At 60.2% G+C, this 230,686-nt stretch carries 191 protein-coding genes and 2 pseudogenes (2 of these 193 only partly in view); 61 read left to right on the top strand and 132 right to left on the bottom strand.

The window, feature by feature from the left end; translation table 11 throughout:
• Nucleotides 1-481 carry the 3' portion of a VacJ family lipoprotein gene (locus tag ACM6J5_RS21705; RefSeq protein WP_095944027.1) on the top strand. 308 nt of this gene lie to the left of the window's left edge, so the window shows 481 of its 789 coding nt (coding positions 309-789); the start codon falls outside the window, past its left edge; the stop codon is at nucleotides 479-481.
• A gap of 127 nt (nucleotides 482-608) precedes the next feature.
• Here the strand turns inward: ACM6J5_RS21705 and ACM6J5_RS21700 are convergent, their stop codons facing one another.
• Entirely contained in the window at nucleotides 609-1,523 is a 915-nt protein-coding gene (locus tag ACM6J5_RS21700) for a DUF808 domain-containing protein (protein ID WP_414929317.1), read from the bottom strand.
• A 134-nt stretch (nucleotides 1,524-1,657) separates the two neighbouring features.
• On the opposite strand from ACM6J5_RS21700, the gene ACM6J5_RS21695 reads away from it, so the two are divergent.
• Nucleotides 1,658-2,263, top strand: a complete 606-nt coding sequence (locus tag ACM6J5_RS21695; RefSeq protein WP_008020589.1) for a TetR/AcrR family transcriptional regulator — start codon at nucleotides 1,658-1,660, stop codon at nucleotides 2,261-2,263.
• A 112-nt stretch (nucleotides 2,264-2,375) separates the two neighbouring features.
• Here ACM6J5_RS21695 and ACM6J5_RS21690 read toward each other — a convergent pair whose 3' ends face one another.
• Nucleotides 2,376-2,834, bottom strand: a complete 459-nt coding sequence (locus ACM6J5_RS21690; protein WP_414929316.1) for an REP-associated tyrosine transposase — start codon at nucleotides 2,832-2,834, stop codon at nucleotides 2,376-2,378.
• 196 nt (nucleotides 2,835-3,030) lie between these two features.
• Nucleotides 3,031-3,471 carry a GlcG/HbpS family heme-binding protein gene (locus ACM6J5_RS21685; RefSeq protein WP_015096201.1) on the bottom strand — a complete coding sequence of 147 codons (441 nt, stop codon included), beginning with the start codon at nucleotides 3,469-3,471 and terminating at the stop codon, nucleotides 3,031-3,033.
• Between the two features lie 281 nt (nucleotides 3,472-3,752).
• Here ACM6J5_RS21685 and gcl point away from each other — a divergent pair, with 281 nt between their 5' ends.
• The 10 genes and pseudogenes from gcl to ACM6J5_RS21635 form a co-directional block, all read left to right on the top strand.
• Entirely contained in the window at nucleotides 3,753-5,528 is a 1,776-nt protein-coding gene (gene gcl, locus ACM6J5_RS21680; protein ID WP_095944030.1) for a glyoxylate carboligase, read from the top strand.
• Between the two features lie 143 nt (nucleotides 5,529-5,671).
• Nucleotides 5,672-6,454, top strand: coding sequence for a hydroxypyruvate isomerase (hyi, locus tag ACM6J5_RS21675; protein ID WP_414929315.1), 783 nt, complete (start codon nucleotides 5,672-5,674; stop codon nucleotides 6,452-6,454).
• A 137-nt stretch (nucleotides 6,455-6,591) separates the two neighbouring features.
• Nucleotides 6,592-7,485: a 2-hydroxy-3-oxopropionate reductase gene (locus ACM6J5_RS21670; protein ID WP_095944032.1), complete on the top strand. Its 894-nt coding sequence runs from the start codon at nucleotides 6,592-6,594 to the stop codon at nucleotides 7,483-7,485.
• Nucleotides 7,486-7,645: 160 nt separating this feature from the next.
• Entirely contained in the window at nucleotides 7,646-8,926 is a 1,281-nt protein-coding gene (locus ACM6J5_RS21665) for a glycerate kinase (RefSeq protein WP_095944033.1), read from the top strand.
• Nucleotides 8,916-10,331: a pyruvate kinase gene (pyk, locus tag ACM6J5_RS21660; protein ID WP_046037667.1), complete on the top strand. Its 1,416-nt coding sequence runs from the start codon at nucleotides 8,916-8,918 to the stop codon at nucleotides 10,329-10,331. Before ACM6J5_RS21665 ends, pyk begins: the two co-directional genes overlap by 11 nt.
• A 161-nt stretch (nucleotides 10,332-10,492) precedes the next feature.
• Nucleotides 10,493-11,407 carry an urea transporter gene (locus tag ACM6J5_RS21655; protein ID WP_414929314.1) on the top strand — a complete coding sequence of 305 codons (915 nt, stop codon included), beginning with the start codon at nucleotides 10,493-10,495 and terminating at the stop codon, nucleotides 11,405-11,407.
• Nucleotides 11,408-11,428: 21 nt separating this feature from the next.
• The gene (locus ACM6J5_RS21650; protein ID WP_414929313.1) at nucleotides 11,429-12,253 is read left to right on the top strand and encodes an ion transporter; all 825 of its coding nucleotides are present in this window, start codon (nucleotides 11,429-11,431) and stop codon (nucleotides 12,251-12,253) included.
• Nucleotides 12,254-12,344: 91 nt separating this feature from the next.
• On the top strand, nucleotides 12,345-13,343 hold the full coding sequence (locus tag ACM6J5_RS21645) for a sulfate ABC transporter substrate-binding protein (protein ID WP_414929312.1): 999 nt from the start codon (nucleotides 12,345-12,347) through the stop codon (nucleotides 13,341-13,343).
• A gap of 569 nt (nucleotides 13,344-13,912) precedes the next feature.
• Nucleotides 13,913-15,136 (top strand): MFS transporter, encoded by a 1,224-nt coding sequence (locus ACM6J5_RS21640; protein WP_414929311.1) that lies wholly within the window; start codon nucleotides 13,913-13,915, stop codon nucleotides 15,134-15,136.
• A gap of 7 nt (nucleotides 15,137-15,143) precedes the next feature.
• A pseudogene (locus ACM6J5_RS21635) lies at nucleotides 15,144-15,302 on the top strand (SDR family oxidoreductase); the annotation flags it as partial.
• 204 nt (nucleotides 15,303-15,506) lie between these two features.
• On the opposite strand, the gene phnN reads toward ACM6J5_RS21635, so the two are convergent.
• From phnN to ccmA, 12 genes and pseudogenes are all read right to left on the bottom strand, one after another.
• Complete coding sequence (phnN, locus tag ACM6J5_RS21630) at nucleotides 15,507-16,073, bottom strand: phosphonate metabolism protein/1,5-bisphosphokinase (PRPP-forming) PhnN (RefSeq protein WP_095944040.1); 567 nt, start codon at nucleotides 16,071-16,073, stop codon at nucleotides 15,507-15,509.
• 20 nt (nucleotides 16,074-16,093) lie between these two features.
• Nucleotides 16,094-16,264 (bottom strand): annotated as a pseudogene (locus ACM6J5_RS21625) (hypothetical protein); the annotation flags it as partial.
• Nucleotides 16,265-16,324: 60 nt separating this feature from the next.
• Nucleotides 16,325-16,732, bottom strand: coding sequence for a hypothetical protein (locus tag ACM6J5_RS21620; protein WP_150673901.1), 408 nt, complete (start codon nucleotides 16,730-16,732; stop codon nucleotides 16,325-16,327).
• Nucleotides 16,733-16,747: 15 nt separating this feature from the next.
• Nucleotides 16,748-17,947 (bottom strand): c-type cytochrome biogenesis protein CcmI, encoded by a 1,200-nt coding sequence (ccmI, locus tag ACM6J5_RS21615; protein ID WP_414929310.1) that lies wholly within the window; start codon nucleotides 17,945-17,947, stop codon nucleotides 16,748-16,750.
• Nucleotides 17,940-18,413, bottom strand: a complete 474-nt coding sequence (locus ACM6J5_RS21610) for a cytochrome c-type biogenesis protein (protein ID WP_150673902.1) — start codon at nucleotides 18,411-18,413, stop codon at nucleotides 17,940-17,942. The genes ccmI and ACM6J5_RS21610 overlap by 8 nt, the downstream gene beginning before the upstream one ends.
• On the bottom strand, nucleotides 18,410-18,946 hold the full coding sequence (locus ACM6J5_RS21605; RefSeq protein WP_095944045.1) for a DsbE family thiol:disulfide interchange protein: 537 nt from the start codon (nucleotides 18,944-18,946) through the stop codon (nucleotides 18,410-18,412). Before ACM6J5_RS21605 ends, ACM6J5_RS21610 begins: the two co-directional genes overlap by 4 nt.
• Nucleotides 18,943-20,931 (bottom strand): heme lyase CcmF/NrfE family subunit, encoded by a 1,989-nt coding sequence (locus ACM6J5_RS21600; protein ID WP_414929309.1) that lies wholly within the window; start codon nucleotides 20,929-20,931, stop codon nucleotides 18,943-18,945. The genes ACM6J5_RS21605 and ACM6J5_RS21600 overlap by 4 nt, the downstream gene beginning before the upstream one ends.
• 3 nt (nucleotides 20,932-20,934) lie before the next feature.
• The gene (gene ccmE / locus ACM6J5_RS21595) at nucleotides 20,935-21,390 is read right to left on the bottom strand and encodes a cytochrome c maturation protein CcmE (protein ID WP_414929308.1); all 456 of its coding nucleotides are present in this window, start codon (nucleotides 21,388-21,390) and stop codon (nucleotides 20,935-20,937) included.
• A complete protein-coding gene (gene ccmD, locus ACM6J5_RS21590) occupies nucleotides 21,387-21,563 on the bottom strand; it encodes a heme exporter protein CcmD (RefSeq protein WP_060541438.1) in 177 nt (58 codons plus the stop codon). Before ccmD ends, ccmE begins: the two co-directional genes overlap by 4 nt.
• Complete coding sequence (locus ACM6J5_RS21585; protein ID WP_414929307.1) at nucleotides 21,560-22,315, bottom strand: heme ABC transporter permease; 756 nt, start codon at nucleotides 22,313-22,315, stop codon at nucleotides 21,560-21,562. Before ACM6J5_RS21585 ends, ccmD begins: the two co-directional genes overlap by 4 nt.
• Nucleotides 22,316-22,388: 73 nt before the next feature.
• The gene (gene ccmB, locus ACM6J5_RS21580) at nucleotides 22,389-23,057 is read right to left on the bottom strand and encodes a heme exporter protein CcmB (RefSeq protein WP_007980754.1); all 669 of its coding nucleotides are present in this window, start codon (nucleotides 23,055-23,057) and stop codon (nucleotides 22,389-22,391) included.
• Entirely contained in the window at nucleotides 23,054-23,689 is a 636-nt protein-coding gene (ccmA, locus tag ACM6J5_RS21575; protein WP_095944048.1) for a cytochrome c biogenesis heme-transporting ATPase CcmA, read from the bottom strand. Before ccmA ends, ccmB begins: the two co-directional genes overlap by 4 nt.
• Before the next feature lie 199 nt (nucleotides 23,690-23,888).
• Here ccmA and ACM6J5_RS21570 point away from each other — a divergent pair, with 199 nt between their 5' ends.
• Both ACM6J5_RS21570 and ACM6J5_RS21565 read left to right on the top strand, forming a co-directional pair.
• The gene (locus ACM6J5_RS21570) at nucleotides 23,889-25,463 is read left to right on the top strand and encodes a flagellar hook-length control protein FliK (RefSeq protein WP_414929306.1); all 1,575 of its coding nucleotides are present in this window, start codon (nucleotides 23,889-23,891) and stop codon (nucleotides 25,461-25,463) included.
• Nucleotides 25,460-25,789, top strand: a complete 330-nt coding sequence (locus tag ACM6J5_RS21565) for an EscU/YscU/HrcU family type III secretion system export apparatus switch protein (protein ID WP_095944050.1) — start codon at nucleotides 25,460-25,462, stop codon at nucleotides 25,787-25,789. Before ACM6J5_RS21570 ends, ACM6J5_RS21565 begins: the two co-directional genes overlap by 4 nt.
• 258 nt (nucleotides 25,790-26,047) lie before the next feature.
• On the opposite strand, the gene ACM6J5_RS21560 is transcribed toward ACM6J5_RS21565, so the two are convergent.
• The 79 genes from ACM6J5_RS21560 to ACM6J5_RS21170 form a co-directional block, all read right to left on the bottom strand.
• On the bottom strand, nucleotides 26,048-27,103 hold the full coding sequence (locus ACM6J5_RS21560; protein ID WP_414929305.1) for a DUF6396 domain-containing protein: 1,056 nt from the start codon (nucleotides 27,101-27,103) through the stop codon (nucleotides 26,048-26,050).
• Between the two features lie 80 nt (nucleotides 27,104-27,183).
• Nucleotides 27,184-28,215, bottom strand: a complete 1,032-nt coding sequence (locus ACM6J5_RS21555) for a sel1 repeat family protein (RefSeq protein ID WP_414929304.1) — start codon at nucleotides 28,213-28,215, stop codon at nucleotides 27,184-27,186.
• Between the two features lie 3 nt (nucleotides 28,216-28,218).
• Nucleotides 28,219-30,180 (bottom strand): phospholipase D-like domain-containing protein, encoded by a 1,962-nt coding sequence (locus ACM6J5_RS21550; protein WP_414929303.1) that lies wholly within the window; start codon nucleotides 30,178-30,180, stop codon nucleotides 28,219-28,221.
• Nucleotides 30,181-30,182: 2 nt separating this feature from the next.
• Nucleotides 30,183-33,059: a type VI secretion system Vgr family protein gene (locus ACM6J5_RS21545; protein WP_414929302.1), complete on the bottom strand. Its 2,877-nt coding sequence runs from the start codon at nucleotides 33,057-33,059 to the stop codon at nucleotides 30,183-30,185.
• Between the two features lie 35 nt (nucleotides 33,060-33,094).
• Nucleotides 33,095-34,174 (bottom strand): hypothetical protein, encoded by a 1,080-nt coding sequence (locus ACM6J5_RS21540; RefSeq protein WP_414929301.1) that lies wholly within the window; start codon nucleotides 34,172-34,174, stop codon nucleotides 33,095-33,097.
• Nucleotides 34,175-34,183: 9 nt separating this feature from the next.
• Nucleotides 34,184-34,438, bottom strand: a complete 255-nt coding sequence (locus ACM6J5_RS21535) for a PAAR domain-containing protein (protein WP_095944057.1) — start codon at nucleotides 34,436-34,438, stop codon at nucleotides 34,184-34,186.
• Between the two features lie 381 nt (nucleotides 34,439-34,819).
• Nucleotides 34,820-35,236: an NUDIX hydrolase gene (locus ACM6J5_RS21530; protein WP_414929300.1), complete on the bottom strand. Its 417-nt coding sequence runs from the start codon at nucleotides 35,234-35,236 to the stop codon at nucleotides 34,820-34,822.
• Nucleotides 35,233-35,739: a hypothetical protein gene (locus ACM6J5_RS21525; RefSeq protein ID WP_414929299.1), complete on the bottom strand. Its 507-nt coding sequence runs from the start codon at nucleotides 35,737-35,739 to the stop codon at nucleotides 35,233-35,235. Before ACM6J5_RS21525 ends, ACM6J5_RS21530 begins: the two co-directional genes overlap by 4 nt.
• A 353-nt stretch (nucleotides 35,740-36,092) precedes the next feature.
• Complete coding sequence (locus ACM6J5_RS21520) at nucleotides 36,093-36,485, bottom strand: DUF2802 domain-containing protein (RefSeq protein WP_095944060.1); 393 nt, start codon at nucleotides 36,483-36,485, stop codon at nucleotides 36,093-36,095.
• Nucleotides 36,486-36,971 carry a chemotaxis protein CheW gene (locus tag ACM6J5_RS21515; RefSeq protein WP_007980742.1) on the bottom strand — a complete coding sequence of 162 codons (486 nt, stop codon included), beginning with the start codon at nucleotides 36,969-36,971 and terminating at the stop codon, nucleotides 36,486-36,488.
• Between the two features lie 76 nt (nucleotides 36,972-37,047).
• Nucleotides 37,048-37,953, bottom strand: a complete 906-nt coding sequence (locus tag ACM6J5_RS21510) for a CheW domain-containing protein (protein ID WP_414929298.1) — start codon at nucleotides 37,951-37,953, stop codon at nucleotides 37,048-37,050.
• A gap of 194 nt (nucleotides 37,954-38,147) precedes the next feature.
• Nucleotides 38,148-38,936 (bottom strand): ParA family protein, encoded by a 789-nt coding sequence (locus ACM6J5_RS21505; RefSeq protein ID WP_095944062.1) that lies wholly within the window; start codon nucleotides 38,934-38,936, stop codon nucleotides 38,148-38,150.
• 43 nt (nucleotides 38,937-38,979) lie between these two features.
• On the bottom strand, nucleotides 38,980-39,870 hold the full coding sequence (gene motD, locus ACM6J5_RS21500; RefSeq protein WP_095944063.1) for a flagellar motor protein MotD: 891 nt from the start codon (nucleotides 39,868-39,870) through the stop codon (nucleotides 38,980-38,982).
• 16 nt (nucleotides 39,871-39,886) lie between these two features.
• Nucleotides 39,887-40,627, bottom strand: a complete 741-nt coding sequence (locus ACM6J5_RS21495; protein WP_057715870.1) for a flagellar motor protein — start codon at nucleotides 40,625-40,627, stop codon at nucleotides 39,887-39,889.
• On the bottom strand, nucleotides 40,627-41,757 hold the full coding sequence (locus ACM6J5_RS21490; RefSeq protein WP_095944064.1) for a protein-glutamate methylesterase/protein-glutamine glutaminase: 1,131 nt from the start codon (nucleotides 41,755-41,757) through the stop codon (nucleotides 40,627-40,629). The genes ACM6J5_RS21495 and ACM6J5_RS21490 overlap by 1 nt, the downstream gene beginning before the upstream one ends.
• A 48-nt stretch (nucleotides 41,758-41,805) precedes the next feature.
• Nucleotides 41,806-44,073: a chemotaxis protein CheA gene (locus ACM6J5_RS21485; protein WP_414929297.1), complete on the bottom strand. Its 2,268-nt coding sequence runs from the start codon at nucleotides 44,071-44,073 to the stop codon at nucleotides 41,806-41,808.
• A gap of 54 nt (nucleotides 44,074-44,127) precedes the next feature.
• Nucleotides 44,128-44,916 (bottom strand): protein phosphatase CheZ, encoded by a 789-nt coding sequence (locus tag ACM6J5_RS21480; RefSeq protein WP_008052267.1) that lies wholly within the window; start codon nucleotides 44,914-44,916, stop codon nucleotides 44,128-44,130.
• Between the two features lie 21 nt (nucleotides 44,917-44,937).
• Complete coding sequence (locus ACM6J5_RS21475) at nucleotides 44,938-45,309, bottom strand: chemotaxis response regulator CheY (protein ID WP_003183998.1); 372 nt, start codon at nucleotides 45,307-45,309, stop codon at nucleotides 44,938-44,940.
• Between the two features lie 167 nt (nucleotides 45,310-45,476).
• Entirely contained in the window at nucleotides 45,477-46,217 is a 741-nt protein-coding gene (gene fliA / locus ACM6J5_RS21470) for an RNA polymerase sigma factor FliA (protein ID WP_007894214.1), read from the bottom strand.
• Nucleotides 46,214-47,044: a flagellar synthesis regulator FleN gene (gene fleN, locus ACM6J5_RS21465; protein WP_008001746.1), complete on the bottom strand. Its 831-nt coding sequence runs from the start codon at nucleotides 47,042-47,044 to the stop codon at nucleotides 46,214-46,216. Before fleN ends, fliA begins: the two co-directional genes overlap by 4 nt.
• 116 nt (nucleotides 47,045-47,160) lie before the next feature.
• Nucleotides 47,161-48,489 (bottom strand): flagellar biosynthesis protein FlhF, encoded by a 1,329-nt coding sequence (gene flhF, locus ACM6J5_RS21460; RefSeq protein WP_095944066.1) that lies wholly within the window; start codon nucleotides 48,487-48,489, stop codon nucleotides 47,161-47,163.
• An 11-nt stretch (nucleotides 48,490-48,500) separates the two neighbouring features.
• Complete coding sequence (gene flhA / locus ACM6J5_RS21455) at nucleotides 48,501-50,630, bottom strand: flagellar biosynthesis protein FlhA (protein WP_095944067.1); 2,130 nt, start codon at nucleotides 50,628-50,630, stop codon at nucleotides 48,501-48,503.
• 124 nt (nucleotides 50,631-50,754) lie between these two features.
• Nucleotides 50,755-51,429 carry a hypothetical protein gene (locus ACM6J5_RS21450; RefSeq protein ID WP_095944088.1) on the bottom strand — a complete coding sequence of 225 codons (675 nt, stop codon included), beginning with the start codon at nucleotides 51,427-51,429 and terminating at the stop codon, nucleotides 50,755-50,757.
• A gap of 154 nt (nucleotides 51,430-51,583) precedes the next feature.
• A complete protein-coding gene (gene flhB / locus ACM6J5_RS21445) occupies nucleotides 51,584-52,723 on the bottom strand; it encodes a flagellar biosynthesis protein FlhB (protein ID WP_414929296.1) in 1,140 nt (379 codons plus the stop codon).
• Nucleotides 52,724-52,726: 3 nt separating this feature from the next.
• Nucleotides 52,727-53,509 carry a flagellar biosynthetic protein FliR gene (gene fliR / locus ACM6J5_RS21440; protein WP_414929295.1) on the bottom strand — a complete coding sequence of 261 codons (783 nt, stop codon included), beginning with the start codon at nucleotides 53,507-53,509 and terminating at the stop codon, nucleotides 52,727-52,729.
• Between the two features lie 3 nt (nucleotides 53,510-53,512).
• On the bottom strand, nucleotides 53,513-53,782 hold the full coding sequence (gene fliQ, locus ACM6J5_RS21435) for a flagellar biosynthesis protein FliQ (RefSeq protein WP_007948918.1): 270 nt from the start codon (nucleotides 53,780-53,782) through the stop codon (nucleotides 53,513-53,515).
• Nucleotides 53,779-54,537: a flagellar type III secretion system pore protein FliP gene (gene fliP / locus ACM6J5_RS21430; RefSeq protein WP_095944070.1), complete on the bottom strand. Its 759-nt coding sequence runs from the start codon at nucleotides 54,535-54,537 to the stop codon at nucleotides 53,779-53,781. The genes fliQ and fliP overlap by 4 nt, the downstream gene beginning before the upstream one ends.
• Nucleotides 54,537-54,950 carry a flagellar biosynthetic protein FliO gene (gene fliO, locus ACM6J5_RS21425; protein ID WP_095944089.1) on the bottom strand — a complete coding sequence of 138 codons (414 nt, stop codon included), beginning with the start codon at nucleotides 54,948-54,950 and terminating at the stop codon, nucleotides 54,537-54,539. The genes fliP and fliO overlap by 1 nt, the downstream gene beginning before the upstream one ends.
• Before the next feature lie 30 nt (nucleotides 54,951-54,980).
• A complete protein-coding gene (gene fliN / locus ACM6J5_RS21420) occupies nucleotides 54,981-55,427 on the bottom strand; it encodes a flagellar motor switch protein FliN (RefSeq protein WP_095944071.1) in 447 nt (148 codons plus the stop codon).
• Nucleotides 55,428-55,493: 66 nt separating this feature from the next.
• Nucleotides 55,494-56,462: a flagellar motor switch protein FliM gene (gene fliM / locus ACM6J5_RS21415; protein WP_008052878.1), complete on the bottom strand. Its 969-nt coding sequence runs from the start codon at nucleotides 56,460-56,462 to the stop codon at nucleotides 55,494-55,496.
• A 9-nt stretch (nucleotides 56,463-56,471) separates the two neighbouring features.
• Nucleotides 56,472-56,975 carry a flagellar basal body-associated protein FliL gene (fliL, locus tag ACM6J5_RS21410; RefSeq protein ID WP_095944072.1) on the bottom strand — a complete coding sequence of 168 codons (504 nt, stop codon included), beginning with the start codon at nucleotides 56,973-56,975 and terminating at the stop codon, nucleotides 56,472-56,474.
• A 181-nt stretch (nucleotides 56,976-57,156) separates the two neighbouring features.
• Complete coding sequence (locus tag ACM6J5_RS21405) at nucleotides 57,157-58,527, bottom strand: flagellar hook-length control protein FliK (RefSeq protein WP_095944073.1); 1,371 nt, start codon at nucleotides 58,525-58,527, stop codon at nucleotides 57,157-57,159.
• Between the two features lie 100 nt (nucleotides 58,528-58,627).
• A complete protein-coding gene (locus ACM6J5_RS21400) occupies nucleotides 58,628-58,978 on the bottom strand; it encodes an Hpt domain-containing protein (RefSeq protein ID WP_095944074.1) in 351 nt (116 codons plus the stop codon).
• Between the two features lie 30 nt (nucleotides 58,979-59,008).
• Nucleotides 59,009-60,715, bottom strand: coding sequence for a fused response regulator/phosphatase (locus ACM6J5_RS21395; protein WP_095944075.1), 1,707 nt, complete (start codon nucleotides 60,713-60,715; stop codon nucleotides 59,009-59,011).
• Between the two features lie 5 nt (nucleotides 60,716-60,720).
• On the bottom strand, nucleotides 60,721-61,020 hold the full coding sequence (locus ACM6J5_RS21390; RefSeq protein ID WP_095944076.1) for an STAS domain-containing protein: 300 nt from the start codon (nucleotides 61,018-61,020) through the stop codon (nucleotides 60,721-60,723).
• An 89-nt stretch (nucleotides 61,021-61,109) separates the two neighbouring features.
• Nucleotides 61,110-61,559, bottom strand: a complete 450-nt coding sequence (fliJ, locus tag ACM6J5_RS21385; RefSeq protein ID WP_095944077.1) for a flagellar export protein FliJ — start codon at nucleotides 61,557-61,559, stop codon at nucleotides 61,110-61,112.
• A 6-nt stretch (nucleotides 61,560-61,565) separates the two neighbouring features.
• Nucleotides 61,566-62,924, bottom strand: coding sequence for a flagellar protein export ATPase FliI (fliI, locus tag ACM6J5_RS21380; RefSeq protein ID WP_414929294.1), 1,359 nt, complete (start codon nucleotides 62,922-62,924; stop codon nucleotides 61,566-61,568).
• Nucleotides 62,914-63,711 (bottom strand): flagellar assembly protein FliH, encoded by a 798-nt coding sequence (fliH, locus tag ACM6J5_RS21375; RefSeq protein ID WP_095944078.1) that lies wholly within the window; start codon nucleotides 63,709-63,711, stop codon nucleotides 62,914-62,916. Before fliH ends, fliI begins: the two co-directional genes overlap by 11 nt.
• Nucleotides 63,712-63,715: 4 nt before the next feature.
• The gene (gene fliG, locus ACM6J5_RS21370; protein ID WP_007983391.1) at nucleotides 63,716-64,735 is read right to left on the bottom strand and encodes a flagellar motor switch protein FliG; all 1,020 of its coding nucleotides are present in this window, start codon (nucleotides 64,733-64,735) and stop codon (nucleotides 63,716-63,718) included.
• Nucleotides 64,728-66,515 carry a flagellar basal-body MS-ring/collar protein FliF gene (gene fliF, locus ACM6J5_RS21365; protein WP_414929293.1) on the bottom strand — a complete coding sequence of 596 codons (1,788 nt, stop codon included), beginning with the start codon at nucleotides 66,513-66,515 and terminating at the stop codon, nucleotides 64,728-64,730. The genes fliG and fliF overlap by 8 nt, the downstream gene beginning before the upstream one ends.
• 16 nt (nucleotides 66,516-66,531) lie before the next feature.
• Nucleotides 66,532-66,858 (bottom strand): flagellar hook-basal body complex protein FliE, encoded by a 327-nt coding sequence (gene fliE / locus ACM6J5_RS21360; RefSeq protein ID WP_008052868.1) that lies wholly within the window; start codon nucleotides 66,856-66,858, stop codon nucleotides 66,532-66,534.
• Between the two features lie 207 nt (nucleotides 66,859-67,065).
• Nucleotides 67,066-68,439, bottom strand: a complete 1,374-nt coding sequence (locus ACM6J5_RS21355) for a sigma-54-dependent transcriptional regulator (protein WP_414929292.1) — start codon at nucleotides 68,437-68,439, stop codon at nucleotides 67,066-67,068.
• A gap of 5 nt (nucleotides 68,440-68,444) precedes the next feature.
• Nucleotides 68,445-69,638: a sensor histidine kinase gene (locus tag ACM6J5_RS21350; RefSeq protein WP_172435352.1), complete on the bottom strand. Its 1,194-nt coding sequence runs from the start codon at nucleotides 69,636-69,638 to the stop codon at nucleotides 68,445-68,447.
• Nucleotides 69,639-69,766: 128 nt separating this feature from the next.
• Nucleotides 69,767-71,242, bottom strand: a complete 1,476-nt coding sequence (locus ACM6J5_RS21345) for a sigma-54 dependent transcriptional regulator (protein WP_095944082.1) — start codon at nucleotides 71,240-71,242, stop codon at nucleotides 69,767-69,769.
• A gap of 172 nt (nucleotides 71,243-71,414) precedes the next feature.
• Nucleotides 71,415-71,711: a flagellar protein FliT gene (gene fliT, locus ACM6J5_RS21340; protein WP_095944083.1), complete on the bottom strand. Its 297-nt coding sequence runs from the start codon at nucleotides 71,709-71,711 to the stop codon at nucleotides 71,415-71,417.
• Between the two features lie 10 nt (nucleotides 71,712-71,721).
• Nucleotides 71,722-72,117, bottom strand: coding sequence for a flagellar export chaperone FliS (fliS, locus tag ACM6J5_RS21335; protein WP_095944084.1), 396 nt, complete (start codon nucleotides 72,115-72,117; stop codon nucleotides 71,722-71,724).
• Between the two features lie 130 nt (nucleotides 72,118-72,247).
• On the bottom strand, nucleotides 72,248-73,690 hold the full coding sequence (gene fliD, locus ACM6J5_RS21330) for a flagellar filament capping protein FliD (protein WP_095944085.1): 1,443 nt from the start codon (nucleotides 73,688-73,690) through the stop codon (nucleotides 72,248-72,250).
• A gap of 82 nt (nucleotides 73,691-73,772) precedes the next feature.
• The gene (locus ACM6J5_RS21325; RefSeq protein ID WP_095944091.1) at nucleotides 73,773-74,138 is read right to left on the bottom strand and encodes a flagellar protein FlaG; all 366 of its coding nucleotides are present in this window, start codon (nucleotides 74,136-74,138) and stop codon (nucleotides 73,773-73,775) included.
• 71 nt (nucleotides 74,139-74,209) lie between these two features.
• The gene (locus tag ACM6J5_RS21320; protein WP_008052859.1) at nucleotides 74,210-75,055 is read right to left on the bottom strand and encodes a flagellin domain-containing protein; all 846 of its coding nucleotides are present in this window, start codon (nucleotides 75,053-75,055) and stop codon (nucleotides 74,210-74,212) included.
• Nucleotides 75,056-75,309: 254 nt separating this feature from the next.
• Entirely contained in the window at nucleotides 75,310-75,579 is a 270-nt protein-coding gene (locus tag ACM6J5_RS21315; RefSeq protein ID WP_414929291.1) for a hypothetical protein, read from the bottom strand.
• Nucleotides 75,576-76,868: a motility associated factor glycosyltransferase family protein gene (locus ACM6J5_RS21310; RefSeq protein ID WP_414929290.1), complete on the bottom strand. Its 1,293-nt coding sequence runs from the start codon at nucleotides 76,866-76,868 to the stop codon at nucleotides 75,576-75,578. Before ACM6J5_RS21310 ends, ACM6J5_RS21315 begins: the two co-directional genes overlap by 4 nt.
• A gap of 91 nt (nucleotides 76,869-76,959) precedes the next feature.
• Complete coding sequence (locus tag ACM6J5_RS21305) at nucleotides 76,960-77,886, bottom strand: ketoacyl-ACP synthase III (RefSeq protein WP_095946224.1); 927 nt, start codon at nucleotides 77,884-77,886, stop codon at nucleotides 76,960-76,962.
• 226 nt (nucleotides 77,887-78,112) lie between these two features.
• On the bottom strand, nucleotides 78,113-79,165 hold the full coding sequence (gene pseI / locus ACM6J5_RS21300; protein ID WP_095946225.1) for a pseudaminic acid synthase: 1,053 nt from the start codon (nucleotides 79,163-79,165) through the stop codon (nucleotides 78,113-78,115).
• Nucleotides 79,158-80,663 (bottom strand): UDP-2,4-diacetamido-2,4,6-trideoxy-beta-L-altropyranose hydrolase, encoded by a 1,506-nt coding sequence (pseG, locus tag ACM6J5_RS21295; RefSeq protein WP_095946226.1) that lies wholly within the window; start codon nucleotides 80,661-80,663, stop codon nucleotides 79,158-79,160. Before pseG ends, pseI begins: the two co-directional genes overlap by 8 nt.
• Nucleotides 80,660-81,355 (bottom strand): pseudaminic acid cytidylyltransferase, encoded by a 696-nt coding sequence (gene pseF, locus ACM6J5_RS21290; protein ID WP_095946227.1) that lies wholly within the window; start codon nucleotides 81,353-81,355, stop codon nucleotides 80,660-80,662. The genes pseG and pseF overlap by 4 nt, the downstream gene beginning before the upstream one ends.
• 6 nt (nucleotides 81,356-81,361) lie before the next feature.
• On the bottom strand, nucleotides 81,362-82,525 hold the full coding sequence (pseC, locus tag ACM6J5_RS21285) for a UDP-4-amino-4,6-dideoxy-N-acetyl-beta-L-altrosamine transaminase (RefSeq protein WP_414929289.1): 1,164 nt from the start codon (nucleotides 82,523-82,525) through the stop codon (nucleotides 81,362-81,364).
• Entirely contained in the window at nucleotides 82,522-83,523 is a 1,002-nt protein-coding gene (gene pseB / locus ACM6J5_RS21280; RefSeq protein ID WP_414929288.1) for a UDP-N-acetylglucosamine 4,6-dehydratase (inverting), read from the bottom strand. The genes pseC and pseB overlap by 4 nt, the downstream gene beginning before the upstream one ends.
• Before the next feature lie 30 nt (nucleotides 83,524-83,553).
• Complete coding sequence (locus tag ACM6J5_RS21275; protein WP_414929287.1) at nucleotides 83,554-86,490, bottom strand: glycosyltransferase family 2 protein; 2,937 nt, start codon at nucleotides 86,488-86,490, stop codon at nucleotides 83,554-83,556.
• Nucleotides 86,491-86,541: 51 nt separating this feature from the next.
• Entirely contained in the window at nucleotides 86,542-87,279 is a 738-nt protein-coding gene (locus ACM6J5_RS21270) for a cephalosporin hydroxylase family protein (protein WP_095946231.1), read from the bottom strand.
• 17 nt (nucleotides 87,280-87,296) lie between these two features.
• A complete protein-coding gene (locus ACM6J5_RS21265) occupies nucleotides 87,297-88,367 on the bottom strand; it encodes a class I SAM-dependent methyltransferase (RefSeq protein WP_095946232.1) in 1,071 nt (356 codons plus the stop codon).
• Complete coding sequence (locus ACM6J5_RS21260; RefSeq protein WP_414929286.1) at nucleotides 88,364-89,215, bottom strand: NAD-dependent epimerase/dehydratase family protein; 852 nt, start codon at nucleotides 89,213-89,215, stop codon at nucleotides 88,364-88,366. Before ACM6J5_RS21260 ends, ACM6J5_RS21265 begins: the two co-directional genes overlap by 4 nt.
• Nucleotides 89,212-90,438 (bottom strand): class I SAM-dependent methyltransferase, encoded by a 1,227-nt coding sequence (locus ACM6J5_RS21255; RefSeq protein ID WP_095946234.1) that lies wholly within the window; start codon nucleotides 90,436-90,438, stop codon nucleotides 89,212-89,214. The genes ACM6J5_RS21260 and ACM6J5_RS21255 overlap by 4 nt, the downstream gene beginning before the upstream one ends.
• Nucleotides 90,435-90,995 carry a dTDP-4-dehydrorhamnose 3,5-epimerase family protein gene (locus tag ACM6J5_RS21250; RefSeq protein ID WP_095946235.1) on the bottom strand — a complete coding sequence of 187 codons (561 nt, stop codon included), beginning with the start codon at nucleotides 90,993-90,995 and terminating at the stop codon, nucleotides 90,435-90,437. The genes ACM6J5_RS21255 and ACM6J5_RS21250 overlap by 4 nt, the downstream gene beginning before the upstream one ends.
• Nucleotides 90,992-92,074, bottom strand: coding sequence for a CDP-glucose 4,6-dehydratase (gene rfbG / locus ACM6J5_RS21245; protein ID WP_095946236.1), 1,083 nt, complete (start codon nucleotides 92,072-92,074; stop codon nucleotides 90,992-90,994). Before rfbG ends, ACM6J5_RS21250 begins: the two co-directional genes overlap by 4 nt.
• On the bottom strand, nucleotides 92,056-92,829 hold the full coding sequence (gene rfbF / locus ACM6J5_RS21240) for a glucose-1-phosphate cytidylyltransferase (protein WP_008052842.1): 774 nt from the start codon (nucleotides 92,827-92,829) through the stop codon (nucleotides 92,056-92,058). Before rfbF ends, rfbG begins: the two co-directional genes overlap by 19 nt.
• A gap of 290 nt (nucleotides 92,830-93,119) precedes the next feature.
• On the bottom strand, nucleotides 93,120-96,692 hold the full coding sequence (locus ACM6J5_RS21235) for a glycosyltransferase (RefSeq protein ID WP_414929285.1): 3,573 nt from the start codon (nucleotides 96,690-96,692) through the stop codon (nucleotides 93,120-93,122).
• A 124-nt stretch (nucleotides 96,693-96,816) separates the two neighbouring features.
• Nucleotides 96,817-98,388 carry a flagellar hook-associated protein 3 gene (locus ACM6J5_RS21230; RefSeq protein ID WP_414929284.1) on the bottom strand — a complete coding sequence of 524 codons (1,572 nt, stop codon included), beginning with the start codon at nucleotides 98,386-98,388 and terminating at the stop codon, nucleotides 96,817-96,819.
• A gap of 13 nt (nucleotides 98,389-98,401) precedes the next feature.
• Entirely contained in the window at nucleotides 98,402-100,459 is a 2,058-nt protein-coding gene (gene flgK, locus ACM6J5_RS21225) for a flagellar hook-associated protein FlgK (RefSeq protein ID WP_150673925.1), read from the bottom strand.
• A 23-nt stretch (nucleotides 100,460-100,482) separates the two neighbouring features.
• Entirely contained in the window at nucleotides 100,483-101,772 is a 1,290-nt protein-coding gene (gene flgJ, locus ACM6J5_RS21220; protein ID WP_414929283.1) for a flagellar assembly peptidoglycan hydrolase FlgJ, read from the bottom strand.
• Nucleotides 101,773-101,783: 11 nt separating this feature from the next.
• Nucleotides 101,784-102,872, bottom strand: coding sequence for a flagellar basal body P-ring protein FlgI (locus ACM6J5_RS21215; protein ID WP_095945458.1), 1,089 nt, complete (start codon nucleotides 102,870-102,872; stop codon nucleotides 101,784-101,786).
• A gap of 27 nt (nucleotides 102,873-102,899) precedes the next feature.
• On the bottom strand, nucleotides 102,900-103,595 hold the full coding sequence (gene flgH, locus ACM6J5_RS21210) for a flagellar basal body L-ring protein FlgH (protein WP_414929282.1): 696 nt from the start codon (nucleotides 103,593-103,595) through the stop codon (nucleotides 102,900-102,902).
• Nucleotides 103,596-103,647: 52 nt separating this feature from the next.
• The gene (gene flgG, locus ACM6J5_RS21205) at nucleotides 103,648-104,433 is read right to left on the bottom strand and encodes a flagellar basal-body rod protein FlgG (protein WP_095945460.1); all 786 of its coding nucleotides are present in this window, start codon (nucleotides 104,431-104,433) and stop codon (nucleotides 103,648-103,650) included.
• A 45-nt stretch (nucleotides 104,434-104,478) separates the two neighbouring features.
• Nucleotides 104,479-105,219 (bottom strand): flagellar basal body rod protein FlgF, encoded by a 741-nt coding sequence (locus tag ACM6J5_RS21200; RefSeq protein ID WP_095945461.1) that lies wholly within the window; start codon nucleotides 105,217-105,219, stop codon nucleotides 104,479-104,481.
• A gap of 203 nt (nucleotides 105,220-105,422) precedes the next feature.
• Entirely contained in the window at nucleotides 105,423-106,019 is a 597-nt protein-coding gene (locus tag ACM6J5_RS21195; RefSeq protein WP_057715918.1) for a cytochrome c3 family protein, read from the bottom strand.
• A gap of 9 nt (nucleotides 106,020-106,028) precedes the next feature.
• Nucleotides 106,029-106,490: a nitrate reductase cytochrome c-type subunit gene (locus ACM6J5_RS21190; protein ID WP_371319448.1), complete on the bottom strand. Its 462-nt coding sequence runs from the start codon at nucleotides 106,488-106,490 to the stop codon at nucleotides 106,029-106,031.
• 41 nt (nucleotides 106,491-106,531) lie between these two features.
• Entirely contained in the window at nucleotides 106,532-109,036 is a 2,505-nt protein-coding gene (napA, locus tag ACM6J5_RS21185; protein ID WP_414929281.1) for a nitrate reductase catalytic subunit NapA, read from the bottom strand.
• Nucleotides 109,027-109,293 carry a chaperone NapD gene (locus tag ACM6J5_RS21180; protein ID WP_414929280.1) on the bottom strand — a complete coding sequence of 89 codons (267 nt, stop codon included), beginning with the start codon at nucleotides 109,291-109,293 and terminating at the stop codon, nucleotides 109,027-109,029. The genes napA and ACM6J5_RS21180 overlap by 10 nt, the downstream gene beginning before the upstream one ends.
• 37 nt (nucleotides 109,294-109,330) lie before the next feature.
• Nucleotides 109,331-109,498, bottom strand: a complete 168-nt coding sequence (locus ACM6J5_RS21175) for a periplasmic nitrate reductase, NapE protein (RefSeq protein WP_095945465.1) — start codon at nucleotides 109,496-109,498, stop codon at nucleotides 109,331-109,333.
• 157 nt (nucleotides 109,499-109,655) lie between these two features.
• The gene (locus ACM6J5_RS21170; protein WP_095945466.1) at nucleotides 109,656-111,215 is read right to left on the bottom strand and encodes a sigma-54-dependent transcriptional regulator; all 1,560 of its coding nucleotides are present in this window, start codon (nucleotides 111,213-111,215) and stop codon (nucleotides 109,656-109,658) included.
• 371 nt (nucleotides 111,216-111,586) lie between these two features.
• Between ACM6J5_RS21170 and phhA the strand changes: the two genes are divergently transcribed.
• From phhA to ACM6J5_RS21140, 6 genes are all read left to right on the top strand, one after another.
• Nucleotides 111,587-112,378, top strand: a complete 792-nt coding sequence (gene phhA, locus ACM6J5_RS21165; protein WP_414929279.1) for a phenylalanine 4-monooxygenase — start codon at nucleotides 111,587-111,589, stop codon at nucleotides 112,376-112,378.
• Between the two features lie 104 nt (nucleotides 112,379-112,482).
• The gene (locus ACM6J5_RS21160) at nucleotides 112,483-112,839 is read left to right on the top strand and encodes a 4a-hydroxytetrahydrobiopterin dehydratase (RefSeq protein ID WP_414929278.1); all 357 of its coding nucleotides are present in this window, start codon (nucleotides 112,483-112,485) and stop codon (nucleotides 112,837-112,839) included.
• Complete coding sequence (locus ACM6J5_RS21155; RefSeq protein WP_414929277.1) at nucleotides 112,839-114,032, top strand: amino acid aminotransferase; 1,194 nt, start codon at nucleotides 112,839-112,841, stop codon at nucleotides 114,030-114,032. Before ACM6J5_RS21160 ends, ACM6J5_RS21155 begins: the two co-directional genes overlap by 1 nt.
• Before the next feature lie 276 nt (nucleotides 114,033-114,308).
• Nucleotides 114,309-114,440 carry a hypothetical protein gene (locus ACM6J5_RS21150; RefSeq protein ID WP_256589141.1) on the top strand — a complete coding sequence of 44 codons (132 nt, stop codon included), beginning with the start codon at nucleotides 114,309-114,311 and terminating at the stop codon, nucleotides 114,438-114,440.
• Between the two features lie 71 nt (nucleotides 114,441-114,511).
• Nucleotides 114,512-114,697: a hypothetical protein gene (locus tag ACM6J5_RS21145; RefSeq protein ID WP_095945470.1), complete on the top strand. Its 186-nt coding sequence runs from the start codon at nucleotides 114,512-114,514 to the stop codon at nucleotides 114,695-114,697.
• A gap of 99 nt (nucleotides 114,698-114,796) precedes the next feature.
• Nucleotides 114,797-115,996, top strand: a complete 1,200-nt coding sequence (locus ACM6J5_RS21140) for an MFS transporter (RefSeq protein WP_095945471.1) — start codon at nucleotides 114,797-114,799, stop codon at nucleotides 115,994-115,996.
• Here the strand turns inward: ACM6J5_RS21140 and arfB are convergent.
• From arfB to ACM6J5_RS21120, 4 genes are all read right to left on the bottom strand, one after another.
• On the bottom strand, nucleotides 115,993-116,406 hold the full coding sequence (gene arfB, locus ACM6J5_RS21135; protein WP_056721500.1) for an alternative ribosome rescue aminoacyl-tRNA hydrolase ArfB: 414 nt from the start codon (nucleotides 116,404-116,406) through the stop codon (nucleotides 115,993-115,995). The two genes, ACM6J5_RS21140 and arfB, sit on opposite strands and share 4 nt — an antisense overlap.
• Before the next feature lie 221 nt (nucleotides 116,407-116,627).
• Nucleotides 116,628-118,040 (bottom strand): amino acid permease, encoded by a 1,413-nt coding sequence (locus ACM6J5_RS21130; RefSeq protein ID WP_414929276.1) that lies wholly within the window; start codon nucleotides 118,038-118,040, stop codon nucleotides 116,628-116,630.
• A gap of 762 nt (nucleotides 118,041-118,802) precedes the next feature.
• Nucleotides 118,803-129,539 (bottom strand): peroxidase family protein, encoded by a 10,737-nt coding sequence (locus ACM6J5_RS21125; RefSeq protein WP_414929275.1) that lies wholly within the window; start codon nucleotides 129,537-129,539, stop codon nucleotides 118,803-118,805.
• A 298-nt stretch (nucleotides 129,540-129,837) separates the two neighbouring features.
• Entirely contained in the window at nucleotides 129,838-130,182 is a 345-nt protein-coding gene (locus ACM6J5_RS21120) for a hypothetical protein (RefSeq protein WP_414929274.1), read from the bottom strand.
• Nucleotides 130,183-130,254: 72 nt separating this feature from the next.
• Here ACM6J5_RS21120 and ACM6J5_RS21115 point away from each other — a divergent pair, with 72 nt between their 5' ends.
• Nucleotides 130,255-131,751: a sensor histidine kinase gene (locus ACM6J5_RS21115; protein ID WP_414929273.1), complete on the top strand. Its 1,497-nt coding sequence runs from the start codon at nucleotides 130,255-130,257 to the stop codon at nucleotides 131,749-131,751.
• A 45-nt stretch (nucleotides 131,752-131,796) separates the two neighbouring features.
• Here the strand turns inward: ACM6J5_RS21115 and ACM6J5_RS21110 are convergent, their stop codons facing one another.
• The 6 genes from ACM6J5_RS21110 to ACM6J5_RS21085 all read right to left on the bottom strand — a co-directional run bounded on the left by ACM6J5_RS21110 (nucleotide 131,797) and on the right by ACM6J5_RS21085 (nucleotide 137,744).
• The gene (locus ACM6J5_RS21110) at nucleotides 131,797-132,507 is read right to left on the bottom strand and encodes a response regulator (protein WP_414929272.1); all 711 of its coding nucleotides are present in this window, start codon (nucleotides 132,505-132,507) and stop codon (nucleotides 131,797-131,799) included.
• Nucleotides 132,508-132,904: 397 nt separating this feature from the next.
• Nucleotides 132,905-134,125 carry a 23S rRNA pseudouridine(2605) synthase RluB gene (gene rluB / locus ACM6J5_RS21105; RefSeq protein ID WP_414929271.1) on the bottom strand — a complete coding sequence of 407 codons (1,221 nt, stop codon included), beginning with the start codon at nucleotides 134,123-134,125 and terminating at the stop codon, nucleotides 132,905-132,907.
• A 292-nt stretch (nucleotides 134,126-134,417) separates the two neighbouring features.
• Entirely contained in the window at nucleotides 134,418-135,407 is a 990-nt protein-coding gene (scpB, locus tag ACM6J5_RS21100) for an SMC-Scp complex subunit ScpB (RefSeq protein ID WP_095945474.1), read from the bottom strand.
• A gap of 11 nt (nucleotides 135,408-135,418) precedes the next feature.
• Nucleotides 135,419-136,177, bottom strand: a complete 759-nt coding sequence (locus tag ACM6J5_RS21095) for a segregation and condensation protein A (protein WP_172435389.1) — start codon at nucleotides 136,175-136,177, stop codon at nucleotides 135,419-135,421.
• Between the two features lie 60 nt (nucleotides 136,178-136,237).
• Nucleotides 136,238-136,867 carry an L-threonylcarbamoyladenylate synthase gene (locus tag ACM6J5_RS21090; RefSeq protein ID WP_095945494.1) on the bottom strand — a complete coding sequence of 210 codons (630 nt, stop codon included), beginning with the start codon at nucleotides 136,865-136,867 and terminating at the stop codon, nucleotides 136,238-136,240.
• 13 nt (nucleotides 136,868-136,880) lie between these two features.
• A complete protein-coding gene (locus tag ACM6J5_RS21085; RefSeq protein WP_095945475.1) occupies nucleotides 136,881-137,744 on the bottom strand; it encodes a PHP domain-containing protein in 864 nt (287 codons plus the stop codon).
• Between the two features lie 87 nt (nucleotides 137,745-137,831).
• Between ACM6J5_RS21085 and ACM6J5_RS21080 the strand changes: the two genes are divergently transcribed.
• From ACM6J5_RS21080 to ACM6J5_RS21055, 6 genes are all read left to right on the top strand, one after another.
• The gene (locus tag ACM6J5_RS21080) at nucleotides 137,832-138,428 is read left to right on the top strand and encodes a septation protein A (protein ID WP_095945476.1); all 597 of its coding nucleotides are present in this window, start codon (nucleotides 137,832-137,834) and stop codon (nucleotides 138,426-138,428) included.
• A 1-nt stretch (nucleotide 138,429) separates the two neighbouring features.
• A complete protein-coding gene (locus ACM6J5_RS21075; protein ID WP_057715934.1) occupies nucleotides 138,430-138,729 on the top strand; it encodes a YciI family protein in 300 nt (99 codons plus the stop codon).
• 123 nt (nucleotides 138,730-138,852) lie between these two features.
• Nucleotides 138,853-139,266 (top strand): translation initiation factor 2, encoded by a 414-nt coding sequence (locus ACM6J5_RS21070; protein ID WP_414929270.1) that lies wholly within the window; start codon nucleotides 138,853-138,855, stop codon nucleotides 139,264-139,266.
• A 7-nt stretch (nucleotides 139,267-139,273) separates the two neighbouring features.
• On the top strand, nucleotides 139,274-139,951 hold the full coding sequence (locus ACM6J5_RS21065) for a response regulator transcription factor (protein WP_095945479.1): 678 nt from the start codon (nucleotides 139,274-139,276) through the stop codon (nucleotides 139,949-139,951).
• Nucleotides 139,952-140,093: 142 nt separating this feature from the next.
• Entirely contained in the window at nucleotides 140,094-140,543 is a 450-nt protein-coding gene (locus ACM6J5_RS21060) for a Spy/CpxP family protein refolding chaperone (protein ID WP_414929269.1), read from the top strand.
• Between the two features lie 175 nt (nucleotides 140,544-140,718).
• Nucleotides 140,719-142,062 carry a sensor histidine kinase gene (locus ACM6J5_RS21055; protein ID WP_095945481.1) on the top strand — a complete coding sequence of 448 codons (1,344 nt, stop codon included), beginning with the start codon at nucleotides 140,719-140,721 and terminating at the stop codon, nucleotides 142,060-142,062.
• Nucleotides 142,063-142,181: 119 nt separating this feature from the next.
• On the opposite strand, the gene ACM6J5_RS21050 is transcribed toward ACM6J5_RS21055, so the two are convergent.
• Nucleotides 142,182-142,748, bottom strand: a complete 567-nt coding sequence (locus ACM6J5_RS21050) for an NAD(P)H nitroreductase (RefSeq protein ID WP_095945482.1) — start codon at nucleotides 142,746-142,748, stop codon at nucleotides 142,182-142,184.
• A gap of 121 nt (nucleotides 142,749-142,869) precedes the next feature.
• Between ACM6J5_RS21050 and ACM6J5_RS21045 the strand changes: the two genes are divergently transcribed.
• The gene (locus ACM6J5_RS21045) at nucleotides 142,870-144,324 is read left to right on the top strand and encodes a TrkH family potassium uptake protein (RefSeq protein WP_095945483.1); all 1,455 of its coding nucleotides are present in this window, start codon (nucleotides 142,870-142,872) and stop codon (nucleotides 144,322-144,324) included.
• Here ACM6J5_RS21045 and ACM6J5_RS21040 read toward each other — a convergent pair.
• Nucleotides 144,281-145,342 carry an AraC family transcriptional regulator gene (locus ACM6J5_RS21040; protein WP_150673500.1) on the bottom strand — a complete coding sequence of 354 codons (1,062 nt, stop codon included), beginning with the start codon at nucleotides 145,340-145,342 and terminating at the stop codon, nucleotides 144,281-144,283. The two genes, ACM6J5_RS21045 and ACM6J5_RS21040, sit on opposite strands and share 44 nt — an antisense overlap.
• Nucleotides 145,343-145,501: 159 nt before the next feature.
• On the opposite strand from ACM6J5_RS21040, the gene ACM6J5_RS21035 reads away from it, so the two are divergent.
• Together ACM6J5_RS21035 and ACM6J5_RS21030 are read left to right on the top strand one after the other, a co-directional pair.
• Nucleotides 145,502-145,813 carry a DUF962 domain-containing protein gene (locus ACM6J5_RS21035; protein ID WP_095945485.1) on the top strand — a complete coding sequence of 104 codons (312 nt, stop codon included), beginning with the start codon at nucleotides 145,502-145,504 and terminating at the stop codon, nucleotides 145,811-145,813.
• Nucleotides 145,814-145,840: 27 nt separating this feature from the next.
• Entirely contained in the window at nucleotides 145,841-146,431 is a 591-nt protein-coding gene (locus tag ACM6J5_RS21030) for an HD domain-containing protein (RefSeq protein ID WP_150673501.1), read from the top strand.
• Between the two features lie 145 nt (nucleotides 146,432-146,576).
• Here ACM6J5_RS21030 and ACM6J5_RS21025 read toward each other — a convergent pair whose 3' ends face one another.
• Nucleotides 146,577-147,392 (bottom strand): UDP-2,3-diacylglucosamine diphosphatase, encoded by an 816-nt coding sequence (locus ACM6J5_RS21025; RefSeq protein WP_414929268.1) that lies wholly within the window; start codon nucleotides 147,390-147,392, stop codon nucleotides 146,577-146,579.
• 134 nt (nucleotides 147,393-147,526) lie between these two features.
• On the opposite strand from ACM6J5_RS21025, the gene ACM6J5_RS21020 reads away from it, so the two are divergent.
• Nucleotides 147,527-148,285: a helix-turn-helix transcriptional regulator gene (locus tag ACM6J5_RS21020; protein WP_150673502.1), complete on the top strand. Its 759-nt coding sequence runs from the start codon at nucleotides 147,527-147,529 to the stop codon at nucleotides 148,283-148,285.
• A 77-nt stretch (nucleotides 148,286-148,362) separates the two neighbouring features.
• On the top strand, nucleotides 148,363-149,256 hold the full coding sequence (locus tag ACM6J5_RS21015) for a DMT family transporter (protein ID WP_414929267.1): 894 nt from the start codon (nucleotides 148,363-148,365) through the stop codon (nucleotides 149,254-149,256).
• On the opposite strand, the gene ACM6J5_RS21010 is transcribed toward ACM6J5_RS21015, so the two are convergent.
• The 4 genes from ACM6J5_RS21010 to recQ all read right to left on the bottom strand — a co-directional run bounded on the left by ACM6J5_RS21010 (nucleotide 149,250) and on the right by recQ (nucleotide 153,608).
• Nucleotides 149,250-149,537, bottom strand: a complete 288-nt coding sequence (locus ACM6J5_RS21010; RefSeq protein WP_108218586.1) for a SelT/SelW/SelH family protein — start codon at nucleotides 149,535-149,537, stop codon at nucleotides 149,250-149,252. The two genes, ACM6J5_RS21015 and ACM6J5_RS21010, sit on opposite strands and share 7 nt — an antisense overlap.
• 33 nt (nucleotides 149,538-149,570) lie before the next feature.
• A complete protein-coding gene (locus tag ACM6J5_RS21005; RefSeq protein WP_414929266.1) occupies nucleotides 149,571-150,800 on the bottom strand; it encodes a FimV family protein in 1,230 nt (409 codons plus the stop codon).
• A gap of 127 nt (nucleotides 150,801-150,927) precedes the next feature.
• A complete protein-coding gene (locus tag ACM6J5_RS21000; RefSeq protein WP_007984163.1) occupies nucleotides 150,928-151,362 on the bottom strand; it encodes a MarR family transcriptional regulator in 435 nt (144 codons plus the stop codon).
• A 119-nt stretch (nucleotides 151,363-151,481) separates the two neighbouring features.
• A complete protein-coding gene (recQ, locus tag ACM6J5_RS20995; RefSeq protein WP_414929265.1) occupies nucleotides 151,482-153,608 on the bottom strand; it encodes a DNA helicase RecQ in 2,127 nt (708 codons plus the stop codon).
• A 402-nt stretch (nucleotides 153,609-154,010) separates the two neighbouring features.
• Here recQ and ACM6J5_RS20990 point away from each other — a divergent pair, with 402 nt between their 5' ends.
• From ACM6J5_RS20990 to ACM6J5_RS20975, 4 genes are all read left to right on the top strand, one after another.
• Nucleotides 154,011-154,598, top strand: a complete 588-nt coding sequence (locus ACM6J5_RS20990) for a YecA family protein (RefSeq protein WP_150673506.1) — start codon at nucleotides 154,011-154,013, stop codon at nucleotides 154,596-154,598.
• A 10-nt stretch (nucleotides 154,599-154,608) separates the two neighbouring features.
• Entirely contained in the window at nucleotides 154,609-154,995 is a 387-nt protein-coding gene (locus tag ACM6J5_RS20985) for a YbaN family protein (RefSeq protein ID WP_414929264.1), read from the top strand.
• 137 nt (nucleotides 154,996-155,132) lie between these two features.
• The gene (locus ACM6J5_RS20980; RefSeq protein ID WP_414929263.1) at nucleotides 155,133-158,441 is read left to right on the top strand and encodes a hypothetical protein; all 3,309 of its coding nucleotides are present in this window, start codon (nucleotides 155,133-155,135) and stop codon (nucleotides 158,439-158,441) included.
• A gap of 557 nt (nucleotides 158,442-158,998) precedes the next feature.
• The gene (locus tag ACM6J5_RS20975) at nucleotides 158,999-164,587 is read left to right on the top strand and encodes an Ig-like domain-containing protein (protein ID WP_414929262.1); all 5,589 of its coding nucleotides are present in this window, start codon (nucleotides 158,999-159,001) and stop codon (nucleotides 164,585-164,587) included.
• 64 nt (nucleotides 164,588-164,651) lie between these two features.
• Here the strand turns inward: ACM6J5_RS20975 and ACM6J5_RS20970 are convergent, their stop codons facing one another.
• From ACM6J5_RS20970 to ACM6J5_RS20955, 4 genes are all read right to left on the bottom strand, one after another.
• Nucleotides 164,652-166,940: an autotransporter outer membrane beta-barrel domain-containing protein gene (locus tag ACM6J5_RS20970; RefSeq protein WP_414929261.1), complete on the bottom strand. Its 2,289-nt coding sequence runs from the start codon at nucleotides 166,938-166,940 to the stop codon at nucleotides 164,652-164,654.
• A 233-nt stretch (nucleotides 166,941-167,173) separates the two neighbouring features.
• Complete coding sequence (locus tag ACM6J5_RS20965) at nucleotides 167,174-169,123, bottom strand: hypothetical protein (RefSeq protein WP_414929260.1); 1,950 nt, start codon at nucleotides 169,121-169,123, stop codon at nucleotides 167,174-167,176.
• Between the two features lie 228 nt (nucleotides 169,124-169,351).
• A complete protein-coding gene (locus ACM6J5_RS20960; RefSeq protein ID WP_256589098.1) occupies nucleotides 169,352-171,262 on the bottom strand; it encodes a hypothetical protein in 1,911 nt (636 codons plus the stop codon).
• 321 nt (nucleotides 171,263-171,583) lie between these two features.
• Nucleotides 171,584-181,723, bottom strand: a complete 10,140-nt coding sequence (locus tag ACM6J5_RS20955; RefSeq protein WP_414929259.1) for a retention module-containing protein — start codon at nucleotides 181,721-181,723, stop codon at nucleotides 171,584-171,586.
• A 588-nt stretch (nucleotides 181,724-182,311) separates the two neighbouring features.
• Between ACM6J5_RS20955 and ACM6J5_RS20950 the strand changes: the two genes are divergently transcribed.
• The 3 genes from ACM6J5_RS20950 to ACM6J5_RS20940 are packed head-to-tail and all read left to right on the top strand — an operon-like array spanning nucleotide 182,312 to nucleotide 187,211.
• On the top strand, nucleotides 182,312-183,670 hold the full coding sequence (locus ACM6J5_RS20950; RefSeq protein WP_095944589.1) for a TolC family outer membrane protein: 1,359 nt from the start codon (nucleotides 182,312-182,314) through the stop codon (nucleotides 183,668-183,670).
• Between the two features lie 16 nt (nucleotides 183,671-183,686).
• A complete protein-coding gene (locus ACM6J5_RS20945; RefSeq protein WP_414929258.1) occupies nucleotides 183,687-185,846 on the top strand; it encodes a type I secretion system permease/ATPase in 2,160 nt (719 codons plus the stop codon).
• Nucleotides 185,847-185,855: 9 nt separating this feature from the next.
• On the top strand, nucleotides 185,856-187,211 hold the full coding sequence (locus ACM6J5_RS20940; protein ID WP_095944591.1) for an HlyD family type I secretion periplasmic adaptor subunit: 1,356 nt from the start codon (nucleotides 185,856-185,858) through the stop codon (nucleotides 187,209-187,211).
• Between the two features lie 145 nt (nucleotides 187,212-187,356).
• Here ACM6J5_RS20940 and ACM6J5_RS20935 read toward each other — a convergent pair whose 3' ends face one another.
• Both ACM6J5_RS20935 and ACM6J5_RS20930 read right to left on the bottom strand, forming a co-directional pair.
• Entirely contained in the window at nucleotides 187,357-187,953 is a 597-nt protein-coding gene (locus ACM6J5_RS20935) for a tRNA-uridine aminocarboxypropyltransferase (protein ID WP_414929257.1), read from the bottom strand.
• Between the two features lie 5 nt (nucleotides 187,954-187,958).
• The gene (locus ACM6J5_RS20930) at nucleotides 187,959-188,852 is read right to left on the bottom strand and encodes a LysR family transcriptional regulator (protein WP_007972518.1); all 894 of its coding nucleotides are present in this window, start codon (nucleotides 188,850-188,852) and stop codon (nucleotides 187,959-187,961) included.
• A 348-nt stretch (nucleotides 188,853-189,200) separates the two neighbouring features.
• On the opposite strand from ACM6J5_RS20930, the gene speB reads away from it, so the two are divergent.
• The 6 genes from speB to ACM6J5_RS20900 all read left to right on the top strand — a co-directional run bounded on the left by speB (nucleotide 189,201) and on the right by ACM6J5_RS20900 (nucleotide 195,091).
• Nucleotides 189,201-190,151, top strand: a complete 951-nt coding sequence (gene speB / locus ACM6J5_RS20925; protein ID WP_008018246.1) for an agmatinase — start codon at nucleotides 189,201-189,203, stop codon at nucleotides 190,149-190,151.
• Between the two features lie 9 nt (nucleotides 190,152-190,160).
• Nucleotides 190,161-190,583 carry a YybH family protein gene (locus tag ACM6J5_RS20920; RefSeq protein ID WP_414929256.1) on the top strand — a complete coding sequence of 141 codons (423 nt, stop codon included), beginning with the start codon at nucleotides 190,161-190,163 and terminating at the stop codon, nucleotides 190,581-190,583.
• Nucleotides 190,584-190,638: 55 nt separating this feature from the next.
• Nucleotides 190,639-192,150, top strand: coding sequence for a purine-cytosine permease family protein (locus ACM6J5_RS20915; protein ID WP_095944594.1), 1,512 nt, complete (start codon nucleotides 190,639-190,641; stop codon nucleotides 192,148-192,150).
• 164 nt (nucleotides 192,151-192,314) lie between these two features.
• On the top strand, nucleotides 192,315-193,694 hold the full coding sequence (locus ACM6J5_RS20910; RefSeq protein ID WP_095944595.1) for a sodium:solute symporter: 1,380 nt from the start codon (nucleotides 192,315-192,317) through the stop codon (nucleotides 193,692-193,694).
• A 349-nt stretch (nucleotides 193,695-194,043) separates the two neighbouring features.
• Nucleotides 194,044-194,769 (top strand): MBL fold metallo-hydrolase, encoded by a 726-nt coding sequence (locus ACM6J5_RS20905; protein WP_414929255.1) that lies wholly within the window; start codon nucleotides 194,044-194,046, stop codon nucleotides 194,767-194,769.
• A gap of 70 nt (nucleotides 194,770-194,839) precedes the next feature.
• A complete protein-coding gene (locus ACM6J5_RS20900; protein WP_095944597.1) occupies nucleotides 194,840-195,091 on the top strand; it encodes a phosphopantetheine-containing protein in 252 nt (83 codons plus the stop codon).
• Between the two features lie 86 nt (nucleotides 195,092-195,177).
• Here the strand turns inward: ACM6J5_RS20900 and ACM6J5_RS20895 are convergent, their stop codons facing one another.
• On the bottom strand, nucleotides 195,178-195,306 hold the full coding sequence (locus ACM6J5_RS20895; protein ID WP_007914492.1) for a PA1414 family protein: 129 nt from the start codon (nucleotides 195,304-195,306) through the stop codon (nucleotides 195,178-195,180).
• A 135-nt stretch (nucleotides 195,307-195,441) separates the two neighbouring features.
• The gene (ptrR, locus tag ACM6J5_RS20890) at nucleotides 195,442-196,335 is read right to left on the bottom strand and encodes a putrescine utilization regulator PtrR (RefSeq protein WP_150673516.1); all 894 of its coding nucleotides are present in this window, start codon (nucleotides 196,333-196,335) and stop codon (nucleotides 195,442-195,444) included.
• Between the two features lie 104 nt (nucleotides 196,336-196,439).
• Between ptrR and ACM6J5_RS20885 the strand changes: the two genes are divergently transcribed.
• A complete protein-coding gene (locus ACM6J5_RS20885) occupies nucleotides 196,440-197,621 on the top strand; it encodes an MFS transporter (RefSeq protein WP_414929254.1) in 1,182 nt (393 codons plus the stop codon).
• On the opposite strand, the gene ACM6J5_RS20880 is transcribed toward ACM6J5_RS20885, so the two are convergent.
• Both ACM6J5_RS20880 and ACM6J5_RS20875 read right to left on the bottom strand, forming a co-directional pair.
• Complete coding sequence (locus tag ACM6J5_RS20880) at nucleotides 197,566-198,498, bottom strand: DMT family transporter (protein WP_414929253.1); 933 nt, start codon at nucleotides 198,496-198,498, stop codon at nucleotides 197,566-197,568. The genes ACM6J5_RS20885 and ACM6J5_RS20880 overlap by 56 nt on opposite strands.
• Before the next feature lie 194 nt (nucleotides 198,499-198,692).
• Entirely contained in the window at nucleotides 198,693-199,529 is an 837-nt protein-coding gene (locus ACM6J5_RS20875) for a S1 RNA-binding domain-containing protein (RefSeq protein WP_095944601.1), read from the bottom strand.
• A 351-nt stretch (nucleotides 199,530-199,880) separates the two neighbouring features.
• Here ACM6J5_RS20875 and ACM6J5_RS20870 point away from each other — a divergent pair, with 351 nt between their 5' ends.
• From ACM6J5_RS20870 to ACM6J5_RS20860, 3 genes are all read left to right on the top strand, one after another.
• Entirely contained in the window at nucleotides 199,881-200,069 is a 189-nt protein-coding gene (locus tag ACM6J5_RS20870; protein ID WP_015096330.1) for a hypothetical protein, read from the top strand.
• Nucleotides 200,070-200,274: 205 nt separating this feature from the next.
• Entirely contained in the window at nucleotides 200,275-200,997 is a 723-nt protein-coding gene (locus tag ACM6J5_RS20865) for a TorF family putative porin (protein ID WP_414929252.1), read from the top strand.
• A 77-nt stretch (nucleotides 200,998-201,074) separates the two neighbouring features.
• Complete coding sequence (locus tag ACM6J5_RS20860; RefSeq protein ID WP_414929251.1) at nucleotides 201,075-201,944, top strand: DUF6279 family lipoprotein; 870 nt, start codon at nucleotides 201,075-201,077, stop codon at nucleotides 201,942-201,944.
• A 119-nt stretch (nucleotides 201,945-202,063) separates the two neighbouring features.
• On the opposite strand, the gene ACM6J5_RS20855 is transcribed toward ACM6J5_RS20860, so the two are convergent.
• Complete coding sequence (locus ACM6J5_RS20855; protein ID WP_095944604.1) at nucleotides 202,064-202,456, bottom strand: transcriptional regulator; 393 nt, start codon at nucleotides 202,454-202,456, stop codon at nucleotides 202,064-202,066.
• Nucleotides 202,457-202,650: 194 nt separating this feature from the next.
• Here ACM6J5_RS20855 and ACM6J5_RS20850 point away from each other — a divergent pair, with 194 nt between their 5' ends.
• Together ACM6J5_RS20850 and ACM6J5_RS20845 are read left to right on the top strand one after the other, a co-directional pair.
• The gene (locus ACM6J5_RS20850) at nucleotides 202,651-203,385 is read left to right on the top strand and encodes a DUF899 domain-containing protein (protein ID WP_414929250.1); all 735 of its coding nucleotides are present in this window, start codon (nucleotides 202,651-202,653) and stop codon (nucleotides 203,383-203,385) included.
• A gap of 176 nt (nucleotides 203,386-203,561) precedes the next feature.
• Nucleotides 203,562-203,840, top strand: a complete 279-nt coding sequence (locus ACM6J5_RS20845; RefSeq protein WP_095944606.1) for a hypothetical protein — start codon at nucleotides 203,562-203,564, stop codon at nucleotides 203,838-203,840.
• 63 nt (nucleotides 203,841-203,903) lie between these two features.
• Here the strand turns inward: ACM6J5_RS20845 and ACM6J5_RS20840 are convergent, their stop codons facing one another.
• Nucleotides 203,904-205,241 (bottom strand): DEAD/DEAH box helicase, encoded by a 1,338-nt coding sequence (locus ACM6J5_RS20840; protein ID WP_414929249.1) that lies wholly within the window; start codon nucleotides 205,239-205,241, stop codon nucleotides 203,904-203,906.
• A 191-nt stretch (nucleotides 205,242-205,432) separates the two neighbouring features.
• Between ACM6J5_RS20840 and ACM6J5_RS20835 the strand changes: the two genes are divergently transcribed.
• Nucleotides 205,433-206,731 carry a mechanosensitive ion channel family protein gene (locus ACM6J5_RS20835; RefSeq protein ID WP_095944607.1) on the top strand — a complete coding sequence of 433 codons (1,299 nt, stop codon included), beginning with the start codon at nucleotides 205,433-205,435 and terminating at the stop codon, nucleotides 206,729-206,731.
• A 127-nt stretch (nucleotides 206,732-206,858) separates the two neighbouring features.
• Here the strand turns inward: ACM6J5_RS20835 and ACM6J5_RS20830 are convergent, their stop codons facing one another.
• Nucleotides 206,859-207,503, bottom strand: coding sequence for a hydrolase (locus tag ACM6J5_RS20830; protein ID WP_095944608.1), 645 nt, complete (start codon nucleotides 207,501-207,503; stop codon nucleotides 206,859-206,861).
• A 158-nt stretch (nucleotides 207,504-207,661) separates the two neighbouring features.
• Between ACM6J5_RS20830 and ACM6J5_RS20825 the strand changes: the two genes are divergently transcribed.
• On the top strand, nucleotides 207,662-208,549 hold the full coding sequence (locus tag ACM6J5_RS20825; protein ID WP_095944609.1) for a LysR family transcriptional regulator: 888 nt from the start codon (nucleotides 207,662-207,664) through the stop codon (nucleotides 208,547-208,549).
• A gap of 135 nt (nucleotides 208,550-208,684) precedes the next feature.
• Here ACM6J5_RS20825 and ACM6J5_RS20820 read toward each other — a convergent pair whose 3' ends face one another.
• The 3 genes from ACM6J5_RS20820 to ACM6J5_RS20810 form a co-directional block, all read right to left on the bottom strand.
• Nucleotides 208,685-209,551 carry a carboxylate/amino acid/amine transporter gene (locus ACM6J5_RS20820; protein ID WP_217836047.1) on the bottom strand — a complete coding sequence of 289 codons (867 nt, stop codon included), beginning with the start codon at nucleotides 209,549-209,551 and terminating at the stop codon, nucleotides 208,685-208,687.
• Between the two features lie 340 nt (nucleotides 209,552-209,891).
• On the bottom strand, nucleotides 209,892-210,491 hold the full coding sequence (locus tag ACM6J5_RS20815) for an FMN-dependent NADH-azoreductase (protein ID WP_414929248.1): 600 nt from the start codon (nucleotides 210,489-210,491) through the stop codon (nucleotides 209,892-209,894).
• A gap of 250 nt (nucleotides 210,492-210,741) precedes the next feature.
• Nucleotides 210,742-211,056 (bottom strand): 3-phosphoglycerate kinase, encoded by a 315-nt coding sequence (locus tag ACM6J5_RS20810; RefSeq protein ID WP_095944612.1) that lies wholly within the window; start codon nucleotides 211,054-211,056, stop codon nucleotides 210,742-210,744.
• 49 nt (nucleotides 211,057-211,105) lie between these two features.
• On the opposite strand from ACM6J5_RS20810, the gene ACM6J5_RS20805 reads away from it, so the two are divergent.
• From ACM6J5_RS20805 to aqpZ, 5 genes are all read left to right on the top strand, one after another.
• The gene (locus ACM6J5_RS20805) at nucleotides 211,106-212,029 is read left to right on the top strand and encodes a LysR family transcriptional regulator (protein WP_007972479.1); all 924 of its coding nucleotides are present in this window, start codon (nucleotides 211,106-211,108) and stop codon (nucleotides 212,027-212,029) included.
• Between the two features lie 14 nt (nucleotides 212,030-212,043).
• Nucleotides 212,044-212,847: an alpha/beta fold hydrolase gene (locus tag ACM6J5_RS20800; RefSeq protein ID WP_414929247.1), complete on the top strand. Its 804-nt coding sequence runs from the start codon at nucleotides 212,044-212,046 to the stop codon at nucleotides 212,845-212,847.
• Between the two features lie 3 nt (nucleotides 212,848-212,850).
• The gene (locus tag ACM6J5_RS20795; protein ID WP_414929246.1) at nucleotides 212,851-213,408 is read left to right on the top strand and encodes a peptidylprolyl isomerase; all 558 of its coding nucleotides are present in this window, start codon (nucleotides 212,851-212,853) and stop codon (nucleotides 213,406-213,408) included.
• A 94-nt stretch (nucleotides 213,409-213,502) separates the two neighbouring features.
• Nucleotides 213,503-215,335 carry an ABC transporter ATP-binding protein gene (locus ACM6J5_RS20790; RefSeq protein WP_095944615.1) on the top strand — a complete coding sequence of 611 codons (1,833 nt, stop codon included), beginning with the start codon at nucleotides 213,503-213,505 and terminating at the stop codon, nucleotides 215,333-215,335.
• A 299-nt stretch (nucleotides 215,336-215,634) separates the two neighbouring features.
• The gene (gene aqpZ, locus ACM6J5_RS20785; protein ID WP_095944616.1) at nucleotides 215,635-216,333 is read left to right on the top strand and encodes an aquaporin Z; all 699 of its coding nucleotides are present in this window, start codon (nucleotides 215,635-215,637) and stop codon (nucleotides 216,331-216,333) included.
• Between the two features lie 11 nt (nucleotides 216,334-216,344).
• Here aqpZ and ACM6J5_RS20780 read toward each other — a convergent pair whose 3' ends face one another.
• Nucleotides 216,345-217,469 carry a GNAT family N-acetyltransferase gene (locus tag ACM6J5_RS20780; RefSeq protein WP_414929245.1) on the bottom strand — a complete coding sequence of 375 codons (1,125 nt, stop codon included), beginning with the start codon at nucleotides 217,467-217,469 and terminating at the stop codon, nucleotides 216,345-216,347.
• A 280-nt stretch (nucleotides 217,470-217,749) separates the two neighbouring features.
• Here ACM6J5_RS20780 and ACM6J5_RS20775 point away from each other — a divergent pair, with 280 nt between their 5' ends.
• Complete coding sequence (locus ACM6J5_RS20775; RefSeq protein WP_414929244.1) at nucleotides 217,750-219,081, top strand: putative porin; 1,332 nt, start codon at nucleotides 217,750-217,752, stop codon at nucleotides 219,079-219,081.
• A gap of 219 nt (nucleotides 219,082-219,300) precedes the next feature.
• Here ACM6J5_RS20775 and ACM6J5_RS20770 read toward each other — a convergent pair whose 3' ends face one another.
• The 3 genes from ACM6J5_RS20770 to aceK form a co-directional block, all read right to left on the bottom strand.
• The gene (locus tag ACM6J5_RS20770) at nucleotides 219,301-220,422 is read right to left on the bottom strand and encodes a beta-ketoacyl-ACP synthase III (protein ID WP_095944618.1); all 1,122 of its coding nucleotides are present in this window, start codon (nucleotides 220,420-220,422) and stop codon (nucleotides 219,301-219,303) included.
• 323 nt (nucleotides 220,423-220,745) lie between these two features.
• Nucleotides 220,746-224,657, bottom strand: a complete 3,912-nt coding sequence (gene hrpA / locus ACM6J5_RS20765) for an ATP-dependent RNA helicase HrpA (protein WP_414929243.1) — start codon at nucleotides 224,655-224,657, stop codon at nucleotides 220,746-220,748.
• A 188-nt stretch (nucleotides 224,658-224,845) separates the two neighbouring features.
• A complete protein-coding gene (gene aceK / locus ACM6J5_RS20760) occupies nucleotides 224,846-226,564 on the bottom strand; it encodes a bifunctional isocitrate dehydrogenase kinase/phosphatase (protein WP_095944621.1) in 1,719 nt (572 codons plus the stop codon).
• A gap of 159 nt (nucleotides 226,565-226,723) precedes the next feature.
• On the opposite strand from aceK, the gene ACM6J5_RS20755 reads away from it, so the two are divergent.
• The gene (locus ACM6J5_RS20755; RefSeq protein WP_414929242.1) at nucleotides 226,724-227,632 is read left to right on the top strand and encodes a DMT family transporter; all 909 of its coding nucleotides are present in this window, start codon (nucleotides 226,724-226,726) and stop codon (nucleotides 227,630-227,632) included.
• A 272-nt stretch (nucleotides 227,633-227,904) separates the two neighbouring features.
• Here ACM6J5_RS20755 and ACM6J5_RS20750 read toward each other — a convergent pair whose 3' ends face one another.
• Nucleotides 227,905-228,768, bottom strand: coding sequence for a DMT family transporter (locus ACM6J5_RS20750; RefSeq protein WP_150673530.1), 864 nt, complete (start codon nucleotides 228,766-228,768; stop codon nucleotides 227,905-227,907).
• Between the two features lie 1,014 nt (nucleotides 228,769-229,782).
• Between ACM6J5_RS20750 and cysD the strand changes: the two genes are divergently transcribed.
• Nucleotides 229,783-230,686, top strand: the 5' portion of a protein-coding gene (gene cysD, locus ACM6J5_RS20745; protein ID WP_371918278.1) for a sulfate adenylyltransferase subunit CysD. Its footprint extends 38 nt past the window's final position; 904 of the gene's 942 nt are visible here — the first part of the coding sequence; its start codon is at nucleotides 229,783-229,785; its stop codon lies beyond the right edge, outside the window.

Here is a 230,686-nt window from a genome sequence, read left to right as displayed (position 1 = left end):
CGGTGTCAGCAACTTCTTCAACAACCTCGGCGATGTGCCGAACCTGATGAACAGCCTGCTGCAGCTCAAGGGTCAGCGCTCCCTGGAAACCACTGGGCGACTGCTGCTCAACACCACCATCGGCATCGCCGGCCTGTGGGACCCGGCCACCGCCATGGGTCTGCCGCGCCAGAGCGAAGACTTCGGCCAGACTTTAGGCTTCTACGGTGTGCCGGGCGGCGCTTATTTCGTCCTGCCGATCCTCGGTCCGTCGAATCTGCGTGATACCGGTGGCCTGCTGGTGGACTACTCGGCCGAGAATGCGATCAACTTCCTCAACGTGGCCGAAGTCAGCTCCAACCATCCGGAAATCTTGATCCTGCGCGCCATCGACAAGCGCCACCAGACCAGCTTCCGCTATGGCCAGATGAACTCGCCATTCGAATACGAGAAAGTGCGCTACGTGTACACCGAAGCGCGCAAGTTGCAGGTCGCCGAGTAAATCAGACGATCGCAAATAACTGTAGGAGCGAGCTTGCTCGCGATGAGGTCGTGTCAGTCACCAACGAGGTTGTCTGACACTCCGTCATCGCGAGCAGGCTCGCTCCTACATTTGCTTTGTGTTGCCTTCAGCCCTTCATGGCTTTCCAGATCTTGCTGACGGCCATCACGCCAACCAATACCACCGCCCCCGCGATAATCCCCGCCACGCCATTGAGCAACACCGGCACGATAAACCCGCCACTTCCCGCCGCTGCGCCGACACTTTCGATCCAGTGATGCACCACCGGCACACCGTGCGTGAGGATCCCGCCGCCCACCAGGAACATCGCCGCCGTACCAATCACCGACAGGCTTTTCATCATGTACGGTGCCGCGCGCAGAATCCCGCCGCCAATGCTTTTCGCCATCTGCCCGGGCTTCTGGGTCAACCACAGGCCCAGATCGTCGAGCTTGACGATACCCGCTACCAAGCCATAAACGCCGACAGTCATGACAATGGCAATGCCCGACAACACAATGATCTGCTGAGTCAATGGCGCGCCGGCCACAGTACCGAGGGTGATGGCGATGATTTCCGCCGAAAGAATGAAATCGGTGCGGATAGCGCCTTTGATCTTGTCCTTCTCGAACGCCACCAGGTCGATGGCAGGATCGGCCACCGCCTCGACCAACTGCGCATGCTCGGCGACATCTTCAGCCTTGCTGTGCAGAAACTTGTGGGCGAGCTTCTCAAAACCTTCGAAACACAGATAGGCACCGCCGACCATCAACAACGGCGTGACCAGCCACGGAATGAATGCACTGATCGCCAATGCCGACGGCACCAGGATCAGTTTATTGATGAACGACCCCTTGGCGACCGCCCAGACCACCGGAATTTCCCGTTCGGCACGCACGCCGCTGACTTGCTGGGCATTGAGTGCCAGATCGTCACCGAGTACACCGGCCGTTTTCTTGGCGGCCATTTGGGTCATCAAAGACACGTCGTCCAGCACGGTCGCGATATCGTCGATCAGTACCAGCAAACTGCTTCCTGCCATGAATCGGGTTTCCTTCTGCAATGAATGCGCAGCAGCATAGCGCGACATAAGAGCCTGCGGTGCATTCTTGAGCGCCGCGCGAGGCCGGTGATACCATGCGCAACCGCCAGAACAGGCAAGGAATCACCCGGTTTATGAGCACTATCCGCGAGCGCAACAAACAACTGATCCTGCGTGCCGCCAGTGAGGAATTCGCCGACAAAGGCTTCGCTGCGACCAAAACCAGCGACATCGCAGCCAAGGCGGGATTGCCCAAGCCCAACGTCTACTACTACTTCAAGTCCAAGGAAAACCTCTACCGCGAGGTTCTGGAAAGTATCATCGAGCCCATCCTGCAGGCTTCGACACCATTCAATCCGGACGGCGAACCCGGTGAAGTACTCAGCGGCTACATTCGCTCGAAAATCCGCATCTCCCGTGACCTGCCATTCGCCTCCAAGGTGTTCGCCAGCGAAATCATGCACGGCGCCCCCCACCTGAGCAGCGATCTGGTCGAACAGCTCAATGGCCAGGCCAAACACAACATCGAGTGCATCCAGACCTGGATCGACCGCGGGCAAATCGCCCCCATCGACCCCAACCACTTGATGTTCAGCATCTGGGCCGCGACCCAGACCTACGCCGACTTCGACTGGCAAATCACCGCCATCACCGGCAAGGCCAGGCTGGATGAAGAAGATTATGAAGCGGCGGCACAGACAATTATCCGGTTGGTGCTCAAGGGGTGTGAGCCGGATTGATGGACAGCGGTGCTACCAATCGCGAGCGGGCTCACTCCTACATTGGATCCATGGGCACACAATTCCTCTGTGGGAGCCAGCCTGCTGGCGATGAAGACAACTCGACTTCAGCTCAAACCCAAATGGCATCCCACAGCGGGTAGTCGCCCAGCTTTTTAACCAATCCGGCTCGCAACGGGTTGGCCACAACATATCGAGCCACCTTTACCAGATCTTCCTCTCGACGCAGTGCCCGGTCATGAAAGCCTTTCTGCCAGAGAGGGATCTTGTGGCCGGTGGACTGATTTACGGCTTTGGTACTCAACGATTTGGTTTTTTGCATCAAATCCCCCAACGATCCCTGCTGTAACTCGACCAGCCAATGGAAATGGTCGGGCATCACGACCCAGGCCAATGAATTCGCCATGCCTTGATGCTGCGCATTTCTAAATTGATCCACGACCAAACGACCAAGTGCAAAATTCCTGAATATCGGATTTCGTCCAAACGTGTTGGTGGTCAGTAGGTAAATTCGGTTGGTTTCAGCATAGCGACCGCGTCGTAAGCGATGCGAAGCAGGTGAATCAAGCATTCCTTTGCCGCTCCCATGAATTGATCATGAGCAGGCTAGTTCGGCCGACTTGATTGAGATGGACAGACTGTTGGCAGGATGTGTCTGGGAGGAAGCAATCGCTAGCAGGCTAGCTCCCACATTAGATCTATGTCGTACACAAATCCCCTGTGGGAGCCAGCCTGCTGGCGATGGCTATAGATCAATCAATACAAAATCAAGCCGCCACCCCCGCATCCGCCACCAACCCCAACGCCTCGATCGCATTGATCGCGCACTGCTCGTCGACATCCGACAGATCGCCGCTGATCCCCACCGCCCCCAGCACGTTCCCGTCCTGATCGCGAACCAGCACACCACCCGGTGCCGGCACAACGCTGCCCTGCCCCAGGCTGTTCAACGCGGCGATAAACGCCGGGCGTTGCTGGGCGTCCAGCGCCAGCAGGCGTGAACCCTTGCCCAGCGCGATGGCGCCCCAGGCTTTGCCGATGGCGACGTGCGGGCGCAGCAGGCTGGCGCCGTCCTCGCGTTGCAGGGTGATCAGATGCCCGCCGGCATCCAGTACTGCGATGGTCAAGGGTGCCGCAGCGATTGCCCGCCCTGCGGTGATGGCCTCGTTGACCAGGTTGACTGCGACTTTCAAGGTTAAAGCGCTCATGGTGCCGTCCTCATTTTGTTTTTCGGAAAGTCGGTGGGCTGCGGCACAAGTGCGAGACGTTGTGCCGCAGCCCGATGCAACAAATAGAACACAATGAATTATTTTTTTGTATACAATAATTCTCGAAAGGCGCCACATGCGACGAAAAGCCACAGCAGAACGGGCTTCCGACGAATGAAACAAGCGCTTGAGAAAATGGATTGACCTGCGCCGTCCGCCGTGAATACACTCTGCGCAAAGCCACTTGTATACAATTACAAAACGTAAAGAGGCACAAAACCATGAGCAAAATGAGAGCAATCGAAGCCGCCGTTCTGGTGATGCGCCGTGAAGGGGTCGATACCGCTTTCGGCATCCCGGGTGCCGCCATCAACCCGCTGTACTCCGCCCTGCAAAAGGTCGGCGGCATCGATCACGTACTCGCTCGCCACGTTGAAGGCGCCTCGCACATGGCCGAGGGCTACACCCGCACCAAGGCCGGCAACATCGGCGTGTGCATCGGCACTTCCGGCCCTGCCGGCACCGACATGGTCACCGGGCTCTACAGCGCCTCGGCCGACTCGATTCCAATCCTCTGCATTACCGGTCAGGCACCCCGCGCCCGTATGCACAAGGAAGACTTCCAGGCCGTCGATATCACCACCATCGTCAAGCCAGTCACCAAGTGGTCGACCACCGTCATGGAACCGGGCCAGGTGCCTTATGCGTTCCAGAAGGCTTTCTATGAAATGCGCTCCGGCCGTCCAGGCCCGGTGCTGATCGACCTGCCGTTCGACGTGCAGATGGCCGAAATCGAATTCGACATCGATGCTTACCAGCCGCTGCCATTGGCCAAGCCGAGCGCTACCCGCGTCCAGGTTGAAAAAGCCTTGGCCATGCTGGACCAGGCCGAGCGTCCATTGCTGGTGGCCGGTGGCGGCATCATCAACGCCGACGCCGCCGACCTGCTGGTGGAGTTCGCTGAGCTGACCGGCATCCCGGTCATCCCGACCCTGATGGGCTGGGGCACGATCCCGGACGATCACCCGCTGATGGTCGGCATGGTTGGTCTGCAGACTTCGCACCGCTACGGCAACGCAACCATGCTCAAGTCCGACGTGGTTCTGGGCGTGGGTAACCGTTGGGCTAACCGTCACACCGGTTCCGTCGACGTCTACACCGAAGGCCGCAAGTTCATTCACGTTGACATCGAACCGACCCAGATCGGCCGCGTATTCACCCCGGACCTGGGCATCGTTTCCGACGCCGCTGCCGCGCTGACCGTGTTCATCGAAGTCGCTCGCGAATGGCAAGCCGCCGGCAAGCTGAAGAACCGCAGCGCCTGGCTGCAAGACTGCCAGCAGCGCAAAGCCAGCCTGCAGCGCAAGACTCACTTCGACAACGTACCGGTCAAGCCGCAACGCGTGTACGAAGAAATGAACCAGGTGTTCGGCAAAGACACCTGCTACGTCAGCACCATCGGTCTGTCGCAGATTGCCGGCGCGCAGTTCCTGCACGTCTACAAGCCGCGCCACTGGATCAACTGCGGCCAGGCTGGCCCGTTGGGCTGGACCATTCCGGCAGCGCTGGGCGTGGTCAAGGCTGATCCGAACCGTAAAGTCGTGGCCCTGTCGGGGGACTATGACTTCCAGTTCATGATCGAGGAGTTGGCGGTGGGCGCGCAGTTCAAGCTGCCGTACATCCACGTCGTGGTGAACAACTCGTACCTGGGTCTGATCCGTCAGGCGCAGCGCGGTTTCGACATGGACTACTGCGTGCAGCTGTCCTTCGACAACCTGAACGCGCCGGAACTCAACGGCTACGGTGTGGACCACGTCGCCGTTGCCGAAGGCCTCGGCTGCAAGGCACTGCGTGTATTCGAACCGTCCCAGATCCAGCCTGCCCTGCGCAAGGCCCAGGAGCTGATCGAAGAGTTCAAGGTTCCAGTGATCGTCGAGATCATCCTGGAGCGCGTGACCAACATTTCCATGGGTACCGAGATCAACGCTGTCAACGAATTCGAAGACCTGGCACTGGTTGGCGACGACGCACCGACTGCGATCTCGTTGCTTGATTGATTAACAGCTGATCGCTCTCCCTGTAGGAGCGAGCCTGCTCGCGATGAGGCCGGCACATTCAACATCAATGTTGACTGACATTACGCTATCGCGAGCAGGCTCACTCCTACAGGGGGGCACTCACACATTTACAGGAGACCACCATGCCGCGTTTCGCAGCCAACCTGTCCATGCTGTTCACCGAACAGGACTTTCTTGCCCGTTTCGAAGCGGCCGCCAAGGCCGGCTTCACTGGTGTCGAATACCTGTTCCCGTACGACTTCAGCTCCGCCGAAATCAAGGCCAAGCTCGACGCCCACGGTCTGACCCAAGTGCTGTTCAACCTGCCGGCCGGTGACTGGGCCAAGGGCGAGCGCGGTATCGCGTGTCTGCCGGACCGGGTCGAAGAGTTCCGTGCCGGTGTCGATCTGGCCATCGCTTACGCGCAAGTGCTGGGCAACACCCAGGTCAACTGCCTGGCCGGTATTCGTCCGCAGGGGTTTGACGATGCCACCGTGGAGAAAACCTTCGTCGCCAACCTCAAGTACGCGGCCGACAAGCTGCAAGCGGCGGGTATCAAGCTGGTGATGGAGGCGATCAACACCCGTGACATCCCAGGCTTCTACCTGAATAACACGGCGCAAGCCCTGTCGATTCGGGAGCAGGTCGGCAGCGCCAACCTGTTCCTGCAATACGACATCTACCACATGCAAATCATGGAAGGCGATCTGGCCCGCACCCTGCAATCGCACCTGGGCGAGATCAACCATGTGCAACTCGCGGACAACCCGGGGCGCAACGAACCTGGTACCGGTGAAATCAACTACCGCTTCCTGTTCGAACACCTGGACCGCATTGGTTACCAAGGCTGGGTCGGTTGCGAATACAAGCCGCTGACCACCACTGAAGCGGGCCTGGGCTGGTTGAAAACCCATAACGCGATCTAATACATATCCCTGTAGGAGCGAGCCTGCTCGCGAAGAACGATCAGGCGCCGCGTTTACTCAGGCAGCACGCGTTTTCGTTGAGTTTTTTCGCGAGCAGGCTCGCTCCTACAGAAAGCACAAAACAAGAGGATTTTCTCATGGCTAAAATCGGATTTATCGGCACCGGCATCATGGGCCACCCAATGGCGGCGAACCTGCAGAAAGCCGGTCACAGCCTGTTCCTGTCGGCCCACCACGACCCTGCGCCCGCCGACCTGATCGCCGCTGGCGCCGTTGCCTTGGCGAACCCGAAAGAAGTCGCCCAGGAAGCCGAGTTCATCATCGTCATGGTGCCCGATACCCCGCAGGTCGATGACGTGCTGTTCCGTGCCGACGGCATCGCTGCAGGCGTGAGCAAAGGCAAAGTCGTCATCGACATGAGCTCGATCTCGCCGACCGCCACCAAGGCTTTCGCGGCCAGGATCAACGAAAAAGGCGCGCAATACCTCGACGCCCCGGTATCCGGCGGTGAAGTCGGCGCCAAGGCTGCGACCCTGAGCATCATGGTCGGCGGTGATGCCGACGCCTTCGAACGTGCCCTGCCGCTGTTCCAGGCCATGGGCAAGAACATCACCCTGGTCGGTGGCAACGGCGACGGTCAAACCGCCAAGGTGGCCAACCAGATCATCGTGGCCCTGAACATCCAGGCCGTGGCCGAAGCCCTGCTGTTCGCTTCGAAGAACGGTGCCGATCCAGCCAAGGTGCGTGAAGCACTGATGGGCGGTTTCGCGTCCTCGAAGATCCTCGAAGTGCACGGCGAGCGCATGATCAAAGGCACCTTCGATCCAGGCTTCCGCATCAGCCTGCACCAGAAGGACCTGAACCTGGCCCTGCAAGGCGCCAGGGAGCTGAACATCAACCTGCCGAACACCGCCAACACCCAGCAAGTGTTCAGCACCTGCGCGGCCATCGGTGGCAGCAACTGGGATCACTCGGCGCTGATCAAGGGCCTGGAACACATGGCGAACTTCTCGATTCGCGACAAGAAGTAAGCCCCTGCCCCACACCGCTTCAAACCTGTAGGAGTGAGCCTGCTCGCGATGAAATCACCGCGGTGTACCTGATACACCGCAGTGCCTGGATCGCGAGCAGGCTCACTCCTACAGGGATCAGAGTTGCCCTTTCGAATAACAAGAATTCCGGGAGCCCGCCATGTCGGTCGATCCGCAACAATTGCTGCGCGAGCTGTTTGCCACAGCCATCGACGCGGCGCATCCGCAACAAGTCCTCGAAGCCCATCTGCCTGCCGACCGCAGCGGTCGCGTGATCGTCATTGGCGCCGGCAAAGCCGCAGCCGCCATGGCCCAGGTGGTCGAGCGCTGCTGGCAGGGTGAAGTCACAGGCCTGGTAGTGACCCGCTACGGTCACGGCGCACCTTGCGAAAAAATCGAAGTGGTCGAAGCCGCACATCCGGTACCGGACGCTGCGGGTCTGGCCGTGGCCAAGCGTGTGCTGGAACTGGTCAGCGACCTGAACGAAAACGACCGCGTGATTTTCCTGCTCTCCGGCGGTGGTTCTGCCCTGCTGGCACTGCCGGCGGTCGGCATCACCCTGGCCGACAAGCAGTCGATCAACAAAGCCCTGCTCAAGTCCGGCGCGACCATCGGCGAGATGAACTGCGTGCGCAAGCACCTCTCGGCGATCAAGGGTGGCCGCCTGGGCAAAGCCTGCTGGCCTGCCACGGTCTACACCTATGCGATTTCCGATGTGCCGGGCGACCTCGCCACGGTCATCGCCTCCGGCCCTACCGTGGCCGACCCGAGCACCTCGGCCGAAGCGCTGGCGATCCTCAAACGCTACGCCATCGAGGTTCCGGCTTCGGTGCGCACCTGGCTGCAAAGCCCCGAGTCGGAAACCGTCAAACCCGGCGACCCGAGCCTGGCACGCAGTCATTTCCAGTTGATCGCCCGCCCGCAGCAATCCCTTGAAGCAGCGGCGGTGAAATGCCGTCAGGCCGGGTTCAGTCCGCTGATCCTTGGTGACCTGGAAGGCGAATCCCGCGAGGTGGCGAAAGTCCACGCCGGCATCGCACGGCAGATCGTCCTGCACGGTCAGCCGCTGGCGGCGCCCTGCGTGATTCTCTCCGGCGGCGAAACCACCGTCACCGTGCGCGGCAATGGCCGTGGCGGGCGCAATGCCGAGTTCCTGCTGAGCCTGACCGACAACCTCAAGGGTCTGCCGGGCGTCTACGCGCTGGCCGGCGACACAGACGGCATCGACGGTTCCGAGGACAACGCCGGCGCGATCATGACCCCGGACAGCTACGCCCGCGCCGCCGCCCTGGGCCTGAGCGCCGGCGACGAGTTGGACAACAACAATGGTTACGGCTACTTCGAGGCGCTCGACGCCCTGATCGTCACCGAGCCGACCCGTACCAACGTCAACGACTTCCGCGCCATTCTGATCCTTGAGAGCACTAAACATGACGCCTGATAAAAAGGTCAAAATCCTCGCCACGCTCGGCCCGGCCACCGACGGCATCGACGCCATCCGTGAGCTGGTGCTGGCCGGGGTCAACATCTTCCGCTTGAACTTCAGCCATGGCGATCACGCCGACCACGCCCAGCGTTTTCAGTGGATCCGTGAAGTCGAGCGCCAGTTGAATTATCCATTGGGCATTCTGATGGACCTGCAAGGCCCGAAACTGCGGGTCGGCAAGTTCGCCGAAGGCAAGGTGCAACTGGTGCGCGGTCAGGCCCTGCGCCTGGACCTCGATGCCACGCCGGGCGATGAGCGCCGGGTCAACCTGCCCCACCCGGAAATCATCGCCGCCCTGGAGCCAGGCATGGACCTGCTGCTGGACGATGGCAAGCTGCGCCTGCGGGTCGTGACCAAGTACGCCGATGCCATCGACACCACCGTGCTCAATGGCGGCGAACTGTCGGACCGCAAGGGCGTGAACGTGCCGCAAGCGGTGCTCGACCTGAGCCCGCTGACCGCCAAGGATCGCCGCGACCTGACCTTCGGTCTGGAGCTGGGTGTGGACTGGGTGGCGCTGTCGTTCGTGCAACGCCCCGATGACATCCGCGAAGCCCGCACCCTGATCGGCGACAAGGCGTTCCTGATGGCCAAGATCGAGAAGCCCTCGGCCGTCGAACAACTGCGCGAGATCGCCGAATTGAGCGACGCGATCATGGTCGCCCGTGGTGACCTGGGCGTGGAAGTGCCGGCCGAAAGCGTGCCGCAGATCCAGAAGAACATCATCAGCACCTGCCGCCAGCTCGGCAAACCGGTGGTGGTGGCGACGCAGATGCTGGAGTCGATGCGCTTCTCACCGGCGCCAACCCGCGCCGAGGTCACCGATGTGGCCAATGCCGTGGCCGAAGGTGCGGACGCGGTGATGCTGTCGGCGGAAACCGCCTCCGGCGAATACCCGCTCGAAGCCGTGCAGATGATGAGCAAGATCATCCGCCAGGTGGAAAACGGTCCGGACTATCAGACTCAACTCGACGTCAGCCGACCGAAAGCCGAGGCGACTGTTTCCGACGCGATCAGCTGCGCCATTCGCCGCATCAGCAACGTGCTGCCGGTGGCGGTGCTGGTGAACTACAGCGAATCTGGCGCATCGAGCCTGCGCGCGGCGCGGGAGCGGCCGACGGTGCCGATCCTCAACCTGACACCGAACCTGCAAACCGCCCGTCGCCTGAGCGTGGCGTGGGGGGTGCACTCGGTGGTCAACGACCGCCTGCGTCAGGTCGATGAAGTCTGCTCCACGGCGCTAGAGATCGCCCAGGCACAAGGCATGGCTCAGCGCGGCGACACGCTGTTGATCACCGCCGGTGTGCCCTTTGGGCAGCCGGGGTCGACTAACTCTTTGCGTATCGAGACATTGATCTAGCGCCTGTACCGGCCTCATCGCGAGCAGGCTGGCTCCCACTTTGGTTTTGTGTCGATCACGCAATCAAGACTGAACAGAGATTCAGTGTGGGAGCCAGCCTGCTGGCGATCAGCCGGGGTCGCGCTCGACCAACTCGGTTTCACTGACCTTTCAGAACTGCCATGCCTGCCAACCATTTCAACACCCACTGCCCCGATTGGGCCGAAGCCTTGCTCAATGGCTTCAGCCAGATCTTTCTCCAGCGCAATCCGTTGTGCGGCCTGCTGTGCGTCCTGGCCATCCTGTTCACCGCGCCCGCCCTGCTCGGCGGCGCCTTGCTCGGTGGTGTCGCCGGGCTGCTCACCGCGCAACGCCGCAACTATGCCAAGGCTGATCGTCAGGCCGGGTTGTTCAGCTACAACGGCGTGCTGCTCGGACTGTTACTGAGCCTGTATTTCCCCTGGTCGGCGATGATGCCGCCACTGATTCTGGCCGCCGGAGGCCTGAGCGCGATGGTCACCCAGCAGTGGCTCAAGCGCGTCCGGTTCAGCCAATGCCTGCCGGCCTACACCGCGCCCTTCGTCGGACTGGGCTGGCTGCTGCTGTGCTTCGCCACGCCCTCGACTGAGCCGCACTTGATCGAAGTCAGCACCCTGAACACGCTCGTCGCCCCCCTCAAAGGCATTGGTCAGGTGATGTTCCTCGGTCATCCGCTGGCCGGTGCGATGATTGCCGCCGGTTTGCTGATCGCTGATCGCCGCGCCTTCTGCTGGGCGTTACTGGCGTCTGTCGCGGGCATGGGCTGGAGCCTGTTGCACCACGACTTCTATACCGCACTGCTCGGCCTCGGTGGCTATAACGCCGTGCTGGCCGCCCTCGCCTTCAGCTCGCAGCGTCGCCACCCGTGGCTGCCACTGGTTGGCATCGGCCTGGCGCTGTTGCTGACTCCCGTGTTTGCCGCCATCGGTCTGCCCACGCTGACCGCGCCGTTCATTCTTGCCGGCTGGCTGATCCGCTGCGTTATTCAAATGCTCGGCAAGGCCACCGTCGAAAGCGCGCCTTGCGCTCCCGGGGAGAATCAACCTAGGCTGCGCTGATTTGCGGCCAAGGCGATGTACATGAACAGCAACGACACGTGGCGTAATCGCCTGTACGTGATTATTTTTCAGACCGACACCGTTGCCGGTCGACGCTTCGACTCCACCTTGCTGCTGATCATCCTCGCCAGCCTGGTGGTGGTGATCCTGGACAGCATCGATGACGTCCACCAGAACTACGCCAGCCTGCTGGCGTACATCGAGTGGGGCTTCACGGTGATCTTCCTCGGCGAGTACATCCTGCGCCTGTACTGCTCGCCCAAGCCCCTGCGCTATGCCTTCAGTTTCTATGGGCTGGTGGACCTGCTGGCCATCGTGCCCGGCATCCTCGCGCTGTACTACAGCGATGCCCAGTACCTGCTGATCATCCGGGTAATCCGGATGCTGCGGATCTTCCGCGTGCTCAAGCTCGGCCCGTACCTCAAGCAAGCCCATTACCTGCTCGATGCCTTGCGCGGCAGCAAGCAGAAAATCCTCGTGTTCCTGCTCAGCGTCTGCACCCTGGTCATCGTGTTCGGCACCCTGATGTATGTGGTCGAAGGCCCGCAACATGGCTTCACCAGCATTCCCAAGGGCATTTACTGGGCTATCGTCACTCTCACCACCGTCGGTTACGGCGACATCGTGCCCAAGACCGCACTGGGCCAGGTCATCTCGTCGATGGTGATGATCACCGGTTACTCGATCATCGCCGTGCCCACCGGGATTTTCACCGCCGAACTGGCCACAGCCATGCGTGGCGGCCAGTTGCATCGCGACTGCCCGGTGTGTGCCAAGGACAGCCATGAACCGGAGGCGTCGTTCTGCTCCCGTTGTGGCAATGCATTGTTCAAAAAACTGGAATAAGCAAAGAGCTTTTTAATCTTTAAGGGACTAAACGAGCCCAGTTATAGTCGCTGGCAAATTGCCCCACTTTTAATAGAACAAGGAATTCGCAGTGAAAAAACTCTTTGGCGCCTCGCTTCTCGCCGCTGGCCTGGCCCTGGGCAACATCGCCCAGGCCGCACCGACCCTGCTCAACGTTTCCTACGACGTGATGCGAGATTTCTACAAGGACTACAACACTGCGTTCCAGAAACACTGGCAAGCCGAACATAACGAAAACATCGTCCTGCAGATGTCCTTTGGCGGCTCCAGCAAACAGGCACGTTCGGTCATCGACGGCCTGCCGGCCGATGTCATCACCATGAACATGGCCACCGACATCAACGCCCTGGCGGACAACGGCAAACTGGTTCCGGACAACTGGGTCACGCGCCTGCCCAACAACAGCGCGCCGTTCACCTCCGCCACCGTGTTCATCGTGCGCAAGGGCAACCCGAAAGCCCTGAAAGACTGGCCGGACCTGCTCAAGGACGGCGTTCAAGTCATCGTCCCGAACCCGAAAACCTCCGGTAACGGTCGCTACACCTACCTCTCGGCCTGGGGCTACGTGTTGAAAAACGGCGGCAACGAGAACAAGGCCAAAGACTTCGTCGGCAAACTGTTCAAGCAAGCGCCGGTACTCGACACCGGCGGCCGTGCCGCCACCACCACCTTCATGACCAACCAGATCGGCGACGTGCTGGTGACCTTCGAAAACGAAGCGGAAATGATTGCCCGCGAGTTCGGCCGTGATCAGTTCGAAGTCATCTACCCAAGCGTTTCCGCCGAAGCCGAGCCACCGGTGTCGGTGGTCGACAAGACCGTCGACAAGAAAGGCACCCGCGCGGCGGCCGAGGAATACCTGAAGTACCTGTGGTCGCCGCAAGGCCAGGAAATTGCCGCGGCGAACTACCTGCGTCCGCGTGACCCGGCTGTGCTGGCCAAGTACACCGACCGTTTCCCGAAAGTGGACTTCCTGTCCGTCGAGAAAACCTTCGGCGACTGGCGCACCGTGCAGAAGACCCACTTCAATGATGGCGGGGTTTTCGACCAGATTTACAGCGGTCAGTAATCGCGCAGCCACAAAAAAGGCGACTTGGAGAGGTCGCCTTCTTTATGGGTACAACACCCACCTACTGTAGGAGCGAACCTGCTCGCGAAAAAACCAGGAACGCCGCTGGACATCTGGTTTTACACGTTATCGTTCACGATTTTCGCGAGCAGGCTCGCTCCTACAGGTGCTTTTGCGCCATTTCAGTTCAGGTTGCCGCAGAAAACATCGGCTGGGCTTTCACGCACCACCAAGGCATAACCTCCGGCTCGAAGGGGCTGCCGGGGCCCTGCGGGTTTTTCTTCGGATGGCCGGTTGCCACGTGCTGACTCCAGCGGCGGAACTTCACACTCATGGCGTGGCCCTTCGCGGACGAGATGTGGAGTGAGAACATAAGCACGCTATCGAACAAGTTGTACGTGAATGTATCATTGACCCTCGATGTTCTGACGCAAGGCCATTCGGCGGACGATAAATGCGTTCGTCAGTCATTCCGCAATGGAATGACTGCTATCACTCCAATCCCACTTCCGCCGTTTCAGTCAGCCCATTAGCCTGCGCGCATTCCTTTCCGTACAGCGAGACCCGTTATGAACCCAGCGACCCAGGTGCCCCAGGTGCCCCAGGTGCCCCACGGCACTGCGACAATGACCCCAGGGATGGTGCTGCTGTTCGCCTTCTGCTGCGGCGCGATTGTCGCCAACATTTACTACGCGCAACCGATCATCGGCCTGATCGCCCCGGACATCGGCCTGACCAACACCATGGCCAGCCTGATCGTCTCCCTGACCCAGATCGGCTATGCGCTGGGGCTGTTTTTCCTGGTGCCGCTGGGGGATCTGCTGGAGAACCGTCGGTTGATGATCATCACCACGCTGGTGGCGATTGTCAGTCTGCTGGGCGCGGCGTTCACCGATCAGCCGAACGTGTTTTTGCTGATTTCGCTGTTGGTGGGGTTCAGTTCGGTTTCGGTGCAGATCCTGATTCCGTTGGCCGCGCACCTGGCGCCGGAAGAAACCCGTGGCCGTGTGGTGGGCGGGATCATGGGCGGTTTGCTGCTCGGCATTCTGCTGGCCCGGCCGGTGTCCAGCGTGGTAGCCGACCACTTCGGCTGGCGGGCGATGTTCATGATTGCCGCGGTGTTCATGGCGGCCATCAGCATCGTGCTGGCCGTGACCATTCCCAAGCGTGAACCTGATCACAGTGCGTCCTATGGCCAATTGCTGGGCTCGCTGTGGACGCTGTTGCGCAAACAACCGGTGCTGCGCCAGCGGGCGTTTTACCAGGGCTGCATGTTTGCCACCTTCAGCCTGTTCTGGACCGCCGTACCACTGGAGCTGGCGCGCAACCATGGCTTGTCGCAAAGCGAGATCGCGATTTTCGCGCTGGTCGGCGCCATCGGCGCCATTGCCGCCCCGATCGCCGGGCGCCTGGCCGATGCCGGTCACACCCGCATCGCCTCGTTGCTGGCCCTGCTGTTCGCCAGCCTGAGTTTTATGCCGGCGTTTATCCATCCGGCCTACAGCGTCATCGGCCTGGCGGTGACCGGCGTGGTGCTCGACTTCTGCGTGCAGATGAACATGGTCCTGGGCCAGCGTGCGGTCTACGCCCTCGACGGCAAAAGCCGCAGCCGCCTGAATGCGCTGTACATGACCAGCATCTTCATCGGCGGCGCCTTCGGCTCTTCGGTGGCCAGCGCGGTGTACGAACACGGCGGCTGGTTGTGGATCGTGATCGTCGGCAGCGCGTTTCCGCTGCTGGCATTGTTGCGGTTCTTGAGTGTTTCGCAGAAGGGTTCGTTGGCGACGGCGTAAATCGCTAAAAGCGCGGTATCTGGCCAACGTGCCGATGGGCCGCCTGGGACAACCACAGGAAATCGCCTCCGCAATTACGTTTCTGCTGTCGGAACAGAGCGGGTTCATCACCGGGCAGATGCTGTTTGTCGATGGTGGTGCTTCTGTGGGCAAGGCTGCTTTCTAACTTACCAACACCCATCCACTGAGGGAGCGAGCTTGCTCGCGATAGCGGACTGTCAGCCACATCAATGGTGAAGGTACTGCCGTCATCGCGAGCAAGCTCGCTTGTATGTTTAGACTTGAAGGGGTGGGCGGGGTAAAAACCGTTGAATCAAAATCAACAGATCGCAGGCTGGCACTTGCCGGGCATCACCGGTGCCCGGCAACGTCAGGCGCGTGGAGCTTGCTCGTCAATGCAGGCCAGCAAGCGTTCGACCGTAAGCTCCAGTGGCCCGGAGTTGTCGAGCAGGTGCACGGCAGAATCTTCCGCCAGCAGCTGCTCGTTGAATCGGGCATTGCGTGCCAGGCGCTGATCGATCTCGCTAACCGATTCACGCCCGCGCTTGAGCAGTCGTTGACGCAGCACCGCCTGGTCCACGCTCAGCAACAGCACCAACACATCCGGATAGCGCAGCTGCGTATTCTGCAAATGCCCCCGCGAGCCATTGACCAGTACGTTCTGGCCAGCGGCCAGCCAATCGTCGATTTCCCGTGGGATGCCATAGGACAACCCATTGGCGTGCCAGCTCAGGGCAAACGCGTCCCGGGCTTCCATGTCGGCGAATTGCCGGGCACTGACGCCCAGCGCCGCCTCGCCCACGGCTTCGGCCGAGCGGGTAATGATCCGGCGCACGATACGGCAGCCGTGTTCGGCCAACCGCGTTCGCGCGGCATCCAGCAGGCTGTCCTTGCCCGAACCTGAAGGCCCGATGAGATAGATCAACCTGCCCGCCATCAAAACACCCTCTTCGCTTGTCACCACTTGGACCACCGGTAAACCGTCCGTGCCCGCAGCAGTTCGGCCCGCAGGCCCGTCGCAATCTCGCCACGATCGTCCAGCCCGGCGGCCAGCTCTGCGGCGGCCACGTTACCCGAGTGCGACCGGCCGTGCACGATGTTCGGTGCGCCCATCAACATACTCCTGCCGTGAAAGCACAACTTCAACGCCCACAAAAAAGGCGCCCCCGAAGGTCGCCTTTTTTTGCGCTACTGCCCGAATTGCCGCCCCAGGCCACCCGGTACACCGTGGATGTCAGTATCTTCCCACGGCCCGTTCGGACTGATCGACCGGCTCCAGCCGTTATCCCAGCGGTAATAGGTACGCTGGCGATAAAAGGTATTGGGCTGGTCATCCAGCACATACACCCCAAGCTTCGGATCCCAATGGCTATTGCCCCCTGGTGGCGGCGCGAAGCTGGCAGAGGTGCGTGGCAAGGGCTTTGAGGGTTTGGCCGGAATGGTCGGCTTGCTCGGTACAGGCGACGTCGATGGCGTGGGGCTCGGCTGCGACGGCGGGAACGGTGCTGGTGCCTGATGTTCCGTTGGTGGCTGGACCGCACAAGCGCTTAACCCCATGACGACGCTGAGCAGGGTGATACGAGCGAATGCGGTCATGATTGCGTTTTCCTGTTATTTGTCCGGACTATCGATGGTCAATGTTTGCGGCGCGGTGGTGCTGCTGGCCAGGGGCTTGCTGCGACCGATCCATTCTCCTGCGGTCGGTTTGCCGGCACGGGAAATGCGCGCAACCAGTTGGACTTCAGGGAAGTTCGACAGTTTCAATTGCGGCATCATTGCGTCGGCATCGCCCAGTTCGACGGTCACCGGCAGGTCGGCCACGGTCATGCGCTTGACCGCCAGCGGGGCCGGAGGACCGGAGATCGCACGGGCGAAAATGAACACGCTGTCGCCAGGCTGGACCTTGGATTTAAGGTCCGAGGCCAGATCGACACTGACCTTGAGCAACGCCGCCTTGGCCGTCGGTGCTTGCGCAACCTTGCCGCCACTGGCCACCAGTTTCTCCGTGGCCCGGGTAATCCCGCCTTGCAGCGCCTCGCGGGACGGGTCTTGCGGCGGCAATTGCGCCAACAGGCGATTCCAGTAATCGATGGCGTCCTGATAACGCTCACTTTCAAACGCGGCAATGCCCAGCAGGCCAAGGCTGGTGACTTCTTTCGGATCGGCCTTGAGCGCTTCGTCGGTCAGGGCCTGGACCTTGTCCGACCACTTCTTGCCATCGGCAAAGTACTGGGCCTGGGCCCATTGACCGAGCAACTCGGGCTGACGACCGGCCAGGTTCACCGTGCGTTCGAACATCTTCGCCGCGTCCGCCGGACGATCCTGAGCCATGTAGGTGCGACCGAGGAAGTACATGCCTTCAGCGGAATCCGGCTGAGCAGCGACCGCGCGCTCCAGGCGCTGGGTCATCTCTTCCATCGACTGGGGGGCTTGGGAGAATTCACGGGTCAGTTCGACCTTGTCGCTGGCACCGAAATGCAGATAAAGGCCCAAGCCCAGCACCGGCACCAGAATGGCTGCCAGCAACGGCAAGGGTTTGCCCAGACGCGACACCCGTGGCGCTTCAGCGCCTTCGGTGTCCGCCAGCAACTCACGGGCAGCTTCGGCGCGACCGGCGTCCATTTGCGCCGCATCGAGCACACCCTCTTCCTGCTGAGTCTGCAACTCAGCCACGCGCTCCTGATAAAGCGCGACGTTCAGGGCGGTACGATCCTCTTCACGCTGGGCGCGACGGCTGCGCAGCACCGGGATCAACAGAAAACTCAGGGCAACGAGAAGCAGCAGACCTGCAGCGAGCCAGAAATCAATCATTCTTGGTTTTATCCAACAGGTGGTCGAGGCGCGAGCGCTCCTCGGCAGACAGCGAGCCCGGGGTGCCGGCGCGTTGCACGCGACGACGGCGGACGATCACCGCGATGATCACGACACCGCCCAGCAGCAGGCCGGCGGGGCCGAACCAGAGCAAGGCGGTCTTGGCGTTCAGCGCAGGCTTGTAGCGGACGAAATCACCATAACGGTCGACCATGAAGTCGATGATCTGCTGGTTGTCCTTGCCTTCGCCGAGCATGCGGAAAATCTCTTTGCGCAGGTCGGCGGCAATCGGTGCGTTGGAATCGGCGATGTCCTGATTCTGGCACTTGGGGCAACGCAGCTCCTTGGTCAGCTCGCGGAAACGCTCGCGATCTTCTTCCTTGGCGAACTCGTAGGTGTCGATGGCCGCGTGGGCCACGCCCGCCAGGCTCAAGCCCAAGGCAACGGCAGCGATCCAGCGCTTCATGGCTTGGCCTCGTCAACCAGCGCCTGGTACTTGCCCGCCAGTTTTTCGCGCCAGACCTGCTCGTCGATCACGCCGACGAACTTGTCGCGGATGATGCCCTTGGCGTCGATGAAGAAGGTTTCCGGTGCGCCGTACACGCCGAGGTTCAGGCCCAGCGAGCCGTCGTCGTCACGAATGTCCAGTGCATAGGGGTTGTGGAAGTCCTTCAGCCACTTCAAGGCATCGGCGTTGACGTCCTTGTAGTTGATGCCATAGATCACCACGCCCTGCTGGGCCAGTTTGTTCAACACCGGGTGCTCGACCCGGCAGGAAATGCACCAGGTGCCCCAGACGTTGACCAACGCCGGTTTGCCCAGAATGTCAGCGCGGGTCAGGGTCTTGTCGCCCTGCACCGACGGCAGGGAAAACTCCGGGAACGGTTTGTTGATCATGGCCGAAGGCAGCTCGGCCGGATCCAGGTACAACCCACGGTAAAGGAATACAGCGACCACCAGAAAAATCGCCAGTGGCAACAACATCAACCAACGCTTCATGCAGTGGCTCCCGACATGCCCAGCGCTTCGCGCACGCGGCTTTTGACCTTGACCCGATAACGCCGATCCAGCGCCGCCAGCAGCCCGCCTGCGCCTGTCAACAGACCGCCGAACCAGATCCAGCGCACGAACGGTTTGACATGCACGCGCACAGCCCAGGCGCCGTTGCCCAGCGGTTCACCGAGGGCGACATAGAGGTCGCGGGTGAAACCGGCATCGATGCCCGCTTCGGTCATCACCGAGTTCTGCACGGTGTACAGGCGTTTTTCCGGGTGCAGCACGCTGATTTCCTTGCCGTTGCGGATCACCCGCACGGTGCCTTTGTCGGAAGTGAAGTTCGGGCCTTCGAAGTGTTTGGCGCCTTCGAAGACGAACTGATAGCCGCCCAGGTCCATGGATTCGCCCGGCGCCAGGCGCAGGTCGCGCTCGGCACTGTTCTGGCTCGACAGCACGACACCCAGCGCACACACGGCAATGCCCAGGTGCGCGACCTGCATGCCCCAGTAGCTGCGGGTCAGGGTTGGCAGGCCTTTGATCAGGCCCTTGTGCCGGGTCTTGTCGAAGATGTCACGCACGCCGGCCAGCAATACCCAGGCGGCGAGCATGAAGGTCGCGAGCACGGCCCAGTTGAAATCGCCATAGGCGACGCCGGCCACGACTGCCAGCGCGGCGCTGCCGAGCAGGACCGGGGTCAGCATGCTCACCAGCCATTTCACCGGGGTGTCTTTCCAGCGCACGATCACGCCGACCGCCATCACCACCATCAGCAACGCCATCAACGGAATGAACAGCGCATTGAAGTACGGCGGGCCGACGGACAGCTTGGCGCCGGTCATGGCGTCGAGAATCAGCGGATACAGGGTGCCGAGCAGGATCATCGAAGCCGCCACCACCAGCACCAGGTTGTTGCCCAGCAACAGCGTTTCCCGGGACCAGAGGTTGAAGCCCACCTGGCTCTTGACCACCGGCGCGCGCAGGGCGAACAGGGTCAGCGAACCACCGACCACGAACAGCAGGAAAATCAGGATGAACACCCCGCGCTCCGGATCGGACGCAAAGGCGTGCACCGAGGTCAGCACGCCGGAACGCACGAGGAAAGTGCCCAGCAGACTCAAGGAGAAGGCGGCGATGGCCAGCAACACGGTCCAGCTCTTGAACACGCCACGTTTTTCCGTGACCGCCAACGAGTGAATCAGTGCGGTGCCCACCAGCCATGGCATGAACGAGGCGTTTTCCACCGGGTCCCAGAACCACCAGCCGCCCCAGCCGAGTTCGTAGTAAGCCCACCACGAACCGAGAGTGATACCGATGCCGAGGAACGCCCAGGCCACGATGGTCCACGGACGCGACCAGCGCGCCCACGCGGCATCCAGGCGACCGCCCATCAGCGCGGCGATAGCGAAGGCGAAAGCCACCGAGAAACCGACGTAGCCCATGTACAGCATCGGCGGGTGAACGATCAGGCCGATGTCTTGCAACAGTGGATTGAGGTCGGCACCGTCGGTGGGCGTTTGCGGCAGGATGCGTTTGAACGGGTTGGAGGTCATGATCAGGAACAGCATGAATCCGGTGCTGATCATGCCCATCACCGCCAGCACGCGGGCCAGCATGACCTGCGGCAACTGCCGGGAAAACACCGATACCGCGAAGGTCCAGCCGCCGAGAATCAAGGCCCACAACAGCAGGGAACCTTCGTGGGCACCCCACACGGCGCTGAACTTGTAGTACCACGGCAAGGCGCTGTTGGAGTTGTTGGCCACATAAGCCACGGAGAAGTCATCGACCATGAAGGCGTAGGTCAGGCAACCGAAGGCGAACAGTAAAAACGCGAACTGCCCCCACGCGGCCGGCTGGGCCAGGCTCATCCAGAAGCGGTCACCACGCCAGGCACCGACCAATGGCACCACGGCCTGAACCAGCGCGAAACACAGCGCCAGGATCATGGCCAGGTGGCCCAACTCGGGAATGAAGATTCCAGCTGTCATCAGTTAGCCCTCTTTCGCGGGAGTGGGTGCCGACTGGCCGCTGTCTTTCAGGGCCTTGGTCACTTCCGGCGGCATGTACTTCTCGTCGTGCTTGGCCAGCACTTCATCGGCCACCACCACGCCATCGGCGTTGAGCTTGCCCAAAGCGACGATGCCCTGCCCTTCGCGGAACAGGTCCGGGAGGATGCCGCGATACGTGATGGTCACGGACTTGTTGAAGTCGGTGACGACAAACTTCACGTCCAGCGAGTCGCCGGAGCGCTGCAAGGAACCGGCCTCGACCATGCCGCCGGCACGGATACGCGTGTCCCGCGGGGCTTCGCCGTTGGCAATCTGGGTCGGTGTGTAAAACAGGTTGATGTTCTGCTGCAGGGCGCTCAGGGCCAGGCCGACGGCAGCGCCGACCCCGACCAGGATCGCGAGAATGATGATAAGACGCTTTTTGCGCAGCGGATTCACTTGCCGTTCTCCCGGCGCAGACGACGCGCCTCTTGTTGCAGATACCGCTTGCGGGCCAGGATCGGCGCCGCCACGTTGAGGGTCAGTACCGCCAGGCAGATGCCATAGGCTGACCAGACATACAGGCCATGATGGCCCATGGCGATGAAGTCGCCGAATGAAGCAAAACTCATCGAGCGACCTCCAGGCTGTTTTCCACTTCGGCTTTGACCCAACTGGCCCGGGCTTCGCGCTTGAGCACTTCAAGACGCATGCGCAGCAGCAGCACCGCGCCGAAGAAACAGTAGAAACCCAGCGCCGTCAGCAGCAACGGCAGCCACATCTCGACCGGCATCGCCGGTTTTTCGGTGAGGGTGAAGGTTGCGCCCTGGTGCAGGGTGTTCCACCACTCCACCGAGTATTTGATGATCGGGATATTGATCACGCCGACGATCGCCAGCACCGCACAGGCCTTGGCCGCGCTGTCACGATTGCTGATCGCATTGCCCAATGCAATGAGACCGAAGTACAGGAACAGCAGGATAAGCATGGACGTCAGGCGTGCATCCCAGACCCACCACGAGCCCCAGGTCGGTTTGCCCCAGATCGCCCCGGTGACCAGCGCCACGGCGGTCATCCAGGCACCGATGGGCGCCGCGCATTGCAGGGCGACGTCGGCCAGTTTCATTTTCCATACAAGGCCGACGATACCGCACACCGCCAGCATCACGTAGATGGACTGCGCCAGCATGGCGGCCGGGACGTGGATATAGATGATGCGGAAGCTGTTGCCCTGCTGGTAGTCCGGCGGCGCGAAGGCCAGGCCCCAGACCACGCCAACGCTGATCAGCAGCAACGCCGCGACGCTCAGCCAGGGCAGCAGTTTGCCGCTGATGCCGTAAAACCATTTGGGCGAGCCGAGCTTGTGAAACCACGTCCAGTTCATACTGTTTCCATCACGGTTGCTCTTTACTGTGAAGAGCCAGGGTCTTTGCTGGTTGTTTTTTAACCAGACCTCATTATTCGCCGACGCTGATCTTCAGGCCAGCAGCTATTGCAAAAGGTGTCAGGGTTATCGCCAGGGCGGTCAGGCTGCCAAGCCACAGGAGATAACCGGTCGCCGGCATCCCCTGCAAGGCCGCCTGCAAGGCGCCACTGCCAAGGATCAACACCGGGATGTACAGCGGCAAAATCAGCAGTGCCAGCAACAGGCCGCCGCGCTTCAAGCCCACCGTCAGCGCCGCGCCCACCGCACCGAGCAGGCTCAGTACCGGTGTACCGAGCAGCAACGAAAGCAGCAACACCGGCAGACAGGCGGCAGGCAAACCGAGCATCAGCGCCAGCAAGGGCGCGAGCAAAACCAGTGCCAGGCCGGAAAAAGCCCAGTGTGCCAGCACCTTGGCCAAAACCAGAAGAGCCAGGGGGTGCGGCGAAAGGACCCACTGTTCGAGGGATCCATCCTCGAAATCACTGCGGAAAAGCCCGTCCAGCGAGAGCAGGACCGATAAAAGTGCCGCGACCCAGACCAGCCCCGGAGACAAGGTTTGCAACAATTGAGACTCAGGACCGACCGCCAACGGGAACAGGGAAACGACGATGGCAAAGAACACCAGCGGATTGGCCAGTTCCGCAGGACGGCGGAACAGCAGACGAGCCTCACGGGCGACCAACAGGCCGAAAACACTCATACGGCCCAGCTCCCCAGATCGATATCGCGATAACCGGCCGGCATCCGGCTCAGCGTATGGTGGGTGGTCAACACCACCATGCCGCCGCGCTCGCAGTGGCCGGCCAGGTGTTCTTCGAGTTGCGCCACGCCCTGCTTGTCGAGGGCGGTAAAGGGTTCATCGAGGATCCACAGCGGCGGGCTGTCCAGATACAGGCGCGCCAAGGCGACGCGGCGCTGTTGACCGGCAGACAGGGTGTGACAAGGCACATCCTCGAATCCACGCAGGCCAACCGCGGCCAGTGCCTGCCAGATCGCCTCGTGGGTCGCCGGATGATGCAAGGCGCACAGCCAGCTCAGGTTCTCTTCCGGCGTCAGCAAATCCTTGATCCCGGCGGCGTGGCCGATCCACAGCAGGTTGCGCGCCAGCTCACCGCGTTGTTCGTTCAGCGGCTGACCGTTGAGCAACACCTGGCCGGCGGTCGGCTGCATCAGCCCCGAGAGCAGGCGCAACAGGCTGGTCTTGCCGCTGCCGTTGGGGCCGCTGATTTGCATCATTTCGCCACTGGCCAGTCTCAAATCGAGATTTTCGAAGAGCAGCCGAAGGTCTCGCTCGCAGGCAAGGGCAACGGTTTGCAGGACAGGACTGGTCAAGGGATCACGGGCCTTATACGGTTCAAGTCGGCTCTGGCGCGGCCGTTAAAGAGACGCAGCATAGATGCAATGACGTCTTGTTCTAGAGAGCTGCGTCAAACAATTGCAAAGTTTTCGCCATTTTTGGATACAACGGCGCGGCATTATACATGCCATGCCTTACTCTAAAGAGTGCATTTTCCTCAGGTTGTGACCGCGTATGACAGGCGAAATGAACATCCTCCCGCTACCGCAAACCCTCCCGGCGACTTCCCGCCCGCAGGTGGTCAGCGGCGAGCTGCTCAAATTGCTGACCCCGGTGGAGGGGCTGATCAGCGTCGGTCAAACCGCCCAGGCCGAAGTGTTGTCGCTCAAGCAGGCGGACCAGACTTTCCAGATGCTACTCAAGGTCACCCTCGACAGCGGCCGCCAGACCACAGTCCAGACCACCAGCAATCAGCCGCTGGCCCAGGGCACCACGCTGGTCGTCACCCAGCCCTCGGCCGGCAACCTGGCCGTGACGGTGCAACAAGCCATTGCCTCCAGCATCGCCACCCTCACCCGCCTCGACACCGCGCAACTGCCCGTCGGCACTCTGCTGCAGGGCAAAGTGCTGACCTCGCAAGTGCTGCCCCAGGTGCCCGGCCAGCCCATGGTGTTTCGCTCGATGGTGGGCCTGCTCAACACCGCACTGAGCGGCAGCACCCTGAGCATCGACAGCCCGCAGCCCTTGCGCATTGGCACCTTGTTGAGCGCGCAGGTGCAGGACGCCCAGACCGTGAAGTTCGTGCCACTGAGCAGCCGACAGGAACAACTGGAGGTGACCCGGCAACTGGTCGACCAGCAAAGCCGCCAGGGATCGCTGGACGGCTTGCTCAAGCTCCTGCAAAACCTTGCGCCCTCGGACCAGACATCCGTTGAATTGCGCAGCGCCGCTGCCCGGTTGCTCGCCGGCTTGCCGGATGTTCAACAGTTGAGCACCCCCAAGGGCCTGGCCCAGGCCCTGGCCAGCAGTGGTGCGTTCCTCGAAAGCAAACTGCTGACCGGGCAAAACCCGACGCTCGCGCCGGACATCAAAGGCGATCTGCTCAAACTGGTGGCCCAGTTGAGTCAGGGCTTGCCGACCAACACCAGCCTCGGCGCGATCATCGCCGCCAATACCCTGGCCCAAGCCATGCCGAATTTTGTCCGCAATGCCCTGGGCATGCTCGGCCAGGTCAGTGCCAAGCCGTCGCCGACCGGTTTCCCGCTGCCCGAGCGCCAGTTGCAAGGCGCCGACGGTGAAAAAGACCTCGAACACCTGCTGCGCCTGGCCGCCGCCGCGGTTTCACGCCTGCAAAGCCATCAGCTGTCGAGCCTGGAACAAACCGGCGTAACTGCCGACGGACGGCTGATGAGCACCTGGCAACTGGAAATCCCTATGCGCAATATGCAGGACATCGTGCCCTTGCAGGTCAAGTTCCAGCGTGAAGAATCACCCGAAAAAGACCCGCCGAAGGAACGTCGCGAAGAACGCGAACCCAAACAACAGCTGTGGCGTGTGGAACTGGCCTTCGCCATGGAGCCCTTGGGGCCGCTGCAAATTCAGGCACAACTGATCAAGGGCAGCCTGTCCGGCCAGCTCTGGGCCGAACGGCCGTACACCGCCAACCTGATCGAAAGCAACCTCGCCAGGCTACGTGACCGCCTGCTGTCCGCCGGCCTGAACGTCGGCGACCTGGACTGCCACCACGGCACACCACCCCAAGGCCCGCAAACCCGCCTCGAACAACGCTGGGTCGACGAAACCGCATGAAAAACCCCAACGCCCCAAGACAAGCCATCGCCCTCAAATACGACGGCACCCACGCCCCCACCCTCACCGCCAAGGGCGACGAAGCGCTGGCGGAAGAAATCCTGCGCATTGCCCGCGACTGCGAGGTACCGATCTACGAAAACGCCGAACTGGTGAGACTGCTGGCGAGGATGGAGCTGGGGGACAGCATTCCGCAGGAGCTCTATCTGACGATTGCCGAGATCATTGCGTTTGCGTGGAGTTTGAAGGGGAAGTTTCCGGCGGGGATGGGGCCGGATGCGCTGATGGTGGAGAAGGACGTCACCGAAAGCGGGGATGATTACTGAGATTTCAAGGGCGCCATCGCGAGCAGGCTCGCCCACAGGTGATCTGCAGTGATTCTGTGACCGACATGGAACCACTGTAGGAGCGAGCCTGCTCGCGATGCACGTATGAGCGCCGCGTATCTCCAGGAAGCCCGCGTCATCGTTAACGACCATCGCGAGCAGGCTCGCTCCTACAGGTTCTCTAAGCCTGGACCAAGCCGCCGGACTCAGTCAGCCCATGCCGACCATCACGTGCAGTTATTGCAGGAACAGCATTGATTAGAGGTTCCCGGCGGTTTTTGGCAGCGGAAAGCCCGTGGCGGGATCAAGTCCCTTTTCGGCGCTGAGTTTCTCGATCAGCTCTGCTGATGGAACGATGGGTACAGCCGAGTCAAGCTCGTGTTTCCATTGGAAGGTACCGTCCCACTCGGGGAGGGTCGCAGGTGGGAGTGGGACGATGTCATCCAGATCGGGGACTTTTGCGCCGATGTGTTCGTGTCGCATCAGGAAGTCGCTGATTTTATAGTATCGATCGGCGCGCTCGTCATCTTGCTGTAAAGCCAGATAGTTTAGTTCATTGGAAGCAGGCGGTCCTTTGAATGCATTAGCGAGATTATATGCACTCAGATCGTCGCCATTTCGGGTAGCTGTCTGGTAACCTTGCAGAGCCTCTTGATAAAACCCTGAGTCTTGCGAGTAACTTGAGTAGTCCCTTGCTGCCAATCGATTACCTTGCTCCATCGCACACTTGTACATTGCCAATACGATATCGGCCGTATTGGGCACGTAGGACAGAACCCTACCTATGTAGTATTGGGCCTCCGGATTCCCCAAGTCGGCTGCACGCCGAAAGTAGGCTCTTGAGGCGGCGACATCCTGTTTTACGCCATAACCCAACTCCAGATAATGCGCCATATCGTAATAAGCCCCGGGAATCCCTTTATTGATATAATACTCGGCCAAATCGATGGTCTCTTTACCTGCGTCAAAAGAGCGGGCTTGTCCGGTTGACAGTAGAAATTGCAGATTGGTCGCGGCCTTGTAATGATCCTGCGCAGCCGCGATACGATAATAGCGGGCGATCTCGTCGTAATCCTTCTGCCCTTTACGCTTTTCCAGGTAAAGGCCATACCGATATAGGACGTCCGCATCATGATTCAATACAGGCAACGAATCACGCTCATATGCGCACTTAAACTCAAGTCTACTGTAGGCAAAGTCTACCGACGCGGCATCAGGCATCTGCTCTTCTTTTTTTGAGCAGGCCGTGATCATCAAGAAGCTGAACAATGCCAGCAGCGGCCTACTCGCCCCCACACGATTATATTCCGGCATAACTTCACTCGATAATTAATGAATCCCCTCATCTATTCACGTCCTCCGAACTCTCCAACTCGCTCCCCCGGCGATAATGGTCAGGTATTCCTGGTGGGTTTTGGCAGCGGCAAGCCCGTGGCGGGATCAAGTCCCTTTTCGGCGCTGAGTTTCTCGATCAGTTCTGCTGATGGAATGATGGGGACAGCCGAGTCACGCTCGCGTTTCCATTGGAAGGTACCGTCCCACTCGGGGAGGGTCGCAGGTGGAAGTGGGACGATGTCATCCAGATCGGGGACTTTTGCTCCGAGGTGTTCGTGTCGCGTCAGGAAGTCGGTGATTCTATTGTATCGGTCGGCGCGCTCGTCATCTTGCTGAACAGCCAGGTAGTACAACCGATCGGAGGCTGGAGGCCCTTCGAAGGCACTCGCCAGATTTCCGGCACTGTTTGCGTCACCATTTCTAGTCGCATGTTGGTAGCCTTCCAAGGACTCTCGATACAAACCTGAGACCTTCGAATAACTTGCATACTCTCTCCCCGCCAATCTGTTGCCTTGCTCCATCGAACATTCGTACATCGCCAGCATGATTTTTGCCGTATTGGGTACATAGGACAGAAGTCTGCCTATGTAATACTGAGCGTCCGGATTCCCCAAATCGGCCGCCCGACGAAAGTACGCCTTGGACGCGGCGACATCCTGCTTGACGCCATAACCCAACTCGAGGTAATGCGCCATATCGTAATAAGCCCCGGGAATGCCTTGAGCAATATAATACTCGGCTAGATCGATGACCTCTTTACTGGCGTCAGGAGAGCGGGCTTGTCCGGTTGACAACAGGAACTGCAGATTGGTCGCGGCCTTGTAGTGATCGTGAGCTGCCGCAATACGATAATAGCGGGCGATCTCATCGTAATCTTTCTGTCCTTTACGCTTTTCCAGGTAAAGGCCATACCGATAGAAAACGTCTGCATCTTGGTTAAGTAAAGGTAACGAATCGCGCTCATATGCGCACTTAAATTCCAATCTACTGTAAGCAAAATTTACCTGCGAGGCACCCACCATACTTTCCTCCACCTTTGAACAGGCCATAGCAAACAAACACACACTAAACGCGAGACATATTTTATTCATAAACTAGTCCCAATTTTTTCTGTCAGGACTTTCTCGCATAAACTCAATCAATGATGCAACTGGAGACGCCGGCTCGCTCGTTACTTCACGTTGAGAGTTATTCGTTCGAGCATTTCTATTTAGGCTAATAATGTCTTGCCACTCTCTATATATCTTAGACATTTCACCCCCGGCAGCCCTCCACTCCGTATGCACCCCAAACAAATGCTCTCTCAACGGCCTTGTCACCGCAGGATCCTCAATACAAATATTCAACTCGCTATCCACCTGCATACTGCGGGTATTGATATTCGCGGAACCCAGCGTGGTGAACACGTCATCGACGATCATCAACTTGCTGTGCACATACACATCCATCCAGTTTTCCGGCGGGGAATCTGGGGCCACCAGGGTACAAATGTGCACTTTCAGGCCGGGAATTTCCGTGGGGGATATGACGGCCTGGTCTTGCTGGGGAAATTCTTTTTCAAGCTGCGCGACCCTGGCGCGTGCGCGTTCCAGCTTGTCTTTCAAGGTTTCGTAGTACCGAGCCGCCGCCTGGTCATGCTCGGTATCGCGTTGATCCTTGAAAATGCCTGCATTGATGGAAGCCAGGCGCTCGGCCAGTCTGGCTTGGGCAAGTTCGGCCTCTAGACCGTCGCGCCGTTCGGCCTTGGCGACACCCGGCATCAGCTCCGGGCGGCCCAGTTGCTTCAACATGCGGAACGTATTGACCGAGCCATCGCCCATGGCCTCGGTGGAGGAGTTGGTCACGACGAACAGATACAGCGGCCCGTCCTTTTCAAGATCACGCCCGCCTTTGAGAAGGTTTTGCACGACGCTCTTGATCTTGTCCGCCAGCGGTGGCCAGCGAAAGTACTGGTTCTCGATGTAGATGAATCGGGTCGTGTTGTTGACGGCCTTCAGGTAGACCTTCTCGATGTCGCGGATGCGTTCCTGGCTTTGGGTCCTGAGTATCTGCGCCATGACGGTAGGGCCATAGCCTGGGCGCACGCGCAGTTGACTGGCGAGGTGTTTACGCGGGCCGAGCAGGTCGATGCGGGTTTCTTTTTTCCAGGCGGCACAGAAGTTGTCGTTCAAGAACTCAAGCACCGGACCGCTCACGCGGCTGGAAATATCCTGCCGGGGCGTTTCGCCGTTGCGTCCGAACTGCCCGTGATGTCGCACGTGGCTGTGATCATCATTGTCCCAATAGGCATCCAGCGTGTTGTGCCCCATCACGAACCCGACGGCGACCTCCGGTTGCTCGTAGTCCACCAGCACCATTTTCTGGTGGTGGCTTGGCTCGGCAACCATCGCCACCGAACTCATGACTTTGTTGGTCGTGTCGCGATCCTTGTCCAGTGCCTTCCATTTCAGGCGCCAGGCAATTTCCGCACGATCCAGCAAGCCGAAGTCGCGAGTGACGAATTCGATGTTCTTGATCCGCAGAGAGGGATCGTTGCCCCATAGCAACAAGCGAAAGAAACGCTGGCCCAGCTCGATGGGGCCGGTTTCGGCGCCCGTATAGGCCAGGCGGATCTGGCGATACCACATCTTGTCATATTCGACTTGTGCGTCGTTGCGGTTCTGCTTGTACTTGCCGAGCCAGTTGGTGACGTTGTCACCGGGCGTCGGGTTTTCCGAAGTCTGGGCGAGGCGCAAGGTGTCGTACCAACACAGGATTCGGACTTGAACGCCTTCATGGGCTTTCTTGATCAGCAGATCGCCGATGCACAGCGAATTCGCTTTGCCGCGCTTGAAATACATCGAGGGCTGAAACCCCCAACAGATGATTTCCACGCTGCTTTTGGCGGTCTCGATGGCGTCATAAACCGAGCCGAAGGCACGCTCGCCGTTCACCAGCGGCTCGAAGGTGGCGGGTACCGGGCCGTATTCGGTGCACTGCACGAACCATGGCAGGTTGAGCTGGCAGGAGGTGGTCTTGCTCGTGGCGATCGGGACGGTGATCGTGGGTGGGGTCATCTTCAAGCCTCCGACTCTGGCGTGTTCAATTGGGCATAGGCCTGGCGGAACCGGCTGGAGCTGTCTGGCGGCGTATCGCCGGGTCGAGGTTGCTGCTCATGACGGTGGAAACCCTGGTTGGCCCGTTCGGCATTGCCCGGCTCTCCCAGGTAATCGCCGCCCACTGGCACCTCGTAGCTGATGCCGTTGGCCAGTTCGATGTGATAACGGCGGGTGGTGACGTGGTGGTCGACGGCAATCCGGCCACTGCCGTCCATGACACCTTTTGCGACCTGAAGCCCATCGGCAAAGAGTGTGTAAGGCATGCCCGCCCACGGCTGAAAACCTGCGGCAGTGGTTTGCCCGACCGCCAATGCCAGCGTCTGCCTGACCGAGCCCGTTGGCCACGCAGGGTTTTCGCGGTTGAGTTGTGCCGGGCCCTTGAAGGTCTTTTTCACGCCCCTTACATCAACGGTGCCGGGCGCATGGATGTCGATGTTGCCGTCCTTGATGCGGATATAGGCGCCACCGCTGGTCAGCAGGATTTCATCCTGAGCGGCAATTTCGACGGAACACCCGGTCGAGGTGATACGCACGCTGTCCTGGGCGGTGAGCTCGATGGCATCGCTCTGCGCCTGTATTTCGATCTTGCCTTTGGCCGCAAACAGCCTGGCGCCCGCAGCCTTGGCGAACAGGCTGATGCTTTGAGCAACACTGGCGAGCAATGACTGGCCGCCGGCAAGGTTGATGTCCTCTCCGCTCGACAAGGTCAACTGCTTGCCGCTATGAACGTGAGTATTTTGCGGCGTCGCGGTGACGATGTCGGCAGGCGCTGAAGCAATCAACAGCGGCTTGTGAAAACCGGCCGTGCGGCCACGGCCACCACTGCTGATCGCCGCATCGGTGTCGCCGCCATTGCGGGGTTGTCGTTGAGTGCTGGTGAGGTGCTTGTCTTCACTGCCATAGTCCAGCCGGGTATCGATTTCAAGTTGATCGAGGCTGTCGACACTTCCCTGCATCGGCAGGGCATTGTGCTGGCGAGCGGCCTCGGACAATGCCTTGACCCGCTCCTGGGCGTTTGTCAGTTGCGTGCGGGCTTCCTCGACATCGACCTGGCCGCCTTGCGCTTTGGTGCGTGGCCAGGTGCTGAGATACAAACCCTGCTGCGCGCGCAGGGCACCGTAGGCATCGGTGCGCAACTCAAAACCTGTGCCCCGCAGGGCGCCACGCTGATTGCCTTGCTGGTCGATCAGATAACCGAGGTTCAACTGGCTGTGGCCGTGGCTGCTATGGATCTGGGTGCGTACCTGGCCGGTGGAGTCGTCCATCACCCACTGGTTGTAGCCAAGTCCTTTGATCTCCTGGCTCTTGTAACCACTCATCAACCCGCTTGAGTGCCAGGCGGGCTTGTGTCCGCCATAGACCTGCCCCATCACCAGGGGGCGGTCGATGTCGTTGTCGAGGAACGTCACCACGACCTCCTCCCCCGAGCGCGGCACGTTCACGCTGCCCCAACCCTCACCACTGCTGGACTGCATCATGCGCAGCCAGCATGAGCCCAGTTCGCCATCCTTGAGCAGACGGTCCCAATGAAAACGGACGCAGATACGGTTGAGCTTGTCGGTAAAGACCTCGCGGCCGCTCGGGGCCACGACGACGGCGGTCTGCGGGCCGGGGTTGGCCGGTTTGGCATGGGCAAAAGGGCTGCGATAAGCAATGTCCAGCCGCTGGGTCTCAAAGCGGTTCAGGTAAAAGCCTTCGTTATCCACTTGGTGCATCGACTGGCGTTGCTCGGATTCGAAAAGCGCTTTCAGGCTACCGGGCGGGCTGACGCGCTGCGTGCCGACCGGCAGGTTGCTCTGGACAAAAAACTCGACCGCGATGATCAGGAACTGGCGTTCCTTGGGCGCCTTGAATTCATACAATGGATGTTGGGTCAGCTCGAAACCATGACCCGGTTGCATCTGGCGCACGCCACCTTGCCCATGGATGCGCCTGGCAGCCGATTCGTCCTGTTCAATCTGCACACGGCTCAGCCAGTCGCCCCGATCCGGGTTTTGCCAGGCATATTGCCCACGGTATTGATAACGCTCGAGATCGGGTGGCGCCGAGGATGCAGGCAGCGCCGGGGTTCGGGTGATTTGTGATCGGGCATGACAGAGGTAGTCGCTGCTGCTCGATTGCACCACGCCATTGAGCAATCGGGCCCCGGGGCTCCATTGGGTAATGCTGTCTTGTTGGTCAGCGGCCTGTTGCGCATGAAAACGCAAGGCTGGCGGGTTCAAGGTCGGCAAAAGAATGACACTGTCGGTGAAGACGATGCAGTGGCTGTCAAGCGCATGTTCCACGTACCAGAACAAACCTTCCTGTTCGCACCAGCGCTGCACGAAATGGGCATCGGTCTCGTTGAACTGGGTGACGTAGGACAGCAGCGGATATTCCCGTGACAGTTCGAAGCGGTACGCGCCACGCGCCTGGCTGTAGTGCTGGAAGACCTGGGCGAAGATGTCGGGAAGACTCACCTCCTGCCAGATCCTGCAATCCACACGGTACTCCAGCAGACTGAACCAGGGTGCGAAGACCAGTTGCCAGTCGTCCAGACCACCGTCACTTCCCAGGTAGCGGACGCTTTCCACCCAGCCATGCCTGGGGCTCAAGCTACCGTCGTCCAGCTTGATGCTCAGTTGCACCGCCTGACCAATGAGCTGTTCCGGGTCGAACACCGTCGCCTGGTTGATCACGTCTACCGTGTAGCGAGGCACCCGGCCCAGCCTCTCCCGGGCATGGGCTCGCAACGCGAACAGTTCCTGCCCTTGGGGCGTGGTCAGTTGCAACAAGCGTCCGGCCTGGCTCAATGGCTGGACAAACGAAGCCAATGCGGTGTCTGTAATTGAATTCACCGTTCAAACTCCCTGTTTCACTAATCCATGAGGCTTCAGCCGATCAGCCAGCCCCGGGTCTGGTCGGACAATGTGCGATCCAATATCCACACGGCGCAGCCAGGTTCAGCGCTTGCAGTCAGCCAAGCGAGGCCGATTTGCACCCATTGCCCGGTCACAGACCCGAACCGGGCCCCCATTGTGTTGAGGCGAACCTGGCGCTCGAGGTCCAGGCCAGACAAGAATTTCCGGGCATATTCGCCGAGCTGAGTGAGGCGGTTGTCACCGAGTGCGCCCTCTCCGATCAGCACGCTGACTCGCACCGGATCGATGGCCGTGAGCTCGCACAGTTTTGCCATCAACCGTTCGAGGGTTTGCGTGTCGATACGCGCCTGTGCAGTGCGAGGCGGGTGATCCAGCTGGATCGGCGCAAACAGTTTCAGAGCGCTGTTGGTCCGCAGGTCCGCAAGCTTCGGCTGGCGATGCAGCAACACCGCGCTGACCGCTTCGCCGGCCATCTCATCAGGTGCGAGACACGGCACCTGCTCCTTGCAGACCCATGTGGCCAGACTTAGGCACAACAGGTACTGCGGCCCGGCACTGTGACCAAGGACCTCGGGCAACCACTGCGCGGGGGCTTGGGTCTGCAAGTCAAAACCACGTAGCGGCATCAGCTCACGAGGCCACAGGCTCACGACTCGATCAATCCAGTCCATCGCGCCGACAGCGTCTGGAACGAACAACACGACCTGGGTGTTCGACCAGTCGATTGATTCGCGGAATGCCGATGCCCATTTTTTCAGGGCACCCTGCAGGATTTCGCTGGAGCGACCAAGCGCCTCGACTGCTGGCCATCCTTCGATGGGAGTGGCGAGACGGCAAATGGGCCGACGCAGTCCGCTGGCATCCAGCAGGCGTGGGTCGTGAGAAAAGTCGGTACGCATTCCTGCCAGTTCGCTTACCGGTAACGGTGCGTCATAGGCGCCGCAGGGTAGCCAGACCCAGGCCCGCGCAATGCTGACGCAGTTGGAGGTGAAATCCCCCGCGGGAAATATCGCATCCGCCAGGCGTTGCGCCTCCTGCGCCGCCAACCGGCGTTCGGAGATCCGATCGTAGAGACTTGTTCGATATTCCATCTCTGTTCCTTAGAGAAGGCCAGTGTCCTTTTGCGTAGCTATCAGCCTTGCACCGCAGGAAGTCAGATCCCCGTCACGAGCAACCGCCCTGTCATCGACCAGCAGTGTTTCATCACCACTTTCGATCATGCATTCCCCATGCGGGCACAAGACTCGATCTCCGACTCTCGCAACCGCGAGACCGTTGATATCCGTCCAGGGCGATCCTTCACACACCCACCCTCCATCAGAGGTCGGGTCGTCGATTACGATGATGGGGCGCATGGTGAACTTCCGTGTTTGAACATGGGCAGGACATCAGTCCAAAAACGAGAGCAAATAAAGGAACTGCACGGTACTGACCGAAGCCGGCCGTCTCAAGTCGGCGCATTCCTCAAATCAAGTAGTCCGATTCCCAGGACCACGTAGGCCGTATCCCGAGTGCGAACCTGCCCGCGATCACGAAGCGCCTGTTCATGAAAGTGGATGCATTGAGGTTGCAGACGGGGGTGTGCGTGGATATTGGATCGCGGAGGAGGATGTCACTGAACGTGGGGGTGATGACCTGGCACCCATCTCCATTCGCCTTGGAGGTATTGCGTAGAGGGTCCCGGCTGAGCAGAACATTGCCGACAGCAGGCCAAGCGAGCCTGCGTCACAACATGTTCATGCATGTTCCGCCGCGGTAAAGCTTCTCCAGGTACCTGACTTGCCTTCAAAGGCGTCCAGCACACGAATGCGGGTATTGTTTTTCATAGGTCCGGGAAGATCACTCAAGGAAAAAAAACCCATCGCAGAGATCTCTTCACCAGGCAGCCACTGCTCACGGCCGGTAATGCAGCATGCGAAGGAAATGACCAGATCATCTTTGAATGGCGCCGAGTACAGGCCGATCAATTTTTCAACCGTGACGTGGTAACCGGTTTCCTCAAGCACTTCACGAACGACGGCCGCCTCCGGTGACTCCCCATTTTCAAGGCGTCCGCCGGGAGTCGTCCAGCCGTAGGGCGGGTAGTTACGCTGCACACACAAGATCTCGTGCTGCTCGTTAAAGATCGCTGCGAATACTCCAATGGTGGTCATCCGTCATTCCTCGCCTGCGTGGCGCCTTCAAACCTGAAAAACCGCAAAAGCCTGAGACTGCGACCGACAATCAAACCGTTGATAAGGCCAGCCCCCAGTGCCGCCCCTGCGACCGCCGACATTTCATTGGCCAGCTCCGGGTACATGGCCGCCTGGTAACCGCCGTAGTAGCGCCAGGCAAAAAAGCCCCAATACACAATCAGCACCTTGATCGTGCCAGGCAGTACCAGATGGTTCCCTTCGCGCTGCACATTGCTGTAGGAGAAAAAACGCAGTGCCACCCACCACCCCGCCAGTAATCCCAACGAATAGGCTGAAAGCTGGATTGCAATTTCCTGGGAGGGATTGAGCGATGCGAGGGACAAAGCCACGAATATCACAGGTGATATCTGCAATGACCTTTTCGATACGTGGCTTCTGAAACAGGCGCTGACGCCGTAGTAACTCAGAATAAAAAACACCGCATAAACCCACAGCGGTGTACCGCGCAAGATATCGAGCATAGGCCTTCCTGGCACTGTGTATGTTTGGGCAGGTCAAACTACTGATCGCTGGTTGCGATCACAAGACGGTGGAATCTGAGAGTGCTATAGGCAGGAGACTACGAAAGCGTAATCCCGGTCTGAGGATAGAGAGGAATGCGTCGGATCGCGGGGAAGATTGCTGCGCATTCGAGGACGCCTTCGCGAGCAGGCTCGCTCCCACATTTGGTCTTCTGTGAACACTTGTTCTGTGTCCGACATAGAACCATTGTAGGAGCGAGCCTGCTCGCGATGGAGGTATGAGCGCCGCGTTTCTCCAGGAGGCCCGCGTCATCGTTAACGTCCATCGCGAGCAGGCTCGCTCCTACAGGCTGTCAGTTCTTGTGCAACTTGCTCATCAACTCCGCCTCCGCCTGGGTCAGGCCGCAGGACTGGGTCAGTTCGTTGACGCTGGCGCCCATCCCGACCAGTCGCGCCGCCTGGGCGAATGACAGACTTGAGGGGTCCCGTTGTTCCAGCTGAGCGAGCTTGTCCGGCAGGGGCGCGACGATCGCCCGCAGTTCATGCAGGTCTTCGCCCATGCGCACATTGCCGTTCTGGTAGTCGTCGACGTGCCTGGCCAGGTCCTTGATGCGCTGATCGCGCAGCGCATCACCCTTGGCCTGTTGCGCGGCGATCTGCTTTTGAGCGCGTATGTACGCCAGGAACATTGCCAGCGTACCTGCCCAGAACAGGAACAGGACAATGACCGCCACCTCGAGAATCAATCAGATACTCTCCAGTTCCGACCATTCTTCTTCGCTCATCATCTTGTCGAGCTCGACCAGGATGAGCAATTCGTTGTTCTTGTTGCACACGCCTTGAATGAACTTGGCGGACTCTTCGTTACCCACGTTCGGCGCGGTTTCGATTTCCGACTGACGCAGGTAAACCACTTCGGCCACGCTGTCGACCATGATCCCGACCACCTGCTTGTCGGCTTCGATGATGACGATACGGGTGTTGTCGCTGATCTCGGCATTCATCAGGCCGAAGCGCTGGCGGGTGTCGATCACGGTGACGACGTTGCCGCGCAGGTTGATGATGCCCAGCACGTAGCTCGGGGCACCCGGGACCGGGGCGATTTCGGTGTAGCGCAGGACTTCCTGGACGCGCATCACGTTGATGCCGTAGGTCTCGTTGTCCAGCTTGAAGGTGACCCATTGCAGGATCGGATCTTCGGAACCCTTTGCCGCCGTTGCCTTGTCATTCATACCCTGACCCCTCAAGAAACCGCCCTGGCGGTGTGTGTTCCGTGCAACGTCATCAGAGTGACGTCGCCTGTTTTGTTTATTTGACTGATGTCGGTTTGTGGCCCGGCTTGCTGCCGGACATGTGCCGGGCTCCGCCGCTGGCGATCAACTCGGCCAACGAGGCGACATCGAGCAAGGCGCACATGTGTTCAATCACCGTACCGGCGAGCCATGGCCGCTGACCTCGGTGACTTCTCCATTTGATTTCGTTCGGGTCCAGGCGCAACGAACGGCTGACTTGATGCACCGCCAGCCCCCACTCGTAGCCTTGCACCGAAATCACATATTGCAGGCCCTGCTTGAAATCGTCGCGATAACGGTCGGGCATGACCCAACGCGCGGTATCGAGCACCTTCAGGTTGCCGGCCTGGCTCGGCAGAATGCCCAGGAACCACTCCGGCTGACCGAACAACGGCGTCAACTCGTGACCGGCCAGGGAATAAATCGACCCCAGGCATACCAGCGGCACCGCCAGGGTCAAGCCGGCGACATCGAACAGCAGGCATTCGAAGGGTTCGGCAGCCCAGGACGGACGACCATCGGTTTCCACCGGTGGCGGCGTATTGCTTGGCGGCAGGTGCACTTCGACGACGGGCGGAACCCGTGCCTGAGGTTCCTCGATCACCGGAGCGTTCAGGGTTTGCAACAGCGGCGCAAGGGTCGATACCGGTGCCAGAACGGGCTCCGGCGCTTCGACCACAGCAACCGGCGCCTTGGCCGCCGGAGCTACTGGCGCGACCACAGGCGCGGTTTTCTGTGCATCCCGGGCCTGCTCTTCGAGCACCGCTGCCTGAAATTCGTCCAGCACGGCTTCGGCCGCGATCTCCTCGGCCACTGCCTCTACTGGCGGTGTCAGCTCCTCAGTCACGTCCTGCAGCAGGCTGTCCAGATACGACTGCAAGGCCAGTTGCGGACGCGAGGTGGTCTTCAATGGGCGGTTCATGCGCGCAGACCTGTAGGAGCGAGCCTGCTCGCGATAAACCTGAGCGCGCCACGGGGTGTCAGGTTTCCCGCGTCAGCGTTGACGACCATCGCGAGCAGGCTCGCTCCTACAGGGATCGGGATCATGTCAGGTTTCCCGCGTCAGCGTTGACGACCATCGCGAGCAGGCTCGCTCCTACAGGGTTCGGGGTCATGTCAGGCCACCTGCGGCACGAGTTGTGCCGCCAACAGATGCTTGAGCAACGCGCGGTAAGCGAGAACGCCACGGCTCTTGCCGTCGAACTGCGAAGGCGTCAGACCGGCGCGGCTGGCATCGCGCAGGCGGGTGTCCACCGGGATATAGCCTTGCCAGATTTCCTCGGGGAATTTGTCGCGCAGCACGCGCAAGGTTCCAAGGGACGCCTGGGTGCGTCGGTCAAACAGGGTCGGCACGATGGTGAAGGGCAACGCCTGTTTGCGCGAGCGGTTGATCATCGCCAGGGTGTTGACCATGCGCTCCAGGCCTTTGACCGCCAGGTGTTCGGTCTGCACCGGGATCACCAGTTGCTGGCTTGCCGCCAAGGCATTGACCATCAGCACGCCGAGCAAGGGCGGGCTGTCGATCACGGCGTAATCGAAGTCCTGCCACAGTTGCGCCAGGCTCTTGGCAATCACCAGGCCCAAACCGCTCTGCCCCGGCGACTGGCGCTCAAGGGTGGCCAGTGCGGTGCTGGAGGGCAACAGGGAAATGCGTTCGTCGCTGGTCGACAGCAGCAATTGACCTGGCAGGCCTTGGGGCACGTTGCCCTTGTTCAGGAACAGGTCGTAGTTGCTGTGTTCCAGGGTGTCTGGATCGTAGCCGAAGTAGCTGGTCATCGAGCCGTGGGGGTCGAGATCGACCACGACCACGCGCTTGCCCGCCTCCGCCAGTAAACCGGCTAAAGCGATGGAGGAAGTGGTTTTACCGACACCACCCTTTTGATTGGCGACTGCCCAGACTCTCATTCGGATTGTTCCTCCCGGCCGAACGGATCGACCGAGAAATAGCTCAACGTGTTAATGCCGGTGACGGAGAATTGACGGCGCTCTCTCGTACCGGCGACTTGACCGGGGTCGGTGCAGTTTGTGTGCCAGCACGCTTCAATGCGGCATCCGGTTGCGCATGGGCGGTTCCGGTGCCGGTCAGACTGCGGCGAACATCGAGGTTGCGCGACACCACCAGCACCACGCGACGGTTGCGGGCGCGGCCTTCGGCGGTGGCGTTGTTGGCCACCGGCTGAAACTCGCCGTAGCCCACCGAAGCCAGGCGACCGGGGTTCACCCCCTGCATCGCCAGCATGCGCACGATGCTGGCCGAGCGGGCCGAGGACAGCTCCCAGTTGGTCGGGTACTGCGCGGTGCGGATCGGCTGATCGTCGGTGAAACCTTCGACATGGATCGGGTTGTCGAACGGCTTCAGGATCGCCGCGACCTTGTCGATGATGTTGAACGCGATGTCGCTGGGCATGGCGTCGCCACTGCCGAACAACAGGCTGGAATTGAGTTCGATCTCAACCCACAACTCGTTGCCGCGCACGGTCATCTGGTTGGAGCTGATCAAGTCACCGAACGCCGCACTGATGTCGTCGGCGATGCTTTTGAGCGGATCGCTGGCGCCGGAGACACCGGCATCGACCTGATCACTGTCATGGACCAGCGGCTTGGCCGGGGTCACGGTCTTCGGCCGCTCGTCACCGATGGGGATTGGCTTGAGCGAACGATCGGAATCGGTAAAGACCCCGATCAGCGCCTCGGAAATGACCTTGTACTTGCCTTCGTTGATCGACGAGATGGAGTACATCACCACGAAAAAGGCGAACAGCAAGGTGATGAAGTCGGCGTAGGAAACCAGCCAACGTTCATGGTTTACATGTTCTTCCTGATGTCGACGACGAGCCATAGTCCATTACCCCCCATCAATCCATGAAGCCCTGAAGCTTCAACTCAATGGAGCGTGGGTTTTCACCTTCGGCGATCGACAGGAGCCCTTCAAGTAGCATTTCGCGATAACGCGACTGGCGCAACGCAATGGATTTGAGTTTGGCGGCGATCGGCAGCAGCACCAGGTTGGCACTGGCCACGCCGTAGATGGTGGCGACGAACGCCACGGCAATACCGCTGCCCAGTTGCGATGGATCAGCGAGGTTGCCCATGACATGAATCAGGCCCATGACCGCACCGATGATGCCGATGGTCGGCGCGTAACCGCCCATGCTTTCGAAGACCTTGGCCGCTTCGATGTCGCGGCTTTCCTGGGTGTAGAAATCCACTTCCAGAATGCTGCGGATCGCTTCCGGCTCGGCGCCGTCAACCAGCAGTTGCAGACCTTTGCGCGCGTAGTTGTCGGGCTCGGCGTCGGCGATGCCTTCAAGGCCCAGCAGGCCTTCCTTGCGGGCGGTCAGGCTCCAGTTCACCACGCGGTCGATGCCACCGGCCAGGTCGACACGGGGCGGGAACAGGATCCAGGCGAGGATCTGCATGGCGCGCTTGAAGGCACTCATCGGCGATTGCAGCAGCGCGGCGCCAATGGTGCCGCCGAGTACGATCAGTGCTGCCGGGCCGTTGGCCAGGGCGCCGAGATGACCGCCTTCAAGGTAGTTGCCGCCGATGATCGCGACAAAGGCCATGATGATGCCAATCAGGCTGAGAACATCCATCAGATACAGGCCTCGACCAAGTGCTTGCCAATGTCGTCGAGGCTGTACACCGCGTCGGCGAGTTCGGCTTTGACGATGGCCATCGGCATGCCGTAGATCACGCAACTGGCTTCGTCCTGTGCCCAGATCGAACTGCCACCCTGCTTGAGCAGGCGCGCGCCTTCGCGGCCGTCGGCGCCCATGCCGGTCAGGACCACCGCCAGAACTTTGTCACCGTAGGTCTTGGCCGCCGAACCGAAGGTGATGTCCACGCACGGTTTGTAGTTGAGACGTTCGTCACCCGGGAGGATTTTCACCGCGCCGCGACCGTCGATCATCATCTGCTTGCCACCCGGCGCCAGCAGCGCCAGGCCCGGACGCAGGATGTCGCCATCCTCGGCTTCCTTGACGCTGATGCGGCAGAGCTTGTCCAGGCGCTCGGCAAAGGCCTTTGTGAAGGCGGCCGGCATGTGCTGGACCAGCACGATCGGGGCCGGGAAGTTGGCCGGCAATTGGGTCAAGACCCGCTGCAGGGCGACCGGGCCACCGGTGGACGTACCGATGGCCACCAGTTTGTAGGCTTTGCGTTTCGGCGCGGGCGACGACGCGCAGGCCCCATGTGTACGCACAGGAATCGGTGCCGGTGCCGGACGCACGGGCGCGCTGCTGCCGTAACTTCCGATACTGGAAGGCGCAGGTGTTGGAGCTGGTGCGGCCACAGGGGCCGGAGCGCTGTAAGTGCTGACGCGACGATTGCTGCGCGAAATGCTCAGGATCTTTTCGCACAGCAGTTGCTTGACCTTCTCGGGGTTGCGCGAGATGTCTTCGAAGTTCTTCGGCAGGAAGTCCACCGCGCCGGCATCCAGCGCATCGAGGGTGACCCGGGCGCCTTCGTGGGTCAGCGAGGAGAACATCAGGACCGGGGTCGGGCAGCGTTGCATGATGTGCCGCACGGCAGTGATGCCGTCCATCATCGGCATCTCGTAGTCCATGGTGATCACGTCGGGCTTGAGGGCCAGCGCCTGATCGATCGCCTCTTTGCCATTGGTCGCCGTGCCGACGACCTGGATATTGGAATCCGCTGAAAGAATTTCCGAAACGCGGCGGCGGAAAAACCCCGAATCGTCCACCACCAGGACTTTGACTGCCATAAACACTCCATTAGATGGAGCGAGGCCAGGCGCCCCGCTCCACCAGAATCAAATACGCCGTGTGGCGTAACGCTTGAGCATGCTCGGAACATCGAGAATCAGCGCGATGCGGCCGTCACCGGTGATGGTGGCGCCGGACATGCCCGGAGTTCCCTGGAGCATTTTGCCCAATGGCTTGATGACCACTTCTTCCTGGCCCACCAGTTGATCGACGACAAAGCCGATCCGCTGGGTGCCCACCGAAAGGATCACCACATGGCCCTCGCGCTGCTCTTCGTGAGCGGCGGAGCTGACCAGCCAGCGTTTGAGATAGAACAATGGCAGCGCCTTGTCCCGCACGATCACCACTTCCTGGCCGTCCACGACGTTGGTGGTCGACAGGTCGAGGTGGAAGATCTCGTTGACGTTCACCAGCGGGAACGCGAACGCCTGGTTGCCGAGCATGACCATCAGCGTCGGCATGATCGCCAGGGTCAGCGGCACCTTGATGACGATCTTCGAACCCTGGCCCTTGGCCGAGTAGATGTTGATCGAACCGTTGAGCTGGGAAATCTTGGTTTTCACCACGTCCATGCCCACGCCGCGACCCGATACGTCGGAGATCTCGGTCTTGGTCGAGAAACCCGGGGCGAAGATCAGGTTGTAGCATTCGGTGTCGCTCAGACGATCGGCGGCATCCTTGTCCATCACGCCGCGTTTAACCGCGATGGAACGCAGGACGTTCGGGTCCATGCCTTTGCCGTCGTCGGAGATCGACAGCAGGATGTGGTCGCCCTCCTGCTCGGCCGCCAGGATCACTTTGCCACCCCGGGCCTTGCCCGAAGCTTCGCGTTCTTCCGGCGATTCGATGCCATGGTCGACCGCGTTGCGCACCAAGTGGACCAGCGGGTCGGCCAGAGCCTCGACGAGGTTCTTGTCGAGGTCGGTTTCTTCGCCGACCAGTTCCAGGTTGATCTCTTTCTTGAGCTGGCGGGCCAGGTCGCGAACCAGGCGCGGGAAGCGCCCGAAGACTTTCTTGATCGGCTGCATCCGGGTCTTCATGACCGCGGTCTGCAGGTCGGCGGTGACCACGTCGAGGTTCGACACGGCCTTGGACATGGCTTCGTCGCCGCTGTTGAGGCCCAGGCGGACCAGGCGGTTACGCACCAGCACCAACTCGCCGACCATGTTCATGATCTCGTCGAGACGCGCGGTATCGACGCGCACGGTGGTCTCGGCTTCACTCGCCGGCTTTTCCGCCGGTGGCACGGCCGGGGCACGGGCAGCAGCCGGTGCAGCAGCGGCCACAGGGGCCCGTGTTTCGGCTATTGGCTCGGGAGCCTTGGCCACGGGTTTCGGCGCGGCTGCCTTGGCGGCAGGTGCCGCAACCGAGGCGTTGGCGCCGGTTGCCGTTCCAGCCGTTGCGCCCACTTCAGTGAACTTGCCTTTGCCGTGCAACTCGTCGAGCAGCGCTTCGAACTCGTGATCGGAAATCAGATCGCTGCCGGCCGCCACCGCGCTGGGTGCCGCGGGCGCGGGCACAGAAGCAATGGCCGACTCCAGCGCCTCGACAGCAAAGTTACCCTTGCCGTGCAGTTGGTCGAGCAGTGCTTCGAATTCGTCGTCAGTAATATCGGAACTGTCGCCGGCCGCTTTCGGCGCTTCTGGCACAGCGGTCGCCGGGACCACCGCGTCAACGGCGAACTGGCCTTTACCGTGCAGCTGATCGAGCAACGACTCGAACTCGGCATCGGTGATTTCATCGCTGCCGGCGGCATTGCCGGCAGGCGCTGGAGCAGCCTTCGGGGCCTCGGCCTGGGCCTTGACGGCATTCAGCGAGTCCAGCAGTTGTTCGAATTCATTGTCGGTGATATCGCCCGACTCGGCTTCAGCCACAGGCGCTTCGACCACGGCGGCGACAGGCGCGGCAGCCACCTCGTCAGCCGATTGCGGCTCGGCCAGACGGGCCAGCGCCGCGAGCAGTTGCGGTGTCGCGGCCGTGATCGGGCCGCGTTCGCGGACTTCGCTGAACATGCCGTTCACCGCGTCCAGCGCTTCGAGAACCACGTCCATCAGTTCCGAGTCGACGCGACGTTCACCCTTGCGCAGGATGTCGAACACGTTCTCGGCGATGTGGCAGCACTCCACCAGTTCGTTGAGCTGGAGGAAGCCGGCGCCCCCTTTTACAGTGTGAAAACCGCGAAAAATTGCATTGAGCAGATCCGCATCATCCGGACGGCTTTCCAGCTCGACCAGTTGCTCGGACAGTTGCTCTAGAATCTCGCCGGCCTCAACCAGGAAATCCTGAAGGATCTCTTCATCGGCGCCGAAGCTCATTAAGGGGGTGCTCCTACAGGTCTAAAAACCCAAAAAACCTAAAATTCTAAAACTCTAAAATCCCAGGCTGGATAACAAATCGTCCACATCGTCCTGGCCGGACACAACGTCTTCTCTTTTATCGGCATGAATCTGCGGACCTTCACCCTGAGAGAGATGTTTTTGTGGATCTTTTTCAGCAAGCATCGCTTCACGGTCATGTTCGATGCCCGCAAAGCGGTCCACCTGACTGGCCATCAGCACGAGCTTGAGCAGGTTGCTTTCAACTTCGGTGACCAACTGGGTCACACGCTTGATCACCTGGCCTGTGAGGTCCTGGTAATCCTGGGCGAGCAGGATGTCGTTGAGGTTGCCCGACACCGCGCGATTGTCCGTGCCGCTGCGCGTCAGGAACCCGTCGACCCGCCGGGCCAGTTCACGAAACTCTTCGGCGCCGACTTCGCGACGCATGAAGCGCCCCCAGTCCGCGCTCAACACCTTGGCTTCATCGGCCAGGCCATTGACCAGCGGCGTGGCACTTTCCACCAGATCCATGGTGCGATTGGCCGCGGCCTCGGTCAGCTTGACCACGTACCCCAGGCGCTCGGTGGCGTCGGTGATCTGCGACACTTCTTCGGCTTGCGGCATGTGCGGGTCAATCTGGAAATTGACGATCGCGCTATGCAGTTCGCGGGTGAGCTTGCCCACTTCCTGATACAGGCCACGGTCACGGGTCTGGTTGAGCTCATGGATCAATTGCACCGCGTCGCCGAACTTGCCTTTTTCAAGGCTCTCGACCAATTCGACGGCGTGTTTTTTCAGGGTCGATTCAAAGTCGCCCAATGAAGTTTCGTTATTGCCCATAGCTCCCCCGTGGCGCATTCATCAACCGATGCGTTCGAAAATCTTCTCGATTTTTTCTTTCAACGCCTGGGCCGTGAAGGGTTTGACCACATAGCCGTTAACACCGGCCTGGGCGGCTTCGATGATCTGCTCGCGCTTGGCTTCAGCGGTCACCATCAGCACCGGCAGGTGCTTGAGCTTTTCATCGGCACGCACGTGGCGCAGCAGATCGATACCGGTCATGCCAGGCATGTTCCAGTCCGTTACCAGAAAGTCGATGCTTCCGCTGTTGAGCACCGGAATGGCGGTAGTGCCATCGTCGGCCTCGACGGTGTTGGTGAACCCAAGGTCACGCAGCAGGTTCTTGATGATCCGCCGCATCGTTGAGAAGTCATCAACGATGAGGATTTTCATGTTCTTGTCCAATTCGACCTCCAAGCAGTCTTAAACGCGCCCAGCACCTGGACACGCCATTTCAATCAATCCGGCAAAGCACTCAATGACTGTCTGGAGCACAACAGATCGCGACCGGCGCAGTTCAACACCACACCAGCCTCGTTCGCAGTGTCCCCACACTGCCTTCAGCGCGCTCGCCACTCCCCCAAACGCCCCCGCAAACGGGCCGCGCACTGGCTGTGTAACTGGCTGACCCGCGATTCGCTGACCCCCAGGACCTCACCGATTTCCTTGAGGTTCAACTCTTCGTCGTAGTACAGCGCCAACACCAGCCGCTCACGCTCCGGCAAATTGGCAATCGCATCCGCCAGCGCAGCCTGGAAGCGTTCATCCTCCAGGTCGCGTGACGGCTCGAGATGAGCACTCGCGCCATCCTCGTGCAGCCCCTCGTGTTCGCCGTCCTGCAAAAGGTCGTCGAAACTGAACAGCCGGCTGCCCAGGGTGTCGTTCAAAATCCCGTAGTAATCATCGAGACTCAATTGGAGTTCGGCCGCAACTTCGTGATCTTTAGCATCACGGCCGGTTTTCGCTTCAATCGAGCGAATGGCATCGCTGACCATCCGCGTATTGCGGTGAACCGAACGTGGCGCCCAGTCCCCCTTGCGCACCTCATCGAGCATGGCGCCGCGGATTCGTATGCCCGCGTACGTTTCGAAACTGGCGCCTTTGCTGGCGTCATATTTGGTCGATACTTCAAGCAGGCCGATCATCCCGGCCTGGATCAGGTCTTCAACCTGGACACTGGCCGGCAATCGCGCCAGCAAGTGGTAGGCAATGCGTTTAACCAGCGGCGCGTAACGCTCGATCAGCTCGTACTGCGCATCGCGTGCCGACTTTTTGTAGAGGTTGTAGCCGCTGGCTGTCATAGAACAGGTCCTGCTGTCTGCTGCACAAGCCGCTCGACGAAAAACTCCAGGTGCCCGCGCGGGTTGGCGGGCAGCGGCCAGGTATCGACCTTCTGCGCGATGGCCTTGAACGCCAGCGAGCACTTGGAACGCGGGAAGGCCTCGTAGACGGCGCGCTGCTTCTGCACGGCCTTGCGCACGCTTTCGTCGTAGGGCACCGCGCCGACGTATTGTAAGGCGACATCGAGGAAGCGATCCGTGACCTTGGTCAACTTGGCGAACAGGTTGCGTCCTTCCTGCGGGCTCTGGGCCATGTTGGCCAGGACGCGGAAGCGGTTCATGCCGTAGTCGCGGTTCAGCAACTTGATCAAGGCATAGGCATCGGTAATCGAAGTCGGCTCGTCGCACACCACCAGCAGCACTTCCTGGGCGGCGCGAACGAAACTGACTACCGAGTCCCCAATGCCCGCAGCGGTGTCGATCACCAGTACGTCGAGGTTGTCGCCGATATCACTGAAGGCCTGGATCAGGCCGGCGTGTTGCGCGGGGCTCAGATGCACCATGCTCTGAGTGCCGGATGCGGCCGGAACGATACGGATGCCGCCGGGTCCCTGCAGCAATACATCGCGCAGTTCGCAGCGGCCTTCGATCACGTCGGCCAGGGTACGTTTGGGTGTCAGGCCCAGCAGAACGTCGACGTTCGCCAGTCCAAGGTCCGCGTCCAACAGCATGACGCGCCGGCCAAGCTCGGCCAAAGCCAGGGACAAGTTCACTGACACATTAGTTTTCCCGACGCCACCTTTGCCGCCGGTCACCGCGATCACCTGTACGGGATGCATGCTGCCCATGTTATTTCTTTACCTTGTCTTGCATAGACGGAGGCCACATTACTGGCTGCGCGTTCACAAACGGAACAATGCATGGCAGACCATCGATGTAGGTACAAAAACTGTTCATTAATACCTCAGCCAACCTGCTTGGTCGGGCTGTGGTAGATGTCAGCGAACATGTCAGCCATGGCTTCTTCGCTGGGTTCTTCCTGCATTTGCACGCTCACGGCGCGGCTGACCAACTGATGACGACGCGGCAGATGCAAATCATCCGGGATCCGCGGGCCATCGGTCAGGTAAGCCACCGGCAATTCATGACTGATGGCCAGGCTCAACACCTCGCCCAGACTTGCCGTTTCATCCAGTTTAGTCAGGATGCAGCCGGCGAGCCCGCAACGCTTGTAACTGTGATAAGCGGCCGTTAGAACCTGTTTCTGGCTGGTGGTTGCCAGGACCAGATAATTTTTCGAGCGGATGCCACGACCGGCCAGGCTTTCGAGCTGCATGCGCAGGGCCGGATCGCTGGCCTGCAGGCCGGCGGTATCGATCAGCACCACGCGCTTGCGCAACAGTGGTTCCAGGGCCTGCACCAGGGACTGGCCCGGATCGACGTGGGTCACCGACACATTGAGAATGCGCCCCAGGGTCTTGAGCTGCTCCTGGGCACCGATGCGGAAGCTGTCCATGCTCACCAGCGCGATGTTCTGCGCGCCGTACTTGAGCACGTAGCGGGCGGCCAGCTTGGCCAGGGTGGTGGTCTTGCCCATGCCGGCAGGGCCGACCATGGCAATCACACCGCCCTCTTCCAGCGGCTCGACTTCCGGGGTAACGATCATGCGCGCCAGGTGCGCCAGCAACATGCGCCAGGCCTGACGAGGCTCTTCGATTTCGCTGATCATCGCCAGCAGGTCGCGCGACAGCGGGCCGGACAGGCCAATGCGTTGCAGGCGACGCCAGAGGTTGGCCTGGTCCGGACGGCTGCCTTGCAGCTGATTCCAGGCCAGGGAGCCGAGTTGGACTTCCATGAGTTCGCGCAGGCTGTTGAGCTCGAAACGCATCGAGTCAAACGCCCGCGGATCCACGCCACCGGACGCTGGCGCAGCGGCCGGCGCGGGGCGACGAGGTTCGGCGTAGGTCGGTTCCATCAGCGGCTCGGCGGCGGTCAACGGCAAGCCGGCGAACAACTGGCGATTGGTTGCGTTGTCGCTCTCGCCATCGCCACGCAGGCTCAATTCGGCCTGGGCAGTGACGATCCGCGACTGAGTCTTGCGCAGCTCGTCTTCGAGCTCCATGTTCGGGACCCGCGGCGCCAGGGCCGACAGCTTGTAATCCAGCGCAGCCGTCAATTCGACACCCCCGGCGATCCGGCGGTTGCCAATGATGGCGGCATCAGCGCCCAGCTCATCGCGAACCAGCTTCATGGCCTGACGCATATCGGCGGCGAAAAAACGCTTAACTTGCATAAACCACTACCTCAGCCGTTGGGCCCTACTGTCGCAACGATGGTCACTTGCTTGTTGTCAGGGATTTCCTGGTAAGCCAACACGTGCAAACCCGGGACTGCGAGCCGGCCGAATCGCGAGAGCATCGCGCGAACCGGACCGGCCACCAGCAGAATCACCGGCTGACCTTGCATCTCCTGACGCTGCGCCGCGTCGATCAACGAACGTTGCAGCTTCTCAGCCATGCTTGGCTCCAGCAGAACACCCTCTTCCGAGCCTTGTCCTGCCTTCTGCAGACTATTGAGCAATATCTGTTCCAACCTTGGCTCCAGCGTGATGACTGGCAGCTGCGACTCAGTGCCTACAATGCTTTGGACGATTGCACGGGATACGCCAACCCGCACGGCAGCCACCAGCGCGGCGGTATCTTGACTCTTGGCGGCATTGTTGGCGATCGCCTCGGCAATGCTGCGGATATCGCGTACAGGTACTTGTTCGGCCAGCAGCGCTTGCAGCACCTTGAGCAACTGCGACAGCGAAACCACGCCCGGCACCAGTTCCTCGGCCAGTTTCGGCGAGCTTTTGGCCAGCAATTGCATGAGTTGCTGCACTTCTTCGTGACCGATCAGTTCACTGGAATGCTTGTAGAGTATCTGGTTCAAGTGGGTAGCCACTACTGTACTGGCATCGACCACGGTATAGCCGAGGGATTGCGCCTGGGCGCGCTGGCTGATTTCGATCCAGACCGCCTCCAGGCCGAAAGCCGGATCTTTGGCGGTAATACCATTGAGCGTGCCGTAGACCTGCCCCGGGTTGATCGCCAGCTCGCGATCCGGGTAGATCTCCGCCTCGGCCAGGATCACCCCCATGAGGGTCAGGCGATAGGCACTTGGCGCCAGGTCGAGGTTGTCGCGGATATGCACCGTGGGCATCAGGAAGCCCAGATCCTGGGACAGCTTCTTGCGAACGCCCTTGATCCGCGCCAGCAACTGGCCGCCCTGGTTGCGGTCCACCAATGGAATCAGGCGATAACCCACTTCCAGGCCGATCATGTCGATCGGCGTCACGTCATCCCAGCCAAGCTCCTTGGTTTCCTGGGCACGGGCCGGCGACGGCAGCAACTCCTGCTGGCGCTTGACCTCTTGCAGGGCCTGCACCTTGGCGACGTTCTGCTTTTTCCAGAACAGATAAGCACCACCGGCCGCCAGGGCCGCCATGCTCAGGAACGAGAAGTGCGGCATGCCGGGCACCAGGCCCATGACCGCCATCAAACCGGCTGCTACCGCCAGCGCCTTGGGCGAGGCGAACATCTGGCGATTGATTTGCTTGCCCATGTCTTCCGAACCGGACGCACGGGTCACCATGATTGCCGCTGCTGTCGATAACAACAGTGATGGCAATTGCGCCACCAAACCGTCACCGATGGTCAGCAGCGCATACACCTTGCCGGCGTCGCCGAAGGTCATGCCGTGCTGGAAGATACCGACCGCCATGCCGCCGATCAGGTTGATGAACAGGATCAACAGGCCGGCGATGGCGTCACCGCGAACGAATTTGCTGGCACCGTCCATGGAACCGTAGAACTCGGCTTCCTGGGCCACTTCCGAGCGGCGGGCCTTGGCCTGGGCCTGATCGATCAGGCCGGCGTTGAGGTCGGCGTCGATCGCCATTTGCTTGCCGGGCATCGCATCAAGGGTGAAACGCGCGCTCACCTCGGAAATCCGCCCGGCGCCCTTGGTCACCACGACGAAGTTGATGATCATCAAGATCGCGAACACCACGATACCAACCACGTAGTTACCGCCGATCACCACCTCACCAAAGGCCTGGATCACCTTGCCGGCCGCCGCATGGCCGTCCTGACCGTGGAGCATCACCACCCGCGTGGAGGCCACGTTCAACGCCAGGCGCAACAGCGTCGCCACCAGCAGGATGGTCGGAAACACCGCGAAATCCAGCGGCCGCAAAGCGTAGACGCACACCAGCAGCACGACGATGGACAGCGCGATGTTGAAGGTGAAGAACACGTCCAGCAGGAACGGCGGCACCGGCAACATCATCATCGCCAGCATGACCAGCAGCAACAGCGGCACGCCCAGATTGCCTCGACTGAGGTCGGCAACGTTTGTGCGGGCACTGTTGATTAACTGAGAGCGATCCACCGGTTTTCCCCGTTCCTTTAAAGCAAACTTTTGACGCCTGAAGCAGACGCAGAGCGGCTACTGCAAGAAGCTTTCCAACTTTTTTGCCAAGGAACGGAATGCAGGAATCCGGGGCGGAAAACAATCACTCGGCGGTCAGAATCTGCTCAGGGAGAATGGCGCCGAGTTGCAACTCACTGCCCACCATGTAACGCATGCGCTTGCGCACCGGCACTCCACCGATCTCCACTGTTTCAGCTTCCGTATAGCCAAAAATGACGATCGAACCAGGAGCAAGCTTCGGCTTCAGCTTCGGCTTCGGTTTCTGAGATGAATGCCCCTGCATTACATTGAGCGACCAATCAAATGTAATGAGCGGCAAATCCTTCACGTAAATCGGCGCACCGTCCTCCCAACGAAAATCCCGACGAACAGTCACTTCCAACTGTTCACCGACATGCCGAAAAGCTGGCTTGCCGTATCGGCGCTCCAGCCCTCCGGTCGACCAAGCATCCATGTAGTAATAGGGACTGGCGAAGACCTTGAACAGATCTGCGCTACTGCTGATATCACCAGCGGCAGAGAAGAAGTAATTGTAGGAGTAGTGATAAGCCAGCCCACCCAATTCCGGCCTGATCGCATTGACCGGATCATCCAGGTACCCCGAAAGAAACTGATTGCTCATGTGCAAGAAATGCACGAAGTCCAGCGACATTCTGAAAGTAACCGCATAACTGAGCATTCGCTCGTCATTCTGCTCAAGGGTGCCGGAAACAAACGTCAACGCCATCCCTTCGAGCCGCCGATAAACCACCGTCATGACCTTCTCCCTACCCATCATCAGTAAGACAGGTAACAGCTGGCAGGCCCTGCGCCTGACAGCAACCTGTCGAGGGCCATGGAATAGCAAGACAGCACTCGGGGTCTACTGTCATAACTGACAGGTCTGCGAAACTTTCAGATCAACGGTTGGATCAGCGATCGCGCCGCAAATCCGGCGGGATCGGCAAATCATCCTTGAGCGGATCCGGACGCTTGCCCTTGCCCGCCCGATACTGTCGAATCTGGTAGACGTAAGCCAGCACCTGCGCAACCGCCAGGTAGAGTCCGCCGGGAATTTCCTGTTCAAGCTCGGTGGAGTAGTAGATCGACCGCGCCAACGCCGGCGACTCCAGCAGCAAAATCTCGTTGGCCGCCGCGATCTCGCGGATCTTCAGGGCCAGGAAGTCGCTGCCCTTGGCCAGCAATACCGGCGCATTACCCTTTTCCGGGTCGTATTTGAGTGCCACGGCGTAGTGCGTCGGGTTGGTGATGACCACGTCGGCCTCGGGAATGGCGGCCATCATCCGCCGCTGGGACATCTCGCGCTGCAGTTGACGAATGCGCTGCTTGACCTCAGGTCGCCCCTCCTGGTCCTTGTGCTCGTCGCGCACTTCCTGCTTGGTCATCTTCAGCTTTTTAACGCTTTCCCAAATCTGTATCGGCACATCCACCGCGGCGATGATGATCAGCCCGCACGCCATCCACAAGGTGCTCCAGCCCACCACTTGCAGGCTGTGAATGATCGCCATGTCCAGGGGCTCATGGGCGATGCGCAGCAGGTCATCGATGTCCGACGACAATACCGCCAGCGCCACGAACAGGATGATGATGAACTTGGCCAGGGCCTTGAGCAGTTCGACCAGCGACTTGGTGGAGAACATGCGTTTGAGGCCGGGACCGGGGTTCAAGCGGCTGAACTTGGGCGCCATGGAACCCGCCGCGAACAGCCAGCCGCCCAGGGAAATCGGGCCGATGATGGCGGCCAGCACCAGCGCAATCATCACCGGCTGGATCGACCACAGGGCAATTTGCCCCGAGCGCATCAGGTAGGCGGCCATGGAGTGCTGATCCAGGATCACTTCCCGCGGCAGCGAGAAGTTGATGCGCATCAGCTCCATCATGTCCTGCGCCATGGCGCCGCCAAAAATCAGCAGCGCCGAGGCACCGACCAGCATGATCGCCAGGGTGTTGAGTTCCTTGGAACGCGCGATCTCACCCTTTTCACGGGAGTCCCGCTTGCGCTTCTCCGTGGGGTCTTCTGTTTTGTCCTGACCGCTTTCGCTCTCGGCCATGGCTCAGCTCGCCCGTGCCATTTCGCGTAACAACTGCAAGGCCTCGGTGGCCAGCGGTTGATACTGGTTGAGAATGTCCGCTAGTCCAACCCAGATGATGAACAGCCCAAGCACCAGGGTCAGCGGGAAGCCGATGGAAAAAATGTTCAGTTGCGGCGCTGCCCGGGTCATGACGCCAAAGGCGATGTTGACCACCAGCAATGCGGTGATCGCCGGCAGTACCAGCAACAACGCCGAACCTAGCACCCAGCCGAGCTTGCCGGCCAGTTCCCAGTAGTGATTGACCATCAGGCCGCCCCCCACCGGCAACGTGGTGAAACTCTCGGTGAGGATCTCGAACACCACCAGATGACCGTTCATGGACAGGAACAGCAGCGTCACCAGCATGGTGAAAAACTGCCCGATCACCGCCGTCGACACACCGTTGGTCGGGTCGACCATGGAGGCGAAGCCCATGCCCATCTGGATGGCGACGATTTGCCCGGCCACCACAAAGGCCTGGAAGAACAGTTGCAAGGAAAAACCCATCACCGCACCGATGAGAATCTGCTCGGCAATCAGCAACAGCCCGCTCAAATCCAGGGGATTGACCGGCGGCATCGGCGGCAGGCCCGGCACGATGACCGCGGTAATGGCCAACGCGAAATACAGGCGGATGCGCCGGGGCAGCAGGGTCGTGCCAAACACCGGCATGACCATCAGCAAGGCGCCGACGCGAAACAGCGGCAACATGAACGTCGCCACCCAGGTGCTGATCTGGGTATCGGTCAGCGCTAGCAGTGACATGGTCTAGCCGATGACCTGAGGAATACTGCCGTACAACTGCAGGATGTATTCCATGAAGGTCTGCACCAGCCACGGGCCGGCAACGATCAGGGTTACCAGCATCACCAGCAGGCGCGGCAGGAAGCTCAGGGTCTGTTCGTTGATTTGCGTCGCAGCCTGGAACATCGCCACCAGCAGGCCGACCAGCAGACTCGGAATCACCAGCACCGCCACCATCATGGTGGTCAGCCACAGCGCTTCGCGGAAAATATCGACCGCAACTTCCGGGGTCATGGCGAGACACCACCAAAGCTGCTGGCCAGCGTGCCGATGATCAGCGCCCAGCCATCGACCAGCACGAACAACATGATCTTGAACGGCAGGGAAATGATCAGCGGCGAGAGCATCATCATACCCATGGCCATCAACACACTGGCCACGACCAGATCGATGATCAGGAACGGAATGAAGATCATGAAGCCGATCTGGAAGGCGGTTTTCAGCTCGGAGGTCACGAAGGCCGGCACCAGGATGGTCAGCGGCGCCTGATCCGGCGTCGCGATGTCAGTGCGCTTGGACAGGCGCATGAACAGCTCCAGATCGCTGGTGCGGGTCTGGGCGAGCATGAAGTTCTTGATCGGCACCTGAGCCTTGGCGACCGCATCCTGGGCCGTCATCTTTTCCGCCAGATACGGCTGCAAGGCGTCCTGGTTCACCCGGTCGAACACCGGCGCCATGATGAACAGGGTCAGGAACAGCGCCATGCCGGTGAGGATCTGGTTCGACGGCGTCTGCTGCAGGCCCAGGGCCTGGCGCAGGATCGAGAAGACGATGATGATCCGGGTGAAACTGGTCATCAACATGACAAACGCCGGGATAAAGCTCAGCGCGGTCATGATCAGCAGGATTTGCAGGCTGACCGAGTATTCCTGCGCACCCTGCGCATTGGTGCCCAGGGTGATGGCCGGAATAGACAGCGGATCGGCGGCGAATGCCAGCGGCGCGGCCAGCATCAGGGTCAGCGTCAAGACGATGCGCAGCGCACCCATTACTTCTTATCCTTCTGATCTTTACCCAGCATCTCCAACAGGCGCTGGGCAAATTCCGGCGTGGGTTTCTCGGTACTCGGCACTTGCACCGGTTCCTTGAGAACGTGCAGTGCAGTGATGTTGCCGGGGCTCAGGCCCAACAGAATCTGCTCGTTGCCGACCTGCACCAGCATCAGGCGATCGCGAGGCCCCAGCGCGCGGGAGCCGACAATCTCGATCACCTGCCCTTTGCCCGCCGGACCGGCCTGCTGGACCCGACGAAGCAACCAGGCGAGGAAGAAGATCAACCCCAGCACCAGCAGCAAGCCGAACACCAACTGCGTCAACTGGCCCGCCACACCGCTGCTCACCGCAGGCGCAGCGGCCGTGGTGGCCGTTGCGACAGGCTCGGCCGCCAGCACGCTGAACGGCATCGCCAACACAAATCCGAGAACACTTTTCACTCAGCGCAGCTTCTTGATGCGTTCGCTTGGGCTGATCACGTCCGTCAGGCGGATGCCGAACTTCTCGTTGACCACCACCACTTCGCCATGGGCGATGAGCGTGCCGTTGACCAGCACGTCCAGCGGTTCGCCGGCCAGGCGATCGAGCTCGATCACCGAACCCTGGTTCAGTTGCAGCAGGTTGCGAATGTTGATGTCGGTGCTGCCCACTTCCATGGAGATCGACACCGGGATATCGAGGATCACGTCCAGGTTCGGGCCTTCCAGGCTCACCGGATCGTTGTTTTTCGGCACGCTGCCGAACTCTTCCATCGGCAGGCGGTTGGACGCGGAGTTGCCGGAATCGGCGGCCAGCAAGGCGTCGATATCGGCCTGCCCGGCATCACCGGTTTCTTCCAGGGCTGCTGCCCACTCATCGGCCAGAGCCTGATCGTCTTGCGTACTCATAGTGTCAGTGTCCTCGGCGAGCAAAAATTCAGAATTCGGTTAATCGCGAATGGGTACGAGCGCCGCTCAACGGCGCTCGATCGGCTCGATCACTTGCAACGCCAGGTTGCCCTTGTGCGATCCCATCTTGACCTTGAAGGCCGGCACGCCATTGGCGCGCATGATCATTTCTTCCGGCATGTCGACCGGGATCACATCCCCCGGCTGCATGTGCAGGATGTCGCGCAGGCGCAACTGACGACGAGCCACCGTCGCACCGATCGGCACGTCGACGTCCAGCACGTCCTGGCGCAGGGCATTGACCCAGCGCTCGTCCTGGTCGTCGAGGTCCGACTGGAAGCCGGCGTCGAGCATTTCGCGCACCGGCTCGATCATCGAGTACGGCATGGTCACGTGCAGGTCACCGCCACCGCCATCGAGTTCGATGTGGAAGGTCGACACCACGATGGCTTCGCTCGGGCCGACGATGTTGGCCATGGCCGGGTTCACTTCCGAGTTGATGTACTCGAAATTGACTTCCATGATCGCCTGCCAGGCTTCCTTCAAGTCGACGAAGGCCTGCTCCAGCACCATGCGCACCACACGCAGTTCGGTGGGGGTGAATTCACGCCCTTCGATCTTGGCGTGCCGGCCGTCGCCACCGAAGAAGTTGTCCACCAGCTTGAACACCAGTTTGGCGTCGAGGATGAACAGCGCGGTGCCACGCAGGGGTTTGATCTTGACCAGGTTGAGGCTGGTCGGCACGTACAGCGAGTGCACGTATTCGCCGAACTTCATCACCTGCACACCACCAACCGCCACGTCCGCCGAGCGACGCAGCATGTTGAACATGCTGATGCGGGTATAGCGGGCGAAACGCTCGTTGATCATTTCCAGGGTCGGCATGCGTCCACGGACGATGCGATCCTGGCTGGTCAGGTCATAGCTTTTGACGGCGCCGGGTTCGGCAGCGTTCTCGGTCTGTACCAGACCATCGTCGACGCCATGCAACAGCGCGTCGATCTCATCCTGGGACAGCAGGTCCTGCACGGCCATGTCGTGTTCCTACTGCAGTACGAAATTAGTGAAAAGCAACTGTTCGATCACCACTTTGCCGAGCTCTTTCTGCGCCACTTCCTGGACGCTGGCGGTGGCTTTCTGCCGCAGCATTTCCTGGCCGACCGGCGAGGCGAGGGTCGCAAAATCCTGCCCGGAGAACAGCATGACCAGGTTATTGCGGATCACCGGCATGTGGACCTTGAGCGCCTCCAGATCCGCCTGATTGCGCGCGAGCATGGTGATGCTCACTTGCATGTAGCGCTGGCGACCGTTCTGGTTGAAGTTGGCCACGAAAGCCGGCGCCATCGACTCGAAAATCGCTGGCTGCTTGCCGATCGGAGCGGTTTCAGCCACGGCGGCGGCAGGTTTGCTCTGAGCGCTGTGCATGAAGTACCAGGTCGCGCCCACGGACACACCGATCGCCAGCAGCAGGGCCACCACGATCAAGATAATCAGCTTGAGTTTGCCTTTGGTTGCGGGGTCTTTTACTGCTGCGTCGCTCTTCGCCATGCCAATAATCCGTCACTAATCGGGTTTTCACAGTCGCACGGCAAGGCAAGAGCAAGTGTTATGCCATGTAGGAGCGAGCCTGCTCGCGAAGAATTCAAGAACGGCGCGTTTAGCCAGCAAGCACGCGTTATCGTTAATGATCATCGCGAGCAAGCTCGCTCCTACAGAGGGGGGCGTTTGATCAGGCGTAGTAATCGACCGCGCTGGAGCCGATCACGCGGGTGGTATTGGCCGCCGCTTCAGCGATGCCCGGGGTCATGTCGTCATCCATTGAATCAAGGCGACCGCCGCTGGTACTGGCCCGACCGCTGTGGCTTTGCCCGGCTTGTTCCTGCCCTTGCTGCGAACCACGGGACTGGTCCGAAACATTGACATCGACCTGCCCCATGCCCTGCTGCGCGAACATGTCGCGCAAGCGATGGACCTGGCCATCCAGCGCCTCTCGGACACCCGGATGCGCACTCATGAACGTGACTTGGGTCTGTTGATCGGGAACCATGTTCACCCGAATATCCAGACGCCCGAGTTCAGCGGGCTGCAACTGGATGTCCGCCGCCTTGAGATTGGCGCTCGACAGGTACATGACCCGGTTCACCACCTCTTCGGTCCAGCCGCTCTGATGCATGGCGATCGGTTGGTTCACCGGCAAGGCATTGGCGGTCTTCGGTGTGGCCGCCTGGGTCAGCGCTGCCAGACGGTTGGCGAAATCATCGACACGGGTGTCGCTGCTGGCGGACTTGAGATCCTTCAGGCCGTCATCGATCAGGCCGCTGAAAGCCTTGGCGTCGCCCTGGCTGGTGCCGTTCTTGTCGCCCTGAACATCCAGCATGGTTGCCATGCCCGCGGCAAAGTTTTGCGCCGACGTCAGCTCCCCGTCAGCCTGGGCTTGCGCCTGTGCCGGTGCAGCCTTGGGCTGCGCCTGGCTGGAAGCCGATACGTGACCGCCCTGCTCCATCGCCAGGCGTACCGCCGGCAATGCGTCGAGCGGATCGGTCGAGGGATCGAAATCGCCGTCGGCAGTGGCCGGCGCCGGAGCGATTGCAGCCGTAGCGGTAACTGCGGCGCCAACCGACACTTCAACGGCAGGTTGCACGGTGTCGGCCACGACGGGCGCTACCGGTGCCGGTGTCGGATCGACTGGCTGAAGGACTTGCTGCGTTGAAGGATCAAGCGCCGGATCGAGCGGCAGGGCATCGACGACCTGAACCTGGCCGGCATCTGACGCTTCATCGTCGGCGGCCTTGTCGTCAACCTGCACTGAAGGGTCGGCAGGCAAGGATTTGCCGCCATCGGCAACCACCGGTTCCTCGGCGGCAGACTTGTCGTCACCAGCATCTTTTTTTCCGGAAACATCGCGGGCTTTGTCGCTACCCGGCCTGACCGAGGCATCCGCCAACGCCTTGGACTTGCTCTGGGCCTCGCTGGCGTAGACATGAGCGAAGCTTGCGGCCTTGCCCCCGGGCTCAGCGGTCAGTGCCACAGGACTGGCGGAGCCGGCCTGAGTCTTGGCCTGCCTGAAGGCCTGAAGCAGAATATCGGGGGTAACGGGCATGAAACGGTCTCCGCTGCACGGGGCTCGTAAGTACAGTTAGATAAGTTGACTGCAAAGGTCGAGCCAGTTTCACTCGAAGAAGACCAAATGCAGCGTGTGCTCAGATTTTCGCCGGGCAACGCTGTCGTTCAGCTTCGTACAGAGGCCGGATACCGGCGAACTCGCGATCGATTTCGCCGACCAGTTCCTGAACGGCGGGGCGTGGCAAGCTTCTGGCCTGCTGCTCAAGCTGGTGGCATAGCTCGGTCAGCCTGAGGGCGCCCATATTGCTGCTGCTGCCCTTGAAGCTATGGGCGGTTGCAACGAGCAATGCGGCGCTGTCTGCCGCTCTCAAGACTTTCAGGCGCTCTTCGGAGTCAGCAAGAAAGATATCCAGCAGATCCGGATAGCCCTCCTCCATCACTTCCTGCAATGCACTCAGCACGTCGCGATCCACATGTGTGTCGTCCACTTGCTCACTCCTTGATCAAGAATGCGCGGATTATGCCAGAGCCTCCCAGATAAACTCCACGCGTGCACTTCGACCATCGTCGGTCCAGCGGGCATTACGCCCCAACTGGCGGATCAGACTGACCCCGCGTCCCGACAGGCGGATGTCTTCCAAAGGTCTTGCCATCACCCGCTCGACATCGAAACCCTTGCCACTGTCTTCAACGTGAATGGTCAGGCAACCGCCATCGTCCGTTGGCGTCACCTGCAAACTTAACCGTACATAGCCTTCGCGCAGCTCGTCCAGCCGGGTATTGCGCTCCTGATAATACCGCGCAAACCCCGAGGCATCGCGCTTGAGGCCCGAATCCAGCCCCAGCACGCCATGCTCCAGCGCATTGGAATAGAGCTCCGCCAGCACACTGTAGAGCGCACCGCTCTGAGCCCGAAGACCATGGACCTCAAGCAACAACTGCAACAGGTAGGGCAACGGGTTGAAGCGCTTGAGCGTGGCGGCGCGAAACTCGAAACTTACCGACCAGTCCAGCGGGCAGGACTGGCCGCTGTCGGAGTAGACCAACGCCGGCGGGCTGATCTGCGCCGACTCCAGCAGGCTGACTTCGACCATGCTGACATCGTCACGCGTTTCTCCGCCGAAATGACGCAACGCCTGCTCGATCTCTTCGAACAGCGCATCCGGATGTCGATTGGTGGCAAATACCTGCTGCAATCGCTGTACGCCAAACAACTGATCATTGGCGTCGCAGGTATCGATCACCCCATCGGACAGGAGAAACACCCGATCCCCGAGGGCCATGGGATACATGTCGGTACGCTCATCGAAGGATTCCGGGCTCAGCACCCCTAAAGGCAGGTGCCGCGCCGGCAGAGGCGTGCGCTCGCCACTGGCAATGCGATGCAGGTAACCGTCGGGCATGCCGCCGTTCCAGACCTCCACCGAACGGCGCTGAAAACTCAGGCACAGCAACGTGGCACAGCAGAACATGTCCACCGGCAGGATGCGCTTGAGCTTGGCATTCATCTCGCGCAGGGTTTCCGCCAGGCCATAGCCCTTGGCGGTCATGCCGTAGAAAACTTCGGCCAGGGGCATGGCGCCTACCGCCGCTGGCAAACCGTGGCCGGTGAAGTCGCCCAGCAGCACGTGCATGTCTCCGGCCGGAGTGAACGCGGCCAGCAACAGGTCGCCGTTGAACAGCGCATAGGGCGATTGCAGATAACGGATATTCGGTGCGCCATTCAGACAGCCGGAGTGCGCCACCTTGTCGAAAACGGCCTTGGCCACGCGCTGCTCGTTGAGCAAATAGTCGTGGTGCCGGGCGATCTGGTCACGCTGTTGCAGCACGGTGTCCTGCAAGCGCCGCAAGCGATCCATCGCCTTGATCTTGGCGGCGAGAATCACTTGGTTGTAGGGCTTTGCCAGAAAGTCGTCACCGCCGACTTCCAGGCAGCGGGCCAAGGCTTCGTTTTCGGACAACGACGTGAGGAAGATGATCGGCACCAGGGTTTCACCGGCCATGGCCTTGATTTGCCGGGCCGCCTCGAAGCCGTCCATGACCGGCATCATCGCATCCATCAACACCAGGTGCGGGTGTTGCTGGCCAAACACCTCGACCGCTTCGACGCCGTTGGCCGCTGTCAGTACCTCGTGCCCCTGGCGGCGCAGGATACTCGACAACAGCAGGCGATCAGCGGCGCTGTCCTCGGCAATCAGGATCGTCAGCGGCTCCAGTGGCTGCATGGCAATCAACTGATGTCGAACAGTTTGTCGAAGTTGGAGATGGCGAGGATTTTGCGCACATCGGTGCTGCTGTTGACGACGCGCACATCGGAGTCGTCGCCACCGGCGTGATCGCGCAACAGCAGCAGCATCCCCAGGGCCGAACTGTCGAGGTAAGTGGCGTCTTTCAGGTCGACCACGACCGCTGATAGCTCTCTATCTTCGTAGGACTTACGAAATTCCTGATGCTTGGCGAAATCGAATCGTCCCCTGATCGAGATCGTCAGTCTTTGTCCATCCTCGGACACTTCTGTAATCACCGACATTTCATGGCTTCCTTGTCTTTATAAAACGTTTAGAAGGTTTAGCATCAGGTGTCGATAGGGGCAAGCCTGCGCGTTTTTTGAAAGCACGCTCAATAGGGGTTCTCGCGCGGCAAGCGCTGGGACAATTCATCCAGCAGCTTCTGTTCGCGCCGGTCTTCAAGCGCCCGCGCTTCATCGGCGTAGCGCTGAACCAGCTTGCGCAAGCCTTCAACCCGGGCAAACGCCTGCTGCCAGGTTTCCCGGGCCTTGTTCAAGTTGTTCTGATGCCAGGCCAGGCTTTGCCGCTGCTGGTCGATGGCCGTGCCCAGTTGCGCGAGAAAGCCCTGATAGCCCAGCAACCACTGGCCCGAGACACCGCTGCTGCCGCGTACGATCCATTGTTCCTGATAGTCGAGACGGAAGGCTTCGAGGTCGGCGAGTTTGCTTTGTGCCAGGCGAACCTGCCCTTGAAAGTGCCCCAGACGCTGGACCGCGGTTTTCTCGGCCTTTTCGGCCATTTCCACCACCGGCGCCAGCCTTCCTGCCCGACTCAGGGCCATGACCGCTTAACCGCCTGCCGCGGGCGCGAAGATCGAGGCCAGATACGCCTCGCTTTCGCCCAGGCTGATGCTGTCGTTGAGGCCCTGGCGCAGGTATTTGACCAATTGCGGTTGCAGGGAAATCGCCAGATCGGTCTCGCGATCTCCTCCGGCGACATAGGCGCCGACACTGATCAGGTCGCGGCTCTGCTGATAGCGTGACCACAGTTGCTTGAAATACTGCGCACGGGTCATGTGTTCCGGCGACACCACCGCCGGCATTACCCGGCTGATGGACGACTCGATATCAATGGCCGGGTAATGCCCTTCCTCGGCCAGGCGCCGGGACAGCACGATGTGCCCGTCGAGCACGCCCCGCGCCGAGTCGGCAATCGGATCCTGCTGGTCATCGCCTTCGGACAGCACGGTGTAGAACGCGGTGATCGAACCACCGCCCTTCTCCGCGTTGCCGGCCCGCTCCACCAGTTTCGGCAGCTTGGCGAACACCGACGGCGGATAACCCTTGGTCGCCGGCGGCTCGCCGATGGCCAGGGCGATTTCCCGCTGGGCCTGGGCGAAACGGGTCAGCGAATCCATGAGCAACAGAACGTTCTTGCCCTTGTCGCGGAAATATTCGGCGATGCGCGTGCAATACATCGCCGCGCGCAGGCGCATCAGCGGCGCATCGTCCGCCGGGGACGCCACCACCACTGAACGCTTGAGCCCTTCTTCACCGAGGATGTGCTCGATGAATTCTTTAACTTCGCGACCCCGCTCACCGATCAACCCGACGACGATGATGTCGGCCTCGGTGAAGCGGGTCATCATGCCCAACAGCACGGATTTACCGACACCGGTACCGGCGAACAGCCCAAGCCGCTGACCGCGCCCGACCGTCAACATGCCGTTAATGCACCGGATGCCCACGTCCAGCGGTTCGCTGATCGGTTCGCGCTTGAGCGGGTTGATGGTCGGGCCATCCATCGGCACCCAGTCTTCGGCCTTCATCCCGCCCTTGCCGTCCAGCGCGCGACCGGCGCCATCGAGCACCCGCCCGAGCATGCTCATGCCCATCGGCAAACGCCCGGTATCGGACAAGGGAACAACGCGGGCGCCAGGGGCAATACCAGCGACGCTGCCAACCGGCATCAGAAAGACCTTGCTGCCGGAGAAGCCCATCACTTCGGCTTCGACCTGCACCGGGTGATAACTGTCGTCGTTGATAACCATGCAGCGGCTGCCCATGGCGGCGCGCAGGCCTTCGGCTTCGAGGGTCAGGCCGACCATGCGCAGCAGGCGGCCCTCAAGGATCGGCGCACCGGCAAGCGTAGTCGCCTCGGCGTAACTGCCCAGGCGCTTGGCGAAGCTGGTGCGCTCAAGGCGCATCAGGTGCATCCGGCTCTGGCGCGGCCGCAGGTTGGCTGTGGATCGGCAGTTCCAGGCTCAGGTCCGGCGCGGCCGGGTGCAAGGCCTGCTCGTGCAACTGATCGAACAGCTTGTCCATTACCCGCGCGATACGGGTTTCGACCGTGGCGTCGATGCGGCTGTGTTCTGTCTCGACCCGGCAACCGCCAGGCAACAACGATTCGTCCTCGACGATGCGCCACGTTTCCTCATGGCGTTCGCGCAGGGCTTTGACCTGTGCGAAGTCCTGCGGATTGATATACAGCCGCACATTGCCCACGCCCAACGGCAAGAGCTTGAGGGCTTCGCGCATGACGTGTTCGATCTGCGTCGAGTCGATGGCCAGTTCACGCTGAATCACTTGTCTGGTGATGTGCTGCACGAGGTCGACCAGGGACTTTTCAATCTGGGTGTCCTGCTCGGCGATGGGCTCGAACAGGTGCGCCATCAACTGCTCCAACCCGGCAAGCTTCGGCGTCAGTGCCTGTTCGGCTTCCTGACGGACCTTGAGCGTGGTGCTGTGGAAACCTTCCTTCTCACCCACCGCGAAACCTTCGTTGTAAGCTTCCTGGCGAATGCTTTCGAGTTCTTCGAGGGTCAGTGGCTGGACTTCCTCCAGCGGCACGTCCTCCATTTCCGGCGGCTCGGGTTCCGGTGTTGGTTCCGGCTCGGGTTCCGGCGGGTCGAAGCTGGGCAGTGCCCAGGACTCGAAGCCACCGACATCCCTGGCCCGGATCAGGTCAGTGGGTGCATCATCATTCTTGACCATGGTGTTAGATCATTTCCTCGCCGCCTTTGCCGCCGAGAACGATTTCTCCGGCTTCGGCCATACGGCGGGCGATGGTGAGGATTTCCTTCTGCGCGGTTTCCACATCGCTGACGCGCACCGGGCCCTTGGCTTCCAGGTCGTCGCGCAACAGTTCGGCCGCACGCTTGGACATGTTCTTGAAAATCTTCTCCTTGACGCCTTCGTCCGACCCCTTGAGGGCCAGTACCAGCACATCGGAGGAGACTTCGCGCAACAGCGCCTGGATCCCGCGGTCGTCGACATCGGCCAGGTTGTTGAACACGAACATGAGGTCTTCGATCTGACCCGACAGGTCTTCGTCGACTTCGCGGATCGAGTCCATGAGCTGGCCTTCGATCGAGCTGTCGAGGAAGTTCATGATGTCCGCCGCGCGCTTGATGCCACCCAGGGTGGTGCGCGAGGCATTGGAGTTGCCCGAGAACTGCTTCTCGAGAATCTGATTGAGCTCTTTCAAGGCCGCGGGCTGCACGGTGTTCAGCGAGGACACCCGCAGGATGATGTCGAGCCGCACCTTGTGGTCGAAGTTGCCGAGCACTTCACCGGCCTGGTCCGGATCGAGATACGCCACCACGATCGCCTGGATCTGCGGGTGCTCGTAACGGATCACGTCGGCGACGGCGCGCGGCTCCATCCACTTCAGGCTGTCGAGGCCACTGGTGTTGCCACCGAGCAGGATGCGGTCGATCAGGCCGTTGGCCTTGTCTTCGCCCAGGGCCTGGGTGAGCATCTTGCGCACATAGTCGTCGGAGCCGACGCCCAGGCTGGTCTGGTCGCCGACGATATCGACGAACTCGCTCATCACCTGCTCGACCTGCTCGCGGTGCACATTACCCATCTGGGCCATGGCCACGCCCACGCGCTGAACCTCTTTGGGGCCCATGTGGCGCAGCACCTGGGCAGCATCGGTGGAGCCCAGTGACAGCAACAGGATTGCGGCTTTGTCGACCTTGGACAGCTTGGCGGCAACGGCTCGGTTATCACTCATCTGCGTTAATCCACTCTTTCACGACCTGGGCCACACGACCCGGATCTTCTGCCACCAGACTCTTGATTGCGTTCAACTGAGCGTCATAGCCTTCGCTCGGGCTCGGCAACAGGATGCTGGTCGGGCCACCGAGGCTGACACGGTCGTTGGCCAGTTCGCCGTCCAGACCGCCCATGCCACCCAACTCGACATCGCTACCCAAGCCAACAAGCTGCTTGCCCTTGCCACCGCCGGTGATGTTGTTGAGCACCGGACGCAGCACCCCGAACACCAGCACCAGGATGAACAGCACGCCCAGCACTTGCTTGACGATGTCCCAGAACCAGGGCTGGGAGTAGAACGGAATTTCGGCAATCGCTTCACCGCGCTCGGCGGAGAACGGCATGTTGATCACGCTGACACTGTCGCCACGGCTGGCATCGAAGCCGACCGCGTCCTGCACCAGACGCGTGAAGCGCGCCAATTCATCGGCGGTCCACGGCGCACGGGTGGTTTCACCGTTGGCCGGGTTGATTTTGACCTGATCATCGACCACCACCGACACGGACAGGCGATTCAACCGGCCCTGTTGCTGTTTGGTGTGGCTGATGGAGCGGTCGAGTTCGAAGTTCCTGGTCGATTGTTGACGCTTATCCGCCGGGTACGGGGCGAGCATCGGCTGACCGGTGGCCGGGTCCATGATTTGCTGGCCGTTGGCATCAACCAGTGGCTGACCCGGCTGCACCATGCCGGCTGCCCCCGGAGTGCCGCCGGTGGTTTGCGGCGCGGAGGCCGGTGCTGGCGGCTGGTTGCTCAGGGCACCCGGTACGCCTTGCGGGCCATTGCTGGCGGTACGCTGTTCGTTGACCGACTGTTCGCTGCGCAACGCCGGTTGATCCGGGTTGAATTGCTCGGAAGTCGATTCGACCGCACTGAAATCCACGTCGGCCGAGACTTCGGCCTTGTAACGGTCGTTGCCCAACACCGGCTGCAAGATGTTGTGCACGCGCTGGGTGAGCATGCTTTCCATCCGGCGGCTGTAGTCGAACTGCTTGCCGGCCATGGTCAGCTCGGAGTTTTCCGCCTGATCGGAGAGCAGGTTGCCCTTCTGGTCGACCACGGTGATCTGCGACTTGCTGAGTTCGGGAACGCTGGTCGCCACCAGGTTGATGATGGCCACGACCTGGCCGGGTTCCAGGGAACGACCGGAATAGAGCTCAACCAGAACCGAAGCGCTCGGCTTGCGCTCGTCGCGCACGAACACCGAGCTTTTCGGGATTGCCAGGTGCACGCGGGCACCCTTGACGTTGTTCAGGCTGGAAATGGTGCGTGCCAGTTCGCCTTCGAGGCCGCGACGATAACGGGTCGCCTCCATGAACTGGCTGGTGCCCAGCCCCTGTTCCTTATCGAGGATTTCAAAGCCGATGTTGCCGTCGCTGGGAGTGACACCAGCGCCCGCGAGTTTGAGCCGCGCACGGGACAGGTCATCGGCCTTGACCAGCAAGGCACCGGAATTGGGTTCGACGTTGTACGGGATATCGGCGGAGGCCAGGGTATCCATGACCTGCTTGGCGTCCATGCCGGCAAGGCTGCCGTACAGAGGCCGGTAGTCCGGTTGCTGGGACCACAACACCACGGCAAAACCAATCGCCACGCTCGCCGCCAGGCCGACCAACAGGCCCACCTGACGCAACATGGTCATCTCGGAGAGGTTTTCCAGGAAGGACAACCCGAACAGCGGCGGTTTGCCGTCTATTGAAGTGGCCTTGGCCGGAACGTTATCGGCGACTGCATCTGCCATGACTCAATCTCGTCCTTTAAACCGGCATCTGCATGATGTCTTGGTAGGCCTGAACCACTTTGTTGCGCACCTGGGTCAACGCCTGGAACGACACGCTGGCCTTCTGCGAGGAAATCATCACGTCCGTGAGATCGACGCCGCTTTTGCCGATTTCGAACGCACTGGCCAACTGCGTGGAAGCCTGCTGGGTGTCGTTCACTTTATTGATGGCCTGACCGAACATGTCGGAAAAGCTGCTGCCCGTCATTTCAGGGACGGCAGTGGATTTCGGCGCAGACATGGCATCCATTTGCATGGCGCGCATATCCAGCATCAACCGATTGAATTCAATACCTTGGCTCATGGTCTCTCTCTTTGACGACCCGCAATTTTTTGACACTCACTCGACGGGTAGTGAGGTGTTAGCAACAAGGGTGCCAGCTTTCCCGGCGCCTCATCTGTAGGAGCGAGCCTGCTCGCGATGAACCCGAGAACACCGCGGGGTGTCAGGTTCCCAGCGTTATCGTTGGCGACCATCGCGAGCAGACTCGCTCCTACAGGGGGGAAGGCATCAGGTGGCGAATAAAAAGGCTTCCACATCCATGCCGGCATCGCGCATCTGCGCCAGCTTGTAACGCAGGGTTCGCGGGCTGATGCCCAGGCGCTCGGCCGCCTCTTTGCGACGACCGCGCTCGGCGCGCAGGGTATCGATGATCATCTGGAATTCACGGCGACGCAGATCATCGCCCAGCGCACCGGCCGACTCGGACTCGACTTCCACGGGACGCGCCAACGCCGGCAGTGGTGCGCAAGCCACCGGCCCGGCCAGGCAGAAATCCTGCGGCTGGATCAAGCCACCCTGCTGCAGGATCAGTGCACGCTGAATCGCGTTGTCCAGCTCACGCACGTTGCCGGGCCACGGATAACCGATCAGGCACGCCTGGGCTTCGGGGGACAATCTGGCAGCCGCATGCTTCATTTTATTGACGTGCCTGGCCAGCAGGCGCTCGGCCAGCGGCAGGATGTCGGCGGTGCGCTCGCGCAACGGGCGCCAGGCCAGGGGAAACACCGACAGACGATAGTAAAGATCCTCGCGGAAGCGCCCCGCCGCCACTTCACCCGCGAGGTCGCGATTGGTGGTGGCGACCACACGAATGTCCAATGTGATCGGTTTGCGCGCCCCAACCCTTTCGACCTCGCGCTCTTGCAGCACGCGCAGCAATTTGGCCTGGAGCCCCAGGGGCATTTCGGAAATTTCGTCGAGCAGAATGGTGCCGCCGTCAGCCTGCTCGAACTTGCCGGCTTGCGCGGCAATGGCGCCGGTGAAGGAACCCTTCTCGTGCCCGAACAAGGTCGCTTCGAGCATGTTGTCCGGAATCGCCGCGCAGTTGATCGCAATGAACGGCTGATTGGCGCGATGAGAATGCTGGTGGATGTAGCGCGCCAGCACTTCCTTGCCCGTGCCCGACTCACCCGAGATCAACACCGTGGAATCGCTGCGCGCGACCCGCGCCGCCAACTCGAGTAGCTGCGCGCTCGCCGGCTCGAATGCTATCGGCCCTTCGCCCTCGGCCAGGCCGAGATTGCCCAGGGCATGACGCCCCACCAGATCGAGCAATGCCCTGGGCTCGAATGGCTTGACCAGATAATCCGCCGCCCCCTGGCGCATCGCATCGACCGCACGCTCGACCGCACCGTGGGCGGTCATCAGCAACACCGGCAACTGCGGCTGCCGCGCTCGCAGCAGGCCCAGCAACTGGTGGCCGTCCATGCCCGGCATGTTGACGTCGCTGATCACCAGGTTGAAGGCCTCTTCGCCGACGGCAAGCAACGCCTCCTCTGCCGAACCCACCGCCTTGTAATCGTGCCCCGCGAGCAACAGCGTATCGGCCAATGCCTCGCGCAGCGCGCGGTCGTCCTCGACCAACAGAACCTTGATACCCATCTGTGTCACTCCGCTCCTTGAGCGCTACTGAACAACGGCAGGATCACCTGCGCGCAGGTGCCGCGACCAAGCCGCGAACGCAACTGCAATTCTCCCTGATGAGCACGAGCCACTGCCTTGACCACGGTCAGGCCAAGACCTGTTCCGGTAGTCTTGGTGGTAAAAAATGGCTCACCCAATCGCGCCAGTACGGCAGCATCGATACCGCAGCCACTGTCGCTCACGCACAGGCGCAGGTTGCTGCCGCGGGTATAGAGGTGAATCTTGAGACGCAATTGACCGGCACTGGCCTGAATGGCGTTCTCGATCAGATTGAGGATCGCGCCGACCAGGGTGTCGCGATTGCACAGCAACGCCCCCGAGTGACTGTCGCACTGCCAGCGGATCGGCAGATCCTGTACATGGGTCAGCGCCGCCGCTTGCAACGATTGCATCAATTGACCGGGGGTTACACGGTCGGTCAGCGGCAACTCACCACGGGCGAAGACCAACATGTCGCGCACCTGATGTTCCAGTTCGTGCAGGCGCTCCTTGAGGCGCCCGGCAAAGCGCTGCTGGGTGGCGACCGGCAGCTCTTGCTCGGTCAAATGACTGGCATACAGCAACGCGGCGGACAACGGCGTGCGTATCTGATGAGCCAACGAAGCAACCATGCGCCCCAGTGACGACAGCCGCTCATGACGAGCCAGTTGATCCTGCAGGTGGCGGGTTTCGGTCAGGTCGTTGAGCAACACCAACTGGCCTGGCTCGGCGTCCAGCGAGCGCGTGGCGATCGACAGGCGCCGACCATCCTTGAGGGAGACTTCATGGCCATCGTCTTCGCGCGGCGCAAAACAGCGGGCAATGACGTGGCGCCACAATTCACCTTCCAGCGGCAGTCCCAGCAACTCGCACGCCGCCGGATTGGCTTCGCGCACGATGCCCTGGGCGTCAATGACGATGACACCGCCGGGTAACAGATCGAGGAGGTTTTGCAGGCGGTTGGCCAGGCGTTCTTTTTCCGCCAGTTCCTGCATGCGCTGGGCGCTGACCACCGCCAATTCACCCTTGAGCTCGGTGACCCGGGCTTCAAGCATGCTGTAGGAATCGGTCAACTGACTGGACATCTGATTGAACAGCGCGAATGCCTGCTCAAGGCCAAGCCGGCTCGCCTGCTCTACGGACGACGGTTGCCGCGAAGCATCAGGGACAGGAGACATCTGGGCGGCTTGGGGCATCGTGCTCTCTCGCTTGGCTGACCGTCAGTTAAACGGAACGTTGCGAGGGACTTAGCAATACCCGTGCCTAAAAAAAACCGCTTATAAATGAATGGATTGGAAAACAGGCGTCAATCATCCGCCTGTTCGTCTCCATCACGACGGCTCATGCCGTACTTGCGCATCTTTTCCACCAGTGTGGTACGACGGATGCGCAGGCGCTCGGCAGCGCGGGCCACAATGCCGTTGGCATCATCCAGCGCCTGCTGGATCAGCCCCTGTTCCAGACCACCGAGGTAGTCCTTCAGGTCCAGGCCTTCCGGCGGCAGCATGGCATTGGCGGTGAAGTCCTGGGTATGGCCGTTGATGGCCACGCGCTCTTCCAGATCGCTGCGCAGGCTGTCGACCATTTGCTCGTCTTCATCGTCGACGTAGCGGAATTTCTTCGGCAACTCGACCACGCCGATCACGCCGTATGGATGCATGATCGCCATGCGCTCCACCAGGTTGGCCAGTTCGCGGACGTTGCCCGGCCAGGCATGGCGGCACAGCGACATGATCGCAGCCGAGTTGAAACGGATCGAACCGCGCTTCTCGTGCTCCATGCGCGAGATCAGTTCGTTCATCAGCAGCGGAATGTCTTCGACGCGCTCACGCAGCGGCGCCATCTCGATCGGGAACACATTCAGGCGGTAGTACAGGTCTTCGCGGAAGGTGCCGATCTCGATCATGCTTTCGAGATTCTTGTGGGTCGCCGCAATGATGCGCACGTCGACGCTCTGGGTCTTGTTGCTGCCCACGCGCTCGAAGGTGCGCTCCTGCAACACGCGCAGCAACTTGACCTGCATCGGCAGCGGCATGTCGCCGATTTCATCGAGGAACAGGGTGCCGCCGTTGGCCAGTTCGAATCGACCGGCGCGGCTGGTGATCGCCCCGGTGAAGGCGCCCTTCTCATGGCCGAACAATTCGCTTTCCAGCAACTCGGCCGGGATCGCACCGCAGTTGACCGGCACGAACGGCGCTTCGCGGCGCTTGGAATGGTAATGCAGGTTGCGCGCAACCACTTCCTTGCCGGTGCCGGACTCACCGAGGATCAGCACACTGGCATCGGTGTCGGCGACTTGCTGCATCATCTGGCGGACGTGTTGAATCGCCCGGCTGGTACCGACAAGGCTGCGGAAAAGATTGGGTTCGCGATGGCGACCGCGCTCGCGGGCCTGGTCGTACATCTCGCGATAGACCTGGGCACGGTGCAGCGAATCGAGCAATTTGCTGTAGCTGGGCGGCATTTCGAGGGTCGAAAGCACTCGCCGACGCTGGTCTTCGGGCAGGTCAATGGAAGAATTATCGCCCATTAACAAAACCGGAAGGAACTCATCCCATGTCGAGAGTGTCTTAAGCAAACCCAGAAGTGCACCAGGAGCGTTGACCGTCCCGATGAGGACGCAGATCACTTCACGACTTGACGACAAAGAGCCGACAGCCTGCTGCCAGTCATGGCTACCGCAGGGTAAATTTTCTTCGCCGAGAAAATTTAAAATCACCGCCAGGTCGCGGCGGCGGACGCTATCGTCATCGATCAGCAGAATTTTGGTTTCACGCCACATGCAATAGCAACTTCCCTAGTCAACTCAATGCCCAAAATGCTGGGGCAAGCTAAACGCTTGCAGGCCTGATATGCCTGAAGACGACTGAAATCTGGAACCAGCCACTAGTTAAGTCAAAAAACCGTGCACAGTCAAATTTATGGCGCACATGTCTGGATTAACCCGGGTTTAATTAACCAAACAGATGGTAAACCTTTGCCGCGTTTTGTGCTTGGTGGATCTGCGACATCTCATCGACTATCGCCTGCCTCGCTCCCGTTGCCGCCTCAAGTAGCTGCTTGTAGACCCCCAGCAACTCTTCAAGATTATCGCGCAACGCCGCCTCGTCCACCGAAGGTTCACTCAAGACGTCTTCCATGCAGGAACGGCAAGCCTGGTCCAACTCACCGATAGCTTCCCAGTTACGCTCGGCCAGAGCGCCTACAAGACCTTCCCGGGTTTGTTCGATTCGCTGCAATACAAGACTCATGGTGATCTCCTTAAAACTGAGGACCTGGCGTGCCGATGGCATCCCAGCCGTCCTTGACCGTGTTCAGCAGGTCAGCGACTTCGTCGAGGATCTTTGAATCGGTATTGACGTTGGCTTGCGCCAGACGCTTCATCATGTAAGCGTAGAGACTGTCCAGTTCGCCCACCGACTCAGCCTTGTTATCCAGATCCAGACCTTCACGCAGACCACCGATAATGCCGATGGCCTTGCTGATGAACACACCCTTGTTCGGGATGTCTTTGCGTTCGATCGCACCTTTGGCCTGGGCAATTCGATCCAGGCCTCCCTCCATCAGCATTTGCACCAGACGATGAGGGCTGGCTTCGGAAGTCTGGGCCTGAGCGCCAATCTTCTGATATTGGCGAAGGGCTAACATTGGATTCATGTTGTACCTCATCTGAATTCTTTGGTTCGTATAACCAGCATATCGACGACGCGTCAAAAAACTTTAGATGCAAATGCAAAAAGCCCGGAACGCCGAAAACGTCGCCGGGCTTTTGGCGTTTACCGCGCTATCAGCTGTTCTTCTGCTGCGCCGAGATCGCTTCGAACATCGAAGTAATGTTGCTGGCAGTGGCCTTCAGCTTTCCGACCAGGGTGTCCATGTCGTTGTACTTTTTGGTCAACACGGCAGTCAGCGTTTCAACCCGACGATCCAGCGCGACCTGTTGGTTGGACAGATTGGTCTTGGCCTTGGCCAGGTTGGTCGAGCGCGCATCCAGGATGCCGTCCTTGCCGGTGACGGTATAAGGCGTGATGGCATCGTTCATACGATCCAGCAAGCCTTTGGAGGCGGCACCGGTTGCTGCCGGGTCGCCCAGGAACAGCTTCTGAACCTCACCACCGAGCTGCTGCGCACCCATGGCGGTTGTAAACTTGGCACTGTCAAAATCCAGCGCACCGGTCTTCTGGTTGGTGGTAATACCCAACTGCGACAGAACCGTGAGTTTGTCACCCGCACCCGTCGTGGCCAGAGGCTCACGAATCGACGCCAGAATACCGCGCGCCAGAGGGTCACCGGTCAACGCTGCCGCAACGGTCGGTTTGCCGTCGTCATCCAGAGTTGGCTTGGTCAAGGCATTCACGCTGGTCACGACCTGGTTGTAAGCATCCACGAACGTCTGAATGGATTTTTTCAAGCCATCGCTGTTCGGGCCCACTGTTACCGTTGTGGTTGCATTACCACCGGCGACCAGATTAAGGGTCAAGCCGGAGATCGCCTTATCGACCGTGTTGCTCTTGCTGGTCAGCGCGAGGCCATCCACGCTGAAGCTCGCATCCATCGCGAACTCACCGATGGCACCGGCCGAGGTCGCCGTCGGCGGCGTGTCCATTTTCTGGCCAGCGGTGATTTCCAGGCCTGCAATACCACTGAGGGTGATATCGGAACCGGCACCGGTCGTCGTCGAACCCATCACCAGACGCGAACCGTACTGGTCGGTCACGATGTTGGCGCTGAAGCCGTTGGCGCCCTGCTGGGTGTTGATCGCATCACGCACCGATTGCAACGTTGCGCCCGCCGGAATGGTCACGGGACGGCTGACGCCATTTTGCGTGATATTCAGCGTACCTTCAGGAATAGAGCTGGTGACGCCACCAACAAAAGCGGCAGTCGCCACTTTGGAGGAGGTCGCAAGGTTGGTGACCTTGATCGAATACGTACCGTTGACGGCCGTATTGCTGGCTACCGCTGTCAGCACTTTTGGATCGGCGGACGTCGCAGTGAAACCCAGGAATTGCGGATTTTTGGTATCGCCCAGATTCTTGATCGCCGCCTGAAAGTTCGCCAGGACACTTTTGAGGCTACCAATCGCGGAGATCTGCGAAGTGTTGGTAGCCGTCTGACGAGTGATCTGATTCTGTTTGGCGGCCTTATCGGCATCCACCAATGCTTTGACGATGGCGGTGGTATCGAGGCCAGAGCCTAAACCCAGACCCGGTAGAATTGGACTTGCCATGTTGAGCTCCCTTCAGTGTGTCGCCGGCCTTTTGACCACTACAACGCCCAAAAGAACATAGCAACAAAATTCGTGCCAGCTGTCAGACTTTTGCGCTGAACAACAGGCTGCTTGCATCATTCAAACTGTTTGCCAGTTTCAGGACTTCTTCGTTGGGGATCTGGCGGACCACCTCACCGGAGTCGCCGGCAATTACCTTGACCACTACTTTGCCTGAAGGCTCATCAATCGAAAACTCCAGGTTACGCTTGACCGACTGTACGAACTTTTCGATTTCCTCAACGGCCATCTTCAGTTTTTCCTGTTCGGTTTTTGCGCTTTTACTTTCTTCCTTGACGGCTACCACTTGCGCAGTTTCCGCTCGAGGCTTCTGCGCAGGCTTGTCGGCAACAGTCGTCGCCTGCTGTGCCGCAGGATAAGACAAGTTCAGCTTGACGCTCATATCCATGTCCATCACCTCTCAAAGTGAAAAAGCGAGAGAGCACGCAAGCGCACTCCCCCGCCAAAACTCATCGGCTATTACTGAAGCAGTTTCAGTACAGCGGATGGCAGTTGGTTGGCCTGAGCCAGAACTGCGGTGGAAGCTTGTTGCAGAGTCTGCTGCTTGGTCAGCTGTGCAGTTTCAGCAGCGAAGTCGGTATCTTGTACGCGGCTCAGTGCAGCACTGGCGTTTTCGTTGATGTTCTGCAGGTTGGAGATGGTGGTCGAGAAACGGTTCTGAGCAGCACCCAGGTCAGCGCGAGTGGCGTTGATGTTTGCCAGGGCAGCATCGATTGCCGAGATCGAAGCATCAACGTTGGTGTGGTTGGTAGCGTTGTCCACACCAGAGATGACCAGACCGGTCATGCCCAGGGCGCTGGCGTCGAAGCTGGTCGACAGGGTCAGAGTGATCTGGTTGTCGGAAGTTGTGTTCGAACCTACCTGGAACTCCATCGCACCAGCAGTACCGTCGATCAGAGCCTTACCGTTCAGGTTGGTCGATTGAGCGATACGGGTCAATTCAGCAACGGACTGTTGGAATTCTTTGTCCAGAGCGGTACGGTCAGCAGTACCGTTCGAGTCGTTTCGCGATTGCAGCGAGATTTCACGCATACGTTGCAGAATGTTGCTCGACTCTTGCAGAGCGCCTTCAGCGGTCTGAGCGATCGAAACACCGTCGTTGGCGTTTTTGATAGCCATGGTCTGACCACGGATTTGCGAAGTCATGCGGGTAGCGATCTGCAGGCCAGCGGCGTCGTCTTTAGCGCTGTTGATTTTCAGGCCGGAGGACAGACGGGACATCGAGGTCGACAGTGCGTCGGACGCACGGTTCAGGTTCTTCTGAACACCCAGGGAAGTAGTGTTGGTGTTTACTGTTAAAGCCATGACGAATTCCTCGTTGGTTGGGTACTACGGCTTCCGGCCCTGGCAACCGCCCGGTATGGCCTAGAGAACCTTCGTAATAGTTATCGTCGCCAACGCAGGTTGCTTTAGCAGAATTTCGAAAATTTTTGCCATCAGGTGGCCACCCCCCGCAAATCAAGGTCTTGGCGACCGCCCGACAGCGAATAATTGGCGTCAGGAATTCGCCACTCACTCAGAACAATGCCCTCCTGACAGCCGCGACAGAGCAAAATCGTTCAAATGGACAGATTGTCAGCCACCACCTGTACCAGCTCGTATTCCAGATAGTCGGCCAACGCCAACCAATTCTGGGTTTCCTGGCATTGCAGCATCTGAGCAAGCACCTGCAACCACTGCTGCTGACTTTGCTGCGATGCCTTGTCGAATGACGGCTGTATATCAGTCACAAGATCGATCATCACGCCCTCGGCCTCCACGTCCCGCCCCAGGCGAAACAGGACGGCGCACTCGCGCGCCCTGACAACAAACGAATCGCTCATGCTCATACCGCCCACTCCGGATCAAACGCCGTTCCGGCAATCATCGCTCCTGCCCGGCTGGTGTTATGGAAACGCACCTGCGGATGCCTGGCGATGTAGCGCTCCAGTTCGCACAGATAACTGCGAAAGTTGAGCTGGGTCTTGATTCGCTGTCCATGGCCATTGAGCACCCAGTGTTTGGCTGCGACCAGTTGCGGCCCCAGATCACCGTCGCCCCAACCGGCATGGGTCTTGTCGCCAGGAAAAGCAAAGTCGGCGCCGAACAGAGTGATCTGCGCCGCACCCATTTTCACCGCCAGATCCACCGCCGGATGAATCACACTGCCACCGACATACAGTTCGCCGCGAGGCAGTTGCTGGCGAATCGCTTGATAGATCGGACTGGCCGAGTAAGCGGCGTAGCGCACGCCTTGCCAGTCCTCGAGCACCTGCGGATCAACCATGGGCATATAGATCAGCGCTATTGAAGCAGTGTCCGCCGGCGGCAGATGCCGGGCCGAAATGCGCTGATCGATGGTGACCACAAAGTCTGGACGAATGCCGTGTTCCAGCAACGGGCGATACGCCGTATCGACACAAATGAACAACGGCCGCTCGGCTTGCTCGCGAATGGCTCGCAGGCGCTCGAAGTGCAGCTCCAGGCTCGGCCCCGTGGCAATCACGAAAACATCGCGTCCAGTCTGCGAGCCAAACAGCTCAGCTACATCGCCATCACCCTGCAGCAGCGTCTTGCTGGCTTGCAGACGCTCGACGCATTCCGGTGATTGCGGGTCGAACTCGCGATTGTTGAAGCTCAGGTGGGTTTCGCTGATCAGCCGATCACGGATCTTGGCGTTGTAGTTGTCGGCCAATACCAACTCCGAGGGCAACGCGAAAAACGGCAGGCAGATTTCCGCAAGATCGCCGGCGTAATGCAATTCGATGCGCGGATCGTTGAGCCACGGCTGTTGATCGAGCAACTGCAGAACCAACGCAAACACCGCACCGTTGAGCAGATGCACGTGCAATTGCTTGAGCTGCGGACGCTGCAACAGTTCCAGTTGCAGATCGCCCAGCCCGGTGCCATAGACGTGCAGCACCCGACTGTTCTGCGCCAGGCTCGCCGCCTGGATTTGCGCCTCGCGCATCCGGTCATGGCGGCTGGTCAGTTGAATGCCGTTGATGCTCAACGTCGAACCCAGCCCTTCCACCAGATCAGCCTGCAGCGATGACGGATCTTCCGCCAACAGGCGGGCAGCCACCAGAGGCCAGCGACGCTGGATAACGTCGGCATTCGATTGAAAAAACTCGCTCATGGCGCCTCGTGAAAATTCGGGCAAAAAAATAGCGCTCAAGGTTACACCTTGAGCGCTATTTTGTGCCGCGATTTACCGATAAGGAGCTTGCTCAGGGACGGTAGATGATCGCCGAACCCCAGGACAAACCTACGCCAAAACCGCTGATCGCGATGCGCTTCCAGTCAGAATCGAGCACGTGTTTTTCCAGCAGCAGCGGAACACTCGACGACACGGTATTACCCGTCTCGACCATGTCCTTGATGAACTTCTCCGGCTCGCCTTCGAAGCGCCGCGCCACGGCATCGACTATCGCCGCACTGCCCTGGTGAATGCAGAACGCATCGATGTCATCGGCCTTGAGGCCTGAGTCGTTGAGCAATTCGTGCAAGTGTGCCGGTACTTTGAGCAGCGCGAAGTTGAACACCTGACGGCCGTTCATGAAGAACACGCCATCGGTGACTTTCAGGTGCGGTGCTCCAGAACCGTCGGTGCCGAACTTGGCCTTGCCCAGCGCCCAGGACGGATCTTCGCCCATCCAGGTCGCGGTAGCGGCATCGCCGAAGAGCATGGTGGTGTTGCGATCTTCCGGGTCGACGATCTTCGAATAGGGGTCAGCGGTAATCAGCAGGCCGTTTTTCAGGCCAGCGGCTTCCATGAAGCCCTTGATCGCGTAGATGCCGTAAACGTAACCGGAGCAGCCCAGGGAAATATCGAACGCAGCGACATTGGTCGGCAGACCGAGTTTGTCCTGCACGATCGCCGCGGTGTGCGGCAGGCCTTCTTCGTCACCGTTCTGGGTGACGACGATCAGTGCGTCGATCGATTCACGCTTCAGCTCAGGGTTGTTGGCAAACAGCGCATTGGCCGCTTCCACGCACAGATCGGAGGTTTCCTGTTCAGCATCTTTGCGCGGCAGGAATGCCGAACCGATCTTGCCGAGGATGAATTCTTCATCCTTCTCGAATTTTGCACCTTGTGCGTAATTGTCCACGCCGGCTACAGGAACGTAGCTCGCAATGCTTTTTATGCCAATCATTACGGCTTCCCAATAAAAAACAGCCCAAGACCACCGCTCGCAAGGATTCGAGGGGCGCCGACAAACAGAAAACGGCCGCCACAACGGACAGCCATGGGGAGCGCAAAGGGCTATCACTGGATCCAATAAAGGACCAGGCGCCATCTCCCCGATCAATACAATACAGTGAAGATGCGCGTTATGACTCGCAGGTCACGCTATTTTGCCGAATCGGTTGCATATCGGGTCATTCAACCAATGACCAGTCCAGCGGCGTGCCGCGCTTGATCGGGGCCCGAGCGCGGCGCCCGAGCAGCGCGTCGGTATGCTTGGGCGGCAAACCGAGACCCGGACGAATGGCGCGCAGATTGTCCTCGGTAAACAGCTCACCGGCGGCCATGTCAGCGGTGACGTACAACGAACGGCGAAACACCAGCGACTTGCGCTCGGCCTCGGTGGGGCCGTATTGCACCTGCCCCATGGCCTGCCAGGCGCGTTCGGTCTCGAGCACCAGACTGGCCATTTCCTCAGGTTCCAGCGAGAAACCGGCATCCACCCCGCCGGCCGCGCGGTCGAGGGTGAAGTGTTTTTCCACCACGGTCGCGCCGAGCGCGACAGCGGCGACGGACACGCCAACGCCCATGGAGTGGTCGGACAGTCCCACTTCACAACCGAACAATTCGCGCAGATGCGGGATCGTGCGCACGTTGCTGTTGAGTGGGGTCGCCGGATAAGTACTGGTGCATTTGAGCAGCACCAGATCCTTGCAACCGGCCTCGCGGGCCGCGCGCACGGTTTCATCAAGCTCGGCGATGCTGGCCATGCCGGTGGAGATGATCAGCGGTTTGCCGGTGGCGGCCACACGGCGGATCAACGGCAAATCCGTATTTTCGAAACTGGCGATCTTGTAGGCCGGCACATCGAGGCTTTCGAGGAAATCCACCGCCGTGTCATCGAACGGCGTCGAGAAGGCCAGCATCCCCAGCTCTTTGGCCCGGGCGAAAATCGGCGCATGCCATTCCCACGGCGTATAGGCCTTTTCATACAAATCGTAGAGCGAGCTGCCCGCCCACAGACTGCCCGGATCCTTGATGAAGAACTCACCTTCAGCAATATCCAGAGTCATGGTCTCGGCTGTATAGGTTTGCAGTTTCAAGGCATGCGCGCCGGCTCTGGCCGCCGCTTCGACGATTTGCAGGGCAACGTCCAGCGACTGGTTATGGTTGCCGCTCATCTCGGCAATGATGAACGGCGGCGCGTCGGCACCGATCAGGCGGTTGCCAATCTTGAAACTAGGCATGCGGATGTTCCTTCAAAACACGGGTGAACGCGCAGGCACCTTGAGTGAACCCGGCGTCTCGAAAAACATTCAATGAGGGGTGATTGGCGGGCAGCACCTGGGCCGTAATGGTCGTCAGTTGCGGCCAGTATTCGCTGACGAACGACTCGCCGCGCGCCAGCAACGCCCTGCCCCAGCCAAGCCCGAAACGCCCCTCAAGCAGATAAATCGACACTTCGGCTTCGAGCCCGCGCAGGTCATAACGCAAGACCCCCACCGGACCGTCATCGGCCTCGGCAATCAACAGCAGACGCTGCGGGTTGCGCAAACTTGCGTTCAACCAGTTCAGGTGTTGCGCCCAGTCGATCAAGCCTTGATCCTTCGACCAGCGCCGCACGGCCTTGGCATTGCGCCCCTCGAACAACAGCTGAGCATCTTGCGTAGTCGCCACGCGCAGGTTGAGCACGGCACCGGCCAGCGCTACCGCGACGCGAAGCGCCCCGCCACCATCGACCAATCGCCGCGAACGATCGGCGAGGCTCTGACGCAAATAAAAATTCTCGGCGACAAAGCCGATAGCCTGGCGCAATTGCTCGACGCTGACCTGCTCGCGAGCGCCCATGAACACATGCGCCCCCGCTGCCGCCATCACTTCGCCGTTGGCCTGCTGGTTGTTCGACACGGCGATACAAATCGTCGGCAGGCCCATGGCCGCGCGCTCCCAACTGGTACCGCCACCCGCGCCGATAAACAGATCGGCCGCGCTCATGCGCTGATAAAAATCGCTGACAAAACTGTGCAGATGCCAGTTCGGCCGAGTCTCGGCCAGTGCCTGCATCTGCGCCCATGCCGGGTTATCGGCACCGGCGACAAAGTCCACCTCCAGCGCTGCAAAATCGGCCAGCGCCAACATGGCGTGATGGGTCTGCATTGCCGCGTCGAAACCACCGAAGTTCACCAGCACCCGCTGCGCCCTGGGTTTGATCGCGATGGCCGGGCAACTGAACTCTTCACGCAACATGGCGTAGCGCGGGCCGAGCAGCGTGCGGCAACCTTCAGGCAGCAGTGGTGGGTAATTCTCGGTCAGGCCCGACAAGTTCTGATTGAGCAGCAGATCGACGCTGTAGCGCCGGGTCCCCAGATCATCCACCGCGGCAATCCGTGGTGCCCAGCGCCGGGCCGCCGTTTGCCAGTGATGATCGAGGCCATAGTGGTCGACGATGATCCAGTCGAACCCCGCGTGCTCCTCAAGCAATTGGGCTAGCGCTGCGATGTCGGCCTGCCAAGGCAGCATCGCTTCGATAGTCTGCTGTGGGTCTTCATCGACATAGCGCTCGGGCAGCGCGAACGTCTCAAAACCTTCGGCCTGCAAGGCGTCGAGCCGATGTCCCGGCAAGCGCCGACAGGCAAACGCCACATGACTGCCCTGCTTGCGCAACACCCGCGCCAACGTAAGGCAACGAGCGATGTGGCCGCTGCCGATGGTCGGCGAGGCGTCGGCACGAATCAGCACTCTCATGAAAGTTCTCCGCCCGCCTTGAGTGCGGCGTACAGATACTCGGCGCGCGTCCAGTCTTCTGGCGTGTCGATATCCTGTACCAGATGCCGCGGCACGATCACCGGCAGACTGGCCGGTGAGAACAACACCTCGCCGCGCAACCAGGCCTCGCTGCGCCCCCAGTAGAACTGACCGGCATCCTGAAATGCTTCAGGCAGATCCTGCGAGCGGGTATTACGAAATTCCGGATACAACGCTGTCAGCGCGCCCTGCCCGTCGAGGGTCAGCGCACGCTGGACCGGGAAACCGAAACTGCTGACGGAGAAGGCAAAGGATTTGTCCGCACGCTGCTCCAGCAAATCAAAACCCTGACGCAAATACCGCGCCTGCAACAGCGGCGCGGTGGCGTACACACAACAGGCGTAATCGAAGCCCGGCAACTGCTGCAAGGCGTGGACGATCACAGCAGCGGTACCGGTGAAATCGTCGGCAAGTTCAGCCGGCCGCAGGAACGGCACATCGGCGCCATGCGCTCGTGCGACCCGGGCAATCTCTTCGTCGTCGGTGCTGACCACCACGCGCTCGAACAATCCCGACTCCAGCGCAGTGCGAATCGAACGGACGATTATCGGTACGCCGTCGAACGGCTTCAGGTTCTTGCGCGCAATGCGCTTGCTGCCACCACGGGCGGGGATGATCGCAACGCAGCTCACCTTGTCCTACTCCTCAAGAACCAAGCGTCGCAATTGCTCGACCACGTAGTCCTGTTGCTGATCGGTCAGCAGTGGAAACAGCGGCAGGCTGATCGCTTCTGCGTAATAACGTTCGGCCTCGGGAAAGTCTCCCTCGGCAAAACCCAGGTCCTGATAGTAAGGCTGCAAGTGCACCGGAATATAGTGCAGATTCACCCCGACCCCGGCCGCGCGCAAGCCTTCGAACACCTGACGATGGCTGAGGTTGATGCGCTCGCTCTGCAAACGCACCACGTACAAATGCCAGGCGGATTCGGCTTCGGACTGTGCGCTCGGCAATGTCACAGGCAGACAAGCCAGCAAGCGCGCATAGCGTGCCGCCAGCTCACGTCGACGGGCGACAAACTCATCCAGCTTGCCAAGCTGCGACAGCCCGAGCGCGGCTTGCAAATCGGTGATCCGGTAATTGAAGCCCAACTCCACCTGCTGGTAATACCAGGGGCCGTGGCTGGGCTCGCTCATCTGTTGCGGATCGCGGGTCATGCCGTGGCTGCGCAAGCGCTGCAAGCGCTCGGCCAGCTCCGCGCGATTGGTCAGCACCATGCCGCCCTCGGCACTGGTGATGATCTTCACCGGATGAAAACTGAACACGGTCATCGCCGCGAATTCACCACAGCCCACAGGACGACCGGCATATGAGGCGCCGACCGCATGCGAAGCATCTTCGATGACGGTGAAGTCGTAGCGCTCGGCCAGTTCGCCGATCCGGCGCATGTCACAGCTTTGCCCGGAGAACGCCACCGCCACTAAAACCTTCGGTAACGTACCGTCGCGCTCGGCCCGTTCCAGCTTCGCGGCCAGCGCGAACGCATCGAGGTTCCAGGTCAGCGGATCGATATCGACAAAATCAACCTCGGCGCCGCAATAACGACCGCAGTTGGCCGAGGCCAGAAAAGTGTTCGGCGTCGTCCACAAGCGATCACCCACGCCGAGACCGGCCGCCAGACAGGCAATGTGCAGCGCCGCCGTGGCGTTGCACACCGCTACCGCGTAATCCGCCTGGCAACGTTCGGCCATCGCCCGTTCGAAACGCTCGATGGTCGGCCCTTGGGTCAGCCAGTCGGATTTCAGCACGTCGACCACGGCTTCGATATCGGCCTGATCGAGATTCTGCCGACCGTAAGGGATCATTTCGACAGCTTCGCGTGCAGTGCGGCGATCTGCCCGACCGAGAGGAAGTGCGGGTTGGTGTCGGACCGGTATTCGAACTCTTCACCCACCGGCTGACCGCGCTCGCCCAGTTTGTCGACAGCGAAATCGACATCGACGCTGGTGAAGCGGATCGACGGCTGGATGGTGTAGTGATCGGCAAACTCCAGGGTCATCCGCGCATCGTCCAGCGGCACCATCAGCTCGTGCAGTTTCTCGCCCGGACGAATCCCGACGTGCTTGTGCGGCAGGTGCTCGGCCATGCCGCGCGCCAAGTCGACGATGCGGATCGACGGGATCTTCGGCACGAATACTTCACCACCGTGCATGCGTGCAAAGCTGTCGAGAACAAACTGCACACCATGGTCGAGGGTGATCCAGAAGCGTGTCATGCGCTCATCGGTGATCGGTAATTCTTCGGCACCATCGGCAATCAATTTGCTGAAGAACGGCACCACCGACCCCCGCGAACCGGCCACGTTGCCATAGCGCACCACGGCAAAACGGGTCTGCTGTTCGCCGGCAATGTTGTTGGCAGCCACGAACAGTTTGTCCGACAGCAGCTTGGTTGCGCCATACAGGTTGATCGGGCTGGCCGCCTTGTCGGTCGACAGCGCCACAACTTTCTTAACGCCATTGTCGATGGCGGCGGCAATGATGTTTTCCGCGCCATTGACGTTGGTGCGAATGCACTCGGTCGGGTTGTATTCCGCCGCCGGCACTTGCTTCAGCGCGGCCGCGTGCACCACGTAATCGATGCCGCGCATCGCCTGACGCAAACGGTCGGCATCGCGTACGTCACCGAGGAAGTAACGCATGCACGGCGCGTTGAACGTCTGCTGCATTTCGTATTGCTTGAGTTCATCGCGCGAGAACACCACCACGCGCTTGGGCTGGTATTGCTCCAGCAAGCGACGAATGAAGTTGCGACCGAACGAGCCGGTGCCGCCGGAGATGAAAATCGATTGAGCGTTGAACATGTCTTGAGTCCTGTTTCCTGATCGTCAGGCTTAGGCGAGCAACTGCGCCCAGTCGATACTGGAGGCCTGGCCGAGGGTGAAGCCCTTGCCGGTCAGGGAAAGGTTCTGGTTGTAGGCAACGTCTTGGGCAAAGTGCGCTTGCCACTTGTCTTGCAGCGCGGCAATGGCCTGCGCATCGTTCGCCAACGTGCCGGTGTGGACGATCTGCACCTGCGGCGTCCATACGGTCAACAGCCCCGCATCCGCGGCTTTCAGGCACAGGTCGACATCGGCGAACGCCTCATCGAAATGCTCCTGATCCAGTCCACCCAAGGCCTCGAAAATCTCCTTGCGCAGCATCAGGCATACGCGGGAGACCGCCGAACAATTCTGCTCGACCAGCAACCGGTGCATGTAACCCGTTGCGTCCTTTTTCTCGCCGAGGAACGGTGAAGCCAAACCATCACCAAGGCCCAGGATGAATCCGGCGCCAGTGACAGAGCCTTCGCGATCCACCAGTTTGGCGCCGACCACGCCGACTTCCGGGCGCTGTGCCTGGTTCAGCAGGGCTTCGATCCAATTGGCGTTGAGCACTTCGGCGTCCGCTGCCAGGAGCACCAGATATTCGCCTTGAGCCTGAGCGGCAGCTTGATTGACCAATGCCGAAGCGCTCAGGCGCTGCTCATTCCTGATCAGACGAATACGCCCACGCCCGTTTTGCTCGAGGCTTTCCAGCCAGGCCAAAAGCTCACTCGACTGGCTGTGGTTGTCGGCAATGATGATCTCGTTGTTCTGATAACGCGTGCGTTGCAACACACTCACCAGGCAACGCTGCAGGTGTTCCTGATTGTCATCGCTGCAGACGATGATCGACACTTTCGGTCGGTCGGCGTGGCGGTAATCGACGCGCAAGCCACCGAATGCCTCGGCACTCACTTGCGCCTGATAACCGCGGGTTGCCAGATGCCGCGCGAGGGCCTGACGTTGATGCTCGCTCGGCGTCGGCGCCACGGCCGGGGTGATCAGCAACGGCTCGGCCAGATGCGCCAGACCGGCCAGGCCTCCGGCGTCGATCAGGCGCAACAGCAGGTCGAATTCCAGCGCATCGCTGTACTCGCGGGCAAAGCCTCCGGCCTCGACCATGAATTCGCGGCGAATCAGCCAATGCCGGGCCGTCAGCGACGGCATGCTTTGCAGCAGATCGAGGTTGAAGGCCGAGCGGAACATTTCAGTCAACTGACCATCAGGACGACGATGGATCTCATCCATGGCCACTGCACGGCAACCTTCGGCGTTCTGCAGTTCAAGGCTGGCACGCAGGAAACCGCTGCGGGTGAACTCGTCACCGGCCTCGGCCAGCAGCAGCCAATCGGCATTCGAGCGCCGGGCGATCTGGTTCAGCTTGTCGACGTAGTTAGCGGTGCTGACTTTGACGAAATGCACGGTGCTCTGTTCGGTCGTGACAGCCGGCAGGTCCCCTGTCGTGAAGACCACCACCTTGAACGCGCGGAAAGCGCTTTCCATCAGGCTGTCGAAGGTGACCTGAAGCTTGTCCATATCAGCTTCAAGATCCAGTAACAGAATGCCGAACCGCGGCCCGCCCTCGACAGTCGCCAGCTGTTGATTGATCTTGCGGATGGCGGTCTCGTTCGGCTGACGTGCCTGCAACCAGTTCATCAATTGGCCGGAACGCGTGCTGTCGAGCAGTTGACGGCTATCGTAGGTCGGCACGCTGTCCAGCCGCGCCATCCAGTCTGCGAGTACCTGCGCATCACCGTTCTGGCCCATGTCCAGCAACTGCCGATGCATTTTCTGCACGACGCGACGGTTGAACGGCCCCAACTGCACGGCTTCCAGCAAGCGGTTCTGGATAGTCTCGGTCGTGTCATTGGAATAGGTGCCCAGCAGCGTGTGCTGCTTGAGCAATGCACCTTCCATTTCTTCAAGTTGCAAGCGCCCCGCAGGCATCGCATGCAGGAGGAATTCAAACTCGGTCAACCGATCGAAAAACGCCTGATTGTAGAACGGCATTTCGACGTATTGCTTGGGTCCGAATACTCGTTTCGGCCCGGTAGTCGGGTCTTTCCACCAGGACTCGAAGATCGGTTCGATCGTCAGTGCATTGCGTGTGGCGAGGCTGTTCGCCAGCGCCTGGAAACTCTGCAGGGCAAAGGCTGCGGTTTGCTCCGCGTTCGGCTCATCGATGTCGGTTGGCAACGTGGCGAGGAAACCGGCAAAGCGCTCACGCTCGGCGACGGAACGGGCATCCTTGAAACTGAGGACGTGAATGATCTCGGTGTTGTGATCCGAGCGGCCATAGTTGACCTCCCGCACCACATACGGAATCGGCAGAATCCGCGCCTTGGCCCGCGCCAGCACGTAATACACATGGCCGATTTCCTGCCACTCGAAAATCGTGCCTTGCGGCATCGCCGCATACCAGTCCTGCAACAACGCGGTGCGATGCACTGCATAGAACGGCGGTATGTACTGCCCCATGTAGTCGAGAATACGATCCTGCGCACGCTCGGCGTTGTAGTCCTCTTGCACCTTCTTGTCACGGCGATAGTACTGCACGAAGTTGGCGTGCGTGAGGTACATCAGGCAATAGCCATGGCACATGCCGTAATCGGGGTTGGCTTCCAGAAAATTGACCGAGTCGGTCAATGCACCGTGCAGCATGAAATCGTCGTCAGCGGCCAGCACCATGTAGGGCGTAGTAACCTGGCTGACCCCATAGGCCAGCTTTTGCTGAAACCCCAGATAGGTGTAATCAGGTAAATGGCGATAATCGACCGAAGGAAAATCGCCCGCGATGCTGTCATCGCCCTGCACCGATGAATCCAGCACCATCACCTTGGCGGAGTAACTGCTGTAGTACTGCAACGCGCGTCGCAGGAACGCCTTGCGGTTGTGGGTGATCAGCACCACCGTGAACAGCTCGTTCAGCGGTGTCACGTTGGTTTGCGTACTGCTTTGAACCTGCATTTTCCTATCCCCGCAACCGGCCAGTCGCCTGACGCCTGAAACTGTTTTTGATTAACGAACGCGACGCAGATAGCCGTCCGGCGCCACGGTGATCAGCAGCTTGTTTTGCAACTGCTGGTCGATCTCGAAATCCTTGTTCTCTTCCAGGTATTTCCATACCGCGGTTTTCGGGTTGTCGCCCGGGCCCCATGGGCGATCCGGGAAAAAGTCGGCCGGCATGTCTTCCACCACGGTGTCCATCACCACGCAGTAGCTGTCGACCGAAACCAGCGGCGCGTACAGGCGCAACTCTTCGAGTACGTGGTCGTGGGTGTGATTGGAGTCGAGGACCAGAATGACTTTTTTGCCTTTGGCCGCAGCGTGAACTTGAGCCGCGATGGCCGGGTCGATGCTGGAACCTTCGATCATCTTGATGCGCCTGGCCATCGGATGGCTTTCGATCGCCTCGCGGTTGTGCGGGCGAATGTCGAGGTCGATGCCCAGTACTTCACCGTGGCCTTGCAGCTCCAGCAACGAGGCGTAGTAGATGATCGAACCACCGTGGGCGATGCCGCACTCGATGACCAGGTCCGGTTTGACCTGCCAGATGATCTCCTGCATCGCCATCATGTCTTGTGGCAACTGGATGATCGGACGGCCCATCCACGAGAAGTGGTAGCTGTACTTGTGCCTGGCCGATTCGTTGAAGAAATCTCGGGCCAGGCCAGTGAGTTTCTGGTCGTCGCCCTGCTGGGCAATCTGTTCCCGGCACTCGGCTTCGAAGGCTTTATTGATGCTGTTGTCGGTCATTGTCAAAATCTCAAGGGTCACTGGAACGAAGCGCTGTCAACGGCGTGATAGACGTAGCGTCCACCGGTCATCCGCTTGATTTCTTCGAGGTAATTGGAGTTCATCACAAACAGGTTGGCGCCTTCGGGCAACGCGTCCAGGGCCTCTTGCGGCGAAGACACGCGGGCACCGCTCAGCGGCAGATAACGTCCCTGCTTGGCCGGGTTGATATCCACCACTCGATCAACCGCCACACCCGCGCGTTGCAGGAACAGCGAATAGATCACGCCTTTGGACGAGGCGCCCCAGATCGCCGAACCCTGCTCGGGCGCGGCTTGAACGATCTGCACCGCGCGGTCGAGGCTGGCGGTGAAATTCTGCGGCAGCGTCAGGCGCGGTACCGGTTGCTCCGGGATCAGGCGCAACGTGGAAAGATCGGCGACGATGTACAGGTATTGGCCACCGAACAGGTGACCAGCCTCGTGCACAGTGCCGAACATCCGGCGCAAGTCATCGAGGCGGAAATAATTGACGTGTTCGTAGAACAGATCGAACCAGGCTTTATGCTCAAGGATCCAGTCGAAGCACGGCACTTCGATGTAGACCTGCCCGCCCTGGTTGGCGTTGGCAATTTCAGCGAGGAAGCTCACCGGATCCTGAATGTGCTCCAGAACATGCCGCAGGACGATGGCGTGCGCAGCCAGACCGAGACCGCGAGTGAACGGCGCTATGATCACGTCGGCGTTATCGCCTTCGTAAGCCGGATCGATGCCCGTGATCGAATAGCCCAGGCCCTTGAGCAGTTCAAGAAAGTAGCCCTTGCCGCAGCCGACTTCGATCAGCTCCTGGCCCTTGAAGTGCCTGGCGATGATGCCTTCGACGTCGCTCAGGTGCTTCTGGAACTGCCCTGAATGTGCCTGCTCGTTTTGATAGTCAGCGTCGTAGCTGAGCTTGTCGGCGTCGAAGGCGGCATTGAAGACCAGGCCGCTGCGCTCGTCCTGCACCAGCAGCATGTCGGCACTGGCAGAGGCTCGCGCCGACCCGGCATCGGCAAAAGTGCGATTCTGCAACACCGGCAGGTCGGTGACCCGATACAACTCGTGCCTCATTGCGGCTCTCCCAATAACTGTTGCAAACGCTCGGTCACGGCCCAGAACGCCATCGGTTCGTGGCTCGGGTATGGGTAGTGGCCAAGGTTCAGATTCAGCGTCGCGCCGCGTTCGCGCAGGCGTTGTTCGACCAGCGTCCGTACCGACACCGGTTGACCACTGGCGCAATTGATAACGCCGTCGAAATCGCGCTGATGCACGATTGCGGCGAGGTAACCGGCCGCGGTTTCAATCGGTAGAAAATCGCGTAGCTGTTCACCGGCGGACATGTCGAACGATTGCTCACCGGCATCGATCGCACTGTCCAGGGCCGCCAGCAGACTGTTGGGGTTCTGTCCCTCGCCGTGCAGATAGAACAGTCGCGCCCACTGCAAGGTGAACGGATGTTCCTGCTGCAGGTTCTGCAAAAACAGGTGCAACGTGTGTTTGGCCAGACCGTACGGATTGCTCGGGCGCGGCTCGGTACTTTCGCTGAGCGGTCCGCCTTGCATGCCGTACTCGAAGCAAGTACCGGTGACCAGAACCTGCTTCACGCCCGCCTCGACCGCGCCTTTGATAAAGCGGTAATCGGCCATCAGGTTGTGTTCAAAATGAAACAGTGCCCGATAGTTCGGCAACCCCGGCCAGGCCAGATGCGCCAGCGCGTCGATGCCATCGGTCAGCGCGCTGACATCGAGATCGGCGGCGTGAATATCCGCGCTCACGAACTCGACATCGTTTATCCACGGCATGCCCTGCGCCGTGTCTGCATTGCGCGCCACGGCGCGAACGGCACAGCCGCGCGTCAGCAACGCAGCGACCAGATGCCGACCGACGAAGCCCGTGGCTCCCGTAACCAGAATTCTCACAGTACGCTCAACTCAGGCACGGCGATCACGAAGCGCCCATCCCATTGACGCACTTGCGCCAGTTGCTGACTGACTTCGTGCAGCAGGTTCCAGGGCAGCACCAGCACGTAATCGGGTTTTTCCAGGTCGATTTGCGCCGGCGCCACGATCGGGATGCGACTGCCCGGCAGAAACTTGCCCTGCTTGTGCGGATTGGCGTCGGCCACCCAGGCGAGCAGGTCGGGTTTGACCCCGGCGTAATTGAGCAGCGTGTTGCCCTTGGCCGCTGCGCCGTAGCCGACTACGCGCTTGCCGTCGGCCTTGGCCTGCAACAGGAAGCGCAGCAGTTCATGTTTGATGCGCTCAGCGGCGGGCGCGAGGCTCGTGTAGTACTCGGCGGTTTTCACCCCGGCATCGAGCTCGGCCTGCAACTGCTGCTGCACGCTCGCTTGTACCGCGCGACGTTCGCCGTCCTTGCGCTGCACAAACACCCGCAGCGATCCGCCATGAGTGCTCAGTGGGCTGACGTCGAACACTTCCAGGCCATTGCGTTCGCACAGGGTCTGCACGGCAGTCAAAGACAGGTAGGAATAGTGCTCGTGATACAGCGTGTCGAACTGCGCGCCGGCCATCAGCGTCAGTAGTTGCGGGAATTCGAAAGTGGCCACGCCGGTCGGCTTGAGCAGCGTTGCGAAACCACCGAGGAAATCATTGATGTCCGGCACATGCGCGAGCACGTTATTGGCGGCCATCAAGTCGGCGCCCCAGCCTTCGCTGTTCAACTGCGCGGCAGTTTCACGACCGAAGAACAGCTCACGAATTTCCAGGCCTTTCTCCCGCGCGGCTTGCGCAGTGCTGCGAGTGGGCTCGACACCCAGGCAAGGGATGCCGCGACCCGCCACGAATTGCAGCAGATAACCATCGTTGGCAGCGACTTCGACCACGCGGCTGTCGGCAGTCAGGCCGAAACGCTCGACCATTTCGGCGACATAGCGCTCGGCATGGGCCAGCCAGGTGCTGGAGAACGAACTGAAATAAGCGTACTCGGCGTCGAACAGGCTGTCGGCGCGGGTGTAATCCTCGGTCTGCACCAGCCAGCATTGCTGGCACACGGCGACCTTCAGCGGTACCCATTGCTCGGCCTGCTCCAGGCGATCGGCATGCACGTAGGCGTTGGACGGTGGCGAGGTGCCAAGGTCGATCAGCGGCAGGCTCAGCGGTGCGGCGCACCCACGGCAGTTCATAGACGCACTCCAGCGAAGTGTTGATCGAGCGCGGGATGGCTGGAATCACGCGCTGACAAATTATTGACAGGCAACGGCCAGGCAATCGCCAGCCGTGGATCGTTCACCGACAGACCGCCCTCATGCTCCGGCGCGTAATCGGCGCTGTGCAGGTAAAGCAATTCGGCGTCTTCAGTCAGTGTCTGGAAACCGTGGGCGAACCCCGCCGGAATCAGCAGACCGCGACCGTCACCCGCCTTCAGATGCTCGGCGTGCCAATGCAAAAAGGTCTCGGATTCGGGGCGCAGGTCTACCGCCACATCCCACACTTCACCGCGCAGGCAGGTGATCAGTTTGGCTTCCGGCGCATTGGCATTCTGATAATGCAGACCGCGCACACTGCCCTTCTCACGGGTGCGGGAATGGTTGATCTGACGAATGTGAAATTCGCTGCCAAACGCACTCAGGCTGCCCTCGCAGAACAGTCGGGCGAAGTGCCCGCGCTGATCTTCGAAGCGCTTGTGCTGGACGCTGAACAGCCCGGCCAGCGGTAGCGCGCGCAAGGAAAACTCGCTCACAGTGCGCCTCGGTACAGGTTCAATTGGCCAAGGGTCACGGCACGCATGTCATCGCCGTTCTGCCATGCCAGATGCCAGTCGAGGGTTTGAGTCAGGCATTGTTGCAAGGTCCAGCGTGGCTGCCAGCCGAGCCGTTGGCGCGCGCGGCTGCTGTCCAGACGTAGCAGACCGGCCTCGTGCAATTCACTCGGCTCGATGCGTAGACCACGGGCTTGTGGCCAGCGATTGGCAAGCATTTCGACGACTTCGCCGACGCTGCACATGTCCGCTTCGCCCGGGCCGAAGTTCCACGCACCGGCGTATTCCGGGCCTTGCTCGTAGAGGCCGGCGGCCAATTGCAGATAACCGGCCAGTGGCTCCAGCGCGTGCTGCCACGGGCGCACGGCTTGCGGGTAGCGCAGGGTCACCGGCTCGTCTGCCGTCCAGGCTCTGAGCACGTCGGGAATCAGTCGCTCAGGCGCAAAGTCACCGCCGCCCAAGACATTGCCGGCACGCGCGGTAGCCAGGGCCAGACCGTGCCCGGCGTATTTGTCGGCCGGAAAAAACGACGCGGCATAAGACTGCGCCAACAGTTCACAGCAGGCCTTGCTGCTGCTGTAAGGATCGTGGCCACCCAGGGCTTCGTCTTCGCGGTACGGCCACAGCCATTCCTTGTTTGCGTAGACCTTGTCGGTGGTCACCAGCACGCAGGCACGCACACAGCCGACCTGTCGAATCGCTTCGAGCAAGTTGAGCGTGCCCATGACGTTGCTGGAATAGGTGCCGAGCGGATCGCGATAACCTTCACGCACCAGCGGCTGAGCGGCCAGGTGCAGGACGATCTCAGGCTCGGTTTCGGCGATGATCTCCAGCAAGGCACCGAGATCCCGCAGATCGCCGCGCTGATCGTTGATGCCTTCGTGGACACGCGCCAGTTCGAACAGGCTCGGCCCGGTTGAAGGATCAAGGGCAAAACCGCTGACTTGTGCGCCGAGGCTTTGCAGCCACAGCGTCAGCCAGCTGCCTTTGAAACCGGTATGGCCGGTAACGAGGACGCGCTTGCCACGCCAGAAATCCGCACTCAGGCCCATTGCTTCCATGGGGCCTCCCCGCTCTGCCACAGTGCTTCGAGATGGTTCTTGTCGCGCAGGGTGTCCATCGGTTGCCAGAAACCATTGTGTTCGAAGGCTTTCAACTGTTCTTCCTGGGCCAGGCGCGCCAAGGGTTCGGCTTCCCATGTCGTCCCGTCACCGGCGATATACGACAGCACCTTGGGTGACAGAACGAAAAATCCGCCATTGATCCAGCCACCGTCGCCACGCGGTTTCTCGGTAAACCCGAGCACCTGATCACCGTGACGGTCCAGCGCGCCATAACGACCGGGCGGTTGCACGGCGGTGACGGTTGCCAGACGGCCATGGGCTCGGTGGTAGTCCACCAATTGACGAATGTTCAGATCGGAAACGCCATCGCCGTAGGTGAAGCAGAACGCCTCTTCATCCTTCAGGTATCGACCGGCACGCAGCAGACGGCCACCGGTCATGGTTTCTTCGCCGGTGTCGATCAGGGTGACGCTCCACGGCTCGCTGTAATTCTGGTGCACGTCCATGCGGTTGTTACGCATGTCGAAGGTGACGTCGGAGGTGTGCAGGAAGTAGTTGGCGAAGAAGTCCTTGATCGCGTAACCCTTGTAGCCAAGGCAGATCACGAAATCGTGGATTCCGTGGGCGGAATACTGCTTCATGATGTGCCAGAGAATTGGCTTGCCGCCGATCTCGATCATCGGCTTGGGCTTGAGGTGCGACTCTTCACTGATGCGCGTGCCGAGGCCACCCGCCAAAATAACTGCCTTCATCGTCTCCCCTCTTGTTCTTCACCCGGCTGCGCGCAGCTTTCTTGAGCGTTGCGGGCCTTCTGGCTAAACCTTCTACCGTTCCGGGCGCTGGTGGAATGACCGCGAGCGCTCGTTTTATGGCGATTTGAGGGGGACGTGCAGGAAACGCGCCAGCCGCGCAGGCTCTATGCCGGTGGCGTAATCGGCCATGAAAAAAGGGATGAATCCATCAGCGGGATTTGCGACGCTTTCGACACAAACAAAACAGGCGGCCCAAGGCCGCCTGCTCAAACACCAATATTCACTTCGGATCAGTTGGGCAACCAACCCTCGACCCAGTAATTGAGGTTGTTGCCCTTGAGCATGTAATCGCGCAGCACTTCCTCGCGCAACGCATCGCCCATGCGGTAGCTGGCCTCTGGATCGGACAGATGCATGCGGATCGCCTCAAGCCATTCCTCGGCGCTGTTGCTCACGACCTTGGTGCACGGAAGATAGCCGCGATAGGCTTCAGTCTCGGTGCAGATCACCGGGTAGCCGCAGGCACCGTATTCCAGCAGGCGCAGGTTGCTCTTGCAGTCGTTGAAGATATGAAATTCAAGTGGTGCCAGTGCCAGGTCAAGGTTCAGGCTGGCCAGTTTGGCCGGGTAGGCGTCCAGGCCGACGCTTGGATGGAATTCATGAACGAACGGACGCAGCGCCGGCGGGCACATGCCGAAGAACACCCACTCGACTTCGTTGGCCAGCAGACGGACGACATCGGCAATGATCGCCAGGTCGCCGTCATGACTGGTCCCGCCCCCCCAGCCGACGCGAGGTTTTCGCGAAGTACGTCGACGACTGCTCAGGCCGGCCCACAGGTGTGGCGCCAGCATGTTCGGGACGACCCGGATGTCGTGGTGCATGTCGCGCAATGCATCGGCCAGCGGCTGGGTCGATACCACCACCCGGTCACACAGACTGATGCCACGACGCACGATACTGTCGACGCCGACTTCAGCCTTGCGAATGTGTGCGTTCTTTTTCGGCACATCGATCACATAGTCATCCAGCTCGAAAATCCTGAATGCCCGGGAGGCGTCTTTGACGCGCTCCACTTCGTCGACCGCGTTCCGGCTATAGCGACCCTGCAACACAATCACGTCCGGCGAACTGCGCTCAAGCTCGATGTTCGTCGGCGTGTGGTAACTCAAATGTCCGACTATACGCCCGGCCGCTTCCAGCTCAAGAAACGGCTGGGCAACCCGGTAATGGCCCACGGCAGACGTGTTGATCGGGATCGCCAGCACCTTGGGCAGCAACTGACGGAAGAACGGATCCCAGCCGCTTTTGAATCCGGGTTCGAGACTGAAATTACTGCTGCCCAGACTCAGATTAGGGTTGTAAGCCGGATCCCTGGCAACCAGAGGCAACCAACGCTGATAAAAGCTTTTCTGCTCGTTTTGCAGGATGCGCGGGGCCGGTTCCCCATAGGAAGCCACTGTCACTCGCATCAGTTCGGCGTACGGCGTCCATACCACCAGGTATCCGTTTTGCTTCACCCGCAGGCAGAAGTCTGCGCCATTGAGTGCCTGCGACAGGTCTTTTTCGTCGAGGCCGAGCACTTCATCGAAGACCTTCTTGCGCACCAGCAGGCAGTCGATGCCCACCGCGCTGAAGTTCTGCACGGTCTGCTGGCGCTGCATGTAACCCGGCGTATTCAGTAGCTCGCCACGATTGGGCACCCCCACTGCCCCCCGCAGCCCGCACACCAGCGCAGCCCCTTCGATGCGCCCTTGCGGACTCACCAGACGGCCACCGACGATGCCGACTTCCGGACGCCGGGCATGGTTGAGCAACTCGTCGAGCCAGTCCGGATTGACCACGCTGTTGCACGGACTGAAAAACAACAGGTAGTCACCGCGAGCCTGGCCGGCGGCGAAGTTGTGCACCGCCGCCAGATTGTCGCCATAATCACAACGAAGCACGCGCAGCTTGTCGCTTCCCATTTGCTCCACGGCCGACAGCCAGTTGCAGGCATCCAGCGCCGTGCTGCCGTTATCGACAATGAGCACTTCAAATTGCTGGCAGGTGGTTTTCTCCAGCAGGCTTTCAATGCAACGCTCCAGAGACGCCAGCTCATTACGGGTCGCGATGATGATCGACACCATGTCCGGTTGAACATGGAGGTAGTCCACACGACTGATCATCCGCTGACTGCCGGTGCGGATTCGGTGAGGAACACCCAGGCGCGTCAGATGCGCCGACAACACTACCGGGGCCTGATCCATGACCTGTGGTTGTGTCAGCCACCGGGACAGGCGCAGGGTGGACTCCACCAGAACTTCGGCAATGTGCCCGATCGCGTGTGGCCCGTTGTTTTCGACCAGGCGCCAGAGCAGATCGTGCACGCCAAGCTCGCCAAAGCCCGCCGCCATCCCGCCAAGTTCCAACAGGCGCTGGCGCTGTAGCGCGAGCACACGGCCGACATAGGGAAAGCTGCGCATCAAGTCGAGATTGAAATCCGGCTTGAACACCGGCTCGATCGAGATCTCGTCACGCAAGCCGCCTTCGTCGCTGTAAAGGCAGCGCACATCCGGCATCTCCACCATGCGCTCGGCGAGCAACAGCAGCGCCAGTTCATGCATGCGGTCACCGGCGCGAACCAGATAGATCCAGTCCGCGTTGTCCAACTCGGCCAGCAGGTGGTTGAACTGGGCAACCGCGTCCGCCTCCAGTGGCACATGACGCACACCGTCGACAGGTGCGTGCCGCAATGGGGAAAGCACCACCACTTGCTCAGCGCTGTAGGCTTGCTGACGAAGACTTTTGAGGGTGTCCTCCAACGCCGACAAATCACCTTCGCTGTCGAGCACGATCGGCACGACGCGCGGACGCCAGCTCCAACTCTGCACGCGAGCATCAAGCAGGCGTTGCTGGGCCGGATTCAGATGGCGGCAGGACAGCCATTGCCGATACATGTCAGCGAAACTGTCGCAATCCGGGCCGACCCGGGAATTCACCAGGGTTTGAATGAAACCCAGCTGTCGGCCAAGGGCGGCCTCTTCCCACGCATAAGCCTGCCCTTCAATGGCATCGGCCAGCGCAACATGACGCACCCAACCGGGTGCCGGCGCCGGCTCGCCACTGCGCAGAGCGAGCATTTGCTTGAGCCAGTCGAGTTCGGTCACGACCGCAGCCTTGACTGCGGACTGGTTGCTCAGGCGCGCCGGATGCAAACGCTCAAGACTCAGGATCTGCCCGACCACGACAAGATTGCCGCGTCGCAACAGACACGCGAACAAAGCAAAATCCAGGTTCGCAACAAAGCCCTCGCCGATCTGCGTCAGGGCCGGCAAGTATTCCAGTGCATGCAGAGTTCGAAGCAAGGCCCCACTGAGGCCACTGAGAAAATTAAAGACAGTGGTTTCCAGAATCCCCAACAGATCCTCACCCTTGAACAAGGTGACACCTTTGGAAAAGCAGCTATTTTCCACACGGTCGGATAACAGGATGCAGTCTTCGTCGTAGAACTGCCGTTGGCCGATGACCAGATTGACGTCGTCGTGATCGATGAATCCGGCGATCTGTTGCGCAATGCACTCAGGCAGCAACTGATCGTCATCGCACAACAATTTCAGGTAGTCGCCGCTGGCTTCCTGCGCACACGCGATGAGGTTGCCTTGAAAACCCAGGCGCCGCGGATTGCGCACATAACGCAGACGAATCGAGACAGGCGCTTCACAGGCATCGACGATCTCGCGGATCTCGTCACCGCCACTGTCATCGCAGACGATCACTTCAAGATTGGCGTAGGTCTGACTCAGGGCGCTTTCCAGTGCCACGAGGAAGAATTGCGGATTGAAGGCGGGAATGGCAATGGTGACAAGAGGTGCTGGTTTCACGGCGGGGGAACTCGCGAGCGGCGGGAGCTTGCCTGGATGAAGCAAGACTCCCAGAACCGCAGAAAAAAGACGGTTTTCACTCGGTTGTCGAAAGCCTTCGCGAAGTCATCGGGAAGGCCCTGACTCAGACTTTGTTGAACAGGCCCAACTGAGCGATCTTGCTGAACGCCAATTGCGATGCCTGCAGCATGGTTTGCTGCAGGGTCAGGCGGGTCATTACTTCAGCCGGATCGGAGTCGCGAATGGCGCCCTGGGTCTGCGTGTTGGCCAGTACCAGACTCTGGTTGATGTCCGTCTGGGTCACCAGCGATGCACCGCGCCCCCCCACAGAACTGACACCGGCGGCCAATTGATCGATGCCGCTGGCCAGGTTGCCGATACCGGCTGTGACTGCCGCGTTCATTTTCTGAATGGCGATGGGATTATTGTTGGTCGGTGTCGACAGGGCCATTTTCAGTTGGCTGACCGTATCCAGAACGTTCTGGGTCTGGTGCGTGTTGACCGCTACCGAGAACTGGTCACCTGCGCCCGGTGTGCCGGCGACGGTGAACGAAACACCCGATGCGGTTGCGGTAGTGCCAGCCATGGTGCCGGTCGACACTGGCGTGCTGTCAGCCGTCACCGGCGCGGCATACAGTTCGAAATCCGTAGCGCTGGTGAACTTGAGCACAGCACCACCGCCCGGGAAGCTGGCGTGGTAGTCAGCGCTGTTGGTCACCGAGGCGCCTGTTACCAGGGCGCTCGAAGGATTGCCCGGGCTGCGCGAAGTATTGAAGCTGTCCGGCTTGGCCGCCAGGGTGAAACTGTGGCCGGCAATTGCCGCATCCGGGTCGGCACTGTCACCTGCCTTGAGGTTAATATTGAGGTTCAGATCAACGCCGCGAAAGCTCACGGTTTGCGTGGCTGCGTTGTTGGAGTTGAACACGCCGTTCTGGCTCGCTTCAGACGTTACGTCGTTACCCAGCGCATCGGTGATTTTCAGCTGAGTGCTGCTCAAGAACTCCACGGTGTAAGGCTCGCCGCTACGGAACTTGGCACTGTAGGTGACATCCGACGCGACTTGACCGTTGGACAACGCGACACGACCGTCATCCACCGCTGGCGACGTAAGCGTGGCGGACGTTCGGTTGGTGTTGATCGCCTGCTGGAATACGTCCCAACCGGTACTGTTGGAAGCCATCGATTGATTGTCGCCAATTGGCAGGTCGAGGGTCACCTGGTCGCCGTTGTAGCTGTAGGTGCCATCGGTGTTGCGACTGAACGGAGCCACATCACCCTTGGAGCCGGCGAAGATGTATTTGCCGTTTTCGTCCTTGCTGTTCATCAGGCTGAGCAATTGCTCTTCAATCTCACCCAGCTCGGATGCGTTCGCCTGACGGTCGGCATCGGTAAAACCGGCGTTGCCCGCACCCAGCGCCAGTTCTTTGGCCCGCTGCAACACGTTGCCGATGCTGGTCATCACCGCTTCGGTCTGACCGAGCGTGCCTTTGATGGTGGTCATGTTGGTCGAAAATTGGTCGAGCATCGAAGCCTGCTGACCCAATTGCAGCAAACGCGAAGCGCCAACCGGATCATCCGCTGCGGTGTTGACGCGAACCAGGCTGCTCGCCTCTTCGCTGCTCTTGACCACGTTGGCGAAATTTTTCTGATAGTTCGCTGCCGAGGACTCGTAAAACTGGGCGGTAGAAATGCGCATGGGCTACGACTCCTTAAAGACTGTTGATCAGTGTGCTGAAGATTTCCTGCGCAGCCTTGATGATCTGCGAAGAGGCGGTGTAGTACTGCTGGTACTTGACCAGGTTGCCGGTTTCCTCGTCGAGGTCGACACCCGAAAGCGAGTCACGCGCGCCCTTGGCGTTCGCCAGAATGGCGGTGGTCGCAGCACTGTCCAGCTTGCCTTGGGCCGCCTTGGAGCCGACGCCCTCGACGAGTTTGCCGTAGGCATCATTCAGCGAAATACCTTTGCTTGCCGAACCGGTGTCGACTGTTTGCGCAGTCTGCAGACCCGCCAGAACCGTGCCGTTTCGATTGTCCAGGGAACCTGGCTGGCTCAGGCTGACGTTGATCGCCGTGCCCTTGCCAGGTGAACCGGCGACGGTCATGTCGAAATCAACGGTGTACTGCGTGGCAGGCGCTGGCGGGATCGGCGCACCGGTCGAATCCTTGAGCGCAATGCTCAGGTTCAAGGTGTTGTTCTGGCCAGGCTGGATGGTACCGCTGCCGAGAACGCCACCTTTGGCATCCAGCAATTGATAGCTCTGGGTCGTGCCGTCAGCCGACGGATCGCCAAACACCACTTTAACCGGCGTCGAATACTTCATACCGTTCTGCATCGCGGTGGTGGTGGCCGCGTCGTAGAGGTCGAATCGGGTAGTCAGGGTCGGCTGACCGCTGGCCGGAATGGTCAGCGTGCCGCTACCACCCGCAGCAATGGCCGCTCCCAACGGCGCCGCGATGGCCAGACGCTTGGAGTCGGTCATCTCGGTTTTGATATTGGCCGATGCGTTACGTGTCGGGGTGAGCTTGAAAGTGTCGCCTTGGGCAGCTCCCCCGTTGAACGTCATCGAGAACCCGTCGATCACCGGCGCAGGTGTCGTCGTGGTGCTGAAGTTGCCCATCGGCGTGTTATCGGGCAGGCGCTGAACGGTGTAATCGGTAGCGCTGGTGAACGTGACCTTGTAATCGTTGATGGTCAGTTTGCCCGTGTCCTCGATGCTCACATCGAAGTTACCGGAGCCGGCACTGTTGCTGGTGGACGCAATGCTGCGCTGAGACATCTGCGCGGCACTGTTGATGCTGTTGAACAGGTTCGAACCGAAATCACCGTTCTTGTCGATGCCCTGAGCCTGGATACTGTTCATCTGATCGGCGACGACCAGCGCCACACGACCCAATTCATTCATGGCCGGATCGAGCACTTCGCTGCGATAACGCAGCAGGCCGCCGATTTCACCACCGGCCATGATCGAGGTGATGTCGATGGTGCTCGAACCACGATTGAGCTGCAGCGACAAGCGTCCCGGATCATCTTTACCCGGCACCGCCTCGAGCTTGTTGACCGTACTGCCGATCACCAGTGGCTGGCCGCTACCCAGATACACATCGACGTTGCCGTCGCGCTCGACATACTGTGCGCCGGTGAAGGTCGACAGCTGGCGCATGGTTTCGTTACGGGCATCGAGCAGTTCATTCGGCGTACCGCCGGAGCTCGAAATCTCGCTGATTTTCTGGTTCAACTGCGCCAGGGTCGTGGCCAGCTTGTTGACCTGATCTGCCATGTTCGTCAGGTTGCCGTTGATGTTCGCATTCTGCGTGTTCAACTGGCTGGACACGGAGTTGAAGCGATTGCTCAGGGCCTGGGCATCGCTGAGCAACAACTGGCGGGAGGCGTCGTCGCCGGGTTTGGCATTGACGTTCTGTACCGAGGCGAAGAATTTGGTCAGGGCACCATTGAGACCGGTACCACTGTCGGACAGCAAGGTATCGAGTGGCGTGACTTGCCCAAGGTACGCGGCCGAATCACTGTTGAGCGACGTCGTGGTCTGCAACTGCGCGTCGAGGTAGCTGTTGTATACCCGGCGCACATCGGCCAGCGTCGTGCCGGTGCCGATGTAGACGTTGCCGTACTGAATCGACCCCTTGCTGCCCTGCACGGTTTGCTGGCGCGAGTAACCGGCGGTGTCGGCGTTGGCAATGTTGTTGCCGGTAGTCGCCAAGGCGTTATGGCTGGCGCTCAGCCCCGACATCCCGATATTGAGCAAACTCATGGTTCAGACCTTATACCTTGTGCCTATAAAGGCGTGGTGGAAACGCCCGCCGCAGCGTAGTTCTGGTAACTCGTCATCTGCTTGGCTATCTGCGAAATCTTGCTCGCGTAGTTCGGGTCGGTTGCGTAACCGGCTCTCTGCAACTCGCGTACAAACTGTTCTGGGTTATCGGCCGACTTCACGACATCTTGATAGCGATTGTTGGTCTGCAGCAAAGTCACAAGGTCATGGAAACTGTCCTTGTAGGAGTCGTAGGAACGGAACTCGGCCGTCTCCTTGACCATCTGCCCGTTCCTGAATTCGCTGGTGATCGCCCGCGCCGAATTGCCCTGCCAACTGTTGCCGGCCTTGATGCCGAACAGGTTGTGGCTGCTGCTGCCGTCCTGAGCACGCATGACCGACTTGCCCCAGCCGGTTTCCAGGGCCGCCTGGGCCACCAGGTAACGTGGATCGACACCAATGCGGGCCGCCGCTTCCTTGGCCATCGGCAGCATGGTGTTGACGAACTGGTCGGCGGAACTGAAGGCTTTCTTCGCTGGTGCCAGCGGAATCTGCGCCATGGCGCGCCCGTAGATCTGCATGCCGCCAGTGGAGGATTGTTGCGCGGTCGCCAGCCAGTCGCCGTTGTACAACGGTCCCGTGCCGGTGTTCGTCGTGCGCTCTGGCAAGGTTGTCTTGTCGATCGTCGTGGTGACAGCGGTCGTCGCCGAAGGCACCAGCCCGGCCAACAACCGATCAGCCAGTTTCGGCGGCAGTGCCAGGCGTCGCTGATTGATCAGCGCCATGTCATTGCGATGGGCACCCTCGCCCGCCTCTTGCGGCGCATGGACTGAACGCGAAGCCCACAACGGACGCTGGCCATTGACCCGCGACAGCGGGCCATTGATTGCCACCGTACCTGCCGCCACCGGCGTTTCCACGGCGGCCTTGGCAGCCTCTTGCTTGGCCAGTGACGCAGCAGCCGCCTCACCCGGCGTCAGCGGTTTGTTCTTCGACATCTGGCGCATCAGCACGTCGGCCAGGCCGATACCTCCACCCTCGCGGGACATGGAAACCGCCAGTTGCTGGTCGTACATTTCCTGGTACTGCTTGGCCGCCGGCGTGTTCAGCGGATTGTCCTGCCCCAGCGCTTCGGTTGCCGAGCGCATTGACTTGAGCATCTCACCGAGGAACAACGATTCGAACTCCTGCGCCACCTTGCGCAGGTTGCCGTCGCTGTTCTTGTCGCCGACCTTGAGCTGATTCAGACGGTTCAGGTCCGAATAGGAGCCCGAATCGCTGCTGCTGACCAGACCGCTCTTGCGCATATCCACAATGGCCGTCCTCAGATCACGATCAAATCGGCTTGCAGGGCGCCGGCCTGCTTCAGCGCTTCGAGGATCGCCATCAGGTCACCCGGTGCCGCGCCGACCTGGTTCACCGCCCGTACGATCTCGTCGAGGGTGGTGCCCGGGCCGAACTTGAACATCGGCTTGGCTTCCTGCTGGGCGTTGACCTTCGAGCGCGGTACCACCGCCGTCGTGCCATTGGACAGAGGGCCGGGTTGGCTGACGATCGGGTCTTCGGTGATGGTCACGGTCAGACTGCCGTGGGTCACGGCGGCCGGGGACACCTTGACGTTCTGGCCGATCACGATGGTGCCCGTACGGGAGTTGATGATGACTTTCGCCACCGCCTGGCCCGGATCGACTTCGAGATTTTCCAGGATCGAAAGGTAGTCGACGCGCTGGCTCGGATCGAGCGGCGCAGTGACGCGAATCGAACCGCCGTCGATGGCCTGGGCCACGCCAGGGCCGAGCATGTCGTTGATTTTGTCGACGATGCGCTTGGCGGTGGTGAAGTCGGAACGGTTGAGGTTCAGCGTCAGGCTGTTGCCCTGGTTGAAACCGCTCGGCACCGCACGCTCCACCGACGCACCACCCGGGATGCGGCCGGCCGACGGAACGTTGACGGTGATCTTCGAGCCGTCTCGCCCTTCCGCATCGAAACCACCGACCACCAGGTTGCCCTGGGCCACCGCGTAGACGTTGCCGTCGATACCTTTGAGTGGCGTCAGCAGCAAGGTGCCGCCACGCAAACTCTTGGAGTTGCCGATGGACGAAACGGTGATGTCGACCTGCTGCCCCGGCTTGGCGAACGCCGGCAGATCGGCACTGATCGACACAGCCGCGACGTTCTTCAACTGCACATTGCCCGAGCCTGGCGGCACCTTGATACCGAACTGCGAGAGCATGTTGTTGAAGGTCTGCAGGGTGAACGGGGTCTGCGTCGTCTGGTCGCCGGTGCCGTTAAGCCCGACCACCAGGCCGTAGCCGATCAATTGGTTGGAACGCACGCCGGAAATGCTGGCGATGTCCTTCAGGCGCTCGGCCTGCGCGTTGAACGCGGCGCACAGCATCAAGGCGGCCACCATGAGGTGTTTAAGATTCAAACTGACCACCTAGAAAGGGAACAGCGGGCTGAGGAAGAAACGGTCGAACCAGCCTGGCTGACTCGCATCGGCAAACGAACCGGTGCCCGAGTAGGTGATGCGCGCATCGGCGACACGGGTCGACGGCACGGTGTTATCGGTGGCGATGTCATCGGCGCGAACCAGGCCGGCAATCCGCACCAGCTCATCGCCGGTGTTGAGGGTCATCCACTTCTCGCCGCGAACCGCGATGATGCCGTTGGGCAACACATCGGCGACGGTGACCGTGATCGAACCGGTCAGGGTGTTGCCCTGCGCCGCCTTGCTGTCGCCCTTGGTCGCGCGGTCACCTTCGTAACTGGCACTCAGGCTGAGGTCGCCATCGCCGAACGGGTTGTTGGTGGTGGCGCTGCTGCCGAACAGCGAACTCAGGCCGATGTTAGCCTTGCTGTTCTTGCCAATTTGCGAATTGGCGTTTTTGCTGGCCTGGGTCCTTTCGTTCAGGGTGATGGTGATGATGTCACCGACCCGGAACGCCTTGCGGTCGCTGTAGAGGTTCTGTTCGAAACCGGCCTGATAGATCGAGCCATTGTTCGCCGCCGCCGGCAACGGCGTGCGCGGCAACACCGGAGCGTAGTAAGGGTCATTGGGCTTGGGCGTCGCAGGCACGCAACCTGCGAGCGCGGTGATCCCACTCAGTGCCAGAACAGATACATAGCGATTCATGACCCTACCTCACGGTGTTGCAGGCGGCCCAATGGCCGCCACATAGACTTGATTACAGATTCTGCGTTACGAACGAGAGCATCTGGTCGGCAGTGGAGATCACCTTGGAGTTCATCTCGTAGGCGCGCTGAGTGGTGATCATGTTGACCATCTCCTCAACGGTGCTGACGTTGGACGTTTCCAGGGTGTTCTGCAGCGTGGTGCCGAAACCGGCCAGGCCCGGGGTGCCGACTTGCGGCGCGCCGCTGGCGGCGGTTTCCAGGAACAGGTTGTTGCCCACGGCCTGCAGGCCGGCCGGGTTGATGAAGTCGGCGGTTTGCAGGTTGCCGATCACCTGGGCAGCCGGGTTGCCGGCAACGGTGATGGACACGGTGCCGTCGCGGCCGACCGTGAAGGTCTGCGCTTCGTTCGGAATGACAATCGCCGGCTCCAGGGCAAAGCCGCTGGCGTTCACGATCTGACCGTTGGAGTCCAGGTGGAACGTACCGTCACGGGTGTAGGACGTGGTGCCGTCCGGTTGCAGGATCTGGAAGAACCCGCGACCGTCGATGGCCATGTCCAGTGGCTGCTCGGTGGTTTGCAGGCTGCCGGCGGTGAAGTTTTTCTGGGTGCCGACGATGCGCACACCAGTACCCAGTTGCAGACCCGACGGCAGTTCGCTGTCCTGGGTCGACTGGGCGCCTGGCTGGCGTTTGATCTGGTAGAGCAAGTCCTGGAACTCGGCGCGGTCACGTTTGAAACCCGTGGTCGACACGTTGGCCAGGTTGTTGGAAATGGTGGTCAGGTTGGTGTCCTGGGCGGACAGACCTGTCTTGGCAACCCATAGAGCCGGAAGCATTCGATTCTCCTCGTGCGCCTGTTTTACGGCGCGACGTTCTGGTAATTAGCTGATCTGCAAGACCCGAGCCATGGCCTGGTCATCGTCTTTGGCGGTGTTCATCATCTTGATGTGCAGTTCGAACTGCTTGGCCAAGGCCAGTACCGAGGTCATCTCTTCCACGGCATTGACATTGCTCGACTCGAGGAACCCGGACACCAGCTTGACGTTGGCATCGGCCTGCGCAGGCGCGCCGTCCTTGGTGTGGATCGAACCATCCAGGCCCTTGCTCATGTTCTTGAGGTCCGGGTTGACCAGTTTGATGCGGTCGACTTCAGCCATCACCCGAGGACCTTCACCCATCGCGCGGATGCTGATGGTGCCGTCCTCGCCAACTTCGATCTGCTGCTCGGGCGGCACGGCAATCGGCCCGCCATTGCCCATGACCGGCATGCCATTGCCGGCGCGCAGCACGCCCAGGGCGTCAACGTTCAGGCTGCCGGTGCGCACGTAGCTTTCACCGCCATCGGGCGTCTGCACGGCAATCCAGCCGTTGCCTTGCACGGCAACGTCGAGGTCGCGACCGGTTTCCACCAGTGAACCCGGGGAGAAATCCGTGCCCGGGCGTTCCGACATGGCAAACGCACGCGCCGGAAAGCTGTCACCGAACACCGGCATCGAACGGGCCTGTTCCAGGTCTTTCTGGAAGCCGTTGGTGGAGATGTTCGCGAGGTTGTTGGCATGAGCCTTTTGCGCCAGTGCATTCTGGCTGGCGCCGGTCATTGCCACATAAAGGTACTTGTCCACAATTGTTCCTCTGCCTGCCGGACGTTTGCCGCCCACTGCTGTGTTGCGCAGGTTGTAGCAATTTGCAGACCAACTTGCGTGCAGCGGCTCCAACCCCCTTTAAACAAGGGGCTGGAGGCTAATCAGAAGGGAATCGAACGATGTATCGAAGACGAAAAACCGGCGCGGTTATGCCGCTTGGCGGCAATGCCGTGAAAAGCCGGCTACCAACCTTTCACGCCGCTCATGTCGGGCAATTTGTGGGCAATGCCTTTATGGCAATCGATACAGGTCGCCTGGCCACTGGCCAAGGAGGTGGAGTGCATGTTGGCGGCACGTTTACCCTGGCGTGTGAAGTCCATGAACTCGAAGTTATGGCAGTTGCGACACTCCCGGGAATCGTTGGCCTTGAGCCGTGCCCACTCGTGTTCGGCCAGCTCCCGGCGCATGCCCAGAAACTTGTCCCGGGTACTGATAGTGCCGAACAGCTTGCCCCAGACCTCCTTGGAAGCCTGCATCTTGCGGGCGATCTTGTGCGTCCACTCGTGCGGGACGTGACAGTCCGGGCACGTGGCGCGCACGCCCGAGCGGTTGGTGTAGTGAATGGTTTCCTGCAACTCGACAAACACGTTGTCGCGCATTTCATGGCAGGACGTGCAGAACTTCTCGGTGTTGGTCGCTTCCAGCGCGGTGTTGAACCCACCCCAGAAAATCACCCCGGCGATAAACCCGCCCAGGGTCAGGAAGCCCAGGCTGTAATGCACGCTGGGCCGACGCAGCACAGCCCAATAATCCTTGAGCAAGGCAAGCAAAGATTTCATGGCCTTTCCTCAAGGTTTCGGCTGGTGGTTGATTTCGTCTTGCAAGACCTGATCGATGTTCTTGAAGCTGTTGCTCACCAGTGGCTTCACATCCTTTTGCGGCACGTGACACTGGTTGCAGAAGTATCGGCGCGGCGACACCGCGGCCAATGCCTGGCCGTCGCGGTCCATGTAGTGAGTGATGCTGATCATCGGCGCCTGGGTACGCGCACTGTTGGCGCGACTGTGGCAGGTCAGGCACTTGTTGCTGTTCATGTCGATGGCATACCCGCGAATGCTGTGGGGTATGGTGGGCGGTTGATCGGGGTAATTGCGCTCACGCTTGAGGTCCTTGTTCTCGTCTTCGGCAATGGGCGGTGCCGGCAGCTCCTGGGTCAGGGTCCCGCCGACTCGCCGTCCATCCGGTGCCGGCGCATCCAGTGGGTAACCGGGTTCTGCCGCAAATGTCGCGGGTAGCCACATCAGCAGCATGACAAGCAAGGACAGCGAACGATAATTCATGAAAGCTCTCCTTATGCCGTCTTGATCAACTCAATCCTGATCGCGCATTTCTTGTAATCGGTCTGTTTGGAGATCGGGTCCGTCGCATCAAGCGTGACTTTGTTGATCAGCTTGTTGGCATCGAAAAACGGCACGAACACCAGGCCTTGGGGCGGCTTGTTGCGCCCCCGGGTTTCAATCCGCGCACGCATCTCGCCGCGCCGACTGATCAGCTTTACTTCGCTGCCACGCCGGGCATTCAAGGCCTTGGCATCGGCCGGGTGCATGTAGACCAGCGCATCGGGGACCGCTTTATAGAGTTCTTCGACACGCTGGGTCATAGTCCCGGTGTGCCAATGCTCAAGCACCCGACCGGTGCTCAACCAGAACGGGAAGTCCGCGTCCGGGGCTTCCGCAGGAGGCTCGTAAGGCAGCGCGAAGATGATTGCCTTCTTATCGGGGTAGCCGTAGAACTGCACGCCACTGCCCTTCTCGACATACGGATCGTAACCTTCGCGGAAGCGCCAAAGCGTTTCCTTGCCTTCGACGACGGGCCAGCGCAACCCGCGCTCGGAGTGATAACGATCAAAGGGCGCCAAGTCATGACCATGTCCACGGCCGAACTGGGCATATTCTTCGAACAGGCCTTTTTGCAGGTAGAAACCGAAATCCCGGGCCTCGTCGTTCTGATAGCCCGCCGCCATTTGTTCAACAGGGAACTGATCGACCTGGCCATTCTTGAACAACACCTCATACAGGGTCTTGCCCTTGTACTGCGGTGAACTCTCCAACAATTGCGCCGGCCAGACTTCGTCGGTTTTAAAGCGCTTGGAAAATTCGACCAGTTGCCAGAGGTCCGACTTGGCGTCACCCGGCGCCGAAACCAGTTGGTGCCAGAACTGCGTACGTCGCTCCGCATTGCCGTAAGCGCCCTCTTTCTCGACCCACATGGCCGTGGGCAAAATCAGATCCGCCGCCTGCGCCGAGACGGTGGGATACACATCCGACACCACCACGAAGTTCTCGGGATTGCGCCAACCCGGCAACACTTCCTGCATGATGTTGGGCCCGGCCTGCATGTTGTTGCTGGCCATCGTCCAATACACATTGAGCACGCCGTCCTTGAGCATGCGGCTCTGCTGCACGGCATGGAACCCGACCTTTTCCTTGATGGTGCCCGCCGGCAGTTTCCAGATTTTTTCCGCCGTGGCGCGATGCTTCGGATTGGTCACCACCAGATCGGCCGGCAGACGATGGGAGAACGTGCCCACTTCCCGCGCCGTTCCGCAGGCCGAAGGCTGGCCCGTCAGGGAGAACGGACTGTTGCCCGGCTCGCTGATTTTTCCGGTCAGCAGGTGGATGTTGTAGATCAGGTTGTTGGCCCACACGCCCCGGGTGTGCTGGTTGAAACCCATGGTCCAGAACGAAACCACCTTGCGCTTGGGGTCGGCATACAGTTCGGCCAGTGCTTTGAGGCGCTCGGCTGGCACCCCGGTTTCCTTCGCGGTGCGTTCCAGGGTGTAGGGTTTTACGAAAGCAGCGAATTGCTCGAAGTCGATGTCGGTCCAGGTGTTCGCTTTGTCGGCATTTTTGGCCTTCATCTCCAGCGGATTATCGGCACGCAAACCGTAGCCGATGTCATCGGTGCCTTTGGCGAATTTGGTGTGCTTGCTGACAAAGTCTTTGTTGACCGAGCCGCTTTCAATGATGTGATTGGCGATGTAGTTGAGAATCAGCAAGTCAGTCTGCGGCTTGAACACCATCGGAATGTCGGCCAGTTCAAAACTGCGATGTTCGAACGTAGAGAGCACGGCCACTTTCACATTCGGCTGGCTTAAACGACGATCAGTCACCCGACTCCAGAGAATCGGGTGCATTTCCGCCATGTTTGAACCCCACAGGACGAATGCATCGGTGACTTCGATATCGTCATAACAGCCCATCGGCTCATCGATACCGAACGTGCGCATGAATCCCATGACCGCCGAGGCCATGCAATGGCGTGCATTGGGGTCGATGTTGTTCGAGCGGAATCCCGCCTTCATCAATTTGTTGGCCGCGTACCCTTCCCAGATCGTCCACTGGCCGGAACCGAACATGGCGATGGATTCCCCGCCCTTGTTCTTCAGCGCCTCCTTGTACTTCAACTCCATCACATCGAATGCCTGTTTCCAGGACACCGGGTGAAATTCGCCCTGTTTGTCATATTGCCCATTGGTCATGCGCAACAGCGGCTGAGTCAGCCGATCAACGCCGTACATGATCTTGGATAAAAAGTAGCCTTTGACGCAGTTCAACCCGCGATTGACCTCGGCTTTTACATCGCCGTGAGTTGCAACTACGCGGTTGTCCTTGGTCGCCACCATGACGCTGCAACCGGTACCGCAAAAACGACAGGGCGCCTTGTTCCAGTTCAGGGAAACCATGTCCTGTTCGGTAATCAGGTTGCTGGCCGAGGTAAACACCGGGAGACCCGCAGCCGCTGCCGCGATTCCGGCAGCCTGGGCTTTGACAAACTCTCGCCGAGTCATAGGCATGTGCTTTCTCCCGTCACATCGAGAATCTCGTGATAAACCAGAGCGGCATTGAGCACACCCGGCAAGCGATTGATCTGATCGATTCGCTGAAGAATCTGGCTTTCATGCTCGGTTTCCAGCACAACCACCAATTTGCCGGCGGGGCTTTCCTGATGAAGCTCAACGCCCGTGAGCAAACGCAGATTGGCTTTCACCGCCTCGAACAAGGCAGGACGGGCATGTACTACCAGGCTGGCAATGTGCAGCGTCTTTTCCACGACCCGTACTCCCTGCTGAATTAGCGATGAATGTCGATCAGTTGGGAGGCCCTGGCGGACCGAGGAGCATTTGCAGAAACCACACAAAAAAACCGTAACCACCGACTATCGCCACTGATAACAGTGGAAACAGAACAATGATCAGGAAATAGAACAGGCGAGTTTCTTTGCGAACTCGCCGGGTGGAGTCATCCATTGATGGCATGGTCAGCGCTCCTGCCAAACTTTGAGAAGAGCCTAGATGGCTTCCTCTGTAAGTTCCATGATTCAGGTCAATAGCAGAGGTTTTAGCGTTTTAAATGCAAACTTGAAGCGCTGGATAAATATTTACATCCGATAATAATTCTTGTCTGGTCGAGTCATTAACGCTCCAGTTTGCCTATTTCATATTCACGCAACTTGTTGGCAATCGTTGTATGGGAAACACCCAGTCGCTTGCCGAGCAATCGGCTGCTGGCATGCTCCGAATACAGCCGCTCCAGCACCGCCTTCTCGAAACGCCCGACGATCTCGTCCAGCCCTCCTTCCAGCGAAAAATCACCCAGGGGCTGACGCACGCCATAGTCCGGCAAACGAATGTGCTCGGCCTTGACGGTCCCGCCGTCACACAGGGAAACGGCCTGGAACAGCACGTTTTCCAACTGCCGCACGTTGCCCGGCCAATGGTAATGACTGAGCCGCTCCATGGCCGCCGGGGCCAGTTTCGGCAGCGGGCAACCGATCTGCCGGCTGGCCTGATCGAGGAAGTGCTCCACCAGCGGCGTCAAACCGTCGAGGCATTCGCGCAACGGCGGGATGTGCAGCGACAACACATTCAAGCGGTGATAGAGGTCCTGGCGGAACTCGCCGCGAGCGCACAATTCGGACAGGTCGACCTGGGTCGCGCAGATCACTCGCACATCGAGGTAGACCTCTTCATCACTGCCTACACGGCGGAAGCAACCGTCCTGCAGGAAGCGCAGTAACTTCACCTGCAAACGCGGGCTCATTTCCCCGACGCCATCGAGAAACAGCGTGCCGCCCGCCGTCAGCTCCAGCAGCCCGAGCTTGCCTTCGGCCCGCGCCCCTTCAAAGGCACCCGGGCCGTAACCGAACAATTCCGTCTCGGCCATGGACTCCGGCAGACCGGCGCAATTGAGCGCCATCAATGGCGACTGCCCGCGAGGACTGGCCAAGTGGCAGGCACGCGCTAACAGCTCTTTGCCGGTGCCGGTCTCCCCTTCTATCAATAGCGGTGCATCCAGCGGCGCCATGCGCCGGGCTTCGCGCACCACCGCGGCCATGACTTTCGAGCTTTGGAAGATGCTGTCGAAGCCACGCAATTCCTGCTTGCGCACGTTATAGATGCGTTCGCCCACCCGGTCGGCGCGATGCAATGTCAGCACCGCACCGGCCATGGCCTCGCTGTCGTCGTGCTCCGATTGCAGCGGCGCGATGTCGGCCAGGAAGACATCGCCCTTGACCTTGACCCGCAACCCGTTGATCCGCGACTTGTTGGCGCGCACCAGTTCCGGCAAATCGAAATCCTCGGCGTAGCGCGACAGGGGAATCCCAGGCACCTCGTCGACCCGTACGCCGAGCAACTGCGCCGCCGCACGGTTGGCCGCGACAATGGAACCGCCCATGTCGATCGACAGCACCGGAAACTCCAGCGCACCGAGCAGTGCATTGAGTTCCATGTGCCGACGCTCGCTGGGCATCAGCCCTACACGCTTGACGCCAAACACCCCGGCAATCGCTTCGAATTTCGGACGCAGGGCCTGGAACTGAATGTTGATCAGGTTCGGGCAATGCAGGTAGATGGCATTGCCATGCTCACCGCCCACTTCACCGCGGGCCACGTTGATCCCGTACTCCACCAACAGATTGAGAATGTCGCGCAGGATGCCGATGCGGTTCTGGCAGTGGACTTTGATACGCATGTAAAAGACCTGATAAACGATGATTGACCTGTGGGAGCCAGCCTGCTGGCGATGGCGTCGCATCAGGCCCTATTGATGTCGAATGACACACCGCTATCGCCAGCAGGCTGGCTCCCACAGGGTTAGCGCCCGACTTTTCTGATTAGGCGCTCAGATAGTCGTCAAGATTATGTGACAGATGTAGGGCTTTTCCCAGCCGCCAATCTCAACATCTGCGCGATGACGACCGATACGTAACGAAAACTTTACGATAATTGAGGGGTTTTCCCGCACACGACGCTGTTCACCTGCTGCAACGCTGCAATTGATGGGGTATTTCTAGGTCCATAGCAGTACATAACAAGAACGAAATCCCCTAGCAGGAGAGCAGCATGAAGCAGACGCAATACGTGGCTCGCGAGCCCGATGCGCAAGGTTTTATCGACTACCCCGCCGAAGAACACGCGGTGTGGAACACGCTGATCACCCGTCAACTGAAAGTGATCGAAGGGCGTGCGTGCCAGGAGTATCTGGACGGTATCGAAAAACTCGGTCTGCCCCAAGACCGCATTCCTCAACTCGGCGAAATCAACAAGGTCCTGGGTGAAACCACCGGCTGGCAGGTTGCCCGGGTTCCTGCACTGATTCCCTTCCAGACCTTTTTCGAATTGCTGGCCAGCAAGCAGTTTCCGGTGGCGACCTTCATTCGTACCCGCGAAGAACTGGACTACCTGCAAGAGCCGGACATTTTCCACGAGATCTTCGGTCACTGCCCGCTGCTGACCAACCCCTGGTTCGCCGAATTCACCCACACCTACGGCAAACTCGGCCTCAAGGCGACCAAGGAAGAACGCGTCTACCTGGCGCGCCTGTACTGGATGACCATCGAGTTCGGCCTGGTCGACACTCCGCAAGGCCAGCGCATCTACGGCGGCGGCATTCTGTCTTCTCCGAAAGAGACCGTGTATTGCCTGTCGGACGAGCCTGAGCATCAGCCGTTCGATCCGCTGGAATGCATGCGCACGCCTTACCGCATCGACATCTTGCAACCACTGTACTTCGCATTGCCAAATCTCAAGCGTCTGTTCGACCTCGCTCACGAAGACATCATGGGCATGGTCAAGCAAGCGATGCAGATGGGTCTGCACACACCGAAGTTTCCGCCAAAACCAAAGGCCGCGTGATCCGCCGCTTTTAGAATCAAGTGAGCCTGTCAGAAACCATCGCTTTGGATTAGCGTGGTAGCACTGAGGGCCGATTTCCCAACATTCGATTTCAGGAATTCATCATGACCGCATTAACTCAAGCCCATTGCGAAGCCTGCCGCGCCGACGCTCCACAAGTCAGCGACGAAGAACTGCCGATCCTGATCAAGCAGATCCCGGACTGGAACATCGAAGTACGCGACGGCGTCATGCAACTGGAAAAAGTCTTCCTGTTCAAGAACTTCAAGCACGCCCTGGCGTTCACCAACGCTGTCGGTGAAATCTCCGAGGCCGAGGGCCACCACCCGGGCCTGCTGACCGAGTGGGGCAAAGTGACCGTGACCTGGTGGAGCCACTCGATCAAGGGCCTGCACCGCAACGACTTCATCATGGCCGCACGCACTGACATCGTTGCGAAGGACGCCGAGGGGCGCAAGTAATGCATTTCGACGCCATCGGTCGAGTGCCTGGCGACCCGATCCTGGGCCTGATGGAGGCCTACGCGCAGGACCCGAACCCGCGCAAGTTCGACTTGGGCGTGGGTGTCTATAAAGACGCCCAGGGCCTGACGCCGATTCTTGAGTCGGTGAAACTTGCCGAGCAGCGCCTGGTGGATCGCCAGTCCACCAAGACCTACATCGGTGGTCACGGCGAGCCCGCGTTCGGCAAGGCCATCAATGAGCTGGTGCTGGGTGCCGACTCGAAGCTGATCAACGCACAACGCGCCGGCGCCACCCAGACACCGGGTGGCACGGGTGCGCTGCGCCTGAGCGCGGACTTCATCGCCCAATGCCTGCCGGGCCGTGGCGTGTGGTTGAGCAACCCGACCTGGCCAATCCACGAAACGATTTTCGCGGCGGCCAAGGTCAAGGTCAGCCACTACCCGTACGTGGGCAGCGACAACCGTCTCGACATTGAAGGGATGCTCGCGACGCTCAATGACGCGCCCAAGGGCGACGTGGTGTTGCTGCACGCCTGCTGCCACAACCCGACCGGTTTCGACCTGTCCCAGGATGACTGGCAGCGGGTGCTGGAGGTGGTGCGCCGTCGCGAACTGCTGCCGCTGATCGACTTTGCCTACCAGGGCTTTGGCGATGGACTGGAACAGGACGCCTGGTCGACCCGGCTGTTCGCCGCCGAGTTGCCAGAACTGTTGATCACCAGCTCCTGCTCGAAGAACTTCGGCCTGTACCGCGACCGCACCGGCGCCCTGATTGTCTGCGCGAAAACCGCCGACAAGCTTGTCGACATCCGCAGCCAGTTGGCCAACATCGCCCGCAACCTGTGGTCGACGCCGCCGGATCATGGTGCGGCTGTCGTGGCGACCATCCTCGGCGACCCGGAGCTGAAAAATCTCTGGGCTGACGAAGTGGAAGCCATGCGCCTGCGTATCGCCCAACTGCGCAGCGGTCTGGTGGAAGCGCTGGAGCCTCACGGTTTGCGCGAGCGTTTTGCGCACATTGGCGTGCAACGCGGGATGTTCTCCTACACCGGCCTGTCGCCTGTGCAAGTGAACAACCTGCGCGATCATCACAGCGTGTACATGGTCAGCTCGGGGCGGGCCAACGTGGCGGGGATTGATGCCACGCGTCTGGATCTGCTGGCCGAGGCGATTGCGAAGGTCTGCAAATAACTTTCAAACACTGCAAATCCCCCTGTAGGAGCGAGCCTGCTCGCGATAGCGGAGTGTCATTCAACATTGATGTTGACTGATACACCGCTATCGCGAGCAGGCTCACTCCTACAATTATTTCTGCGCCAGTGTTACCGATCTGTCTATACAACCCCATCCGTCGAAACAAATGGATATAAACGTCCGTTTGTCATTTTTACTGCTGTATCCTGCCCAGGCTTTTTTAAAAGCGCGGATCTACCAGATCTATCAACAGACTTAGCGAGGAGCGCAACCATGCACGAGATTCCTAATCTCCCCTTCCCAAGCCTGCACGAACCTGAGCAGACGACCACGCAGCAAGCCGGAGCCCAACAGCCCCAGCCGAAAGAAGCCACTGACAGCCGCCAGGCTGACAGAGAAGACTGAAATACCCGCCGCACAGACTGTGTGGAAAGCGCTACCATGCGCTTTCCACACTGCCTGAAACGAGCCTGACCATGACCGATGAATTCAGTGAAGCGCAGGCCAGCGTCCTGATCGGCACCGCCGAGAAAATGATCGGGATCTGGAATCGCCTCCCCCCCGAGAAACAAGCCGCCTTGCTCGCCCGCTTCGGCACCCAGGAAAATGCGCTGGCCGCCCTGGTCACCACGCAACTGGTCGCTCCCGCCAAACCTGAATGACGCCACCCGGCAAATAGTTTTACTTTTTCACAACCTGTGACCGTCCACACCGCTATCATAAGCAGCCTATCTATCCTGCTTTACCGTGGACCTTTACCCATGCCCGAAAACCAGCGCCCCCTGGCGGTCACGCTGCAAGTTGTCTCCATCGTCCTTTTCACCTTCATCGGCTACCTGAACATCGGCATCCCCCTGGCCGTATTGCCCGGTTACGTCCACAGCGACCTGGGCTTCGGCGCAGTCATCGCGGGTCTGGTGATCAGCGTGCAATACCTGGCCACCCTGCTCAGCCGCCCCTATGCCGGGAAGATCATCGACAACAAGGGTAGCAAGCTGGCTGTGATGTATGGCCTGGCCGGTTGTGGATTGAGCGGTGTGTTCATGCTGATCTCCGCCTGGACCCAGAGCCTGCCGACCTTGAGCCTGATCAGCCTGTTGATCGGCCGCCTGGTGCTCGGCAGCGCCGAAAGCCTGGTGGGCTCGGGCTCGATTGGCTGGGGCATTGGCCGGGTCGGCGCGGCGAACACGGCCAAGGTCATCTCCTGGAACGGTATCGCCAGCTATGGCGCACTGGCTGTCGGCGCGCCCCTGGGCGTATTGCTCGTCCATCAACTGGGCTTGTGGAGCATGGGGGTGAGCATTGTTTTGCTGGCTGTGCTCGGCCTGCTGCTGGCCTGGCCGAAAACCGCCGCGCCGATCGTTACCGGTGAGCGTCTGCCGTTCATGCACGTGCTGGGGCGAGTCTTCCCCCACGGCTGCGGCCTGGCCCTGGGCTCCATCGGTTTTGGCACCATCGCCACCTTCATCACCCTGTATTACGCCACGCAACACTGGGACAACGCGGTGCTGTGCCTGAGCCTGTTCGGCGCCAGTTTCATTGGCGCGCGCTTGCTGTTCGGCAACCTGATCAACCGCCTCGGCGGCTTTCGCGTGGCCATTGCCTGCCTGTCGGTGGAAACCCTGGGATTGCTGTTGCTGTGGCTGGCGCCGGATGCCCATTGGGCTCTGGCAGGTGCGGCGCTGAGCGGCTTCGGCTTTTCGCTGGTGTTTCCGGCACTGGGGGTGGAGGCGGTCAATCTGGTCCCGGCTTCCAGCCGTGGCGCAGCCGTCGGCGCCTATTCGCTGTTCATCGACTTGTCGTTGGGGATTACCGGGCCATTGGCCGGTGCGATTGCGGCAGGATTTGGTTTTGCATCGATCTTCCTGTTCGCCGCCCTCGCCGCCCTCAGCGGTTTGATGTTGAGCCTTTACCTGTACCGGCAGGCACCGAAGCAACGCGAAGCGCGGGACGCTCGCTAGAAATCGACCTTGCCGCGCCCGGCCTTGATGTTGCCGCGCTTGGATTTGGATTCGAGGCGACGGGTCTTCGAGCCGAGGGTCGGCTTGGTCGGGCGGCGCTTTTTCTCGACCTTGGTGGCACTCTGGATCAACTCGGTCAGGCGCAACAGCGCATCGGCGCGGTTCTGTTCCTGCGTCCGGTACTGCTGGGCCTTGATGATCAACACACCGTCGCTGGTGATGCGGCTGTCGCGCAGCGCCAGCAGCCGTTCCTTGTAGAACTCGGGCAAGGACGACGCAGGTATGTCGAAGCGCAGGTGCACGGCACTGGAGACCTTGTTGACGTTCTGCCCACCGGCACCCTGGGCGCGAATGGCCGTCAACTCGATCTCGGCATCCGGCAGCTGCACGTTGTTGGAAATCACCAGCATGGAAAAGCGTCCGTATTCAGAGCGTGCAGGATACCGCGAAACGATTGGAGGAATGCGGCCCCTGTAGGAGCGAGCCTGCTTGCGATGAGGCCGTATCAGTCAGCATAACCTTTGCTGACCCACCACCATCGCGAGCAGGCTCACTCCTACAGGGGATGTGTGTGTGAAGTGCAGAAACAACAAACCCGGCACTGGGCCGGGTTTGTTGTTTCAGGGCGGAGTTACTCCACTGCGACCTGCAAGGCACGCTGAGCACTGCGCTTGTTCTTGATGCCGTAGCAGACCCACATGAACACGAGCCACACCGGAATCGCATACACCGAAGTCTGAATCCCCGGAATCAACAGCATCACACCAAGAACAAACACCACGAACGCCAGGCAGATGTAGTTGCCGTACGGGTACCACAGTGCCTTGAACAGTGGCGTCTGTTTGGTCTTGTTCATGTGCTGGCGGAACTTGAAGTGCGAGTAGCTGATCATCGCCCAGTTGATCACCAGGGTGGCCACCACCAGCGACATCAGCAGTTCCAGCGCGTTTTGCGGGATCAGGTAGTTCAGCAGTACCGCGATCAGGGTCACGGCGGCCGAGGCCAGGATCGAACGCACCGGCACGCCACGCTTGTCGATTTTCGCCAGGCCCTTCGGCGCGTCGCCCTGCTCGGCCATGCCCAGCAGCATGCGGCTGTTGCAGTAGGTGCCGCTGTTGTACACCGATAGCGCCGCGGTCAGGACCACGAAGTTGAGGATGTGCGCGGCGGTGTTGCTGCCCAGCATCGAGAACACTTGCACGAACGGGCTGCCGCTGTAGGAATCACCGGAGGCGTTCAGGGTGGTCAGCAGGCTGTCCCACGGCGTCAACGACAGCAGGATGACCAGGGCACCGATGTAGAAAATCAGGATCCGGTAGATCACCTGGTTGATGGCTTTCGGGATCACGGTTTTCGGCTTGTCAGCCTCGGCTGCGGTGAAACCGAGCATTTCCAGGCCACCGAAGGAAAACATGATGAAAGCCATGGCCATCACCAGACCGCTGACGCCGTTCGGGAAGAAGCCGCCGTGGGACCACAGGTTGCTGACCGCTGCTTGCGGGCCGCCATTGCCACTGACCAGCAGGTAGCTGCCCAGGGCGATCATGCCGACGATCGCCACGACCTTGATGATCGCGAACCAGAACTCGGCCTCGCCAAAGACTTTGACGTTGGCCAGGTTGATCGCATTGATCAGCACGAAGAAGGCCGCTGCGGAGACCCAGGTCGGGATGTCCGGCGCCCAGTAGTGGATGTATTTGCCGACCGCGGTCAGCTCGGACATGCCCACCAGAATGTACAGGATCCAGCAGTTCCAGCCCGACAGGAAGCCGGCAAAGCCGCCCCAGTACTTGTGGGCGAAGTGGCTGAAGGAGCCGGCCACCGGATCTTCGACGATCATTTCGCCCAGTTGGCGCATGATCATGAAAGCGATGAAGCCGCAGATGGCGTAGCCGAGGATCATCGACGGGCCGGCGGATTTCAGTACCCCGGCCGAGCCGAGGAACAAGCCGGTACCGATCGCGCCACCGAGGGCGATCAGTTGAATATGGCGATTTTTCAGGCCGCGTTTCAGCTCGCCTGATTGCGGGTTTTGTCCACTCATGAAAAGGGTCTCACGCAAGGTTTGATGATGTTCAGTAGACGTTGCTGCTCAAGAAAGGCGTTAAGCGGCACCGATCAAACCCCAGCGCAGGCACCAGGAGTTCAGCGTATTTACAACGGTCATGCGTCACCTGTTTGTTTTTATCTGTGACGAAATCGAACCCGACACGCTCGTGACGCGACGGAGTGAACAAGGCGGATAGCCTTGAGGTTTGCGCAGATGCGCAGGAGGTCACAGGTAAAACGCGGCGCATTGTACACCCGTAACCCCCTGCTGCCAGACCCGCTGGACAAGCGTGTCTATGGCCGGGATTGCCTGTGTCCGCCCCGAGAAGCTCGGGCGGCTGCAAAAAATGGGTCAGACCCTTGCGGATCATCGACGGGAAAGGCAGGAAAACCGCCCCTCGCAGAGAGATGGAGATGGAATACGGCGTTCATTGCGCCTCCTTTTTGTTATGCACCTGCACGACAGGCATGGCGCGCATAACACCCTGCATGGAGCGGTGAAACAAGCGGGATAGAGCGCTGGAAGGAGGAAGGAAGACGCTGATGCGTAAGCGTTTTCTTACAGTATTCGGGGAATGGCGATTTCACGGGGTTAATCCGTTGATTTCGTCATGTTTTCTTTACAGTGCGTAATTCTGGCTTTCCAACCCCCGGCCCCTCCGGTGTGGCGGCTGACCTTCCTGGCGTACAAAAATGGGTGTGTGGCAACCGCCACACACCCAATTACTTTCAGTTCAACTTTTTCGAGAAGGTCTCCCTATCCCGCCAGATGGAAGTCCGTCTGATCAACGGCAGCACTGGCGACACCCACAAGGCGAATGGTGTCCGCCCCGATCCCGACCAGCGTATCGGCCCCGTCGACCGTTATGCTCACGTTGGCCGCGAACGTCGCACTGGTGATCCCCAGCCCCGAGACATCGAGCAAGTCCTGCCCTGCGGCCGGATTGGCTCCGAAGTTAAAGATCGCATCGGTGCCGAAACCCGCGGCAGCAAACACGAAGGTATCGTTGCCGCCGATACCGCTACTCAACAGGTCGTTACCACCACCACCGGTGAGCACGTCGTTACCCGCCCCCCCCACGATCGTGTTGTTGAGCGCGTTACCCGTTCCCGCAAAGTTGCCGCTGCTGCCGAAGAACAGATTCTCGACGTTGGCACCCAGGGTGTAGGTCAAGAGCGAGGTCCAGACGGTATCGTTACCGCCACCGGCGAGCTCGGTCACCACGTCCCCAGCAGAGGTGACTTCGTAGATATCGTTGCCGATACCGCCGGCCATCGTGTCGTTGCCGTTACCACCGATGAGAGTGTCGTTACCCGCACCGCCCACGAGTGTGTTGTCGAGCGCGTTACCGGTGGCCCTGAAATTGCCGCTACTGCCGAAATACAGATTCTCGACGTTGGCACCCAGGGTGTAGGTCGCGAGCGAGGTCCAGATCGTGTCGCTACCGGCACCGGCGAGCTCGGTCACTACGTCCCCAACGGAGGTAACCTCGTAGACATCGTTGCCAATACCGCCGGCCATCGTGTCGTTACCGTTACCGCCGATGAGAATGTCGTTACCCGCACCACCCACAATCGTGTTGGCGAGCACGTTACCGGTGCCCCTGAAATTGCCACTTGCGCCGAAATACAGATTTTCGACGTTGGCACCCAGGGTGTAGGTCGCGAGCGAGGTCCAGACCGTATCGTTGCCGCCACCGGCAAGCTCGGTCACCACGTCCCCAGCGGAAGTGACTTCGTAGATATCGTTGCCGATACCGCCGGCCATCGCATCGTCACCGTTACCACCGATGAGGATGTCATTGCCCGCACCGCCCACGAGTGTGTTGGCGAGCGCGTTACCGGTGGCCCTGAAATTGCCGCTACCGCCGAAATACAGATTCTCGACGTTGGCACCCAGGGTGTAGGTCGCGAGCGAGGTCCAGATCGTGTCGCTGCCGCCACCGGCGAGCTCGGTCACCACGTCTCCAATGGAGGTGACTTCGTAGACATCGTTGCCGAAACCGCCGGCCATCGTGTCGTTACCGTTACCGCCGATGAGGATGTCATTGCCCGCGTCACCATTGATGATGTCGTTGCCACCCCGGCCATTCATGATGTCGTTGCCATCACCTCCGCTGGCCACGTCCGCGCCTGCCGTGCCGATCCATGTGTCGACACCGGCGGTACCGACAAACAGATCTCCGACCACTGTCGTTGCGCCAGAGGTGACTCGCTCAAGTGTGCCGAGGTCATCGGTATAACTCGCGACGACACGCAGTTGCTGACCGACCTGCACCTGGCTGGGCGTGATAGTCGTGCCCGTCTCGCCGGCGATGTCGGTAAAGATCGCACCGCTCCCCACCTGCCACTGATGGGCAATCACCGAGGTCGTGGTCCCGTTGGCGTCGGTGAACGCATCCGTGGCGGTCAAGGCCGAGCCCTCCGTCGGGGTCGTATCGCTGATCAGCACCGTTCCGACCGGCAGGACATTGACAGTGCCGGTACCGGCCGGCGTGATCGGTGCGGTCGGCGCCGAGAACACCTCCTCCAGCACCCCATTGGCGTCCTTGTAGACCGCCCTGACGCGCAGCGCCAGCCCGGCAGCCACCACGAGTTCCGGTATGGCCGGCACGGCACCAATGAGGGTCGCCGGTGGTGGGACCCTGAGTTCCGAGCCCACCGTGACGGTCGTGCCCTCTGCGCGCGCGGTCTCGCCGGCGGCAAAGAAGGTGATGTCTTCGAAGACGCCCGAGCCCGGGCGCGCTTCGAACTGCCAGAAGAAACTGATGGGGCTGGTGATCGCGCCGCCGGTCGCAGTATTGTCGGCATCAGTGATGCCTGCCGCCGATACCGTCAGCGTCTGTCCGACAGCCGGCGTAGGATCGTCGATCCTCAGCGAACCGACTGGCGCCGCGTTCAAACCGCCCAGCACGATCGCCTGATCGGTGAACTGCAACCGCTCGATATTGCTGAGGGTGTCGATCCCGTCCCTGCCAGCGACACTGTCGGTGACCGTAACGGTGCCGTTGACGTTTTCGACCACGGTGTAATCCGCAAAATTGCCGGAGTACAGCGCCGTGTCGAAGTCGGGACCGGGCGCCGTCAGGATTTCGCGGACGATCTGGAGCTGGCCGGGGTTATAGGTGGCGTTCAACATGAACGGGACCAGCGGTGTCATGTTGTCGAAGGTGGCGATTTCCGGCCCGGTGCCATCGATGTTCTGCCGCACGCTGATGCGCACGTTGAGCCACTTGTCACCATCGATGAGGTCATCGCCGGCACGGCCTTCGATGACGTCGCTGCCGGCACCACCCAGGATAATGTTGCCCCCGTCGAACTTATCGTCTGCGGTACCCACGATGCCGTCAGCGCCAGCAGCAGCGGCACCAACGAACGCCCGCAGACCACTGATGAGGTCAAGGTTGGTGAGCACACTACCCGTGGAACCAGCAATAGCGAGCGTTACCGCGGTGGAATCATCGCCGCTGAGGAAATCGGCGTGTGCCGATCCCGACAGCCCTTCCACCAGGTCCAGACGGGCAAGGATCGACGCGGTGGAACCGGGCACCGCCGGCTGATCGAAGAAACGCAGGCTGGAGTTGAGGCCAATGGTCACGCCGACCGGATCATCCTTGTAGGTCGCCCAGTCGTAACCGGAGAACCCGATGAAACGGTCCGCCTCACTGGGGCTGCCGACCATGATGTCATCACCGCCTTCCCCGTCGAAGTTGTCCGGTCCGCCATCGCCCATGAAGACATCGTTGCCAATGATCGGTTCGTTGCCGAATGGGTCGAAGTTGTCGCCGGCAACGCCATCGGCGGATCCGCCCTGGATCCAGTCGTCGCCTTCACCGCCGCGCGCAAACTCGTTCGCCTTGCTGCCGAGGATGAAGTCGTTGCCCAGCCCGCCACTGCTGTCGGCCGCGTCCTCGCCGGTGATGATGAAGTCCTGGCCGGCCTGGCCGAGGATCAGGTTCAGGCCGTTGCCACCCTGGATGACGTCGTTGCCGTCCTCGCCATGGATGACGTCGTCACCGCCGATGTCAGTGATGATGTCGTCACCGGTACCGCCAAGGAGTTGGTCGTTGCCGTAGCCGCCATCGATCCGGTCGTTGCCGGCATCGCCATAGACCGTGTCGTCGTCCGAGTCGCCGGCAATGAGGATATCGTTGCCGGGCGTGCCGCCGAGCACGACCGTATCGGCACCGGTGTAGTGCAGGTAGTTGGTATCCGGGCCCACGGTGCCGGGGTTGTCGCGGATCACCAGCGGTGTGAGGAAGTCACTGCGTGGTGAGCCAATCGGATGATTCGACGGGCCGAAGGGATCGGCGGTGACTGGCAGATCATCGATCGTGCCGACGATGCCGTCGGGCCCGGCGACCACACTCGGGTTGTACTGACGGGTCTGGTCAGTTTCCAGGATGTAGGCCGGCGTCAGGAAAACCCTGGCCGAGAGGTGTGTTGCGTCGGTATTGGCCATCACCAGATTGGCGAACGTGTTGTTCTCAAGTTCGGCGCCAAAGTCCATCGAGGCGGTGCGTTCCAGATAGTAGAAGCGGTCTCCGTTCTGGAGTTTCTCCATCTGGTTCTCGAAGACGAAGTTGAAAGTCGAGCCGAGCATGCCGCCAAAGGGCATTTTCTCCTCGGCCAGCCCGCCAACCCAGAAGTCGACGTTGTCCAGGCCAGTGATGGTCACGTCGTCCGCGGTGTTCAAAATACCGTCCGCACCGGCGGTGCTGGCCCATGCTCCCGTGCTGTTGAGGAAGTCGACACGGTCGGCCGGTGCAGTCGCGCTGCCTAACACCAGGTCCGCAGCCGCGGCGCGCTTGTCCGCCAGCGTGATGGCGCCGGTGATGGTCGCGTGCGTGCCGTAGGCGGCGATGAAGTTGATCAGCGATTCGGGATGCTTTATGTGCTGCACGAAATCGGCCCAACTGGTGTAAGGCTTGAGCTCTGCGTCGCCAGTAGGCAGATAGAACTCCCGCCGCGCCGCGTTCAGGGACGGAATGCCGGTATCGCGGCCGCGCGCCAGGTTGATGGCGGGCAGATCGAGCGGCAGGCCCAGCAGGTTGTTGCGCAGGGCTTCGGTGACGAACTCGTCAATCTCGTTGCCCACCTGACGGGTCACGCCGCGCACGATGGCACCGGCCGCCTGTTCCGGAGTGGGGCCGCTGCCCGCGAACTCGAGCGGGTTGAGGAAGGCCTGAATCAGCCCGATATCGCTCGAGGCGAAGTTCGGATCCAGCCGGTCGACCTGCTCCAACAGCATCGAGTGCCCGAAGCGATAGACGGTGTGCGCGAACTCGGCAACGATAGTCGGATCGATCGCGGTGTCGTACACCTGGCCCGGTGCGAAGAACGGATCGACCATCGGCTGGATAGTGCGCGCGAACTCCTCGAACACCAGGTGTTGGTACTGCATCTCGGTGCCGAACTTCGCCGTCTGAAACAGGCGCTCGCCGTTCCAGTCGAGGGTCGAGGTGTCGGCGGGAACGGCAGTGACGGGCGTCAGCAGCCACTCGTTCAGGAACGACACGTCGCCGCTTGCCGCTGTCGCCAGGACCACCGCCATGGTGTGATCGACCAGGCGGTTGTGCTCATGGTGAAAGATGGAATGGACGGTGGTCAGACCGATGTTCTCGTTGACCCGGCCGTCGCCGGCAATGTAGTGCGCGTCCAGCAGTTCGTTGTCGTAGAAGCCCGGCGCAGGCGTACCGCCAACAACAGTGTCCACATCGGGCAGGAGTGCTGCGCCGGTCACGTCGTCGATCGGAACGGCGGTGTGCGCGATGTCGTTGAGGAAGGCATGGCCGGTGCGTACGGCATCGACCAGGCTGATGGGCGCCGCCGGATTGCCTTCAACGAGCACATCGTCGGCCGTGCCGGCAATGCCGTCCGGGCCCACCATCACCACCTGAGGAAAACCGTTCGGACCCTTGATGAAATTGCCGTAGGCGTCGGTCGCCAGCAAAGGCACGTTGTTGAAATCGGCATCGGTGAGGTCGATGCCGAGCAGGTCATGAGCTTGCGCCTTGACCACCTTCCAGGTGGCCATGCCGCCGATCCCGACGTCGTCGGCCGTGCCAAACACGCCATCGGCGCCCAGATCACGATTTTCGATCAACTTGCCGGTGGCCACCGGGTCGCCCGCTGCGTTGAGCTCATAGGCACGCAGGAACACCTGGTGCGAAGGATGCGAGCTGTAGGTCTGGTTCTGGTCGACAAACGGCGAGGTGGTGTTGGTGTTCTCGTGGATGTCGTCGGCCGTGCCCAGGATGCCGTCGGGACCGGGCAGATTAGTGGCCCGCGTCAACACCATGAAGTTGGTCGGGCTACCGGGCACGAACAGCGGGTCATCGGGCTGCAGCGGTATGAACACCGTGCCCGAGCCGCCCTTGGTGACGAGGTCCAGGCCATGGTCGAAGAACTGCCCGAAGAAGGTCATCCATTGGTTGAAGGGCGCGGTCAGGCCAGCGTCGGGGCTCACGTTCGAGTTGAAGAAGGTCTGGAACGTCGTACCGTCGGTGCGGGTTCCGGTAATCACCTGTGAGCCGACTTTCAAGATATCGTCAGCCGTGCCAAGGATGCCATCCAGACCCGGATCGAAGGTAGTCGCGACCGCTGCCGGGTTGCTGGCGGTCTGGTCGACGATCAGGTTGCTGATGGTGCGCGGCTGCGAGTCGTTCACCAGGCCGCTGGTCTGGGTGTAGCTCGTGCCGGCTTCGGCCGTGCGGAAGTCCGGCGTGGTCAGGCGAGGGAATACCGTATCGGCGGCACCGAACTCAGGATGGAGCAGGTTGTTCTCCGTGCCTTCGACCGTGCGCAAACCGTACGGCACCCGTATGTTCGGCAGCAGAGAAACCATGTTCTCACCCGCCGCGTTGTGTTCCGCGATCTTGATCTGGTCAAGGATGAACGCCAGGTCCGATTGCGTGTAACGCACACCGTTGCTGGGGGCCGTAGTCTGCGGATCGATCAGCGAAGGCGCCGCTGCGGGGGCCGGCACGCCGGCCACTACGGCCGTGGTCGGTGCCGAGAACACCTGTTCGGTCACGCCATTATCGTCCGCATAGAAGCCTTTGACCCGCACTGCCAGGCCGGCAAGATCCGCCGTCACCGTGAGAGTGGGCGTGTCCGCTCTTGTAAATCCGAGACCGATGCGGCCTGGCCCGAGGATGATGTCCTCGAAGACGCCCGAGCCCGGTGCCAATTCGACCTGCCATATGTAACTGATGGAATTGTTGATCCCCCCGCCCGCGTTGTCGGCATCGGTGATGCCTGCCGCCGACGCGGTCAGCGTCTGGCCAACGGTTGGTGCGGTGTTATTGACCGTCAGTGCACCCACAGGCTCGGCGTTGCCCCCCTGCACGAGGACCACTGCCTGATCGGAGAACTGCAGCCGCTCGATATGGGTGAGACGGTCGGTTTCTTCCTTGCCGACATTGTCGGTCACGGTGACGATGTCGGTGGCGGCGATATCGAGGGGAACGGCGGGATCGACGACGATGCCGTTGACGGCGATCGTGTAGTTCGCCAGAGGGCCCATGAAGTTGACGGTATCGAATGCAGCCCCGCCTACGGATGTACCGGGCAGAATTTCACGCACGGCGACAAGCTGGCCGGGATTGAAGGTGCCGTTCAGCATGAGCGGGATCAGGGGCTCCATGCCGTCGAAGCTGGCGATCTCCGGTCCGGTGCCATCGATGTTCTGCCGCACGCTGATACGCACGTTGAGCCAACTGTCGCCGTCGATGAGGTCGCTGCCGCCACGGCCTTCGATGATGTCGCTGCCATCGCCGCCGAGGATGATGTTGCCCGCGCCGAACTGATCGTCTGCGGTACCCACGATGCCGTCGGGGCCAGCAGCAGCGGCACCGACGAAGGCCCGCAGGCCGCTGACGAGATCGAAGTTGGTGAGGATGCTGCCCCTGGCCGTGATGTTGGCGATGATGGCTGCGTTTTGTTCATCGCCGCGCAGGAAGTCGGCGAAGGCCGACCCCGACAGACCCTCCACTTCCGCGAACCGGTCATAGATCGAATCGGCCGATTGCGCCACCGCGCCCACGATATTGCCCGCGGCATCGGGCACCGGGTGATACGGACTGAAGAACGGAGTGACCATGTCGACGGTCACGCCGAACTTGTCATTCTTGTAGGTGGTCCAGTCGAACCCGGACATGCCATCCATCTTGTCCTGTGCGTCGCTGGCGACGAAAACTTCGTCGCCGCCCTCGCCGATCATTTCATCGAATCCGCCTTTTCCGATGAAGATGTCGTTGCCGGGCACATCGTCGGACAACGTGGGGCTATTGTTGTCGCCGACCGCACCGTCCTGGGTGCCCCCTTCGATCCAGTCATCGCCTTCGCCGCCCTGCGGCGACAGGTTGACTGTGGAGCCGAGGATGAAGTCGTCGCCCGTGCCGCCGAAGATCATCGAGATGTCTTCGGTAGTGATGACGAAGTCTTTGCCCGCACCGGCGAGGACCAGATTGTTGCCGGCCAGGGTCGAGTTACCGGCCTGGATGACGTCGTTGCCGTCCTCGCCGTGAATGACGTCATCGCCGCCGATGTCGGTGATGATGTCATCGCCCGCGCCGCCGAAGAGGTTGTCATTGCCGTAGCCACCGTCGATCCGGTCGTTGCCGGCGTCGCCATAGACGGTGTCGTCGTCCGAGTCGCCGGCAATGAGGATGTCGTCGCCGGGCGTGCCGCCAAGCACGACCGTATCGCCGCCGGTGTAGTGCAGGTAGTTGGTATCCAGACCCACTGTGGCGGGGTTGTCGCGGATCACCAGCGGCGTGAAATGGTCAATCCGTGGTGAGCCAATCGGGTGCGCCGACGGGCCAAAGGGGTCGGCGCTGGCGGGCAGATCGTCGAGTGTGCCGACGATACCGTCCGGGCCGGCCACCACACTCTGGTTGAACTGGCGCGTCGGGTCGGTCTCCAGGATGAAGGCCGGTGTCTGGAATATGTTAGCCGGCAGGTGTGTCGCGTCGCTGTTGAGCATCACCAGATTGGCGAACGAATTGTTCTCCAGTTCAGTGCCGAAGTTGAGCCCCGCGGTGCGGGCCAGATAGTAGAAGCGGTCGCCATTCTGCAGGTTTTCCATCTGGGTTTCGAAGACGAAGTTGAAGGTCGAACCCAGCAGGCCGCCAAAGGGCATTTTCTCCTCGGCCAGGCCGCCGATCCAGAAGTCGACGGAGTCCAGGCCGGTGGTGGTCACGTCGTCTGCGGTGTTCAGAATACCGTCCGCACCGGCGGTGCTGGCCCAGACGCCGGTACTGTGCAGGAAGTCCAGGCGATCAGCCGGCGCCGTGGCGCTACCGAGCACCAGATCCGCAGCCGCGGCGCGCTTGCCTGCCAGCGTCGTAGCGCCAGTGATGGTTGAATGCGTGCCGTAGGCGGCGATGAAATTGATCAGCGATTCCGGGTGTTTCATGTGCTGCACGAAATCGGCCCAGCTCGTATAGGGGGTCAACTGGCTGTCGCCGGTCATGTGGTAGAACTCGCGCCGCGCCGCATTCAGCGACGGGATGCCGGTGTCGCGGCCGCGCGCCAGGTTGAGGGCGGCCAGGTCCAGCGGCAGGCCGACCAGGTTGTTGCGCACCGCGTCGGTCACAAACTCATCGATCTCGTTGCCGACCTGGCGGGTCAGGCCGCGTACGATGGCGCCTGTCGCCTGCTCAGGGGTGGGGCCGCTCGCAGCAAATGCCAGCGGGTTGAGGAAGGCCGCGATCAGGCCGGTCTGTTGATTGCCCGGGGCAGTCGGATTGCCGTCGCCGACGACGTTGAAATTGGCATCGAATCGATCGACCGTCTCCACCAGCATCGAGTGACCGAAGCGAAAGACCGTGTGCGCGAACTCGGCGACGATCGCCGAGTCGATCGTAGTGTCATTGCCCATGGGTGCCAGGAAGACGTCCACTTGCGGCTGGATGGTGCGCGCGAACTCCTCGAACACCAGGTGCTGGTACTGCATCTCAGTGCCGAACTTGGCCGCCTGGAACAACCGCTCGCCGTTCCAGTGCAGGGCCGCGATGTCGGCCGCCGTCACCGGCAACGCCGCCAATTGGGCGTCGGGCATCAACCATTTGTTCAGGAAGTCGAGGTCGGCGGAGGCCAGCACCGTCGCCTTTGTCTCATCAACCAGCCGATTGTGCTCGTGGTGGAAGACAGAGTGGACGGTGGTCAGGCCGATGTTCTCGTTGACGCGGCCATCGCCGGCGATGTAGTGCGCATCCAACAACTCGTTGTCGTAGGTGCCGGCCGCTTGTGGGCCACCAATGACGGTGTCCGCATCAGGCGTCAAGCCGCCGGTCGGATCGGCGCTGTGGGCGATGTCGATAAGGAACTGGTGACCGGTGCGCACGGCGTTTGTCAGGCTGATTGGCGCGGCCCGATTACCCTCCACGAGTACGTCATCGGCGGTGCCGGCAATGCCATCCGCGCCTTTCATCACGACTTGCGGAAGGCCGTTGGGCCCCTTGATGAAGTTGCCGTAGGCATCGGTCGCCAGCAGCGGCAGATCGAACACATCCGCATCGGTCAGGTTGATCCCGAGCAGATCATGGGCCTGGGCCTTGACCACTTTCCAGGTGGCCATGCCACCGATTTCGGTATCGTCGGCGGTGCCGAACACACCATCGACACCCAGCTCACGATTGGTGATCAGCTTGCCGGTGGCGACCGGGTCGCCGGCGGCGTTGAGCTCATAGGCGCGCAGGAATACCTGGTGCGAAGGATGCGAGCTGTAGGTCTGGTTCTGGTCGACAAACGGCGAGGTGGTATTTTGCTGTTCGTGGATGTCGTCGGCCGTGCCGAGAATGCCATCGGGGCCGGGCAAATTGGTGGCCCGCGTCAACACCATGAAGTTGGTCGGACCACCAGGCACGAACAGTGGATCGTCGGGCTGCAGCGGAATGAACACCGTGCCCGAGCCGCCCTTGGTGACCAGGTCGAGGCCATGGTCGAAGAACTGGCCGAAGAAAGTCATCCAGGCGTTGAAGGGCACGGTCAGGCCCGCGTCCGGCGTGATATTAGGGATCTGGAAGACGGAAATGTCGTCGGCGGTGCCAAACAGGCCATCCAGACCGGGGCTGGTGACGACCTGTGAATCAGGATTAGCCGCTGCGGCCGCCACCGCCGCCGGATTGTTAGCGGTCTGGTCCACGATCAGGTTGCTGATGGTGCGCGGTTGCGAGTCGAAGACGGCACCGCTGGTCTGCAGATAGGAGGTCGGCGTGGTTCCGCCAGGATCGGTGGGGCCGAAGAAGCCGACCGGCTGGACCTGCGCGGTATTGAACGCCGGCGTCGTCATGCGCGGAAAGAAATTGTCGGCGGCACCGAACTGGGGATTGGCCAGGTTGTTGTAGATGCCGGAGACGGTGCGCAGGCCGAAGGGCACTTCTACGTTTTGCAGCAAGTCAGTCAGACTCGCGCCTGACGCATGCCGTTCAGCGATGAAAATCTGTTCGAGAATGAACTCAAGATCGGACTTGATGAAGCTGGCCATGTCTGTTTCCTCGATGCTTGACTAATCAGGAAACCACACGCATAAAACACCGCTGCAAACGCGTGGTTTAGTGCTGAACCCCATAAATAAAAATCGAAATTTGAACGACGGGACCTGGTATCACGGCCGCACCGAGCCCCTACTGAATCGCGTGCGATCAGCAGTGCTCAACTGAGGATCAATTCCCCATGACAACCGTAACTACTGGCTGGTATTGCGCCTCAAGGAGGCGACGGCTCATGAACGCAGGTTGAATAGAAGGCGTAACTTACTAAAGGCCCCGTCACGTATCGGGGCACTATGCATCTGTCCATATTGCTCTCTCAGGCATAGGCGGCTTGTCACAGATGCCACACATCCAGCGATCAGAGTCATTGGCCGGAATATGCTTGCGAAGATCGTCATAGTCCGGTAGTTCCTGAGGGGTGATGGCACGGTTCTGCGTCCATGCGGCTTCGTCAACAAGCCTTTTATCCATGAGCAAACTGGCATCGACTACGAATTGACTAGTCTGTATTGGAGACGGGTTCCATACGCTTGGTGACGGAGTCAGGAAATCATTACTATTGGTAATAACTCTTGGCTGTTTTTGCCGGAAATAGCGAATACCCAGATTGATCGCGAATCTTTTTAAACTATTCATCACCCCTCCCGCCCTCAATCTCAAACGCTAGCTTTACACTCCATTGAAAATGAGTATTGAGGTGCTACCCGGATGTGTACAGAGACGAAAGCCCAGTCAAATTCTGAGACCTTGGTCAAAGAATCAGATCAGACCTTGGTCGAATCAGACGCAGGCCAAACGTCCAGTGACGCAGTGCCCGGGAGACAGATCCCCCTTGCGAAACTGCGCCATTTAAGTCGCTCAACACAGTTCGTCATCTGCGCCACCATCATTCTGGGTTTGACCATGACGCTCGTTGGAAACCTCGTAAGCCAGAGTATCGAAGATGCAACAGTTCAAACGGCGGCAGAGACGGGCGCGCGTTATATGCAGAATTTTCTCGAACCGTTCATCCAAGGATTAACCACTGCCAAAGAACTCCCCGATGGAACTATTCAGACCATTGATCACCTGCTGTCCAGTACCTCGCTCAGTACACATGTCGTCTCGGTGAAGATCTGGCTTCCAGACGGCACGATTATCTACAGCACCGACAAATCCGCGGTCCAAAAAAAATTTCCGACAGAGGAGATCTCACAGGCGCTGACAGGCAAGATCTATACAGAACTGGACAATGATCTTGAGGGTGATGCTGACGATGCGTTTGAGCGAAGCCTGAATATTCCGTTCTATGAAATTTTTGCTCCACTGCGCGAAGCGGGTACTGGAAAGATTGTTGCGGTTGGTGAGTTCTACGAAACTGCGCAAGCGCTACAGCGCGAAATCAATAACGTTCGCCAGAAAGTATGGGCGATAGTTGGTGCAGCAACGGTGGCCATGCTTTTGTTGTTATTTTTTATCGTTCGGCGTGACGACAAGATCATAAAGCAGCATGAGACAGCACTTAAATGGCGAATGCATGAGCAAGCCAGGTTGCATTCAAATAATGCCTTCCTTCAGCACAAAGTCACTACAGCCAATCGCGAATTTTCAAAAATCAATGAACTTACTCTTCGTCGGATCGGAGCAGATCTTCATGATGGTCCTGCTCAACTATTGTCACTTATTCTCCTTCGCCTTGAAGAACTCGAGGATGTGCAAGGCGCCTCAGGTGGGGAAGTCCTCGAAATGATCAGACGTGCTGGCGAGGATGCTTTAAACGAAGTGCGGGAAATATCACTCGGCCTGGCACTTCCGGAAATCAATGATCTGACCCTGCACGATGCGCTGGTATTGCTTGCCGAGCGGCACGAAGAGCGAACCGAGACGCGAGTCGAACTGGCGCTTGATACGCTTCCAGACGACGTACCGATAGCGCATAAAATTTGTATTTACCGCTTCGCCCAGGAAGCATTGAACAATGCCTATATTCACGCCGGAGGAAAAGGCCAAAAACTCAGTGCCTCTCACTCCGAAGGGCTACTGGAAGTGCAAGTCGAGGATACGGGAGTGGGTATTTCAACCGAAAAAACGAATGTGCCAGGTCGAGGCAGAACTCATCTGGGCCTTGTCGGCATGCGCTATCGCGTCGAATCCCTCGGCGGAATATTCATCATTGAATCGGCACCCCATGCCGGAACCAAAGCCAGGGCGCAGTTCAAAATCTGATCACCCGCTCCAAAATGATCGTTGCACCCAAGTAACCGGAAGCGCCTATAGCCCGTTAGCCGGCTTACCGTTGTGATTCAAATCGCGGCGTTGAAGAGCACCGCATAAATCAGGTATATGGTCACTCTCCCAATGCCGTCTCACTGCTGCGACTGCCTGCGTCCGGTTACGAACGCGTAGCTTGTACATGACATTCGTCATGTAGTGCTTGATTGTTTTCTCGCTAAGTTCAAGCTTGATAGCAACCTCGCGGTTAGTCAGGCCCTTCGATACCTCCCGGATAACTTGTTCTTCGCGATGGGTCAGCTTGACCTTTTGCTTATCACCCGCGTGAGTTCTGAAACCGCTTAACATTTTGCTGGCAAGCTTGGGTGTAATGAAGGTTTCACCACCGGCAACATTTCTGATGGCTTGTACAAGCTCCCGACCGCTTATGCCTTTCAACGCATACCCCTGCGCGCCCGCTTCGAGGGCGGAATAGGCGTCCTCGATGGACTCAGATACCGTCAACATCAAAACTTTAACTGTCGGCGAAGAAGCTGAGATCGCTCGCACGGCAGCAAAGCTATCGCCCGGCATATTTACATCCATCAGCAAAACATCCGGAGCAAAACGAGCGGCAATTTCCAGGGCATCATCGGCAGACCCGCCCTGCTCGACCACCTGAAAGTCAGCTATTTTCTTCAGCGCCATTGTGACCCCATCCCTTAACAGCGGGTGATCATCAACGATGCCAATCTTGATCATGGAACTCATAAGAAGCTCCTCATAAGAGGCGATGGAGCTGCATGGTAGTGTCGCGCCCCTCGCGTCATGTCGAATCGGTAAGCCCAGCCGTTTCCATGATGTCCGGTGCGACAGCTGTTGTGGGTACCAGGGGGGTGGTGCAACTAATGGGCCATTAACAAAGGGCGAAGAAAAAGCTCAAATTAATTAACAAGCTGTTTCTGAATGTTTCAAGCGAGAGAAAGGATGAGGGGGGAGTATTCCTCAAATCAGGTGCTAATCGCCCGGTTGGGTGGGTGTAATGCCCCATTTATGGAGACAGTAGCGGCCCTGTTTCACCGACCGCTCTTGGTAGGATCTGCTCAAAAAAAAACGCCAACCCCTGATGGTTGGCGTTTTTACTTGCAGCTCGTAGCTTACCGCTGCCTCACTCCGGCTTGCGACGACCAAAGCCCGGACGCTGGCCGGAACCGGCCGGTGCGCCACGGCGCTTGCCCGATGGCTTGTCACCATCGACCAGTTTGATCCCCGGACGCTTCGGCGCCGGCTTGGCCGGACGGTTGGTGTCGGCCGGGCGATCGGCTACCGGCGTACCACGACCTTCGCCACGCTCGGTACGGCCATTGGCCGGACGTGGCGTGCGCGGACCGCGCTCGCCGTCCTGACGGGCAGCTGGCTTGCGCCCTGGACGCTCGCCTTCGATCTGTGGCTCGCGGTTGGCACGCGGCGCGGCAGGTGCCGAAGCTGCACCAGTGGCTGGACGCAGGGTACGCACACGCTCGGTCTTGGCCATCGGACGCGACGACTTGCGCTGCATCCGGTCAAGCTTGTCCTTGCTCTTGGCGTTCATCTGCGGCATCGCGACCGGCGTCAAACCGACCTCGGCACTCAGGATGTCGACTTCGTACTGGCTCATTTCGCGCCAGCGGCCCATCGGCAGGTCGGAGTTGAGGAACACCGGGCCGAAACGCACGCGCTTCAGACGGCTGACCACCAGGCCCTGGGATTCCCACAAGCGACGAACTTCGCGGTTACGGCCTTCCATCACCACGCAGTGGTACCAGTGGTTGAAACCTTCACCGCCTGGCGCCTGCTTGATGTCGGTGAACTTCGCCGGGCCATCTTCAAGGACCACGCCAGCCTTCAGACGCTCGATCATCTCGTCATCGACTTCGCCACGCACACGCACCGCGTATTCACGGTCCATTTCGTAAGAAGGGTGCATCAGGCGGTTGGCCAGCTCACCGTCGGTGGTGAACATCAGCAGACCGGTGGTGTTGATGTCCAGGCGACCGATGTTGATCCAGCGACCCTCTTTAGGGCGCGGCATCTTGTCGAACACCGTTGGGCGACCTTCAGGGTCGACACGGGTGCAGATCTCACCGTCCGGCTTGTTGTACATGATCACGCGGCGCACCGACTCGGCGGCCTCTTCGCGCTTGATCACCTTGCCATCGATGGTGATGGCGTCGTGCATGTCGACGCGCTGACCAAGGGTGGCGTCTTTGCCGTTGACCTTGATGCGGCCGTGGCTGATCCAGGCTTCCACGTCACGGCGCGAGCCGACGCCGATTCGGGCGAGGACTTTCTGCAGTTTTTCGCCTGCTGGGCCGATTGGCTGGTCGTCTTGCTGGTCTTTGATACTCATCTGGGCACCTCCCGGTGTGGTCTGAAAACTGGGTACTTGGGCGAAGGGATCGCCGAAGGGTCGCGAATCATACGCGCATGAGGGCGTTTGCGCATCAGAGACTAGCTGATCAAGGCAAGGTTATTTGTTTTTCCGCTGGCCGGTGACACACAGCTTGCTTATGGACACAAACCTTGTGGGAGCGAGCCTGCTCGCGATGACGGTGGCACATCCAACATCGAAGTGACTGACCTGCCGCCATCGCGAGCAGGCTCGCTCCCACAGTGAATCTCCATTGTTCATGAGAATCGTATCAGTCTTCGAATTGGCGGCGTTCTGCTTCGATGGCTTCGGCAAGGGCCCGGGCTTCGGCCTCTTCGTCCGACAGTTCCGGCTCGGGTTTCGGCTGTTCGAGGGCGGCAACGGCGGCCAGGAGTTTTTCCCGGGCTTCGGCAACGCCGAGGATGTCGTCGTCCTGCTCCGGCTCGATTTCGGGTTCTGGCTCGCCGTCCGGCTCAGGCTCGGGCTGTGCCGCTTCGATTTCTGGTTCGATAACCGACTGTTCCGGATCGAACTCAGGTGCCGCACCATCACGCAGCAAATCGTCGAAATCGGTCTTGATCCCCTCTTCCATGCTGTCCAGTTCCAGCAACAGCGTGTGGAAACTGGTCTCTTCTTTCGGCTCTTCCGGCTCGGCGCTGGCGTCGGCCAGCTCTTGCAGCCCGGCGGGTACGGGGGCGTCGTCGAAATCGAGCACCGGATCCGGTTCCAGCTCGCGCAGTTCCGCCAGCGGCGGCAGGTCATCGAGGTTCTTCAGGTTGAAGTGATCGAGGAACGCCTTGGTGGTGGCGAACATTGCCGGTTTGCCGGGCACGTCGCGGTAGCCGACGATGCGGATCCACTCGCGCTCCATCAAGGTCTTGACGATGTTGCTGTTGACCGCCACGCCCCGTACGTCTTCGATTTCGCCACGGGTGATCGGCTGGCGATAGGCGATCAGGGCCATGGTTTCCAGCATGGCCCGGGAGTAACGCTGCGGGCGCTCTTCCCACAGACGTCCGACCCACGGCGCAAACTTCTCGCGAATCTGCAGGCGATACCCCGAGGCCACTTCCTTGAGTTCAAACGCGCGGCCATCGCACGACTTGGCGAGAATCGTCAGGGCCTTCTTGAAGACCTGCGGTTCCGGCCGCTCGCCTTCCTCGAAGAGTTCAAACAGGCTTTCCAAAGATTGCGGTTTTCCCGAGGCCAACAGAAAGGCTTCAAGCAGGGGTGCCAGATCGCGGGGTTCAGTCAGGTTCATGTTTCGACTCGTTATTCGGCTCGGGCTCGCACGTGGATCGCGGCAAATGGCTCATTCTGCACCAGCTCGACCAGCGACTCCTTGACCAATTCAAGGATCGCCATGAAGGTCACCACCACCCCAAGGCGCCCTTCTTCAGCGGTGAACAGCTCGACAAACGGCACGAAACCGCCGCCTTTGAGGCGTTCCAGCACATCGCTCATGCGCTCGCGGGTCGACAGTGCCTCGCGGCTGACCTGATGGCTTTCGAACATGTCGCCACGGCGCAAGACCTCGGCCATGGACAACAGTAGCTCTGACAAGCGCACGTCTGGCAGCAGCTTGCGCGCCCGGGCTTCCGGAGCGTCAAGCTTGGGCACCACCACATCACGGCCAACGCGACTCAGGCCGTCGATGCCTTCGGCGGCAGCCTTGAAGCGCTCGTATTCCTGCAAGCGGCGGATCAGTTCGGCGCGCGGGTCTTCCTCTTCGTCTTCGACGGTTTCGGCCCGTGGCAGCAGCATCCGCGACTTGATCTCGGCCAGCATCGCGGCCATTACCAGGTACTCGGCGGCCAGCTCCAGGCGTACCGACTGCATCAACTCGACGTAGCCCATGTACTGGCGAGTGATTTCCGCCACCGGGATGTCGAGGATGTTGATGTTCTGTTTGCGGATCAGGTACAGCAGCAGGTCGAGCGGGCCTTCGAACGCCTCGAGAAAGACCTCGAGGGCATCCGGCGGGATGTACAGGTCCAGGGGCATTTCCATGACCGCCTGGCCATAGACCATGGCGAAGGGCAGTTCCTGCTGGGCTCCGGCCTGACTGTCGACGGGTTCTACTGCGGACATCTAGGCCTCGACCATGAACGGCGCAGGGTCGCCGCAACCGACGCGAATGACTTCCGGCTCGCCGTCGGCGAGGCTGATCACGGTGGATGCCTTGATCCCGCCGAAACCGCCGTCGATGATCAGATCGACCTGGTGTTCGAGCAACTGGCGCATTTCGTACGGGTCGCTCAACGGATCTTCATCGCCTGGCATGATCAGGGTCACGCTCATCAAAGGCTCCCCCAGTTCAGCCAGCAACGCCAGGGCAATGGGGTGGCTCGGCACGCGCAGGCCGATGGTGCGTTTCTTCGGGTGCAACAACAGCCGCGGCACTTCGCGGGTGGCGTTGAGGATGAAGGTATACGGCCCCGGCAGATGAGCCTTGAGAATGCGGAACGTGCCGGTGTCGATCTTGGCGAACAGGCCTAGTTGCGACAGGTCGCTGCAGATCAGCGCGAAATTGTGCTTTTCATCGAGCTGTCGCAGGCGCCGAACGCGTTCCACGGCCACCTTGTCGCCGATCTGGCAACCTATGGCGTAGGAAGAGTCCGTGGGATAAATCACCACCCCGCCCTTGCGGATGATTTCGACTGCCTGTTTGATCAGGCGCGCTTGCGGGTTTTCCGGATGAATCTGGAAAAATTGACTCACATTCTCTACCTGTTCAGACGGCGGCAATAACTGGGTCATGTTTGAATCGACACCATAGCGGTGGCAGATCCTCCGGGAGTGGCCGGTATTCACCGATTTCCGACCAGCCTCCTGGGCCATGAAAATCACTGCCGGCACTGACCAGCAGACCAAACTCACGGGCCAGAATGGCCAGGCTGCCCACTTGCTCGGCAGGCTGGTAACCATTGACCACTTCGATGGCGTGGCCCCCTGCTTGAATATAGTCGGCAATCAGACGACGACGCTTGCTGCGGGTGAATTCATAGTGCCATGGGTGTGCCAGGCTGACCCAGGCCTTGGCCGCGCGCAGGGTTTCGACGGTTTCCTCCAGGGTTGGCCAGTGTTGCTTGACGTCGCCCAGCTTGCCGGCGCCCAGCCATTTGCGGAACGCCTCGGCGCGGTCCTTGACGAAACCTTCTCGCACCATCCAGTCGGCGAAATGCGGGCGGGCCGGTGCGTTTGCGCTGTCGCCCAGTTCCTGCTGGATCTCCCGGGCGCCCTCCAGCGCCCCCGGCATGCCTTTGAGCGCCAGTTTGCGGCTGATTTCCTCGGAGCGTAGCCAGCGGCCATCATGCAATCTGGCGATGGCCTCGACCAACGGCGCGGCGTTCACGTCAAAACCGTAGCCCAGGACATGAATGGTTGCGCCGCCCCAGGTGCAGGACAATTCGACGCCGTTGACCAGTTGCATCCCCAGCGCGGTAGCCGCGTGCCGGGCCTCGTCGAGGCCTTCGAGGGTGTCGTGATCGGTCAAGGCCAGGACTCGCACGCCTTTCTCGAACGCCCGCGCCACCAGAACCGCAGGCGCCAGGGCGCCATCGGAGGCCGTGCTATGGCAGTGCAAATCAACATTCACAGGGCTTTGTAACCTCAAATCAGCTGGCGCTATCGCGCGCCCATATGTTTGTTATTATGCCGCCACATCCTGCTTCTGGCTGCCACTGTGAAACAATTCATCGATTTCATCCCGCTCCTGCTGTTTTTCATCGTCTTCAAAATCGACCCACGGGTCGTCGACATCGCCGGTCATCAGATCACTGTAGGCGGTATTTACAGCGCCACCGCGATGCTGATCGTCAGCTCCCTGGTGGTCTACGGCACACTGTTCGTCAAGCAGCGCAAGCTGGAGAAGAGCCAGTGGCTGACCCTGATCGCCTGCCTGGTGTTCGGCAGCCTGACGCTGGCGTTCCACAGCGAAACGTTCCTGAAATGGAAAGCCCCGGTGGTCAACTGGCTGTTCGCCCTGGCGTTCATCGGCAGCCACTTCGTCGGTGACAGCCTGCTGATCAAACGCATCATGGGCCACGCGCTGACCCTGCCGGAGCCGGTCTGGACACGCCTGAACATCGCCTGGATCGCCTTCTTCCTGTTTTGCGGTGCCGCCAACCTGTTTGTCGCGTTCACCTTCCAGAGCTACTGGGTCGACTTCAAGGTCTTCGGCAGCCTGGGCATGACTTTGCTGTTCCTGGTCGGCCAGGGCATCTACCTGTCCCGCCATCTGCACGATGCCGACACCACAACGCCAAAAACCGAGGACTGACATGCTTTACGCAATCATTGCCACAGACGTCGCCAACTCCCTGGAAGCCCGCCTGGCCGCCCGGCCTGCACACCTGGAGCGCCTGCAAGTGCTCAAGGGCGAAGGTCGCATCGTATTGGCCGGCCCGCATCCGGCAATCGACAGCAATGATCCGGGCGCGGCGGGTTTCACCGGCAGTCTGATCGTCGCCGAATTCGACTCCCTGAGCGCCGCCCAGGCCTGGGCCGACGCCGATCCGTACATCGCCGCGGGCGTCTACGCCAACGTTCTGGTCAAGCCGTTCAAGCAAGTCCTGCCGTAACTTTCTACTCGCATTTGCCCCCACGCGGTGAACCATATCGGTTCATCGCGCTCTCAATCGCTCATTATTCTCGTTTGCCAGCCGACAACTTCACCAATACTCGTATTGGAACCAGGAGTCGCCATGCGCAAGGGTCCGTTGTGCCTGATGTTGGTCACGTTGTCGATCGGGGCGCCCGCCCACGGTGAAGAATCCGCCGAGGGTGGCAACTCGACGCCGCTCTCCTTGAGCGCCGGCGGCCAGATCACCGAGCTGCAGCAACGCTTGAAAGAAAGCGAACGGCAACGGGAAGAACTGAACAAGCAATTGCAAACGGCCGATGGCGAACGCGAAAGCCCGCTACTGGCCCGGTTGCGCCAGGAGAACCAGCGATTGAAGCTGCAACTCAAGGAAGCCCAGGCCAGCAGTCCCCTGCCGCGCCTGCTGACCGACCAGCAACAATGGTTCATCATTGGCGCCGGGGTAGCGCTATTGGCTCTGCTCTGCGGTATCTTCGCCAGTGGAGCAAGTCGAAAACGTCGACAATGGCTAAATTGAGTGAGTCATGAGCGAGCTGTTACTTATTGATGATGACCAGGAGCTGTGTGAGCTCCTGAGCAGTTGGCTGAGCCAGGAAGGGTTTCAGGTACGTGCCTGTCACGACGGCCAGAGCGCACGCCGCGCGCTGGCCGAAACCGCCCCGGCGGCCGTGGTGCTGGATGTGATGTTGCCCGACGGCAGCGGCCTGGAACTGCTCAAGCAATTGCGCAGTGACCACCCGGATTTGCCGGTGCTGATGCTCTCGGCCCGGGGCGAACCCCTCGACCGCATCCTCGGCCTGGAACTCGGCGCCGACGATTACCTGGCCAAACCCTGCGACCCACGGGAACTGACAGCCCGCCTGCGCGCAGTCCTGCGTCGCAGCCACCCGGCGGCGGTGTCCAGCCAGATCGAACTGGGCGACCTGTGTTTCAGCCCGGTGCGCGGCGTGGTCAGCATCGATGAACAGGAATTCACCCTCACCGTCTCCGAAAGCCGCCTGCTCGAAGCCTTGCTCAAGCAACCCGGCCAGCCCCTGGACAAACAGGAGCTGGCGCAGATCGCCCTCGGCCGCAAGCTGACCCTGTACGACCGCAGCCTGGACATGCACGTCAGCAACCTGCGCAAGAAGATCGGTCCACACCCCGATGGCCGACCGCGCATCGTTGCCCTGCGCAGCCGCGGCTATTACTACAGCCTCTGAACCCCGTAGGAGCTGCCGCTTTGTCAGGTCAGCCGAAAATCATGTTTACCAAAGCTTTACCCTCCGCTGACCACCGCTGACCTTGATCTGCGTAATCTTCACTCATCCGGAACGTACCGGGAACGAGACAAGGAGATACACCATGCGCAAGACTCTTATCGCTCTGATGTTCGCTGCCGCCCTGCCGACCGTTGCCATGGCCATGCCTGAAGGCGCGGGCCCCATGGATGGGTCGATGGACGGATCGCGCCACGGCGGTCAGATGCACGGCATGCACGGCAAAGGCCCGTACACTGAACTGGACCTGAGTCGCGAACAGCGCGAGCAGATCCGCAAGATCATGGGCGAGCAGATGCACGAGCGTAAGCAACTGGTCGACAAGTACCTGGAGAAGCTCTCGCCAGCCGACCAGAAAGCCATGAAAGACGAGATGGCGGCCAACCACAAGAAAGCCGAAGCTGACGTGCGCGCAGTGCTGAAACCGGATCAACAGAAGAAATTCGACGAGATCCAGAAAAAACAGGCTGAACGTCGCGCCGAGTGGGCGGAGTTCAAGGCCTGGAAAGCGCAACAACCGCAAAAGGCGCAATAATGCGCTGACCCCGGACCCAACGGTTTTTCACCGCTGGGTCTGGCACCACACTACTCACTGTGGGAGCGAGCCTGCTCGCGATGGCGTTCTGTCAGTCACATCGATGTTGAATGTGCCGACACTATCGCGAGCAGGCTCGCTCCCACATGGATTTGTGATCGTTTGAGGATTTTCCGTGCGTTCATTGTTCTGGCGTATCCTGGCCAGCTTCTGGCTGGCCATCGCTCTGGTTGCAGGGCTTTCCATCCTGCTCGGGCACATGCTCAACCAGGACGCCTGGATTCTCAGCCGCCACCCGGGCCTCAACACACTGGCCGAAGAGTGGACGCAAACCTACGAAAGCCAGGGCGAAGACGCCGCCCAGGACATTCTCCAGCAACGCAAACGCCAGTATCACATCGACGTTCAGGTGCTTAACGAAAGCGGCGATCCGGTGGTGCGCGGCACCTTCCCCAAACGTGCGGCGGCCTTTGAGGCGCGCCAGAACAAGGATGACCGGCGCCTGCCATGGCGGCGTCTGACCGATGAGTTCACCAGCGAAAAAACCGGTGACACCTACCTGTTCATCTACCGCATCCCGCATCCGGAACTGAACGCCTGGCACCGCGAGAGCCTGCTTTGGCCGCTCAGTGCCCTGGGAATCGCCCTGGTGGTGCTGACACTGTTCAGCCTGCTGGTGACCTATTCCATCACTCGCCCGCTCAGCCGTCTGCGCGGAGCGGTGCATGACCTTGGACAAACCACCTATCAACAGAACAGCCTGGTCAAACTGGCCAACCGTCGCGATGAGTTCGGCGTCCTGGCCAACGACTTCAACCGCATGGGCGCGCGCCTGCAAAGCCTGATTGGCAGTCAGCGACAACTGCTGCGGGATGTGTCCCACGAACTGCGTTCGCCCCTCGCCCGCCTGCGTATCGCGCTGGCACTGGCCGAACGGGCCACCCCGCCGGAACGGGAACAGCTGTGGCCGCGCCTGACCCGCGAGTGCGACCGACTGGAAGCACTGATCAGCGAAATCCTGGTATTGGCGCGGGTCGACTCCGATAACGCCAGTGCCGAAGAGGTGGACCTGAACGCCTTGCTCAATAGCCTGCAAAAGGATGCGCAACTCGGTTCACCCGAGCAACTGGTCCACCTCGAAGCCGAGTCGCAGCTGAATCTGAAGGGCTGGCCGACCATGATTGAACGGGCCGTGGACAATTTGCTGCGCAACGCCCAGCGTTTCAATCCGGTGGGTGGCCTGCCGATCGAAATGCAGGCGCTGCGTCAGGGTGAGCGGATCGTCGTGACCGTGCGCGATCACGGGCCTGGGGTCAGTGCCGAATATTTGAACCAGCTCGGTGAGCCGTTCTATCGGGCACCGGGGCAGACAGCAGCCGGACACGGCCTGGGCCTGGCCATCGCCCGCCGCGCGGCGGAGCGACATGGCGGCAGCCTGGTGCTGGCCAATCACCCGGAAGGCGGGTTCATTGCCAGCCTGGAGTTGCCGTTGGTGCCGGGGGCTGTCGTACAGCCCTGAGCCGGCTCAGAACCACCCGGATCTACTGTAGGAGCGAGCCTGCTCGCGAAAGCGGTGTGCCAGCCAACTCAATACTGGATGGACCGACGCCTTCGCGAGCAAGCTCGCTCCTACAGGGTTTACGGTCTACCCGGCCAGGCGCTGACGAATTCTGCGAGATCGACTTTCTCGGCCACTCGCGGCTCTTTCTGCGGCGTGCCCAGATACAGGAAGGCAATCACCTCTTCCCCCTCAGCCAAACCCAAGCCCTTGGCCACATGGGCCGAGTAAGCCAGGTCACCGGTACGCCACACCGCACCAATGCCCTGGGCATAGGCCGCGAGCAATATCCCGTGTGCCGCACAACCCGCCGCCAGCAACTGCTCGGACTTCGGATATTTGGCGTGATCCTGCACGCGAGCAATCACGACCACCACCAAGGGGGCCCGCAACGGACCATTGCGCGCCTTGTCGAGGGCCGCTTCGCCGACTTCGCTGTCTTGCAACTTCGCCGCTTCGGCCAGCAATTCGCCCATCTGCTCACGCGCCGCGCCTTCCACCGTCAGGAAACGCCAAGGCTGCAAGTGACCGTGATCCGGAGCGCGCATGGCAGCGCCAAACAGCACCTCGCGCTGCTCGGCAGTGGGTGCAGGGTCAATCAGTCGTGGAACGGAAACACGGTTGAGCAAAGCGTCGAGAGCCTGCATCGGCCACCTCCTGAAAAATTTGTGCGGCTATTCTAGCGGTAACTGCCGCGACAGTGCCGGTTTACATGCCCTGCCCCGCAGGTAGAATGGCGCCCTTTCCACTATCAGCCGAGCGGACCTCATGGCGTTGCCGACCTTACGGATCATTGGTTTCATCATCGGCATCTTCCTGATCACGCTGGCGATCTCCATGGTCGTGCCCATGGCCACGCTGGTCATTTTCGAGCGCACCAGCGATCTGCCGTCGTTCCTCTGGGCCAGCATGATCACCTTTGTCGCCGGTCTGGCGCTGGTGATTCCGGGGCGCCCCGAACACATTCACCTGCGCCCCCGGGACATGTACCTGCTGACCGTCAGCAGTTGGCTGGTGGTGTGCATCTTCGCCGCGCTGCCGTTCCTGCTGACCCAGCACATCAGCTACACCGATTCATTCTTCGAAAGCATGTCCGGCATCACCGCCACTGGCGCAACCGTACTCAATGGCCTGGACACCATGTCCCCCGGCATCCTGATGTGGCGCTCGTTGCTGCACTGGATCGGCGGCATCGGTTTTATCGGTATGGCGGTGGCGATCCTGCCGCTGTTGCGCATCGGTGGCATGCGGCTGTTCCAGACCGAATCGTCGGACCGCTCGGAAAAGGTCATGCCCCGCTCGCACATGGTGGCGCGTTTGATTGTGGCGGCCTACGTCGGCATTACCATTGTCGGCAGCCTGGCGTTCTGGTGGGCCGGGATGAGCCTGTTCGACGCCATCAACCATGCGATGTCGGCGATTTCCACCGGCGGTTTCTCCACCTCCGACCAGTCTTTGGCCAAGTGGCCGCAACCGGCGGTGCACTGGGTCGCGATCGTCATCATGATTCTCGGTGCCCTGCCGTTCACCCTGTATGTCGCCATGTTGCGTGGTAACCGTCGGGCGCTGATCAAGGATGAACAGGTTCAAGGCCTGCTCGGCATGCTGCTGGTGACCTGGCTGGTGCTCGGCACCTGGTATTGGTGGACGACCCAGCTGCATTGGCTGGAGGCGTTGCGGCATGTGGCGCTGAACGTGACGTCGGTAGTGACCACCACCGGTTTTGCACTGGGGGACTACAGCCTGTGGGGCAATTTCTCGCTGATGCTGTTCTTCTACCTGGGGTTTGTCGGCGGTTGCTCCGGCTCGACCGCGGGCGGGATCAAGATTTTCCGCTTCCAGGTGGCCTATATCCTGCTCAAGGCCAACCTTAACCAGTTGATTCACCCGCGGGCGGTGATCAAGCAGAAGTACAACGGTCACCGCCTCGACGAAGAAATCGTGCGGTCGATCCTGACCTTTTCGTTCTTCTTCGCAATCACCATCTGCGTGATTGCACTGCTGCTGTCGCTGCTCGGCGTGGACTGGATGACCGCCCTCACGGGCGCGGCCAGTACCGTGTCCGGTGTAGGCCCCGGGCTCGGCGAAACCATCGGCCCGGCGGGCAACTTCGCCACCCTGCCGGATGCCGCCAAGTGGATTCTCTCGTTCGGCATGCTGCTGGGCCGACTGGAGATCATTACGGTGTTTGTGCTTTGTATTCCGGCATTTTGGCGTCATTGATCGCTTCAGCTGATTGCATCAGCCGCATCCGGTACTCGCCGGGTGTGGCATCGAACCAGCGGCGGAAAGCACGGAAAAAGTTGCTTGGGTCGGCAAACCCCAGCAAGTAGGCAATTTCCAGTAAGGTCATGGTCGGTTGCGCCAAATACTGCTCGGCCAGTTCGCGCCGGGTATCGTCCAGCAGCGCCTGAAAACTCGTGCCTTCTTCCTGCAAACGCCGTTGCAAGGTGCGCTGGGACAGATGCAGCGTCTGCGCCACGGTGTCGCGCTTGGGCTCCCCCTGGGGCAACAGGCGACACAACACCTGCCGCGCCTTGTGGGTCACGCGGCTTTCGGAAAAACGCGCCAGGTACTCGCCGGCAAAGCGGTCATGCAGCAACGCCATGGCTTCGTTGGCCGTCGGCAGCGGCGCTTCCATATCGGCGCGTTCGAAAATCAGCGCATCGAAAGGCGCGTTGAACACCAGCGGTGCATGGAAGGCTTGTTTATAGGGTTCCAGATTGACCGGCTCGGCGCCTTGCAACAACACTTTGCGTGGTTGCAACGTACGCCCGGTCAACCAGCCGCACAGCCCCAGGGCACAGGCCAGCGAAGCTTCGGCGCTTTGCCGGGTCGGCGGCAGATGATCGCCATGCACCGTCAGAATCAGCGCGTAACCTTCTTCCAGTAGTTGGAAGCTCAGGTCGGCACTTTCGGCGATGATCCGCTGAAAACGCACCAGACGCTGAAAGCCTTCGGCCAGGGTCCGGCTGGACATCAAGGCGTAACCGGCCACATGAAACTGCGCCGGTCGCACCACCTTGCCCATGTTCAGGCCGATGGCCGGGTTGCCGGACAGCTCGACCGCGCGCTGCCATAGCCGTGTCATGGAGTCTTGCGTGAAGCGTGCGTCGAGATCATCCAGTGCCGCGTAGTCGAGTCCCAGCTGCTTGAACAGAACCCGGCAATCCAGGCCGTCCATCTCCAGCGCTTTGACAATCCCCATCGCCCAGCTTGCAGAAGTCGTTCGTTCGCTCATGGCGTTTTCTTACATGGTGGCCGAATGCTACGGCTATTGACCGAAGGATACTAAAGTGGCGCCTATTGTCACTGGCTGATGCCTTTGATCACTCTAGACTCAAATAGGCTACCCGCTGAACAACTTGCAGCAAGAACAATAACCACAGAGATCGCTGTCGTGGAAAACGTCAAACGATTCAACAGCTTCGCTGAGTTCTATCCTTACTACCTCAGTGAGCACAGCAACAGTACCTGTCGCCGTTTACACTTTATCGGCACCACCCTGGTTATCTTGATTCTGACGCTGACCATTGGTCGCGGAGCCTGGATGCTGTTGTGGACCCTGCCGCTGGCAGGCTACAGCTTTGCCTGGGTCGGACATTTTTTCTTCGAAAAGAACCGCCCGGCAACGTTCCAACATCCCATCTATAGCCTGCTCGGCGATTTCGTCATGTACCGGGACATGATCCTGGGGCGCGTACCGTTCTAGCTGACACCCGTCACAAGAGAGTTGCCCATGAATGCCAATGCCCGCTTCACCCACATGAAGGACGGCACACAGGAAGACTGGGCGATCATCGCCGCGGACTTCAGCGCGTACGCCCGACAATTGCCGACAAGGATCGTGGCGCACCTGAAACTGCTGGAGGGTGATTTTGGCGGCTTCCCGGTGGATCGCCTGACCCACTCCCTGCAAACCGCCACCCGCGCCTGGCGCGATGGCCGCGATGAAGAGTACGTGGTCTGCGCCCTGCTCCATGATATCGGCGACACCCTGGGCTCCTACAATCACCCGGACATCGCGGCGGCGATCCTCAAGCCGTTCGTCAGCGCCGAGAACTTGTGGATGGTGGAAAAGCACGGGATTTTCCAGGGCTACTACTTCTTCCATCACCTGGGCATGGACCGGCATCTGCGCGAGCAATTCCAGGACCATCCGCAGTACCAGGCGACCGTCGAATTCTGCGCCAGGTACGATGCGGCGGCGTTTGACCCGGCGTACGACACGCTGCCATTGAGCTTTTTCGAACCGATGATGGAGCGCCTGTTTGCGCACCCCAGGAATTCGATCTACAAGGCGGCGATGCAGGAGCATTCGCCAGCCTGACAGATCCAGCGGGACCGCTTCGCGGTCCATCGCGAGCAAGCTCGCTCCTACAGGGTTTTGCGGCGCGAGCAGATTCTGTATTCAGCAAAAATCAACTGTAGGAGCGAGCCTGCTCGCGATGAGGCCCGCACAGGCACATTGATCATCAGGCCAACTCTGCAACCCCGGCCGCCTTCACCTGCGCCTCCCGCGCCTGGGCATCCGCCAGGCGATACAACTCGATCGTGCCATCCCAGTGCTCGATCAGCGCGGTGCACGATTCCACCCAGTCGCCGCAATTGAGGTAGTCCACCTCGCCGACCTTGCGAATCTCGGCATGGTGAATGTGCCCGCACACCACTCCGTGCAGTTCGCGCTTGACGCATTCATGAGCGATGGCTTCTTCGAAGTCGCTGATGAAGCTGACTGCGGTTTTCACCTTGTGCTTGAGGTAGGCCGACAGCGACCAGTAGCCGTAGCCATATCGCGCGCGCCAATGATTGAGCCAGCGGTTGAGGGTCAGGGTGAATTCGTAGGCCGAGTCACCGAGAAACGCCAGCCAGCGGTGGTAACGGGTGATCACATCGAACTGGTCGCCATGGATCACCAGCAGATGCCGGCCGTCGGCGGTGACGTGCACGGCTTCGTCGACCAACTGGATGTTTCCCAGGATCAGTTTCGAATAGCGGCGCAGGAATTCGTCGTGGTTGCCGGTGACATAGATCACCTCGGTGCCACGCTTGCTCATGGTCAGCAGGCGGCGGATGACGTTGGTGTGCGCTTGCGGCCAGTACATGCCGCCGCGCAGTTTCCAGCCGTCGATGATGTCGCCCACCAGGTAGATCTTGTCTGCGTGGTAGCCCTTGAGAAACTGCGACAGGTGTTCAGCCTGGCAATCCCGGGTGCCCAAATGCACATCGGAAATCCATAAAGTCCGTACGCGTTGCTTACGGGTGGGTTTGGCGAGCTCGGCGCTGGTCATGGGCAACCCTCTGGCAAGTTTTGCCAAGTCTGCCCCGAGCCGGTTAATGGTCCATGACAGCGCCAAGTCAGTCCTGTGACAGCGCTTGTTGGCCCGCTCGGTGTAGACTGATGCCCTGAACCGGGAGACCCGCGATGAGACCGATCCTCACGCTTCGCCAATACAGCCATGACCTGATCGTCCATAGCCACGAACACGCGCAACTGGTGTTCGGGCTTTCGGGCGCGCTGGATTTCGAGGTCGACGGCCGTGGCAGCCAGGTGGTCCAGCAGAGCTTCGTGGTGGTGCCCTCCGGAGCGCATCACGCCTGTGGCAGCGCCAATGGCAGCCGCTGCCTGGTGCTGGATGTCCCCGGCGAACAATGGGTCGCCCAGTCGTTGGGCGATCACGCCGAGCCCAGCCGACGCCTGCTCGACAACGCCGGGCGCCTGCCCCTGGACGCCGGGCAAAGCCAATTGGTCAGTTGGCTGGCGAACAGTCCGGTGGATGATCCGCTGATCGCTCAACAAGGCGCGGTGCTGTTGCTGGCCAGTCTCAACAATGCCAGACCCGAGGCTGTCGGCGGTCGGCGCCTGCCCTATGCGGCGCTGAATGCACACATCGATCAATACGCGGCGTACCCGTTGCAAGTGGCCGACCTGGCCCGGGTCGCGGGCCTCTCCAGTGCCCGTTTGCATGCACGGTTCATGGCCGAATGCGGGCAGACGCCGATGGATTACATCCGCAGCCGACGCCTGCACATCGCGGCGGGCTTGCTGCGTAGCTCGGCGCTGCCCATCGGCGAGGTTGCCAGCCGCGTCGGCTACAGCTCCCAGAGTGCCTTCGCGGCGGCGGTGCTGCGCGAGTTCGGGGCATCACCCGGAAAACTGCGGCGCGAGGCTGGCGACAAATAACGCGAGTTTGCCGACAGACTTGATGAGCCAATACGCGCTTCAATGAGGCCTCTGTTCGTTTGTCGTTAAGGATTGCAATGACTCCCCGTACCGCCCTTGGCGCCTTGCATATCGGCGCATTGATGTTCGGCCTGACCGGCGTATTCGGCAAACTGGCTGCCGCGTCCCCGGCGATTATCGTATTCGGCCGTGCCGCGTTTGCCGTGCTCGCACTGGCGTTCTTTGCACGGTTCGCCAGCCAGACACGCTGGCAGAAACTCGAAGCGGTGGACTGGCGTCGGCTGCTGCTCAGCGGCTTGTTGCTGGCCGGGCACTGGGTGAGCTTCTTCATTGCGGTGAAAGTCGCAGGCGTGGCGATTGCGACGCTCGGCTTCGCCAGTTTCCCGGCCTTTACCGTGATCCTCGAAGGGCTGATCTTCCGCGAGCGCATTCGCGCCAATGAAATTGTGCTGGTGCTGCTGGTGAGTGTCGGCCTGGTGTTGGTCACACCCGATTTTGACCTGGCCAGTGGCGCCACCACCGGCCTGCTGTGGGCCGTGGGTTCCGGGTTGTTGTTCGCCTTGCTGTCACTGACCAACCGTGCCAGTTCCGGGCGAGTCCCGCCGGTACAGGCGGCGCTGTGCCAGAACGTGGTGGTTGCCCTGTGCCTGCTGCCGGTGGCGGCGCCTCAATTGAGCGAAGTGCGTGCCATCGACTGGCTGTGGATCGGCCTGCTTGGTGTGTTCTGCACCGGTGTCGCCCACAGCCTGTTCGTCGCCAGCCTCGCGGTGATCAAGGCACGCACCGCCGCCGTGGTGTTTGCCCTGGAGCCGGTCTACGGCATCACCGTCGCGTGGCTGCTGTTCAACGAAAACCCGACCCTGCGCATGTTGCTGGGGGGCGTGCTGATCATTGTGGCAATTGTGGTGTCCAGCCGGTTCTCGAGCGGTTCAAGCAAGACAGCCATTGCAGCCGAGGCCGCGTCTCACTGAGTGCGGTCGTTGTGCCCCAGGTCGCGGTCCGGATCAATCTGGTCGCGGACCCGCTGCTTGAGCACTTTGGCCTCGGGGAAGCCACCGTCGGCCTTGCGCTCCCAGATCTGTACGGCGTCACAGTAGATATGAAAGACCCCGCCGGTGCCCGGCACCAGGGAGACTTTGCCCAAATCATCACCAAAGGTGCTGAGCAGTTCCTGGGCCAGCCAGGCCGCACGCAACAGCCACTGGCATTGCGTGCAATAAGTGATGACGATTTCCGGTTTGCTGACGGTCATGATGGAACGTGACTCCAGAGTTTGACGACGCCGCTATGATAGCCCGACCGGAGGCTGTCGAGACGGCGGAGCGAGTTGCGCCTCCAACTCGAAAGCAGGCTCGACCATGGCCAGAGCAGCCGGCTGCGGGTTCCCGCCTGGGCTGATCACGTCCCAATTCGACGCCATGGATAGCTCATCCAGGTTGAGCCGGTACTCATCGTCAGTGGTGGATTCCCCGGTTATCGCCAGACCCGGAACCACCGCCACGGCAGCAGCGACCGAGGTGGAACGACTGCTGTCGGCCCACTCCAGCTCATCGTTGGCCGGCACCACGACTGGTTGCCTGACGGTGGGCCACGTCACAGGCTCGGTAAAAAGCTCCGCCAACGGTTCAGGCTGCGACGGCAGCGCCTCTGAAGCTGCGGCCTGATGCTGCTGGTGTCGACGGCGAACAAACCAGCCCAGCGCCAGCAACGCCATCACGCCGGCAATCGGCAACCAGCCAATCCCGGGGTTTTCAGCAATGGCGGGGGCTGGCGCCGCCACGTCGGATGCAATGGGTTGCGCCTTTACCTTTTTGAGTTCCGCCAGTTGTGTTTGCAGTTCAGCCAACTGTTTTTTCTGGTCGGCGATCAGCTCATCCTGGCCTTGTAGCTTCGCGCTGAGCTCATCGACCGTGGTTTGCAACTGATGGTTTTGCAGGGTGCTGGCGGCCAGTTGCTCGACCGCGGGATCAACCACGGCGACGTCCGTTTCGGGCAGCGCCTTGGCCACGGGTGACGGTGCCACGACCGGTTGAACACGGGGGAATGCTGACGCAGAGGAACTCGAAACCGGTTCATCGGCGGCCGGAACAACACTTGGGGAACCCGGCGGATCGATGAGTACCGTGTACTCACGCAGCAATCGCCCATTAGGCTGATTGAGTTGCAGGAGGAAATTCAGGAAGGGTTCACTGACCGGCTTGCCGGAGGTCACCTGGATCACGCTGCGATTACCACGCAGCACCGGGGTGAACGTCAGGTTGTTGAGGAAAAATGCCCGGTCGACCCCGGCACGGCTGAACTCGTCCGCTGTTGCCAGACTCACCGACAGCTGGTTTTCCTCCACGCCAGCGGCATCCACCAGTGCGATGTCGGCACGCAGCGGTTGATTCAGCGCCGAATGCAGGGTGATTTCACCCAGGCCCAGCGCAGGCGCCCATGCCGAGTAAGTGACAGCGGCCCCAGCCAGCAACCACTGAGAACCACCGCGTAAAACCAATCGCCAACACTTGAGCATGAGCATCCTTGAGATCTACAGAAACTACACGTACGCGTTCGTACATCCGTTACGAACACGATATGGCCGAGTAGTTCTTATAGTTTGCCCAATGCGCTATCTCAAAAACCTGGCGTTCGGTTATGCCTCAAGACTTTTCAAGATTGCCCAGGATGTGCCCGTGAACCCGCATGCACACCTTCAAATCCGCCTCATCGACGCCTTCGAACAGTTCGTGACGCAGTTGCGTGGCAATGGTTTCAATTTGTTCGATCAGGGGACGCGCCGGGGCGCAGAGCACGATTTTCTTCGCCCGACGGTCTTCCAGCACTGCCTGGCGTTGCACCAGGCCCTGGCTTTCCAGACTGTCGAGCAAACGGGCCAGGGTCGGGCCTTCAACGCCAACGCTTTGTGCCAGCTCACGCTGGGTCGGTGCTTCTTCGAAACGGGCCAGGTGCAGCAGCACCAGCCAGCGCGCCTGGGACAAGCCCATGCCCGCCAGTCGGCGGTCCAGTTCGGCACGCCAGCCACGGGACATCTGGGCCAATTGCATGCCAAAGCGGTGTTGATCGGTTAACGGCATAAAACACTCATGATCAGACTAAAATAAATAAAAGCTAATTATTAGTCAGCTAAGCATGAGCCTCGACTTGAGGCAAGGCTTGATCTGTAGTGAATCGTTACATCAGCACTACGGATGTCTCAAATCTCGAACTCCGACTGCAACGCCGCCCGAACGCAGTACAACACCCCTTCCGGCACCCGGCCCGCGAACAGCGCGGCGATCTCGGAAACCGGCGGCAACTCACCTTCGCCGTCGAGGAAGGCGTCCTGCACTTCACCCATCAGATCTTCAGGCAGATCCAGCGCCTGTTCCAACGACAACTGCTGCTTGCCGATCGCTTCGGCCAGCATGGTGTAGACGTTCTTTTCCGAGCACTGCAACTGACCGGCGATCTGCACCGGCGTCATCCCGGCCCGCGCCAATGTGATCAGTTCGTGACGCACGTCGGCCACCGGTTTCGGCGCCTCGACCTGGCCGCCGAGCACTTCGAGGAAGGCCTCGCCGTAGCGCTCCAGCTTGCGCGCGCCGACACCGCTGACCCTGGCCATTTCCGCCAGCGAGGTCGGCTGGCTGCGCAGCATTTCCAGCAAGGTCGAGTCGGGGAAGATGACGTACGGCGGCACGCCATGTTCTTCGGCGAGTTTGCGACGCAGGGCGCGCAAGGCTTCCCATTGTTCGCGCTCCTCGCCACGGACCAGTTGGCTCGCCTGGCTCTTGCTGCTTTTCGCCACGGTTTGCGCCTTGAGATCGCGGCGCAACTCCAGGGTCACTTCACCCTTGAGCAGCGGCCGGCAACTGTCGCTCAGGCGCAGGCCGCCGTAGCCTTCAAGGTCGATGTCCGCCAGGCCACGGGCCACCAGCTGGCGGAACAACGAACGCCATTCGCCCTCCGCCATCGTCTTGCCAACGCCATACACCGACAGGTGCTGATGGCCGAAGCTGCGGACTTTTTCGTTGTCCTTGCCCAGCAACACATCCACCAGGTGCCCGACGCCATAGCGTTGACCGGTGCGATAGATCGCCGACAGCGCCTGACGCGCAGGCTCGGTGGCATCCCAGGTCTGCACGCCGTCGACGCAGTTGTCGCAGTGGCCGCAGGGCTCGGGCATGTCTTCGTCGAAGTAGGCCAGCAGCGTTTGCCGACGGCAGCGGGTTTCTTCACAGAGCGAGAGCATGGCGTCGAGCTTGTGTTGCTCCAGGCGCTTGTGACGCTCGTCGCCCTCGGAGTTCTGCAGCATCTGCTTGAGCATCACCACGTCTTGCAGGCCGTAGGCCATCCAGGCATCCGCCGGCAGGCCGTCACGGCCGCCGCGACCGGTTTCCTGGTAATAGGCCTCAAGGGATTTCGGCAAATCGAGGTGCGCGACAAACCGCACGTTGGGCTTGTCGATGCCCATGCCAAACGCCACGGTGGCGACCATGATCAGGCCTTCCTCATTGAGGAAGCGTTTCTGATGGTAGGCCCGCAAATCGTTGGGCAGCCCGGCGTGGTAAGGCAACGCCGGGAAGCCTTGCTCACTGAGGAACGCGGCGACTTCCTCGACTTTCTTGCGCGACAGGCAATACACGATGCCCGCATCGCTACGGCGCTCGGCGAGGAACGCCAGCAACTGCTTGCGCGGTTGTTCCTTGGGCACGATGCGATAAAAGATGTTCGGCCGGTCGAAGCTCGACAGGAAGCGCTCGGCGTCTTGCAGGTGCAGTCGGGTGACGATTTCTTCCCGGGTGCGCTTGTCGGCCGTGGCGGTCAGGGCGATGCGCGGCACGTCGGGGAACATTTCCGCCAACTGCCCCAGCTGCAGGTATTCCGGACGGAAATCGTGGCCCCATTGCGACACGCAGTGGGCTTCGTCGATGGCGAACAGGGCGGTGTCCAGCCCCTGCAGGAAGGACAGCATGCGCGGCTGGACCAGACGTTCCGGCGCCAGGTAGAGCATCTTCACTTCACCGCGGCGGATGCGCGCGGCGAGGTCGCGCTGCTGCTCGGCACTGAGGGTGGAGTTCAATGCCGCCGCCGCCACGCCCAGCTCTTCGAGGGTGGCGACCTGATCATCCATCAGTGCGATCAGCGGCGAGACCACCACGGCCAGGCCTTCGCGCAACAGCGCCGGCACCTGGAAGCACAGGGACTTGCCGCCGCCGGTAGGCATCAGGACCAGGGCATCGCCGCCGCTGGCCACGCGCTCAATGATTGCACCCTGGCGGCCACGGAAACTGTCGTAGCCGAAGATGTCCTTGAGGACGCGTTGAGCCTGTTCGAGCATAGAAACTCCAAAAATCACCGAAACATCCCTGCAAGGCTGGCTCAGAACCCGCAACGCCGCACCGACAAATCGTAAGTGCGCATTGCATGACGCTTTACATTTCAGCCGTGACGCCAGCAGGGCATCACAAAACGCGCGAGTATACCCGAGCCCCGTCCGGCAAAGGGCACCGCTGATAAGACACCGGCAAACCTGATGTGCAAAAAAACTGTGGGAACACTGTGGGAGCGAGCCTGCTCGCGATGAGGCCATCACAGTCAACATTGATTTCGCCTGAACCACCGCTATCGCGAGCAGGCTCGCTCCTACAGGGAATACGGTGCAAATATGCCGTGCGGCTGGCCCAAGCGCTCAAGAAGGCCTAGAATTCCCGCATCGAACATTCCCCAAGGTAGCCCTTTAATGTCCTTCGCTGAGCAACTAACCCGCCTGCAAGTCTTCCTCGACGCCGATGAACTGCATGACGAGGCGCTGGACTACGTGGCCGCCCACGGCTACCTCACCGCGCTGTCGATCTGTTCCGAAGTCGTTCCTGATCGTGAGTGGATCGACGCCCTCTTCGCCGAAGAGCCGCATTACAGCGGCGAAGCCCAGCGCGAAGAGATCGAAGCCACGCTGATCGGCCTCAAGGCCCACATCGCCCGCCAACTGGCCTCCGACGAAGAGTTCGAGCTGCCGTGCGAGCTGGACCTGGGCGACGACCCGGACGATTCCGAGCTGCGCGGCTGGTGCATCGGCTTCATGGAAGGCGTATTCCTGCGCGAAGCGGCCTGGTTCGAAAGCGCCGAAGAAGAAGTCAGCGAAATGCTGCTGCCGATCATGGTCGGCTCGGGCCTGTTCGACGAGCAGCCGGAGTTCGAAGACATCGCCAAAGATGCCAACCTGATGGACGACATGATCGTGCAGATCCCGGAAGCCCTGACCGCGCTGTACCTGCTGTGCAACGCACCAGACGAAAAACCGGCGATCCTCAAGCCCCGTCACCACTAAGATCCGGCCTATGGACAACCCCATAGGCAACCGCCCCCTGATGTTGCGCTACGGGCTGCTGGCCATCGGCTGGCTGAGCGTGGCGCTGGGGGTGATCGGGATTTTCCTGCCGGTATTGCCCACCACCCCTTTCCTGCTACTGGCGGCCGCCTGCTTCGCCCGCAGTTCGCCGCGCTTTTATCAATGGCTGGTCGAGCATCCACGGCTTGGCCCCTGGATTCGCGATTACCTCGACGGTAACGGCATCCCGCTCAAGAGCAAGGTCTACGCCATCGGCCTGATGTGGGCGAGCATCCTGCTCTCCTGCTACCTGGTAGCGCAGCCCTGGGCACGGGGTTTCATGCTGACCAGTGCGGTGCTGGTGACGGTTTACATCCTGCGGCAGAAGACCCTGTAAAAAGGCCCCTGACCCTGGCGACAACCCCCTACCACTTATCGGAAACCCCTCCCGACCTGTCAGATCTGACAGTAGGCAGCCCCACCCCTTCAGGCTTTAAATCACTCCGTCCCCTTCCCTCGACCGGAGTCCCGCCCATGGCCTCGTCCCGTTCCCCCGACAACCACATCAACCTCCTGCGCGAGCTGGACATTCCCGGACGCACCAGGGAGCCGATCTCCAGCAACCCCGATGTCTGGGGCCTGAACATCGCGGCGGTGCTGGACAACTTCCCGCGCCATGGCCTGCAATGTCTGGCCGGCCCGTGGGGGGTCATGGGCCAAGGCGACCGCCTGGCAATTTTCTGGGGCCTGGGCAATCAGGTGCTGCAAAAGACCGTGGACGTTTCAGAGGTCAACACGGAACTGCGGATGTTCGTGGAGGCACGGCACATCCTTGCCGGCAACGTCGATGTCTCCTACGCCGTGACCCGTCTGGGCCAGACGGCCGAGCCCTCCGAAGTGATGAAGGTGTTGGTCAAACTCACCCGCCCCGGCGGCAAGGATGACAACGACACGCCGGGCCACTCCAAGCTGATCATGCACATTCCCCGCGAGATTCTCGAGGGTGGCATCGATCAGGACAACGTGGCCGATGGCGTCGACATCGGGATTGACCTCTACCCGGACATTAGCCCCGGCGATGTGATCCGCCTGAGCTGGGGCGGCGTTTTCGTGCTCAACCCGCCCCTGACCCAGGATCAGGCCGACGGCAAAACGCCTATCGTCATTCATGTCGACGAGGCCACGATCCGTGACGCGGGGGACTCTGACAGCACCGGGCTGGCGGTGGTGTTCGAACTCTACGACAAGGTCGACAACCGCTCCGAGGACTGGAGTGCCGCCCAACGGGTGGTGGTCAGCATCGACGCGGCGCGCCCGGAGGCGCCACTGCTCGAGGAAACGCTTAACAATGTGCTGGATCTCGACAAGCTGGGCGATGCCGAGGGCACCGGGCAAGTCATTGCCATGGACAAAAAGTTTTTCGCGGTGGGCGACACCATCTTCCTCAAGCTCAAAGGCACGCCGGTGGAAGGGACACCGATCGACCAGGAACTGCCGGGCAAGGTCCTGGAGAGCTTTCCTACCATCCTTGAAATATCGATCGACAATGCGCTGCTGCGACGCCTGGCCAAGACCCAGATGGTGCTGTCGTACCGCCTCCAGAAAGCCGATGGCTCGGCCGAATTTCATTCCAAAGGGCAGTTCATCAGCGTCATCGGCGAACTCCAGCGCCTCAAGGCGCCAATCGCCAAAGACGCCTCGCAAGGGGCACTCGATCCGGACCTGCCAGACACGCGCATCGAAATCCTGTTCGATGCTTCGTTCGAGGCCGGTCAGGCGATCAAACTGTTCTGGCTCGGCACCCTGCCGGATCTCACCCCGTCCCTGCCCGACCTGCCATTGCGCCCCATCACCCATGGCGACATCAGCGCCGGAGAACCGCTGTACATCACCGTTGACGGCGTCCACATCAAGCCCCTGGAAGGCGGCACGCTGGAGCTCTATTACCAATTGCTGAGCGACGACAGTGTGCTGGCCAAGCTGGATCACTACAGTGCGCTCAATGCGGTCCGCGAGTCCGAACATGCCGCACTGCTCAATGTTGGCGAGCCGCGCCTGGAGCTGCCGGCGCCGACGGTAGCCGGTGTGGTCGACAACGTTCTCGACCCGGACCGCAACGGCACCACGCTGACCGCCACCTGGCTCAATACCCTGGCCAACGACACGGTGACACGCGAGTGGGTGGGCTCGAAAACCGGCCTGTCCAGCGACTTCGTCACCCTGAGCTCGATCACCGCCGGTAAACCGGTGCCCTTCCCCATCAACGCCGATTTGATCAAGGGCAACGAGGGCGGCACCGTGCGGGCGAGGTACTTCGTCGAGCGGGCGGGGGAACGTACCCGGCATTCACAGCCACTGGACTTCAGTGTGGGCGCGGCACTGGCGCTCGACCCGCCGAAAATCCGCCAGGCCGAACCGGACGGCAAAACCTTGCTCCCGATGAACGCCGTGGAAGCGCTGACGGCCGAGGTGCCGCCGGAAGGGTTGCTGCTGACCGACCTGCTGAGCGTGACCTGGGCCGCGGCGCCCGGCAGCCATGCCGAGGCTTCCCACACCACCGCAGCCAGGCCGATCAGTGAGACGAGTCTGAACATTGAACTGCCGGTCACGGTGCTGGCGTTCAACCTGGGCAAAACGGTGACTGTGACGTTTACCGTTACCCGGGACGGCAAACCTGTTGCGTCATTGCCGTTGAGCCTGGCGGTACAGAATCTGCCGCAAAGCGAACTGCCCAAGCCCCTGATCCTGGCTGCCGACAACAATGGCGAAGGCCCCGAATTCAATGTGGGTAACCTGACCGCCAATACCGCCTCTCGCATTGGCGTCTGGCCGTTGATCAGCGCTGGTCAGCGTGCCTGGATGATTCTGAGCGGTACCTACGCTGACAACAGCCACTATTACTACAGTATCGTACCGGGTTCAGCTGTCTCTCAGCAGTGGATCGACAATGGCTTTCAAAATCGCGGCCTCACTGCCGCCATCCTTCGAACCTTGAAAGATGGCAGTACCCTGACCATCGAGTGTAAAGCGACACTCAACAAGAGCACGAATGAGAACGAGGCCGTGGTTTTTCCCGTACGCACTTACACGATCAAGGCCTTCGAGGTGGTGACGCCGACGATCACCAAGGCCGAAGACTCCAAGGGCGTTGAAATCCCTCAAAACGGCACCACCGTCGACACCGCCGTCACCCTCACGGGGACCGCCAGCAAGGGCCAACAGGTCGAGGTGTTTGACGGCACCACCTCCAAAGGCAAGGCTACCGCCCACCTCACGACCGGCATTTGGACCCATCCCATGACGGGCCTGAGCCTGGCCGCCCACAGTTTTACTGCCAAGGCGCTGTATGGCAGCGAACCCGTCTCGGATCCTTGGCGCATTCTCGTTGCCAAGCCAGCATTAATTGAAAACTTTGATGACATGGAATACATGGATCTCCGCGATGGGACTGTTGTCAAATGTAAGTACATGACACTGACTATGACTGTTAGGCCAGCAGGTACCGGCTATGGCCACATCCGTAGGCCTCAATACGAGACAGAGCATTCACGAGGTATGGTTATTGATCCGTTTAACGCTAGTTATAATCCAGGACCAACCTACCGGGAACTACAAGTCATCTTCGACCAACCGTGTTCGAAAGTTGTTTTTTGGCATTCTTCATTTACTCTAAATGACACAAACACTACAGCATTCAGAATTCATTATGGAAACGCAAAAACTGAAGACATAACATTACAAACGCATCCGGGAGAGAACAAATTTGAGTTTTCAGCAGATAGAATTACTAAAATTTCTTTTTTCAAAGCTAGATGCCTGGATCATTTTGAACTAACATATTGAATTCAGTATATGTACTTACACCCTGATCTCTCTAGAAAAAAACTGAGCAGATTTATTTGAAATAATAAATCTGCTCAGTTTAGTGATGCAACTGCTCAATACTGACTCGATTGCGATGTTCTGTAGGTATGCTGATGTTTCTTCAAGAAACTGTGGTGAGGTCAACCGCCCCGCCACAACAGTGTGTCTACTCCAGCGGAGCCAGATTACCCATCACCTGATAGATAGGGGACGAGAAAAGGCGACTGAGTAAGGGGTAAAAAAAGGAAAAGGGGACGGATTCGCTTATCTGCCCCTTTTTTCAACTCCTGAGAGTCTAATTACAATCAACGTTGAATCGACATCACCGAATACTCGCCCGGCCTGCCCCCCCTCATGTCATGCCCTGCATCAGCACCAAAATCTGTCACTCAAATCAGCCCAGGCAAAACACCTACCACTCATCGAAAACCCACCCCAACCTGTTATTTCTGACAGTAGCCAACACCCCCGACCTGGGGCCCAATCGAACGATCTATTCGCACCTGAATAGCATCACATCGACGAGGGCTTTTTCCATGTCGCATTTCCGCTCGTTTCTGTTTCCGGTTTTCCCGGCCGCCATTTCCCCTCTTGCTCTACGCCCCTTGCTGATTGCCGGCATGACGCATCCGGTCGTTGACGGTGACGGTGGCCTCAACATCCACGCCGTCGAAGAGTACCCCGAAGGCATTTTGTGTGCCGTCAACGCTTACAGCTTTCCAATGCTCGCCGGCGATACGCTGGATATCTACTGGGGCACCAAGAAGCTCCTTACCCGGATTGTCGAGCCAGATGAAGTCGACAAGACCGTGTTTTTTTTCCTGGATGCCGAGGCTATCGTTTCCGGCTGGGTCGAGGAGGTCTACTACGTGTTGACCCGTCAGGGTGAACCCGTACCCGATGACCCGGCCGTGCCGTTGCGGTTGTTGGTGAAACTGGATCGGCCGGCCGGGCGCGACAAAGACCCTCATCTACCGGGCCATTCCGAATTGCATATTGCGCAACTGCCGGAAGACGTGATCAAAAACGGCGTGGATGCCGAGTGGGCGCAAAGGGGCGTGCCCATGACCATCGGCGTGTACCCGAACATCGCCGTGCGCGATGTGGTCCAGGTGAAATGGGGCAGCGCTTATCTGGCACCTCACTTTGTCACGACGGCACAAGTTGATGGCTCCGAGCCTATCGTGATCACCGCCACGCAGGCCGACATACTGGCGGGCGGCGACAGCGCGGCACTGATGGTGCAATACGAGGTCCACGACGAAGTCTGGAACTACTCCGAACAATGGTCGCAAGCCACCACCGTGCGGGTGGAGGCAGGCGCCTGGCGTCTGGACCCACCGATGATCCGGGAGTCGGACAACGGTGTGATCGACCTCAAGAAACTGAACCAGAAAGACGTGACAGTACAAGTCCTGGTCGTGGGCACTGATTTCGACCTGGGCGATACGGTCACGATGACCTGGATCGGCACGCCGCTCACTGGCAACCCGCTGATTCATACCGAATCATGGACCGTGGACAACATCCCCAGCGTCAAGGATTTCATGGTGCCTTACGCCGAGGTCCGCGCCATCGCCATGGGCTCGGCCGACGCCTCCTACGTCCTGACCAAACTCAATGGCGGTCCACCGCTCTCCTCCAAACGCGCCTTCGCCAGTGTGATCGGCGATGTGTATGCGCATCCGGCACCGACCATTCGGGAGCTGGTCGGCAACCTCCTCGAGCCTGACAACTCCATTGCCACCGTAGACATCACTTACCCGGGAATGACCAACGGCGACTTCATCAACCTGAGATGGCTGGGCACCCGATCCAATGGTCAGCCCTATGTCCATGGCGAGGAGTACACCGTCAGCCAGGGGGACGCCGAGCGCAAGAAGATCACGATTTACGTGCTGAGTGAACACATCGCCGTTCTGGCTGACGGCAAGCTGGATTTGTCGTATGTGGTGTCCAACGATAAAGCGGCAATTTATGGGGTCAGCGAATCCGAGCACCTGCTGGTCGATGTCAAGGCCATCCGGGCCACGCTGCCGGCGCCGAAGGTAGTGGAGGCCGACGACGACGTGCTGGACCCGTCAAAAATTTTCGATAACGCCACGGTACGGATCGAATACCTCGGGACGCTCAAAGGCGACATTCTGACGTATTACTGGACGGGTATCAGCGCTGGCAGCAGTACCAGCGACTGGCTACCGATCACGTCCGTCATTGCGGGCAAGCCGGTAAACTTCCGGGTCGACGCCTGGTTTGTCTCGGCCAACATCGGGCAGTACGTCAAGGTCAGGTACACCCTCAAACACGCCGGCACCGGCCTGACGAGTTACTCGGCGACGCTGAATCTGTTGATTGGTCAACTGGTGGGAGAGCTTCCGCCACCGAGGGTGATTCAGGCCCCGGATGACGAGCTTGATCCCATGAATGCGACCCAGGGCGTGGACGTATCGGTCGAATACGCAAACATGGATCCGGCACTGGACACCATTGCCTTGAAATGGCGCGGCACACCCGGTGCGGGCACATCGGAAGATCTGGAATTACCGGCAGACGCCAGTGGCCGGGTGAAGTTCTCTCTGCCGTCCTCTGTCGTAGGGCCGAACATCGGTAAAAGCGTTGCAGTGTCCTATGAGGTCAAGCGCTACAATTTCTGGAAACCCTCCGATTTGCTGACCCTCAATGTGTTGAGGTTTCAAGATCCCGATAACCAGCTTCCGCGCCCACAAGTGCCCCAGGCCCCCAACGGCATCCTTGACCTGATGACCTTTGCCGGCGACGCCAGAGTCACTGTCGATAAATGGCCATTTATCGCGCTCAAACAACGCATCTGGCTAAGGCTGCAAGGCAAGACCGCATCCGGTGCGACTCACACGATTGAACTGCTCGACGGTACGGAGATCACACAGACACAACTCGCCAACGGCCTCAATGAAACCCTCCTCAGATCCGAACTGTTGAAACTGGGTCATGCTTCACCGGCGACGGTGATCTGCAAGGTTGCCTTCGATGGCGACTCGCAGGAACACACGGCCATCGAGTTTCCGCGTCTGGCGCTGACCGTCAAAACCCGGTACGACTACCTGACGCCGGAGATTACTGACGTGGCTGACCCGAAAGGTACGGTCGGCGAGGGCGAATCCACTTACTTCAGGCAAGTGACCATCACCGGGACGGCGACGCGGGGCGAGAAGGTTGAACTGTTTGACGGTTCCATGTCACTTGGACCCGTCGATGTTGATAATGGCGGCATCTGGACGAAGGTGCTGACCAATCTGATTGTGAAGAATTACCACATTCTCGCCCGTGCCCTGTATGACGCAGCCCCGGTGGACAGTCTGCTCAGGACGTTTTCGGTGGTTGAGGCCATCACTCCGACCATTGCCAATGTCACCGACGCCAAAGGCACAGTGCCCGAGAGAGGAACGACCTATTTCAGATCCGTCACCGTCACCGGCACGGCCAGCCCCAATCACAAAGTTGAGCTATTCGATGGGGCAACATCGCTGGGTGAAATTCCAACCGGTAATGGCACCTGGACCCGTGTGATCAACTCACTGACTATCAAGGCCTACAGCCTCACCGCGAAAGCGCTGTATGGCGGCGGAGCGGTTTCCGAACCGCCCCGGACCTTTACCGTTGCCCGGGCCGATAAACCCGTGATTGACAACGTTACCGACGCCAACGGCACAGTGCCCGAGGGAGGAACGACCTATTTCAGATCCGTCACTGTCACCGGCACGGCCAGCCCCAATCAGACAGTTGAGCTATTCGATGGGACAACGTCGCTGTTTGAAGTTCCAACCGGCAATGGCACATGGAACCGTGTGATCAGCTCATTGGCTTTCAAGCCTTACACCCTCACCGCACGGGCACTGTATGGTGAAGAACCAGTTTCCGAACCGCCCCGGACCTTTACCGTTGCCCGGGCCGATAAACCCGTGATTAAAAATGTTACCGACGCCAAAGGCACAGTGCCCGAGGGAGGAACGACTTATTACAGATCCGTCACCGTCACCGGCACGGCCAGCCCCAATCAGACAGTTGAGCTATTCGATGGGACAACGTCGCTGTTTGAAGTTCCAACCGGCAATGGCACATGGAACCAAGTGATCAACTCACTGGCTTTCAAGCCTTACACCCTCACCGCACGGGCACTGTATGGTGAAGAACCGGTTTCCGAACCGCCCCGGACCTTTACCGTTGCCCAGGCCGATAAACCCGTGATTAAAAATGTTACCGACGCCAAAGGCACAGTGCCCGAGGGAGGAACGACTTATTACAGATCCGTCACCGTCACCGGCACGGCCAGCCCCAATCAGACAGTTGAGCTATTCGATGGGACAACGTCGCTGTTTGAAGTTCCAACCGAGAATGGCACATGGAACCAAGTGATCAACTCACTGGCTGTCAAGCCCTACAGACTCACTGCGAAAGCGCTGTATGGCGACGGAGCGGTTTCCGAACCACCCCGGACCTTTACCGTGGCGGTGGCCAGTGCTCCTGAGATCACCAATGTCACCGACTCCAAGGGGTCGGTGCCCAATGGCGGCACGACCTATGATCGATCCGTCACGGTCACTGGTACGGCCAGCGCCAACAGGAAAATCCAGCTGCGTGACGGCGCTACTGTATTGGGTGAAGCCACTGGCCCAAGCTGGAGCCTGCCCGTCGGTGGGTTGAGCGCCAGATCCTACCGCCTCGTCGCCGTGGATGAAGACGGTTCAGAGTCTCCGGCTTACACCTTCACCGTGGCTGTGGCCAGTGCTCCTAGAATCACCAATGTCAGCGACTCCAAGGGACCGGTGCCCAATGGCGGCACGACCTATGATCGATCCGTCACGGTCATTGGCACGGCCACCGCCAACAGGGAAGTCGAACTGCGTGACGGCAATACCCCATTGGGAAACGACACGGGCCCAAACTGGCGCCTGCCCATCAGTGGGTTGAGCGCCAGACTCTACCGCCTCGTCGCCGTGGATGAAGACGGTTTAGAGTCTCCGGCTTACACCTTCAACGTGGCGGAGGCCGGTACTCCTGATATCACCAATGTCACTGACTCCAAGGGACCGGTGCCCAATGGCGGCACGACCTATGATCGATCCGTCACGGTCACTGTTACCGCCAGCGCCAACAGGAAAATCAGGCTGTATGACAGCAATACCCTATTGGATGAAGGCTCTGGACCAATCTGGAACCTGTCCATCAGTGGATTGAGTGAAAAAACCTACAACCTCGTCGCCGTGGATGAGGGCGATTTAACGTCTCCGACCCGGACCTTCACCGTGGCGACTCATGTCGCCCCGACAATCACGTCCGTCAGGGATTCCCGTGGCGAGCTGCCAGATGGCGGGAGCACCACCGATACGACCGTGAGCCTTCAAGGGAGTGTCACGCCCAACCATGAGGTTCAGATCCACGATAACAATGAGCCCAAACACATAGTGCGAGCCGTGGGGGACACCTGGAATGCTACCTTGCCTGTGGCCTTGGGTGGACATAGCATCACGGTGAAAGCGGTCAGCACCGGGCAGTTTTCCAATGCCCGCCGCTTTACCGTGAACACGGCGACCCCGCCGCTGAACTTCAATATCAGCCCGGTGACATTGGACGGGAAAATCTACTTGCTTCCCAATAACCCCGAAGTCCTTCCAGCGTTTGGCCCGGGAACATCGGTGCAACATCAGGCATCGGGAGGTGTGCCTGGGTACACCTATAGCTCCAGTAATACGGCGGTGGCGGTCGTCGATACCACGGGACTGGTGACGGTCAGAGGTCGCGGCACTGCTAACATTACGGTACAGGATGCGGTCAATCAGTCCTTGAGCTACACCGTAACCGTCACGGGTGTTATCCATTGCGTGGGCCTGGGAAGGGACACATGGGCCAGAATCAATACAGCAGCCACTCAAGCTGGGGCGCGGATACCCAGTTATGCTGAACTGTATGAACTTCATCAGGCGTATGGTTCACGTTGGCCCATGGGCAATGCACTTTATTGGTCGACAACCCAAGGCACCACTACTTGGCCATTTCCGAGCAGAAAATGTATGAACATTGTTACTTCCGCGAATGGCGACGTTCATGAACAAGGGGGGAGCACCGCCCTCGGTGTTGGATTTAGATAATCGCGCATAAAAAACGCCTCGCACATTGCGAGGCGTTTTTTTTGGAACCCTTCACACCAAGCGTTTAAAAACCCCAACGCCCCCCCACAATCACCCCATACGGCCGTTCGATGTTCTCACCGTTGCTGTAATCGAAATCGGCATGCACTTGCACGTCCTTGGTCACCGCCAATGCAACGCCCAACCCCAGCAGCCCGCGAGTGCCGGACAAATCGTTGTTGAACTGGTTGTCGTGGTTGACGGTGACGCGGTTGTTGTTGATGAACTCTTGCTGCACGGCGGCACGCACATAAGGTTGCGCGATCATGCCGTTGTCCATGTTGAAGGTACGGCCGGCGGTGGCGCCGGCTTCGCCGAGAACGGAACGTGCACGATCACCGTCGGCGTTCATGCCGTTGTCCAGGTCATAGTCACTACCTTGAATCACCGCGGTCGACAGTTTGGCGTACGGCTCGACGAAGTAGCCCTTGTCCAGCTTGATGTTGCGCCCGAACTCGGCGGAAGCGCTGATGCCGGAGCTGCGGTAGTCGCCCTTGCTGCGCGAGCCGTCGCTCATGCTGACTTTGGCTTCATTGTGAAAGCGGTTGAACCTGAGCGTGGCGTCGAAGTAGTAGCCCGTCTCGGCGTCCAGCCAGGTCGCGTATGGCCCCAGGTAGTAGCTGTTGATGGTCCCGGATGTACCCTGCTCGACGTTCAGGTCGGAATCGCTGTAACCGGTCATGACACCTGCCAGCCACTGGCTCTCGCCCAAACGCACATCCGCCCCCAGGGACAGGCCTTGCTGGGTCTGCTGATAGGCCACGCCGGAACCGGAGGACACGTTGTATTTGTTGCCGTAGCCACGCATCCAGAAGCCGGTTTTACCGCCGTTGAAACGCAGTTCGCCCATGCGGCTGCGCAGCGATGCACCCTCGGCATACAGGATGGTGATCGGTGCGTTGAACAAGGCCAGCACCGAGCGCGCGCCGGGGCTGACGGTCTTGGTGGTCGGGTCGAGGAACCATTCGGTCTCCCCTGCCCCCGTGCTGCGCCGGGCCAGGTCGTAGGACCAGGTGCCCACGTCGACCGGGCCACCTTCGAGCGAGAATTTCGCATCGCCCGCCGCGGTGTGCACCAGGGTCAAGGCCTGCGGTGACGCCGCGTCCAGCCCGGAGGCGGCCACGGCCAGGCCGAAGTCGCCCGTCGCCACACCGGTAACGTTGAGGAAGTCGCGGTTGCCGGTGGCGAAGTCACCCTTCATGGCAAACACACCGTTGCCCGCCAGTGTCCCGACATTCAATTGATAGTAGGTAGCCGGAGCACCCGCCGCGCCAAAGCTGACACGACCGTCATTCATGGCCAGTGTGCCGATGCTGTCATTGCCGGTGAGCGTCCAGTTCGAACCGCTGTTGATGGTGACACCGTTGGCCTTGTCGAGGCGGCCGGTGAGGGTCGAACCGTTTTGCAGGGTGACGTTGGCCGTCGAGGCATCATCGACCTTCACCACATCGCCGACCATGTGTCCGCCATCGAACGTCAGGTTCGCGGTGCTGCCACCGTCGACGCTCACGTTGCCTTGCAGGGTGCTGTTGGCCACTTTCAAGGCCGCCGTGGAGGCCCCCTTTATCATCAGAAGTTGGTTGTCTTTCCCTTGCAGCGTGGAATTGTTCAGCACTTCGATATTCGCGCTGATACCGGTATCCACCACAATCGCCGCGCCGTTACGGCCTGTCACGCTGGCGTTGTCCAGGACCAGCGAGTTGTTGCCCAAGCGAGACGGATCGCGGGCCATGCGCACACCCGCCGCATCACCGCTTATGCGGGTACCCGCCGTCGCGCGCACATCACCACCGAGGATATTCAAGCCAACGCTGTTGGTGCCTGTTCCGGTGATTTCGGTATTGATAAGCGTAAGGGTACTCAAGCCTGTGACTTGAGCGCCGGCGTCACCCCCGCGGTAAAAACCACCTGTGGCGGTTACCGTCGAGCCTTGCGTCGAAGAACTCAGCCGATTGACCGCCAGAGCCAGGGTATCGCTGGTGACGTTGGCCTGGTTGAGCGTCCCTTGGCTATTGGTAATGGTGACCCCTTCGATACCGCTTCTCGCCGTAATGGTCGCGCCATTGATGTTCAGTGTCGACCCACCGGTCGCGGTAATCTCATTGGTATTGGCGCCTGTGACATTGAGCACGCCGTTGTTGCGCACCAGGTAGTCAATGGTTGGCGTCGTTGCATCGATGTCCAGCGTGGTGTTATCGACGATGGTCGCTGCCAGTGCGGCAGGGCTCAGAAAAAAAAATGCCGGTATGGCTACCAGCATTTGAAATGGGCCTGCGAAGGCAGGTTTGTGCGATTTGCTATTGCCGATGTTCATAAAATGGCTCCGATTGATCAAGGCCTCACGTCTTTCATGAAACAGCGCAAAAGACTACGAGGGCAGCAGACAATACCCAGTACATGCAAACATGAATGTAGGAGTAATCCTTTTTTAGCCGCGAGTAATTCCAGGGTTCATTCCGAAAGCTCCGTCATCAGAGACTTGTTCAACGAAAGACACCCGAAAGCGGAAGGCGCATGACGCGCCTCCCGCCGGCTATTCAAATCACCTTAACGTCGAGTGATCTTGCAAGTGCCGCCATCACCCGGATCGACCAGGTAAACCCTTACCAGATGTGGAACGGAGTCTACTGGGCGACCGTCGATAACAGCGGTGTATCTAATGTCCCCCCAGCCATTCTCGGTTGCCAAAATAGGGGCATAAGGGATTTTCACGATAAAACCGTTGATTGCTTCTTGTTCATTGGGGGTATACGTAACATCAAGGTCCGTGCCAGGTTTCACCGTACCTGTATTGTCGGTATAACCCTGATATTTAAAAACCAGATCCTGATCTTTAAGTTGAGGTTCTCCACCTGCAACCAGCACTTCGACAACAGTGCCTTTCACAGGATCCTGACGCAATGAACCGCAGTTCAACCAGTCAGTGAAGTCCGGATCAAGGTTTTGAAACTTTGCCTCTGGAACAACACCGGGAACAATCTCGACATCAACGTCCTGATTAGGGGAGATGTCTTTGTTTTCGTTTACATCCGGGTGTGCGATTTCGTAGTTTACAAGAATTGGATTTCCGTTCCCCCCGTCGGCGACAACACTCCAGTCAGTGGTCCAGGTAATTCTGGCTGGAGGCACCGGAACCGGTGCCTCTACTGTATATACACCACCATTGGCTGCCGGTACGGGAACGCCCTTCCAGACAAGTTGAACTTCATCGTTAACTTTCGCCCCTTCGTAAATGACAACCGACACATCGACGTCCTGATCCTTGTCAGCTTCTGTCAACTTGTTTGGAGCATTACCGCCCTGCCCTTGAACCGTCACCAGAGCAAGCTTCGGGTTAACAGGGTCTGGATTGTCCGGGTCAATAACGCCACCCGGTTTCCTCAAGTCTACATCGACATCCACAGACAGTGGAGTTGACGGATACAGAAGCGAGCCACGCTTGATTTGATACTCAACCGTGACCGTTTTTTCACCAGCATTACCATTGAAAACATCTCTGAACGGTACATCCGCGTAAACGGGAAAGCTGACAATCGGTTTGGGTGCTTGTGGGATACCGTCCCATGTCACCAGCAATTGATCATTCGGCACGAAGTTGGTGTATTCAACCTTCATCCCTACGCCTACCGGCGTCTGGGCATCAGCCAAATCGATCAGGCCGTCCTCGTACAGCGGAATATCCGGCGGCAACAAACCTACTGGCGGATCGGTCAACGTGACATTCAATTGTTTGAATAGAGAAACTGCACTTGTATAACCTTTGCGGTTGGTGATGTAGTAAAAGATCGCATGCGGCCCCTCTTCGTCCCCCACCACAGCGGCAGTCAATTTGTCGGAGACTACCGGAACGTTGGTGTCGGTCCGTGTAATCACATCAAATTGCCTCGAAAGTGGCAATGACTTACCAAAATGGAGTTCGATGACATCGCCGATTTTTCTGCCTGAATACTCAGGTATGGTTACCTGCACATTACCATTTTCGTCCAGGTACTTCTTGGTAATACCGTCACGGTCCACCTCCGGTGGAACTATTACCGCACCATTGGTCTCTGGATGGGTTGTATCAACATTAATAATCAGTGGTGTCACTGTAGTGGGGTTGCCACCTTGCACCAGGTAGTAACCGAGTTCATGGGGTCCGGGTTGATTGCTCAAATTTTCCGGCAAATTCAGATCAATTTTTAGAATATCAGAGTCCAGCGGTGTCGTATAGTCAAAACGTGTTCCCTCCCGAGTTCCATCCCATGTCAGTTGAATAATCCCCGGAATACCACCAGGCAGGTCCGCAACGTCTGGCCTTGGCACTTCAACCTTGAGTTCCACCCCTTGATACATGCGATGCAGTTGATTAGGCAGATCATCAGGGGTGTTCGGCAACAATGGATTATCGGTATGCAGGTTGGGTGGACCCGCAACAACTTTTGGGCTTGAGAGGCGAATTTTTTTATAATTCAACCGGCTTTGTTGTGCGGACGTGATTTTCTCTAAACTTGACATATCTCAACTCCTACTCAATAAACGGGCTTTACCTGCCCCAGGTATTTCAACCAAGCACATGACTGACAACAGCCACGTGCAACTTAAAAACATCAAACGCATACAGACAGCACCTCGAAAGGCACGACTTTCAACTTTCAAAACCATTTATTAACGTGCAGGGTTACGCACCACGAAAACTGGAACAAGCACGTTAAACAAACATCAGCTTTTCAATGACAGAAGCGATTACTTATCGCAGGGCTCCTGACAAGTTTCATTCGTCGGCGAACACACTTCGCCACTGGGCATGGTCCTGTTGATGATGACGAAATCTTTCTTGGAGACGCCCACTGCGCCATTGAGCTTTTTCAAGTCGTAATAACAAAGGGCGGAACCATTGTTGACCATGGGTGCAATCAGATTTTCATAATCAGCCACATGAACTTCGAAACCATTACGCGCCTGATCCAGGTTCAACTTCGTGGCGAATGTGTCAACGACGCCGGGAATGGGGGATGTGCCATTCGTCCCTTCACACCCTTGCCAATGCAGGGTCACGACATCGTTCTCATCGAATGCCGGATTACCTTCCACTTTCACCCAAACCCCCTTCCAGAGCCTCGGGCATGCACAGCAATTGAGAACACCGTATTTACCCGCATGAGGGAACGACGGCTCTTTCAGGCCCTCGATGACCACAATCAAGACACGGACCGAGGTGATACGCGCTTGCTGCAGATTGATACCGTTGCTGGTGGTGTAGTAGACCGGCAGCGCCGGGTTGTCCCGGTCCTGGTCAATCGCAGACCAGGGGATTGTGATCGGCACCCTTTTTCCCGCCACGTCACCGGACTGGACGATGTATTGCGCAACCGGTGTGCTGATCGACCCCCAGTACAACTCGATCGTCTGCCCGGGTTGTGGATCGTCAAACAAGGTCAGAAATGCCTCGGCATCTTCACCAAAATCCTCGGAGAGCAAGGTGTTCAAGGTCTGGGATTTGGCGCCATACACCTCAAGCAGGGCCAGCGTGGCGTTCAGCAGCGCTGGCGCATTGGCATGGTCCTGCCCGGCCACGGTCAAATCCATCGGCACCCGCGTTTCAAGCGATGACGGCGTGTCTCCACTGCCGCGTCGCACCTTGTAAGTGATGCGCGCCGTCATTGGGCCCAGGCCATTGGCACGCAGCACCGACCAAGGCACCGGAGCCACGAGCGGGAACCGTCCGGGGTCGACTGCCAGCGGTGCCAAGGGGTTTTCATCCCAGTCGATCAACACCTCATCGCCCACAGCCGGATTGTCATAGGCATCGATTTCTACCGTTACCACACCTTGGTCCACCGCACCTTCACGAGCGTGCTGACGGTCTATCAATCCTCTGGCCGACAACGGCACGCGTGGCGGCTTGAGATTACCTGGCGCCGGGAGCAAGTCGACGAACAGCGGTAGAAATGTCGAGCGGGGCCCACGGTTACCGGCCCAGTCTCGCAGCCGGTAAAAGATGTAACGTGGCCCGGGCCCACGATCCCGAATATCTGCCTCATACATCGTGATAATCAGTTGATCATTGTCGATATCTTGCTGGCTGAAGGCCTGCTCGCGAATTTCGGGTTCCGAATCCGGTGGATTGGGATTATCCGACCAGTAATAAATCGCCCGATCACGCGCCTGCACATCCACATAAGTCGGGACCTTGAAGCGAACTTGCCCGTGCTCGGTCAAATAGTCGTCAGTGATGCTACCCACGACATCCAGCATTTGCAGCGCCAAAGGTTCCTGACCGTCGTCAGGTTCAACCCGGTCGACCGTGATTTTCTTTTTACCGGATTCAGCCGAGTTGCCCCCGATAATGAGTTTGTACGACAGGTCATAAATACCGTGCACCAACTTATCCCGTGGTACCGATACGATCTTGTCCCCTGGCTCAATGGGGATGGGAAATAGAACTCTGCTGACTTCAAAAAAGTCTTGCCCTACCGGCCTCCAACCAACGGCAACAATGTCTGCGCCAAAAGCCGGATCGGTGGAAAAACTCCATGCCGGTACAGTGACCTGCAGATGACTATTCAAAACGCTGCGCGGTACCAGCCCATCCGCACTTTCATTGCCGTCCTCGTCTTTGAGAATGACCGGAACGATAGGCAACGGAAGGGCCATACCATCCTCGCCGGGGTTTGGCCCGGTACGTTCTGGGTCTATCGGAAATTTCGGGGACGGCATCGCAGATACTCCGTGGCAACGAATCAAGTGCAATGCGCCTGGACAGTGAATCACGTGCAAAACCGCCTTCACGGTCATCACATCGGCGCATCTGATGGGCTTAATTAAATGCCTGTCCGCTGATGCTGCCTACTGTCAGAAATAACAGGTATTGCGACCGTTCATCGTAAAACTACCCTCAGACCACCCGATTTTGCCCATAAAAAACCCGCGCTCCCGTTTGATCGGGAACGCGGGTTCTGTGGTTGCGACTTCGGGTTACACGGTATCCACCTTCAACGAATGATCGTTGAGCATGCCGTTGATGATGGTCGCGGTGTCATACCCGCCCGCGATCACCCCACCCGCCCCCGGCGTTACACCGTAATGGCTGGCGAGGTCGACGCCGGCCAGGTCGATGGTCTGGTTCGGCGCGGCGCCGGCCATGGCGCTGACGTCGATGCTGGTCACCGTCGACGGCCCGCTGCCGGTGACGGTGAAATGCAGGTAGTCATCCAGCGACGCCGTGGTGCCGTTTTCCCCTTGCAGCAGTTGCGACAGGTCGAGCTTGTCGGTGCCGGGTGTGAAGTCGGTGATCACGTCATGGCCACTGTTGCCCTTGAGCCACTGGAAGGTATCGGCCCCCGTTCCGCCGGTGAGGGTGTTGTTGCCCAGGCCCCCGATCAGCAAGTCATCGCCGCCCCCGCCGTTGAGGATGTCGTTGCCCAGGCCGCCGTTGATCACGTTGTTGGTGTTGTCTCCGGTAAGGGTGTCGTTGAAGTTCGAGCCGGTGAGGTTTTCGATGCCGGCCAGGATGTCAGTGCCGGCACCGAGAGTGTTTTGCCCACCCGGCAGGCTGAGGTCGACCGTCACCCCCGCGGTGGCATGGGCGTAGCTTGCCGTGTCGAGGCCCGTGCCGCCATCGAGGATGTCACTGCCCTGGCCGCTGAAGAGCAGATCATTGCCGGCGTCGCCATGCAGCTCGTTGTTGCCGGAACCGGCGGTGAGCACATCGTTGCCGTCGCCGGCATTGATGAAGTTGTTGCCCGTGCCCGCCACCAGTACGTCATCCCCGCTGGTGCCGGTGAGGGTGTGGCCGTCCTGATAGCTGATGGTCAGGTTGGCCGAATCGCTGCCGCCGTGGTTGTCGTTGGCGGTGTAGGTGCCGTGGTAGTCCGTGGTGACTTCGTGTGCTCCGGCGTAGTTGACGGTCATGGTCAGTTCGTAGTTTTCCGCCGAATTCTTATTGCCGCCACTGGTGTTGGCGATGTTGGTCACGTGGATCTGGTAAGTGCCATCCGCGCCTGCGGTAATGGTGTCACCATCGGCGATGCTGACGAACGCCCCACCGTTGAGCGAATACTCCATCGTGATGTGCCCGGCATCCAGGTTGTGATTGAGGTTGAGCGTCTCACCTTGATTCAGCTTGACCGTGATGAAGTCTTCATTGTTGCCATTGGAGTTGTTCGCGGCGCCCAGATAGCCACTGATCACCAGCAGCGCCGTCATGGTCGTCGCGTTGGCCACAAAGGCGTTGCGCACATTGGCCAGACTCTGGTTGGCGGGGTTGTTGTTTTCGCCGGCGAAGTCGATCGCGCCGGTACCGGTGAAGTCCCCGCCTTTCACGACCCAGCCGGTGTTGAACGAGGTCGGGGTCGCCGAAAGCTGGTCGCCATTGGGGTCGGTGTCGTTGACCAGCAGCAGTTCGGCCGGCACCACGATATTGCTCGACAGGACGTTGGTGATGACGTGGTCGTCCACCGCCACCGGAGGCGCGTTGGGGATCACTTTCACGGTCAGCGTCGAGCTGGTGAGGTCGCCATCGTTGTCGCTGACGGTGAAGCCGATGTTCTCGGTGATCAACACCGACGTGGTTTTCTGCGAGGTGTAGTTGTAGTCGCCAGTGTCGAGGTTGATCACCAATGTGCCGCTGTTGTTGGTGGCGATGCTCAGCGTGTTGTTCACGGTGTTGAAGGTGCCGTGGTTGGTGCCGCCGCTTGGCGTCAACGAACCCTGGCCGCTGAGGGCTTTGGGATCGTAAGTGTAGGTGGTGCCGTCGACCACGATGGATTTGATGAAACCGCCATCAGCGCCGAACGCGCCACCCTCACCCAGCAACGAACCGGTGACCGGTGCGCCGACCACGGTGCCGGACAGCACCGAGTTGAGTTGGTTGAGGTCGGTGACCACCACCGCATTGGTGTCGGTGTGGCTGTTGCCGTCGTAGGCCAACGGATCGAGGTTGGCGTTGCTCACGCCACTGCCCAGGCCGATCGCGTAGTTCTTGATGCTGTTGGCATCGAGGAAGGCTTTCAGCGCGGTCTCGTCGGCGGTGCCGATTTCCTGGCCGGTGGTGGGCTTGCCGTCGGAGAAGAAGTAGCCGACGTTTTGCGCACCGGTCAGTTTGCCCGAGGTGTTGAACGCGGTCTGCATGGTCACCACGGCCGCGTCGTAGTTGGTGCCGCCGTTCGCGACGAGGCCGGCCAGCAGTGTCTTGGCGGTCGCGACATCGACCCACACCGAAGTCATGTCGGTGGCGCTGCTGCTGAAGGTGACGAGCTGCACTTTCACATCGCCCAGGTCGTCGTATTTATCCAGCAAGGCACTGATGGCCTGCTTGGCCAGACTCAGGCGCGACAGGTTCGACACGCCGGAAGGATCGGCCATGCTGCCGGAGACGTCGAGCACGATCAGCAGGTTGGAATCGATCTCCACCGCCGCCACCGAGCGATCCGTTGCCACCGCCTTGGGCACGTCATCGACAATGTTGACCACGATGGTGCTGGTGCTGCTGTTGCCCAGCGCATCGGTGGCTTTGTAGGTGAAGCTTTCACTCAGACTGTTCGGCCCGTCGTTGGCGTTCGGCAAGGTTTTCGGCGCCGAGGTCAGGGTGTAGGTGTAGCTGCCGTCGGGGTTGATCAGGATCTGCCCGTAGCTGCCGGTGGCGCTGCCGACCAGTGTGTAGGTGAGCGCGCCGCCAGCACCGGAGACCGAACCGACCAGGGTCCCGGATGCGGTTTCGCCAGTGTTGCCCGGGTCGCTGCCGGTGACCGTACCGGCGGCCAGGTCCTGGCCGTCCTGGCTCAGGTCGAGGGCTTTTTCGTAGACCGTCACGTCGCTGTCGGGGTTGGCCTTGATCGCGCTGTTGGCGACGTCGATGGTGAGGGTGGTAGTGCTTTCATCGCCATCGGAATCACGCACGGTGTAGGTGAACGTGTCAATGGCGCCCGGATCGCCGACGGAATTCTGGTTGCTGTGGTACACCGCGTTGCCGTTGGCATCGAGGGTCAGGTAGCCATAGGTACCGTTGATCTGATTGCCCAGCCCGCCGATGGCTGACGTCAAGGTGTTGCCGCCGGCACGCACGCCAACCACCGTCGCCGGTCCATCGGCGCCGCTGACATCGTTGCCCAGCACACTGATGTTGACGGTGCCGCCCTCCACTACCGACGACGAGTCTGGTTTGGCGTTTGGCAGGTCGTCGACAATCTTGACGTTGATCTGCCCGGTATCGCTGTCGCCATCGGTGTCGGTGGCCACGACGTTGATGTTCTCGATGAGGTTGTTGGTGCCGTTGGCCGTTGGATGGGCTTCGTTATCGTTGAGGGTGTAGCTGTAGCTGATCACGCCCTGGCTGAAACCGGTGATGGTCAGGGTGCTGCCCAGTGGCGTGACGGCGGTTTGCGGGAAGCCGGCTGTAACACCGCCGCTGACGACCGTGATGCCGCCCACGGTCAGGGTTTGCAGGCCGTCGAGGGCGGTTACGGTGAAGGTGCCGTTCTGAGTCAGGGCCGGTGTGTCGGGGCTGGTGCCGTCGCTGAGATTTTTCTCGTAGACCGTCAGTTCACCGCCATACACGTCGAGGCCGTCGAGAGTGACCTTATCATCGTTGTTGTAGACGTTCAGCACCAGGTTGGCGGTGCTGATGTCACCGTCGGCGTCCGTGAGGGTGTAGGTGAAGGTTTCGGTGTCGCTGCCACCGCCATGCAGGTTTTTGAAGTCCGCATTATCGGGATCCAGCGTGTAGGTGTAGGTGCCGTTGGCATTGAGCACCAGGGTGCCATAGGTACCGGTGAAGGTGCCTGGGGTGACCGGGCCGGCATCTGGGCCGATGGCGACTTTATCGGCGCCGATCACGTCGTTGCCGAACACATCGCCGCTGAGGCTTGGCACTGTCTCCGAAGCCGTGCCGAGGTTGCTGTCGTTCATCGCTTTGGGCACGTCATCGACAATGTTCACCACGATGGTGCTGGTGACGATGTTGCCCAGCGAATCAGTGGCCTGATAGGTGAAGGTTTCGTACATCACGTTCGGGCCGTCATTGGCATGCGGCATGGTACTCGGTGGTGTCGTCAGGGTGTAGGTATAGGTGCCGTTGGCGTTGAGCTGAATCTGCCCGTATGCCCCGACATCGCTGCCGACCAGGGCATAGGTGATCGCGCCGACGGCGTTGGTGACCGAACCCACCAGCGTGCCGGACGCGGTTTCGCCCGTACTGGTCGGATCGCTGCCGGTGACGGTGCCGGCCACCAGGTCCTGGCCGTCCTGGCTCAGGTCGAGGGCTTTTTCCAGAACCGTCACGTCGTTGTCGCTGACGGCCTTCAGGTAACTGTTGTAGACGTCGATGGTGAGGGTGGTGGTGCTTTCGTCACCATCGGAGTCGCGCACGGTGTAGGTGAACACATCCACCGCGCCGGGGCCGCTCACTGCGTTAGGCGTGCTGTGATACACGGCGCTGCCGTTGGCATCGAGGGTCAGGTAACCGTAAGTACCGGCGATGTGGTCGCCGAGCCCGCCGATGGCCGAGGTTGATGTGTCGCTACCCGCACGCACACCAACCACCGCTCCAGCGACAGCCGGACCATCAGCCCCGCTGACGTCGTTGCCCAGCACACTGAGGTTGACGGTGCCGCCCTCCTGCACCGAATCCGCGTCGGGATTGGCGCTCGGCAGGTCATCGACGATCTTGACGTTGATCTGCCCGGTATCGCTGTCGCCATCGGTGTCGGTGGCCACGACGTTGATGTTCTCGGTCAGGCTATTGGCGCCGTTGCCTGTTGAATGGACTTCGTTATCGTTGAGGGTGTAGCTGTAGCTGATCACGCCGGTCGCCGGGTTGTAACCGGTGATGGTCAGGGTGCTGCCCAGTGGCGTGACGGCGGTTTGCGGGAAGCCGGCTGCAACACCGCCGCTGACGACCGTGATGCCGCCCACGGTCAGGGTTTGCAGGCCATCGAGGGCGGTTACGGTGAAGGTGCCGCTCTGAGTCAGGGCCGGTGTATCCGGGTGGGTGCCATCGCTGAGATTTTTTTCGTAGACCGTCAGCTCACCGCCATACACGTCGAGGCCGTTGAGGACCACTGAAGCGTCGTTGTTGTGGATCTGCAGCACCAGGTTGGCGGTGCTGCTGTCGCCGTCGGCATCGGTGAGGGTGTAGCTGAAGGTTTCGGTGCCATTGCCACCGCCGTGCAGGGCTTTGAAATCGGCATCGCTGGTGTTGAGGGTGTAGGTGTAGGTGCCGTTGGCATTCAGCACCAGGGTGCCGTAGGTGCCGGTGAAGGTCCCGGGGGTGATCGGCCCGGCGTTCTCTCCGAGCGTTACCCGATCGGCGCCTTGCACGTCGTTACTCAGCACGTTGCCGCTGAGGGTCAGCAGAGTTTCCGAAGCAGTGCCATTGCTGTCGCCCACAGCGTTGGGCAGGTCGTCGACGATGCTGACGTCCAGTGAACCGGTCGCGGTGGTGCCGTTGTCATCGACCACGGTCACGGCGAACTGCTCAGGCAGGGTGTTGGCGCCGTTGGCGGTCGGGTGCGCTTCGTTATCGTTGAGGGTGTAGCTGTAGCTGACCACACCAGTCGCCGCGTTGAACCCGGTGATGGTCAGGGTACTGCCCAACGGGGTGGTGATCGATTGCGGGAAGCCGGCGGCCACGCCAGCGGTGACCACGGCGATGCCACCGACGGTCAGGGTGGTGACGCCGTCCAGCGCAGTGATGGTGAAGGTGCCGCTCTGGGTCAGGTCTGGTGTGTCAGGGTTGCTGCCGTCACTGAGGTTTTTTTCGTAAACCGTCAGTTCACCGCCATACACGTTGAGGCCGTTGAGGACCACTGGATTGTCGTTGTTGTGGATCTGCAGCACCAGACTGGCGGTGCTGCTGTCGCCGTCCGCGTCTGTCAGCGTATAGGTGAAGGTTTCGGTGCCATTGCCACCGCCGTGCAGGGCTTTGAAATCAGCATCGCTGGTGTTCAGCGCGTAGGTGTAGGTGCCATTGGCATTCAGCACCAGGGTGCCGTAGGTGCCGGTGAAGGTGCCGGGGGTGATCGGCCCGGCGTTCTCTCCGAGCGTCACCCGGTCCGCGCCTTGCACGTCGTTGCTCAGCACGTTGCCGTTGAGGGTCAGCAGGGTTTCCGAAGCAGTGCCATTGCTGTCGCCCACGGCGTTGGGCAGGTCGTCGACGATGTTGACGTCCAGTGAACCGGTTGCGGTGGTGCCGTTGTCATCGACCACGGTCACGGCGAACTGCTCAGGCAGGGTGTTGGCGCCGTTGGCGGTTGGGTGCGCTTCGTTATCGTTGAGGGTGTAGCTGTAACTCACCACACCAGTCGCCGCGTTGAACCCGGTGATGGTCAGGGTACTGCCCAACGGGGTGGTGATCGATTGCGGGAAGCCGGCGGCCACGCCAGCGGTGACCACGGCGATGCCGCCCACGGTCAGGGTGGTGACGCCGTCCAGCGCAGTGATGGTGAAGGTGCCGCTCTGGGTCAGCGCGGTGGCGTCCGGTGCGCTGCCGTCGCTGAGGTTTTTCTCGAAGACGGTCAACTCGCCGCCCCCGGCATTCAATCCGCCAATCGTGATCGGGTCATCGTTGTTGTGGATCTGCAGCACGAGGTTGGCGGTGCTGATGTCGCCATCGGAATCGGTGAGGGTGTAGGTGAAGGTTTCGGTGCCGTCGCCACCGCCGTGCAATGCCTTGAAATCGGCATCGCTGGTGTTCAGCGTGTAGGTGTAGGTGCCATTGGCATTCAGCACCAGGGTGCCGTAGGTGCCGGTGAAGGTCCCGGGGGTGATCGGGCCGCTGTTCTCCCCGACTGTTATCCGGTCAGCGCCTTGCACGTCGTTGCTCAGTACGTTGCCGTTGAGGGTCAGCAGGGTTTCCGAAGCCGTTGAAGGATTGCTGTCGCCCACAGCGTTGGGCAGGTCGTCGACGATGTTGACGTCCAGTGAACCGGTCGCGGTGGTGCCGTTGTCGTCGACCACGGTCACGGCGAACTGCTCAGGCAGGGTGTTGGCGCCGTTGGCAGTTGGATGGGTTTCATTATCGACCAGCGTGTAGCTGTAACTCACCACGCCGGTCGCCGCGTTGAACCCGGTGATGGTCAGGGTACTTCCCAACGGGGTGGTGATCGATTGCGGGAAGCCGGCGGCCACGCCAGCGGTGACCACGGCGATGCCACCGACGGTCAGGGTGGTGACGCCGTCGAGGGCGGCGACGGTGAAGGTGCCGCTCTGGGTCAGCGCGGTGGCGTCCGGTGCGCTGCCGTCGCTGAGGTTTTTCTCAAAGACGGTCAACTCGCCGCCCCCGGCATTCAATCCGCCAATCGTAATCGGGTCATCGTTGTTGTGGATCTGCAGCACCAGACTGGCGGTGCTGCTGTCACCGTCGGCATCGGTGAGGGTGTAGGTGAAGGTTTCGGTGCCATTGCCACCGCCGTGCAATGCCTTGAAATCGGCATCGCTGGTGTTGAGGGTGTAGGTGTAGGTGCCGTTGGCATTGAGCACCAGGGTGCCGTAGGTGCCGGTGAAGGTGCCGGGGGTGATCGGGCCGCTGTTCTCCCCGACTGTTATCCGGTCAGCGCCCTGCCCGTCGTTGCTCAGTACGTTGCCGTTGAGGGTCAGCAGGGTTTCCGAAGCAGTGCCATTGCTGTCGCCCACGGCGTTGGGCAGGTCGTCGACGATGTTGACGTCCAGTGAACCGGTTGCGGTGGTGCCGTTGTCATCGACCACGGTCACGGCGAACTGCTCAGGCAGGGTGTTGGCGCCGTTGGCGGTTGGGTGCGCTTCGTTATCGTTGAGGGTGTAGCTGTAACTCACCACACCAGTCGCCGCGTTGAACCCGGTGATGGTCAGGGTACTGCCCAACGGGGTGGTGATCGATTGCGGGAAGCCGGCGGCCACGCCAGCGGTGACCACGGCGATGCCGCCCACGGTCAGGGTGGTGACGCCGTCCAGCGCAGTGATGGTGAAGGTGCCGCTCTGGGTCAGCGCGGTGGCGTCCGGTGCGCTGCCGTCGCTGAGGTTTTTCTCGAAGACGGTCAACTCGCCGCCCCCGGCATTCAATCCGCCAATCGTGATCGGGTCATCGTTGTTGTGGATCTGCAGCACGAGGTTGGCGGTGCTGCTGTCGCCGTCCGCGTCTGTCAGCGTATAGGTGAAGGTTTCGGTGCCATTGCCACCGCCGTGCAATGCCTTGAAATCGGCATCGCTGGTGTTGAGGGTGTAGGTGTAGGTGCCATTGGCATTCAGCACCAGGGTGCCGTAGGTGCCGGTGAAGGTGCCGGGGGTGATTGGGCCGCTGTTTTCCCCGAGCGGCATCCGGTCGGCGCCCTGCACGTCGTTGCTCAGCACGTTGCCGTTGAGGGTCAGCAGAGATTCCGAAGCAGTGCCATTGCTGTCGCCCACGGCGTTAGGCAGGTCGTCGACGATGCTGACGTCCAGTGAACCGGTCGCGGTGGTGCCGTTGTCATCGACCACGGTCACGGCGAACTGTTCAGGCAAAGTGTTGGCGCCGTTGGCGGTTGGATGGGCTTCGTTGTCATTGAGCGTGTAGCTGTAACTCACCACGCCGGTCGCCGCGTTGAACCCGGTGATGGTCAGGGTACTGCCCAACGGCGTGGTGATCGATTGCGGGAAGCCGGCGGCCACGCCAGCGGTGACCACGGCGATGCCACCGACGGTCAGGGTGGTGACGCCGTCGAGGGCGGCGACGGTGAAGGTGCCGTTCTGGGTCAGCGCGGTGGCGTCCGGTGCGCTGCCGTCGCTGAGGTTTTTCTCGAAGACGGTCAACTCGCCGCCCCCGGCATTCAATCCGCCAATCGTGATCGAGTCATCGTTGTTGTGGATCTGCAGCACCAGGTTGGCGCTGCTGCTGTCACCGTCGGCATCGGTGAGGGTGTAGGTGAAGGTTTCGGTGCCATTGCCACCGCCGTGCAGGGCTTTGAAATCAGCATCGCTGGTGTTCAGCGTGTAGGTGTAGGTGCCATTGGCATTCAGCACCAGGGTGCCGTAGGTGCCGGTAAAGGTACCAGGGGTGATCGGCCCGCTGTTCTCCCCGAGCGGCACCCGGTCAGCGCCTTGCACGTCGTTGCTCAGCACGTTGCCGTTGAGGGTCAGCAGAGATTCCGAAGCAGTGCCATTGTTGTCATCGACTGCTTGCGGCACGTCGTCGATGATGTTGATTGTCACTGTACCGGTAGTGCTGTCGCCATTGCTGTCGCTGGCCACCACGGTGACGTGTTCGACAAGACTGTTGGCACCCTCGCCTCTCACATGGGATTCGGCACGGTTGAGGGTGTAGCTGTAACTGACCACGCCCGTGGCCGGGTTGAAACCGGTGACGGTCAGCGTGCCGCCCAACGGGGAGGTGATCGACTGCGGGAAACCTGCCGCCACGCCGCCGCTGATCAAGTTGATCGCACCGATGCTGAGGCTGCTCAGCCCGTCGGGCGCATTGATGGTGAAGGTGCCGCTTCGCGTCAGCGAGCCTTCGCTCCTCGCCGAACCGTCGGCCAGGTTGGCCTCGTTGACGGTCCGCTCGCCGTTCTGCTGCGACAGGCCGTCGAAGGTCACCGGATTGTTCGGCACCGGCGGCACCACAGGGGCTTCGGCCGCAACAACGTCATTGTCCGGATTGGCGTTCAGGCGCTCTTCGGGTAGTTCGGGAATGCCATTGAACCCGTCAGTAGGGAAGCCGATCACCGGATCGACTCGTCCGCCCACTTCTTCGAGCATGACGAAACTATGGCCACTGCCCGCGATGCCACCCGGTACACCGGCCGTCGTGGTAGGCCCGGCAGCGGTGGCTTCAGCGGTTTGGGTCGGGTCGTCGCCCGCCGCAATGGCTTTTTGCAGTTGTTCAACATCGGTCAGTTGCGCTTCGCTCGGCGTCAGCGCTTCAGACGAGTTCACATGGGGAATCTGATTGGCGAGCAACTGCGGCGTCATCTGCATGCTGCTGCCGCGCCCGAGGGTCAGTTCCTGGCCATTTTGCAGATGCACCGCCACCGCGCCTTCAGCGCCGGTGCTCAGTTGGTCGCCGGCGAACAGCCGGTCCCCCTCGACCAACGCACGCCGGGTGCCGTCGCTCGCAACCGCGAACACCTGACCGATGACCTTACTGACGATTCCGATGAGCGTTGCCATGTGCACTTCCTCCGCCGCCAACCGCTGTCGGCACCTTGATTGTGCGAAGAACGTGCTCATGGCTCGAGCGGGTTGCCTGGCGGATCGTGTTCCGGGTGCCGGCTTACTTGAGTAAGCCGTGGACCCGGAACACGATCTCGCCCAGCCAGTCGCTCACGGCGCTGTTTACGATTTCGGAAAATCCCTCTGCAATCAATGGCATCGGATCCCTGTTCGCAACAACCTTGCCTGTGAGCGATGCGTAACGATCTCGAAGCACTAAAGTGACAAAAAACCGTCGCCATCAGATCGCTCGCATCCCTCCCCTCCAGCACCTCTCCGCTCTATTTCGATAAGTGGATTGGAACTTTCCTCAAACCCAGATGAGCGCCAGAGAGCTCATAAAACAAGGGGTTTCGACTTGAACAATGTGCTGGATTTTGTAGAGCGCATAAGTTTTTTTTTGCATAGTCGTTATGAAAAAAATTTCTTAGCTACGCTCCAGAATGTTCTTAGCTCTTTTGTTAAAGATGTGAAACAACTTTACCTACAATTGTCGTCAATAAATTGGCGACTGATAAGCACCATCAGGAATCAGGGAGATGCACCATGCGCCTATTAACCCCCCTCTGCAGCGCGGTTCTTTTGGCCATGGCCTGCTCGTACCAGGCCCAGGCCATGACGCTGACCGAGGCAATCCAGAGCACCATCGCGACGCACCCGGAGCTGGCATCACGGGTGGACAGCCGTCTGTCGGCTGACGAGGACGTGAAGGTCGCCAAAGGGGGCTTTTATCCATCGGTTGATCTGAACGCCGCCTACGGGCGCGGGTACAGCGACAACACCAATACCCGGGCGTTCGGCAATCACCATACCGAAATCCTCAACTACACCCAGTCGGAGCTGCGCCTGCGGCAAATGCTCTTCGACGGGTTCAACACTTCCAATGAAGTCGCACGCACCAAAGGCGTGGTCAACTCGCGCGCCTATTACGCTCAGGGCACGGCTCAGGACCTGGCCCTGCGCACCACCGAGGTTTACCTCGAAGTCCTCAAGCGCCGCGAACTGGTGACATTGGCCAAGAACAACCTGCAAGCGCACTTGCGGGTCAACGACCAGATCGGCCTGCGCACCCAGCGCGGCGTGGGCAGCAACGCCGATGCCGACCAGTCCAGCGCTCGCCGGGCACTGGCGGAAAACAACCTCGACACCGCCGAAGTCGATCTGGCCGATGCCGAGTCGAACTTCTATGCCGTTGTGGGGCGCATGCCCGATGAGCTCGAAACCCCGCCGTCGATTCGCGGCGAAGTCCCTACCTCCCTGCCAGAAGCCCAGCAGAGCATGGTGGAAAACAACCCTTACCTGAAATCCGCCCAGGCCGACGTGCAATCGTCCGAAAGCCAGTACGAAGTCGCCAAGTCGCCGTTCTACCCACGCTTCGATGCCGAGGCGGCGGTGGGCGCGAACAACAACCTGCAGGGTGACGAAGGCCACGACAACGAATGGCGGGTCGGCGTGATAATGAACTACAACCTGTTCCGCGGCGGCAGCGACAAGGCGCGCCTGGCCTCCGACTCGCACAAGATCAACCAGGCCATGGACATCCGCAACAATGCCCTGCGCCAGCTCAACGAGAACATTCACCTGGCCTGGAACGCCATGGTCAATGCCAAGAAACAAACCCCGACCGCCCGTGAATACGCCGACACCAGCAAGCGCGTGCGCATCGCCTACCAGGATCAGTTCGGCCTCGGCCAACGGACCCTGCTTGACCTGCTCGACAGTGAAAACGAGCTCTACAACGCCAACCGTCGCTACACCGAAGTGCGCTACACCGAGGAGTTCTCGATGTACCGCATCCTGGCGAACATGGGCCAGTTGCTGAGCAAGCAACGGGTCGTACTGCCCGCCGATGCTATCGCCCAGACCGAAGTGAAAAACGAAGCTCGACTACCTGAAATGAAGTAGTGCCCGGGAGGGTTCAATGACCAGCATGGAACCCGGCAACACCGGTGTCGATCCGCGCCTGAGCTTCGATGACCCGCTTCTGGACGGTCTGTTGATCCTCTGCAAACTCCACGGCGCGACGGTCAGTCGCGCCAGCCTCAGTGCCGGGCTGCCCATGGCACACCAACGCCTGAGCCTGGACCTGCTGCCCCGTGCAGCGGCCCGGGCCGGTTTGCAGGCACGCTTGCTGCGCCGTGACCTCAAAGATATCTCCGCGCTCAACTTGCCCGTATTGCTGTTGCTTAACAACGGCCGCACGGCCGTCCTGCGCCGTTATGGCGAGGACGGCAAGGTGCTGATCCTGCCCTGCGAAGCCGACGGCGGCGAACAATGGCTCAGCCCCGAGGAGCTGGCCGGACACTACAGTGGCCAGGCGTTGTTTGCGCGGCCACGCCACGAACTCGAAGACTTGCGCTCGCCCCTGGTGCCTCGGGTCCATGCCTGGTTCCGCGACACGCTGAAGCTGTCGAAATGGCTCTACAGCGATGCGATCCTGGCGAGTTTCCTGATCAACCTGTTGGGACTGATGGTGCCGTTGTTCGTGATGCAAACCTATGATCGCGTGGTGCCGAACCAGGCCACTTCGACCTTGTGGGTGCTGGCGATCGGCTTGCTGATCGGCACCGCCTTCGAACTGGTGCTGCGGGTCGTGCGCGCGCACTTGCTCGATACCGCCGGCAAGAAAACCGATGTGATCCTGTCGGCCACCCTGTTCGAGCGCATCACCGGCATGGCGATGAAAGCGCGACCGGCGACCATCGGTGGTTTCGCCCAAAGCATTCATGACTTCCAGGGCCTGCGGGAATTTCTCACCGCCGTAACCCTCACCAGCCTGATCGACCTGCCCTTCTGCCTGCTGATGCTGCTGGTGATCGGGCTGCTCGGTGGCTGGCTGGTGGTGATCCCGATACTGGCGTTTCCCGTCACCATCATCTTCGCCATGGTGATCCAGGTGCGCCTGCGCGATACCGTGCAGAAAAGCCTCAGCCTCGGCGCCGAACGCCAGGCGCTGTTGATCGAAACCCTCAGCGGCCTGGAAACCCTCAAGGCCTGCAGCGCTGAAAGCGAACGCCAGCACAAATGGGAAAGCACCCACGGCGCCCTCACCCGCCTCGACAGCCACGCGCGCAACCTCTCGGCCCTGGCCACCAACGGCACGCTGTTCATCCAGCAACTGTCCGGCATGGCCACCATCGTCGCCGGGGTCTACAGCATCATCGCCGGCAACCTCAGCGTCGGTGCCCTGGTGGCCAGCTACATGCTCGGCAGCCGGGTACTGGCGCCACTGGGGCAGATCGCCGGCCTGATCACCCGCTACCAGCAAGCGCAACTGACCATGAAAAGTACCGACGCGCTGATGGGCCTGCCCCAGGAACGCGACGTCAAACAGCGGCCGCTGGAGCGCACCCAACTGCAAGGCGCGCTGGATGTCGTCGGCGTGACCTTCCACTACAACGGTCAGAATTCTCCTGCCCTGGCCAATGTCAGCTTCAATGTGAAACCCGGCGAGCGCGTCGGCATCATCGGCCGCAGCGGCTCGGGCAAAAGTACCCTGGCGCGACTGGTGATGGGCTTCTACGAACCGGATGAAGGCCAGCTGCTGCTCGATGGCCTGGACCTGCGGCAACTGGACGTCGCCGACCTGCGCCATCAAATCGGTTACGTCGCCCACGACCTGCCGCTTCTGGCCGGCAGCCTGCGCGACAACCTGACCCTCGGCGCGCGCTACATCAGCGACTCACGCATGCTCGAAGTGGCGGAAATGACCGGCGTGACCGAACTGGCCCGGCAACACCCGCAAGGCTTCGACCGGCCCGTCGGCGAACGCGGGCAACTGCTGTCCGGCGGCCAGCGCCAGGCCGTATTGATGGCCCGGGCGATGTTGCTCGACCCGCCCATCATGCTGCTCGACGAGCCCACCAGCGCTATGGACAACAGCAGCGAAGACATCCTTCGGCAAAAACTTCACGGCTGGGTCCAGGGCAAAACCATCCTGCTGGTGACCCACCGAACCTCGATGCTAAGCCTGGTGGATCGGCTGGTGGTGCTGGACAACGGACGGATCGTCGCCGACGGTCCGAAGGAAGCGGTCATCGATGCACTGCGCAAGGGCCGTGTCGGCTCTGCGGCCGTCTAGGAGTCGCCCATGTCTGCCGATCAAGGATCCCGTGGCTACTTCGACAGTTTCAACAAAAGCGCCGAAACCGAGTTCATGCCGGAAACCGCCGGCGCCTCGTTGCAGGACTCACCGCGCTGGTCGCGCATCACCGTGTGGCTGGCGGCCGCGCTGCTGGTCAGCGCAGTGGTCTGGGCCAAATTCGCCGTGTTGCAGGAAGTGACCATGGGCGAAGGCAAGGCGATTCCCTCGAGCAAGGTCCAGGTGATCCAGAACCTGGAGGGTGGCATCGTCACTGAAATTTTCGTCCGTGAAGGACAAATGGTGAACAAGGGCGATACCTTGCTGCGCCTGGATGACACCCGCTACCTGTCGAACAAGGGCGAAAGCGAAGCCGATCGCTATGCCTTGACCGCGCAGGTCGAACGGCTTTCGGCCGAAGCCGAAGGCCGGCCGTTCAAGCTGTCGGAAGAGGTGATCGCCAAGGCCCCGCAAGTGGCTGAAGACGAGCGCTCGCTGTACGAACAACGGCAACGGCGACTGGCCAGCGAACAGCGCACCCTGACCGAGCAACTTCGGCAAAAAACCCAGGAGCTGGCGGAGTTCCGCTCGAAACAGGGGCAGTTCAGCTCCAGCCTGGCGCTGCTGCAACAAGAGATGAACATGTCCACACCGCTGGTGGGCACGGGTGCGGTATCACCGGTGGAAATCCTGCGGCTCAAACGCAGCGCCGTGGAGATTCGCGGTTCCTTGAACGCCACCACCCTGGCGATTCCCCGGGCCGAGTCGGCGATCGAAGAGATCAAAAGCAAGATCGACGAGTCGGAGCAAACCTTCCGCTCGGAAGCCGCCAAAGAGCTGAACGAGAAACGCACCGACCTGTCGAAAATCACGGCATCAAGCATCGCCATTGACGACCGCGTGACCCGTACCACCGTGGTCTCACCGGTGCACGGCATCATCAAGGTGTTGAAGGTCAACACCATCGGCGGCGTGGTCCAGCCCGGCAGTGACATGGTGGAAATCGTGCCGCTGGAAGACAACCTGCTGATCGAAGCCAAGGTGCGGCCACAGGACGTTGCATTCCTGCATCCGGGCCAGAAAGCCATGGTCAAGTTCAGTGCCTACGACTACACCATTTACGGCGGCCTGAGCGCCAAACTGGAGTTGATCGGCGCCGACACCATCACCGACGACAAGGGCAACAGCTTCTATCTGATTCAGGTGCGTACCGACAAAAACCATTTGGGCGGGGATGTGAAACCGCTGCTGATCATCCCGGGGATGGTGGCGACGGTGGATATTATTACCGGGGAGAAAACGGTGCTGGATTACTTGCTTAAACCGGTGTTGAAAGCGCGGACCGAGGCGATGCGGGAAAGGTAGGCAGTATCCAGAATCTGTGGTGACTGATCTGCCGCCATCGCGAGCAAGCTCCCACATTGGTTCTTCGGTAAACACAATTTTTGTAGCCACCGAAAATCCCCTGTGGGAGCGAGCCTGCTCGCGATGGGGCCCTGACAGGCACCGACTATTTTGACCCATGGTTACGCTGGTAAACCTCCTCCCCCATCGCCGCAATCTGCCCCTCGATCAACGCCTCGAACGGCTTCAGCAACGGCGTAAACATCGCCGGCGCTTCGAGGATTTCCAGCGCCTGCACAATCGCCTCCACCGTCGACAACGCCCCCGGCCCCGGCGCCTTGCGCAGTCGATAACGGGACACACCGCCTTCGGCCAGCGTCACCCTCGGCAATGCCGCCAGCAGCGGATTGAGGTGCAGTATCTTGCGCGCCTTGCGCCAGGTGCCGTCGGGGACCACCAGCAGCAAGGGTTCGTCTGTCGCGGCACAAGCCTGCATCGGTTGGGCATCTTCGCCGGGAAACAGCAACCGCGCCCGATACCCCGGTTGATTCAACAACGTCGGCAAATCCTCGAACACTTCGCCCACGATCAACTCGGCATTGTTCAAGCCCAACGCCGCCAACCGCGCCGTATTCAGCGCATGGTTCACTTCGCTCGGATGCTGCAACAACAGCACCCGGGTGCGGCTGTCGAGGTTGGGAATCAACGGGCACAGACAATGAGTTTGCGGGCGCAGGCAACGCGGACATTGAATTCTGGACATCGTCTTTACGCCTGATTCAGTTGTGCTTTGAGCAGATCACGGAAGGTCTGGATCAGCGGCTCGCGGCTACGGCCCCGACGCACGATCATCGAGAACGGCGCCTGATAACCGAAGGTCGCCGGCAGCAACACCCGCAAGTCCCCCTTGTCGGCCCAGGCCTGGGCGTAGTGCTCCGGCAGGTAGCCGATGTAGGCGCCGGACAGCACCAGAATCAATTGGGCCTCCATACTTTCTACTGTCGCGGCGCTGTGCTTGAAGCCGTGGCGCGCCAGTTCGGCCTGGCTCCAATAGCCACGACCGACCATGCGTTGCTGGGTGATGACTTGCTCGGGGATGCGCCGCTCGTTGAACAGTGGATGCCGCGTGCTGCAATACAACCAGTGTTGTTCACGGTACAGCGGCATGTACACCAGACCGCTCATGCGCGTGGAAAACGCGCCGATGGCCAGGTCGAGGCGGTTGTCCTGCACGCCGAGTTGCAATTCGTAAGGGCTCATCACCGACAGGTGCAAATGCACGGCCGGGTGTTCCTGGCTGTAGGCGCCGATGGCTTCGGCGAACGGCAGGGCCTTGTCGCTGACGGTGGAGTCGATCACCCCCAGGTTCAAGGTACCGCGCAACTCGCCCTTGAGGGCGGCGGCGTACTGCTCGAAGCCTTCGAGCTCGCCCAACAGACGCAGGGTTTCCTGATGGAACAGCTCGCCCTTGCTGGTCAGGCTGAAACCGCCACGGCCGCGATGGCAGAGCACCAGGCCGAGGGCTGCTTCGAGCTGGCTCATGTAGGTGCTGATGGCCGACGTCGAGAGATTGAGCTCCTGCTGGGCGTTGGCGAACCCCTGATGGCGCACCACGCTGACGAAGATGCGCAATAGTTTCAGGTCGGGTAAAGCGTTGGCCATGGAATGCTCCGGTCTCGGGGTGACACGTAGTACTCGAATCAATAGAGAACCTTGTGGGAGCGAGCCTGCTCACGATGAGGCCATGACAATCAGCATCAATGTTGACTGACCCGCCGCCATCGCGAGCAGGCTCGCTCCCACAGGGTTTGCTCCTGGCATCGGGTTTTGCGTATGGAGGGAAGTCTATCGCTGTCCCAGTCATTAGTTTAGAAAAATCTGAACTAAGTATTTGCCCGTAGCGATTCTTCCCGGGCACTACATTTCGCAGAATCGGCGCCACAAGGTTCGTCCGTACTCCCGTGAACGGCGCAAACCAATAAATAAAACAACGACGATGAGGCCCTACCCGTGGACAAGATTCTTCACCAACCACTGGGCGGCAACGAAATGCCGCGCTTCGGCGGCATCGCCACCATGATGCGACTCCCCCATTTGAATACCGCTGCCGGCCTGGACGCTGCCTTCGTTGGCGTGCCGTTGGACATCGGTACCTCGCTGCGCCCCGGCACCCGCTTCGGGCCTCGCGACATCCGCACCGAATCGGTGATGATCCGTCCTTACAACATGGCCACCGGTGCTGCGCCGTTCGACTCGCTGTCGGTTGCCGACATCGGCGACGTGGCGATCAACACCTTCAACCTGCTGGACGCCGTACGCATCATCGAAGAAGCCTACGACGACATCCTCGAACACAACGTGATCCCCCTGACCCTGGGCGGCGACCACACCATCACCCTGCCGATCCTGCGTGCCATCCATAAGAAGCACGGCAAGGTCGGCCTGGTTCACATCGACGCTCACGCCGATGTGAACGATCACATGTTCGGCGAGAAGATCGCCCACGGCACCACCTTCCGCCGCGCCGTCGAAGAAGGCCTGCTGGACCCGGACCGTGTCGTGCAGATAGGCCTGCGCGCCCAGGGCTACACCGCTGACGACTTCAACTGGAGCCGCAACCAGGGCTTCCGTGTGGTTCAGGCCGAAGAGTGCTGGCACAAATCGCTGGAGCCCTTGATGGCTGAAGTTCGCGAGAAAGTCGGCGGCGGTCCTGTTTACCTCAGCTTCGACATCGACGGCATTGACCCGGCCTGGGCGCCTGGCACCGGCACCCCGGAAATCGGCGGTCTGACGACCATTCAGGCAATCGAGATCGTTCGTGGCTGCCAAGGCCTCGACCTGGTCGGTTGCGATCTGGTAGAAGTCTCCCCCGCTTACGACACCACCGGTAACACCTCGCTGCTGGCCGCCAACCTGCTGTACGAAATGCTCTGCGTACTGCCTGGCGTAGTCCACCGCTGAGGATTGGTCATGAATGAACGTGATCAGGTCTTGAAAGCCGCCGCCGATCTGGTGTCCGCTTTTGCCCGTAACGATCGCGAAGCCTACTTCGGCGCATTCAGCTTTGAAGCCAGCTTCGTCTTCTACACCCTCGAACAGCCCCTGCTGTCGCGCGACGCCTATCAGGCGATGTGGGACAGCTGGCGCGCCGAGGATGGCTTCGAGGTGCTCTCGTGCACCTCAAGCAACGCTTTCGTCAGCCTGCTGGGTGACGTGGCGATTTTCATCCATAACGTCGCCACCGAGTTGCGCATGCAAGGGGAGCAACACTTCAGCCAGGAGCGCGAGACGATTGTTTTCAAGAAACAAGCGTCTGGCCAAGAACAACAAGGCCTATGGCTGGCCTGCCACGAACATTTGTCCGCGATGCCGGAAGGGCTGCCAACCCCTTAGCCAACACAGGTGACGCTCACGCACGATGAGCGCGCCTTTATGATCGGAGCTGATCATGAATAACAACAACAACGACCAAAGCCTTACGCAAATTGAAACCCACGGGGTCGAACAGATCCCGGACAGCGAACGCACCGCAGGCCCGACGGACTTGTTCCGGATGATCTTCGGTGGTTCCAACACCTTTGCAACCGCCGTCCTCGGCAGCTTCCCGGTACTGTTCGGCCTGTCTTTCCAGGCGGGCGTCTGGGCGATTGTGCTGGGCGTATTGCTGGGTTCGCTGATCCTCGCGCCAATGGGCCTGTTCGGCCCGATCAACGGCACCAACAACGCCGTGTCGTCCGGTGCGCACTTCGGCGTGCACGGGCGGATCGTCGGTTCGTTCCTGTCGCTGTTGACCGCCATCGCCTTCTTCTCGCTCTCGGTGTGGAGTTCGGGGGATGCGCTGATCGGTGGTGCCAAACGCCTGATCGGCCTGCCGGAAACCGACCTGACCCTGGGCCTGGCCTACGGTCTGTTCGCGATCCTGGTACTGACCGTGTGCATCTATGGCTTCCGCTTCCTGCTGTGGGTCAACAAGATCGCGGTGTGGAGTGCCAGCCTGTTGTTCCTGCTGGGCGCCTTCGCCTTCGCCGGTCCCTTCGATGTGAACTACGCCGGCACCGTCAACATGGGCCAACCCGGTTTCTGGGCGGCGTTCATCGGCGCTGCGCTGGTAGCCATGAGCAACCCGATTTCCTTCGGTGCGTTCCTCGGCGACTGGTCGCGCTACATTCCGCGTGACACCTCCAAGCGCCGCATCATGGCGGCGGTGGTGATTTCGCAGATCGCAACCTTCATCCCGTTCCTGTTCGGCCTCGTCACCGCCACCATCGTAGCGGTCAAGGCACCGGACTACATCGTGGCCAACAACTATGTCGGCGGCCTGCTGGCGGTATCACCGAGCTGGTTCTTCCTGCCGGTGTGCCTGATCGCGGTGATTGGTGGCATGTCCACTGGTACCACTTCGCTCTATGGCACCGGCCTGGACATGTCCAGCGTATTCCCACGGGTGCTGTCGCGGGTCAAGGCCACGCTGCTGATCGGTGTGATGTCGATTGCCTTCATCTTCATCGGGCGCTTCGCGGCCAACCTGGTGCAGAGCGTGTCGACCTTCGCCGTGCTGATCATCACCTGCACCACCCCGTGGATGGTGATCATGATCATCGGCCTGCTGGTGCGTCGCGGTTTCTACTGCCCGGATGACCTGCAAGTGTTCACCCGCGGCGAGAAAGGTGGCCGCTACTGGTTCACCCACGGCTGGAACTGGCGTGGCCTGGGCGCCTGGATCCCGAGCGCGGCCGTCGGCCTGTGCTTCGTGAACCTGCCGGGTCAGTTTGTCGGGCCGCTGGGCGAAATGGCCGGTGGTATCGACATCAGCCTGCCGGTGACCCTGGGCCTGGCCTCGCTGGTGTACCTGGCGCTGCTGAGCCTGTTCCCGGAGTCGAGCGCAGTGTTCGGTCCGAACGATTCTCGCAGCAAGGGCGCAAGCACCATGGCAAAGCCTGAACTACGTCAGCCCGCCTGACACAGATCCACCTGTGGGAGCGAGCCTGCTCGCGATGACTGCGGCACATCCGACATTGATGTGACTGACAAATCGCAATCGCGAGCAGGCTCGCTCCCACAGAGACCTAGCCCACAGAACCATCTTTGTTCCACCATAAAAAAGACAATCGGAGACACGCCATAATGGCTTTGGATTTATTCGTCGTACTCATCTACGCCGCCGCAATGCTGATACTCGGCTACTACGGCATGCGCAAGGCCAAGACCCACGAGGACTACCTGGTCGCCGGTCGTAACCTCGGCCCGAGCCTGTACATGGGCACTATGGCCGCCACCGTCCTCGGCGGTGCATCCACCGTGGGCACCGTGCGTCTGGGCTACGTGCACGGCATCTCCGGTTTCTGGCTCTGCGCCGCACTGGGTTGCGGGATCATCGCGCTGAACCTGTTCCTCGCCAAACCTTTGCTGAAACTGAAAGTGTTCACCGTCACCCAGGTGCTGGAAAAACGCTATAACCCAATGGCCCGCACCGCCAGCGCGACTATCATGCTGGCCTACGCCCTGATGATCGGCGTGGTTTCAATCCTGGCCATCGGCACCGTACTGCAAGTGCTGTTCGACCTGCCATTCTGGGTCTCGGTACTGGTGGGTGGCGGTATCGTCGTCATCTACTCGACCATCGGCGGCATGTGGTCGCTGACCCTGACCGATATTGTGCAGTTCGGTATCCAGACCGTCGGCCTGATGTTCCTGCTTCTGCCGATCTGCCTGTTCCGCGTGGGTGGCTGGGATCAACTGGTCGCGCAATTGCCGGCCGCCAGCTTCAGCTTCACCAGCATTGGCTGGGACACCATCATCACCTACTTCATGATTTACTTCTTCGGCATCCTGATCGGTCAGGACATCTGGCAACGGGTGTTCACCGCCAAAAGCGAAAAAGTGGCGAAGTACGCCGGTACTTCGGCCGGTATCTACTGCATCATCTACGGCCTGGTTTGCGCACTGATCGGTATGGCTGCACACGTGCTGATCCCGGACCTGGACAACGTCAACAACGCCTTCGCCGCTATCGTCAAAGTCTCGCTGCCGGACGGCATCCGTGGCCTGGTGATCGCTGCGGCCCTGGCGGCCATGATGTCCACCGCCAGCGCCGGCTTGCTGGCCGCGTCCACCACCTTGACCGAAGACCTGCTGCCAAAGCTGCGCGGTGGTAAAGAGTCGAACATTGCTACCAACCGCTTGTTCACCCTGCTGACCGGCATTGTCGTGCTGGGCATCGCATTGGTGGTGAATGACGTCATCAGCGCGCTGACTCTGGCCTACAACCTGCTGGTAGGCGGCATGCTGATCCCGCTGATGGGTGCGATCTTCTGGAAACGCGCCACCACGGCCGGTGCAATCGCCGCCATGGCATTGGGCTTTATTACCGCCCTGATATTCATGTTCAAGGACGGAATGGATGCCAACTCGCCGATCTACTTCAGCCTCGGCGTAAGCCTGGTGAGCTTCGTGCTGGTCAGCCTGCTGTCCCCTCGCCCGGTGACTGAGGCCAACGCTGCCTAAGCTGTACATAACGACTTGATGCTTTCTTCGACGGGTGTGGCACGGGCGTGTCCTCCCTTATTTCATGCGCCGCGTTGCGCCTAAAAGCGAGCTAGGCAAGGCGCAGTCCGTAGGTAAGGGTCGTTTCCTTGCCAAGGACTGCAACACAGCCTAGCTCGCTTTTAGGCACAACCCGAAGGGCCGGATCTGATGTCGTGCAGGGCTGCGTTGCTCGGACCTTATTTGGAACAACCAAACCACGCTCCTCGCGCCTTGCCCTGCACGACATCAGATCCGGCGCGACGCATGAAATAAGGGAGGACACGCCCACTTGCCACACCCGTTTTTTTTCGTCTGAAGGAAACTGCACATGAAGATCGTCAGCCGCGATCAGTGGTTCGAAGTCAAACATCTCTGCGATGGCATCCGCTTGATCCACGAGCCGTACATCCGGCCTTTCTACCGCTGCAACCTCTGGCACATCCAGGGCCGTGAAAAAGACCTGCTGCTCGACAGCGGTTCGGGCCTGGTCAGTCTGCGCGAGCAACTGCCGTGGATCACCGAACGGCCGCTGGTGGCCGTGGCCAGCCACTGCCATTTCGATCACATCGCCGGCCATCACGAATTCGCGGAACGACTGGTGCACCCGGCCGAGGCGGACATTCTCGCCGCGCCCGATGGCGACAACGACCTGAGCAAAGCCTTCGTCGGCGACGACATGTTCGAGGCGCACCCCGATTGCCCGCTGTGCTACGCCGAGTACCGGGTCAAGGCCGCACCGGCGACGGGTTTTGTCGAAGACGGAGATGTGCTGGACCTGGGCAATCGGGTGTTGCAGGTCGTGCACACACCGGGACACTCGCCGGGTGGCATCTGCCTGTACGAAGCCGCCACCGAGACCTTGTTCAGCGGCGACATCATCTACGACGGCCCGCTGATCGAAGACGCCTACCACTCCAACCTCGATGACTACGCCCGCAGCCTGCGACGCTTGCACGCGTTATCGATCCGCACGGTGCACGGCGGGCATTTCGGCAGTTTTTCCGGGGAACATTTGCGCAATATGATTGACGAGTGGCAGCGCTCACACGGCTAAATCCTGCTGTACTCAACGGCAGGAACTGCACCGGCAGGGAGAACGACACCCACCGCCTCGAAGAACCATCATGAAAGAAGCTGCCCTTCGTGCTGTCGTACATCGCTACATCAGCCGCCTGCTGGAAGGTCGGGATGACTTCGACGACAACGCCAGCCTGGCGCAGTTGGGATTGGATAAAAAAGACATCGAAGAGCTGATCTTCCATCTGGAAGATGAACTGGGTGTCACGGCATTTACGGTGGAGGAAGACCGGATGCTCAAGACCGCCAGGACGGCGAATGATTTGAGCCGGTTTTTGCTGGAGATCGAGCGCTACTAAGGCGGGTGATCAAACGTACACGAAGCGGCAAGGGAGCTTGCTCCCTCGCCACAGGAAACCTTTCACCTGTCAGATGTTATCTGCCATTACCGGCGTCGCTGCTGGCGCCGACGTTGTTCGTCATCAGTACGAATTGGCACGGGTTGCAAAGGCGGCTCGATCAAACCGAGAGCGACGCCCAGGTCATGCAGCCAGTTTTGGATTTTCTCTTTCATGGTGCCCCCTTCAGGGTAGTGCCGAGCGGCCAAAGTTCTGTAGCCCCTTCGTACAGATAATAGTCCGAAGTCCTACGCAATGCTCGCGCAAAGTCACAATGATCTGTTACTGAATCCATCACAATCAGCCTGTGTTCAGGCAATTTCCCGTGACCGTACCCGTGCCGGCGGAAAAACCAGCTGTTGCTGCTCGATCCAGGCGTTCAGATTGGCCCCGACCATGCCTTTGCGCCACATCAGCCAGGTAGTAGCGCTGGCGAACGGCTCGGCCAACGGATGCACGGCCACACTCTCACGGCCTGGCAGACTGGCGAGCATCGACTCCGACATCAGCGCTACACCGGAACCAGCAATCACGCATGCCAGCATCCCCGGGTAAGACTCGATCTCCATCGCCCGGCCCATGGCCGCATGGTCATGGGCGAACCAGGCCTCCAGGCGCATGCGGTAGGAGCAGCCCTGGCGAAAGGTGAACACCGAACGCCCCTCCACATCCAGCGCGCTGCGCACGGGCGGATGGTCGGCCTCGCTGATCAGCACCAGGCGCTCGTCGCACAAGGGCACCCCGTCGAGCCCGGCCAGTTCCAGGGGGCCATCCACCAGCGCCGCATCAAGTCGACCGGTGAGCAGGCCTTCGAGCAATTCACCACTGGGCCCGGACTGTACTTGCAGGTTCACTGCCGGATACAAACGGTGGTAGTGCGCCAATAGCCCCGGAAGGTGAATCGCCGCCGTGCTGTACATGGTGCCGAGTACGAAGTCGCCCGCCGGTTGCCCGCCTTGCACTGCCGCGCTGGCTTCGTCGCGCAAGGCAAACAGCCTGGCGGTGTAGTCCAGCAAGACTTTTCCCGCAGGCGACAGCTGCAAACGCTGACGTTCGCGCAGGAACAGTTCGACGCCCAGTTGCTCTTCCAGCTGTTTGAGCCGGGTCGACAGGTTCGACGGCACTCGATGCAGCCGTTCGGCGGCACGGGTTATCGACCCTTCCTCCGCCACCGCCTGGAAGATGCGCAATTGGCTGAACTCCACGACATTCTCCAAAAAAGAACAAGTTACTCACTATTATTCATTTTTAAAGAAAGTCAATCAGTCCTAGCCTGACGGTCATCGATCCTCTGAACGGAATCCAGACCATGTCTCCCTTGATCCGCTTATCCGCCAGTTTCGTTGCCCTGATGATGGCCATGGGCATCGGCCGTTTTGCCCTGACACCGCAACTGCCGCACCTGCTCAGCGAAGGCCAGATCGACCTGACCGCCGCCGGGCTGATTGCCGCCGCCAACTACCTCGGGTATTTCATTGGTGCGGTGGACGCCATGTTTTCCCGGCGTCCCGCGCAAGTGCGTCGGCGCTTGCTCGGCGGATTGTGGCTCTGCGTGCTGCTGACCCTGGCGTCGTTCTGGGCCAATGGTTTCTGGTCGCACCTGCTGCTGCGCTTCGGCACCGGCGTGGCCAGCGCCTGGGTGCTGGTGATGATTACCGCCCTGAGCCAGCCACTCGCGGCAGCGGCCGGTCGTCCTCGACTCGGTGCCCTGGTCTTCGCCGGGCCGGGTTTGGGGATTTTTCTGACAGGTCTGCTGGCCCTGGGCTCGAATCTGCTGGGCCAGACGTCCGCCACCTTGTGGCTGGTGTACGCCGCCGCAGGGCTGACGATGTTGCTGGGGATCTTGCCGTTCCTGCCACAACCGGGTGTCACCGCGACGGCGGCACCCGGCGCCAGCGCGTCGGGCAATCAAGGCATCGCTCGTCTTGGCTGGATCTACGCCTTGTACGGATTGGGCTACATCATTCCGGCGACCTTTTTGTCGCAAATGGCCAACGCGCAATTTCATGGCCAATGGCAGGCCGACCTGTTCTGGCCATGCTTTGGTTTGGCGGCGGCAACCGGCGTGGTGCTGGTGGGTCTGCGGCGGCAAAAATCCGGCGCCACGGGTCACTGGTTGATGGCGACGTTATGGCTGCAAGCCGCTGGCGTGTTTGCCTGCCTGCTGGGCAACGGGCCGGGTCTGGCATTGGGTGTGATCCTGTGCGGCACGCCGTTCCTGGCCTGCATGCAACTGGTGATGCAACGCTCCCGGGAACTGGCGCCCCACGCCACCCAGCGCAATGCCGGCCTGCTGACAGCCTGCTTTGCCGTGGGTCAACTGAGCGGGCCATTGCTGGCGGCGCTGAGCAGTCATTTCAGTGGTGGTTTGCAGCCGGCACTGGTGGTCGCCGGCTGCGGCCTGTTGATCGCCGGCGGTCTGTTGCTCGCGCCGGTCAGTGCTGCCCGAGGGCTTTGCGTAAACGACGGCGCAACCACTGTTCGGCGCTGACAAAAGTGATGCCCGCCAATACCAGCACGGCACCGATGACGAAGTTCAGGCTCAGTTCCTCGCCGAGCAGCACCACACCGAAGGTGACGCCGAACAACGGCGTCATGAACGAAAACACCGCGAGGTTGGCCGCCAGGTAACGGCGCAGCAGCCAGAACCAGATCAGGTAACTGAAGAACGACACGACCACGCCTTGAAACAGCACACTGGCCACCGCCACGCTGGTCAGGCTGACATGGGTGATCTGGCCGCTGAGCAGCGCAATCAACAACAGGCCGAAGAAGCCGACAATCAACTGATAGAACAGCGTCAGGGTCACCGGCGCTTCCGACAGGCGCGAAGCGCGCACCACCACCGTGGTCGCGCCCCAGGCGGCCCCCGCCAGCACGCCCAGGGCATCGCCCATCAACATGCGGTAATCAAGGTTGTCCCAGGACACCCCACCGGCAAACGCAATCGCAATCCCGATAAACGCCAGGACAATCCCCAGCCATTGCAACGGCCGCAAACGCTCACTGGGCAGCAACCAGTGCACCCCCAATGCGGTGAAGATCGGGGCCGTGTAGAGGAACACCGACATGTGCGCCGCCGTGGTCAGTTGCAGGCCTTCGGAAATGAAGAAGAACTCCAGGCCGAACAAGGCACCGGCCAACAGACCGCCGCGCCAGGTCGCACCCACCTGGTTCCAGCCGCCCTTCCAGCAGATCAGCAGCCCGACCAGCAACGCCGACATACCGGAACGTCCGGCCGCCTGCATCACCGGCGCAATATCGGACGCCGCCCACTTGATCATCACCTGCTGCACGCCCCAGACCAGGCACAACCCGACCATCACTTGCAGGGCAAACCCGTCGGCGCTGCGCCGGGTGGCGCTCACCGGAACACCTCGAAGACACAATCCATGGCAAAGACTCGGCAGTAAAAGCAAAGCCCCGACCTTCTCGTTGAAAAGAAAACACCGGGGCGAAGAATCATATTGTCGATTATTGACCAGAAGACCAGAAAATGCCGCCTGCCAGAGACCTCTACTTCTCTGCCTGCGCCATCCTGGCCCTCTGTATTGTCAGCGCATCAACTGAGTTCAATGCGATCGGCATGAATGACAATCTGGCCATTCTTGTACAACGCACCGATGGCCTTCTTGAAGTTGCCCTTGCTGACACCGAACAGGCTGCTGATCAACGCCGGATCGCTCTTGTCGCTCACCGCCAGGCTGCCGTTGTTTTCGCGCAACTTGGCGAGGATCTTCGAGTTCAGGCTGGTGGCCGCTTCCTGGCCGACCGGCTGCAGGCTAAGGCTGATCTTGCCGTCGGCGCGAACTTCCTTGATGAAGCCCTTTTCTTCTTTACCGGCGCGCATGAACTTGAAGATTTCGTTCTTGTGGATCAGGCCCCAATGCTTGTTGTTGATGATGGCCTTGAAGCCCATGTCCGTGGCTTCGGCCACCAGCAGATCCACTTCCTGGCCCGCGGTGTAGTTGGCCGGGGTTTTGTCCAGGTAGCGGTCCAGGCGCGCGGTCGCGGTGATGCGACGGGTGTGCTTGTCGAGATAGACATGCACAACCACATACTCGCCCGCCGTCATCTGACGCTTCTCTTCGGAGAACGGCAGCAACAGGTCTTTCGGCAACCCCCAGTCCAGGAATACGCCGATGCTGTTGACTTCAACAACTTTCAAACTGGCGAATTCACCGACTTGAACTTTCGGTTTTTCAGTAGTTGCGATGAGTTTGTCATCGCTGTCCAGATAAATAAAAACGTTGAGCCAGTCTTCATCTTCGCTAGGAATATCTTTTGGAATATAACGATTAGGCAGAAGGATTTCGCCATCCGCGCCACCGTCCAGATATAAACCGAAGTTAGTGTGTTTAACCACTTGTAAACTGTTGTAACGCCCGACTAAAGCCATGTCCAATACCCTCATTGCGTGGGCGGCATTCTACCCGGTTTTAAGCGCCGCGTTCGGCAGCCGGCCCGGTGGCGCGAGAAAATCCTCTGAAACCCTTAATTTTCCCGGGGTTTCATACCGCGCCTGGCCGCTCGTCAGGCCGATCCGGGCATTTACGCCATGCCCAGGCAAGCGTGACGCGGTATTTTTTCAGGCAATGTTATTAGTTAAAACAGCGGCTTAGGTGCATATTTCGAATATTGGCCGGTGACTGGTTACCCCGCCCTCACGGATATACCGAGGGGATATTTGCCAAGCAATTATCTGGTAATTCCTGTACGATGCCTGGCCAAGTTAATTTTCTACAGGTTAATGGCCGCCATGCGCGTAAAAGCATCCACCAGCAAAGCAAAGCCAGCTCCAGCCGTCGAAACCAGCGAATCGATCAACAGCCAGATCGCTGCGTTCCTCAAGTCCGGCGGTGAAATCCAGCAAATTGCCAAAGGCGTCAGCGGCCAGACGTTCGGCCCGTCCAAGCAGATCACCCTGGGCAAAAAGTAATCCCCTCGCGTCACCTGGTCCCAAAGCGCTTTGAGCTTCGAAGCGCTTGGACTGGAACCCTCGATACTCCCGCGCCACTCCTTCAATTCTCTGTAAATCGACGAACGGCCTTCATTGCCGATCATTCGCCGGTATCCTTGCACACGTCTGGATCAAGCGTTTCAGCGGGCCCACCCGCCTGTCCTCGCTGTTCATGGAGTGACGCATGTTCAAACCTTTCCATCTATCGGCATTGCTCGGTGGCCTGCTGGCCTGCTCCGTGGCACACGCACAAATCTTTCAGCGTGAACTGGGTGCCTTCGACCTCAAACTCGGCACCAGCCCCACCCGCAGCATGGCCCAGGGCCTGGTCAAGCCTTCGGCCGTCGGCTCGTTCCACGGCGGCCTGGACCTGAGCCACGACAGCGGTTTCTATGTGGGCCAATGGTCGCCCAGCATGGGCATCAGCCCGGGAAAAGACCTCGAAATCGATTCCTACATGGGTTTTAAACAACCCTTCGACCAAACCCTCGGCTACGAAGTGGGCCTGATCCGCTACAGCTACCCCGAAGTCACGACCCCTGCCAGCCAGGAACTGTTCGGCGGCCTGACCTTGCTCGGCAGCCGTTTCGGCATCGCCTTCAGCAATGACCCGGACAAGCAGAACAACACCCTGTTCGCTGACGTGAGCGGCAATCAACCGTTCGGTGTCGGCATCAGCCTGAAATACACCACCCACCAATTCAATACGCCAGTGGCGGTGGATGGCGGGTATGTAGGCAGCTTTACCGATTGGTCGCTGAAATTGTCCCGACCGTTCATGGGCATCGACCTCGACCTGATCTACAGTGACTCCAGTCTGAGCGGCAGCGGTTGCTCGGCCTATGCCGGGCACAACAACCAATGCGACGGGCTGGTGACGCTCAAGGCCGAACATGCGTTCTATTGATCGACTGAACTGCCGGACGCCTCCCGGGTTCACATGAGAATCAGACCCCGAAGACTGGCTTTCGCAAGGATTCGCCCATGTCCTGCTGGTTCAAACATATTATCGTTGTGCTGAGCGTTTCCCTCGCCCTCGGCGCGTGCAGCCGCGTGGGCCTGGCCTACCGCAATCTCGATGTGATCATCCCGTGGACGCTCAGCGACTATCTGGACATGAACGGCGAGCAGAAAAGCTGGCTGGACGAACGCCTGAAGGAACACCTGAGCTGGCACTGCACCACCCAACTGCCCGGCTACCTCGACTGGCTGGACCGCCTGCAAGCCATGATCGCCACCAACCAGGTCACCGATGCCACCTTGCAGGCCCGTGCCCGTGAAGCCGAACAGGCGATCGCCGAAACCGCGCGGGAAATCACCCCGTCAGCCATCGAGTTGCTGCAAGGGCTGGATGATAAACAGGTCGCCGAAATGAACGATGCCTTTGCCAAGGACCAGCGCAAACGCCAGCAGGAATACCTCAAACCTTCCCTCGACCAGCAGATCAAGGAACGCGGCGCGCGCATGGAGAAGCGCCTGAACGACTGGCTCGGGCCACTGAGCACTACCCAGCAACAGCGGGTAGCCACATGGTCCAACGCCCTGGGCGAGCAGAACACCCAGTGGCTTGCCAACCGGGTCCATTGGCAAAAGCAGTTCAGCGCGGCTATTGCGCAACGCCAGAGTCCGCAATTCCCACAACGCATCGAGACACTTCTGGTCAATCGCGAGAGCTTGTGGACGCCCGCCTATCGACAGACCTTTGCCAACACCGAAGCCCAGGCACGTTCGCTGTTCGTGGATCTGATGGCCGAAAGCACGCCGAACCAGCGCGCACGATTGCTGAAGAAAATTGAAGGTGTGAGGAAGGACTTCAGCGACCTGAAGTGCCTGAAAGCAGCGAAACAAAGCTGAGGACAACGCAAGACCAATGTGGGAGCGAGCCTGCTCGCGAAGACGGCTTAACTATCAACCATGTTGAACTCGATGGCCTCTTCGCGAGCAGGCTCGCTCCCACAGGGGATCACACCACGTCAGGCAATCTGCGCCTTTGACGCCACCTCATCAAACGTTACTTCATTCAGCGCATCCTCTTGTTCGTCCAGCACCTGCCGCGGGTGATCATTGCCGGGAATACTGCTGTCGATCAGGCTCAACAAACGCGAACCCCGTGCCGTCAATATGTAATTGGTGCCCGTGCCACCTTCGTCTTCCGGTCGCGGCTCGATATAGCCACGCGCCAGCAGCAACTTTTCGTACTCGCCAGCCATCGTTTTCAAGTGATCAAGATTTTCAATCGGCTCGCCTTCCGCGGCCTTCTGCGCGGCATGCTGTTCGGCGTAGGGCCGCGGCGTGAAACTGTGGCCCGCACTGTTTTGCACTTCATGCAGCAAGCGCTCAATCAAGTCCCAGTTGTAAGTCGTCATCCTGATTCAACCTCCGGTACCCGTTCGACTGATGCCCGTGCAATTGAACGGGCCTTACAGGTTGTGACCGGTACGCCCGGCCGCCGTTCAGCCGGGCGTTTGCAGACGACCGACCGGCGGCATGTCGAATTTCATGCAAGCCAAACGACTAGGCTGTGTAAGTCACCTCCCCGCCCCACGCAGGAGAAAACAACATGAACATTCAGAACCATCCCGTCGTATCGCGGGAAGAATGGCTCGCCGCCCGCAAACAGCACCTGGCCCACGAGAAAGCCTTCACCAAGGAAAGGGACAGGCTCAGCGCCGAACGTCGCGCCCTGCCCTGGGTGAAAATCGACAAGGACTACCACTTCCAGGGGCCCGACGGCGAACTGAAACTGGCGGACCTGTTCGGGGGACGCAGCCAGTTGGTCATCTACCACTTCATGTTCGCCGAGGGCTGGGACGAGGGCTGCCCCGGTTGCTCCTACCTGAGCGATCACATCGACGGCGCCAACCAGCACCTGGCCCACCATGACGTGGCCGTGGTGGCGGTTTCCCACGCACCATTCGCTGAATTCCAGGCCTTCAAACGGCGTATGGGCTGGAAATTCGACTGGGTGTCTTCGGCAGGATGCGATTTCAACTACGACTTTGGCGTCTGTGCCCGAGCCGAAGAGGCCGCCGCCGGAAAGGCTACGTACAACTACGAAAAAACCGACGGCGCCGAGGAAGAACTCCCCGGTCTCAGCGTGTTTTATCGCAATGACGCCGGAGAAATTTTCCATACCTACTCCACCTATGCCCGGGGCCTGGACATGCTGGTCGGCGCCTACAACTACCTCGACCTGACGCCCAAGGGGCGCAACGAAGAAGAAATCATGGAGTGGGTGCGACATCATGACAAATATGAGGAACAGGAGAAGTCGAGCTGCTGTCATGGTGGTTAGCCCCAGACAGCGAGGCGCGGCCTTCGCGGGCAAGCCACGCTCCCACAGTTCCTGTGGCGCTCACAAAACCTGTGTGCTTACCCGCGAAGGGGCCCCGGCAATCACAGACTGAACTTTCCCCAGGGGCCAACGCTCAACCGGTTAACCCGCCTTGACCGGAGCTGAGGCCCGCCCCCATGAAACCACTGCTGAAGACGCTCACTCTCGCCGCTGCCCTCACCTGCGCCCTGCCCGCCTGGGCCTGCACCCTTGATGAAGCCACCGCCAAGCGCGAACAACTGGCCCGGGAAGTGGCCAGGCTCACCGAGCAAAACCCGACCAAGGCCAAGGAGATCAACGACGAATTGCAGAAGATGGACTTGGGGACGGCGGCCAAGGACTTGCCGGATAAATGCCAGTTGATCGATCAACGCCTGAAGGAGTTGGAGTCCGCCGAGAAGAAAACCGAAGGCTGATAAACGCCAGGCATAAAAAAACCCGGACACTGTCCGGGTTTTTCACAGGCCATCTACAACGACTTACTCAGCCGCCGGCGCTTCCGGCTTGCGGCGCTTGAGCGGGGCCATGCCGTCCTTGCTGACCAGGGAATCGCTCTTGGGCCGGTTGGCGCTCTTGCGCTTGGTCGGGGTCTTGGCGGCAGTCTTCTTGTCGCCCTTGGTGTCGGTCTTTTTCTTCTTCACGCCGACGGCCTTGCCCGAGGCCTTGACCTTTTTCGGTCCGCCGTAGGTGCCTTTGACTTCCTTGATGGTGCGGCGCTCGAAGCTCTGCTTGAGGTAGCGTTCGATGCTCGACATCAGGTTCCAGTCGCCGTGGCAGATCAGCGAAATGGCCAGGCCATCGTTACCGGCGCGACCGGTACGACCGATGCGGTGCACGTATTCGTCGCCGCTGCGCGGCATGTCGAAGTTGATCACCAGGTCCAGGCCGTCCACGTCCAGACCGCGAGCGGCAACGTCGGTGGCCACGAGGATTTTCACGCCGCCCTGCTTCAGACGGTCGATCGCCAGTTTGCGATCCTTCTGGTCTTTCTCGCCGTGCAGCACGAACGCTTTGTATTCCTGCGCCACCAGGCGGCCGTAGATACGGTCGGCCATGGCCCGGGTATTGGTGAAGACGATGGCCTTCTGGTAGGTCTCGTTGGCCAGCAGCCAGTTGACGATCTGTTCTTTGTGCTGGTTGTGGTCAGCGGTGATGATCTGCTGGCGGGTGGTGTCGTTCAACTGGCTGACCGCGTTGAGCTGCAAGTGCTCAGGGTTGTTCAGGACCTTGGCGATCATCTCGCGCAGGCCCGAACCACCGGTGGTGGCGGAGAACAGCATGGTCTGCTGACGGTTGGTGCATTCGTCCACCAGACGCTGAACGTCTTCGGCGAAGCCCATGTCGAGCATGCGGTCGGCTTCGTCGAGCACCAGTACTTCAACTTCTTTCAAGTCGAGGTTGCCGGCGTTCAACTGCTCAATCATCCGGCCCGGCGTACCGATCAGGATGTCCGGCACCTTGCGCAGCATCGCGGCCTGGACCTTGAAGTCTTCGCCGCCGGTGATCAGGCCGGACTTGATGAAAGTGAACTGCGAGAAGCGTTCAACTTCTTTCAAGGTCTGCTGGGCCAGTTCGCGGGTCGGCAGCAGGATCAGGGTCTTGATACTGACACGGATTTTCGCCGGGCCGATCAGACGGTTGAGGATCGGCAAAACGAATGCAGCGGTTTTGCCGCTGCCGGTTTGCGCCGTCACCCGCAGGTCACGCCCCTGGAGCGCCAGCGGGATGGCCGCGGCTTGCACAGGCGTTGGCTCGACAAATTTCAGCTCGGCCACGGCTTTGAGCAGGCGTTCGTGCAGGGCGAATTGGGAAAACACGGGTGCTACCTCGAAGAAATGCAAAAAAACAGCTGCATAGGGTAACGGTTTCGAACGCTCAGGCCGAGTTTCTTTATACAAATGACGGTAAACAGTTGGTTTTTTGTTGCCTGATTTTTCCCGAAACGTAATACAAAGCGTCTTAAATGCTCTAATCCCCTCTCGCGCCTTACAGAAGAATCGTTTCGACCATGGATATCAAACAGCTCTGGACCAACGTTCTGGACCTTTGGGGCGCTCTCGACCAGCACCCGCTCGTGCACTCCAGCCTGTCGCTGTTGCTGCTATTGGCAATTGCGCTGTTCCTCGGACGGGTGGCGCGCTACCTCATTCTGCACGCGGCAAAAATGCTCAGCCGCCAGCCGGCCCTGCACTGGGTCAATGATTTTCTACAGAACAAGGTGTTCCATCGCCTGGCGCAGATCACGCCTTCGCTGGTGATCCAGTTCGGCCTCAATCTGGTGCCGGACCTGAGCAAAACCAGCCTGAACTTCCTCGGCAACGTCGCCCTGTCCTTCACCTTCCTGTTTCTGTTGCTGGCGGTCAGCGCCCTGCTCAACGCCCTGCTGGACATCTACGCGCGCACCGAGCACGCCCGCACCCGGTCGATCAAAGGCTATGTGCAACTGGCGAAAATGGTGTTGTACGTGTTTGGCGCGATCATCATTGTCGCCACGCTGATCGACCGCTCGCCGCTGTTGCTGCTGTCGGGTCTGGGTGCCATGTCGGCGGTGATTCTATTGGTCTACAAGGACACGTTGCTGTCGTTCGTCGCCAGCGTGCAGTTGACCAGCAACGACATGCTGCGGGTCGGCGACTGGATCGAGATGCCCCAGGTGGGCGCCGACGGCGATGTGGTGGACATCACGCTGCACACGGTCAAGGTGCAGAACTTCGACAAGACCATCGTCTCGATCCCGACCTGGCGTCTGATGTCCGAGTCGTTCAAGAACTGGCGCGGCATGCAGGCTTCCGGTGGTCGCCGGATCAAACGCAGCCTGTTCATCGACGCCAGCGGCGTACGCTTTCTGCGGGACGACGAAGAGCTCAAGCTGTCCCAGGTGCACTTGCTCACCGACTACATGACCCGCAAACAGGCCGAACTCAAGGCCTGGAACGAAGCCCAGGGCAACGTCGCGGCCATGTCGGCCAACCGCCGCCGGATGACCAACATCGGTACTTTCCGCGCCTATGCGCTGGCCTACCTGAAGAGTCACCCGGGGATCCAGCCGAACATGACCTGCATGGTGCGTCAGATGCAGACCACGGCCCAGGGTATTCCGCTGGAAATCTATTGCTTCACCGGCACCACGGCGTGGGCCGACTACGAGCGGATCCAGGGGGATATTTTTGACTACCTGCTGGCGGTGCTGCCGGAGTTTGGGTTGAGTCTTTATCAGCAACCGAGCGGGTCGGATCTGCGTGCGGGGATATTGCCGGCGGTGTTGGGCGCTAGCTATCTTCCCGAAGCCGAAAAACACAGGGTGTGACACTACAAAAAACAAATGTGGGAGCGAGCCTGCTCGCGATGGCGTTGGGTCATTCAACAATGATGTCGATTGACCCTCCCTCATCGCGAGCAGGCTCGCTCCCACAAGTGTCGCGATAATTTTTCGGTTACTTCACCTGCCGCTGCGGTGCCTTGTGCACCATGGTGTAGGCGTAATCCACGCCCATGCCGTACGCGCCGCTGTGTTCCAGCACCAGTTCCATCACCGCCTCGTAAGTGTCCTTGTGCGCCCAGTCACGCTGGTATTCGAGCAACACTTGTTGCCAGGTCACCGGCACCGCGCCGGCCTGAATCATCCTTTGCACCGACATGTCGTGGGCTTCCTTGCTGGTGCCGCCGGAGGCGTCGGTGACGATGTACACCTCGTAGCCTTCGGCCAGGGCTTCCAGTGCCGGGAAAGTCAGGCAGACCTCGGTCCACAGCGCGGCAATGATCAGCTTCTTGCGACCGGTGGCTTTCACCGCGTCGACCAATGCCTTGTCTTCCCAAGAGTTCATCGAAGTGCGCTCGATCGGCTTTTGATCCGGGTGTACAGCCAGCAATTCGGGCCAGATGTAACCGCTGAAGCTTTCAGTTTCGACCGAGGTATAGATGGTCGGCACGTCGAAGATCTTCGCCGCCTTGGCCAGGCCCACAGTGTTGTTCTTCAGGGTCTGGCGATCGATAGATTGCACGCCGAATGCCATTTGCGGCTGGTGGTCGATCAGGATCAGGGCGGAGTTGGTTGGGTTGAGCAGTTCACGAATAGACATGGCGCGTTCCTTTTGATGTCGATACTTCGAATGGGTAAGGGGTTAGTCGACTTTGCCTTCAGCGGCGTTGTTGTCGGCTTGGATGTCACTTTAGGGGCTGGCGATAAAAGGGACAATTACCTAAAATCGAGAATCATTGATTCCAAAACAGGGACAATATGGATCGTATCGAATGCATGCGCGCCTTCGTCGTCACGGTCGGCGAAAACGGCTTCGCCGCAGCTGCCCGGGCCATGGATGTACCGCGCTCGAAAGTCAGCAAACAGATTCAGGCATTGGAAGAAACCATCGGCGTGCAATTGCTGCAACGCACCACCCGAAGCCTGCACCTGACCGAGGCCGGGGCCGAGTATTTCGATGCGGCACGGGAGGTATTGGCGGCACTGGACGAGGCCGAGCAACGGGCCCGTGACGGCATCGGCGAGTTACGCGGTGTGTTGCGAGTCAATGCGCCGATGTCGTTCGGTCTTCGGCGGCTGGGGCCGTTGATTCCGCTGTTTCATGAACAGCACCCGAACATCGAGCTGCAACTGGTGCTCAGCGACCAGCAGGTCGATCCCGTGCGGGGCGGGTTTGACGTGACCATCCGCATCGCCAGCATGCCCGACTCGACGATGATCGCCCGGCAACTGGCTCCCGCGCCGCGCATCATGGTGGCGTCCCCGGCTTATCTCGAGCGCGCGGGCGTGCCGCAGACTCCGCAGGATCTACGCGCCCATCAATGCCTGAACTACGGGTATCTGCAGAGCGGTGTCAGCCTGCAACTGTGCAATGGCAAGGAAACCCAGCGGGTGAACGTCACCGGCCCACTGCACGCCAACAACGGCGACCTGCTCGCCCAGGCGGCCGAAGCCGGCATGGGCATCGCCCTGCTGCCCGACTTCATCGTCGAGGATGCGCTGGCGGCCGGGCGGCTGGTGCCGGTGCTGTGCGAATGGCAGGCTCCGGCGATCACCATCAACGCGGTGTATTCGTCGGCGCGGCGGGTGCCGCAGAAGACCCGGGCGTTCATCGAGTTTCTGGTGGGACAATTGGCGCCGAAATGATTTTCGCAGATCACGCAATCCCTTGTAGGAGCGAGCCTGCTCGCGAAAGCGGTGGATCAGGCAACATCTTCGTCGACTGACACTCCGCCATCGCGAGCAGGCTCGCTCCCACAGAGGTATCGGGTCACCCAGGGTTCAGTGAACGGCCAAAGGCTTGCGTATACCCAACCGACTGATCCACACCGCCAGCAAAATCACCGAACCGCCGAGCAACAACCGCCCCAGTTCTTCATGCTGGTTCCAGATCAACAGGTTGATCAGCAAACCCACCGGCACATGCAGGTTGTTCATCACCGCCAGCGTCCCGCCGTTGACCATGCACGCCCCCTTGTTCCACCAGTAGAGCCCCAAAGCGGTCGAGACCAGGCCGAGGAACAACAGCACGCCCCATTGCAAAGGCGCTTCGGGCAGGAAGTTCTGCTTGCCGAACAACAGAAACGCCGGCAACGCCACGGCCAGTGCGCCGAGGTAGAAGTAGCCAAAGCGACGGTAATGCGGCAGATCACTCGGGTGGCGTGCGACCAGGTGTTTGTAGAGCACCTGCCCGGCGGCGTAGGTGAAGTTGGCCAGTTGCAGCAACAGGAAGCCCATGAAGAAGTCCGGGTTGATCCGGTCAAAGCGAATCACCGCCGCCCCGGCCACTGCCACCAGCGCCGCGACCAGGGCCCAGGGATTGAAGCGACGATTGAGCGCATCTTCGATCAGGGTCACGTGCAACGGTGTGAGGATGGTGAACAGCAACACTTCCGGCACCGTCAGTACACGGAAGCTCAGGTACAGGCAGACGTAGGTCACGCCGAACTGCAACGCGCCAATCAGCAGCATGCCGCGCATGAACGCCGGCTCAACCGAGCGCCAGCGGGTCAGCGGGATGAACACCAGCCCCGCCAGCAGCACTCGTACCAAGACTGCGAAATAACTGTCGACATGACCGGCCAGGTATTCGCCGATCAAACTGAAGGAAAACGCCTGGATCAGCGTGACAAAAAGTAGATAGCCCATGCTCGCCTCATTTCGAATGGCGGCGACGATAGCGGTTTTTGCTGCTGATCGCGAACGCTAAACCAACACAAAACCTGTGGGAGCGAGCCTGCTCGCGAAGACGGCGCGTCAGACGCATAGAGGCTGGATGTGCCGACGCTTTCGCGAGCAGGCTCGCTCCCACAGGGTTGCGTGGGTGTCTATAAAATCGCAGGCAAAAAAAAGCCCGATCTCGCTAAAGCGTTCAATCGGGCCAGAGCACTCAGGAGCAACAAGTGCGAAGGGAGGTCGATGCGCGTACAGGCTTGAAGGGTTGCGCCAGGTCACTAGACCATCCAGCGATTATCTGGCGATTAACCGGTCAGGCCACTTGCGAAAGCTTGGCGTTCGCCTGGTTCAGGCCTTTCTCCTGGAAGTCACCACCCAGGTTCATGCCTTCGGCGTGGATGAACGTCACGTCGTGGATGCCGATGAAACCCATGACCTGACGCAGGTACGGTTCCTGGTGATCGGCGGTGCTGCCGGCGTAGATACCGCCGCGAGCCGTCAACACGTAGGCACGCTTGCCGCTGAGCAGGCCTTGCGGGCCGGTCTCGGTGTACTTGAAGGTCACGCCGGCACGCAGCACATGGTCGAGCCAGGCTTTCAGGGTGCTGGGGATCGCAAAGTTGTACATGGGCGCGGCCATGACCAGTACATCGGCGGCGAGCAATTCATCGGTCAACTGGTTGGAACGTTCCAGGGACGCCTGTTCGATGTCGCTGCGCTGCTCGGCGGGTTTCATCCAGCCACCCAGCAGGTTGATGTCCAGGTGCGGCACCGGTTTGACGGCCAGGTCCCGAACGGTGATCTGGTCATTCGGGTGAGCGGCTTTCCACTGGTTGATGAAGGTCTGGGTCAGTTGGCGGGAAACCGAGTCTTGCTGACGGGCACTGCTTTCGATGATCAGAACGCGGGACATGGGATGTAGCCTCCATCTGAGAATGCTGTAGGTCGATGGAGTGAAGGTTAAACAGAGTCATATCGATGAAAAAGCGCAAATAACTGCTATAACCCATCAAGAAATTCGTTTATAAGCTCAGCATGCCCTACCTCTGTAGGAGCGAGCTTGCTCGCGAGGCGTCGTGTCATCCAATTTTTCTGTTGCCTGACACACCGCTATCGTCGGAACGCCGCCCGGAGCAAGCTCGCTCCCACAGAAGAGCCAGGCGTCATTTCGGGGTGCAGGACAGCTCGATGCGCAACTTGATGATGCTGCGGGTGAACTTGGCGGTGGCATTTTTGTGCTTGCCGGCCGGTACGTCGATCTTGCGGGTACGCGGTGCTTCCGGGCCATTGATGAAAACGGCCTTGCAGCTCGCATCGACGTCGCCGTAGTTGGCCACCTGAATGGAGCCGATGTCGCTATCCGTGTCGTAGGTCTGGTAATCGATCTTCATGCCGTTGAGGTCTTTTTTCACATCGATCGGGTAAGCCATCGCCGTCAGCGGCAGCAGCGCCAGCAGCACACAACAGAATTTTTTCATTCAGCAGCCTCCAATAAGGGCTGCCAGCTTAGGACAAGAGGAGCTCAACATGAAAGCGCCCCGCGTGACCCTTGATCAATGGCGAACGCTGCAGGCCGTGGTCGATCACGGTGGTTTCGCCCAGGCCGCCGAGGCGCTGCATCGCTCGCAATCGTCAGTCAGCTACACCGTGGCCCGCATGCAGGATCAACTCGGCGTGCCATTGCTGCGCATCGACGGACGCAAAGCCGTGCTGACCGAAGCCGGCGGGGTGCTGTTGCGTCGCTCCCGACAACTGGTAAAACAGGCCAGCCAACTCGAAGACCTGGCCCATCACATGGAACAGGGCTGGGAAGCCGAAGTGCGCCTGGTGGTCGATGCCGCTTACCCAAGCGCCCGCCTCGTCCGCGCCTTGACCGCGTTCATGCCGCAAAGCCGTGGCTGCCGGGTGCGTCTGCGTGAGGAAGTGCTGTCGGGCGTGGAGGAAGTCCTGCTCGAAGGCGTGGCCGACCTGGCCATCACCGGTTTCAGTATTCCCGGTTACCTGGGCGCGGAATTGAGCGACGTCGAATTCGTCGCGGTCGCCCACCCGGAGCATCCCCTGCACCGCCTCAACCGCGAGCTGAGCTTCCAGGACCTGGAAAGCCAGATGCAAGTGGTGATCCGCGACTCGGGCCGCCAGCAACCGCGGGATGTCGGCTGGCTCGGTGCCGAACAGCGCTGGACCGTCGGCAGTCTGGCCACCGCCGCGACCTTCGTCAGCAGCGGCCTGGGTTTTGCCTGGTTGCCCAGGCACTTGATCGAACGGGAGCTCAAGGAAGGTACGCTCAAGCTGCTACCGTTGGATCAGGGCGGTAGCCGTAACCCGAGTTTTTACCTGTATTCGAACAAGGACAAACCGCTGGGGCCGGCCACGCAGATTCTCATCGAACTGCTGCGCACGTTTGACACCGCCCCACTGGACGCACCGTTCGCCGCCCCCGAACAAGCCTGACACGGAGTGTATGCATGGCCTATTTCGAACACGAAGGTTGCAACCTGCACTATGAGGAATATGGCCACGGCACGCCGCTGCTGCTGGTCCACGGTCTGGGCTCCAGCACCCTTGACTGGGAAAAACAGATCCCGACACTGGCCACCCGCTACCGGGTGATTGTCCCGGATGTGCGCGGTCACGGTCGCTCGGACAAACCCCGGGAGCGCTACAGCATTGCCGGATTCAGCGCTGACCTGGTTGCACTGATCGAGCACCTCGATCTCGGCCCGGCACATTATGTCGGCCTGTCGATGGGTGGCATGATCGGCTTCCAGTTGGGCGTGGACCAGCCGCAACTGCTCAAGAGCCTGTGCATCGTCAACAGCGCGCCCGAGGTCAAACTGCGCAGCCGCGACGATTACTGGCAGTGGTTCAAGCGCTGGAGCCTGATGCGCGCCCTTAGCCTGGGCACCATCGGCAAGGCGCTGGGCGACAAGTTGTTCCCGAAACCCGAGCAGGCCGACTTGCGACAAAAAATGGCCGAGCGCTGGGCAAAAAACGACAAACATGCTTATCTCGCCAGCTTCAATGCCATTGTCGGCTGGGGGGTCCAGGAACGACTTTCGAAGGTCACCTGTCCAACCCTCATTGTCAGTGCCGACCGGGACTACACACCGGTGGCGCTGAAGGAAAACTACGTAAAACTGCTGCCCGACGCGAGGCTGGTGGTGATCGCCGATTCACGCCACGCCACGCCGCTGGACCAGCCGGAACACTTCAACCAAACACTGCTGGAGTTTCTGGCCGCAGTCGACACCACCACTCAGGATCACTGACCCATGCTGAAAAAAATCGCCCTCGCCGCAGGCTCCGTCCTGTTTGCCGCCAACCTGATGGCCGCGACGCCGGAAAAGGCACCGCATGTGCTGCTGGAAACCACCAACGGCCAGATCGAAATCGAACTGGACCCGGTCAAGGCCCCGATCAGTACCAAGAACTTCCTTGAGTACGTCGACAAAGGCTTCTACAACAACACGATTTTCCACCGGGTGATCCCGGGCTTCATGGTCCAGGGCGGCGGATTCACTCAACAGATGCAGCAAAAAGACACCAACGCTCCGATCAAGAACGAATCGAAGAACGGCCTGCATAACGTGCGCGGCACCTTGTCCATGGCCCGTACCTCGGTGCCTGACTCGGCCACCAGCCAGTTCTTCATCAACGTCAAGGACAACGACTTCCTTGACCAGGGCGACGGCTACGCGGTGTTCGGCAAAGTGGTCAAAGGCATGGACGTGGTGGACATCATCGTCAACTCGCCAACCACCGTCCGTGGCGGCATGAAAGACGTGCCGGCCGACCCGGTGTTCATCAAGTCGGCCAAGCGCATCGACTGAGACTAAGCTGGACAAGGATGTCCGAGCCGTTGCCGGTGATTGCCGGCAACGCTCAAAACGTTAAAAGGAGAGCCCGTACGCGGGCGAACAACCCATGCTTTATCGCCGCTTTGAAAAACTGATCGATGTTTTCCGCGAAGCACCGACGGCGTCTCCGCCAGACCGTGTATTCCCTTTTTATACCTATTACCTCAAGCAGGTCTGGCCGAGCTTCGCCGCCCTACTGATCGTCGGCCTGATCGGTGCGTTGATCGAGGTGGCGCTGTTCAGCTACCTGAGCCGCATCATCGACCTGGCCCAAGGCACGCCGAACGTCAGCCTGTTCCAGGATCACGCCCTCGAACTGACCTGGATGGTAGTGGTTGCGCTGGTGCTGCGCCCGATCTTTGTCGGCCTGCATGACCTGCTGGTGCACCAGACCCTGAGCCCCAGCATGACCAGCATGATCCGCTGGCAGAATCACAGCTACGTGCTCAAGCAGAGCCTGAACTTCTTCCAGAACGACTTCGCCGGGCGCATCGCCCAACGCATCATGCAAACCGGCAACTCACTGCGCGATTCCGCCGTGCAAGCGGTGGATGCGTTGTGGCATGTGCTGATCTACGCCATCAGTTCCCTGGTACTGTTCGCCGAAGCCGACTGGCGCCTGATGATCCCGCTGCTGACCTGGATCTTTGCCTTCATCGGCGCCCTCTGTTACTTCGTGCCACGGGTCAAGGATCGTTCGGTGGTGGCGTCCGATGCGCGCTCCAAACTCATGGGGCGGATTGTCGACGGCTACACCAACATCACCACCCTGAAGCTGTTCGCCCACACCAACTTCGAACAGCAATACGCCCGCGAAGCCATCAAGGAGCAGACCGAGAAGGCGCAACTGGCGGGCCGCGTGGTCACCAGCATGGACGTGGTCATCACCAGCATGAACGGCTTGCTGATCGTCTGCACCACCGGCCTGGCCCTGTGGTTGTGGACGCAGTCGTTGATCAGTGTGGGGGCGATTGCCCTGGCCACCGGTCTGGTGATCCGCATCGTCAACATGTCCGGCTGGATCATGTGGGTGGTCACCGGCATTTTCGAAAACATCGGCATGGTGCAGGACGGTCTGCAGACCATTTCGCAACCGGTCTCCGTTACCGACCGCGACCAGGCCAAACCCCTGGCGGTGGCACGTGGCGAAGTGCGCTTCGAACAGGTGGACTTCCACTACGGCAAGCGGAGCGGGATCATCGGTGACCTCAACCTGACCATCAAGGCCGGTGAAAAAATCGGCCTGATCGGCCCGTCCGGTGCCGGCAAATCGACTCTGGTGAACCTGCTGCTGCGCCTGTACGACGTCGAAGGCGGACGCATCCTGATCGACGGCCAGAACATCGCCGACGTCAGCCAGGAAAGCCTGCGCGAACGCATCGGGATGATCACCCAGGACACCTCGCTGCTGCACCGTTCGATCCGTGACAACCTGCTGTACGGCAAGCCCGACGCCACCGACGCCCAACTCTGGGAAGCGGTGCAAAAGGCCCGGGCCGACGGGTTCATTCCTACACTGTCGGACGCTGAAGGCCGCACCGGTTTCGATGCCCACGTCGGTGAGCGCGGGGTGAAGCTCTCCGGCGGCCAGCGCCAGCGCATCGCCATCGCCCGGGTACTGCTCAAGGACGCGCCGATCCTGATCATGGACGAGGCCACCTCGGCACTGGATTCGGAAGTCGAAGCGGCAATCCAGGAAAGTCTCGAAACCCTGATGCAGGGCAAAACCGTGATCGCTATCGCTCACCGCCTCTCGACCATCGCCCGGATGGACCGGCTGGTGGTGCTGGAAAACGGCAAGATCGCCGAAACCGGAACCCATGCCGAACTGCTCGCACATGGCGGTTTGTATGCGCGGTTGTGGCAACACCAGACCGGTGGGTTTGTCGGGATCGATTGATCCCCTGAGCAACACACTTCCCCTGTAGGAGCGAGCCTGCTCGCGATAGCGGTGCGTCAGACAACATCATTGTTGAATGATATTCCGTCATCGCGAGCAGGCTCGCTCCCACAGGGGTCCAGTGAAGCCGATCGATCACAGAAGACCGCCAGCCCAGCCAACAACAGGGCCTGGCGGTTTTTTATGCCTGCTGGAATTCTGAAAAAACCGTGCTGTACTCACTCCAACGTTCTGGAGATGGTTCTGCAGTCCATCGGCTGGATGCTTAAGGCAGCATAATCTCGAAAGGGCTCACTCTCATGTCTCTGTTAAAACGTTCGGCTACAGAGTTGGTAGGTACGTTCTGGCTGGTGTTGGGTGGTTGCGGCAGTGCGGTGTTGGCGGCGGCTTTCCCGGAGGTGGGGATCGGCCTGCTCGGGGTGTCCTTCGCGTTTGGCTTGACCGTGTTGACCATGGCTTTCGCCATCGGCCATATTTCCGGCTGTCATCTCAACCCCGCGGTATCCCTCGGCCTGGTGGTGGGTGGGCGGTTTCCGGCCAAGGAATTGCCGGCCTACATCGTTGCTCAGGTCATTGGTGGTGTGATTGCAGCCGCCCTGTTGTACTTCATTGCCAGTGGCAAACCCGGTTTCGAACTGGCGGGAGGTCTTGCATCTAACGGCTATGGCGAACACTCGCCCGGCGGTTATTCGATGACGTCAGGGTTTGTCACTGAACTGGTGATGACCGCGATGTTCATCCTGATCATCCTCGGCGCCACCGACAAGCGAGCACCGGCTGGCCTGGCACCCATTGCCATCGGCCTGGGGCTGACGCTGATCCACCTGATCTCGATCCCGGTCACCAACACCTCGGTCAACCCGGCGCGCAGCACCGGCCCGGCGCTGATCGTCGGCGGCTGGGCGATTCAACAACTGTGGATGTTCTGGGTCGCACCGCTACTCGGTGCAGTGGTCGGCGGCGTGCTGTATCGCTGGCTGGGCAAGGAAGAAAGCTGAAACGCTGATGATCAGCCTTGTCGATAAGGCAAGGCTGACTTCGCCTCCTCTGCATAAGCCAGCACCCCCAACCGCTCCTGCTCCAGGAAGTCTTTCACCGCAGCTTTCAATCCCGGATGCCGCAAGTAGTGCCAGGAATGGGTAATGACTGGCTCGAATCCACGAATCAGTTTGTGCTCACCCTGTGCCCCGGCATCAAAACGCTGGAAACCGTTGGCAATGGCATAGTCCATGCCTTGGTAGAAGCAGGTCTCGAAATGCAGGCGATCGAACTCCGCCAGGCATCCCCAATAGCGGCCATAAAAGCTGTCGCCCCCCACCAGACTGAACGCCATCGCCACTGGCCGTGAACCCTGCTTGGCCAGCACCACGCGAATCGACTCCGGCATGCGCTCGGCCAGCAGGCTGAAAAACTCCCGCGTCAGATACGGCGCCTGCCGGCGCACCGCGTAGGTATTGGCGTAACAGGCATAGACGAAATCCCATTGCGCCTCGCTCAGTTCCCGACCTTCGAACCACTCGAAATCGAAGCCCTGCCCGGCCACCTGCTCGCGCTCCTTGCGCATCTGTTTGCGCTTGCGCGAACTGAGTACATCGAGGAAATCCTGGAAATCCCGGTAGCCGCGATTCTGCCAGTGGTATTGACAGCCAACGCGCTGCAGCCAGCCGGGCTGCTCGCTCAATGCCGCGTCAGTGAACGGATCAGTGAAATTGATGTGGGCGCTGGAGAGCCCTTCTATCTCAAGGTAGCCCGGCAGGCTTTTCAATAACTCGAAACCCTCTTCGACCGTGGCCGCCAACAGCCGCGGCCCGCTGACCGGACTGAACGGCACCGCGCTCAACAGTTTGGGGTAGTAGTCGATGCCGGCACGCTCACAGGCATCGGCCCAGGGGTGATCGAACACGTACTCGCCGTAGGAATGCCACTTGCGATAACCGGGTAGCGCGGCGATCAGTCGATCGCCTTCGATGTGCAATAAATGCTCGGGCTGCCAGCCGGTATGGGGGCCGACGCTGCCGCTGTCTTCCAGCGCGCTCAAAAAGGCGTGACGCAGAAAAGGCTGAGTCTGGGGCACCAGTGCGTCCCAGGTCTGCGGGGCGATTTCTGACAGTTTTTGCAGGCGTTGCAACGGCATCACCATCCTCACTCTTCATGGCGTGAAAGCCCAGCGAGTATCGCCTATCGCTCTGCAATGCACACGGGCAAAACGACGACAGTGCTCTAACTCAATAGTTCACGACGACTTTGTATCGTCATCGACATGACATCACATTGCCACCGCCCTGTAATAAACCATCGCGATACTGGCGCCTGTTTTTAGAGCGCCGGGTTATACCCGGCCACTGTTTTCCGCCCCTTACGGTCGGTTGTGACCCGGATGGCTCTGTCATCCCCTCTCATCTTCGGAGATTGATATGCGTCTTGCTTCCACGAAAACTGCGGCGGCCTTGTGCGGTGGCCTGTTGCTGGCCATGAGTGTTCCGGCCAGTGCCGCAGTCGACGCCAAACTGCTCGACATGCTCAAGGCTAACGGCTCGATCACCAATGCGCAGTACAGCGAACTGCAAGCCGAGCTGGCCAGGGATCAGAAAGACCAGCAGATCGCCCGTCAGGCTCAACAAGAGACCAACGAGCAAATTGCAGCCACCGCGAAGAAAACCGATGCACTGAGCACTTTCGACCAGAAGCTGGCATGGGCCGCCAAGACCCAGTTCAAGGGTGACGTGCGCTTCCGCGAAGAAACCGTGCACAACGATGGCGTGCCGAACAACAAGGACCAGGACCGTCAGCGCATTCGTGCCCGCCTGGGTGCCTACAGCGAAATCAACCCGCAGGTCGACACCGGTATCCGTATCGCCACCGGCAGCAATGACGACGCTCGCTCGACCAACCAGGACCTGAACAACTACTTCGACAAGAAGCAGATCTGGCTGGACCAGGGTTACATCGACTACCACCCGGACGCGATCAAGAACCTGCACCTGGTTGGCGGCAAGATGCCGCAACAATGGGTGAGCATGGGCGACATCATCTGGGATAGCGACATCAACCCGGAAGGTCTGGCCGTCACCTACAAGTACCCGCTGAGCGGCAGCACCGAGCTGTTCGGTAGCGCCGGTCACTACACCCTCAAGGACAACGTCGACGGCGAAGGCGTGCAGTTCAAGCACGACCTGCGTCTGTACGCCGGCCAGTTGGGTGCGCGCTTCGCCATCACCGACAGCATGAAAATGACCTTGGGCGGCAGTCTCTACGCCTACGACAACGACGACAGCAGCGCTTGCCCTACCTCGGGTACCGTTACTGCGCCATGCGCACTGGCCGTCAACGGCAACAGCCCGGGCGAGCAGTTCAATCTGTACGAAGGTTTTGGTCAGCTGGACTTCAGTAACCTGCCGGTTCCGCTGTCGATCTACGGTCAGTACGTCAACAACACCGATGCCAGCAACGACCAGGACACTGGCTGGCTGGCCGGTGTGAAGTCCAAGCTCTATGGCTTCAACGTGGACTACAACTACCGCGACGTGCAGCGTAACGCTGTGGTTGGCGCCTTCACCGACTCCGACTTCGCCAACGGCTTCACCGGTTCGCGCGGCAGCAAGCTGAAAGTGAGCTACGACCTGGACAAGAACTTTGCCCTGGGCGCGACCTACTACATGGCGACCTCGGACCAGACCAACGCCAACATCAAGAAAACCGATTCGGACATCAACACCCTGCAACTGGATGCCGAAGCCAAGTTCTGATTCTCCCCGCTATACGACTCGGGCAGGGAAGCCCGGCCCCTTTTACAGCCTGGCGTTGGTGTGTCGGTCCCCATCATCCTCCGACACATCAACGCCGGGCTGTTTGTTTTTGCCAGCCCGCCATTGTAGGAGCGAGCTTGCTCGCGATAAACCTGAGCGCGCTGCGGGGCGCCAGGTTTACCGCGTTATCGTTGACGACCATCGCGAGCAGGCTCGCTCCTACAGTTTGCGCAGCAACACACTACCAATCGAATAACCGGCACCGAACGAACTGAGCACGGCCAGCGAACCGGCGGCCAGATCGTCCTGGTTCTTGTGGAACGCAATCACGGAACCGGCGGAACTGGTATTGGCGTAGGTGTCGAGAATCACCGGCGCCTCTTGTTCGGTGGCGTCGCGACCGAGCAGTTTCTTCACGATCAAGTGGTTCATGCTGAGGTTGGCCTGGTGCAGCCAGAAGCGCTTCACGTCGCTGACGTTGAGCTGGTTCTCTTGCAGATGCGTTGCGACCAGCTCGGCCACCATCGGGCAAACGTCACGGAACACCTTGCGGCCTTCCTGCACGAACAGTTTGTCCCTGGCACCGATGCCCTCTTCCGCCGCGCGGTTGAGGAAACCGAAGTTATTGCGGATGTTGTTGGAGAACTTGGTCAGCAGCTTGGTGCTGACGATGTCGAACTGGTACCTGGACGTCGCCAGGTCGGCACGCTCGATGATCACCGCAGTGGCGGCATCGCCGAAGATGAAGTGACTGTCGCGGTCACGGAAGTTCAGGTGGCCGGTGCAGACTTCCGGGTTGACCATCAGGACCGCCCGGGCCTGGCCCAGTTGCACGCTGTTGGCAGCAGTCTGGATGCCGAAGGTCGCCGAAGAACAAGCCACGTTCATGTCGAAACCGAAACCCTGGATGCCCAGCGCTTCCTGGACTTCGATGGCAATGGCCGGGTAGGCACGCTGCAGATTGGAACAGGCGACGATCACGCCGTCGATGTCGGCTGCGGTCTTGCCGGCGCGCTGCAAGGCTTGTTCGGCGGCGCCGATGGCCATCTGGCAAAGCACCGACCACTCGTCGTTGGAACGCTCCGGCAGGCGCGGGGCCATACGTTGCGGGTCGAGGATGCCTTCCTTGTCCATGACAAAGCGGCTCTTGATGCCGGAAGCTTTCTCGATGAAGGCTGCGCTGGATTCGGTCAATGCTTCGACTTCACCGCGCGCAATGGCGTCAGCGTTGTCGGCGTTGAATTGCGCCACATAAGTATTGAAAGACTGCACCAGCTCTTCGTTGGAAATGCTGTTGGCCGGGGTGTACAGGCCGGTGCCGCTGATGACGACGTTATGCATGGTCGTGTCTCTAATCTGTTCAGGCAGAAAGCATTGGCACCGTCGTACCAACACATAAAGGGTCTATTCCCATCCGGGGGACGCAAACCTGGCATCGCTTTATTCCTGCTCGCAACCTGGTCGAAGGCTCTAGGTCGCGAAACTGGCGTTTATGGTCGCGAAGTTTGCCATAAAGCTTGGGTTTTGGCGCCTTTTGCGAGAGCAACGCAATACTTGTAGGAGCGAGCTTGCTCGCGATGAACCAGAGAACGCCGTGGGGTGTCAGGTTCCCAGCGTTATCGTTGACGACCATCGCGAGCAAGCTCGCTCCTACAGGGATTGTGTCAGGGTTCGACCTGGCTCCACTGCTTGTTCAATCGCTTGTCGGAGATCGGCACCTTGGTTCCCAACTGTTGCGCAAACAGCGAAACCCGGTATTCCTCCAGCCACCAGCGATACAACTCCAACTGCGGATCGCGCTTGCCTTCCTGGGCGTGTTTGCTGGCGCGGGTCTGGTATTGCGTCCACAGACCGGACAATTCGCCGCTCCAGACCCGGTCGCGCTGCACCTGGGCACCGATTTTTTCGAAGCGCTGCTCAATCGCCTTGAGGTAACGCGGCAATTCCTTGAGCCACTGCATCGGCGTTTCCCGGACAAACCCCGGATAAACCAAGTGGCTGAGCTGCTGCTTGATGTCGTTCAGGGCCACGGCTTGCGCCAGGTCGATCTTGCCCTTGAAGCGTTTTTGCAGGCCGTGCCAGAGCTTGAGGATCTCCAGTGTCAGCTTTGCCACACGCTCGGCGTGCTCGGTCCAGGCGCCACGCTTGCGCTCGGCCAGGGACGCCAGACCGGCGCCGTCACGGGGCAACGGGTCTTCGCCTTCAAGAATGCAGCTGTCGAGGCTGGCCAGCAGAATGTCTTCCACCAACGCATCGACGCGCCCCATGTCGCGGTACAGCAGGCCTAGTTCGGTCAAGCCCGGCAACTTGCCACGCAGGAACTTGGCAGGCTCGGCCAGTTGCTGCATCAGCAAGCGTTGCAGGGCACGGCGATGCTGGAACTCGGCCTCGGCCGGGGTCGAGAAACGCCCTTCCTTGACCGTCCCGGCTTCTTCCACCAGCGCCGGGTAGACCGTCATCGACAGCCCTGCGATCTTCTGCTGGGTTTTCTCGGCCACGGCGGCGAACACTTTCGGCTCCACCGGCTGCTGGCTCTTTGCGGTTTGCGGTACCGCCAATGCAGCCTGGCTGGCCTCGGCGAAACGCGCAGTCAGTTCGGCCAGATCGCGACCTTCACCGAGGAACTTGCCTTGGGCGTCGACGATTTCCAGGTTCATCCGCAGATGGCTTTCGACCTGCTGCGCCGCCTCGGCCCAGGCTTCATCGCTGACCCGCGCACCGGTCATGCGCAGCAGCTCGCGACCCAAGGCCTGGGGCAGCGAGCCCTCGGCAAAGGTCATGCGCTGCAACGCCGCCTTGACGAAGTCCGGCACCGGTACGAAGTTCTTGCGCAGCGCCTTGGGCAGGTTGCGCACCAGGGCAATGCACTTGGCTTCGATGACGCCCGGTACCAGCCACTCCAGGCGTTCCGGTGGCAACATCGGCAGCAGCGGCGCCGGCACGCGCAGGGTCACGCCGTCGCGCGGGTGGTTCGGTTCGAAGTGATAACTCAGGGCCAACTCCAGATCGCCGATATGCAGCGTGTCCGGGTAATGCTGGGCGGTGACTTCACTGGCTTCACGGGCCAGCACGTCTTCTTCGCGCATGATCAGCAGCTGCGGGTCTTTCTGGCTGTTGATCCGGTACCAGCTGTCGAAGGTCGCGGTCTGGTGGATCTCCGCCGGCAGTCGCGCGTCGTAGAAGGCGTACAGGGTTTCTTCATCGGCGAGGATGTCGCGACGGCGGGCCTTGGCTTCCAGCTCGTCGAGCTGTTCCAGCAATTGCTTGTTGGCCGTCAGGCACTTGGCCCTGGACTGGATCTCACCACGCACCAGCCCTTCGCGGATGAACAACTCGCGGGACACCACCGGGTCGACCGGGCCGTAATGCACCGGCCTGCGCCCGACCACGATCAACCCGAACAAGGTGATCTGCTCGAACGCCACGACCTGGCCGCGCTTCTTCTCCCAATGGGGTTCGAAGTGGTTTTTCTTGATCAGGTGCCCGGCCAGCGGCTCGATCCAGTCGGCGTCGATCTTGGCGACCATGCGCGCGTAGAGCTTGGTGGTTTCCACCAGTTCGGCGGTCATCAGCCATTGCGGACGCTTCTTGCCGATGCCCGACGACGGATGAATCCAGAACCGCCGCTGGCGCGCGCCGAGGTAATCGCCGTCTTCGGTTTTCTGCCCGATCTGGCTGAGCAACCCCACCAACACCGCTTTGTGCAGTTTCGGATAGTCCGCCGGCTCTTTATTAAGGCTCAACTGCATGTCGCGGCAGATCAGGCTCAATTGGCGATGGGAGTCGCGCCACTCGCGCAAGCGCAGGTAATTGAGGAAATTCTTGCGGCACCAGTTACGCAGCGGACTGGCCGTCAGCGCCTGGCGCTGCTCTTCGAAACCGCGCCACAGATTGACCAGCCCGGCGAAGTCCGAGTCGACGTCTTTCCACTGAGCGTGGGCCTGATCCGCCGCTTGCTGACGCTCCGGCGGACGCTCGCGCGGGTCCTGGATCGACATGGCGCTGGCGACGATCAGCACTTCCTGCAAGCTGCCGAGCTTGGCCGCTTCGAGCAGCATGCGGCCCATGCGCGGGTCCACAGGCAGCCGCGCCAATTGACGACCGAGCGGCGTCAGCTGGCTATTGCGATCCACCGCCGAGAGTTCCTGCAGCAGGTTGTAACCGTCGCTGATGGCCTTGCCATCCGGAGGCTCGATGAACGGGAACGCGGTGACCTCGCCAAGACGCAGATGCAACATCTGCAAAATGACCGCCGCGAGGTTGGTACGCAGGATTTCCGGATCGGTGAATTCCGGGCGACCGAGGAAATCCTCTTCGCTGTACAGGCGCACGCAGATGCCCGGCTCGACCCGTCCGCACCGGCCTTTACGCTGGTTGGCACTGGCTTGGGAAACCGCTTCGATCGGCAGGCGCTGGACCTTGGCGCGATAGCTGTAGCGACTGATGCGCGCAGTGCCGCTGTCGATCACATAGCGAATGCCCGGCACAGTCAGCGAGGTTTCCGCGACGTTGGTCGCCAGTACCACGCGACGCCCAGGGTGAGACTGGAAAATCCGCTGTTGCTCGGCCGGCGACAAACGCGCGTACAACGGCAGGATTTCGGTGTGCTTGAGCTGGGCCTTGCGCAGCATGTCGGCGGCGTCGCGAATCTCGCGCTCACCGGGCAGGAACACCAGCACGTCACCGGGACTGCGGCGTTCACTGCGCTCATAGGCGGCGATTTCGTCGAGGGTGGCGAGGATCGCCTGATCCACCGTCAGGTCGTCCTCGACGCGGTTGCCCTCTTCGTCCTGCTCAAGCGTCAGCGGCCGATACCAGGTATCCACCGGGTAGGTGCGGCCAGACACCTCGACAATCGGCGCGTCGTCGAAGTGCCTGGAGAAACGCTCCAGGTCGATGGTCGCCGAAGTGATGATGACCTTCAGGTCGGGACGGCGCGGCAGCAGGGTTTTCAGGTAGCCGAGCAGGAAGTCGATGTTGAGGCTGCGTTCGTGGGCTTCGTCGACGATGATCGTGTCGTAGCGTTCCAGATAGCGGTCGTTCTGGGTTTCCGCCAGCAGGATGCCGTCGGTCATCAGCTTGATCAGGGTGCTGGAATCGCTCTGATCCTCGAAGCGCACCTGATACCCGACCAGCGCGCCCAGCGGGGTGCCAAGTTCTTCGGCGACCCGGCTGGCGACACTGCGCGCAGCGATCCGGCGCGGCTGGGTGTGGCCGATCAGGCCATGCTGGCCGCGACCGATTTCCAGGCAGATCTTCGGCAACTGGGTGGTTTTGCCCGAGCCGGTCTCACCGGCGATGATCAGCACCTGGTGTTTTTCCAGCGCTTTCTTGATTTCGTCGCGCTTGGCGGCGATCGGCAAACTGTCGTCGTAACGAATCACCGGCAAGCTGGCCTTGCGCGCCAACACCTGCTCGCAGGACGCCTGCATCCGCGTCACCCACTGGCCCAGCCTGGCCTCGTCGGGTTTCTTGCGCAGCTCAAGCAACTGCCGCCGCAGCCGGTGGCGGTCGGCGAGCATGGCGTGATCGAGGTTTTTCAGCAGTTTGTCGATGGAGGGCGATTCGTCGGTCATCGGGTACGCAATTCAGTCGTCTAGTGGCGCAGGGTGCGGATTGTCGCAGATTTTACGACCGCTGCGCGGCCGATCGCGAGCAGGCTCGCTCCCACACTGGATCTATAGCGGCCACAAAATCGGGGTACACCACAGCCCAATGTGGAAGCGAGCCTGCTCGCGATCAATTGCGCAGCAATTGCAGAGGACTACTCGGTGTCCAGGCCTTTACGCCGATAAGGAAATACGTCAATCACCTTCCCCGCCCGAATCGCTTCCTGCAGGCTCTTCCAGTAATCGGCGTTATACAACTCGCCATGCAACTGATCGAACAACTTGCGTTGCCCGAAATCGGCAAACAGGAACGGCGGAAATTCCTCGGGGAACACGTCCAGTGGCCCGATCGAGTACCACGGTTCGGACGCCATTTCATCTTCGGGTGTACGCGGTAGCGGGATGTGGCGGAAGTTGGCCTCGGTCAGAAAGCAGATCTCGTCGTAGTCGTAAAACACCACACGACCGTGACGGGTCACCCCGAAGTTCTTCAGCAGCATGTCGCCGGGGAAAATGTTGGCCGCCGCCAGTTGCTTGATCGCCAGCCCGTAGTCTTCCAGCGCTTCACGCACCTGCGCCTCGTTGGCGTTTTCCAGGTAGAGGTTCAGCGGGGTCATGCGGCGCTCGGTCCAGCAGTGACGGATCAACACCGTGTCGTCTTCCACCGACACCGTGGACGGTGCGACTTCCAGCAACTCCTCCAGACACGCCGGATCGAACTTGCTCAGGGGGAAACGGAAATCGGCGAACTCCTGGGTATCGGCCATGCGCCCGACCCGATCGACGCTTTTCACCAAGCGGTACTTTTCGATCACCGTGGCGCGGTCGACGTTTTTCGACGGCGAGAAACGGTCCTTGATGATTTTGAACACGGTGTTGAAACCCGGCAGGGTGAACACGCTCATTACCATGCCGCGCACGCCGGGGGCCATGATGAACTGGTCGTCGGTGTTGGCCAGGTGATTGATCAGCGCCCGGTAGAACTCCGACTTGCCGTGCTTGTAGAAGCCGATCGAGGTGTACAGCTCGGCAATGTGCTTGCCCGGCAGGATACGTCGCAGGAAGCCGATGAACTCCGCCGGCACCGGCACATCCACCATGAAATACGAACGGGTGAACGAGAAGATGATCGACACGTCCGCCTCATCGGTGATCAGCGCATCGATCTGGATGCCGCGACCCTCGAGGTGCAGCAATGGAATCGCCAGCGGCCATTGCTCGTCGGCGGTGTAGATACGCCCCACCAGGTACGCGCCCTTATTGCGGTACAGCACCGAGGAAAACAGCTCGACGCTCAGTTCCGGGTCCTTGCACACCCAATCCGGCAGGTTCTCGCGCAGTTGCGCTTCGAGGCGTTTCAGGTCACTGGACAGGTCGGCGTAATCCTCGCTGAAGCGATAGTCGGCAAAGATGCTGGCGAGCATCGCCGACAATTGGCCTTGCGGCTTGTAGGTGCGGGTTTGCGCGGCCCGGGCACGGCGCAGGCTCGGCCGGGTGGTGTGGATGAACATGCAGCCGTCGCTGATCAGGTCATGGCTGAACAGCCCGCAGAAGATCGAGTTGTACCAGGTCTCGGACAGTTCATCGTCGAAGCGCAGGTCGATCAGCCTGATATAGGCGCTCTTGACCAGCGGCCAGCAACTGACGTCCAGGGTGTCGGCGTCAAACGCGGTGCGCAGTCGCTCCACCGTTTCACCGACCTTGTCTTCGTACAGATTGATCCGCGCCGCCGATGCCGACTGAGTCTCTTGCCACCTGGCTTGCTCGAAACGGGCCCGGGCGCCGTCGGTGATCTGGCGAAAATGCTCGCGGTAATCGTCAAAGCCATCGAGGATCAAGCGGGCGATGTCGGCGGCTGGCCATTGCTGCGGCATGGAGAGACCTCTGCGGGAATTCGGGAGGCTTGAGCTTAGCCAGTGAACCGGGTGCAGGAGAAGCGTAATTTTCCGGGTGAATTAAATGCCCGGTTTTCGGTTGCCATCGATCACACACTCAGCAACACTTTCGCCCCTCCCCCAAGGAAGGACCGCGCAGTGAACCCCGTCGATATTTTCCGTTTACTGTCCCTGGCGGCCATTTGGGGTGCGAGTTTTTTGTTCATGCGCATCATTGCCCCGGTGATTGGCAGCATTCCGACCGCTTTTTTCCGTGTATCGATAGCCGCTGCCGGACTGCTGGTGATTCTCGGGCTGATGCGCATCAGCTGGGACTTCAAGGGCAAACTCAAGACCGTGATGCTGCTCGGGGTGATCAACTCCGGGATTCCGGCGACGCTCTATTCGGTGGCCGCGCAGGTGCTGCCGGCCGGCTATTCGTCGATTTTCAATGCCACGACCCCCTTGATGGGCGTGCTGATCGGCGGCCTGTTTTTCCATGAAAGGCTCACTGGCGCCAAACTCGGCGGCGTGTTCCTGGGGCTGTTCGGCGTGGGCGTGCTGACCCGTGCAGGTCCGGTCGCGTTCGATATGCAACTGCTGATGGGGGCCGTCGCCTGTCTGCTCGCAACTACTTGCTACGGATTTGCGGGGTTTCTGGCCCGCCGCTGGCTCGATCAGGCCGGTGGGCTCGACAGCCGCCTGTCGGCGCTGGGCAGCATGCTCGGCGCGACGTTGTTCCTGCTGCCGCTGTTCGGCTACAGCGTGATCAGCCAACCACCCGCGACCTGGGGCGGCTGGAGTGTCTGGCTCTCGTTGCTGGGGTTGGGTCTGGGATGCACGGCGTTTGCGTACATTGTTTACTTCCGGCTCCTGAGCTCGATTGGTCCGGTGAAATCGATGACTACGACCTTTTTGATCCCGCTGTTCGGCGTGTTGTGGGGGGCGCTGTTTCTCGATGAGCCGCTGTCGATGGCGCATATCTATGGCGGGTTGTTGATTGCGCTGGCGTTGTGGTTGGTGTTGAAGCCGGCTGCTGTGAAACCGCAAATGGTGGCGGACCGGTAGAGCTGCCGGGATGCTGAAAATGTCATCGCGAGCAGGCTCGCTCCCACAGAGGTCGGTGTTGTACACAAACTCTGTGTTCAGCGCAGAACCCTGCGGGAGCGAGCTTGCTCGCGATGACGTCAGCCCATACTCCGACAATCACAAGGTAGAAGCACTCATCTCCCCATCGCATTCAGTCTTCGGCAATGCAGCCGTTCATGAATTCGGTGCGTGCCGGGTATGCACTGGCCAAATGAAAAAGGCCCGGAGCATTGCAACAGGCCTTCTCCGGTTTATGCAGGTTTACGGAACACAAACACCAGACCGACGATGATCATCAGCATGCCGAACAGGCTCAACAGCGCCAGGCGATTGCCGAAGATCAGATAGTCCATCACCGCTGTGACCGCCGGTACCAGATAAAACAGGCTGGTGACGTTCACCAGATTGCCCCTGGCGATCAAACGGTAGAGCAACAGTGTCGCCAGCACCGACACCACCAGCCCCATCCACAGCACCGGCAGGATGAAACCGCTGCCGTGCTCGAAGTGAAATGGCTGGAAGGGTACGAAAATCCCGCACAACAGCAGCCCGGCCAGATATTGCACCGGCAATGTGCCGAGGGGATTGTCGGTGATGCGTTTCTGCATGATCGAACCGAAGGTCATGCTCGCCAGCGCCAGCAGACCGAAGAGCATCCCGGCCAGCGACATCCCCGCCAGCCCGATGCCCTGATAGACCACCATGACCAAGCCGGTCAGCCCCAGGGCCAGACCGAACATCCGGCTCCAGGAGCGCTCGCGCTCCATCAGCACCACGGTGAGGATCGGTTGCACGCCCATGATGGTCGCCATCACCCCGGGCGTGACTTTAAGGTCCAGGGCCAGCAGATAGAAAATCTGATACGCCCCCAACAACACCACCCCGGTAGCCATCGCATACCGCATCGGTTTGCCGCCCTTGGGCAACTTCAGCTTGAGCAACGGCACCAGCAACACCAGACCGCATAGGGCAATGACAAAACGAAACACCAGAAAGGCGAAGGGTGACGCGTGGGCCAGCCCCCACTTGGAGAAAATCGCCCCGCTGCTCCACAGCAAAACGAACAGGCTCGTGGACGCCGCCGCGAGCACGGAGTTTTTCGAAAGGACAAACATGAATACCACCTGTAGTCAGGCAAAAAGCCAACTCAGCCGAAGCTGAAATTCAGTCGTTTTTTTTCGGGTTGGCAGGGGGAACGGCAGAAAGCAGCCGATCAGCCCGAAATGCCAACGCCTGGCGGTGAGACCACCGCGCACACTGGCGTGCGACTGACAGGAGGGGGGTAATGACTGATCTGCCCCGGCTGCTGATTCCCGCACGGCACGACGCCAGCGTTGACCGCTGAATCGACTACCGCGTTGATGAGGGATGCAGGCATTGGGCTGATCTTTTTCAGGAGTGGAAAAGCAGGTCATGAACCTGCCGAGGGCTGACTATAACCAGCGCTGCACAAGAATGGCAATGGGTTACTGCGTGACACGGCGTTGAGGTGCAGGCACGTAAACATTCAATGAACCAGTGTCGCAATTTGTGCTTTAATTGCAAAATAAATCGAAAAGACTCGATAAAACATAATAACCAGAATCCAAAAAAGCAAAATCAACATTTTGCGACAAGGAAGCTATCCAGTGGCAAACCCCGATCTTCTTGGCCTCGATGCCCCGGTTGTATGGGATACGCAGCAGGCCTTCGTCCATCTCAATCAACTCAATCAAGCTGACACCAAGCGCACCGCCGAACGACGCTTGCACGAGCTTGCACTTCTGCCCGATACGCTCAATGCGCAAAACCTGAGTGACGAATCCGGGCGCAGTCCGACACCCTCGGTTCTGGACTGGGAGATTGAAAAGGCCCGGATCAAACGCAAACTGGTGCTATATGCCCAGCTGCATCGCACCGCAGACGGCACGGACGTCTTGCACGCCAACGACGCCCGAGGTGCGCGCTACTGGTTGCCACTCGGGATCGAACCGGTTGACGCTCAATCGCTAAGCGCTGCACTGCGTCGCCTGCAGGCCCACATCGCCAAGAACATCGTCATCTTCCCCAGTGGTCGCCTGGTCAACGTTTGCAGGCAGGCCACTGCGCCAGAACTGGTTGAGTTCGGACTGCTGGGGTACCCGGCCATACTGAACACAAGCAGCCAGATCGGTCCGGTCGATATGCTGAAGGTGCGCACGCCCCACCTCAAGCATCTTGAAGCCGAAAGCCTGCAAATCATTCGCGAGGCGGTGGCCGAGGCGGAAAACCCCGCGATGCTGTACTCGATGGGCAAGGACAGCGCGGTGATGCTGCATCTGGCACGCAAGGCCTTTTACCCGTCTCCACCGCCACTGCCTTTGCTGCACGTCGATACGCGCTGGAAATTCCAGGAGATGTACCTCTTCCGCGACCTGATGGCACGAGAAAGCGGTATGGACCTGCTGGTGCACATCAATCCGGAAGCCATCAGCAAGGGCATCAACCCCTTTGATCATGGTTCGGCACTGCACACCGACATCACCAAGACCGAAGGCCTCAAGCAAGCACTGGACAAATACAAGTTCGACCTGGTGTTCGGCGGCGCACGCCGCGATGAAGAGAAATCCCGGGCCAAGGAACGCATCTTTTCGTTCCGCACCCAGAGCCACCAATGGGACCCGAAACAGCAGCGCCCCGAATTGTGGAACCTCTACAACACGCGAAAAAAACCGGGCGAGAGCATTCGTGTGTTCCCGTTATCCAACTGGACCGAGCTTGATATCTGGCAATACATCTACCAGGAAAACATTCCGCTGGTCCCCCTGTACTTCGCCAAGGAGCGTCCCGTCGTGGTGCGCAACGGCATGACCATCATGGTCGATGACGCCCGCATGCCCCTGCTGCCCGGCGAGAAAATCGAAGCCAGGAACATTCGCTTCCGCACCCTGGGTTGCTACCCGCTGACCGGCGCAATGGAATCGAACGCCACCACCGTGGCTGACATTTTGCTTGAGTTGCTGGACTCCAGTCATTCCGAACGGCAAGGCCGAGCCATCGACAGTGACAGCTCCG

The organism is Pseudomonas sp. IT-P74 (genome assembly GCF_949768175.1).
Taxonomy (GTDB): Bacteria; Pseudomonadota; Gammaproteobacteria; order Pseudomonadales; family Pseudomonadaceae; genus Aquipseudomonas.
The sequence above is the reverse complement of the archived record's forward strand: the minus strand, read 5'-3'. Positions and strand labels throughout refer to the sequence as shown.

Excerpts from the sequence above, each read along its gene's own strand:
- ACM6J5_RS21150 (WP_256589141.1), top strand. The coding sequence starts at position 114,309 with ATGCACGAGATTCCTAATCTCCCCTTCCCAAGCCTGCACGAACCTGAG.
- ACM6J5_RS20930 (WP_007972518.1), bottom strand. The coding sequence starts at position 188,852 with ATGGCCAACGCTTTACCCGACCTGAAACTATTGCGCATCTTCGTCAGC.
- ACM6J5_RS21505 (WP_095944062.1), bottom strand. The coding sequence starts at position 38,936 with ATGAGAGTCTGGGCAGTCGCCAATCAAAAGGGTGGTGTCGGTAAAACC.
- ACM6J5_RS21325 (WP_095944091.1), bottom strand. The coding sequence starts at position 74,138 with ATGGATATGAGCGTCAAGCTGAACTTGTCTTATCCTGCGGCACAGCAG.
- ACM6J5_RS21665 (WP_095944033.1), top strand. The coding sequence starts at position 7,646 with ATGTCGGTCGATCCGCAACAATTGCTGCGCGAGCTGTTTGCCACAGCC.
- ACM6J5_RS21125 (WP_414929275.1), bottom strand. The coding sequence starts at position 129,539 with ATGGCCAGCTTCATCAAGTCCGATCTTGAGTTCATTCTCGAACAGATT.
- ccmD (WP_060541438.1), bottom strand. The coding sequence starts at position 21,563 with ATGAGTTTTGCTTCATTCGGCGACTTCATCGCCATGGGCCATCATGGC.
- ACM6J5_RS21600 (WP_414929309.1), bottom strand. The coding sequence starts at position 20,931 with ATGACAGCTGGAATCTTCATTCCCGAGTTGGGCCACCTGGCCATGATC.
- ACM6J5_RS21050 (WP_095945482.1), bottom strand. The coding sequence starts at position 142,748 with ATGCAGGCTCTCGACGCTTTGCTCAACCGTGTTTCCGTTCCACGACTG.
- fliL (WP_095944072.1), bottom strand. The coding sequence starts at position 56,975 with ATGGCGAAGAGCGACGCAGCAGTAAAAGACCCCGCAACCAAAGGCAAA.
- ACM6J5_RS21190 (WP_371319448.1), bottom strand. The coding sequence starts at position 106,490 with ATGCTGCTGATGTGGCTACCCGCGACATTTGCGGCAGAACCCGGTTAC.
- pseB (WP_414929288.1), bottom strand. The coding sequence starts at position 83,523 with ATGTTCAACGCTCAATCGATTTTCATCTCCGGCGGCACCGGCTCGTTC.
- ACM6J5_RS20825 (WP_095944609.1), top strand. The coding sequence starts at position 207,662 with ATGGATCGTATCGAATGCATGCGCGCCTTCGTCGTCACGGTCGGCGAA.
- ACM6J5_RS20905 (WP_414929255.1), top strand. The coding sequence starts at position 194,044 with ATGAAGATCGTCAGCCGCGATCAGTGGTTCGAAGTCAAACATCTCTGC.
- ACM6J5_RS20965 (WP_414929260.1), bottom strand. The coding sequence starts at position 169,123 with ATGTCAAGTTTAGAGAAAATCACGTCCGCACAACAAAGCCGGTTGAAT.
- ACM6J5_RS21140 (WP_095945471.1), top strand. The coding sequence starts at position 114,797 with ATGCCCGAAAACCAGCGCCCCCTGGCGGTCACGCTGCAAGTTGTCTCC.
- ACM6J5_RS20895 (WP_007914492.1), bottom strand. The coding sequence starts at position 195,306 with ATGAAAGAGAAAATCCAAAACTGGCTGCATGACCTGGGCGTCGCTCTC.
- ACM6J5_RS21275 (WP_414929287.1), bottom strand. The coding sequence starts at position 86,490 with ATGCAGGTTCAAAGCAGTACGCAAACCAACGTGACACCGCTGAACGAG.
- ACM6J5_RS21490 (WP_095944064.1), bottom strand. The coding sequence starts at position 41,757 with ATGGCAGTCAAAGTCCTGGTGGTGGACGATTCGGGGTTTTTCCGCCGC.
- flgH (WP_414929282.1), bottom strand. The coding sequence starts at position 103,595 with ATGAATCGCTATGTATCTGTTCTGGCACTGAGTGGGATCACCGCGCTC.
- ACM6J5_RS21585 (WP_414929307.1), bottom strand. The coding sequence starts at position 22,315 with ATGAACTGGACGTGGTTTCACAAGCTCGGCTCGCCCAAATGGTTTTAC.
- ACM6J5_RS21480 (WP_008052267.1), bottom strand. The coding sequence starts at position 44,916 with ATGGGCAATAACGAAACTTCATTGGGCGACTTTGAATCGACCCTGAAA.
- ACM6J5_RS21610 (WP_150673902.1), bottom strand. The coding sequence starts at position 18,413 with ATGAAGCGCTGGATCGCTGCCGTTGCCTTGGGCTTGAGCCTGGCGGGC.
- fliR (WP_414929295.1), bottom strand. The coding sequence starts at position 53,509 with ATGTCACTGCTAGCGCTGACCGATACCCAGATCAGCACCTGGGTGGCG.
- ACM6J5_RS21020 (WP_150673502.1), top strand. The coding sequence starts at position 147,527 with ATGAGACCGATCCTCACGCTTCGCCAATACAGCCATGACCTGATCGTC.
- rluB (WP_414929271.1), bottom strand. The coding sequence starts at position 134,125 with ATGAGTATCAAAGACCAGCAAGACGACCAGCCAATCGGCCCAGCAGGC.
- ACM6J5_RS21025 (WP_414929268.1), bottom strand. The coding sequence starts at position 147,392 with ATGACCAGCGCCGAGCTCGCCAAACCCACCCGTAAGCAACGCGTACGG.
- ACM6J5_RS21040 (WP_150673500.1), bottom strand. The coding sequence starts at position 145,342 with ATGAGCGAACGAACGACTTCTGCAAGCTGGGCGATGGGGATTGTCAAA.
- ACM6J5_RS21110 (WP_414929272.1), bottom strand. The coding sequence starts at position 132,507 with ATGAGTTCCATGATCAAGATTGGCATCGTTGATGATCACCCGCTGTTA.
- arfB (WP_056721500.1), bottom strand. The coding sequence starts at position 116,406 with ATGCTGGTGATTTCCAACAACGTGCAGCTGCCGGATGCCGAGATCGAG.
- ACM6J5_RS21640 (WP_414929311.1), top strand. The coding sequence starts at position 13,913 with ATGAACCCAGCGACCCAGGTGCCCCAGGTGCCCCAGGTGCCCCACGGC.
- ACM6J5_RS20850 (WP_414929250.1), top strand. The coding sequence starts at position 202,651 with ATGAACATTCAGAACCATCCCGTCGTATCGCGGGAAGAATGGCTCGCC.
- ACM6J5_RS20910 (WP_095944595.1), top strand. The coding sequence starts at position 192,315 with ATGGCTTTGGATTTATTCGTCGTACTCATCTACGCCGCCGCAATGCTG.
- ACM6J5_RS20795 (WP_414929246.1), top strand. The coding sequence starts at position 212,851 with ATGCTGAAAAAAATCGCCCTCGCCGCAGGCTCCGTCCTGTTTGCCGCC.
- aqpZ (WP_095944616.1), top strand. The coding sequence starts at position 215,635 with ATGTCTCTGTTAAAACGTTCGGCTACAGAGTTGGTAGGTACGTTCTGG.
- fliJ (WP_095944077.1), bottom strand. The coding sequence starts at position 61,559 with ATGGCCCTGAGTCGGGCAGGAAGGCTGGCGCCGGTGGTGGAAATGGCC.
- ACM6J5_RS21530 (WP_414929300.1), bottom strand. The coding sequence starts at position 35,236 with ATGACCACCATTGGAGTATTCGCAGCGATCTTTAACGAGCAGCACGAG.
- ACM6J5_RS20950 (WP_095944589.1), top strand. The coding sequence starts at position 182,312 with ATGCGCCTATTAACCCCCCTCTGCAGCGCGGTTCTTTTGGCCATGGCC.
- ACM6J5_RS20855 (WP_095944604.1), bottom strand. The coding sequence starts at position 202,456 with ATGACGACTTACAACTGGGACTTGATTGAGCGCTTGCTGCATGAAGTG.
- ACM6J5_RS21305 (WP_095946224.1), bottom strand. The coding sequence starts at position 77,886 with ATGATTGGCATAAAAAGCATTGCGAGCTACGTTCCTGTAGCCGGCGTG.
- ACM6J5_RS21395 (WP_095944075.1), bottom strand. The coding sequence starts at position 60,715 with ATGCAGCCACTGGAGCCGCTGACGATCCTGATTGCCGAGGACAGCGCC.
- fleN (WP_008001746.1), bottom strand. The coding sequence starts at position 47,044 with ATGGGCAGCATGCATCCCGTACAGGTGATCGCGGTGACCGGCGGCAAA.
- ACM6J5_RS21230 (WP_414929284.1), bottom strand. The coding sequence starts at position 98,388 with ATGCGCATTTCTACCGCCCAGTTTTACGAGTCCTCGGCAGCGAACTAT.
- ACM6J5_RS20875 (WP_095944601.1), bottom strand. The coding sequence starts at position 199,529 with ATGGCTTTAGTCGGGCGTTACAACAGTTTACAAGTGGTTAAACACACT.
- ACM6J5_RS20790 (WP_095944615.1), top strand. The coding sequence starts at position 213,503 with ATGCTTTATCGCCGCTTTGAAAAACTGATCGATGTTTTCCGCGAAGCA.
- ACM6J5_RS21560 (WP_414929305.1), bottom strand. The coding sequence starts at position 27,103 with ATGCCGGAATATAATCGTGTGGGGGCGAGTAGGCCGCTGCTGGCATTG.
- ACM6J5_RS21060 (WP_414929269.1), top strand. The coding sequence starts at position 140,094 with ATGCGCAAGACTCTTATCGCTCTGATGTTCGCTGCCGCCCTGCCGACC.
- ACM6J5_RS20830 (WP_095944608.1), bottom strand. The coding sequence starts at position 207,503 with ATGTCTATTCGTGAACTGCTCAACCCAACCAACTCCGCCCTGATCCTG.
- ACM6J5_RS20990 (WP_150673506.1), top strand. The coding sequence starts at position 154,011 with ATGTCCTTCGCTGAGCAACTAACCCGCCTGCAAGTCTTCCTCGACGCC.
- ACM6J5_RS21045 (WP_095945483.1), top strand. The coding sequence starts at position 142,870 with ATGGCGTTGCCGACCTTACGGATCATTGGTTTCATCATCGGCATCTTC.
- ACM6J5_RS20955 (WP_414929259.1), bottom strand. The coding sequence starts at position 181,723 with ATGGCAACGCTCATCGGAATCGTCAGTAAGGTCATCGGTCAGGTGTTC.
- ACM6J5_RS20750 (WP_150673530.1), bottom strand. The coding sequence starts at position 228,768 with ATGTTTGTCCTTTCGAAAAACTCCGTGCTCGCGGCGGCGTCCACGAGC.
- ACM6J5_RS21075 (WP_057715934.1), top strand. The coding sequence starts at position 138,430 with ATGCTTTACGCAATCATTGCCACAGACGTCGCCAACTCCCTGGAAGCC.
- ACM6J5_RS21215 (WP_095945458.1), bottom strand. The coding sequence starts at position 102,872 with ATGGTGGCCGCCTTGATGCTGTGCGCCGCGTTCAACGCGCAGGCCGAG.
- ACM6J5_RS20885 (WP_414929254.1), top strand. The coding sequence starts at position 196,440 with ATGTCTCCCTTGATCCGCTTATCCGCCAGTTTCGTTGCCCTGATGATG.
- ACM6J5_RS21095 (WP_172435389.1), bottom strand. The coding sequence starts at position 136,177 with ATGGTCTATGGCCAGGCGGTCATGGAAATGCCCCTGGACCTGTACATC.
- ACM6J5_RS21320 (WP_008052859.1), bottom strand. The coding sequence starts at position 75,055 with ATGGCTTTAACAGTAAACACCAACACTACTTCCCTGGGTGTTCAGAAG.
- flgG (WP_095945460.1), bottom strand. The coding sequence starts at position 104,433 with ATGCTTCCGGCTCTATGGGTTGCCAAGACAGGTCTGTCCGCCCAGGAC.
- ACM6J5_RS21390 (WP_095944076.1), bottom strand. The coding sequence starts at position 61,020 with ATGTCGGTGATTACAGAAGTGTCCGAGGATGGACAAAGACTGACGATC.
- gcl (WP_095944030.1), top strand. The coding sequence starts at position 3,753 with ATGAGCAAAATGAGAGCAATCGAAGCCGCCGTTCTGGTGATGCGCCGT.
- ACM6J5_RS20975 (WP_414929262.1), top strand. The coding sequence starts at position 158,999 with ATGTCGCATTTCCGCTCGTTTCTGTTTCCGGTTTTCCCGGCCGCCATT.
- ACM6J5_RS20865 (WP_414929252.1), top strand. The coding sequence starts at position 200,275 with ATGTTCAAACCTTTCCATCTATCGGCATTGCTCGGTGGCCTGCTGGCC.
- flgK (WP_150673925.1), bottom strand. The coding sequence starts at position 100,459 with ATGAGTTTGCTCAATATCGGGATGTCGGGGCTGAGCGCCAGCCATAAC.
- ACM6J5_RS20940 (WP_095944591.1), top strand. The coding sequence starts at position 185,856 with ATGTCTGCCGATCAAGGATCCCGTGGCTACTTCGACAGTTTCAACAAA.
- ACM6J5_RS21010 (WP_108218586.1), bottom strand. The coding sequence starts at position 149,537 with ATGACCGTCAGCAAACCGGAAATCGTCATCACTTATTGCACGCAATGC.
- ACM6J5_RS21450 (WP_095944088.1), bottom strand. The coding sequence starts at position 51,429 with ATGACGGTGGTTTATCGGCGGCTCGAAGGGATGGCGTTGACGTTTGTT.
- ACM6J5_RS21495 (WP_057715870.1), bottom strand. The coding sequence starts at position 40,627 with ATGGATGTTCTCAGCCTGATTGGCATCATCATGGCCTTTGTCGCGATC.
- ACM6J5_RS21550 (WP_414929303.1), bottom strand. The coding sequence starts at position 30,180 with ATGACCCCACCCACGATCACCGTCCCGATCGCCACGAGCAAGACCACC.
- ACM6J5_RS20805 (WP_007972479.1), top strand. The coding sequence starts at position 211,106 with ATGAAAGCGCCCCGCGTGACCCTTGATCAATGGCGAACGCTGCAGGCC.
- ACM6J5_RS21555 (WP_414929304.1), bottom strand. The coding sequence starts at position 28,215 with ATGAATAAAATATGTCTCGCGTTTAGTGTGTGTTTGTTTGCTATGGCC.
- ACM6J5_RS20815 (WP_414929248.1), bottom strand. The coding sequence starts at position 210,491 with ATGTCCCGCGTTCTGATCATCGAAAGCAGTGCCCGTCAGCAAGACTCG.
- ACM6J5_RS20915 (WP_095944594.1), top strand. The coding sequence starts at position 190,639 with ATGAATAACAACAACAACGACCAAAGCCTTACGCAAATTGAAACCCAC.
- ACM6J5_RS21620 (WP_150673901.1), bottom strand. The coding sequence starts at position 16,732 with ATGACCGCATTCGCTCGTATCACCCTGCTCAGCGTCGTCATGGGGTTA.
- ACM6J5_RS21070 (WP_414929270.1), top strand. The coding sequence starts at position 138,853 with ATGCGCAAGGGTCCGTTGTGCCTGATGTTGGTCACGTTGTCGATCGGG.
- ACM6J5_RS20780 (WP_414929245.1), bottom strand. The coding sequence starts at position 217,469 with ATGCCGTTGCAACGCCTGCAAAAACTGTCAGAAATCGCCCCGCAGACC.
- pseC (WP_414929289.1), bottom strand. The coding sequence starts at position 82,525 with ATGATCCCTTACGGTCGGCAGAATCTCGATCAGGCCGATATCGAAGCC.
- ACM6J5_RS20810 (WP_095944612.1), bottom strand. The coding sequence starts at position 211,056 with ATGAAAAAATTCTGTTGTGTGCTGCTGGCGCTGCTGCCGCTGACGGCG.
- fliN (WP_095944071.1), bottom strand. The coding sequence starts at position 55,427 with ATGAGTACGCAAGACGATCAGGCTCTGGCCGATGAGTGGGCAGCAGCC.
- ACM6J5_RS20960 (WP_256589098.1), bottom strand. The coding sequence starts at position 171,262 with ATGGCCCTTCCGTTGCCTATCGTTCCGGTCATTCTCAAAGACGAGGAC.
- ACM6J5_RS20800 (WP_414929247.1), top strand. The coding sequence starts at position 212,044 with ATGGCCTATTTCGAACACGAAGGTTGCAACCTGCACTATGAGGAATAT.
- ACM6J5_RS21475 (WP_003183998.1), bottom strand. The coding sequence starts at position 45,309 with ATGAAAATCCTCATCGTTGATGACTTCTCAACGATGCGGCGGATCATC.
- ACM6J5_RS21000 (WP_007984163.1), bottom strand. The coding sequence starts at position 151,362 with ATGCCGTTAACCGATCAACACCGCTTTGGCATGCAATTGGCCCAGATG.
- rfbG (WP_095946236.1), bottom strand. The coding sequence starts at position 92,074 with ATGGAAGCAATGGGCCTGAGTGCGGATTTCTGGCGTGGCAAGCGCGTC.
- ACM6J5_RS21175 (WP_095945465.1), bottom strand. The coding sequence starts at position 109,498 with ATGCCATCAATGGATGACTCCACCCGGCGAGTTCGCAAAGAAACTCGC.
- ACM6J5_RS21700 (WP_414929317.1), bottom strand. The coding sequence starts at position 1,523 with ATGGCAGGAAGCAGTTTGCTGGTACTGATCGACGATATCGCGACCGTG.
- ACM6J5_RS21270 (WP_095946231.1), bottom strand. The coding sequence starts at position 87,279 with ATGACCGACAACAGCATCAATAAAGCCTTCGAAGCCGAGTGCCGGGAA.
- fliM (WP_008052878.1), bottom strand. The coding sequence starts at position 56,462 with ATGGCCGTGCAGGACCTGCTGTCCCAGGATGAGATCGACGCGCTGTTG.
- ACM6J5_RS21130 (WP_414929276.1), bottom strand. The coding sequence starts at position 118,040 with ATGAGTGGACAAAACCCGCAATCAGGCGAGCTGAAACGCGGCCTGAAA.
- ACM6J5_RS20860 (WP_414929251.1), top strand. The coding sequence starts at position 201,075 with ATGTCCTGCTGGTTCAAACATATTATCGTTGTGCTGAGCGTTTCCCTC.
- pseG (WP_095946226.1), bottom strand. The coding sequence starts at position 80,663 with ATGAGAGTGCTGATTCGTGCCGACGCCTCGCCGACCATCGGCAGCGGC.
- ACM6J5_RS21265 (WP_095946232.1), bottom strand. The coding sequence starts at position 88,367 with ATGAGGCACGAGTTGTATCGGGTCACCGACCTGCCGGTGTTGCAGAAT.
- ccmI (WP_414929310.1), bottom strand. The coding sequence starts at position 17,947 with ATGATTGATTTCTGGCTCGCTGCAGGTCTGCTGCTTCTCGTTGCCCTG.
- fliG (WP_007983391.1), bottom strand. The coding sequence starts at position 64,735 with ATGAGTGATAACCGAGCCGTTGCCGCCAAGCTGTCCAAGGTCGACAAA.
- ACM6J5_RS21405 (WP_095944073.1), bottom strand. The coding sequence starts at position 58,527 with ATGCCCGTTACCCCCGATATTCTGCTTCAGGCCTTCAGGCAGGCCAAG.
- ACM6J5_RS21310 (WP_414929290.1), bottom strand. The coding sequence starts at position 76,868 with ATGAGCGAGTTTTTTCAATCGAATGCCGACGTTATCCAGCGTCGCTGG.
- fliA (WP_007894214.1), bottom strand. The coding sequence starts at position 46,217 with ATGACAGCCAGCGGCTACAACCTCTACAAAAAGTCGGCACGCGATGCG.
- ACM6J5_RS21345 (WP_095944082.1), bottom strand. The coding sequence starts at position 71,242 with ATGTGGCGTGAAACCAAAATTCTGCTGATCGATGACGATAGCGTCCGC.
- recQ (WP_414929265.1), bottom strand. The coding sequence starts at position 153,608 with ATGCTCGAACAGGCTCAACGCGTCCTCAAGGACATCTTCGGCTACGAC.
- fliI (WP_414929294.1), bottom strand. The coding sequence starts at position 62,924 with ATGCGCCTTGAGCGCACCAGCTTCGCCAAGCGCCTGGGCAGTTACGCC.
- ACM6J5_RS20985 (WP_414929264.1), top strand. The coding sequence starts at position 154,609 with ATGGACAACCCCATAGGCAACCGCCCCCTGATGTTGCGCTACGGGCTG.
- ACM6J5_RS21030 (WP_150673501.1), top strand. The coding sequence starts at position 145,841 with ATGAATGCCAATGCCCGCTTCACCCACATGAAGGACGGCACACAGGAA.
- fliT (WP_095944083.1), bottom strand. The coding sequence starts at position 71,711 with ATGAGTCTTGTATTGCAGCGAATCGAACAAACCCGGGAAGGTCTTGTA.
- ACM6J5_RS21155 (WP_414929277.1), top strand. The coding sequence starts at position 112,839 with ATGCATTTCGACGCCATCGGTCGAGTGCCTGGCGACCCGATCCTGGGC.
- ACM6J5_RS21255 (WP_095946234.1), bottom strand. The coding sequence starts at position 90,438 with ATGAACTGCCGTGGGTGCGCCGCACCGCTGAGCCTGCCGCTGATCGAC.
- ACM6J5_RS20945 (WP_414929258.1), top strand. The coding sequence starts at position 183,687 with ATGACCAGCATGGAACCCGGCAACACCGGTGTCGATCCGCGCCTGAGC.
- fliO (WP_095944089.1), bottom strand. The coding sequence starts at position 54,950 with ATGCCGTTCAGCGTGCTGGCGGCCGAGCCTGTCGCAACGGCCACCACG.
- ACM6J5_RS21115 (WP_414929273.1), top strand. The coding sequence starts at position 130,255 with ATGTGTACAGAGACGAAAGCCCAGTCAAATTCTGAGACCTTGGTCAAA.
- ACM6J5_RS20920 (WP_414929256.1), top strand. The coding sequence starts at position 190,161 with ATGAATGAACGTGATCAGGTCTTGAAAGCCGCCGCCGATCTGGTGTCC.
- ACM6J5_RS21510 (WP_414929298.1), bottom strand. The coding sequence starts at position 37,953 with ATGAACCGCCCATTGAAGACCACCTCGCGTCCGCAACTGGCCTTGCAG.
- ACM6J5_RS21160 (WP_414929278.1), top strand. The coding sequence starts at position 112,483 with ATGACCGCATTAACTCAAGCCCATTGCGAAGCCTGCCGCGCCGACGCT.
- fliH (WP_095944078.1), bottom strand. The coding sequence starts at position 63,711 with ATGGTCAAGAATGATGATGCACCCACTGACCTGATCCGGGCCAGGGAT.
- ACM6J5_RS20900 (WP_095944597.1), top strand. The coding sequence starts at position 194,840 with ATGAAAGAAGCTGCCCTTCGTGCTGTCGTACATCGCTACATCAGCCGC.
- flhF (WP_095944066.1), bottom strand. The coding sequence starts at position 48,489 with ATGCAAGTTAAGCGTTTTTTCGCCGCCGATATGCGTCAGGCCATGAAG.
- fliQ (WP_007948918.1), bottom strand. The coding sequence starts at position 53,782 with ATGACCCCGGAAGTTGCGGTCGATATTTTCCGCGAAGCGCTGTGGCTG.
- ACM6J5_RS21650 (WP_414929313.1), top strand. The coding sequence starts at position 11,429 with ATGAACAGCAACGACACGTGGCGTAATCGCCTGTACGTGATTATTTTT.
- ACM6J5_RS21685 (WP_015096201.1), bottom strand. The coding sequence starts at position 3,471 with ATGAGCGCTTTAACCTTGAAAGTCGCAGTCAACCTGGTCAACGAGGCC.
- ACM6J5_RS20980 (WP_414929263.1), top strand. The coding sequence starts at position 155,133 with ATGGCCTCGTCCCGTTCCCCCGACAACCACATCAACCTCCTGCGCGAG.
- ACM6J5_RS21605 (WP_095944045.1), bottom strand. The coding sequence starts at position 18,946 with ATGAAGCGTTGGTTGATGTTGTTGCCACTGGCGATTTTTCTGGTGGTC.
- fliS (WP_095944084.1), bottom strand. The coding sequence starts at position 72,117 with ATGAATCCAATGTTAGCCCTTCGCCAATATCAGAAGATTGGCGCTCAG.
- ACM6J5_RS20870 (WP_015096330.1), top strand. The coding sequence starts at position 199,881 with ATGGCCGCCATGCGCGTAAAAGCATCCACCAGCAAAGCAAAGCCAGCT.
- ACM6J5_RS21015 (WP_414929267.1), top strand. The coding sequence starts at position 148,363 with ATGACTCCCCGTACCGCCCTTGGCGCCTTGCATATCGGCGCATTGATG.
- ACM6J5_RS20835 (WP_095944607.1), top strand. The coding sequence starts at position 205,433 with ATGGATATCAAACAGCTCTGGACCAACGTTCTGGACCTTTGGGGCGCT.
- aceK (WP_095944621.1), bottom strand. The coding sequence starts at position 226,564 with ATGCCGCAGCAATGGCCAGCCGCCGACATCGCCCGCTTGATCCTCGAT.
- ACM6J5_RS21350 (WP_172435352.1), bottom strand. The coding sequence starts at position 69,638 with ATGTCTCCTGTCCCTGATGCTTCGCGGCAACCGTCGTCCGTAGAGCAG.
- pyk (WP_046037667.1), top strand. The coding sequence starts at position 8,916 with ATGACGCCTGATAAAAAGGTCAAAATCCTCGCCACGCTCGGCCCGGCC.
- ACM6J5_RS21565 (WP_095944050.1), top strand. The coding sequence starts at position 25,460 with ATGAAAAACCCCAACGCCCCAAGACAAGCCATCGCCCTCAAATACGAC.
- napA (WP_414929281.1), bottom strand. The coding sequence starts at position 109,036 with ATGCCTATGACTCGGCGAGAGTTTGTCAAAGCCCAGGCTGCCGGAATC.
- fliF (WP_414929293.1), bottom strand. The coding sequence starts at position 66,515 with ATGGCAGATGCAGTCGCCGATAACGTTCCGGCCAAGGCCACTTCAATA.
- hrpA (WP_414929243.1), bottom strand. The coding sequence starts at position 224,657 with ATGACCGACGAATCGCCCTCCATCGACAAACTGCTGAAAAACCTCGAT.
- flhB (WP_414929296.1), bottom strand. The coding sequence starts at position 52,723 with ATGGCCGAGAGCGAAAGCGGTCAGGACAAAACAGAAGACCCCACGGAG.
- ACM6J5_RS21120 (WP_414929274.1), bottom strand. The coding sequence starts at position 130,182 with ATGAATAGTTTAAAAAGATTCGCGATCAATCTGGGTATTCGCTATTTC.
- rfbF (WP_008052842.1), bottom strand. The coding sequence starts at position 92,829 with ATGAAGGCAGTTATTTTGGCGGGTGGCCTCGGCACGCGCATCAGTGAA.
- motD (WP_095944063.1), bottom strand. The coding sequence starts at position 39,870 with ATGGCTCGTCGTCGACATCAGGAAGAACATGTAAACCATGAACGTTGG.
- fliP (WP_095944070.1), bottom strand. The coding sequence starts at position 54,537 with ATGGGTGCGCTGCGCATCGTCTTGACGCTGACCCTGATGCTGGCCGCG.
- scpB (WP_095945474.1), bottom strand. The coding sequence starts at position 135,407 with ATGAACCTGACTGAACCCCGCGATCTGGCACCCCTGCTTGAAGCCTTT.
- hyi (WP_414929315.1), top strand. The coding sequence starts at position 5,672 with ATGCCGCGTTTCGCAGCCAACCTGTCCATGCTGTTCACCGAACAGGAC.
- ACM6J5_RS20820 (WP_217836047.1), bottom strand. The coding sequence starts at position 209,551 with ATGGGCTATCTACTTTTTGTCACGCTGATCCAGGCGTTTTCCTTCAGT.
- ACM6J5_RS20845 (WP_095944606.1), top strand. The coding sequence starts at position 203,562 with ATGAAACCACTGCTGAAGACGCTCACTCTCGCCGCTGCCCTCACCTGC.
- ACM6J5_RS20970 (WP_414929261.1), bottom strand. The coding sequence starts at position 166,940 with ATGAACATCGGCAATAGCAAATCGCACAAACCTGCCTTCGCAGGCCCA.
- fliE (WP_008052868.1), bottom strand. The coding sequence starts at position 66,858 with ATGAGCCAAGGTATTGAATTCAATCGGTTGATGCTGGATATGCGCGCC.
- ACM6J5_RS21695 (WP_008020589.1), top strand. The coding sequence starts at position 1,658 with ATGAGCACTATCCGCGAGCGCAACAAACAACTGATCCTGCGTGCCGCC.
- ACM6J5_RS21525 (WP_414929299.1), bottom strand. The coding sequence starts at position 35,739 with ATGCTCGATATCTTGCGCGGTACACCGCTGTGGGTTTATGCGGTGTTT.
- ACM6J5_RS21690 (WP_414929316.1), bottom strand. The coding sequence starts at position 2,834 with ATGCTTGATTCACCTGCTTCGCATCGCTTACGACGCGGTCGCTATGCT.
- ACM6J5_RS21670 (WP_095944032.1), top strand. The coding sequence starts at position 6,592 with ATGGCTAAAATCGGATTTATCGGCACCGGCATCATGGGCCACCCAATG.
- ACM6J5_RS21315 (WP_414929291.1), bottom strand. The coding sequence starts at position 75,579 with ATGAGCATGAGCGATTCGTTTGTTGTCAGGGCGCGCGAGTGCGCCGTC.
- ACM6J5_RS21570 (WP_414929306.1), top strand. The coding sequence starts at position 23,889 with ATGACAGGCGAAATGAACATCCTCCCGCTACCGCAAACCCTCCCGGCG.
- ACM6J5_RS21145 (WP_095945470.1), top strand. The coding sequence starts at position 114,512 with ATGACCGATGAATTCAGTGAAGCGCAGGCCAGCGTCCTGATCGGCACC.
- ACM6J5_RS21355 (WP_414929292.1), bottom strand. The coding sequence starts at position 68,439 with ATGGGTATCAAGGTTCTGTTGGTCGAGGACGACCGCGCGCTGCGCGAG.
- ACM6J5_RS21535 (WP_095944057.1), bottom strand. The coding sequence starts at position 34,438 with ATGCGCCCCATCATCGTAATCGACGACCCGACCTCTGATGGAGGGTGG.
- ACM6J5_RS20775 (WP_414929244.1), top strand. The coding sequence starts at position 217,750 with ATGCGTCTTGCTTCCACGAAAACTGCGGCGGCCTTGTGCGGTGGCCTG.
- phnN (WP_095944040.1), bottom strand. The coding sequence starts at position 16,073 with ATGGCGGGCAGGTTGATCTATCTCATCGGGCCTTCAGGTTCGGGCAAG.
- ACM6J5_RS21515 (WP_007980742.1), bottom strand. The coding sequence starts at position 36,971 with ATGAATGACAAGGCAACGGCGGCAAAGGGTTCCGAAGATCCGATCCTG.
- ACM6J5_RS21540 (WP_414929301.1), bottom strand. The coding sequence starts at position 34,174 with ATGGAATATCGAACAAGTCTCTACGATCGGATCTCCGAACGCCGGTTG.
- ACM6J5_RS21065 (WP_095945479.1), top strand. The coding sequence starts at position 139,274 with ATGAGCGAGCTGTTACTTATTGATGATGACCAGGAGCTGTGTGAGCTC.
- ccmB (WP_007980754.1), bottom strand. The coding sequence starts at position 23,057 with ATGAGTGTTTTCGGCCTGTTGGTCGCCCGTGAGGCTCGTCTGCTGTTC.
- pseI (WP_095946225.1), bottom strand. The coding sequence starts at position 79,165 with ATGCCTAGTTTCAAGATTGGCAACCGCCTGATCGGTGCCGACGCGCCG.
- phhA (WP_414929279.1), top strand. The coding sequence starts at position 111,587 with ATGAAGCAGACGCAATACGTGGCTCGCGAGCCCGATGCGCAAGGTTTT.
- fliD (WP_095944085.1), bottom strand. The coding sequence starts at position 73,690 with ATGGCAAGTCCAATTCTACCGGGTCTGGGTTTAGGCTCTGGCCTCGAT.
- ACM6J5_RS21005 (WP_414929266.1), bottom strand. The coding sequence starts at position 150,800 with ATGCTCAAGTGTTGGCGATTGGTTTTACGCGGTGGTTCTCAGTGGTTG.
- ACM6J5_RS21170 (WP_095945466.1), bottom strand. The coding sequence starts at position 111,215 with ATGCGTATCAAAGTCCACTGCCAGAACCGCATCGGCATCCTGCGCGAC.
- ACM6J5_RS20935 (WP_414929257.1), bottom strand. The coding sequence starts at position 187,953 with ATGTCCAGAATTCAATGTCCGCGTTGCCTGCGCCCGCAAACTCATTGT.
- ACM6J5_RS21195 (WP_057715918.1), bottom strand. The coding sequence starts at position 106,019 with ATGAAATCTTTGCTTGCCTTGCTCAAGGATTATTGGGCTGTGCTGCGT.
- ACM6J5_RS21655 (WP_414929314.1), top strand. The coding sequence starts at position 10,493 with ATGCCTGCCAACCATTTCAACACCCACTGCCCCGATTGGGCCGAAGCC.
- ACM6J5_RS20770 (WP_095944618.1), bottom strand. The coding sequence starts at position 220,422 with ATGCATAACGTCGTCATCAGCGGCACCGGCCTGTACACCCCGGCCAAC.
- ACM6J5_RS21485 (WP_414929297.1), bottom strand. The coding sequence starts at position 44,073 with ATGAGCTTCGGCGCCGATGAAGAGATCCTTCAGGATTTCCTGGTTGAG.